This is a genomic window from Salmonella sp. SJTUF15581, assembly GCF_043356775.1.
Lineage (GTDB): Bacteria > Pseudomonadota > Gammaproteobacteria > Enterobacterales > Enterobacteriaceae > Salmonella > Salmonella enterica.
Window position 1 is genome coordinate 1 of the sequence record NZ_JBEUJY010000003.1, and the last position, 226,771, is coordinate 226,771.

A 226,771-nucleotide genomic window follows, 5' to 3' on the forward strand; every position below is an offset into this window, starting at 1 on the left:
GGTAATGACTCCAACTTATTGATAGTGTTTTATGTTCAGATAATGCCCGATGACTTTGTCATGCAGCTCCACCGATTTTGAGAACGACAGCGACTTCCGTCCCAGCCGTGCCAGGTGCTGCCTCAGATTCAGGTTATGCCGCTCAATTCGCTGCGTATATCGCTTGCTGATTACGTGCAGCTTTCCCTTCAGGCGGGATTCATACAGCGGCCAGCCATCCGTCATCCATATCACCACGTCAAAGGGTGACAGCAGGCTCAGAAGACGCTCCAGTGTGGCCAGAGTGCGTTCACCGAAAACGTGCGCCACAACTGTCCTCCGTATCCTGTCATACGCGTAAAACAGCCAGCGCTGACGTGATTTAGCACCGACGTAGCCCCACTGTTCGTCCATTTCAGCGCAGACAATCACATCACTGCCCGGTTGTATGCGCGAGGTTACCGACTGCGGCCTGAGTTTTTTAAGTGACGTAAAACCGTGTTGAGGCCAACGCCCATAATGCGGGCAGTTGCCCGGCATCCAACGCCATTCATGGCCATATCAATGATTTTCTGGTGCGTACCGGGTTGAGAAGCGGTGTAAGTGAACTGCAGTTGCCATGTTTTACGGCAGTGAGAGCAGAGATAGCGCTGGTGTCCGGCAGTGCTTTTGCCGTTACGCACCACCCCGTCAGTAGCTGAACAGGAGGGACAGCTGATAGAAACAGAAGCCACTGGAGCACCTCAAAAACACCATCATACACTAAATCAGTAAGTTGGCAGCATCACCGGGGCGTTAACGCTTTGTCGAATGAATGAATACCCGCCCTTGAAGAAACGGACTTCAATAATCGCAAGATTGGCTCCACCTTTTGCGTTGATATTGGCAATAGCTTTTTGCATTTCGGCTTTGTCGTAAAAGAACATTGATTGCTGGTGCTCTTTTTGCTGGATTTCTTGCATGTATTTCTCTTGATTTTTTTCAGCTTCCGCCATGGCATCTTTAACGTTATCACAGGCGCTAATTAGAGTTGCCGCGATGAAGGTAATCGGAAGTAAGAGATTTTTATATGTAACATGTATTTTATTCATGTGAAGTATTTCCCTTTTTTATATAAAATAGATAGTCTTGACTGGTCGAGACTATCCTGGAAACATAGTAATAATGCGTGTGCATATCTGCAGTAAGTTTTAGTTATGCTGGTTTTATTTCGGATTTTTACCTGTTACTTTTTGTTCGTAAATAGGTATTTTACGTATTGATGATAAGTTTAGAACCTATCCCAGTAGGCGTAATCGTTAAAGCCAGTTTGGCGAATAAAAGAGTCTAATGGGATAGGCTATTAATAAACAAAAAAACCAAACGTACTTTCAGAGTTCAGGCTGGAATGCGCATAGCTGATTGTTGATAAGGGCTACTCATACCGACAGGCCAGTGAAGCGATGAATGTCGGTTCCACATACCGGTCTGAGATATCAACAACAACATGTTCTGAGTGGTGGCGTTTGCGTTATATCGTCACAGACAGCGCCTCAGGGCGCTGTTTTCGATCGGATATGTCGCTTTCGCAGGAGGGGACGTTATTCGGCGACCAGCCACATATCAGCCTCTTCAAACATCTCTTCCAGCATACGGTGCAGCCGTTCTTTCTCGGTTTTTGTACAGTCACTGTTTAATGCGTTCGCCTGCATTGGCTTAACTTTCACTTGCGCGTCGGGAAAAAGTTGATGTACGCGTTTTGTGAGTTCATTGAGGATGATTTCGCGTGCGCCTGGCAAACCTTCAACATTTCGCTTGTCATAAACGAGTTCGACGAACATCGCCATTTCCTTTTTACTGGTTGGATGACCAGTATTTAAGCTGGGTATATAACTGGTGTCAAGGTTTAGCCGCCGTTTTGTCATCCTGACGTTGCGGACGTAAAGTAAATTGACCGCACGTGGAAGTAAAGGTCGCTAACCTGTTGTCGTGTCATGAGGTTAGCGGCTATCTCTTCACAGCGGTGTCCTGCTACCTGATGGTAAATTCCAGGGCGCGACTAAAATCGCAATCGGCCAACACAACAGGGTCGCCTTTTCTGACAATAATGCTATTTGTGCCCAGGCATTTTCGGCTCTGTTTCCCCTTAATTTTGTTATCATCAGTGAGCCAGCGCTGGTTATCATTACCCGTGCATGAATAAAGAATGATTGGTGTGCCTTCTTTTGTACCTTGTCCTGCGGCATCCAGACATTTCTCACCCTGCGTGATTCTGTCTCGGTGAAATGAGAAAAGCTGAGATTGCACATGCTTACACTCCCGCAGCGTCAAACGATTCTGTTGATCTGAACCTGTATCAAGGCACAGACCATCAGTTGTCCGAATTTGTTCCGCGTCATTTATGTAATAACCACCGGAATTAATTTGGTTTTGTGTAATGACCGGGAACGACAAATTAATACTATAAGGTGCGGGTAAGCCGTTCGTCGTACATCCACATAAAATAGAGGAGAGGCAGAGAACCAGTGTGGTTTTTCCTGAAAGCAAAGTCATTCAATTATTACCCTAAAAATAAATAGCGTTACAACTATATTGGCGATTTATACCCACTGAATATGACGTAGCATTGAGCGACAATAGAGATAATTCCGATAGAATCACATAAATACTTCGGTTAAATGCGCGCAGCCAGCCACTCCTGTGACGATGGGTATATAGCGTTAAATACTTTTGCAATATTAGATGCTATCACAGTGAAAAACGGCTGTACATTTCTTCACGTTAAACAAAGTGAGAAGGGGGGGGACACCCGATATATGATAAAAGAGGTCACAGGAGTCATTAGCAAAATAAATCCTTTAGATTTTCGCCACTGAAAACATTCTGCAGCCTTTCAGGCAAAGCCTCATAGCACAGACTGCGGAGGTATACGGGCTCGCTAAATTTTTCTGAAAAAATGCCGAGTGACGAATTATGAAAGATAAACGTTGGCGGCGGTAGGTCCGCGGAGGCCATTAATACGACAAAACTCAACGCGTATACCGGGGATAAGCGCTTCTGTTTCGTGTTGGCGACATGCTGAAATGTGGACCTGAACATCTTTGCGTCCATCGGAGGGGGTGATGAGACCTTTACCGCTCTTACAATCAAAGGTTTTGACAATTCCTGTCATTTTACGAGACAAACAAATTCCTTAATGGGGATAACGAGGCGCACTATACACGTCAGGAAAAATAATGCCAGCTATATTTGATGGCAATCAAGATTTCCGGATGGCTAAAAGTAGTCGTTCGGCACCATTGTAGATAAATAACATTATGTTCTGGAGAAAGTATTCCCTTTCCTGGCGTCGTTGGTTGGTGCGGACATCATGGGTTTTGTCGTCGGGCAGGATGGTGAACTAATCTGCCTGGCTTGCTTTTTATCAGTATTTGTAGGTGGTTGCGGGGTTTTACTACCAAAATCGTAGATAAAAATATCCCATGATGCCTGTTGTAAACCAAAACAATGGCCTGAACTGGCCAAAACATGGAATGAAAAAATAAGTAATGACCAAAGCATAAAAGCATGATGTCTCATAACACCTCCTGTTATATGTAATGACTTGTGAAGTTCATCTAATGAATTATGGAACGTCATTGGCATTTTTTATTCAACGAAGAGTTAACCACTCTTAATAATAATGGGTTTTATAGCGAAATAGACTTTTTTATCGCGTGTTCAATATTTGCGTCCGTTATTATTTTTCTGGAATGTAAACTCTCTCTCAACACAGGTGATATTTATGTTGGAATTGTGGTGTTGATTCTATTCTTATAACAAGAAATGTTGTAACTGATAGACATATTAAAAGATTAAATCGGAGCGGGAATAAAGCGTGCTAAGCATCATCGTGAATATGATTACAGCGCCTGCGATGGCATATAACCGTATTGTGGCTGGAGCGTCACGTGAGGACTGTGAAGCACAATGCGATATGTTCTGATTATATGGCGAGTTTGCTTAATGACATGTTTTTAGCCGAACGGTGTCAAGTTTCTTAATGTGGTTGTGAGATTTTCTCTTTAAATATCAAAATGTTGCATGGGTGATTTGTTGTTCTATAGTGGCTAAACACTTTATGGTTTCTGTTAAATATATATGCGTGAGAAAAATTAGCATTCAAATCTATAAAAGTTAGATGACATTGTAGAACCGGTTACCTAAATGAGCGATAGAGTGCTTCGGTAGTAAAAATATCTTTCAGGAAGTAAACACATCAGGAGCGATAGCGGTGAATTATTCGTGGTTTTGTCGATTCGGCATAGTGGCGATAACTGAATGCCGGATCGGTACTGCAGGTGTTTAAACACACCGTAAATAATAAGTAGTATTAAGGAGTTGTTATGAAAAATATTATTTTATCCACTTTAGTTATTACTACAAGCGTTTTGGTTGTAAATGTTGCACAGGCCGATACTAACGCCTTTTCCGTGGGGTATGCACAAAGTAAAGTTCAGGATTTCAAAAATATCCGAGGGGTAAATGTGAAATACCGTTATGAGGATGACTCTCCGGTAAGTTTTATTTCCTCGCTAAGTTACTTATATGGAGACAGACAGGCTTCCGGGTCTGTTGAGCCTGAAGGTATTCATTACCATGACAAGTTTGAGGTGAAGTACGGTTCTTTAATGGTTGGGCCAGCCTATCGATTGTCTGACAATTTTTCGTTATACGCGCTGGCGGGTGTCGGCACGGTAAAGGCGACATTTAAAGAACATTCCACTCAGGATGGCGATTCTTTTTCTAACAAAATTTCCTCAAGGAAAACGGGATTTGCCTGGGGCGCGGGTGTACAGATGAATCCGCTGGAGAATATCGTCGTCGATGTTGGGTATGAAGGAAGCAACATCTCCTCTACAAAAATAAACGGCTTCAACGTCGGGGTTGGATACCGTTTCTGAAAAGCATAAGCTATGCGGAAGGTTCGCCTTCCGCACCGCCAGTCAATAAAACAGGGCTTCTTTACCAGTGACACGTACCTGCCTGTCTTTTCTCTCTTCGTCATACTCTCTTCGTCATAATGACGCTGTACATAACATCTCACCAGCATAAGCACAGATAAAGGATTGTGGTAAACAATCAAGGTTGCTCAGGTAGGTGATAAGCAGGAAGGAAAATCTGGTGTAAATAACGCCAGATCTCACAAGATTCACTCTGAAAAATTTTCCTGGAATTAATCACAATGTCATCAAGATTTTGTGACCGCCTTCGCATATTGTACCTGCCGTTGAACGACTACTGAAAAGTAGCAAGGTATGTATTTTATCCAGGAGAGCACCTTTTTTGCGCCTGGCAGAAGTCCCCAGCCGCCACTAGCTCAGCTGGATAGAGCATCAACCTCCTAAGTTGATGGTGCGAGGTTCGAGGCCTCGGTGGCGGTCCAATGTGGTTATCGTATAATGTTATTACCTCAGTGTCAGGCTGATGATGTGGGTTCGATTCCTACTGACCACTTCAGTTTTGAATAAGTATTGTCTTGCAATCCTGTTACAGAATAATTTCATTTATTACGTGACAAGATAGTCATTTATAAAAAATGCACAAAAATGTTATTGTCTTTTATTACTTGTGAGTTGTAGATTTTTCTTATGCGGTGAATCCCCCTTTGCGGCGGGGCGTCCAGTCAAATAGTTAATGTTCCTCGCGAACCATATTGACTGTGGTATGGTTCACCGGGAGGCACCCGGCACCGCAATTTTTTATAAAATGAAATTCACACCCTATGGTTCAGAGCGGTGTCTTTTTACATCAGGTGGGCAAGCATAATGCAGGTTAACGTGAAAGATACGAGCAATAGCAGAAACCAGTGATTTCGTTTATGGCCTGGGGATTTAACCGCGCCAGAGCGTATGCAAGACCCTGGCGCGGTTGGCCGGTGATCGTTCAATAGTGCGAATATGAATGGTTACCAGCCGCTGCGAATTCTACCTGGGTCACTTAATAAAGCAAAACATTTAAACACTCAACAACGACAATTCAGACAGTTCGAACTTTTCTTTAAAAATAGGATTAACCATGTTTAAAAGTGGTTACTAATTAGCCATTATACTATGGTAGTGATTCACATATTCTTTAACGTTACGTTACAGGAAAGTTGAAGTGGAAATGCCTGATGAGCCTTCAGGCATTTCTTAAGGTTAGTTAGCTAAGGAACAGTTACTGAGAACAGGTTTATCATCACCTTCCACCAGTTCAGCCGTTTTGCCTTTGGTATAAAGTTTATAAGTATAATTTTTGTCTATGGCTTCGTAATTTGCTCCGGAGGCCATTTTCATTAACCGCATCGGGATCATCTCGTTTACCTGACTGATAATCGCATAGGCGTTTCCAGCCTCGGTGTTGACGTAAATCACCTCCATAACCTGGTTATCATTACAGGTGTATATAGATTTAGAAATCTCCTGCGAAGCTGCTATAGATGTGGAACTGGCGCTAAGCGCAGCGAGAAAGAGGGTAAATGGGATCAATTTACGTTTCATCATTAGTATCCTTTGTGCATAAAATTGTCGTTAATTCCCTGAAGAACGGGAGATAAAGCGGCATCAATACGATGAATGCTGTAGTATTCCTGTTTACTGACGAAAAGTGCGCCAGAAAAGCGTATTATAATTTATCCATCACTGACATATGTGATGAGTAGACAAATCTTAAAAGCATAAACTATAGGCTGCAAATCATTATGGTGCGATAGAAAATGATTGTCACCACTGCTCAATACTATGGCATAAAAACCGAAGAAAACGGTACTGTTCACTGTCTCGTTTCATACGGTATCTGTCAGTGAAACTATTTCTTCAAATGATGGTCTTTTTATTATCGATCAGATAATGGCATCAACAGGGGTTATTCAGGAGTATATGTGAAAAAGTGGCTTATAGGAGGGATATTGATCGCAAGTTTTCTGACCGGTTGTCTGATGTGGCACAACATTGATAAATGGTTTAATAAAGATATCGAATTTTTCTACGTCGGAGACGATAGCTAAAATTCCAGTCAGTTGGCAACGGGGGTCATATCTTCAGGTATGGCGCCCGGAGTAGCCGGGCGCAAATTGTAGGTGTATAAATGTCATTTCATTAAAATTTTAGCGACAACATGGACAGTCACTACCGCGTGCTAGCGGCCCTCTGAAGTCACAAGATGAATAAGCCAGTTTTTTGTTTCAGCGGTGACTGAAACATATTTTGTTCCTGGTGGGCTTACCGCCAGTTGCTGAAAAAGACAACGATGATGTAACTGTTGCAGAGATTGACGAATACGACGACCGTGAATTTTATTTTTGGCGACCATATTTCCTCCCAAAAGGCCGCCCGAAAGCGGCGCTGGGTTTGATAATGGAGAAGGGCGTTGGTCACTGCCATAACCAACCTGTATACACTAATGCAATTGATAATCATTATCAATTCTGCTGATGAAGAAAAATTGTAAAGATGAAGGGACAGCGGAAATGGCAATGAACGGGATGAGACTTTTCGTTAACCACTTAAATTCGTGACTAAAAAAAGCTTTTATAGGCTTGAAAATGTTTTTTCCGTCCCTATGTAGTCAGTGGACAAGCAATGCTTGCCTTGATGTTGAACTTTTGAATAGTGATTCAGGAGGTTAATGATGGCACTCAGAACCTTGTCAGCACTTCCCGTGTTTGCTGATTCTCTTTTCTCTGACCGTTTCAACCGTATTGATAGACTTTTCAGTCAATTAACAGGAGATACGCCAGTCGCTGCGACGCCAGCTTACGATCTGCAAAAGCGCGATGCGAATAACTATCTGCTTACCGTGAGCGTTCCTGGCTGGAAAGAGGAAGAGCTTGAAATTGAAACGGTTGGTGGCAACCTGAATATTACGGGTAAACACACTGAAGAGACGGTAGAGGATCAGACGCACTGGATTTATCGTGGTATTCGTAAGGCGGATTTCCAGTTGAGTTTTTCTTTGCCTGAACATGCTAAGGTGAATAATGCGAAACTGGAACAGGGCCTCTTGTTGGTCGAGATTTACCAGGAGATCCCTGAAAGCGAGAAACCGAAAAAAATTGCCATAGAAAGCAAACCAAAGGCGATTGAACACAAATCATAATCGCGTTAATGGAGGCCCGTTTAGACGGGCCTTCATTGCCTGTAGCGAAAAGTATCCCGTCATGCTTGTAGGCACAGATCGCTAAATATTATAGCCCTGACCTCTATATTATCCCGTGCCACTGACCTCGTCGCCATTGGACGGCGGTAAGTTGGAATTATCCGCGAGGTCAGTCCAATTTTTGTCCACTCTCGACATTCTGCCTGTTATGGGCGCGATATCTGAACATAAATTCGTATAGCAGTTCATCGTTTTCACCGCGTTGATGCTATTTCTGCTAACACTACTTTCATACATAAAAAAGCTGATGCTTTTTACCTTATTTAATAGAGGCAGGTATGAAATTAGCGCTCGTCAATCGGCAGGTCATTTTACCGGAAAGCAGAACCGAGTCCTTCCAGTGCCATGCCTCTACGCTTGTTCGCTTACCGTGCGGTACGCTCGTGGCCGCATGGTTCGCGGGGTTGCGCGAAGGAAGCGAAGATACAGCCATCTGGCTATCTCGCTATGAACATAATATCTGGACAACACCGCAGCGAGTGGCGGCACGCGAGGGGGAAGCGCACTGGAATCCGGTGTTATTTTACCCGTCGGATAAATTGTGGTTATTTTATAAAGTAGGCAGCGACGTACACGTGTGGAAAACCTGGTTTATCACCTCCAGCGATCGAGGATTTACCTGGAGTACGTCAGCTCCGTTGGTTAACGATGATATTTTGCCGCGCGGTCCCGTAAAAAATAAACTCCTGCTGGCATCAAATGGCGCCTGGATTGCGCCAGGGTCGATTGAAAGTCCTGAACGGTGGAGGGCATTTGTGGATCGATCCTCTGACGAAGGAAAACACTGGAATATCTCTTTTGTTCCGCTGAAGCCTGATAACGCTATTTCCGGGACAAACGTAGCGTTGTGGGATGGTGTAAAAAAGGGGATGTTGTGGGAATGTTGTCTGGAAAACCTCCTGCGCTGGGATGGCGTTATTCAGCCTACGCTGTGGGAGTCTTCTCCGGGGCATATCCATATGTTGTTACGAAGCACACGCGGGGCAATTTTTCGCAGTGATTCAATCGACTATGGCGCTACCTGGTCTGTTGCCCGCGCGACATCGTTACCGAATAATAATAGTGGTATCGATCTGGTTAGTATGCAGGACGGTACGCTGATTCTTGCGTTAAATCCGGTCAACGGCAACTGGGGAAAGCGCTATCCGCTTTCACTGATTGCTTCCCAGGATAATGGCGAATCATGGCTACCGCTACTGGACCTGGAAAGTGACCACGGTGAGTATTCTTATCCCGCTATTATTAGCGAGGGCGGCGTCGTACATATCACCTACACGTGGAACCGGAAAAATATCGTATATTGTCGATTACAAACGGTATAAGGCGCTATCAGTCGAAACCGATAGCGCTGGAATAATAATGCCTTGCCCGGCGTGCTCTCTCTCGCCGGGATGGCCGAAATAGTCATGATTTACCGGGTAACATCCTTGAAAATGTATCGTCTTTTTGTATGTAATGGTGAAACAACGCCGCTGCTGCATGCATGGCAATCAGGAAATAGCCGATATTGGCCAGCATTTCATGAATACGCTTTATATCCGATTTTAGGTTGCTATCTGGCGTCAAAAATACCGGTACAGTAAAACCAAAAAAGCTCCAGCTTTTCCCGCCTGACGCCATCATCGCGACGCCCAGCAGCGGTAAGGCGAGAAAAGTGAGATAAAGCGCGATATGCATTAATTTAGCGGCTACGTGCTGCCAGTGAGGAGGGGGAGGCGTAATGACTGGATCCGGGTATTTGTGTTTAAGATATAACCGTAAAAACATCAGCGCCCAGACCAGAACGCCCATATCATAGTGCGTGTCTTTCATAAACAGGTAAACGCTGGAGCCTTTTGGCGCCCACCCCCGTAACTCAATAGCAGCATATGCGATGCCTGTCAGGAGCAGTGTTAACCAGTGAAGCGTTATTTGCAGTCTTGAGAAATGTGCCATTATTATTATCCTTTATTAACAACTGCTTGTAGGGTATGCGTAAAATCTTAACAGAACCTTAAAGCGGGGGCTGAGTCGCAAGGAACAGACAGAGATAGCGGCACGTAAAATGGGATAAAAAGCCGGCGGCATCGCCGGCTTACTGTTGTTATTGTCCTCTTACGACAACACAGGTTTTACCATAAAACGGATATGAGCCTGTAGTTTCATAATCAACACTCGACACTAAAGAAATATCGCCCGCTTTTTTCGCTGAATCAATAGATGCGTCGCCGGTATTTACAATACCCAATACCGTTTGCGCACACGCTTTACCGGTTTTGGTTGCCGGGAGACTCGTGGCAGTAATTGGCCCTTTAACATCCGTATATAAGCCAATCCCTGTCGGTGATGGTCCTGTAGCACACCCCGTTAAAAGAGAACCAATAAAGATAATTGAAAAAATGTGTTTTTTATTTGTCATGGGATTAGTCCATTATAAATTAATAGAAAACTTACCGTCCGAAAATGTCCGGACAGTCATTTAAAAAGTGGTGTATATTAAATATGCGATATTACTCTTTGCACCCTCCTGTTGATGTCGTACCTGATGGACAAATATCCGTTGAAGCCGGATATATTCCCCATGCCATGTTTTTATAACTTGCGCATCCTGTCAGCAATGAGAACAGTACGGCTAAAAAAATCATCACGAGCCCTGGCGGCGTTAACATTTTTCGGTTGGACTCCATAGCATGTCATTTCATCGGGTTGCCATATGACTGGCGTTCTGCTGGTAAGTTTCATTAACGCCCGGTTCGTTTAATATTGGTTTAGGTTTAAAGCCAGGAAGCGCTAATTACGATACCTTCTTACGTTTCAGTACTGACTAATAACGTTGAGAAAATGAACAGCGTCGGATGGGAAGACGTAATACAGAATAGAAAGGAAATAAGAGAATAAGATGGCGTTAATTAACCCGGTATTCCTGGCGTCATTTCCCTTGCGTTTTATCCCCGTCAAAAGCGGCCTTTAGCCCACGTTGGCGCTCCCGACGTTTGTGCGTATGATGTTTTTAAAAGATCGTCATACTTTCTGTTCTGCATCAATTTTTTCATTACAAATGCTCGCCATAATGCCGTCCTCAGGAGGTCTCCCGACGTTTATGCTGCGCCGGGAGAAACAAAAACAACGTATAATCTGGGGTAAACTGATGATTAAAGGCAAACTGGCGCTCATAACGTGCGCGCTGACTCTGGTATTCACTTCGTCGCTTTTCGCCGCGTCGGACACGGCAGATGGCCATACCTTAAAGCTGGCCATTGGCCCTGAGCCAACGGAAGGATTTGATCCTATGCTGGGCTGGAGCCACGGCAGTTACTTATTGCTTCATGCGCCGTTGCTCAAGCAAAACGCCGATATGAGTTGGGGTAATTTACTGACGGAAAAAGTGGACACCAGCCCCGATGGTAAAACCTGGATACTGACCTTAAAACCCGATCTGAAATTCTCCGATGGCTCGCCATTAACTGCCGAAGATGTCGTATTTACATATAACAAAGCGGCGAAGAGCGGCGGTAAAATTGACATGGGCAACTTTAGTCATGCGCGAGCGCTGGATGCGCGCCGAATTGAGATGACGCTGAGCCATCCGCAGAGCACCTTTGTGAATGTATTAGGATCGTTAGGGATTGTTCCGGCCAGCCGTTATGATGAAAAAACGTTCGCCCGCGAACCGATAGGCGCCGGTCCATACCGACTGGTCAGCTTTCAGCCGGGTCAGCAACTGATCGTTGAAGCTAATCCCTGGTATGCGGGTAAAAAGAATGACTTTAACCGGCTGGTTTTTGTCTTTCTGGATGAAGATAATGCTTATGCCGCCGCGCGCAGCGGACAGTTAGGTCTGGTGCGCATTGCCCCTTCTATGGCGGTGGCCCCGCAGCAGGATAATCTTAAACTCTGGGTACGCGATAGCGTTGAAAACCGGGGCATTGTCTTCCCGATGGTGCCTGCCGGTAAAAAGGATGCTAACGGTTATCCTGTCGGCAACGATGTGACCGCTGATGTCGCTATCAGACGCGCAATTAACTATGCCATTAATCGTAAGCAACTGGCGGAACAGGTGATGGAAGGCCATGCGATACCCGCCTATAGCGCGGTGCAGGGATTGCCGTGGCAAAATCCTTCAGTGGTATTCAGCGATGGCGATATTGCAAAAGCGCGCGCCATCCTGGAAGAGGCTGGCTGGAAGATAAACAGTGCGGGCGTGCGTGAAAAAGCAGGTAAAGAAGCGCGTCTGACCTTATGGTATGCCAGTGGCGACAGCACCCGACGGGATCTGGCCGAGGCGGTGCGCGCCATGTTGCAGCCTTTAGGCATTGTCGTCTCGTTGCAATCGGGAAGCTGGGAAACTGTAGAGCGCCATATGCACGCTAACCCTACGCTGTTTGGCTGGGGAAGTCTGGACCCGATGGAACTCTTCCATCACTACAGTGGGAAAGCCGCTGGTGTGGAATATTATAACCCGGGCTATTACAGCAACCCTGCGGTAGAAGCACATCTGAAACAGGCTATAGATGCGCCTGACTGGCAAAAGGCGATTCCTTTCTGGCAGCAGGTTGAGTGGGATGGAAAGCAGGGCGCGGGCGTCCAGGGCGATGCGGCATGGGCATGGCTGCTTAATATTCAGCATACCTATCTGGCCAACCCCTGTATTGATCTGGGAAAAGGCGCGCCAGAAATCCACGGTAGCTGGTCGGTGTTAAACAATCTTGATGACTGGACCTGGACCTGTCGGTGATGAAATTGTTCTTCAGTCATTTTTTGCGGCTGATTATTCTGTTGGTGCTGGTGGCTGCCGGCACCTTCATTTTGCTTAGCTTTTCGCCCGTTGATCCTATCCGTGCTTATATTGGCAACGATCTGCTCTATGTTCCGCCAGAACAATATGCGCGGATTGCGGCGCGCTGGGGGCTCGACCAGCCGCTGTGGGAGCGTTTCGGTCACTGGTTTTGGCGTTTGCTCCAGGGTGACATGGGGTATTCCATGCTGTTCAACATGCCTGTCGCCAGCGTGATCCGGGAACGTTTTGCGACGTCATTCGCGCTGCTGGCAGGCGCCTGGCTATTGTCTGGTGTGCTGGGCGTGACATTGGGTTTTCTGGCCGGACGTTTTCTCCACCGCTGGCCGGATAAGATGATTTGCCGTATCAGCTACTTATTGTCATCGTTGCCCACTTTCTGGATAGCAATGCTGTTGCTGGCGCTGTTTGCCGTCCGCTGGCCGATATTACCTGTTTGTTGCGCCTGGGACCCCGGAAATAATGCAGGAACAGCTCTTTTATCGGAACGTTTACGCCATCTTGTGTTGCCGGTATGTGCGTTAAGTCTGTTGGGCATGGGGCAAATTGCGCTGCATACGCGAGAAAAAATAGCCAGCGTAATGAAGAGCGAATTTATTCGTTTTGCGCGCGCTCAGGGGGATAAAGGATGGTCGCTGTTACGTCACCAGGTGTTACGTCATGCGATTACCCCAGCGCTCTGCTTACAATTTGCTTCTCTGGGCGAACTGATGGGGGGGGCGTTACTGGCAGAAAAAGTCTTTGCGTATCCGGGGCTGGGGCAGGCCACTATCGATGCCGGCCTGCGTGGCGATGTCCCGCTACTCATGGGGATCGTTTTATTCTGTACGCTATTAGTGTTTGCCGGAAATACGATTTCAGCCTGGCTTGTGGTGGGGCTTAATCGATCGCTGGAGCGTCCCGATGCTCTATAATCCTGCCCCGACGTTGTTTCGTCTGATCCTCTCCGTTACCTGTCTGCTGTTTATTGCCGGATACGGTTATGCCACGTTGAGCCAGCCGCCAGAGGTTAATCTGCTTGCCCGGCATCTGTCGCCTGATATCCAGCACTGGTTTGGCACCGATAATCTGGGGCGTGATGTATGGCTTCGTTGCTTTCAGGGGGCCTTCACCAGTTTACAAATTGGCGTTGGCGCTGCGCTGTGCAGCGGCGTTATCGCGCTAGTGATGGCGGCAGTGGCGCGTATTCATCCCCGGCTGGACCTCCTGATGCGGCTGATAACCGATGCCATGCTCGCCATGCCGCATTTACTTTTGCTGATCCTTATCTGTTTTACGCTCGGCGGCGGTAAAAGCGGCGTCATTGCGGCCGTAGCGTTAACGCACTGGCCCCGTCTGGCGCTGATTCTGCGCGCCGACGCGGAGCGGGTAGCGCAGAGTGACTACCTGACATTGACCTATCGTCTGGGGCATGGACACCTTTATTGCTGGCGATATCACTATTTTCCGGCGCTATTGCCGCAATGGTTGACGGGAACGTTATTGATGTTTCCTCATGCGGTATTGCACAGCGCGGCGTTAAGTTTTCTGGGGTTTGGGCTGGCGCCGCATGAGCCTTCGCTGGGGCTGTTGCTGGCGGATGCGTTACGGTTTATTAGCCATGGAAACTGGTGGCTGGTGCTGTTTCCCGGCCTAATGTTATTCACGCTGGTGATGCTCTTCGATCAGTTTGCGCGCGCCATTCAGCGGCTGTGGCTAAGGAGTGACGTATGCTGAGTTTACAACAGGTTACGCTGGAAAGCGCGCGTTATCGCTGGTATGGCGCGAGACGCTGGTCGCCGTTATTACAGAATGTCTCTTTTGATATCGCGCCCGGCGAAATGGTGGCATTGGTTGGCGGCAGCGGGGAGGGAAAAAGTCTGCTGCTGCAATGTCTGCTCGATCTGCTGCCGGAAAACTTACGCTTTCGGGGGGAGATTACGCTTGATGGCAACCGGCTGGACAGACATACCATCAGGCAGCTTAGGGGCAATACGTTTAGCTACGTGCCGCAGGGGGTACAGGCGCTTAATCCCATGCTGAATATCAGAAAACATTTGAGCAGAGCATGTCATCTGACCGGACGCGCCTGGGATGAGACGCAGATGGTACAGCTATTACAGCAAAGCGATCTTGAACCGACAGTCCTGGAACGCTTTCCCCGCCAGCTCTCCGGCGGGATGGCTAAACGAATTCTGGCGTGCCACGCCTCGCTTAGCCAGGCACGTTATATCCTCGCGGATGAGATCACCGCCTGGCTTGATACCGCACTGGCAAACCAGTTGCTCGAGCACTTGCGAGGTCTTTGCAAGCGGGGATGCGGCGTGCTGTGGGTGACTCATGACCTGCTGCTGGCGGCGCGGTATGCCGATCGCATTGTGGCGCTGCATCAGGGTTATATCACGGACAATATCCGCTGCGAGCAGTTACAGCCGGAAGAGATGAGTGAGCCGTTAAAACGGCAATGGCAAGCATTGCCTGAACTAAGCCCGTTATTTATGCCGACCGGAGAGGGAATAGAATGTTGAGCTGCCGCGACCTCGTTATTCGTCAGGGCGGGAAAGTCTTATGGCAGAACCTGACGTTTACGATTTCTGCCGGTGAACGGGTAGGAATTCATGCGCCAAGCGGAACGGGGAAAACAACGTTGGGGCGCGTCCTGGCCGGATGGCAAAAGCCGACGGCGGGCGACGTTCTGCTGGACGGCAGCCCGTTACCCCTGCATCAGTATTGTCCGGTACAGCTTGTTCCTCAGCATCCTGAACTGACGTTTAATCCCTGGCGAAGCGCCGGAGACGCTGTGCGTGATGCCTGGCAGCCTGATCCGGAAACAATGAGGCGTTTGCATGTGCAGCCCGAGTGGCTGACGCGTCGGCCAATGCAGCTCTCAGGCGGGGAGTTGGCGCGTATTGCGATACTGCGCGCGCTTGACCCACGAACGCGTTTTCTGATTGCCGACGAAATGACGGCGCAACTCGATCCGTCTATTCAAAAAGCGATATGGGTATACGTGCTTGAGGTGTGCCGCAGCCGTTCATTAGGGATGTTGGTGATTAGTCATCAGTCTGCGCTACTTGATCAAGTCTGTACCCGCCATTTACAGGTGGAATAGCCGCAAGTCGTTTCTCCGCATTGCCGTGTCGCCGTTAACGCACCGGGAGCCCATGGGTTCCCGGTATTGTCGGCAGAGATTTTACTGCATGACGCGTTTATCTGCGTTTTTTGCATCAGCGGTATTACTGTAGTCCCTGGTCTCTTCAACCTGTACAGGGGCTCTGACGACCAGACTTGGCAGCGCCAGTTCGATATCATTCTCAATGAGTTTTTCAATAATACGGATATTTATCTCTTGCTGAATATCCATGTATTTATTGTAATCCGCGGTATTGACGATATGCACCACCTCATAGGTCAGCCGATCCTGACCAAAGGCCAGTAGATGGGCGCGGTCGAATTGTGTTTCGCCGACATCGGTAATAATCTTTTTCACCATATCGCCGATGAGGCGTAACTTTTCCGGCGGTGTCGCAGTGGCGACGCCAAAAGTAAACACGATACGACGCGTTTGCATCCGCTTATAGTTGTGTATGGTTTGCTGCAACAACTGCGCGTTCGCACAAACGATCTGTTCGCCGCTGAGGCTACGGATGCGAGTGGTTTTCAAACCGATATGTTCAATCGTACCGGCTACATCATTAAAGACGACGAAATCGCCGATCTCGAAGGGCTTATCGAAACCAATCGACAGCGAAGCGAAGACATCGCTCAGAACGGTTTGTACCGCCAGGGCAATAGCAATACCGCCCACGCCGAGGCTGGCTACCAGTGCGGTAATATCCACGCCGACGTTCGCCAGGATGGAGAGCAGCATCATAGACCAGACGAGCACGCGCAAAATCATACCAAGAATGACTAACGTCACCGGGTTTTTATTGGAGCCTGGGGCATACAGTAAATGACGCATCCATGACTGTACGCCCTGATCAAGCCAAATCGCCATTTGAATCGCAACCACTAAAAACCAGGCGTGAGAGAGGGTAGAGAATAACCGGTCGGGCAGGGCGACAAAGCGCAGGCTAAAGAGAAATGCGGCAAAAAAGATGAGCATCTTACTGGTCTTTTTCAGCATCTCGAAAACAATAGGCCGCAGCCGCCCATGAGCATCATCCTTTTTATCCGGGCGTTGTAGCGCTTTATAGACCACATTAAGTAGCCAGTTGATGAGCCAGTAAGTAATGAGGGTGACGAAAAAAACGACCGCCAGATTGATCCAGAACGTCGTTGACATCAGCATCGCAACGATATTTAGTCGTGCTAAATACTCCATTTTACCTCCGATGAAAAGCAGATGAACATTACAGTATAGACGTCACATCACGGAGGCCGATTTCCGGCTTTACTATTGCTGTTTTATTCAGCACTTTTGTTCAAAAAGTATGAAAAAGAGGGGTAGCCGTTTGGCTATCCCGGCGTTTCTGTGCAGACTTATCTACTCCTCTTAATAAAATAAGGAGTCATTTATGCAACAAGAACATCGTGAGTGTATTGAGCAGTGTTATGAATGCGCGGCGGCGTGTGATATCTGCGCCTCTTCTTGTCTGCGTGAAGATAACGTCGAAATGATGAAGCACTGCATCCAGTTAGATATGCAATGTGCGGCCATTTGTCGCCTGGCGGCGCAATTTATGGCATTGGAAAGCGAGTACTCACAAAAATTATGCCGCCTGTGCGCGGATATCTGCAAAGCCTGCGCCGAAGAGTGTGCAAGGCACGATCACGACCATTGCCAGAATTGCGCGCGGGCATGCAGCCAATGCGCAGACGCCTGCCTTAAAATGGCCGCGTAATTTTTCTTCCGCCATTAGCTCAACCGGATAGAGCATAGAGCTTCTACCTCTAAGGTTCGGGGTTCAATTCCTCGATGGCGGACCAGTTGATATCAAAAAAGGCCACCTGCGCGGTGGCCGCTGAGTTTCTGTTGAAATAAATGCAATGTTATAATATAACAATCATCTTTCTAAGAAAGATGAGGGTAACGTTTTGGTGATTCATTTAAAAAAACTGACAATGCTTCTGGGAATGCTGTTGGTAAATAGTCCTGCCTTCGCGCATGGTCATCATGCTCATGGCGCGCCGATGACGGAGGTTGAGCAAAAAGCGGCAGCGGGTGTGTTTGATGACGCCAATGTACGCGATCGCGCGCTCACCGACTGGGATGGTATGTGGCAATCCGTCTATCCTTACCTGGTCAGCGGCGAGCTGGACCCTGTCTTCAGACAAAAGGCGAAGAAAGACCCGGAGAAAACGTTTGAGGATATTAAAGCGTATTATCGCAAAGGATACGCGACGAATGTTGAGACTATTGGCATTGAAAATGGCGTTATAGAATTCCATCGCGACAATAACGTTGCATCCTGTAAATACAATTATGCCGGCTATAAAATTCTGACTTACGCATCGGGTAAAAAAGGGGTGCGCTACCTGTTCGAATGTAAAGATGCGAATAGCAAAGCGCCTAAATATGTTCAGTTTAGCGATCATATCATTGCCCCGCGCAAATCGGCGCACTTCCATATCTTTATGGGAAATACCTCGCAGCAGGCATTGTTGCAAGAGATGGAAAACTGGCCTACCTATTATCCTTATCAGTTAAAGGCGAATGAGGTCGTTGACGAAATGCTACATCATTAAGTCTGATTGCAATGTTAAAAGCTCGCTATGAATAGTGAGCTTTTTTCTGCCGTTATGCCATATTTCTGGCAACCAATATAAAAAATACCTGCGCCCCCGGAGCAACGATGACGCTGTCCATACCGCCCTCGATTCAATGCCAAACGGAAGCGGCATGTCGCCTGATTACTCGTGTCACAGGCGATACGTTGCGTGCTATTCATTTATATGGTTCCGCTGTCGCGGGCGGTCTGAAGCCAAACAGCGACATTGATCTACTGGTGACAATATGCCAGCCGCTGACGGAGGCCCAACGCGCAACGCTGATGCAGGAATTGCTGGCGCTTTCATCGCCGCCGGGGGCGTCGGCAGAAAAACGCGCTCTGGAGGTCACTGTCGTGCTTTATTCGCAGCTGGTTCCCTGGTGTTTTCCACCTTCCCGGGAAATGCAATTTGGCGAGTGGCTAAGAGAGGACATTTATCAGGGGATTTATGAACCAGCGCAACAGGACTGGGACATTGTGTTATTGATAACCCAGATTCTGGAAACCAGTATACCGCTAAAGGGAGAACGCGCGGAACGGCTGTTCACGCCAGCCCCTGCGGCGCAGTTGCTGAAGGCCTTGCGTTATCCCCTCGACCTTTGGCAATCCACGGCAGATGTGCAGGGAGATGAGTATCATATCGTTTTAACCCTGGCGCGTATCTGGTACACCCTTTCTACCGGGAGATTTACCTCTAAGGATGCGGCGGCTGACTGGCTGTTACCTCAGTTGCCGGAAGAGTATGCTGCCACGTTGCGTGCGGCGCAGCGTGAATATTTAGGTCTGGAGCAACAGGACTGGCATATTTTGCTGCCTGCGGTCGTACGCTTTGTGGATTTTGCGAAAGCGCACATCCCCACGCAGTTCACATAAGATGCCCCAGGACGTCTGTCAGGTTGCGCAAACGGCGTTCCTCAACTACTACTTAATAGGTTCTCATCGCTGAAGTAAGCAGATGATCTTATGCGGGCCATCGAATGGATATTTCCACATGGCTCTCGTTTTGTTGAGGTGGATATGACTGGTTCCGCATCATCTGTTTTAAAGACAGATACAAGACTATTGAGCGAAAACCTGTTTCTTAATTATGGTCTGGAGTCCTTATTTAAGGACGTCGCAATAATAGCTGGTAACGTAAATTATATTATTTTTGATATCGACGATTACTACACCGTACAGCAGTATATTACTTCCGCATTTAAAACGGTACTCATTGGAATTGTTACCCATAATGAATATAACTTTATTGATGAACATCATGCCATATATCGAATAAAGGTCGATGCCTCTATTGCTGAGTGGCGTGAGTTACTGATTTTGGCCGCTGCTGGTCAATTTTTTCCCAGGCCAGAGAAAGTCAGATTAACGGCGAATGAAAGAAATGTTTTGGCGATGCTTGTTAAAGGAATGGATATCCGACAAATAAGCTGTGAGCTAAATGTACATTTAAAAACTATTTACTCAGTACGCTACCATGTTCTGACTAAATTAGGTTGTAGAACAGTTCTGGATTATCAAATACTGTCCGTCTCTAAAGCCTTTATGCACTGGCTTACAATAAATAATGTTGATAATGTAATTTCCCGTGTAAATAGTAAGGTCATTGCTTAATAATGATTTGCTTCTGATGGCGTTTAGGTTCACTATGCTTTCTTACATCATCATGAGGCCAGACAGGCATGGCTACTTTTAGTATTAGCGCAATGGCGGCGCAGTGTGGTGTCACAACAGCAAATATCAGGTCCTGGGAACGCTATGGCCTGCTTCAACCTACCAAGGATGAAGCTGGCAATCGTTTTTATTGCATAGAAGATGCTATCAGAATACAGCATATTATCGACGCGTTAAGCAAAGGCTTCTCATTAAAAGAGATTAAACCTGCACTCTATGGTGAAGAAACGCATTGCCGCTCGGGATGGTTATTTTACCAGGAAGAGATTTTAGCGCAGTGTAGAAAATTCGAACCCGCCAAATTGCGAAAATTACTCTGGCGTTATGGTCGGGAAATTCCGCCGTGTATCGTCATTGAGTCAATACTGCGTCCTTTACGGCTGTGGTTGTCCGCAGGCGATGATGATGCACGCCGATTTGAAAAGGCATTACTGGATACTGCGATTATTGAATACGCCACGTTCCAGCTAAGTAGCGTACGAAAGGCGCCAGCAGGCACAATGCTTATTGCTGCGTTTTCGCTGAACGACCCCATTGAGCTATGGCTGGAAACGATTAAATATTGTAGTGAAGGTATGCGAGTTGAAGTCATCCCCTGGCAGGCGCCGATGCCCGATCTTTTATCAACGTCTTTCGAGCATATTGTTCTGTGGCATGATGAGACATTAACTCCCGCGCAGGAAAATCTTATTCAGGCTTTAAAAGAATCGGGTAAATTTAGTCTTCATGTGAAAAATGGCTCAGGCTTAACATTACTGCCAGCCGTATATCGGCAGCATGAGATGCCAGAAAGCATGCAGCATGTTGCACCGCAAATCCATGCAAACGGCTACGAAAAATCAGGCACCGCACGTTGAGGCATCTGCATTATTAACGAACAGGGGAGGAGTAACCCCCTCCCTTGTTTATACCCTTCATACTTCAAGTTGCTTATGTGTTGGCTACGGATTACTCGGCCCATCCATGGGCCTCGCCCTGACGGGCCGTCGCTCGCGACGTTCACATCTGCTCCCGGCAGATTTGTCGTTCACCCCAGTCACATAGTTATCTATGCTCCTGGGGACTCACTCCCTTGCCGCCTTTAAGCAACTCGCATTATTTTGGGTATATATTAGATGTCGTCAGGTGTCTGAAACAAAACGGCTTCTAAGGCATTACGGTAAATATCAAGCTGCACTACGTCTTTTTCTGTTTCCAGTTTTTCAATAAGTTTGGCGATGATATCCTTATTTGAGACATGCTGCTGCGATTGCAATAGTTCGTAAGTAATTTCCTGAATAGCTCGCTGTTCACATAACATATGTGCAGAAAAAGGATTGCCAGTACTATTTTGTTCGTTGACTAGTGTAATGGTAGTCATATTTCACCATATTCGATGTAAATTGAAGCCGATCTCCCTGAGCGGGGGAGAGAAATTAGTGACCTATTAAAATTAGACCTATATCATAAAACCGTAATAAAAAATCATAAAAACGTGATGCGCATCACATTTGTGTGATTTGTTGTATATTTTATACACTTTAAGTGAAGGTGAAGATTCCGTAGAATCAACGGCCTGTTCTTTTTATCACTCCAGTTTAAACGAATAAGCATTAATACCAATCCGTAATAATTACTTAATGTTATCTTAATAAAGGTAAATTACTGTCAGGCCTCCGTAAAAGGAGGTTGATTAATGATTCGTCATATCGCCATTTTTCTTTGTTCTTTATTGATGTGCAGCACCACTTTTGCCGATTCGGTAACGTCGGTATCGCTTGGCGCGCTCTTAACCGCGCTCAATGAACGCATGTTATTAATGAAAGATGTGGCTGCTTATAAAATGAAGCACCATCTGCCGATAGAGGATTTCACACGTGAACAAAATGTTTTTGCCGAGGCTGAAGAAGAAGCGAAAAATAACGGTCTGGACCCGCATTCGATAACCCCTTTTATTCGTTCGCTAATGGATGCCAGTAAAGCGATACAGTACCGCTATTTAGCGCAGTGGCGAACCGGCTCAGAACCCTCCTTTCCGATACAAACCTTGTCGGTCACCCGGCAACGTATTCGACAACTTGATAATCAAATGTTGATCATTATCAGCCAGCGCTTGATGGTCGGCGCTTTCAGCCACGAGGATATGGTGTGGCTGAGAGCGAAGTTTAATGCGCCGAATCTGAATGAGAGCGATATCAGTGATGTGTTGGCAGCCCTATCTCTGGTACGACGCGCGCGTTAATTCCCCATGAGGAAACGTGGGCCAATACCGGGTGATTGCCTGCGGGGGGCGCGATACAAGAACGTTTTTGGGTGATGTGGATATAAGCGTGGCGGAATAGCGGCCTGGAGAGACGTGGTTTCGCTTCCCATCTTCCGGTGCATTCGTTAGCATACTGTTTCGCAGCTAAGCGTAAATGTTTTCAGGAAGAGGTTAATGTGTTCGCGGAGTATGGTGTTCTGAATTATTGGACGTACCTGGTTGGGGCGATTTTTATCGTTCTGGTACCGGGGCCGAATACGCTTTTTGTGCTTAAAAACAGCGTGGGACGCGGGGTTAAAGGAGGATATCTTGCCGCATGCGGCGTGTTTATCGGCGATGCGATATTAATGTTTCTGGCGTATGCGGGCGTGGCGACGCTGATCAAAACAACGCCGGTTCTGTTTAACATTGTTCGCTATCTCGGCGCGTTTTATCTGCTCTACCTTGGCGCAAAAATCCTTTACGCTACGCTGACCTCAAAGGGGCGTGCGGCGACGGAAACGGTAGTTCCTTTTGGCGCTATTTTTAAGCGTGCTTTAATTCTTAGCCTGACGAATCCTAAAGCCATACTTTTTTATGTTTCCTTTTTTGTGCAATTTATTGACGTTACTGCGCCGCATACTGGGGTGTCATTTTTTATTTTGGCTACCACCCTTGAAATCGTCAGTTTTTGCTATCTGAGCTTTTTAATTCTTTCTGGCGCTTTTGTAACCCACTATATTGGTACCAAAAAGAAACTGGCAAAAGTGGGCAATTCGTTGATTGGCCTTCTTTTCGTCGGATTTGCCGCCCGGCTGGCAACGCTCCAGTCTTAACCCCTGGACCCGTCGACAACGGCGGGTCATTGCTCTCCTTTCGGTTTTATTGCGTGGAAAACAGCAAAATAGTAACCAATAAATGGTATTTAAAATGCTGTTTTTGGAGCGTAACCTTTTTACGACAGCGATGAGATTATCGCTGAGTAACCTGCGGGAAGAGGGAAGCAAATGCGGCAAATTCCACAAAATCATATCCATACACGTTCCACGCCCTTCTGGAACAAAGAGACGGCGCCTGCCGGAATTTTCGAACGCCACCTTGATAAGGGAACGCGACCCGGCGTTTATCCTCGTCTCTCGGTGATGCAGGGGGCGGTCAAATATCTCGGATACGCTGATGAACATTGCTCTGAGCCGGAAGAGATCATGGTGATCAATGCCGGCGAGTTTGGCGTGTTTCCTCCGGAAAAGTGGCACAATATTGAGGTCATGACGGATGATACCTATTTTAACATCGACTTTTTTGTCGCGCCGGAAGTACTGATGGAAGGGGCGACCTCACGAAAAGTCATTCATGCCGGGAGAGAATAATAATGGGAAAAGCTACTTATACCGTCACGGTCACGAATAATAGCAACGGCGTCTCTGTGGACTATGAAACGGAAGCACCGATGACGTTGCTGGTACCTGAAGTTGCAGCAGAAGTTGTGAAGGATTTGGTCAATACCGTGCGTTCCTACGATACCGAAAACGAACACGACGTTTGCGGTTGGTAAAGATGCTGTAGTATCTATTTGATATAAAATGATTTTTTAAATCAGAAGCCGCATCGCGCGTCGCCAGCGTGATGCGGTTTTTGCGTATTGAAAAGCGCTGTTTATTTACATCAGACATGGGTTGAAAAGAAACATTAAGAAAACATTAAGAATATCGCATTGTTTGCTAATGAGAGCGTATTCATAAAACTTATGATTGGGTATTAAAAACCAGAAGAGTCTTATGATCATGAAACTCGATACCCGATTAACTTCGTCAGCACTTACTCTTGCGCTTGCCGCTGTGGTCATCCCGTTTACGGCGGACTGGCAATTGCCTTTGCTTAACGGCGTGGTGGTCCGATGGATTGAAAACGGACAAGCGTTATGGTTACTGTTTGGGGCGCTATTTACCGCCTGGTATATACGGCCACTTTCCCGTCCCGAAGGGGCAAAGCAGTTTTGGCTATGGGCTGTTGTCTGGTGGGTGGTGCTGTTGGGTAGAAGCACCAGTTGGGGGCGTGACTATTTCCCTGACGAGCCGCGTATGCTGTTCAGAACGATTTCAGTACTATTAATTGCTGCGTTGGTATTGCCAGTCCTGTTTTCTGCCGGGCTACGTAAGGAGATTGTTCGTCGTCTGCGGGACGTTCCTCTGCCATTGTGGCTTTTTGCCGTGACGGCATGTTCATATCTGATTTCCGACACTGTCGAGCATCATCGGTGGTTGTCGCCGATATTCCTGCATAACGCTCGTTACACAGATTTGATTGAAGAGCTTTATGAAGTGCCATTTATGATCGGTTTGTTTATGGTTACCGTGGGGTTTATGCAGCAGGACAAGCAGGATGAATGTACTGCGCTGGAGATGACCCCGTATCACGCAAAATAGCGCGGCTGAAAAAGACCATGAATTCGGCATGGGATAGATAGCGGTTAGCAAAAAAAGCCCGCACTCGGTGAGGCGGGCAAATAATACTGGAAGCAATGTGAGCAATGTCGTACCGAACAGGTGGGTTATAAACTCAACCACTCGGTATTGATAAAGATAATCGTTATCATTAATGATTGCAACCCTGATATTTATGCGCTTTTATCCACGACGCTAAAAGGTGATGGATATCACAAACTTCACTTTCCTGACGATGTGCTATTCTTTTTAACGGCAAATAAACCGCTAACGTAAAGACATAAGTGAGGAAAAAATGGGCATTCTTTCATGGATTATTTTTGGACTTATTGCGGGTATTTTGGCTAAGTGGATCATGCCAGGTAAAGATGGCGGCGGATTCTTTATGACGATCATTCTGGGGATCGTTGGTGCGGTAGTCGGAGGATGGATCAGTACGTTCTTTGGCTTTGGCAAAGTGGATGGTTTCAACTTCGGCAGCTTTGCAGTCGCGGTGATCGGCGCGATTGTCGTGCTGTTAATCTACAGAAAAATCAAAAGCTAAACGCAGAACTTTCAGAGATAATAAAGGCTACGACAGGTAGCCTTTATTATTCAAAATGAATTTACCACCAGCCCAGTTCGGTACCCGCCGCCGCAATTAGCGCGATGCCCATCAACACCATCATTGTTTTCCTCATGGTTATGCTCCTGGCGCGGCGTAACCGCCAATAAAAAACCATGCCAAAAATAATATTGCCGTAATGAAAATGACGACAGGGAAGAGGATACCCACTCTCATGCTATTACCTTCACTGTTCAGGGGGCGCCAGAATAGCAGGGTTTTCTCAGCGACAAAAGGTCGGTTGCTTTGTGACAGGGCGTGGTTATTACTGACTTAACCCGGGATAAACACCCGCTAAAGCGCTGACAGAAAGTATGGAAATAGCGTACCCGCCAGGTTATCCTGGACAAAATATCGCTTTAAGGAGTCGTTATGAAATTTACGTGGATTGCGTTGCCAGGCGTATTGCTGCTGAGCGCTTGTTCATCGTCGCAACCCAACGCCCCCAGGCCGCCGCGTATTGGGATGCCTAATCCGGCAGCCGTCTACTGTGAGCAACAGGGCGGTACGCTGATGCCGGTGCAGACCCCACAAGGCGTGCGTTCCGATTGCAAATTGCCCAATGGCGAAATCATTGATGAGTGGACATTATGGCGCAGAGAGCACCCTGATACGAAAAAGTGACAACCTGCGGTCCGACAGGATATGATTAAGAACAATCTGATAATGAGTTTCATGCGGCGCAAGAAAATATGTTTCAGTTAAAGCCGGGCGCGTTGGCAATAGTTATTGGCGCTAAAACACCCGCCGGACGGCAGAATATTGGTAAATCGGTTGAGCTATTTTGCCTGTGTCAACCCGGAGATGAATTCATTAACCCGGTAAATGGACACGTCACCTTACTGCCGAAAGAAGCGCCTCGGGCGCTGTGGCTGGTCACGGGCGATGTAGCCTCCGCCGATGGTCAGCACGGTTTTGCCTGGGTGCGGGAAGAACATTTGATGCCGTTGTCCCCGGACAGACAACCAGGCCAGGCGGCGGCACGACAATCACAGCTCTCGTAGCCACTCTGCCAGCACAATGGCATGGTTCTGGCGAGTATCTTTAGCGGCGTATAGCAACGTTAGCGGTTGGTGTCGGGCAATATCCGCCAGCCGTTTGCCTTCTTGATGCTGTTGCGCAAGTTCTGCCCGGTATTGCTGCGCGAAGTGGTTAAAATCAATCAGTTCGCTATGAAAGGCTTTGCGCAATTCGGTGGAGGGCGTAATGGCCTTATTCCATTCATCATAGACCAGCGCTGCTTTTTTAATGCCGCGCGGCCATAGCCTGTCAACCAATACCCGATAACCATCGTCTTTTTCCGCCGGGAAATAGACGCGCTTACACTGGATTCGCATTTTTCCCTCCTGTGTTGGTGTCGCTTACGGTACTTTTGTCGGATAGCGGTAATGATTTTAATGGATCAGGCCTGATAAACGAAGCGTCATCAGGCATTCAAGTGGGTATCAGGTTTATTTATGACGCTATCTCTCGATCGCGTCCGGCGTAGAGGCCGAAAATCGCCATGATGATAGCCAGAACCGTTACGCCCGATAGCGGCAGATACCAGCTACCGCTGGCATCATGAAGTTTTCCCATGACGGGCGGCCCACATGCCGCCAGTAAATACCCGACCGACTGCGCCATGCCGGAAAGCGCCGCCGCCTGATGCGCCGAACTGGCGCGCAGGCCGATAAACGTCAGGCCGAGGATCATCGTCGCGCCTGAACCGAAGCCGAACAGTAGCGTCCAGATGACAGCCTGGCCCGGCACAAACCAAAGCCCCGCCGCGCCCACCGCGCACAAGAGTGAGACCAGCGCGGCAATCCAGCGTTGATCGTTAAAGCGAGGCAAAATAAGCGGAATGGCTAACCCAGGCGCCGCGGTCGCCAGTTGCAGCAGGCCATGTAGCGATCCTGCCTGTGCTTCGCTGTAACCGTGGCTGATGAGTATTGTTGGTAACCAGCCGATAATCACATAATAAATCAGTGAGTTAAGCCCAAGAAACAGAGTAACTTGCCAGGCTAAAGGCGAACGCCAGATACCGCGTTCATGTAATGCCCGGGAGCTACTCAGGTTAGCTGAGCGGGTAGTGCGCCACTGCGGCAACCAGATAAGAAACGCCAACAGCGGAAACAGCATCAGCATTAACAGCGCGCCGCGCCAGCCAAAACCGTGCAACGCCAGCGGAACCACCAGCGCAGACCCCAACGCGGCGGCGGCACCCATCGTCAATGAATACGCGCCCGTCAGCCTGGCGACATGTTGTGAAAAATCGCGCTTAATCAATCCTGGGAGCAGCACATTACCCAGCGCTATCCCGCACCCAATAATGGCAGTTCCGGCAAACAACAATGCAGCGGAGGGCAGGGAGCGGAGAGCAATACCCGCGCAAATCAGCAGCATTGCGGCAAACAGACTGCGTTCCATCCCAAACCGGCGGGCAATACCGGCCGCCAGCGGCGAAACCAGTGCAAACGCCAGAAGCGGCAAGGTTGTTAGCAGGCCCGTCTGGGCGGTGGAAAGACCGTAATCCGAACGGATTGTCTCCAGCAACGGCGCAGCGCCGGTAAATGTTACGCGCAGCGTAGTGGCTATCATCAAAATACCGGCAATCAGTAAAGCGCCCTGTTTGCCGCGTGGTGAAAGGGCTGTCGTCATCGTTTTCTCATCTCGTCAGGCGAGGCGATACCTTAACAGTTTTTACTGTTTGGATGAATCAAGCTAAAATGACAATTTATCGCTAAAATCGGACAACATAATGATTGGCCTGAGACTGGACGGTTACGATCCCGACCTTCACCACGATGCCGCTGTGGCCTTTTGTATTCGCGCCAGGGATGATGAACTGTTTAGCCCTCGCCATCAGCATCGCAAGGGACAGTTGATCCTCGCTCTGCACGGCGCGATCACCTGTGAGGTGGAAAATGCGATGTGGATGGTTCCGCCCCAGTATGCCGTCTGGCTCCCCGGCTCGCTGCCGCACAGTAATCATGTGACCGCAGGGGCGGAGCTGTGCTTTTTATTTATTGAACCTGCGGCGGTCGTCATGCCGGAGCGTTGCTGCACGCTGAAAATTTCGCCGTTATGCCGGGAGTTGATTTTGTCGCTGGCGCGCAGAACCGATTCCGAAAGAGCGCAAATGCCAACGCAGCGCCTTATTCAGGTGTTGTTTGATGAACTGCCGCAGCAGCCGCAGGAACAATTGCAATTACCGGTATCGGGGCATCCGAAAATCCGCCAAATGGTTGAGACAATGGCGCAGGAGCCCGCGCGATGGAATACATTAGGGCAGTGGGCCAGCGTATTCGCGATGAGCGAGCGTAACCTTGCCCGGCTGGTCGTCAAAGAGACGGGACTAAGCTTTCGTCGCTGGCGTCATCAGTTGCAATTAATTCTGGCGCTACAAGCGCTGATCGCGGGACGTAATGTACAACAGACGGCGCAAATGCTGGGTTATGATTCCACCACGGCATTCATTACCATGTTTAAAAAAGGCCTGGGGCAGACGCCAGGCCAGTATCTGACGGGCGAGTTACTGCTTCCCCACAATTAAAGAGACCAGCCCCGCCGCAATCAGTGGGCCGACCGGCACGCCGCGAAACAGCGCGACGCCAAGTACCGTACCGACCAGCAGCCCGGCGACGAGCTGCGGTTGGTTTCCCATCAGCGTAATGCCGCGACCGCCCAGCCAGGAGACGAAAACGCCGACGGCAATCGCGACCAGCGATTTCCAGTTCACAAAAGAGTGGATCAATGTGGAGGGCGGTAGGGTTCCGCTGGCGATGGGAGCCATTACGCCGATGGTCAGAATGATAATCCCGACGGTGAGTCCCTGTTTTTCAATCCAGGGAAAAAAGGTATTCAACGGGGTTACGCGGACAATAATCAGCACCAGAATTGAGACGGCGACAGTGGTGTTGTGGCTGATAAATCCCAGAGCTGCCAGTCCGAGCAGGATCAGCAGAGTGACATCAAACATTATGGTTTCCTTGCCAAAAAGTAAGCCTGACTACTTTACGCCCAAACGGCAAAGCGCACAGGCCTTTTTAACGATTGATGCGGATTTCAGGCAACTGCCTGAAAGACAATCTCTACGTGAAAAACGGCGTTGTCATTAAATTGCCATCAACGCCGCGTATTGCTAACAGGTGAACCGTCATTGTTGTCTTCCTGAGGATACAATTATGTACGATCCACCGTTTCTTGAAGCGCTGATGATTACGGCGTCGTTTTTCGCCATTTTTATCATTATCGTTGTGTCTGTATTGCTCCTTGAAGGGGAAGGGGACTAAGCCGTTGGCGATGACTGAAAGCGGCGGAAGACTGCCAGTTCTGGTCGGGCGATGCGCAGATAGTCCTGTGTATTCATAATGACTGATTTTTCCAGCAGGCCGGCATTAAAGGCAATTTCATCGAAACGCTCAAACAGGAGCGGATCGGCGACCAGTTTCAGATTGGGGTGAAAACTGAAAGGCGGGATCGCGCCAAAAACGCAGCCGGTCAGCATATCGACTTCCGCCGGGCTGGCAAGGGAAGCGCGTAAGCCGCCCAGATGTGAAGCAAGCTGAGAGAGGTCGGCTTGCTGATCGGCCGCCAGAATAGCAAGAACGTGCTGGTTGACGCCGTTGCCTTTGACTTTACAGACCAGCGCTTTTGCGCCCTGGCCCAGCGCAGTACCGCGTATTTCAGATACCGCTTCGCATTTCCCTACCGCTTCATGGTTCACCACACGATAGCGCGCGTTCTCCTGGGTTAATAAAGCCACTAAACGTTGGTGTGTAGCGACACCCTTCGCGACTTCAGTCATTTCGGCCATTTCTCACTCCTGGTGCAATATGAACATTTACTGCGAAGCACTATGATGAACGATGTTGTTTTTGTTGTTTGTTCAGATACAGCTGCGCATCGGAAGCCTGGTAGGCATCATTAATCGTATCATTGGGCTGCATATTATAAATCCCGGCAGAAAAATGGACTGTCTTATCCGGTGCGATAATTTGCAGGTTACGAATAATACGCTCCGGCAGATGGATAGCCAAATCCGCCGCGTAATCAACAAGAATAATACAGAACTCATCGCCGCCGAGGCGAATGGCGTAATCGCTTTTACGAATCGATGTTTTAATCGCTTTCGCCAACAGGGTAATAATTCGGTCGCCTTCCTGGTGCCCCTGGGTATCGTTGATCAGTTTTAACCTATCGCAATCAATAGCGACAAATGTCACCGGCGTCCCGGCATTGACCAGGCGTTGCAGTCGCTGTTCCAGCTCCGGTGTTAATATTTTACGGTTGTAAAGCCCGGTCATGGCATCGCTAATATTTTCGCGTGTGACGTTGCGATAAAGCCGAAAGTGCATCCGTACCATATTAAGCAGGAGCGCCGTTGCCAGTAAGTAAAAGGCCAGCGCCTTCCAGGACGAGACAAGGAAATAGGTAAAATCAAGGGACAACGAAACGCGCAGCCCACCAGGGATATCATGGCTATAATTCACATATTGAAACAGATTATTTTTGCTTTGATTAATAATAATTTCTTTTCCGGAGTCCATATCCTTTAGTGTTACGTTAAGATAACGCCAAACCAGCGGACGGTCCTGGGTATAAAAAATATTTTTTAAATTATCCTGGTTAACATCCACCATCACGATACCTTTTAACGTTCCCGCCAGATAGACTGGCGTTAAAAAGCTCATGACGTTTTCCTGGGTAATATCATCCATGTAAATACTGGAAATAACCGTACGGCCGGTAAAAAGTTTATCTATATCTTTTCTGTTAATACCCATTGTGCCTTTTTGTAAAAAAGTCCAACGATGCATGGCGAAGCGCCGTGAGTTGATTAAATCATAGAAATAGACATAATGTTTATTTAAATCAACGTAATAACGGAATTTAAGCTCCAGTGTGCCCAGCCCGTGACTGTGGTCGTCCTGCGAACGGTTGATGCTTACCGCCTGATCAAATGCAGGCAGTAAAAGGGCGTCATCAAGATTATCGGTACACTGTGTAGCGGCGGTTTGCAGGGTACCATGTAGCGCCGGATAATTATGCCGGGTCAGGTTGACGCCGTGCGTACCGTTAATAGCCTCAAAGGCGTCGCAAAAAGCGCGGCGTTTTTCTGCGGTGACGGGGTCTCCCGGCGCTTCAAAAGTTCGCATCAAATGTGCGGCGATGCTCTGATTCTGATACTTATCGTACAAAAACGACGAATCGGCTCTCTCCATGATATAACGCATATAGGCATTCATTGCCCTGTCGCTGGCAATAAGTTCGTAAATCAGGAAGGACGATGTCAAAACGATGACGCTTGCCGAGATAAAGTGCCTGAGCGCTTTATGATGCAAATTCATGATGAACTACAGCCCTGAAAGTCGGATGCGTTAGTTTACCATAGCGATGAGAATTCCTCTAATAGACTGTTTAAAAATAAAACGTGTTGATGTTATGGAATAAAAATCATTCTCGATTTAATTGCGGCAATAATTCGATGTGTTGATATTTTCAATGGTTATTAATGGTGGCGAAAGTAAATTTTCAGGTAACGATGTTACATTATTTCTTTTAAAAATAGAAAAACCATTATTATTACCGTGAAAGGAGGTGCGAGAGGGAAGGATATTTATTTATTCTCTTATTCCTGTAGGGGGAATGATGAAAAAGTTGAAAGAAATGGCTGCTATCTCGCTTTTTACATTATTGGCGGCGGGTTTCTCCGCATCGGCTATGGCAGACGGCCAAAAGCCTGGAGGAGTTCCAGCAGCTAAAGTTAAGCCCGTTGGTGAACATGCACACTGGTGTACTCTCTTTGATCCAGATGGTATGGAGTTGCCGCCGTTGCCAGGCAGGAGATGGCCGTATTGTTCTTAACATTAACGCAAAGGCATAACGCTAACGAATCAATTTGTAACATAGGCCAAACAGCTTCATTCACGCTATACGCGAATAATGATGTCAGTCGCGAAGGGTGAACGTTAAGTTGCTAATAAACCTGCCCGTAATAACAACGGGCAGGTTTAGGGTTATGCACTTTGATTGGCGCTCTGTTTCTGAAACAATTCGCGGAATACCGGATAAATATCCTCCTGATCGCGAATATGCTGCATGGCGAAGTTATCGAACGTCGCCTGTAGATGTTCATACTCGCGCCATAAGGTCTGGTGGGCGCGGCGGGTAATCTCAATATAGCTGTAATAGCGCACTACCGGCAGCAGCTTTTTCGCCAGAATCTCATGACACAGCGGTGAATCGTCGGCCCAGTTATCACCGTCTGACGCTTGCGCCGCATAGATGTTCCATTGCCCCGGGTCGTAGCGCTCTTTAACCACTTCATCCATGAGTTTAAGCGCGCTGGAGACAATCGTCCCCCCGGTCTCTTGCGAATAAAAGAACTCATGTTCGTCCACTTCCTTCGCCTGGGTATGGTGGCGGATATAAACCACTTCTACGTTCTTATACGTTCGGCTCAAAAACAGATAAAGCAGAATGTAAAAACGCTTGGCCATATCTTTGGTTGCCTGGTCCATCGAACCCGAGACGTCCATCAGACAGAACATCACCGCCTGGCTGGAGGGCTCAGGCCGTTTTTCATAATTTTTATAGCGTAAATCAAAGGTGTCGATAAACGGCACTCGCTCGATTTTAGCCCGTAGTTCGGCAATCTCCCGACGTAACCGCTCCTCTTCAAGCAGTTGCGCTGGTTCGCTGTGGCTGATGGTCTCCAGTTCCGTTTCCAGCGCGTGCAGTTCGCGGCGTTTTCCTGCCGTCATTGCTGTACGGCGCGCCAGAGAGTTTTGTAGCGAACGTACCACGCTGATATTGGCCGGTACGCCGTTTGAGGTGAAACCGGCGCGGTGAGTTTTATACTCGTTAAGCTGGCGATGCTGGTTTTTCTTCAGATTAGGCAGCGCTAAATCTTCAAAGAGCAAATCCAGATACTCATCTTTTGAAATCTGAAAAACAAACTCATCCTGGCCTTCGCCGTCCTGGCTGGCCTGACCTTGACCGCTGCCGGAACCGCCGCCGCCACCGCCTTGCGGACGCTCAATGCGATCATTCTGGATAAAGTGATCGTTACCCGGATGGACGCGATGGCGCAGACCGCCGCGCCCCTGATGAAACATCGGTTCGCTAATATCATCGGTTGGAATAGAGACGGACTCTCCGCTGTCGACATCGGTCACAGAGCGTTTATTAATCGCTTCGGAAATCGACTGCTTAATTTGTGCTTTATAACGGCGCAAAAAGCGCTGGCGATTCACCGTGCTTTTATTTTTGCCGTTAAGACGTCGGTCTATGAACCAGGTCATATGCCCCCCGTACTGCCAACTGAGCGCCTGTTCTGTCAGTGCCGGATAGCGCTAATGCTTAGCCAGTCTACAGAACATTACTTTGTAGGCCCGGTAAGCGCAAGCGCCACCGGGCATTAACATCACGACGATTTACGCACGCGCAGGTACCACTCGCACAGCAAACGAACCTGCTTACGGGTATACCCTTTTTCCATCATCCGATCGACAAAGTCGTCATGCTTTTTCTGCTCGTCAGTCGACGTTTTGGCGTTAAAAGAAATGACCGGCAACAGCTCTTCAGTATTAGAGAACATTTTTTTCTCAATCACCGTGCGCAGCTTCTCGTAACTGGTCCAGTTTGGATTACGGCCGCTATTGTTGGCTCTGGCGCGCAGGACAAAGTTTACTATCTCATTACGGAAATCTTTCGGGTTACTGATACCCGCTGGTTTTTCAATTTTTTCCAGTTCGGCGTTCAGCGACTCGCGATCGAACAGTTGACCGGTATCCGGGTCGCGATACTCCTGATCCTGAATCCAGAAATCCGCATAAGTCACGTAACGATCAAAAATGTTCTGCCCGTACTCAGAGTAAGATTCGAGATAGGCCGTCTGGATCTCCTTGCCGATAAATTCGGCGTATTTCGGGATCAGGTAGCCTTTCAGGAACTCCAGATAACGCTCAGCTTGCTCCTGCGGGAACTGCTCGCGCTCGATTTGTTGTTCCAGAACGTAGAACAGATGTACCGGGTTTGCCGCCACTTCCGCATGGTCGAAGTTGAATACGCGGGAGAGGATCTTAAAGGCGAATCGGGTGGAGAGACCGTTCATCCCTTCATCCACGCCCGCATAGTCGCGATACTCCTGGTACGATTTAGCTTTGGGGTCGGTATCTTTCAGGCTTTCACCGTCATAAACGCGCATTTTCGAGTAAATACTGGAATTTTCCGGCTCTTTCAGGCGGGAAAGAATCGAGAAGCGCGAAAGCGTTTCCAATGTGCCCGGCGCGCAGGGCGCATGAGCCAGCTCGCTATGATTAAGTAGTTTCTCGTAGATTTTGATCTCTTCGGAGATTCGCAGGCAATAAGGCACCTTCACAATATAGACACGGTCGAGGAACGCTTCGTTATTTTTATTGTTACGGAAAGTCACCCATTCAGATTCGTTTGAGTGGGCAAGTATGATGCCATTAAAGGGCAGGGCGGAAATACCTTCCGTACCATTGTAGTTACCTTCCTGAGTTGCGGTCAGCAAGGGGTGCAGCACCTTAATAGGCGCTTTAAACATCTCGACGAACTCCATGATCCCCTGGTTAGCGCGGCATAGCGCGCCAGAGTAACCATACGCATCCGGATCGTTCTGGGCGTGATGTTCGAGTTTACGAATATCCACCTTGCCGACCAGCGCCGAAATATCCTGGTTGTTTTCATCGCCGGGTTCCGTTTTGGCGATGGCAATCTGCTCCAGAATGGAGGGCCAGACTTTCACCACGCGGAATTTAGTAATATCGCCGCCAAACTCATGCAGGCGTTTGGCCGCCCACGGGGACATAATCGTACCGAGATAGCGGCGCGGAATACCGTACTCTTTTTCCAGAATCTGCGCGTCTTCCTGCGGATTAAACAGGCATAACGGATGATCGTTGACCGGACTACGCTCGCCGTTGGCGCTTAAAACATAAATTGGCACGCGCTGCATTAGCGATTTCAGCCGTTCAGCGAGCGATGATTTGCCACCCCCCACAGGTCCCAGCAAATAGAGAATTTGCTTCTTCTCTTCCAGCCCTTGCGCCGCATGTTTCAGATAAGAGACAATCTGTTCAATCGCGTCTTCCATGCCGTAAAACTCTTCAAACGCAGGATAGCGAGCAATAACCCGGTTGGAGAAGAGTCGGGAAAGTCGGGGTTCCTGGGCAGTGTCGACCATATTAGGCTCGCCGATAGCCATTAATAGCCGCTCTGCCGCGTTGGCATAAGCACTGCGATCTTGCCGACAAATGGTAAGAAAATCCTGCAGTGTGAACTCTTCGTCCTTGGCAGCTTCGTAACGCTGGCGATAGTGATCGAATATATTCATGATATGCCATCCTTTCGTTTTTTCGCACATGTTAAGAGCCGTTCATATGAATAGTAGAGGCTCCCGGAAGAGGTAGACTGAACGCCGTCTCTGCTAAGAAAAAAAAGCAACTCTCATGCCATTTTATTGGTCAGAAGATCAACGTGTCCGGTGATACACCTTCTTAACATTAAGCGTAGATGGCATTTGCAAAACTTGCCTGTACGCGTCAGTGGATTTCGATGACATATCAATAACTCATCAGGTAGAAAAGGCTGGTGGATATCAGAAAAAGCGTTCCCGGTCACATAACGATCATCAGCCGATCATCTGAAAATAATCGGTGGTGGTGATATTAAACGGTTACATTGTGTAAAATAGTTGGGCTTACAGGTATTGGCGGTTACACTTTTGCCGCAGAACATTTGAATAAGGAATTATGGATTGTGACCAAACTTAAACTTCTGGCTCTTGGCGTGTTTATTGCAACATCCGCCAGCGTCGCGCACGCTGAAAGCAACCTGACGTTGGGCGCAGGCGTTGGTGTGGTTGAACACCCTTATAAAGATTACGATAGCGATGTTTATCCGATACCGGTCATCGCTTATGAAAGCGAAAACTTCTGGTTCCGTGGTCTGGGCGGCGGGTACTACTTGTGGAATGACAATGCCGATAAGTTGTCAATCATGGCATACTGGTCCCCGATGTACTTCAAACCGGGCGACAGCGATGACCATCAGTTGCGTCGTCTGGACAGGCGTAAAAGTACTATGATGGCGGGCGTTTCTTACGCGCACCACACCCAGTATGGATTCCTGCGTACCTCACTGGCAGGGGATACGTTGGATAACAGTAACGGTATTGTCTGGGATCTGGCCTGGCTGTATCGGTATACCAATGGCGGGCTGACCTTAACGCCAGGTATCGGGGTTGAATGGAATAGCGAGAACCAGAACGATTACTATTACGGCGTATCACGTAAAGAATCTTCGCGTAGCGGCCTGCGCGGCTATAACCCGAACGATAGCTGGAACCCGTATCTTGAACTGAGCGCTAACTATAATTTCGCCGGTAACTGGAGCGTATATGGTACTGCGCGCTACACCCGCCTGTCGGATGAAATTACCGACAGCCCGATGGTGGATAAATCCTGGACCGGTATCCTTTCTACTGGCGTGACCTATAGATTCTGATTGATTGAATTTGCCGGAAAAACCACGACAAAGCCTGCGTTATGCGGGCTTTGTGCTGTCTGAAACGCGAACATGACGGCTTGCATAAATGCGCTGTTGACCGGGTATGGCGCAGCCTTATGTGATTTATACTTTGTTACATCAATTTAAAAAACTAGCCTTTTATATGAAAAATCCAGGTGATTACAACTGCGCTAACAATTAGCGTAATAATTGTTGCAATGCTGGCTGATATCGCCCTGTCACGTCCCGCTTATGCTATACCCATTCTTCACAGCGAGTAAGACGAATGAGCATAGTATTCGATACCGTAGCCAAGCCCAGCGGCAGTCTGTGTAACTTATCCTGCAAGTACTGTTTCTATCTTGATAAACCCCGGGGCCAGCGCGTCATGTCTGACGATGTGCTGGAGACGTATATCCGCCGGGTAATTGATGATACGCCATCATCAGAGGTCTCGTTTTGTTGGCAGGGGGGAGAGCCGACGCTATGCGGTCTTTCTTTTTATCAAAAAGTGGTGTGCTTGCAGCAACGCTATGCCAACGGCAAAACTATTTACAACAGTCTGCAAACCAATGGCGTATTAATCAATGAAGAGTGGGCGGCTTTCTTTGCGCAGCACCAGTTCCTGATTGGTATATCGATTGATGGGCCGCAAGTCGTTCATGATAATTACCGGAGAACGCCGTCAGGGCGGGCGTCTTTTTCCCGAGTCGTTAATGCTATCCGCCTTCTGCAGGCAAATGATGTCGAGTTCAATACGCTCACTGTCGTGAATGATGCATCATGCCGCCATGGCAACGCTATTTATCATTTTTTGACGCAGGAACTGGAAAGTAAACACCTGCAATTTATTCCCATTGTTGAGCCGCTCGCGCAAAAAGCGCAGCGTTCTTTGACGTTATCTGACAATGAAGATTCGCCTTCGCTGATGCCCTTTTCCGTCACGCCTGAAGGGTGGGGCGCCTTTATGTGCGATGTTTTTGATCAATGGATACGTCACGATGTCGGACGCATATTCGTACAGCTTTTTGACAACTTACTTGGCGTCTGGATGGGGGAGCCCGCCACGCTTTGTACGATGCAGTCGACCTGCGGACAAAGTTTGCTGGTGGAGCAGAATGGCGACGTGTTTAGCTGTGACCATTTTGTTTTTCCCGCCTATAAACTGGGCAATCTGCAGCAACACTCTTTAGAAGAAATGGCGGCCTCTCCTTTTCAGCAGCAGTTTGGCGCGGCTAAAGCAAACCTTTCCTCACGCTGCCAGAACTGTACGTGGCGCTTTGCCTGTCACGGCGGTTGTCCGAAACATCGAATTTGCATAAACGGCGGCGAACGGCAAAATTATCTCTGTAAAGGATATCTGGAGTTCTTTCAACATGTGACGCCCTATATGAATGTGATGCGTCAATTATTACTGAATCAGCGACCCGCCGCGCATATTACCCGCATCGTCGACATGATTGCGGATGACGTTCGTCAGTGACAAGAAAATCGCCCCCTTGCGCGGTATGATGCCGGACATTACCGTAGGGGCTAAGAGTCCTGTATTGTTTTACCGTCGAGTGACATTGAAAAGGAAATGAAATCAGTGAAAAACGTAACGTTTTGCGGGCAGGTGACGCTTCCTGCCATCGGACAGGGAACATGGTATATGGGCGAGCGCGCGGATCAACGTCAGCGCGAGGTTTCGGCGCTGCGCGCGGGGCTGGATTTGGGGTTACGCCTTATTGATACGGCGGAAATGTATGCCGACGGCGGGGCGGAAAAGGTCGTGGGCGAGGCGTTAGCAGGGCGACGCGATGAGGCATTTCTGGTGTCAAAAGTGTACCCGTGGAACGCTGGTGGCCAGAAGATAGTTGCCGCCTGTGAGGAAAGCCTGCGTCGTCTGAAAACAGATTATCTCGATCTCTATCTATTGCACTGGGCCGGAAGCTTTTCATTCGAAGAGACCGTTGAAGGTATGGAGCGGCTAATCGCGCAGGGGAAAATTCGCCGTTGGGGAGTCTCTAATCTTGATTATGACGATATGCAGGCGCTGTGGCGCATTCCTGGGGGACAGCAATGCGCGACAAATCAGGTGCTCTATCATCTGGCGTCACGTGGTATTGAGTATGATTTATTGCCGTGGTGTCAACAACAGCGAATGCCAGTGATGGCCTATAGCCCGCTGGCGCAGGCTGGCCGGTTACGTAGCGGTTTACTGAATCATCCAGTGGTGAATGAAATTGCGCAAGCGCATAACGCTACGGCGGCGCAAATCTTACTGACGTGGGTGATTGCGCATCCGGGCGTGATGGCGATCCCGAAAGCCGGAAGTACAGAACACGTGAAGCAAAATGCGGCGGCGCTTGAGATCGCCTTGTCAGCAAACGAACTTGCCTTACTGGACAACGCCTGGCCTGCGCCAAAAGGGAAAACCGCGTTGGATATGGTGTGACGCCGGATAAAATGTGTAAGCGCCGCCATCCGGCAAGTCATACCTGATGGCGGCTGACGCCTTCCAGAGTCTATAGCAACGCCGTTATCCATTCACTTTTAGCGTTTAGCGACGCAGATAGTCTGCGCCAGACGAGAGGGTTTTTCTTCTGTGGCTTGTTGCGGCGCAGTAGCGTAAACCGTTTCAACGCAGACAAACGTTTTATAGCCGTCATCCGGCATGTCGCCCATGCTAACGGACAACGCCGGGCCAGGGTTCCAGCCTACGACGTTAAGGTGATGGTGGTGGACCACATCAATCGTGCGGTTTAATGTCGCATCGTGGATCACGCTACATGCTTCAGGATTGAGGTAAACGCGATCGGTACGGTCCGGAAAGGTTTGTATACCGTCGGCCAGGACATCTTCTTTAGCGTCGTTAACTTTATCAATAAACCGATCGCCGAGTCCGCTGACCTTAACGTTGGCGATGTTGCCAACGTTAAAATAGCTGTGGAGCGCGGATGTGGTTGCAAATTCGCCATGCGCTTCCAGTTCAATTTCACAGGTTTTACCCACTTTAAAACGTGCCAGCAGCGTGAAATCGTGCGGCCAGTATTTCCGGGTGACCTCACTGCTTTGCAGCTCAAATGTCAGCATTACGCCATTATCATCTTCATTATGCGCTTTTAGCGCCCACGGAAGATTACGCGCAAAGCCGTGTGACGGCAGACCCTGTTGAGCCGCAGGTCCAAACCAGGGCCAGCAGATCGGTACGCCGCCGCGTAGCGCCACGCCGGTTTTGAAAGGCGTATTATTACTGAGCCACAATACCTCTTCCTCGCCAACGGGTTTCCAGGAGAGAAGGTGCGCGCCCTGTAATGCAAAAGAGGCTTTCACCTGCGGATGGTCAACGACGATCAGATCCAGGTCATCAAGCTGACGACGGGAAAGGACAGGGGTAAGCTGTTCGATAACCGGGAGGGCAAAAATTTTATTAATCATTACGCAATCCTCTTAACCCTAAATAATTCGAGTTGCATGACAAGGCGCTTGTGCCTTGACCAGTGCTTGCGCTGGCCCGTAGAGGCGAGGCCGCAGGCCGAGTAACGCGGCAAGTGAACGACAAATTCATCGGGAACGAATTTGAACAACCGTAGGTCATCTCCGGCCAGGGACATGGACATCCCTGATTCATCCCGATAAGTTCGACTTCCGTCAGTGATTCGGGTGAGAAAGCATAGCCAACACACCTGCAACTTGAAGTATGACGGGTATATCTTTAAGCAAAAAAAAGAGCGACCTGAGTCGCTCTTACCAATGACTGTGTCATCTCAACTTATTTGGAGATGTGAGCAATCAGGTCCAGTACTTTGTTGGAGTAACCGGTTTCGTTATCGTACCAGGAGACCAGTTTCACGAAGTTGTCGTTCAGCGCGATGCCTGCTTTAGCATCGAACACGGAAGTGCATACTTCGCCGTTGAAATCGGTAGATACAACGTCGTCTTCGGTGTAACCCAGAACGCCTTTCATTTCGCCTTCGGCAGCAGCTTTAACAGCAGCTTTGATCTGCTCGTAGGTAGCCGCTTTTTCCAGACGAACGGTCAGGTCAACAACGGATACGTTCGGAGTAGGAACGCGGAACGCCATACCAGTCAGTTTGCCATTCAGTTCCGGCAGTACTTTACCTACCGCTTTAGCAGCGCCAGTAGAGGACGGGATGATGTTCTGAGATGCGCCGCGGCCGCCGCGCCAGTCTTTGTGAGACGGGCCATCAACGGTTTTCTGGGTTGCGGTAGTCGCGTGAACAGTAGTCATCAGACCTTCGATGATGCCGAAGTTGTCGTTGATAACTTTAGCCAGCGGCGCCAGGCAGTTGGTGGTGCAGGAAGCGTTGGAAACGATGTCCTGGCCTTCGTATTTGTCAAAGTTAGCGCCTTTAACAAACATTGGGGTGTTGTCTTTAGACGGACCCGTCAGAACCACTTTTTTCGCGCCAGCGGTGATGTGTTTACGCGCGGTTTCGTCAGTCAGGAAGATACCGGTAGCTTCAGCCACTACGTCAACACCAACTTCGTCCCATTTCAGGTTAGCCGGATCGCGTTCAGCGGTAACACGGATTTTTTTACCGTTAACGATCAGATGACCGTCTTTCACTTCAACAGTACCGTCGAAACGGCCGTGAGTGGAGTCATATTTCAGCATGTATGCCATGTACTCTGCGTCTAACAGGTCGTTGATTGCAACGATCTCGATGTCAGAACGTTTCTGAGCAGCACGGAAAACAATGCGACCGATACGGCCAAAACCGTTGATACCTACTTTGATAGTCATATATTCCACCAGCTATTTGTTAGTGAATAAAAGGTTGCCTGTAAAATTACAAAAACCTTACGCAGCGTCAAGCGGAATCGTGTCAATCATTGCGACAAATCAATCCTCTGCACAACCTTTGCGCGGCTGATTCGCCTCACTCTTCCTTTCGGCTTGAAACCACATGGGGGCGCCGCCCCGAATTTTAAAGGGCAACCGAGATAATAATGTGACATCAGTCACGATTCGTGAGCCGCCATTTCGCAATGATCAAGTTTAGAACAAAAGTTGGTACTGAGGTGTTAATGTTTTGTTAGAATCGGTCAGGCAATGTGAGCACGTTTAAAGTGAGATGTGAGCAAATGGCTAACCAACCTTCAGCAGAAGAACTCAAGAAAAAATTGTCCGAAATGCAATTCTATGTGACGCAGGATCGTGGCACAGAACCGCCATTTACCGGACGCCTGCTACATAATAAACGCGATGGGGTTTATCACTGCCTGGTCTGTGATACGCCGCTTTTTCACTCCCACACCAAATACGATTCAGGCTGCGGCTGGCCTAGCTTTTACCAGCCTGTCAGCGAAGAGGCGATTCGTTACATAGACGATTTTTCTCATGGCATGCAGCGTGTCGAAATTCGTTGCGGTAACTGCGATGCGCATCTCGGACACGTTTTCCCGGACGGGCCGCAGCCAACCGGTGAGCGCTATTGCGTTAACTCGGCCTCGCTGGCCTTTTCTGACGAGAAAAACGGCGATCAACTGAAAGGCTGAAAAAACGATTCAGCAAATTATTCCACAGGAGCGGACACATCATGAATCTTGATGAGATCATTAACAGCATGACGCCGGAAGTGTATCAACGTTTATCCACCGCCGTTGAGCTGGGTAAATGGCCGGATGGCGTGGCGTTGACGCCGGAACAGAAAGAAAACAGCCTGCAACTGGTGATGCTATGGCAGGCGCGGCACAATACCGAAGCGCAACATATGACGATCGATACTCACGGTCAGATGGTGATGAAAAGCAAGCAGCAGCTCAAAGCGGATTTCGGTATTACGTCAAAGCCGATTGCGACATTGAAAATGCAGTAACGGCAGCCAGATAAGAGGTAGCCGCCATCCGGCGGTTTCATTGCCGATGCGTTGTGCTTACCGGGCCTGCACATTGCTGTCAGGCACAGGCCCGCCATATTTTTACCCATTACGCTTAATGTCCAGCGAGTCCGCCAACTGTGTCGCTAACTGATTATTGTCATCGGTGCCTTATTCCCAGAACATTGCGCCAGCCAGCCCGCGCTTTTTAATCTGTTTTGTTAGAAGCGCTCTCCAGCCTGCGTTGAGCTTTGCCTGGTAGCGACGCTGACGTGACGTATCCGGCCCAAAGATCTATGCAATGGTCTCACCGTTGCGTGATGTAGTGACCGGATACGATACCTGCTCCGCTACCTGGCGACAGCCTGGCCCTGCGTCTCTTCCCAGTCTGCCAGCGTATACAGCGTCGCGCCTGCCGCCGCCATCTCCATAAACGCGTGTGCGCTATCCTGCGGGTGAATATTCACGCCGCGACAGCCATCGGTGATAACGTTAACGGTATAGCCCAACTCTAGCGCATCCAGCACCGTAAATTTTACGCAGTAATCGGTCGCCAACCCCATCACGATAAGCTCGGTAACGTCATGCTCGCGAAGCCAGGTATCAAGGGTAGTTTTCTGCCGATGTTCGTTGTCAAAAAACGCACTGTAGCTATCAATCAGCGGGTTTTCACCCTTATAGATGCAGGCGTCAATCGCATGTTGGTTAAGCAGGGGATGTAACGCCGCGCCGTCGGTATGTTGAACGCAGTGATCCGGCCAGAGCGTTTGCGGCAGCCCGTCCAACTCTCCCTGACTATAGGGTTCCGCCTGATGCTGGCTGGCGAAGCTGCCATGCTGCGCGGGATGCCAGTCCTGGCTGGCCAGCACCGGAATCTGCCGGGGCTGGCACCAGTCAATAAGAGCGTTGGCGATGTCGATGGTGCTGTCGCCTTCCGCTACAGCCAGCGCGCCGCCGGCGCAAAAGTCATTTTGCAAGTCGACCAGTAATAAGGCCCGGTTTGTCATTATCTTCTCCTTGTCGTCGGGATTTTTTAATCATCCGGCGTCAATTCACCACGCAAGTTTTGCGCCATCGCGCTACGAATCGCCTGAGTGTCCAGACCCTGGCTTAACAAATAATGCAGTTTGGTTAAGGTGGCTTCGACAGTCATATCGGCACCACCAATCACGCCAGCGTGCGCCAGTGCATTACCGGTAGCGTACCCGCCCATATTGACTCGCCCTGACATGCATTGCGTCAGGTTAACCACCACGATGCCGCGCGAACTGGCCTCTTTCAGCTCCTGTAAAAACGCTTTATTTTGCGGCGCGTTGCCTACGCCATAAGAGCGCAGAATCAGCGCTTTTACCGGCTGACGCAGAAAGTTACGTACTACCTCGGCGGAAATCCCCGGATAAATCGTCACTACGCCTATCGGCTGCGGCGTAATAGGGTGAACGATTAATTCACCAGAACCGTAGGGCGCGGGAGGCGTATTTAAACGGCGAATGTGAATTCCTGCTTCCAGCAAGGGCGGCAGATTAGGAGAGGCAAAAGCGTCAAAACCATCCGCATGTGCTTTGGTCGTGCGATTGCCGCGGAACAGACGATTATTAAAAAACAGCGTTACTTCATTAACAGGGTAGTTGGCGGCGACATAAAGCGCATTCAGCAAATTAATTTGCCCGTCGGAGCGCAGCTCAGCCAGCGGAATTTGTGACCCTGTCACAATAACTGGTTTACCCAGATTTTCCAGCATGAAAGAGAGCGCCGATGCGGTATACGCCATCGTGTCGGTGCCGTGCAGAATAACAAAACCGTCATACTCATCGTAGTGCGCTTTGATATCTTCAGCGATATGCTGCCAGTCTTCCGGCGTCATATCTGATGAATCCATCAGCGGGGCATATTCATGGATGGTAAAATCCGGCATCTCCGGGCGGTGGAATTCCGGCATCAGCGCCAGCTGACGCTGAAGGTGCCCGGACACCGGGATATACCCTTTATCTGAGCGCTGCATACCGATAGTACCGCCGGTATAGGCAACGTAAATTGATTTCTTTTGCATGATAATGTTCAGTCGTGTCGCGAAGGACGTATTAATGATTATCGGATGGCGGCTATGAGCAGACGCCGCCATCCGGTATGGCTATTGATGAAGCATTAGCGCACGTTCGCGCAAGTCAAACAGAACGCATAACGGTTTTGCGGATCGTTAAATGCCGCCAGTTTATCCCCCTCGGCCTTCACCGTGTTGGCGGCGGAAACGAGCGGCGCCGGGAGCATCGCCTGAATGGCCTCCGGCAGCATGGCGCGTACAGATCCGGTCATACTGTCCATGACCATATCAAGGACAGTCGGTTCGTCCTGATAGTAATCAAGATGCCACTGTTTCAGTTTCGCCAGCTCCGCCGCTTTGGCGACGGCGTCGTCAAAGTCGCCGAGACTGTCCACCAGACCATTGGCTTTCGCGTCTTCTCCGGTCCAGACATGGCCTTGAGCGATTTTGTCAATCTGCTCCGGCGTACGCTTACGCGCGTCTGCCACCAGCGTGATAAAGCGTTTGTAGCCGTACTCAATACTGAGTTGCATCATCTGCTGCACTTCCGGTGACAGCGCTTTGGTCATCGAAATATCCGCCAGCGGCGAGGTGGAAACGCCGTCGCTGTGTACGCCAATCGACGACAGGCTGTTTTCTACCGTATTGATGACGCCGAAGATGCCAATTGAACCCGTCAGCGTGCTGGGGCTGGCCACGATATAGTTTGCCGGCGTAGAGATCCAGTAACCGCCGGAGGCCGCCATACCGCCCATTGAGACCACCACCGGTTTGCCAGCCGCTCTTGCCGCCGCCAGTTCGGCGCGGATAACTTCGGAGGCGTTGACGCTACCGCCAGGGCTATTGACGCGCAGCACAATCGCTTTCACTTTAGGATCAAGACGTGCGTCGCGGATCTGCGATGCCGTAGTGTCGCCGCCGACATTCCCTGGCGTTTCTTCGCCATCCATAATCGCGCCATTGGCGAAAATAACCGCAATAGTACCGCCGGTATCCGCAGGCGTTTTCAGCGAATAATCGTAATAGCTGATCGCGCGATAGTTATTTTCGGTTTTGCTCCAGCCAAACTGCTTCGTCAGCGCTTTTTCAACATCTGCGCTGGAGGCGAGGGCGTCCACCAGTTTATGGTCGAGCGCATATTTGGCGGTGTCGCCGCCCACGCTGGTTAACCCGTCGATAATAGCCTGCGCGCCGGGGAACAGTTGTTGCGGCGAAATCTGGCGATTGGCAGAAACGGTATGCAGGTAGTTCTGCCACAGTTCGCCTATCCAGCGGCTGTCGGCCTCGCGGGCGGCGGGCGACATATCGTCGCGGATAAACGGCTCGACGGCGGATTTATAGGTGCCGACCCGGAAAACGTGGGTAGAGACTTTCAGTTTATCCAGCAGCGTTTTGTAGTACAGGCCATTCGTAGCGAAGCCGTGAAGATCTACCTGACCCTGTGGGGAAAGCCAAATTTTATTGGCGAAACTGGCGAGGTAATACTGACCCTGGCTGTAGTTTTCACCCACGGCGAAAACCGGTTTGCCGCTGTCGCGGAATTCGCGCAGCGCTTTACCGATATAGCGCATTGACGGCTGATCGGCGCCGGTGAAGTTTTTCAGATCCAGAACGATACCCGTGATGTTACGGTCATCTTTCGCCTGACGAATAGCGTTGACGATGTCAAACAGGGAGTTTTCCTGCAGACGGTCGGAGCTGGCGCCAAATAACTGGCGACCCAGCGCGCCCAGACGGTGATTGGTGGACGGTTTATCCACAATGACGCCGGAAATATCCAGCAGCAGAGCGCCGCGCGCCGTTTGCTCACTGTTGCTGCCGTTACCGATCTGCATCCAGATCCCAACGCCCACCAGAACCAAAAAAATAAAGAACAGGTTGAGTACCATTTCACGGACGAGGTTCAACACTCGCCACGTCCATTTAAAAAATCCGGCAATAAATCGCCACAGGGTTCGCATGTATTCTCCCTATCTGAGTAACAACGCTTATACCTTGGTGAGGATAAAGCATTAAGATGTGGCTATCGTAATGACCCATCAGGCAGTTGTCAGCAGGAATCACTGCCTGCGCTGTAACAAAATCCGCTCCCGTGTTAATTTTGTGAATAAATATCATTGCTGGAGTTAATCAAATGGATGCACTAGAACTGCTGGTCAACCGTCGTAGCGCCTCTCGTCTCGCAGAACCGGCGCCTGTCGGAGAGCAATTACAGAACATTCTGCGGGCGGGAATGCGTGTTCCCGATCATAAATCTCTACAGCCGTGGCGTTTTTTTGTGATTGAAGGAGAGGGGCGCGACCGCTTCAGCGCCGTGCTTGAACAAGGCGCTGTCGCTGCCGGGGGCGATGAGAAAGCGATCGAAAAAGCGCGTAATGCGCCGTTTCGCGCACCGCTGATCATTACCGTGGTGGCGAAATGCGAAGAAAACCATAAGGTTCCAGTGTGGGAGCAGGAGATGTCTGCCGGATGCGCGGTGATGGCGATGCAAATGGCGGCGATTGCGCAAGGGTTTAATGGTATCTGGCGTAGCGGCGCATTAACGGAGAGCGCTATCGTGCGGGAAGCCTTTGAGTGCCGCCCGCAGGATAAAATTGTTGGTTTTCTCTATCTCGGCACGCCGCAGCTCAAAGCGTCAACGACGATCAGTACCCCCGATCCCACGCCGTTTGTGCGTTATTTCTGACGCTGAGGGATAAAACTGTCTGGATTCTGAGCAAAGGCGCGGTAATTCAGACAGTGATACTTACCACATCAGGGAATGAGCGCTACCATAGCGCGAATGCAATGACAGGAGATGTCCATGAGCGAGCAAGCCATTCGTTTAACGCAATACAGCCACGGCGCTGGTTGCGGTTGTAAAATTTCCCCTAAAGTGCTGGAGACTATCCTGCATAGCGAGCAGGCGAAGTTCGTCGACCCGAACCTGCTGGTGGGTAATGAAACCCGCGATGATGCGGCGGTTTACGATCTGGGTAATGGCACCAGTATTATCAGCACCACCGACTTCTTTATGCCGATAGTCGACAACCCGTTTGATTTTGGCCGCATTGCGGCAACAAACGCCATCAGCGATATTTTTGCGATGGGCGGCAAACCGATTATGGCGATCGCGATCCTTGGCTGGCCGATTAATACCCTGTCGCCCGATATTGCGCGTGAAGTGACCGAGGGGGGGCGTTTTGCCTGCCGTCAGGCCGGTATCGCGCTGGCGGGCGGACACTCTATTGACGCCCCGGAGCCGATCTTTGGTCTCGCGGTCACAGGCGTAGTGCCGACCGAACGGGTGAAGAAAAACAGTACCGCGCAGGCGGGATGCAAACTCTTTCTGACCAAACCGTTGGGGATTGGCGTGTTGACCACCGCCGAGAAAAAATCGCTGCTTAAGCCTGAACATCAGGGGCTGGCGACGGAAGTCATGTGTCGGATGAACATTGCTGGCGCGGCGTTTGCCAATATCGACGGCGTAAAAGCTATGACTGACGTTACCGGTTTTGGCCTGCTGGGGCACCTGAGCGAGATGTGCCAGGGCGCAGGCGTGCAGGCGCTGCTTTGCTATCAGGACATCCCTAAACTGCCGGGCGTGGAAGAGTATATTGCTCTGGGCGCCGTACCGGGCGGCACAGAGCGCAACTTCGCCAGCTATGGTCATTTGATGGGCGACATGTCGCGTGAAGTTCGTAGCCTGCTGTGCGATCCGCAAACGTCAGGCGGTCTGTTGTTGGCGGTAACGCCGGACGCCGAAGACGATGTTAAAGCCACCGCGGCGGAATTTGGTATCGATCTGACCGCGATTGGCGAACTGGTCGAGGCCCGCGGCGGTCGCGCTATGGTTGAGATTCGTTAACCTGATGCGGTTGTTTATTGCCGAAAAACCGAGTCTGGGGCGCGCCATTGCGGATGTGCTGCCAAAACCGCACCGTAAAGGCGATGGTTTTATTGAGTGCGGAAACGGGCAGGTCGTCACCTGGTGTATTGGTCATTTGCTGGAACAGGCGCAGCCGGATGCGTATGACAGCCGTTATGCGCGCTGGAATCTGGCTGACCTGCCTATCGTGCCGGAAAAATGGCAGCTTCAGCCTCGTCCTTCCGTCACCAAACAGCTCAATGTGATTAAGCGCTTTTTGCATCAAGCCGGTGAAATTATTCACGCCGGCGACCCGGATCGCGAAGGACAGCTTCTGGTTGATGAAGTGCTGGATTATCTCCAGCTTCCTGCCGAAAAGCGCCAGCAGGTGCGGCGTTGTCTGATAAACGACCTTAACCCGCAGGCGGTCGAGCGTGCTATCGACAGGCTGCGGGCGAACAGCGACTTCGTGCCGCTGTGCGTCTCCGCGCTGGCGCGAGCGCGAGCGGACTGGCTGTATGGCATTAATATGACCCGCGCTTACACGATCCTGGGCCGGAATGCCGGCTATCAGGGCGTGTTATCCGTGGGACGCGTGCAGACGCCGGTACTGGGGCTGGTGGTGCGGCGAGACGAAGAGATTGAGAACTTCGTCGCCAAAGACTTCTTTGAAGTGAAGGCGCACATCGTTACGCCTGCCGACGAGCGTTTTACCGCTATCTGGCAGCCGAGCGAGGCGTGCGAACCTTATCAGGATGAAGAGGGGCGCTTGCTTCATCGTCCGCTGGCGGAGCATGTAGTGAACCGAATCAACGGTCAGCCCGCGCTGGTAACCAGTTATAATGATAAACGGGAATCAGAATCCGCGCCGCTGCCGTTTTCGCTCTCGACGCTACAGATTGAAGCCGCTAAACGCTTTGGCCTGAGCGCGCAAAACGTGCTTGATATTTGTCAGAAGCTATATGAAACCCACAAACTGATTACCTATCCGCGTTCCGACTGCCGTTATCTGCCGGAAGAACACTTTGCCGGACGGCAGGCGGTCATGAACGCGATTAGCGTCCACGCCCCGGATTTACTGCCGCAGTCTGTGGTTAATCCTGATACGCGCAATCGCTGCTGGGATGATAAAAAAGTGGATGCGCACCACGCGATTATCCCGACGGCGCGCAGTTCTTCTGTCCATCTGACGGAAAACGAAGCGAAAGTGTACACCCTGATTGCGCGTCAGTATCTGATGCAGTTCTGCCCGGACGCGGTGTTTCGTAAATGCGTTATTGAACTGGAAATCGCCAAAGGAAAATTTGTCGCCAAAGCGCGTTTTCTGGCGGAGGCCGGTTGGCGGACGTTACTGGGCAGTAAAGAGCGCGACGAGGAAAACGACGGTACGCCGCTGCCGGTTGTCGCCAAAGGTGATGAGTTGCTGTGTGAAAAGGGGGAAGTGGTCGAGCGCCAAACCCAGCCGCCGCGTCATTTCACCGATGCGACATTGCTTTCCGCGATGACCGGAATTGCCCGTTTCGTGCAGGATAAAGATCTGAAAAAGATCCTGCGCGCGACCGATGGGCTGGGGACGGAGGCCACGCGCGCCGGGATTATCGAACTGCTGTTCAAACGTAGCTTTCTGACCAAAAAAGGGCGCTACATTCATTCTACCGATGCTGGCAAAGCGTTAATACATTCGCTGCCGGAAATGGCGGCCCGTCCAGATATGACCGCGCACTGGGAATCTGTTTTGACGCAAATCAGCGAAAAACAGTGCCGTTACCAGGATTTTATGCAACCGCTGGTCGGCACGTTATATCAGCTGATCGATCAGGCTAAGCGCACGCCGGTGAAGCGCTTCAGAGGGATAGTCGCGCCAGGCGGCGGAGAAAAGAAAAAGAGCGCGCCGCGTAAGCGAGCGGGCAAAAAAAGCCCGCCTGCTGAGGAGACAGGCCGTCAGACCGAATAAGCGTAAAGCTATCTGGCCTGACGACGGGATTAAATGACGCCCTGCGCCAGCATGGCGTCGGCGACTTTCACGAAACCGGCGATGTTGGCGCCCTGAACGTAGTTGGTATGCTTATTATCGCCGCCGTACTCGACACAGGCGTGGTGGATATCCAGCATAATGTGATGCAGACGGGCGTCCACTTTCTCGGCTTTCCAGCTCAACCGCGCGGCGTTCTGCGCCATTTCCAGCCCCGATGTCGCCACGCCGCCCGCGTTGGCGGCTTTACCCGGCGCAAACAGTACGCCCGCCTCAAGGAAGAGATCGGTCGCTTCAATCGTGGTTGGCATATTTGCCCCTTCCGCCACGGCTTTTACGCCATTGGCAATCAGTACGCGCGCGGCGTCAACGTCCAGTTCGTTCTGCGTCGCGCATGGCAGGGCGATATCCACCGGTACGCTCCAGGGCTGCTGGCCTTCCAGATAGGTTAAGCCAAACTCACGGGCGTAGTCAGCGACGCGACCGTCACGGCTGGCTTTAATTTCACACAGACGCGCCAGCTTCTCTGGCGTGAAGCCACTTTCATCGACCACCGTCCCGCTCGAATCCGACGCGGTAACCACGCGTGCGCCAAAGGCCATCGCTTTCTCAATGGCGTATTGCGCGACGTTGCCGGAGCCGGACACGGCGACGCGCATCCCTTCGAAACCGAGACCATGACGTTTAAGCATCGCTTCGGTGAAGTAGACCAGGCCATAGCCCGTCGCCTCCGGGCGAATCAGGCTGCCGCCGAAGGAAAGCCCTTTGCCGGTGAAGACGCAGGCGCTGTTATTGGAAAGCTTGCGCATCATTCCCGCCATAAAGCCCACTTCGCGCCCGCCCACGCCGATATCCCCGGCAGGCACGTCGGTATCCGGCCCTAAATGGCGATATAGTTCAGTCATCAGCGCCTGGCAGAAACGCATCACTTCGCCTTCGCTTTTCCCTTTCGGATCGAAATCGCTGCCGCCTTTACCGCCGCCCATCGGCAACGTGGTGAGGGCATTTTTAAAGGTTTGCTCAAAGCCGAGGAACTTAAGGATGGAAAGGTTTACCGAAGGATGGAAGCGCATACCGCCTTTATAGGGGCCGATAGCAGAGTTGAACTGCACGCGCCAGGCGCGATTTACCTGCACCTGGTTTTTGTCGTCCAGCCACACTACGCGAAACTGAATTACGCGCTCTGGTTCAACCAAACGTTCCAGTAAAGACATGTGGCGGTAACGGGGGTTTTGTTCAAGAAACGGCCACAGGGTGGTCATGACTTCACGGACGGCTTGCGCGAACTCGGTTTGATGCGGGTCGCGCTTTTGTACATGGTTGAGGAACGATTCCAGAGAACATGTCTGATCCATAGATATAAAAACCTCTTATATATTAATGTGGTTGTATTTGCGTTTTATCAGAATATGTATTTGCAGTTTTCGACTATACCATCAGCAATGTGACGGTAAGCAAGAAAAAAATGACGCTGCTAAGTAAATTCATAACGGGGCGAGGGTCATAACTAAAAGCGATGACAAAAGAGGATTAAAGTTTTCACGGCGGCTTACCGTTATACTGAGAATATACTTAGAAAAATAAGGAAATCCTATGTGCCGAAGCCTCGTGGTCGCCGTGATGGCGATAATGCCAATGGTCGGGCTGGCAAACCAGAACAGTCGTCCTGATATTCAGGTGAATGTCCCGCCCGAAGTTTTCAGCACGCGCGGTCAGTCGTCCCAGCCCTGCATTCAGTGCTGCGTTTACCAGGATCAGAATTACTCCGAAGGCGCGGTAATAAAAGTGGAAGGCGTCTTGCTCCAGTGCCAGCGTGACGAAAAAACCATCAGCACGAATCCGTTAGTCTGGCGTCGCGTAAAGCCATAAACGCCTGCAATAGCGGAATATCCGCCGGGGCGAGGGGGTACTCCAGCGCCTCTTCCGGCGTACACCAGGCTAATGCCTGATGTTCCAGCGCACGTATCAGACCGTTAAACGCAGGCACATGCCAGGCGTGCAAATGAATTCGTCGGCCAGACACGTCGCGTTGATGGCTGGCGATATAGACGCCGGGCGTGGCGTCAATCCCTAACTCTTCGCGTAGCTCGCGGATAAGCGCCTGCGGCTGGGTTTCGCCGGGTTCGACTTTACCGCCGGCAAACTCCCATAAACCGGCTTGATCCGCATGAGCTGGGCGCTGGGCCAGCAGAATTTTGCCGTCGCGTTCAATGATGGCGGCAACAACATCGAGTTTTTTTATCATTGTCGTTAAGGTCGTTATTCCTGCCGGGAAGCGTCGCGCTATCCCGGCCTTACGGTTAATCAGAAAGCGGAATCAAACACGAAACGTCGCCCAGACCGGCGCATGGTCGGAGGGTTTTTCCATACTGCGAATGTCGTAGTCTATACCGGTTTCTGCGCAACGTTCCGCCAGCGGAGCGCTTGCCAGCAAGAGGTCGATACGCAGTCCGCGATTATCCACGAAACCTTTTGAGCGGTAATCAAACCACGAAAATTTATCCATCGTTTGCGGATTCGCCTCACGGAACGTGTCCACTAATCCCCACTTCAGTAACCGTGACATCCATTCACGCTCCTCCGGCAGGAAGGAGCATTTACCGGTACGCAGCCAGCGTTTGCGGTTCTCTTCGCCGATGCCAATATCCAGATCGGTCGGGCTGATATTCATGTCGCCCATAATTAATACCGGATTATCACACTTGAGTTCCGTTTCAAGATAGTTTTGCAAGTTCTGGTAAAACTGCGCTTTCGCGGGGAACTTCAACGGATGATCCCGGCTTTCCCCCTGCGGGAAATAGCCGTTAATGACGGTGATATTACCCAGCGGTGAGGGGATTTCCGCCATGATAATGCGGCGTTGCGCCTCTTCGCCATCATCCGGGAAACCGCGTCTGACGGAAATGGGCGTGGCTTTTGTTAGCAGCGCGACGCCGTAATGGCCCTTTTGTCCATGATAGAAAACGTTATAGCCCAGCTTCGCGACCTCTTCGAGCGGGAACATTTCGTCGTGGACTTTTGTCTCCTGTAGACCGATCACATCGGGCTGGTGTTTTTCGACAATCGCTTCAAGCTGATGGGGACGGGCGCGCAGGCCGTTGATATTAAAAGAGACAAATTTCATAGTCACTGCCACTTTGCAAGGTGAATCGTGTTGGGATGGTAACAGAAATTTTACCGGGTGACTGCCACTCATCGTCAGATTCGGCCAATGGAAGCGTATGGTGTTTTCTATAGCGCGAAAATGGCACGGTTTGCGTGCAGATGCGCCAGAACGGGGCGGTAATTTCCAGTAAATTTCGTATAAGATCACAATTCCAGAATTATATTTGGCAACTGAATAATATTTCGCTTTTTCCTCTTTTTAGCCACCGATTATGCGGAAATATTCACTTTTCATGCAGTAAAAGTGAATATCGCTACGCTGTAACCCATTGATTTACCGTTTATCACTTCTGTTTATGCAATGTTAACGCTGGCTGGCACGAATGCTGCAATCTACATTTACAGCGCAAACACTCATATTAATTAACATATAGATAACTTTATTTTTACCAAAAGAGGTCGCTATGTCTCTGTCAGTTACGCGCGAAAACTTTGATGAATGGATGGTGCCAGTATACATTCCCGCGCCTTTTATTCCTGTACGCGGAGAAGGCTCACGCCTGTGGGATCAGCAGGGGAAAGAGTACATTGATTTTGCTGGCGGGATCGCGGTCAACGCCTTGGGACATGCGCATCCGGCGCTGCGCGAGGCGTTAAATGAACAGGCGAATCGCTTCTGGCATACCGGGAACGGTTACACCAATGAACCGGCGCTGCGACTGGCGAAAAAACTGATCGACGCGACCTTCGCCGAACGCGTTTTCTTTTGTAATTCAGGCGCTGAAGCAAATGAAGCAGCATTAAAACTGGCGCGCAAATATGCCCACGATCGTGTCGGCAATCATAAAAGCGGCATTGTGGCCTTTAAAAACGCGTTCCATGGCCGCACGCTCTTTACCGTCAGCGCTGGCGGTCAACCCACCTATTCACAGGACTTTGCGCCGCTGCCGCCGGATATTCGTCATGCAGCCTATAACGATCTGAACTCCGCCAGCGCGCTAATTGATGACAATACCTGCGCCGTGATCGTAGAGCCTGTGCAGGGCGAGGGCGGCGTGATCCCTGCCACGAAAGCTTTTTTGCAGGGGCTGCGTGAATTGTGCGACCGGCATCAGGCGTTACTGATTTTTGATGAGGTGCAGACGGGCGTCGGACGTACCGGCGAACTGTATGCATATATGCATTATGGCGTTACGCCCGATATCCTGACGACCGCTAAAGCGTTGGGTGGGGGCTTCCCGATCGGCGCGATGCTGACCACGCAAGACTATGCCAGCGTTATGACGCCAGGCACGCATGGCACCACCTACGGCGGTAATCCGCTGGCGACGGCAGTTGCCGGAAAAGTACTGGATATCATCAATACGCCGGAGATGCAAAACGGCGTCAGACAGCGCCACGATGCGTTTATTGAGCGCCTAAATACCCTTAATGTGCGTTTTGGCATGTTCAGTGAAATTCGCGGGCTGGGGCTACTGCTTGGCTGTGTGCTACAGACGGAGTTTGCCGGAAAAGCCAAACTCATCGCCCAGGAAGCGGCAAAAGCAGGCGTGATGGTGCTCATTGCCGGTGGCGACGTGGTGCGTTTTGCGCCAGCGTTAAATGTGAGCGACGAGGAGATAGCCACCGGGCTTGATCGTTTTGCCCTGGCGTGCGAACGCCTTCAGACGGGAGGCGCATCATGCGGGTGATTCGTCCTGTCGAACATGCGGATATCGCCGCGCTGATGCAGCTTGCAGGCAAAACGGGCGGCGGCTTAACCTCGCTACCGGCAAATGAAGCGACGCTGGCGGCCCGCATTGAACGCGCGCTAAAAACCTGGTCCGGCGAGCTGCCAAAAGGCGAGCAAGGGTATGTATTCGTTCTTGAGGACAGTGAAACGGGTGAGGTCGGCGGGATCTGCGCCATTGAGGTCGCGGTCGGTCTTAACGACCCCTGGTATAACTATCGTGTCGGTACGCTGGTTCATGCCTCCAAAGAGCTGAATGTATATAACGCGTTGCCAACATTATTCCTGAGTAATGATCACACTGGCAGCAGTGAGCTTTGCACGCTGTTTCTCGATCCCGAATGGCGTAAAGAGGGTAACGGCTACCTGTTGTCAAAATCGCGCTTTATGTTTATGGCCGCGTTTCGCGATAAATTCAATGAGAAAGTGGTGGCGGAAATGCGCGGCGTCATTGACGAGCACGGTTATTCTCCCTTCTGGCAAAGTCTCGGCAAACGCTTTTTCTCTATGGATTTCAGCCGGGCGGATTTTTTATGCGGTACCGGGCAAAAAGCGTTTATCGCCGAGCTGATGCCCAAACATCCTATTTATACCCACTTCTTATCTGAAGAGGCACAGGCCGTGATTGGCGAAGTCCACCCGCAAACGGCGCCAGCCCGCGCGGTGCTGGAAAAGGAAGGTTTTCGCTATCGCCACTATATCGACATCTTCGACGGTGGGCCGACGCTGGAGTGTGATATTGACCGCGTGCGGGCCATTCGTAAAAGCCGACTGGTGGAAGTCGCGGAAGGGCAACCCGCGCCTGGCGACTATCCGGCATGTCTGGTCGCCAATGAAAACTATCACCACTTTCGGGCCGCGCTGGTGCGTGCCGATCCGCAGACTTCACGACTTGTACTTACCGCAGCGCAGTTGGATGCGCTGAAATGTCGCGCGGGCGACCACGTTCGGCTGGTACGCCTTTGCGCTGAGGAGAAAACCGTATGACGCTATGGATAAACGGCGACTGGATAACCGGTCAGGGCGAACGCCGCCGCAAAACGAATCCGGTGAGTGCGGAGATACTTTGGCAGGGGAATGACGCTAATGCGGCACAGGTCGCCGAGGCCTGTCAGGCGGCGCGCGCGGCGTTTCCTCGTTGGGCCAGACAGCCTTTTGCCGAACGACAGGCTATCGTAGAGAAATTTGCCGCCCTGCTGGAGGCGCATAAAGCCGAGCTCACGGAGGTCATCGCGCGTGAAACCGGTAAACCGCGCTGGGAGGCGGCGACGGAAGTGACGGCGATGATCAATAAGATTGCCATCTCGATTAAGGCTTACCATGCCAGAACAGGCGAACAAAAAAGCGAACTTGTCGATGGCGCCGCGACGTTGCGCCATCGCCCTCACGGTGTGCTGGCGGTATTCGGCCCTTATAACTTTCCCGGCCATTTACCGAATGGCCATATTGTGCCCGCGTTGCTGGCAGGCAATACGCTGATCTTCAAACCTAGCGAGCTAACGCCATGGACCGGGGAAACGGTAATAAAACTCTGGGAACGGGCGGGGCTACCGGCAGGCGTTCTTAATCTGGTGCAGGGCGGTCGGGAGACCGGACAAGCGCTGAGTTCGCTCGACGATCTCGACGGACTGCTGTTTACCGGCAGCGCCAGTACCGGATATCAGCTTCATCGCCAGCTATCCGGCCAGCCGGAAAAAATCCTGGCTCTTGAAATGGGCGGAAACAACCCGCTCATTATTGAGGATGTGGCAAATATAGATGCGGCGGTACATCTGACGCTGCAATCGGCGTTTATTACCGCCGGACAGCGCTGTACCTGCGCGCGACGCCTTCTGGTAAAACAGGGTGCGCAGGGAGATGCATTTCTGGCGCGGCTGGTTGACGTCGCCGGACGTCTGCAGCCCGGCAGATGGGACGACGATCCGCAGCCGTTTATCGGCGGACTGATTTCAGCGCAGGCGGCACAGCATGTGATGGAGGCCTGGCGTCAACGAGAGGCATCAGGAGGTCGCACGTTACTGGCGCCGCGGAAGGTCAAAGAGGGAACCTCTCTGCTGACGCCTGGCATCATTGAGCTGACGGGCGTCGCGGATGTGCCGGATGAAGAGGTGTTTGGTCCGCTGCTGAACGTCTGGCGTTATGCGCATTTCGATGAGGCGATTCGTCTGGCGAATAATACCCGTTTTGGTCTGTCGTGTGGGCTGGTGTCGACGGATCGCGCGCAGTTCGAACAGCTCTTGCTGGAGGCGCGGGCAGGGATCGTTAACTGGAATAAACCGCTCACCGGGGCAGCGAGTACTGCGCCGTTTGGTGGTATCGGCGCGTCTGGCAACCATCGGCCCAGCGCCTGGTATGCCGCCGATTATTGCGCCTGGCCGATGGCCAGTCTGGAATCTCCCGAACTGACGTTGCCTGCGACATTAAGCCCCGGTCTCGACTTTTCTCGCAGGGAGGCGGTATGACGGCGCATGAAGTTAATTTTGACGGGCTGGTGGGGCTTACGCACCATTATGCCGGGCTATCCTTCGGCAATGAGGCATCGACCCGCCACCGTTTTCAGGTGTCGAATCCTCGTCTGGCGGTAAAGCAGGGGCTGCTAAAGATGAAAGCTTTGGCGGATGCCGGCTTTCCCCAGGCGGTGATCCCGCCGCATGAGCGGCCTTTTATTCCGGCGTTGCGTCAGCTCGGCTTCACGGGTAGCGATGAACAGATTCTGGATAAGGTTGCGCGTCAGGCGCCACGCTGGCTTTCCAGCGTGAGTTCCGCGTCGCCAATGTGGGTTGCGAATGCGGCGACGGTTTGCCCATCGGCAGACGCGCTGGACGGGAAAGTTCACCTGACGGTGGCGAATTTAAACAATAAATTTCATCGCGCTCTTGAGGCGCCTGTTACCGAAGCGCTGCTACGCGCCATATTTCGCGATGAAAGTCAGTTTTCAGTGCATAGCGCGTTACCGCAGGTCGCATTATTGGGAGATGAAGGCGCGGCGAATCATAACCGTCTGGGCGGCGAGTATGGTTCGGCAGGCGTGCAGCTTTTTGTCTATGGGCGCGAAGAGGAGAATGAAATACGACCCGCTCGTTATCCGGCGCGCCAGAGCCGCGAAGCCAGCGAGGCCGTGGCGCGTCTTAATCAGGTGAATCCGCAACAGGTTATCTTCGCTCAGCAAAACCCGGAGGTCATCGATCAAGGCGTATTCCATAATGATGTCATCGCCGTTTCGAATCGACAGGTATTGTTTTGTCACGAAGCGGCGTTTGCCCGGCAGAAAGTGCTCATTAATCAGTTGCGTACGCGCGTTGACGGTTTTATGGCGATAGAGGTGCCCGCCGGAGAGGTTTCTGTATCAGATGCTGTGGCCACCTACCTGTTTAATAGTCAGTTGTTAAGCCGTGACGACGGCTCAATGCTGTTAGTGTTGCCGCGGGAATGTCAGGACCATGCCGGCGTCTGGCGCTATCTGAATAAGCTGGTGGCGGAGGATAACCCCATCAGCGCGATGCAGGTGTTTGATTTGCGAGAAAGTATGGCCAACGGCGGCGGCCCGGCCTGTCTGCGATTACGCGTGGTGTTAACAGAAGAAGAACGACGGGCGGTGAATCCAGCGGTAATGATGAATGACGCTCTGTTTACGGCCCTTAACGCGTGGGCGGATCGTTATTATCGCGATCGCCTGACCGCTGCCGATCTGGCCGATCCGTTATTATTGCGAGAAGGCCGGGAGGCGCTGGATGTGTTAACGCGTCTGCTGGATTTGGGGTCGGTTTATCCTTTCCAGCAAACGGGGGCGGCTGATGGATAACTTTCTGGCGTTGACGCTAAGCGGCACGACACCACGGGTGAGGCAGGGGAAGGGCGCGGGTTTTCGCTGGCGCTGGTTAGGCCATGGTCTGCTTGAACTCACGCCCGATGCGCCGGTCGACCGCGCGTTAATTCTTTCTGCGGGGATACACGGCAATGAAACCGCGCCGGTCGAGATGCTGGATAAGCTGCTGTCGGCGCTGTATTCAGGCAGCTTGACGTTAACGTGGCGAGTGCTGGTGGTACTCGGCAATCCGCAGGCGCTGGCGGCGGGAATACGCTATTGTCACAGCGATATGAACCGTATGTTTGGCGGGCGTTGGCAGTCCTTTGCCGAAAGCGATGAAACGCGGCGGGCGCGTGAGCTGGAGCTAAGTCTGGAGACCTTCTTTTCATCTGGCCAGGCGCGGGTACGCTGGCATCTGGATCTGCATACCGCCATTCGTGGCTCGCATCATTTGCGTTTTGGCGTATTGCCGCAGCGCGACCGCCCGTGGGAGGCGGATTTTCTGGCATGGCTGGGCGCGGCAGGACTGGAGGCGTTGGTATTTCATCAGGCGCCCGGCGGTACGTTTACGCACTTTAGCTCTGAACATTTCGGCGCGCTTTCTTGTACGCTGGAGTTGGGAAAGGCGTTGCCGTTTGGGCAAAACGATCTGACGCAGTTCAGTGTAACCTCGCAGGCGTTGTCGGCGCTGCTGAGCGGTGTCGAAACGTCAACCTCGTTTTCGCCGCCGCTACGCTATCGGGTGGTGTCGCAAATCACGCGTCACAGCGACAAGTTCGCGCTTTATATGGATGCACAAACGCTGAATTTTACTGCCTTTGCGAAGGGAACGTTGCTGGCCGAGGAGGGGGATAAGCGCGTGACGGTGACGCATGACGTTGAATATGTTCTCTTTCCTAATCCCTCTGTCGCCTGCGGATTGCGGGCTGGATTAATGCTGGAAAGACTGCCCTGATAAATGTCCCTGTAAGCTCACGTTAGGATTACAGGGATGATTTGGGACACAGTTTCATGCTATTACGGATTATTCCTGGAGAATTGCTTTATTAATAAGCGTTGCTGCGTTATAGTTCTGCATAATTTCTGCTATATCATGCTGTTGTATATTTCTCTTTCAACTCTGCGCAATTTATTCTTTTTTTCTTCACAATTGGCGAAAAAGTGTTTTTTATACTTTCATTGTTTTACCGTTGTTATGACTAATTGACGCTAAGACGGTTAAAGTTAATCACGACAACACGGCGCTGTTTTAAATATGCCGTAAAAATAACTGAAAGGAAGGATGGAAATATGCGTAAACTGACTGCTCTATTTGTTGCCTCTACCCTGGCGATGGGTGCTGCGAATCTCGCTCATGCCGCTGAGACTACCACCGCCGCGCCAGCGGATGCGAAGCCAATGATGCAGCATAAAGGTAAATTTGGCCCACATCACGATATGATGTTTAAAAACCTGAACCTGACGGACGCACAGAGGCAACAAATTCGCGACATTATGAAAGCGCAGCGCGAGCAAATGAAACGTCCGCCGCTGGAAGAGCGTCGCGCCATGCATGATATTATCGCCAGCGATACCTTCGATAAAGCCAAAGCCGAAGCGCAAATTACGAAAATGGAAGCACAGCGCAAGGCCAATATGCTGGCGCATATGGAAACCCAGAATAAAATTTATAACGTTCTGACGCCGGAGCAGAAAAAGCAATATAACGCTAATTTTGAGAAGCGTCTGACAGAACGCCCGGCGCAAGAAGGTAAAATGCCTGCTGCGGCAGAATAACTTTCCGCATAATTTAAGACCGCCGGTCTTGTCGACAACACAATCGTTGAGGTGGACAGGATCGGCGGTTTTCTTTATGACTGGCGACAGTCGGTGTGCAGTTCAATGATCTCATATTGACCTGACATTAGTGGCTTACAGAGAATTTTATAGCCATCCTGATCAAAGCCCGCAGGGGTGCGCACCAGGGTGGCGGCCTCATCCAGCGAGGGTACCGCCCCCAGCCATAACCAGTTGTTGATAATGTGGAACTGGGTCATTTGTGGGCGGCTCTCTTTTAACGCGATAGCGCCTTTCCAGGGCCAGCAAACCACACGTAACCGTTCCAGTGAGGCCTGCAGGCGAAGAAAATGCGCCAGCGGGGTTTCTTGCCCACAACACGCGCCAGCGCAGCGCTTTAGCGCGAAACGAAAACAGGCGCGCCCACGGCTTACCGGTTCAAGCCCCAGCAGGCCATAACACAATTTTTGTTCATCGGCGAGGTTCTGTAAGCTTTGCAGCGCTGCCCGACGGTTGGCGAAGAGCCCAAACAGGTTCGGCTCATGGGAAAAATCGACGCTGCGGGCGGAAACGACCTCAATCTTTTGTTCGCTCAACTGTAGAGAGCAAAGCTGGCGATTACGCCGTAACCGCTTGTTAAACAGCGGCTGTTGTTCTTTGATCAGTCGCGCCTCCAGCAGCAACGCGCCCATTTCCCCAGCGGTGCAGATCCAGCTTATCCGCCGCGCCTGTCGCAGCATAGCGGCCTCGTCAGGCGTTCGCAGATGTGAGAGCACCCGGCTGCGAATATTTACGCTTTTACCGATATAAAGCGGCAGCGTATCGCTTTCGCTATGAAATATATAGACGCCCGGTAAGGCTGGCGCTTCGCTGAGGAAAGGACGTAAATGTTCTGGATATTCGTAAATGGCCGCTGCTTCAAACTCAAGGCGGGGGGCTGATTGACGCCGTACCACAGTGATCTCCGTTAACTGGTTATTCATCCAGTATAACAGCGGATGGGTGATTAAAAAAGAGGCTGGGAAGAGAGGAGGCCGGATAGACGAGCGATATCCGGCACAACAGTAGAAGTACGCTTACTTTTTCCAAAAGTCGTCGAATACCGTAATCGGCAAACGGCGCTTATGTTCAGTTTTTACATACCAGCCTTCGATAGTTTTAGCGATGGCGGAGTCCAGCGTTTTGCCTTCCAGGTAATCGTCAATATTGTCATACGTTACGCCCAGCGCGGCTTCATCAGGCAGTGAAGGGCGGTCGTCTTCCAAATCGGCGGTGGGGACTTTTTTATACAGATGCTCAGGACAGCCCAGCGCTGCGAGAAGCTGTTTGCCCTGGCGTTTGTTAAGACGATGAAGCGGGTTAATATCGGTACCGCCATCGCCATATTTGGTGAAGAACCCGGTTATCGCTTCCGCCGCATGGTCGGTGCCCACCACGACGCCGTGAGTCATACCGGCGATGCTATATTGCGCTTTCATTCGCTCACGCGCTTTTTCATTGCCGCGAACAAAATCGCTCAGCTCAATTCCCGCTTCGCGCAGCGCCTGTTCGCTGGCGAGGACGGCGCCTTTAATATTGACGGTGAGTACTCTGTCCGGCTGAATAAAAGCAATGGCGTCCTGGCAATCCTGTTCATCGGCCTGCACGCCATAAGGCAGACGAACGGCGATAAACTGCAGCGCATTATCACCGGTCTCTTCCCGCAATTCGGCGATAGCCATCTGGCTGAGTTTCCCGGCCAGAGTCGAATCCTGCCCGCCGCTGATGCCTAACACCAGCGATTTCAAAAAAGGATAGGTTTTCAGGTACGCTTTAAGAAAATCCACGCTGCGGCGAATTTCTTCTTCAGGGTTGATATGCGGTTTCGCGCCAAGCGCCTGGATTATCTCTTGCTGCAGAGTCATTTAACCCCCTTCGACATTAAAAAAATGAATCTTTACCCTGTTAAAGCTAACCCTTCGCCGCTGAAACGACAAGGTTTGGCGGGCTAAGCGGTGTTTAAAACAACATATCGCTGCGTTAGAGAATTTTCCGAAAGACTTTTTGTGGCGAGGCGCGGCTTGAAAAATGTTCTGATGTATTCCAGGCTTACATAACACGCTGATAAACAAGAGGACGGAAAATGAACAAGAACGTAGCAGGAATTTTAAGCGCAGCGGCGGTAATGACTATGCTGGCAGGCTGTACGGCGTATGATCGTACAAAAGACCAATTTGTTGAGCCTGTCGTTAAAGATGTTAAAAAAGGAATGAGCAGGGCGCAAGTTGCGCAGATTGCGGGCAAACCGTCATCTGAAGTGAGCATGATTCATGCGCGCGGTACCTGTCAGACCTACATCCTGGGTCAACGTGATGGTAAAGCGGAAACCTACTTTGTTGCGCTGGATGATACTGGGCACGTGATTAACTCCGGCTATCAGACCTGTGCGGAGTACGACACTGACCCACAGGCGCCGAAGCAGTAACAACTGTACATTGCCTGAACATTCAAGGAAACCGGCCTGCGAGCCGGTTTTTTTGTGCCTGCCATAACCTTATTTATTATCGCGAATTATTTGCCCGAAATGTGAGGGGGGTCATAACGCCAGGTCAATGAGAGACAATTTAGTGGGTCAAGGAAATACCATCCGGCGGTCCGATCCCGTATACTCATTTCAGCCACCTAAAAAAGTAAATCCGGTTACGCAAGTCGCCCAGAGTATGGATGCAGGTTGAGGCTTGCGGCGTATCTGGTTGACAGATAATCGCACATGAGGAAGGTTTTTATGGAAAAGAAACACATTTATCTGTTTTGTTCTGCGGGCATGTCAACGTCGTTACTGGTATCAAAAATGCGCGCTCAGGCTGAAAAATATGAAGTGCCGGTTATTATTGAAGCATTCCCTGAAACCCTGGCCGGTGAAAAAGGCCCGGCAGCGGACGTCGTGTTATTAGGCCCGCAAATTGCTTATATGCTCCCCGAAATTCAGCGTTTATTACCCGGTAAACCGGTAGAAGTCATTGATTCAATGTTGTACGGCAAGGTAGATGGCTTAGGCGTGCTTAAAGCTGCGGTAGCGGCAATTAAAAAAGCCGCCGCGAATTAATTATTTTTTAATTTTTCCCGTCAAAGAGTTATTTCATACACTAACCGCAATATTTTATTGCGGTATTTAAGGGTATTTTTCTATGAGTAACGTTATTGCTTCACTTGAAAAGGTACTCCTTCCTTTTGCTGTAAAAATAGGAAAGCAGCCACACGTTAATGCAATCAAGAACGGCTTTATTCGTTTAATGCCATTAACCCTTGCGGGGGCGATGTTTGTATTAATTAATAACGTTTTCCTGAGCTTTGGGGAGGGGTCGTTTTTTTATTCTATGGGCATTCGGCTTGATGCCTCAACCATTGAAACACTTAATGGATTGAAAGGCATCGGCGGGAACGTCTATAACGGCACATTGGGCATTATGTCGCTCATGGCGCCATTTTTTATCGGCATGGCGCTGGCGGAAGAGCGCAAGGTTGATGCGCTGGCCGCCGGACTGCTCTCCGTGGCGGCATTTATGACCGTAACGCCGTATAGTGTCGGCGAGGCCTATGCCGTAGGCGCTAACTGGCTGGGCGGCGCGAATATTATCTCCGGTATTATTATTGGCCTGGTGGTCGCGGAGATGTTTACATTTATTGTCCGGCGCAACTGGGTGATTAAACTACCGGACAGCGTACCGGCTTCGGTGTCTCGTTCATTCTCAGCATTAATTCCCGGCTTTATTATTCTCTCTATTATGGGGATTATTTCCTGGGCGCTGTCTAATTACGGTTCTAACTTCCATCAGATTATTATGGACACTATCTCTACGCCGCTGGCATCGCTGGGTAGCGTGGTAGGGTGGGCATATGTCATTTTTGTACCGCTGCTGTGGTTCTTTGGTATTCATGGTTCGCTGGCGCTGACCGCGCTGGACAGCGGCATCATGACGCCCTGGGCGCTGGAAAACATCTCTATTTACCAGCAGTATGGCTCCGTCGATGCGGCGCTGGAAGCCGGTAAAACGTTCCATATCTGGGCGAAACCGATGCTGGATTCTTATATCTTCCTCGGTGGCAGCGGCGCAACGCTGGGTCTGATCATCGCTATCTTCCTGGCATCCCGTCGCGCGGACTATCGCCAGGTGGCAAAACTGGCGCTGCCGTCAGGTATCTTCCAGATTAACGAACCCATCCTGTTTGGCCTGCCGATTATTATGAACCCGGTGATGTTTATCCCCTTCATTCTGGTACAGCCGATTCTGGCGGCGATTACGCTGGTGGCTTACTATTTGGGTATTATTCCGCCGATTACCAATATTGCGCCGTGGACCATGCCAACCGGGCTGGGGGCGTTCTTTAACACCAACGGCAGCGTTGCCGCATTACTGGTTGCGCTATTTAACCTGGCGGTCGCTACCCTGATTTATCTCCCCTTCGTGGTGGTGGCTAACAAAGCGCAGAACGCCATTGAGCAGGAAGAAAGCGAAGAAGATATCGCTAACGCACTGAAATTCTAAACTCCGCGTCGGCATGGGATGCCATGCCGGGCTGAATCAGAGGAAAGACTATGTTTGATCTTGAAAATGTTGTAGATAACCAGACAGCGGCTGAGGAACTCGAAGAAGTCGTTATGGGGCTTATCATCAATTCTGGTCAGGCGCGCAGCCTGGCATATGGCGCGCTCAGAAAAGCGAAAGAAGGCGATTTTGAGGCGGCGAAAGCGATGATGGACCAGTCGCGCATAGCGCTCAATGAAGCGCATCTTGTGCAGACAAAACTCATCGAAGGCGATCAGGGCGAAGGCAAAATGAAAGTCAGTCTGGTCCTGGTTCACGCTCAGGATCATTTGATGACATCAATGCTGGCTCGTGAACTGATCGCCGAGTTGATTGAGCTCCATGAGAAACTGAAATAACAGGGGGCGGATGATGCAGCTACAGGTTAACGCAACGGAAATCAAAACGGTTTATGAGCAGCAGCTCTTCAATGGCAAAAATTTCCATGTGTTTATCTATAACAAGACGGAAAGCGTCACCGGGCTGCATCAGCACGACTACTATGAATTTACCCTGGTATTAACCGGACGTTATTACCAGGAGATCAACGGGAAGCGTGTGCTGCTGGAACGTGGAGATTTTGTTTTTATCCCGGTGGGGTCGAATCACCAAAGTTTCTATGAGTTTGGCGCAACGCGTATTCTGAACGTAGGAATTAGTAAACGTTTTTTTGAACAGCATTATCTTCCGTTACTGCCGTTTTGTTTTGTGGCATCGCAGGTATATAGGGCGAATAGCACCTTCCTTACCTATATTGAAACGGTGATTGCGTCGTTGAATTTTCGCGGCAATGGGCTCGACGAATTTATCGAAGTGGTGACATTTTATATTATAAACCGCTTACGTCATTACCGCGAAGAGCAGGTTTATGATGATATTCCACAATGGCTGAAAGCAACCGTGGAGATAATGCATGATAAAACGCAGTTTGGCGAACATGCGCTGGAAAATATGGTGCGCCTGTCGGCAAAATCCCAGGAGTATCTGACGCGCGCCACCCGACGTTATTACAGCAAAACGCCGATGCAAATCATTAATGAGATTCGCATTAATTTTGCCAAGAAACAGTTGGAAATGACCAACTATTCGGTTACGGATATTGCTTATGAAGCCGGGTATAGCAGTCCAAGTCTGTTTATTAAAACGTTTAAGAAGATGACCTCATTTACGCCGAATAGTTATCGGAAGCGATTGACGGAAATTAATGAGTAACGGTTTGCATTGCTCGATTAATTACATTTCACGCTTGCCCCAATAGCGCGGGGAACGTCACGCTATTTCTTACGAGCGGGCATAGCGTAATACATATCAGTGTCATACACTGAAGGGAGATATTATGAGCCAGAAATTAAAAGTCGTCACTATTGGTGGCGGGAGCAGCTACACCCCTGAATTACTTGAAGGCTTTATTAAGCGCTACCATGAATTACCTGTCACCGAATTATGGCTGGTTGATGTTGAAGACGGGAAAGAGAAGCTGGACATTATTTATGATCTCTGCCAGCGAATGATTGATAAAGCAGGCGTTCCGCTAAAATTGTATAAAACGCTGGATCGCCGGGAAGCGCTGAAAGACGCTAATTTTGTCACTACCCAGCTACGCGTTGGTCAACTCAAAGCCCGTGAGCTGGACGAGCGTATCCCGCTTAGCCACGGCTATCTGGGGCAAGAAACCAACGGCGCTGGCGGTTTATTTAAAGGGTTACGTACCATTCCGGTTATTTTTGACATCATTAAAGATGTTGAAGAATTATGTCCGAATGCGTGGGTCATTAACTTTACTAATCCGGCGGGGATGGTGACGGAAGCGGTTTATCGTCATACCAACTTTAAAAAGTTCATTGGCGTATGTAATATTCCTGTCGGCATGAAAATGTTTATTCATGACGTGCTGGCGCTGAATGAGAATGACGATCTCTCCATTGACCTGTTTGGTCTAAACCATATGGTCTTTATTAAAGACGTGCTGGTGAATGGCACCTCACGGTTCGCAGAATTACTGGATGGCGTGGCGTCCGGTCAGTTGAAAGCGTCAACCGTAAAAAATATCTTTGATCTGCCGTTTAGTGAAGGATTGATTCGCTCGCTGAACATGCTGCCGTGCTCTTATTTGTTGTATTACTTCAAGCAAAAAGAGATGCTGGCGATTGAAATGGGCGAATATTACAAAGGCGGCGCGCGCGCTCAGGTCGTACAGAAAGTGGAGAAACAACTCTTCGACTTGTACAAAAATCCTGAGCTAAACGTGAAGCCGAAAGAGCTTGAGCAACGCGGCGGCGCTTATTATTCCGATGCCGCTTGTGAAGTCATTAACGCTATTTATAATGACAAGCAGACTGAGCATTACGTTAATATTCCACATCATGGGCATGTCGAGAATATCCCGGCGGACTGGGCGGTGGAAATGACCTGCATTCTGGGACGCAATGGCGCGACGCCGCACCCGCGTATCACCCGTTTTGACGAAAAAGTGCTGGGGCTTATCCACACTATTAAAGGATTTGAGGTCGCGGCCAGCAATGCGGCGCTGAGCGGAAACTTTAATGATGTGCTGCTGGCGCTTAACCTGAGTCCGCTGGTGCATTCCGACCGTGACGCAGAAGTCCTGGCGCGTGAGCTCATTCTGGCGCATGAAAAATGGCTGCCTAATTTTGCCGCTTGCATCGAAGCGCTTAAAGGTAAGCACCACTGACAGAGGTAGGCTATGGAACGCGTGTTGATTGTGAATGCCGATGATTTTGGCCTGAGTAAAGGGCAAAATTACGGCATTGTTGAAGCATATCGCAACGGCGTTGTGACCTCCACGACGGCGCTGGTCAATGGCGAGGCTATTGACCATGCGGCGCAGCTTAGCCGCGAGCTGCCTGCGCTTGGGGTGGGAATGCATTTTGTTTTGACGTTAGGCAAACCGGTGTCAGAGATGCCGGGCCTGACGCGAGACGGCCTGTTGGGGAAATGGATCTGGCAAATGGCGGAGGAGGATACGCTTCCGCTGGATGAAATTGCGCATGAACTGGCGTGTCAGTATCAGCGTTTCATCGACGTATTTGGCCGCGAGCCAACGCATCTCGACAGTCACCATCATGTGCATATGTTCCCGCAAATTTTCCCCATCGTCGCCCGCTTTGCGGCGCAGCGCGGGATTGCGTTACGTATTGACCGCCAGACGGTGTTGAACGCAGACGATCTGCCGTCGGATTTGCGCAGCACTCAAGGATTTAGTAGTGAATTTTACGGCGAGGAGATCACCGAAGCGTGCTTTTTACGCATTCTGGATGCCTCGGCGCATCGAGGAGAAGCCTCTCTGGAGGTGATGTGTCATCCGGCGTTTGTGGACAACATTATTCGCCAGAGCGCCTATTGTTACCCCCGCTTAACTGAACTGGAGGTGTTGACGTCTGCGTCACTCAAGGCAGCGATTGCGGAACGTGGATATCGTCCTGGCAGTTTTCTTGATATTTAGCTCCTGAGTTTGCGGCGCAAGAATGCGCCGCATTTTTTGCCGTTTATGCAGGAATCGCGTTAATTTTCCCCGCACGCGACCAGACACGGTGTGCCGCCATCAGCGTCAGCAGAGTGTCCATAAAGTGGTGGTCAACGTTATCTGCCTCAACAAGTCCTTCTTCCCCCTGGCTATCAATGTTTAAAAGCGCCTTAAACCGTCGGGCGTCGCCTGCCAGTGCGATGGGCTTCAGATGTTTGTAGGCTTCCAGAAGGTAGTAGCGGGCATCGCCGCAACTCTCGATATCGGCAATATTGCCGCACGGTACTATTACCGCATCGACCGTTAGCGACGGCGCGCCGGCAAAGGTTGCCGCAATAGTTAATGTTGAACCGTCATCAGCCGTTACTTCACCCATCCGTGAATAGAGCAGTTTTGCGTGGACGCCTTTGGCTTTTAAAGCCTGCAAAATGGTCAGCAGACCGGCGGCGTTAACCTTATCGTTCAGCAGGATAGCGACCACGCGGCCTTTAACATCGCCGTCCGGCACCGCATACAGGCTGAGCGCCGGATCTTTTTTCAGACCGTTGACATCAGGAGGCGGGGCAATTTGCGTTTGCTCATGGGTGAGTGCAAAACCGAGATTATGCGCGACGCCCTGAGCCAGCGTGACATCAATATGCGCTAACTGATCGACCACCCGCTCCCGAATATACGCGCGGGCGACTTTACCCAGTTCAAAGCTGAACGCGTCAATAATATGCTGCTGTTCTATCGGCGTCTGACTGAGCCAGAACAGGCGAGGATGCGAGTAATATTCACCGAAAGAGGGGCTGCGTTCGCGGATTTTATTGCCATCCACACGTTCCTGGTATGATTCGAAGCCGCCGCGTTTTGGCGCTGGCGGCGTTTCGCGCGGCCAGTTGTCATTAATGGAGTTCGGTTCATAGTTCGCCGGATTGGTGTCGATATCCATCCGGTGCATACCGTCACGCTGGAAGTTATGGTAGGGGCAGGTAGGGCGGTTAATCGGAATTTCGTGGAAGTTTGGCCCGCCCAGACGACTGATTTGCGTGTCGGTATAAGAGAACAGACGCCCCTGTAACAGCGGATCGTTGGTAAAATCAATGCCGGGAACGATATGTCCTGGATGAAATGCCGCCTGTTCGTTTTCAGCGAAAAAGTTATCCGGATTACGGTTTAACACCATTTTGCCGACGCGTTGTACTGGCACCAACTCTTCCGGAATCAGTTTGGTCGGATCGAGCAGATCAAAATCGAATTTAAATTCATCCTCTTCGGCAATGAGTTGTAGGCCCAGCTCGTATTCCGGGAAATCGCCCGCTTCGATGGCCTCCCACAGATCCCGGCGGTGAAAATCCGGATCGCGACCGGTCAGTTTTTGTGACTCATCCCACACCAGCGAGGCTTTACCTGCCAACGGTTTCCAGTGGAAACGGACAAAGGTCGCTTTCCCTTGTGCATTGATCAGACGGAAGGTGTGAATGCCGAACCCTTCCATCGTCCGATAACTGCGTGGAATACCGCGATCCGACATTGCCCACATGACGTTGTGCAGCGTCTCAGGCTGTAAGGAAACATAGTCCCAGAAGGTGTCGTGCGCGCTCTGTCCTTGCGGAATAGCCCAATGTGGTTCGGGCTTAACGGCGTGCACAAAATCCGGAAACTTATGCGCATCCTGGATAAAAAAGATCGGCGTGTTATTACCGACGAGATCGAAAATTCCCTCTTCGGTATAAAATTTGGTCGCAAAACCGCGGATATCACGTACGGTATCAGCAGACCCTGCGCCGCCCTGTACTGTCGAAAAGCGAACAAAGACCGGGGTAATTTTCTGTGGATCGCACAGAAACGCGGCTTTCGTGATGTCGCTCAGGTCTTTATATGGCTGGAAATAGCCGTGCGCTGCAGATCCGCGGGCGTGAACGATCCTCTCCGGGATACGCTCATGGTCAAAGTGGGTAATTTTCTCGCGCAGGATAAAATCTTCCAACAGCGTAGGGCCGCGGCTGCCGGCGCGAAGAGAATTTTGATCGTCGGCGATGCGCACGCCCTGATTGGTGGTCAGCGCATGATTTTCGCTGCCTTTACGAAAGGCGTCGAGGGCGGTGAGCTTATCATTCGCGGTCTCGGGCGCTTTTAAGCTGCCGGGGGCCGTCGGTTGCGCGCCCGGCGGCGTCGGTTCTGGCGTGGGGCGATGTGAACCGTCTGACGGCGCCAGGGAGTCCAGGCCGGGCTGTGATTCACGGGTATCATGCACGGGGGACTGATGGGGGGATTTCTCATTATGCGACATTGAACTCGTCTCCTGCTTTCATCACTGAAATGGGCGTGGTAGTAGTCAAAATCACTCTAACTATAGAACATTTCAGCAATTATGCCGGGGGAGAGCGGAACAGCAGACAGGGTATAACAGGGAAATCGCACGCGCGGAACAGGACGTCGGGGGCGAAGATCGGCTAAAATAGTGTTTTTCTGATTTTTAGCCTTAGCCTCTTTTAGTGAAGCATTAATGATGAAACCTCTTCGCCAGCAAAATCGCCAGATTATTAGCTATATTCCGCGTGTTGAACCCGCGCCGCCGGAACATGCGATAAAAATGGATACGTTTCGCGACGTCTGGATACTGCGCGGTAAATATGTTGCATTTGTTCTGACGGGGGAGTCATTTCAACGGTCGCCCGCCTTTAGCGTGCCAGAATCGGCGCAGCGTTGGGCGAATCAGGTTCGCCAGGAAAACGAAATCGCTGACTAAGAAAAAAACAAAACGCCGGTACTGGAGACCGGCGTTTTTAGTGACAGACATTTTGAGTTGCTGATCGTCGTGTCTCAGACGATGTGAACTCCCGATAATGTATTATCGATGCGCCAGTTCAGCGTCTTCTTCGCTATCGAGAATGGTTTTATCGGTCTGCTTCAGCCACTGGCTGGTCAGCGTACCCGCGGTCATTGAGCCACTCACGTTCAGTGCGGTACGGCCCATATCAATCAACGGTTCGACGGAGATTAACAGCGCGACCAGCGTGACCGGTAAGCCCATGGCAGGCAGCACAATCAGCGCGGCGAAGGTCGCGCCGCCGCCAACGCCGGCAACACCCGCCGAACTTACGGTAACGATACCCACCAGCGTGGCTATCCATACGGGGTCTAAGGGGTTGATGCCGACCGTCGGCGCAACCATTACCGCTAACATTGCAGGATAAAGACCGGCACAACCGTTTTGGCCGATGGTCGCGCCAAAAGAGGCAGCAAAGCTGGCGATGGACTCCGGCACGCCCAGGCGGCGGGTTTGCGCTTCGACATTAAGTGGAATGGAGGCGGCGCTGGAGCGGCTGGTAAAGGCAAATGTCAGCACCGGCCACACCTTGCGGAAATATTTCAGCGGGCTAATCCCGTTCACGCCCAATAGTATGCCGTGAACCACAAACATTATCGCCAGACCAAGATATGACGCTACCACGAAGCTTCCAAGCTTAATGATGTCCTGCAAATTAGAGCCGGCAACCACTTTCGTCATCAGCGCCAGTACGCCGTAAGGCGTAAGTTGCATCACCAGACGCACCAGCTTCATCACCCAGCTTTGCAGGGTATCGATAGCAACAAGCACACGCTCGCCTTTTGGCGCATCATCTTTCAGCAGTTTAAGCGCGGCCACGCCCAGGAATGCGGCGAAAATCACCACGCTGATAATAGACGTAGGATTTGCGCCAGTCAGATCCGCAAACGGATTTTTCGGTACAAAAGACAGCACCAGTTGCGGCACGCTGAGATCGGCCACTTTGCCGACATAGCTCGTCTCAATGGCATTCAGACGCGCGGTTTCCGCGCCGCCCTGAACCAGACCTTCCGCCGTCAGTCCGAACAGATTGGTGACCAGCACGCCCACCAGCGCTGCGATAAGGGTAGTAAACAGCAGCGTGCCGATAGTCAGAAAACTGATTTTCCCCAATTGAGAGGCGTTATGCAGTCGTGCCACGGCGCTTAAAATAGAGGCGAATACCAGCGGCATCACAATCATTTGTAGCAATTGCACATAACCGTTGCCGACAATATTGAACCACTGAATGGAGTCTTTTAACACCTGACTGTCAGCGCCATAAATGGTGTGCAGGGCCAGACCAAAGACCACGCCCATCACAAGGCCGACAAGCACTTTTTTAGCCAGACTCCACTGTTTATGACGGGCCTGCGCCAGTACAAACAGCAGAATGACGAACACCGCAATGTTCGCAATTAATGGAAAATTCATCCCCGTTCTCCTGATTTTTTTATTATGAAGCGCTGTGTTTTAGCGATTCTGTTCGCGCAAGATTAGCAGAACTGTGAGCTGGCTCTTATATTCAAATGGAATGGTTTATACCAAAAATGACTTTGGCGTTGATTTACTAATCAATCTGGTGATTTATAAAACGATTGAACTGCATTTGCAGGATAGTGATCATCTGCGAAGACCAGCGTATGACGTTGTTTTCCGGCATGGACTGCGGCATCCACACCGCCCAGGCAAACAACGCCATACATAAAAATCGCTCCAGCTGATTGCCTTTGCGCGGCGCCAGAATAGGCAGGCGGAAACGCCAGCGGCACGGCCACAGTAAGGGAACGCCTGCGGGGGTGAGCATATCCGCGACGATATGGCTTAAATAGCCGAGTACCATGCCTTGCAGCGCATCCGCCGGGATAATCCACGTATCCGGAACCTTGAGATAAAAGGTCGCCAGTAGGGCAAAGACCGCCAGCAGACTATGGGTAAACCCCCGGTGACCGAACGCGCGGGCAATCGGTTTCGATACCCATTTCAGGCGCTGACCAAGAAAAGATTTGGGGTGGTCGATATCCGGCAGCAGACAGGTCAAAATAGCCGAAGGAATAATATGCCACCAGTCGCCGTGCGCAAGGACGGGCGTTAACTCGGCATTCTTGGCGAAAACCGCGCTGGCTATAGAAAAAAGAAGGTGTCCTTCCGCCGTCATGATAAAACCCATTAAACTGTCAATTCATACAGTATAGGGTTTTTATACAGTAGGCGGAAGTGGTGACGTTGTAACTCTTTGTCTCTGTCAAAGCCGCTTGCCGTCTGGTTCAGCGGCTAATTGCCCGTTGACTTTGTTTCGGAAACATCTTAACCGAGTAGATGCGCCGCCGTCAGCTCTGTCAGCGAGTTAAGTTTGACATTCGCCAGCGCAAAGCGCGGATCATGCTGGTTTTCTTCTGCTGGCACCACAATGGCGCGCATTCGCGCCGCCTTTGCCGCGATTAAACCATTCACCGAATCTTCCAGCGCCACGCAGGTTAATGGATCAACGCCTAATTTGGCCGCACAATCCAGATAGACCTGCGGGTGCGGTTTGCTGTAGGGCAATTTTTCCGCAGAAGCCAGCGCGTCAAAACTGTCGCGCAGTTCAAACATGGTGAGCACTTTTTCCAGCATATGCAGCGGCGATGCCGAGGCAAGCCCCACTAATAGCCCCTGCGCTTTACACAGCGCCACGGCCTCGCGCACACCCGGCAAAAGAGGGCGCGTCTCTTCGATAAGCGTAATCGCGCGGGCAATAACACGGTTTGTCACTTCCTGGCGATCGGGGCCGTTCCACGGTTGCTGCGCAAACCAGAGATCGACAACCATATCAATGCGTAGCCCAAGCGTGTCTGGTAACTCATGGCGCCGAGTAATATCTACGCCTAAACTTGCCATCACGTCCAGTTCAGCGCGATCCCAGAGCGGTTCGGAATCGATCAGTAGTCCATCCATATCGAAAATTGCAGCAAGAATTTGACGTGGGGTTGACATCACAACCTCTCCTGTTGAGATTAAAAAATAACGAATTAAGCGTTCATTATGACCATGTTCTTAGTATATCGCCCTTAAAGATCAGGCGAAAACGTGAATCAACAGGTAGACTTAGGCCAAAACGACGCGTCTTTATCAAGGGGAACTCATGACGTATCAACAAGCTGGACGCATTGCAATCCTAAAAAGAGTTGTTGGGTGGGTTATTTTTATTCCGGCACTGCTTTCCACGCTCATCTCAGTCCTTAAATTTATGTATGCGCACAGTGAAAAGCAGGAGGGGATAAATGCGGTAATGCTGGATTTTACCCACGTAATGATAGACATGATGCGCGTGAATACGCCGTTTCTGAATGTTTTTTGGTACAACTCGCCGACGCCGAATTTTCAGGGAAGCCTGAATATCGGTTTCTGGCTCATTTTTATTCTGATTTTTGTCGGGCTGGCGATGCAGGATTCCGGCGCCAGAATGAGCCGCCAGTCACGTTTTTTGCGTGAAGGCGTGGAAGATCAGTTGATTCTGGAAAAAGCAAAAGGCGCGGAAGGGCTAACGCGTGAGCAGATAGAGTCACGTATCGTGGTGCCGCACCATACCATCTTTTTACAGTTTTTCCCGCTCTATATTTTGCCGGTCATTATTATCGTGCTCGGCTACTTTTTCTTTTCCTTGTTAGGCTTCATGTAAACTGAAAAATGCCGGATAGCCCGTATCCGGCATGGGCTGTACCTATACTGCAAGCAGCCGATCCATCGCTTTTTGCGCAGTAGCCAGGTGCTGACCGCCAAACAGCCTTGCCCGATTAAGCAGGGTGTAGAGCTGGTAAATCGGCTGCCTGTCGAGAAAATCCAGCGGTAGCGGCGAAACGGACTGATAGCCGTCATAAATCTGCGGTGGCTGATCGGTATGCAGCGGCAGCATCGCCAGATCGCATTCTCTGTCGCCCCAATAGCAGGCTGGATCGAAGATATAGGGGCCGTCAGGGCCAAGCGCGCAGTTCGCCGACCATAGATCGCCATGCAAAAGAGAAGGCTGCGGTTGATGCGACGCCAGACGTTGCTGAACATGTTCAACAATGGCGTCAATATTACCAAAGGTAATGCCTTTTTCCGCGGCGAGTTCAAGCTGCCAGCCAATGCGCTGTTCGGCGAAAAAAGTCGACCAACGGCGTTGCCAGGTATTCGGCTGCGGCGTGGTAGAGAGCGCGTTGTCAAAATCGAGGCCGAATTGAGGTTGGTCGCTCCATTGGTGCAGGCGCGCCAGCTGTTGCCCAAGAATAAACGCATTATGGGCATCCAGCGGGCGGGGCGAGAGGTAGTCCATGACTAAAAAGCTGTAATCCCGATCCGAACCTACCGCCCATACCTTAGGCACAACAACGGTTTTACTGCGGGAGAGCAGCTCCAGCTGATCGGCTTCAGCGGTAAAACCGCGAAGCATTTCTCGTTCATCGCACTTCACGAAAAAATCATGGCCTGCATAACGTAAATGCCATGCGGCATGAACTTCTCCGCCTGGCAGTTCATTACGCAGTTCGATTTCGCCTTCACCGACTTGCTCGCTTAAAAGACGACTGATAGCTTGCCACATAATGTCTCTCCCCACGTTGTCTGCCAGATCATAAGGTTAGCGCAAAAATGCGGTTGAAAAATACGAACTAACGCACATCGCGGACGCGCCGCGGCGGGAATGGCACTTATTGTGCGTTTTTACTCCACGCCTCCCAGGTCGCCACGGTAATGTCGACATCCTTATCTAACGCGCTTTTCGCAAGTCCGGCGACAAGCGCTTTGATTTCATCAGCGCTCTGAGCGCTAACAAAGCCAAACGTATTGGTGCCGAGCTCATGCACATTCCCTTCATCGTCCGTTAATGTCAGCAAAAAACCGCTGCGCGTCAGATGATTATTGAGTTCGTTAATCTCGGTCAGGGAATCTTCATGGAAGGTTACGGTAATAACATAACGGGTAATATCGCCACTGGCCATCGTTCACCTCGTTGGGAGCAACTGTGTTTTTAACAGCGGCGGATGCGCCGCCCGTTAACCGATTTTCCGGTATCCCCCTCGGCGAGGGGGAAACGATTATTGCGCGGAAAGATAGGCGTATATTTTTTGGGTATCGTCACGAGAACACAGACGCGTACCTTGATTGAGCGTAGCGGCGCTGCCTGCCGCCACACCGAAGCGCACCATCTCTTCCAGCGACGCGTCTTGCGCCAGTTTTAACGTCATCGCGCCCACCATACTGTCGCCTGCGCCGACAGTACTTTGACTTTTCACCGGGGGAGGAACAACCTGGATGCAATTCTCACTGTCTATGCCCAGCGCCCCTTGCGGCCCCAGAGAGACCACTACCCGGCGAGCCTTGCCGCTTTGCACTAATTCCTGGGCCGCTTTACGCACATCATCAGGCTGCGTCAGATCGCGATTGACTAACGCGCTCAATTCTTTCAGGTTAGGTTTCACCAGTTCGATATCGCCAAGCGCCAACGCAGCGGTGAGCGCGTCGCCAGAGCTATCAATAATGCAGCGAATGCCTTGCTTCTGTGCGGCGGAAATCAGTTGCGTGAGTTTCTCGACCTTAACGCCGGGCGGAAGGCTGCCGCTGATAACCAGAATTGCCCCGGATTCAATTTCCAGTACCTGTTCTTCAAGCTGGCGAAATTCGTCATCGTCCAGCGTGGCGCCGGGCATAACAAAACGATACTGTTCGCCGCTGGACTCGACGTGGACGTGCAGGTTCTGACGCGTCCAGTCTTTCGCATCGACGGTAGACACGGGGACATTTTCGTCAGCCAGTAGTGCGACCAGATGTTCGCCGGTAGCGCCGCCAGCCGGGAAAATTGCGGTCGCGGTGCCGCCAAGATGCGCAATGGCGCGAGCGACATTAATACCCCCGCCGCCGGGTTCGAATACCGGCGCGGAGCACCGCAGTTTACCTTCGGGATAAATTTGCGGCGTGATTGTTGCGCTATCGAGAGAGGGCGCAAGCGTCAACGTATAGATACGTACCATCGTTACCTCCTGTTAGGCTGATTTCAGTCTGGCACTTAATCCCCGGAAAGTGAAGGAATTAACAATATGATTTTCCGGATCTTTATTTAAAGAAGTACGATGTAAAGTTATATAAATAAATGAATGCTTCGGGAGGGTTCTTATTCAAAAAATGAAATAGTAATTGATTGCTATGTTATTCGGGGCTTCTTATAATTCGCTACCTTTCCAGGGGCGTTTGTCATTGATCCCTATGAAAGTTTCCGGGACCGTCGTGGTCTCTTTTTTAGTTGTACGGACTCTATATAAATGAAGCTTTTGAAGGCAGTACCCGCTGTAGTTATGCTGGCGGGTGGCGTGTTCGCGTCTCTGTATGCCGCCGCCGATGATTCCGTTTTTACTGTCATGGATGATCCCTCCACCGCGAAAAAACCTTTTGAAGGTAATCTGAATGCGGGCTACCTTGCTCAGTCAGGCAATACTAAAAGTTCTTCCTTAACGGCTGACACGGCGATGACCTGGTATGGACAACGTACCGCCTGGTCATTATGGGGCAATGCCAGCAATACCTCCTCTAATGATGAACGCTCTTCAGAAAAATATGCGGTAGGCGTGCGTAACCGTTTTAATATGACGGATTATGATTATACCTTTGGCCAGGCCAGTTGGCTGACAGACCGTTTCAACGGTTATCGTCAGCGCGACGTACTGACCGCCGGTTACGGGCGGCAGTTCCTTAATGGTCCAGTGCACAGCTTCCGTTTTGAATTCGGTCCTGGGGTTCGCTATGACGAACATACGGACGATACTACTGAAACGCAGCCGTTGGGTTATGCTTCCGGCAGCTATGCCTGGCAGTTAACTGACAATGCTAAGTTTACACAGGGGGTGTCAGTATTTGGCGCAGAAGACACCACACTAAATTCGGAAACAGCCCTCAATGTCGCCATTAACGAACATTTTGGTCTAAAGGTGGGGTATAATTTAACGTGGAACTCGCAGCCGCCTGAATCAGCGCCTGAACATACCGATCGCCGCACTACGGTAACGCTGGGCTATAAGATGTAATATTGCGCCGGGTTACGTTACGTAACCCGGTTATTCCGTGGTGACGCCTCAGAAGAAGAAGGTGATGTCGCCGTTGATATAAGAATAGTCGTCTCCGGTGCGAAATTCCGACGTGACTTTGTTTAAAGAAAGAGAAAATGCGACGGGAGAATAGCCGATGGTGGCACCGACGCGATATTCATCCACGGTTTTATTAATATCCACCGTTTCCATTTTTGTTTGCAGCGTTTTCCCCTGTAACGTGTAGTTTTTATCAACTTCCCTGCGCTCAACGCCAGCAAATACTTTATAGATCAATCCCTCTTTTTGAGTGTGTATTAACCCTCGGCGGGACAGTAACCCAAACCCATTATCAGAGTTGAAGGTCTTATCATTTCCCAGCGCAACGGTTGCGCCGTACCCCAAATACTGGAAGAGATTGCCGCCGACAGCAGAGACTTCTGGATAGAAGCCCACATTGACGCCCAGAATATCAATAGCTGGCGTAAGGGACACCATTCCTTTTGCCGTATAACCATAACGATTTTCAATTTGATCCTGCCAGGCAGGGTATTTTTCTGCGCCTATTATTCGATGCGCCCGATTCTGAACTTCCTGACCGCCTGCGTCAGGACCAATAACGCCGATATCAGTACCTAAACGATAACGTAACCAATTGGTGGCTAATGAATTCCACTCCAGTCCGGTATGAAGAAAGGCGCTGAACGCGCGGTCGCCTTTGACGGCTTCAGGCTTTCTCTTATTGGCGCCTGATGGAGAATAAATATCTTGCGCGATATGAAAAGAGAGTTGACTGGCGTCAGTGAGATCGTGGCTGTAGCCTAAAAAGAGCCCGGCAGTATAATCACCCCGGTCTGCAGCCTTGTGCCCATAAAGGGCATTTAAGGATGGTTGAAATATACCTGCATCATCATTCGCCACTGAAATAGCAAGGCTACTGGCATTGGCCATTGTGGTCGTACTGAGTATGGCGGCAATCATCGTTGCGCAATAGCTGTATTTGTTCACTTTTTACCCCTGAATATGAAAGTGAATACTCTTATTTTTACAAAGTAATAAGCACAGCAGCATGATGCGCAGTGCTTATTAAACCTTTAAATATAACTAAACTCCTGCCAGCAGCGAGTCATTGAGAGAATACGTTGCCTTAATGTTGAAAAATGGTGTTAAAAAACATGCGCCAGATATTATTGAGTATCCATTTTTCATTCGCTATCTGAGTGCGAGAAATTATTGGCTTCACGATTATGCATATAATACGATGTTTTTTGGTATCAATATGAATATCACGTTGTATTCTTTTGAGCTCATTTTCTATGATGGCTTCGATGTTTATCTGTTATTAATTTTTACCGTGATAGTGTTGTCTTTAATGATGAGCGCATCTAACGGCTGGCAGGGTAATATAACCAAATTATTGCCATCTGAATTATTAGGGCGGTTATTATTAAGGAAGAAAAAATGAATAAAACCATTAATCTGCTAAAATTACTGCCCGTAGTATTATTAAGCGCATGTACTACATCGTATCCTCCCCAGGATACAACATCGGCACCCGAGTTACCCCATCGTAACGTACTCGTTCAGCAACCTGATAACTGTAGCGTTGGCTGTCCTCAAGGAGGAAGTCAACAAACAATCTATCGCCATGTCTATACGCTCAATAATAATAGCGCCACGAAATTTGCCAACTGGGTTGCCTATAGCGTGACAAAGACCAGCCAGGCAAGCGGTCGCCCGCGGAACTGGGCGCAGGACCCCGATTTACCGCCCTCGGATACGTTGGCCCCTTCGGCCTATAAAAATGCCCATACGCTATTAAAAGTCGACAGGGGACACCAGGCGCCGTTGGCAGGATTGGGCGGCGTTTCGGACTGGCCGTCGTTAAATTATTTATCGAATATTACGCCGCAGAAATCCGCCCTGAACCAGGGAGCATGGGCTGCACTGGAAAACCGGGTGCGCGAACTTGCCAAACAGGCTGATGTATCTGTAGTGCACGTAGTGACCGGCCCCCTTTTTGAGCGGCATATCGCCACATTGCCAGAAGATGCGACGGTAGAAATTCCCAGCGGGTACTGGAAGGTTTTATTCACCGGAACGGCGCCGTCAAAAAGTGAAGGAAATTACGCTGCGTTTATTATGGATCAGAATACGCCCCGTTCGGCGAATTTTTGCGACTATCAGGTTACCGTGGAGGCTATCGAACATAAAACGAAGCCAGTGCTGACGCTGTGGTCTGCCTTGCCTGAAGCGGTAGCCAGCGAGGTGAAAACGACAAAGGGGAGTCTGGCGCAGAAGTTAGGTTGTCGATGAGAAGCGCTATACGGCGCGTAGAAAGATAATGGAGAAACCCTGTCAAGGGTCTTGATTTGCTACAGAGTGATGCAATCTCCCTTTTTTTAGTGTTACCATCGTCATGCCGGACGAAAATAGCGATTTTCATCTGTGTCGAAGGTTGTGCGCCAATTTAGCAATGGTTGGCTAGATGGATACACAACTCACTGTCAATAAATTCATTTTCTCTTTGTATGTGATCTTGCGTATGGGTCACCACTGCAAATAAGGATATTACATGCCTGTTATTACTCTTCCTGATGGCAGCCAACGCCATTATGACCACCCTGTAAGCCCGATGGATGTTGCTCTGGACATTGGTCCTGGCCTGGCGAAAGCCACCATTGCGGGCCGTGTGAATGGCGAGCTGGTTGATGCTTCCGATCTGATTGAAAATGATGCGACGCTTTCCATCATCACCGCAAAAGATGAAGAGGGTCTGGAGATCATTCGTCACTCTTGCGCGCATCTGTTAGGTCACGCTATCAAGCAACTTTGGCCGCACACGAAAATGGCGATCGGCCCGGTTGTCGACAACGGTTTTTACTATGACGTTGATCTTGACCGCACGCTAACTCAGGAAGATGTCGAAGCGCTCGAAAAGCGGATGCATGAGCTCGCCGAGAAAAATTACGACGTTATCAAGAAGAAAGTCAGCTGGCACGAAGCGCGTGAAACCTTCGTGAAGCGTGGTGAAAGCTACAAAGTTTCCATTCTTGATGAAAACATTGCTCATGATGACAAGCCAGGCTTGTACCATCATGAAGAATATGTCGACATGTGTCGTGGTCCGCACGTGCCGAATATGCGTTTCTGCCATCACTTTAAACTGATGAAAACTGCTGGCGCATACTGGCGCGGTGACAGCAATAATAAGATGTTGCAGCGTATTTACGGTACGGCATGGGCAGATAAAAAAGCCCTGAACGCTTATCTGCAGCGCCTGGAAGAGGCCGCAAAACGCGACCACCGTAAAATTGGTAAGCAGCTCGACCTGTATCATATGCAGGAAGAAGCGCCGGGCATGGTGTTCTGGCATAACGACGGCTGGACTATCTTCCGCGAGCTGGAGGTCTTTGTTCGTTCTAAACTCAAAGAGTACCAGTATCAAGAAGTTAAAGGCCCGTTCATGATGGACCGTGTGCTGTGGGAAAAAACCGGGCACTGGGACAACTATAAAGATGCGATGTTCACCACATCCTCAGAAAACCGCGAATATTGCATCAAGCCGATGAACTGCCCGGGCCACGTTCAGATCTTTAACCAGGGTCTGAAATCCTATCGTGATTTGCCGCTGCGTATGGCGGAATTCGGTAGCTGCCACCGTAACGAGCCATCAGGCGCGCTGCATGGTCTGATGCGCGTACGCGGCTTTACGCAGGATGATGCGCATATCTTCTGCACCGAAGAGCAGATCCGCGATGAAGTTAACGCTTGTATTCGTATGGTCTACGATATGTACAGCACCTTTGGCTTCGAGAAGATCGTCGTCAAGCTTTCCACTCGTCCTGACAAGCGTATCGGCAGCGATGAGATGTGGGATCGTGCTGAGGCGGATCTGGCGGTTGCGCTGGAAGAAAATAATATCCCGTTTGAGTATCAACTGGGTGAAGGCGCATTCTACGGTCCGAAAATTGAATTTACCTTATATGACTGCCTCGATCGTGCATGGCAGTGCGGTACAGTACAGCTGGACTTCTCCTTACCGTCTCGTCTGAGCGCCTCCTATGTAGGCGAAGACAACGAGCGTAAGGTGCCGGTAATGATTCACCGTGCGATTCTTGGGTCGATGGAACGCTTCATCGGTATCCTGACCGAAGAGTTCGCTGGTTTCTTCCCGACATGGCTCGCGCCTGTTCAGGTAGTCGTGATGAATATTACCGATTCGCAGTCTGAATACGTTAACGAATTGACGCAGAAACTACAAAATGCGGGCATTCGTGTAAAAGCAGACTTGAGAAATGAGAAGATTGGCTTTAAAATCCGCGAGCACACTTTACGTCGTGTCCCTTATATGTTGGTCTGTGGTGATAAAGAGGTGGAAGCAGGCAAAGTTGCCGTTCGCACCCGCCGCGGTAAAGACCTGGGCAGTCTGGACGTAAATGACGTGATTGAGAAGCTGCAACAAGAGATTCGCAGCCGCAGTCTTCAACAACTGGAGGAATAAAGTATTAAAGGCGGAAAACGAGTTCAAACGGCGCGTCCGAATCGTATTAATAGCGAAATTCGCGCGCAAGAAGTTCGCTTAACAGGTCTGGAAGGCGAGCAGCTTGGTATTGTGAGTCTGAGAGAAGCTCTGGAAAAAGCTGAAGAAGCCGGAGTAGACTTAGTCGAAATCAGCCCTAACGCCGAGCCGCCGGTTTGTCGTATAATGGATTACGGCAAATTCCTCTATGAAAAGAGTAAGTCTTCTAAGGAACAGAAGAAAAAGCAAAAAGTTATCCAGGTGAAGGAAATTAAATTCCGTCCTGGGACAGATGAAGGCGACTATCAGGTAAAACTCCGCAGCCTGATTCGCTTTCTCGAAGAGGGCGATAAGGCCAAAATCACGCTGCGTTTCCGCGGTCGTGAAATGGCCCACCAGCAAATCGGTATGGAAGTGCTTAATCGCGTGAAAGACGATTTGCAAGAACTGGCAGTGGTCGAATCCTTCCCAACGAAGATCGAAGGCCGTCAGATGATCATGGTGCTTGCTCCTAAGAAGAAACAGTAAGGCCTTCAAGTAACAATTCTGTGAAGCCTTCGGGCTTCACAGGTTTTGTTCGCCTATGTTTCGTTTATTAACAATGCGAAGTGGAAGTTATTAAAATGCCAAAAATTAAGACCGTACGCGGTGCTGCTAAGCGCTTCAAAAAAACCGGTAAAGGTGGTTTTAAGCACAAGCACGCTAACCTGCGTCACATTCTGACCAAAAAAGCGACTAAACGTAAACGTCACCTGCGTCCGAAAGCCATGGTTTCTAAAGGCGATCTGGGCCTGGTTATCGCGTGCCTGCCGTACGCATAAGCCGTTAACGTTTTTAACTTTTTAATTAGAATAGATACAGGAGAGCACATATGGCTCGCGTAAAACGTGGTGTAATTGCACGCGCACGTCACAAGAAAATTTTGAAACAAGCCAAAGGCTACTACGGTGCGCGTTCTCGCGTATACCGCGTTGCCTTCCAGGCAGTTATCAAAGCTGGTCAGTATGCTTACCGTGACCGTCGTCAACGTAAGCGTCAGTTCCGTCAACTGTGGATTGCGCGTATCAACGCAGCAGCACGTCAGAACGGTATTTCTTACAGCAAATTCATCAACGGCCTGAAAAAAGCCTCTGTTGAAATCGACCGTAAGATCCTGGCTGATATCGCCGTATTCGACAAAGTCGCGTTCACCGCGCTGGTTGAAAAAGCGAAAGCAGCTCTGGCATAAGCCAGTGAAAAGAGGGAGCCTGGCTCCCTCTCTTTTATTTACTGTTCAGTGAGTTGACAATTGACCTGTAACCCTTTTCAATAAAGGATATTCGGTTTTACCACATAAGGTAACGCAAGCATGAACGCTGCTATTTTCCGTTTCTTTTTTTACTTTAGCACCTGATCCCAGGAGGCTAGCGCGTGAAAAACGAAACGAAAAACAGCGCAAAAAAGCCTCCTGATGGAGGCTTTTTTTGTATCTGAAATCGAGAGATTACGTCCAATGAACCGGTGTCTTCACCGACACAATGAGGAAAACCATGTCACATCTCGCAGAGCTGGTTGCCAATGCAGCGGCCGCCATTAACCAGGCGTCAGATGTTGCCGCGTTAGACAATGTACGCGTCGAATATTTGGGCAAGAAAGGGCATTTAACCCTTCAGATGACGACCCTACGCGATCTGCCGCCGGAAGAGCGTCCGGCAGCCGGGGCAGTCATTAACGCCGCGAAAGAGCAGGTACAACAGGCTCTTAACGCGCGTAAAGCCGAGCTGGAAAGCGCAGCGCTTAACGCCCGTCTGGCCGCTGAAACCATCGATATCTCCCTGCCGGGGCGCCGTATTGAGAACGGCGGTCTGCATCCGGTCACGCGTACCATTGACCGTATTGAAAGTTTCTTCGGCGAGCTTGGTTTTACCGTGGCGACTGGCCCGGAAATCGAAGATGACTACCATAACTTCGATGCGTTAAACATTCCGGGTCATCACCCGGCCCGCGCCGATCATGATACCTTCTGGTTTGACGCGACCCGTCTGCTGCGTACCCAGACGTCTGGCGTCCAGATCCGGACGATGAAAGCGCAGCAACCGCCGATCCGTATTATTGCGCCGGGCCGTGTATACCGTAATGACTACGACCAGACGCATACTCCGATGTTCCATCAGATGGAAGGTCTGATTGTTGATACCAACATCAGCTTCACCAACCTCAAAGGTACGCTGCACGACTTCCTGCGTAATTTCTTTGAGGAGGATCTGCAGATTCGCTTCCGTCCTTCTTATTTTCCGTTCACCGAACCTTCTGCGGAAGTGGATGTGATGGGTAAAAACGGCAAATGGCTGGAAGTGCTGGGCTGCGGGATGGTGCATCCGAATGTGCTGCGTAATGTCGGTATCGATCCGGAAATCTATTCTGGCTTCGCTTTTGGTATGGGGATGGAACGTCTGACCATGTTGCGTTACGGCGTCACCGACCTGCGTTCATTCTTCGAAAACGATCTGCGTTTCCTTAAACAGTTTAAATAAAGGCAGGATAAAACAATGAAATTCAGCGAACTGTGGTTACGCGAGTGGGTTAACCCGGCAATTGATAGCGATGCGTTGGCTAACCAGATTACGATGGCTGGCCTGGAAGTAGACGGCGTTGAGCCGGTCGCGGGAAGCTTCAATGGCGTTGTGGTTGGGGAAGTGGTTGAGTGCGCCCAGCATCCGAACGCTGACAAATTGCGTGTAACGAAAGTCAACGTCGGCGGAGAACGCCTGTTGGATATCGTCTGCGGCGCGCCAAACTGTCGTCAGGGGCTGAAAGTAGCGGTGGCCACCATTGGCGCTATTCTGCCGGGCGATTTCAAAATTAAAGCGGCGAAACTGCGCGGCGAACCGTCTGAAGGGATGCTGTGCTCCTTCTCCGAACTGGGGATTTCCGACGATCACAGCGGCATTATCGAACTGCCGGCGGATGCGCCGCTGGGTACCGATATCCGTGAATACCTGAAGCTTGACGACAATACCATCGAAATTAGCGTCACGCCGAACCGTGCGGATTGCTTAGGTATCATCGGCGTTGCGCGCGATGTGGCGGTACTGAACAAAGCGCCGCTCCAGGAGCCTGAAATGGCGCCGGTTACGGCAACCATCAGCGATACGCTGCCGATTACAGTAGAGGCCGCTGATGCGTGTCCACGCTATCTGGGCCGGGTGGTAAAAGGCATCAATGTTAACGCGCCGACGCCGCTGTGGATGAAAGAGAAACTGCGTCGCTGCGGTATTCGCTCCATCGATGCGGTGGTTGACGTCACGAACTATGTGCTGCTCGAACTGGGTCAGCCAATGCATGCTTTCGATAAAGATCGCATTGATGGCGGTATTGTCGTGCGGATGGCAAAAGAGGGTGAAACCGTCGTCCTGCTGGACGGTAGCGAAGCGACGTTAAATGCGGACACGCTGGTGATCGCCGATCACCATAAGGCGCTGGGGATAGCCGGTATTTTTGGCGGCGAATATTCCGGCGTGAACGGCGAAACGCAAAATGTGCTGCTGGAGTGTGCGTACTTTAATCCGCTGTCTATCACCGGTCGCGCTCGCCGCCACGGTCTGCATACCGATGCGTCTCACCGCTACGAGCGCGGGGTGGACCCAGCGCTGCAATATAAAGCGATAGAGCGCGCTACTCGTCTGCTTCTTGATATCTGTGGCGGTGATGCGGGTCCGATAATTGATGTGAGCAACGAAGCAACGTTGCCGAAACGCGCCACCATTACTCTGCGTCGCAGTAAACTGGATCGCCTGATCGGGCATCATATTGCGGATGAGCAGGTCAGTGATATTCTGCGTCGTCTGGGCTGTGAAGTGACCGAAGGGCAGGACGAGTGGAAAGCCGTAGCGCCGACCTGGCGTTTCGATATGGAAATTGAAGAAGATCTGGTGGAAGAGGTTGCCCGCGTTTACGGCTATAACAATATTCCGGACGAGCCAATCCAGGCCGGTTTAATCATGGGGACGCACCGTGAAGCCGATCTGTCGTTGAAGCGGGTTAAAACCATGCTGAACGACAAAGGCTATCAGGAAGTGATTACCTATAGCTTTGTCGATCCTAAAGTACAACAGCTCATCCATCCAGGCGCAGAAGCGCTGCTGCTGCCAAACCCTATCTCCGTTGAGATGTCGGCGATGCGTCTGTCTCTGTGGAGCGGATTGTTGGCGACGGTGGTCTATAACCAAAACCGTCAGCAGAATCGCGTGCGTATTTTTGAAACCGGTTTACGTTTCGTTCCGGATACACAAGCCAATCTGGGTATTCGACAGGATCTGATGCTGGCTGGCGTGATTTGCGGTAACCGCTATGATGAGCACTGGAACCTGGCAAAAGAGACCGTTGATTTCTATGATTTGAAAGGCGATCTGGAAGCGGTATTGGATTTAACCGGCAAACTGGGTGATATCCAGTTTAAGGCGGAGATGAATCCGGCTCTGCATCCGGGACAGTCTGCGGCGATTTATCTGAAAGATGAACGTATTGGTTTTATTGGGGTTGTTCACCCTGAACTGGAACGTAAACTGGATCTGAATGGTCGTACGCTGGTGTTTGAACTGGAATGGAATAAGCTCGCAGACCGTATCGTGCCGCAGGCGCGGGAGATTTCACGCTTCCCGGCCAACCGTCGCGATATTGCGGTTGTTGTTGCAGAAAACGTTCCCGCAGCGGATATTTTATCCGAATGTAAGAAAGTTGGCGTAAATCAGGTAGTTGGCGTAAACTTATTTGACGTGTACCGCGGTAAGGGTGTTGCGGAGGGTTATAAGAGCCTCGCTATCAGCCTGATCCTTCAGGATACCAACCGTACACTCGAAGAAGAGGAGATTGCCGCTACCGTCGCCAAATGTGTAGAGGCATTAAAAGAGCGATTCCAGGCATCATTGAGGGATTGAACCTATGGCGCTTACAAAAGCTGAAATGTCAGAATATCTGTTTGATAAGCTTGGGCTTAGCAAGCGGGATGCCAAAGAACTGGTTGAACTGTTTTTCGAAGAGATCCGTCGTGCTCTGGAAAACGGTGAGCAGGTGAAACTCTCTGGTTTTGGTAACTTCGATCTGCGTGATAAAAATCAACGTCCGGGGCGTAACCCGAAAACGGGTGAAGATATTCCTATTACAGCACGGCGCGTGGTGACCTTCAGACCCGGGCAGAAGTTAAAGAGCCGGGTCGAAAACGCTTCGCCCAAAGAAGAGTAATCAGATCCAGGCATAACATCCATCAGGGTGTATTGCGGCAGATACGCTGCCATCCCGAAAGTAGATCAGCGGGATGACAGCGTATCTGTCAGCCTGAAAGATGACCCGTATAACTAAAAAGGCCGCATTGCGGCCTTTTTTCTTTCAAGTAAAGGATACCCACCGTAAAATCACGCTACCTCTTTTCAGCTGAATGGATAACATGCTGACTTTTGCCCGCCAACAACAGCGACGAAACGTTCGCTGGCTTCTGAGCCTGTCACTGCTGGTGCTACTGGCTACACTTCTGAGCTTATGCGCAGGCGAACAGTGGATTGCCCCCGGTGACTGGTTAAGCGCCCGGGGGGAACTGTTTGTCTGGCAAATTCGCCTTCCCCGCACGCTTGCGGTATTGCTGGTTGGCGCTGCGCTGGCGCTATCTGGCGCCGTGATGCAGGCGCTGTTTGAAAATCCACTTGCTGAACCGGGCCTGCTCGGCGTTTCGAATGGGGCCGGTGTTGGGCTTATTGCCGCCGTCTTACTGGGGCAGGGGCAACTGCCAGGATGGGCGCTGGGGCTGTGCGCTATAGCCGGCGCGCTCATTATTACGTTAATCCTGCTGCGTTTTGCGCGTCGCCATCTCTCTACCAGCCGCTTGTTGTTGGCGGGCGTCGCGCTAGGCATTATCTGTAGCGCGCTGATGACGTGGGCTATCTATTTTTCCACCTCTTTCGATCTGCGGCAATTAATGTACTGGATGATGGGAGGATTTGGCGGCGTTGACTGGCAGCAGAGCTGGCTAATGATTGCGCTCATCCCGGTACTGATCTGGATATGTTGCCAGTCGCAACCGCTGAATATGCTGGCGCTAGGGGAAACCTCGGCGCGGCAGCTTGGCCTGCCGCTGTGGTTCTGGCGCAATTTGTTGGTCGTCGCCACCGGCTGGATGGTGGGCGTCAGCGTGGCGATGGCGGGGGCGATTGGTTTTATCGGTCTGGTTATTCCGCACATCCTGCGCTTATGTGGTTTAACCGATCACCGGGTTTTACTTCCCGGCTGCGCGCTGGCCGGGGCTATCGCCCTGCTATTGGCTGATGTGGTCGCCCGACTGGCGCTGGCGTCGGCTGAACTGCCTATCGGGGTGGTCACCGCCACATTGGGGGCGCCAGTGTTTATCTGGCTGCTACTCAAATCCGCGCGTTAGCGCATCGGTAAACAACTGCTTTCATCATTCGCAGTCTATGATTAAAGGCTAACGATGAAACCCGCTATTCTACCGACATCAGGGAGACACCATGCAAAACTCGCTTCTTAATACTCACGTTACGACGATTGATGGAGAGGTCACTACACTTGAAAAATACGCCGGAAAAGTGCTGCTCATTGTAAACGTCGCCTCCAGATGTGGCCTGACGCCGCAATATGAACAGTTGGAAAATATCCAGAAGGCGTGGGCAGATCAGGGGTTTGTCGTGTTGGGTTTTCCCTGCAACCAGTTTATGGGGCAGGAGCCAGGCAGCGAAGAGGAGATTAAAACCTATTGTGCCAGCACCTGGGGCGTCACGTTCCCGATGTTCAGTAAAATTGATGTGAATGGCGACGCGCGCCATCCGCTGTATCAAAAACTGATAGCCGCTGCGCCAACGGCAGTCGCGCCGGAGAAGAGCGGCTTTTACGAACGGATGGTAAGCAAAGGGCGTACGCCACTCTATCCGGATGATATTCTGTGGAATTTTGAAAAATTTTTGGTAGGCCGGGATGGTCAGGTGGTACAGCGTTTTTCGCCGGATATGACGCCTGAAGATCCTATTGTGATGGAAAGCATAAAAATCGCGTTGGCAAAATAATGTCTCAATTGATGCAATTAAAGGATGTCGCCGAGAGCACCCGCCTGGGGCCGCTTTCCGGCGAAGTAAGCGCAGGAGAGATCCTTCATCTTGTCGGGCCGAACGGCGCCGGGAAAAGCACGCTACTGGCGCGTATGGCGGGGTTAACCTCCGGCGAGGGGAGCATCAGGTTTGGCGGAGCGCCGCTGGAGGCATGGGCGACGGCAACGCTTGCCCAACACCGCGCTTATCTTGCGCAACAGCAAAATCCGCCGTTCGCCATGCCGGTCTGGCATTACCTGACATTGCATCAACCTGATAAAACGCGAACCGGGCAGCTTAACGAGGTGGCCGATATGCTTGGATTGGGCGACAAACTGGGGCGAAGCGTGAATCAGCTTTCCGGTGGCGAGTGGCAGCGTGTTCGCCTTGCTGCCGTTGTACTACAAATTTATCCCGACGCTAATCCGGTCGGTCAATTATTGCTGCTTGATGAGCCGATGAACAGTCTCGATGTTGCGCAACAAAACGCTCTCGATCGGGTATTACATCATTTATGTCAGGCAGGAATTGCGATTGTGATGAGTAGCCACGATCTGAACCACACGCTGCGGCATGCGCATAAAGCCTGGTTACTAAAGCGCGGTAAACTCATCGCTTGCGGCCGCCGGGAAGAGGTGCTCACCCCCTCTTATCTGGCGCAAGCCTACGGTCTGCGCTTTCGACGACTCGACGTCGAGGGGCATCCAATGCTCATTTCGGCCACTTAAGTAAAATCGTTTCTTGAAAAGCAGGTAATTTCGACGCTAAATTAATACCAAAATAAAAACAGAGGATTGTTGCGGCATGCGTTTTTGGCTTCTTGTTATCACAGCATTGTTCCTGGCAGGATGCAGTACTCATCGGGCACCGGCGCCAAATGCCAGATTATCAGACTCCATTACCGTCATTGCGGGTCTGAACGATCAGTTGCAGTCCTGGCGCGGTACGCCATACCGCTACGGCGGCATGAGTCGCAGAGGCGTGGACTGTTCCGGCTTTGTGGTAGTCACTATGCGCGACAAGTTTGATTTGCAGTTGCCTCGTGATACGCGTGAACAATCAAAAATCGGCACCAGAATCGATAAAGATGAATTGCTGCCCGGAGATTTGGTTTTCTTTAAAACCGGTTCGGGCGAAAGTGGTTTACATGTTGGTATTTACGATACAAATAATGAGTTTATTCATGCCTCTACCAGTCGTGGCGTGATGCGTTCATCGCTGGATAATGTGTACTGGCGAAAAAACTTCTGGCAGGCACGGCGAATTTAACCTCGCAGACGATATAAATTTTATAGTCTATTTTTAACATATCGTCGGTTGAACTTATGACATCTGTTGTCATCATATATAATGATATAACCGTAGCATTTACAAACGTACTTTTATTAAAAACGGGCGTGTTCACGCCCTGTTAAAAGTACAAGATTGAATATTGGTTTATAATCAGAGTAAGTTAAAAAAAGGAACCGGTTCACCGGTAAACAAGAAAAATGATGACGCTTCAATTAGTATCTGAAGTTACGTCTGTTTCCGTCCGTAGTGACTGGATGGCGAATAGCGCCCTAACCATGGGACTGGCGTAATGATTGCTTCACTTGATGAGCTTTACCATTCCGAACTCTTTTTCCTTCCCGTCATGGATGAAAACGCTCGGCTTGTTGGTTTAGAGATTATTGCAACGTTTGCCGCTGAAGACGGCGCCGTGCGGATGCCGACTGAGTTGGTAGCGCCTCGCCTTTCGGTGGAGGAACAATACTGTCTGTTTGTTGAAAAACTGGCGTTGTTAGAAACCTGTCAGCACTTTTTTATTCAGCATAAACTTATTGCATGGCTTAATTTACCGCCTGCAATTAGTGACTTATTATTATTAGATAGCGAACTTTTTTCCCGGGCAGCGCGCTTTCCGTTTCTTGAATTAGCTATAAATGAGAATTATCCTGGGTTAAACCAGGGCAAAAACAATGAAACGTTAGCTAATCTGGCAATGCATTTCCCATTAATGCTGGCAAATTTTGGGGCAGGCGAGGCGTCGACTAAAGCTATTTTCGATGGGCTTTTCAAACGAGTCATGTTGGATAAAAATTTTATTCAGCAGCGAGCTGAAATGATCTCATTCGAACCATTCATGCACGCTATCGTTGCCCAGATCTCCTCCAGCTGTGAGTCGCTGATGATTGCCGGTATTGATACTGAGGCGATGTTTGCGCGCGCAGCGCCATTGGGGTTTAGCGCATTCCAGGGCGGACTATGGCCTTCGGTGCCGGTAAGCCAGCTCATTAAACTCGTTCAGCGATAACCTTTCTGTTTGCCGGTGTTTAACCGGTGATTAACCGTCTACACTGAAGACAGGAGGCCCTATGACCCTGTCTTTTACTGCCCGTTGGCGCGATGAACTGCCAGCAACGTATACCGCGCTTTTACCCACACCGTTAAAAAATGCGCGACTGATTTGGTATAACGACGAACTGGCGCAGCAGTTAGCCATTCCCGCGTCGTTATTTGACGCTACTAATGGCGCTGGCGTTTGGGGCGGCGAAACCTTATTACCCGGTATGTCGCCTGTCGCGCAGGTATATAGCGGGCATCAGTTCGGCGTCTGGGCGGGACAGCTCGGCGACGGACGCGGTATTTTGCTGGGCGAACAGCTCCTGGCGGATGGCTCGACCCTCGACTGGCATCTGAAAGGCGCCGGATTAACACCCTATTCGCGAATGGGGGATGGACGCGCCGTCCTGCGTTCAACCATACGAGAAAGTCTTGCCAGCGAAGCCATGCATTATCTGGGTATTCCCACGACGCGCGCGTTATCTATCGTAGCCAGCGATACGCCGGTTCAGCGAGAGACGCAGGAAACGGGCGCGATGTTAATGCGTCTGGCACAAAGTCATATGCGTTTTGGTCATTTCGAACATTTCTATTACCGCCGTGAGCCGGAAAAAGTTCAGCAACTGGCTGATTTCGCTATTCGTCATTATTGGCCGCAATGGCAGGATGTCCCGGAAAAATATGCTTTGTGGTTTGAAGAGGTGGCGGCGCGTACCGGAAGACTCATCGCCGAGTGGCAAACCGTCGGTTTTTCGCACGGCGTTATGAATACGGATAACATGTCGATTCTGGGGCTGACCATCGACTATGGTCCCTTTGGTTTTCTCGATGACTACGATCCCGGCTTCATTGGTAACCATTCCGATCATCAGGGACGTTACCGCTTCGATAATCAACCGTCGGTGGCGCTGTGGAATTTACAACGTCTGGCGCAGACGTTAACCCCTTTTATTGAGATCGACGCGTTAAACAGAGCGCTGGATCGTTACCAGGACGCGTTGTTAACGCACTATGGGCAGCGAATGCGCCAGAAGCTGGGCTTCTTTACCGAGCAAAAAGACGATAACGCTTTACTGAATGAATTGTTTAGTCTGATGGCACGCGAAGGGAGTGATTATACCCGTACATTTCGGATGTTAAGCCATACGGAGCAACAGAGCGCTTCCTCGCCGTTGCGGGATACGTTTATCGATCGCGCGGCGTTCGATGCCTGGTTCGACCGCTACCGGGCGCGATTGCGCACAGAGGCGGTGGATGACGCGCTGCGCCAGCAGCAGATGCAACGCGTGAATCCTGCGATTGTGTTGCGCAACTGGCTGGCGCAACGCGCGATAGACGCGGCTGAACAGGGAGACATGGCGGAACTGCATCGGTTGCATGAAGTTTTACGTCAACCTTTTACCGATCGAGATGATGACTATGCCAGCCGACCACCGGAGTGGGGAAAGCGGCTGGAGGTCAGTTGTTCAAGTTAGCCTGATGCCAGCAGCATCGTCTGCTGGCGGGAGCGCTATTTGGTTAACAGTAGTTTACCGGCCTGAGTTTTGCGCAACAGATACTCCTGACCGTTGTGATCGATAATGACTTTGCCGTCCGGACCTAATAGCGCCTGACTGTTGACGCGCCGTTCAGCGGCAGGGAGAAGCGTTTCATTGTCTATTTCCTTAGGGTGAGGCAGCTCGGTGTTATCCATACGCGACATGCTATTTATTAATAATCAAACTCACAATGATTATTATTATCAATAATTAATGCGATAACAGCAAGTGCTAATTCTGTGGAGTGATATACGCGCGGGGAGAGAAAAGGGCGGGTAACGCATCGAAGAAACGCCCATCCCGACAGGATGGGCGAGCTATTAAAAGCGGCTGTCTACCGCCGCGGCCAGTTTTTCCAACAAAACTTCCGTATCTTCCCAGTTCAGGCAAGGATCGGTAATGGACTGACCATAGATTAATGGTTGACCGCTGATAATTTTTTGCGTGCCTTCCCGTAAAAAACTCTCGGCCATAATCCCGGCAATTGCCGTGGAGCCATTACGAATCTGCTGGCAAATATCATCACATACCTCCAACTGGCGGCGATGCTGTTTTTGACAGTTGCCGTGGCTGAAGTCGACGACCAGATGTTCCGGCAGATCAAATTCATGCAACGTGTCGCAGGCGGCGGCAATATCTTCAGCGTGGTAGTTCGGTTTTTTACCGCCGCGCATGATGATGTGCCCATACGGGTTGCCACTCGTCTGGTAGATGGTCATCTGTCCGTCTTTATCCGGCGAGAGAAACATATGGCTGGCGCGGGAGGCGCGAATAGCGTCAACGGCAATGCGAGTATTGCCATCCGTACCATTTTTAAAGCCGACCGGACAAGAGAGCGCAGAAGCCATTTCCCGATGGATTTGGCTTTCGGTGGTACGCGCGCCAATCGCTCCCCAACTGATCAGATCGGCAATAAACTGGCCAGTGACCATATCAAGAAACTCTGTGGCGGTCGGTACTCCCAGTTCGTTCACCTGCAATAGCAAGCGACGCGCCAGTTCAAGCCCATAATTGACGCGGTAACTTCCATTCAAGTCAGGATCGGAAATCAGGCCTTTCCATCCCACGACGGTGCGCGGTTTTTCAAAATAGGTGCGCATGACGATCTCCAGACGCGCCTGATGCTTTTGGCGTTGTGCCTGGAGCTGCGTCGCGTATTCCATGGCAGCATTCAGATCGTGAATCGAACAGGGGCCAATGACGACCAGTAGCCGTGGATCTTCACCATTTAAAATCTTTTCTATCCGGCGTCGGGAGTCGGTAACGTGACTGGCGACGGAGGACGATACAGGATACCGCTGCGCGAGTTCGGTCGGTGTTACCAGGCTGTCGATACGCGCAGTACGGAGTTCGTCGGTTCTGTTCATTACAAGTCTCAGAAATTTGTTGCTTCAACGGCAGGACTACCGGGAAGTGATGGGCATCACGATAAACCAATCCCTGCTGATTTCAAGTGCGAGGCGTGTCACACCTCGCAGGCAGAACGGCATGATAACAAAAACCAATCCATTAAACTAGTTTGCTAGTACATCCTGCGGTTAAGCCCCATAATGTCGAGAATTTTGGTGGCTATCTCTTCAACGGAATAATTGGTGCTGTTCAGGCAGGGGATCTGATTCTTACGATACAGCGCTTCGACCTCCGCCACTTCCATGCGGCACTGACGCAACGAGGCATAGCGACTGTTTTCACGGCGTTCTTCGCGAATTGCCGCCAGGCGTTCAGGGTCAATTGTCAGGCCGAACAGTTTATGTTGTAGCGGTTTTAACGATGTGGGCAGCGTCAAATTATCCATATCATCGGCGATGAAAGGATAGTTAGCCGCACGAATGCCGAATTGCATTGCCAGATAGAGGCTGGTGGGCGTTTTTCCACAGCGCGAAACGCCAAGTAAAATGACCTGGGCCTGATCGAGATTGCGCAATGAAATGCCATCATCATGCGCCAGGGTATAATCGATAGCGGCAATACGGGCGTCATACTTGTTCAGGTTACCCGGATTAAGCCCATGAGTACGATGAGCGATTGGCGTCGGATCCAGTTTCATCTCCTGCTGAAGCGGCGCCACCAGCGCCTGGACGATATCCTGGCAGAAACCTTCGCTCTGTAAGATGATGGCGCGAATTTCAGGTAAAACAATCGAGTAAAACACCAGCGGGCGAACGCCGGTTTGCTGATAAATGGCGTCAATTTGGTCTTTGACGGCGCGGGCGCGACTTTCGTTTTCCACGAATGGCAGCGTGATGCTGCTGATCGTCACCGGAAACTGCGACATAACCGCGTGACCCAGGACCTCGGCGGTGATGGCGGTACCATCAGAAATATAGAAAACATGGCGATCAACAACATTATCCATTCTGTTCATCCTGAAGAGTAAACATAATTATCTGAAAGCATAAATTAAAAGTAACGGGAAACGTATAACTTGTCGCTTATTTTATAAAATGACAGGCGCTTTTTATAATTAATGAAAAGTGTGTTTCATTTCCTGGAAACGCAGTTTATACCGGGGGTTATTCAGGGAATGCCGTGCTATGCGCGGGTTTGCGCAACTACGTAAACAATCTGAAAAAATGAAAAAATAAATTTGCTTGAACGATTCACCGTTTTTTTCGCGGGTTTAAGTATGCCAGGATAAATACGCAACTATGTGTTTCTTAAACTCGTTCATTTATCACAAAAGGATTGTTCGATGTCCAACAATGGCTCGTCACCGCTGGTGCTTTGGTATAACCAACTCGGCATGAATGATGTAGACAGAGTTGGGGGCAAAAATGCCTCCCTGGGTGAAATGATTACTAACCTTTCCGGCATGGGCGTATCCGTTCCGAATGGTTTTGCAACCACTGCCGATGCGTTTAACCAGTTTTTGGATCAAAGCGGCGTAAACCAGCGCATTTATGAGCTGCTGGATAAGACAGATATTGATGATGTCTCCCAGCTGGCGAAAGCGGGCGCGCAGATCCGCCAGTGGATTATCGACACTCCTTTCCAGCCGGCGCTGGAAAACGCCATCCGCGATGCCTATGCGCAGCTTTCGTCGGATGATGAAAATGCCTCTTTTGCCGTGCGTTCCTCCGCCACGGCGGAAGATATGCCAGATGCTTCGTTTGCGGGCCAACAGGAAACGTTTCTTAACGTTCAGGGCTTCGATGCGGTACTGGTGGCAGTGAAACACGTATTTGCTTCTCTGTTTAACGATCGCGCCATCTCTTATCGCGTTCACCAGGGATATGATCATCGCGGCGTAGCGCTTTCCGCTGGCGTGCAGCGGATGGTTCGCTCCGATCTCGCCTCGTCAGGGGTGATGTTCTCTATCGATACCGAATCCGGCTTTGACCAGGTGGTCTTTATCACCTCGGCATGGGGACTGGGTGAAATGGTGGTGCAGGGCGCGGTTAACCCGGATGAATTTTATGTCCATAAGCCAACCCTGGCGGCAGGCCGTCCGGCCATCGTACGCCGCACCATGGGGTCGAAAAAAATCCGCATGGTTTACGCCGCCACCCAGGAGCACGGCAAGCAAGTGAAGATTGAAGATGTGCCGCAGGAACAGCGCGACATTTTCTCGCTCACCAACGAAGAAGTGCAGGAACTGGCGAAACAAGCGGTGCAGATTGAGCAGCACTATGGTCGTCCGATGGATATCGAATGGGCGAAAGACGGTCATACCGGTAAGCTCTTTATTGTGCAGGCACGTCCGGAAACCGTGCGCTCCCGTGGCCAGGTGATGGAGCGTTATACGCTACATGCGCAGGGGAAAATCATTGCCGAAGGTCGTGCTATTGGGCATCGTATCGGCGCAGGTACGGTAAAAGTTATTCACGATATCGGCGAAATGAACCGTATTGAGCCTGGCGATGTGCTTGTCACCGATATGACCGACCCGGACTGGGAACCGATCATGAAAAAAGCGGCGGCGATTGTCACTAACCGTGGCGGGCGCACCTGTCACGCGGCGATTATCGCCCGCGAATTGGGCATTCCGGCGGTAGTCGGCTGCGGCGACGCCACCGAACGCATGAAAGATGGCGAAAAAGTAACCGTCTCCTGCGCAGAAGGTGATACCGGTTATGTTTATGCCGACATGCTGGATTTCAGCGTAAAAAGCTCCAGCGTAGACACCATGCCAGAGCTACCTCTGAAGGTCATGATGAATGTCGGCAACCCGGACAGGGCATTTGACTTTGCCTGCCTGCCGAATGAAGGCGTAGGTCTGGCGCGACTGGAATTCATCATTAACCGTATGATTGGCGTTCACCCACGCGCGCTGCTGGAGTTTGACGACCAGGATGCCGCGCTGCAAAACGACATTCGTGAGATGATGAAAGGGTTTGACTCGCCGCGTGAATTTTACGTTGGTCGACTGACGGAAGGGATCGCGACGTTAGGCGCCGCCTTCTACCCGAAACGCGTCATCGTTCGCCTGTCTGACTTTAAGTCCAACGAATACGCCAACCTGGTCGGCGGCGAACGCTATGAGCCGCATGAAGAAAACCCGATGCTGGGCTTCCGCGGCGCGGGTCGTTACGTCGCAGAAAGTTTCCGCGATTGTTTTGCGCTGGAATGCGAAGCGGTGAAACGCGTGCGCAACGATATGGGCCTTACCAACGTCGAAATCATGATCCCGTTCGTGCGGACGGTCGACCAAGCGAAAGCGGTCATCGAAGAGCTGGCGCGCCAGGGGCTTAAACGCGGCGAGAACGGGCTGAAGATCATCATGATGTGCGAGATCCCGTCCAATGCCTTGCTGGCTGAACAGTTCCTCGAGTATTTTGATGGCTTCTCGATTGGTTCTAACGACATGACGCAGCTGGCGCTGGGGCTGGATCGCGATTCCGGCGTGGTGTCTGAACTGTTTGACGAGCGTAACGACGCGGTGAAAGCGCTGCTGTCGATGGCGATCCGCGCGGCGAAAAAACAGGGCAAATATGTTGGAATTTGTGGTCAGGGTCCGTCCGACCATGAAGACTTTGCCGCCTGGCTGATGGAAGAGGGGATCGACAGCCTGTCGCTGAACCCGGACACCGTGGTTCAGACCTGGCTGAGTCTGGCGGAACTGAAGAAGTAATGTGATACCGGATGGCGGCGTTAACGTCGCCATCCGGCAATTTATACCGCGGTGTGCTCCTTGCGCAGCCGCTCAATAATATCCTGCCGCAACAGAAACTTCTGCACTTTGCCAGAGGCGGTTCTGGGCAGTTTTTCTACGATGACGATCCGTTCCGGATATTTATACTTCGCTACCCGTTTTCGACTGAAAAAAGCGATCACCTCTTCCAGCGTCAGCGAAAGGTGCGGCGGTTTTAAGACCACATACGCGCATGAACGTTCGCCTAAGCGTTCATCAGGCATAGCAACGACGCAAGCATCGTGTATGCGAGGGTGCTGTAGCAAAATATCTTCGACTTCGCGACTGCTGATATTTTCACCTCCACGTATAATAATATCCTTTTTGCGCCCGGTAATTTTGATATAACCGTCTTCATCCATGCGGCAGAGGTCGCCGCTGTAATACCAGCCCTCATTATCCAGTGCGCGGGCGGTAAGTTCCGGCTCGTCCAGGTATCCCATAAAAACGTTCGGCCCGCGCGAGGCTTCTTCGCCTTCGTGGCCTGCTGGAAGCGTATTGCGATCTTCATCCACGATTTTAATTTCTACACCGGTGGCGGCATAACCATCGGTATTCATCATGCGTGAAGTCGAATCACCCAGATTAACCATCGAGTGTGGAGAACTTTCTGTAGAACCGTAAATACTCAATAATTTGATACCGCGCTGCTGGCAGTCGCGGGCAACCTTTTTGGGAATAGTCGTGCCGCCGCATAAGAAGAATCGCAGTGAGGAGAGGTCGGCAGGCTGTTGCTCAACGGCACAAAGCAGATCGTAAATAAACGGCGTCGCGCCTGACATACAGGTACAGCGTTGCTGCGCTAATAAGGTAAGGCAGGCTTCTGGGGTAAAGATGTCCAGCAATACGCTACGCGCCCCGATTAAAAAGGGCGCGGTGACGCCGTGTAAAAATCCGGTGGCGTGGCCCAGTGGCGCAGGCATCAGGAACACATCTTGCCAGGTTAAATTCAACCGCGCGCAATACGCCCGTTCGCTGGCAAGAATATTATTGTGGGTCAACATCACCCCTTTCGGCATTCCTTCTGTGCCGGAGGTAAACAGCACTGCCGCCAGTTCATCACCGTGAATGTTAATGTCTGACTGCAACGGTTCGCTGCGGTCGATGATTTGACTAAGCGCAAGCGCTGTGGTGGCAGGCGCCAGTTTATCCACGCCGACAATATGCGTCAGATGGCGCAGTTGATTTTGTAGCGGAAGGATAAGATCGACCGGACGATTCTGTTTGAATACGGTGGGGGCGAAGAATATTTTAGCCTGACATTTGTTCAGCACCCAAACCAGCTCTGCTTCTCGCCAGGCGGGAAGCAGCGGGACAGATACCGCGCCCGTTTTCAGGCAGGCCAGATAAATGAGGGTAAACTCACACCAGCCCGGAAGCTGAAAGGCCACGCGATCGCCCGGTTGGATCCCCTGAGACAGTAACCAGTTTGCCAGGCGGCTTGCCGCGCAGTCGAGTGCGGCGTAGGTCCAGGACGCGCCATGATTATCGACCACGGCGATTTTATCGGGTACGGCGCGTGCGGTTTGCCGCCAGTAGTCGCCCAGTGAAGCATCGCCCCAGTAGCCGGACTCGCGATAGGTTTTCCGCCTTGCGGCGTCAAACGTTAATGTAACACTCATTGACTTGTTCTCTATTAATACAAATGACGTAATCTCCGGGGGCAAGCCGAATAAGACACCGTAGCGTCGTTATCCGGTGTTTCAGAGCGTCAGCCGTAGCGAAACTCAACGCCGAACGTTCCCGCCGGGTATTCCCATTTTTCGAGAAGAGTATTGCCGCAGAGAACCCTGCAGGTCCCGCATTCCAGGCAGCCCGCGGAGTCAAAATGAATATTTCCCGCATCGTCCAGCTTATAGAGTCCGGCAGGGCAGGCTTTTATTAATTTATTAAACTCCAGCATGTCAGGCGAGGAGCGCAAAATGATATGTGGGTGTCCTTCATCTACGTAAAATTTATTTACGCCCAATTTGACGTCAACATTCACCTTATTGTCCGAACTCATAATGCCGTAGCCCCTTTTATGCCGTCTTTTAATAGATTCACCAGTCCAATTTTTTTCGCATGTGACAGGATAGTTTTACGCAACGGTGGGACTGGACCGCCATCAACGGTGAACAGATCGCCCACAATGTTTGCCGCCATTCGCGGGTACTCGGTAAAAAGCCGTGGGTTTTCCATTAATCCGGGGAGTTTGCGGAAATGCCGCATATCGCGTAACACGCCGTTTTTCTCCAGCGCGCGTTTGTAACCGGCAAGACTCGCGGCGGAAAAATCTTGCCGCGCTTTAGCGTCAATGGCGGTTTGAGCGGCCGCTTGCGCGGACGCGATGGCTAAATCCATGCCGCGGACGGTATAACCGAGATTCAGACAAAGACCGGCGGCGTCGCCGACAATCATCACGCCGTCATTTGCCAGCTCCGGCATCATTGCTATGCCGCCTTCGGGCACCATATGAGCGGAGTATTCAAGCAGCGTTCCCCCCTGAATCAAAGGGCGTATTGCCGGATGCTGTTTAAAATCTTCCAGCATTTGCGGTACGCTTTTGGTCGCGTGAGCAATGTCGCCCAGGCCACATACCAGCCCCAGAGAAACCGAATCGCGGTTGGTATAAAGAAACCCGCCGCCCATGAGCCCGTTGGAGGGCGCGCCAGCGAATAACCAGGCGGCGCCTTCATGGGACGCCAGATTAAAGCGCTCTTCAATAAGTGCCGGAGAGAGCCCAATCAACTCTTTTACGCCGACGGCATAGTGATGCGCAGAAGAGACAGGCACCATGTCCAGCGAACGGCCCAGCATGGAATTCACGCCGTCCGCGAGAATCACAATATTCGCATCCAGAATATCATCCCCGGCCTGAACGCCAGTGACGCGATTGCCTTCACGTACCAGAGCGTCAACCCGTACACCTGGGATAAACTGCGCGCCAGCCTGTTCCGCCTGCGCCATTAGCCACGGGTCCAGTTTGTTGCGCAGTACGGTATATGACGTAAGGGGCGGAGTAGGGGGCGCGCGGTGAAAATCAAGTGTGACGGCGCTTTCTTCGGTTAAAAAGGAGATTTTTTCACGGGTAACGACACGTTCGATGGGGGCGGACGTTGCGAATCCCGGCATAATACTTTCGATACTGTGAGCGTAGAGCCGCCCACCGGTCATATTTTTGCTGCCCGCGCTGTTTCCGCGTTCAATAACCAGTACATCCAGTCCCGCTTTTGCCATCACATACGCAGCGACCGTTCCTGCTACGCCTGCGCCCACCACAATAGCGTCAAATTTATCATCCGACATGCTTTATGCTCCTTTCCCGCCGTATCGACGACGGGAGATGTGCGTTGAAAAAGGAATTAGCGGCTTAACTGGTCGATGAGGGCAGGAACAACCTTATAGATATCGCCCACCAGACCATAATCGGCATAATTGAAAATGGGCGCGTTTTTATCTTTGTTTATTGCGACAATAATTTTTGCGCCGTTTCCACCCACCATATGTTGAATTTGGCCGGAAATGCCCAGCGTCAGATAGAGATCGGATTTCAACAGAACGCCGGATACGCCAATATAACGCTCGCGTTCCATCCAGTTTTCACCTTCCGCAATGGGGCGGGAACAGCCCACTTCTGCGCCGAGGACGGTCGCCAGTTTATGCACCATATCCAGATCGCTTTGCGCCGCCAGGCCTCGTCCTACGCCGATGACCCGTTTGGCTTTGCTCAAATCGACGCTGCTTAACGATTTTGCGCGCCGCTGCTGGCACAATACCTCGTGGCGTGGGGCAATATATGCCAGCGTGGTCTGCGGGCAAGTATGACCGGGGAGAGGGGCGGCGGGTTCCAGCACGCCGGGTGCCAGCGTAATAATCGCCTGCGGGCTGTTTAATTTCTCTTTGCCGAAAGCAAGTCCGCCGTACATGCGATGCTCTGCGTGTAGCGTCCCGTCGAGGAGGTCAATAGACGTCGCGTCGTTCACCATCACGGCGTCAAGCTGGATGCTCAGCCGGGCGCCCAGCGCTTTACAGCGCTTGGTCGCCGCCATGAGCAGCAGCCCATTTTGGTCGCCTAATAACGAGGCCAGCGTTTCGGCATAGTTTTCCACGCGCTGCAAATCCGTATGCGATTCAAGAATGACTATCTCATCAGCGCCAAGCGCTTTCACGTAGTCGATCTCCGTGTTTCCTTGCACGATGGCGTAAACTTTTTCTCCCCACTGCCGCGCGCCGGTCATTAATTCGGCATAACGCTCTACGTTATCGCTAAATACCCATACGTTAGCTAAATGATTCATGATAATTTTTCTCCGTTGGGTTTAGTTCAGGGATTTTTTCAAATGGTCGGCCAATGCGGTAATGGCTTCCGGCGAATCGTTATCGAGAATGATATGCTTGCGTTCTGTCTGCGGCGGTACCGAGATGGCGACCAGTTCCGCCAGTGGCGTGGTTGGGGTCCAGTGGATATCGCTCGCCAGCCACGACGTAACGGCTTTTTTCCCGGCGCCGAGAATGGCTTTCATTGACGGGATGCGTGGAACGTTAATATCTGAGGTCACGCAAAGCACCGCGGGCAGCGTGAGCTCGATAATTTCAACGTCTTCTTCCAGTGTGCGTTCAACGATGATTTTGTCGCCGTCGCGTTGAATATGGCTTACTGCGTTGATGACGGGGAGTTTCAGGAGTTCGCCAGTCAGCAGGCCCACCTGTTGGGCATAAATATCGCCGGAGCCTTCTCCAAAGAGCAGCAGGTCAAAGCCGATTTTCTCCGCCGCGGATGCTAGCGCCAGCGCGGTTTCTTTGGGCAGGGCGTGCTCCAGTTGCGCATCCTGAACCATAAAAAGCGCATCTGGCCCGCGGGATAACACATCTTTGCGGACTTTTGAATTTTGTAACAGAGAGCCGCCGACGGTGAGCGCGGCGATCTCGTCGCCATCGCCAGCTAACTGCGCGGCGGCCTCAATTGCATTTAAATCAAACTGGCTGATTTTGGCCTCGGCACGATCAAAATTGAGCGAATGCTCCGGGGTCACGGTAATGTCCTGTTCTTCAGGCACCAACTTAAAGCAGGTTATTATTTTCATTGCATCTCCAGTGAGTCGCGTGCGGATAAGTAACGTAAATCTGACTAAAAATAGTCTGCGGCAGTCTGAAGAGGTTTTCGATGGGTCAATCTGTTTTCCTTGCCAACAATCTTGCACGAAAAATCTGCGAACAGAGAATCGTTAGCAACCATCTGAAAAGGGCGTCATAAAAATATAAATACGGTAGTGAGAATAATAAGTGCGAAGCATATCATCATTTTTTAACATGAAACGTGCGATGTTGTTTCTGTGAGGTTAAAAGAAAACATCAAAGATATGTCGGCTATGTATTTTTGTCTGATAATACGCTATCGACAGGTAATCTGAGCTGTCTGCAAAAGAACATAATATCTTGCATTCGGAACGAATAATCTTGTTTTGCTGGTAATCTCCACGGTTGTACAACACTGACGCTCGCTTTATTTTATCCTGGTTATCTTTTTAAACCTGACAGAGGTTATTATGTATCAGCGCTGTTTTGACTCCGCCGCGGAGACGATTTTTGAACAGGACAAGACCCCTCGATTTTCACGTTTTGTCATTAGCGATGATCCAAACTGGGAGTCTGGCCATCATATGCATGATAATGAAACAGAGCTTATTTACGTCAAAAAAGGGATAGCCAGGTTAATTATTGACTCTTCACTCTACGTCGCGCATGCGGACGATATTGTCGTCGTTGAGCGGGGGCGGCTACACGCTGTAGCATCCGACAGCAATTCGCCGGCTACCACCTATACCTGTGCGCTGTATGGGTTTTGTTTTCCAGGTTGGGAAGAAAACCAACTATTGCAGAGTCATTCCTGTCCGGTGGTTTCCGTGGTTCAGGGAAAAGAGGTCATTAAAAGTATCTTTAATGAATTAAGCGTGTTACTTCCGCAGGGGAAAAACGTATTGGCTTCCTCTGTATACGATGCATTTGCTTACACTCTGACCGCACTTTACTATGAAAATTTTAAAAATGCCTATCGTTCTGAACAAGGCTACATTAAAAAAGATGTATTAATTAAGGATGTACTTGTTTATCTCAATAATAATTATCGTGAGAAAATCACGCTTGACCAGCTATCGAAAAAATTTCGCGCCAGCGTCAGTTATATATGCCATGAATTTGCCAAAGAATATCATATATCCCCTATCAACTATGTTATTCAACGACGTATGACCGAGGCCAAGTTTGCGCTGACAAACACTGAGTCGCCACTGGCAGAAATTTCATGGCGGGTAGGATATGAAAATGTGGACCATTTTGCCAAATTGTTTATGCGGCATGTAGGATGTTCTCCCAACGATTATCGTAAGCAATTTAAAAATAGTCTGGTTGAGCAGGCGTATTTGCTGCCAAATACCTGACGGCGAAATTTATCTGATTTATTCGGCCTGATGCCGTAAAGCAGTCAGGCCGAATAAGACGTTCCGGTACGATCCTTACTTGTTCTGATAGTCTTTCAGAATTTGGCGTCCTGCCACATAGATCATAATTTCATCCGTGCCGCCACCGATACGTTCGCAGCGAACATCGCGCCAGAAGCGGGAGACACGGGCTTCGTCAGTATAACCAAGCCCACCCATAATCTGAATCGCATCGTCAATCACTTCCATCGCTGTGCGTGCGCAGTACAGCTTAGCCAGCGCGGCGCTGGTACGCAGTGACTCTTCCCGATCGGCCTGCCAGGCGACTTTCAACACCATATTGCGCATGTTTTCGATTTTGATGGCCATTAACGCCAGCTTTTCCTGGATCATCTGGTTATGGCCGATGGGTTTACCAAAGGCGATACGCTGGTTGGCGTAACGGGCGGCATCTTCAAATGCACATTCGGCGAAACCTGTACTGCGCGCCGCATTAATCAAACGCTCCATTTCAAAATTGTACATGACATTGAGGAAACCCATGCCTTCTTCACCGACCCGGTCGCTTTCGTCCACCTCGACATTATCGAGATAAACTTCGCATGTACTCAACATGTGCCAGCCAATTTTGTGCAGCGGATTAATCTTTATGCCCGGTTTATTTGAGTCCACCCACCAAAGCGTGAACGCTTTTTTAGGATCTTTTGGCTCCGTATCGCGCGCCAGAACCAGCATGTAAGGATATTCTTTTGCACCGGTGATAAATGTTTTTTGGCCGTTAAGATAAACCTTGCCGTTTTTACGCGTCCAGGTTGTTGTGGCGCTATTATTATCAGAGCCCGCGCCAGGTTCTGTTAAGGCTAGCGCATATGCTGGATCGCCGGTGGCCAGAGTACTTTCTGCTGTTTTACGCAGTTGTTCTGCGGAACCAAAACGGCGCATACTGTGAATGCATTGGCCGTTGGTAATCAAAAAGGCCGGAGCGCCGCATTTTGAGATTTCCATCAGCGCCAGCATTTGCGTTACATAGTCAGCCGGAATGCCGCCGAATTCTTCCGGGACGCCCAGCATCGAAATACCGTTTTCCGCCAGCGCCTGCATAAATTCTTTGGGATAGGTGCCCGTTTGATCGCAGGTACGGAAATACTCTTCCGGAAAATTGCTGGTGATTAACTCGCGAATACTGGCCAGTAATAGTTCTTGTTCTTCAGTTAATGAAAAATCCATATTTGTACTCCTTTTAATGTGTTGCGTCAGGAAGCGTGAATCCCATAGTGCTATCGGTAAATAATCTTGTGTCCATCAGTTTTAAATCTGGTGAGATAACCGGTGAAAAATCCATCTTGTCAAGAATATCCCGTTGCAGATCGACGCCAGGCGCAATTTCAATTAAATGCAGGCCATCTTGTTTGAGAGTGAAAACCGCACGTTCAGTGATGTAACGCACGTCTAACCCGCGCTCAAGCGCAATTTTTCCACTGAACGTAATTTCCGGCAGTTCGCTGACGAATTTTTTCACGCGACCTTCTTGCAGAATATTTAATTTGCCATCGGTAATTTCAGTTTTTAAACTTCCGGCCGTCAGAGTTCCGCAGAAAATAATTTTTTGCGACGTTGCGCTAATATCGATAAACCCGCCGGTGCCCATAATTTTGCCGTTGAATTTATGTACACCGACATTACCGTGTTGATCCACTTCGGCAAAACTTAAATAGCAGACATCGAGCCCACCGCCGTGATAAAAATCAAATTGTGAGGTCATATCGAGGATCGCGCGGGTATTGACATTGGCGCCGAAGGCCACGCCCTGAGAGGTAATACCGCCTACCGGGCCAGTTTCTACGGTCAGCACGAAGTCATCGGCGCAGCCTTCCTCGCGAGCGACCAGACCAATACCGTCGGCAATGCCTACGCCCACATTGCCTACCGCGCCTTTACGCATTTCAAACAGCGCGCGTCGGGCTACCAGCTTGCGCTGATTAAGGGGCAGGGTAAGCTGGGTACTATCATCAAGAGTAAAATCCCCGGAGATAAATCGGTTCACCGGCGCGCCGCCATAGAGTTGCGTCTGGTCGGCGTCGACAACCACAATATCCACCAGATAGCCGGGAATACGCACGGATTTTGGATGCAGCGTGGCTTTTTTTACCATTTTCTGCACCTGCATCATTACAATACCGCCATTATTGTGAACGGCCTGGGCGATCACCAGCGCATCAAGATACATCACCTCATCTTCAAATGATGCATAGCCTTCGCTGTCGCAGGTGGTGGCGCGGATAAAAGCCACATTAGGCGCTATCGCTTTATAATAGAGATATTCTTTATTATCGATCTCTACCAGCTTAATGAGATCTTCTTTAGTCACGTCGTTTAATTTTCCGCCCTGTTGGCGAGGGTCGACAAAGGTACCAATACCGATATCGCTCAGAATACCCGGCTGGTGTGCGGCGCTGGCGCGCAGCGTCTGGGTTAATACGCCTTGTGGGTAGTTATAGGCGGCGATTTTATTTTGTTCAGCCAGTTCAGAAATACGGGGAGATTGCCCCCAATGTCCGCATAGCGCCCATTTTACCAGTCCCTCCTGCGCCAGCGGGCTGATGCCGCGATCGGCGCGGTCACCTAATCCGGTAGGGCTAATAATAGATAAATCTCGTGGTGACTGGGTTGTTTGATATTTATCTGCCAGTGCGGTAATTAATGTTGTCGCTTCGAGAATACCGCCGCCTGCGCCCAGAATACATAAAGTGGCCTCATCTGGAATATAATTTACTGCTTCTTGTGCAGAGAGCACGGGAACGCGGCCATTAATGCGTGATGGCTTATTGATTTTCATATTTACTCCACTATTATCCCTGAAAGCAATATCGATATAACCGTGTTAAGGTAATAAAGACAGCGGCTTTCAATGAATATGGAACATATTCATATCAGATAACTATTTATTTTATTGTGGCAGAAAGAGAATATTCCGCCACACGATAAAGTATTACGCCTGGTGCAATATAGTTAATACGGTACGCAGATCGGCTACCGATATTTGTCCCGGCGCAGATGCTTTTTTCACCGCGCCAAACGTTGCTGCAGAACCGAACACTTCGCCGGCAAGACGAGATATTACCCCGGTTTTCGACATCGACATGGTAATAATCGGACGATCCGCATAGCGCTCCTGCATTTCTACAGTGGCGGTAAGTAAGGTCAGGACATCGGCTTTAGTCTGCGGCATGACGGCGATCTTCGGAATATCGGCGCCCAGTTCCTGCATTTTACGCAGACGCTGAACAATCTCTTCCGCTGCGGGCGTTTTATGAAAATCATGGTTAGACATGATCACCGCAACGTTGTGTTGATGAGCATAGTCGACGGTGGCTTTCACCTCATCGTCGCCGGTAAAAAGCTCAAGATCGATCATATCGACCAGACTGCTGTCAACCGCTGCACGATTCAGAGCGATATACTGTCCGGTGGTTAGCGCCTGTTCGCCGCCTTCTTTCGCGCTGCGGAAGGTAAATAGCAAGGGTTTATCGGTAATAATCTCCCGGATGGCGCCGGCGGCCTCAAGTACGCTTTCCGCCGTTGTCACGTTGGCAAAATGGTCAACGCGCCACTCCAGAATATCGAAATCCGCTTCACGGTAGGCGAGTGCTTCCGATTTCACATCGGTAATGGTTTTTCCCATTAGCGACACAATGATCTTTGGCGCGCCTTCGCCAACCACGAGATCTCTTACAGTTACGGTTTTCATTTGGTACCCTTCATTGTCATTCGTCGCAATTATAATTTTACCGGTCAGGCTGTGAATCCCATCACCTGCTTCACATAGTCCAATGGAAATGCTTTTCCTGTCCACAGTTCAAACTGTTCGGCTCCTTGCCATAACAACATGCCGTAACCATCAATTGTTTTGCAACCAGCTTGTTGCGCCTGCTGCAATAACTTTGTCATATGCGGATTATAAACACATTCGGTGACCAGCAATTCAGGGCGGAGCAGGGAAACATCGCCGATCAGGGATTCGTTCTCCAATGGTTTCATGCCAACTTTGGTGCCGTTCGTCAGAATATCTGCGCTGGCAAGCGCTTCAGTAAAAGCGTGCTGATCGGCAAGATCGGTGACGGTAACGACGCAATCGGTGTTTTCATTCACCCGCTTCGCAAAGGCAACCGCTTTTTCGAAAAAGTCATCTTTACGGTTAAACAGTTTAATTTCCTTAATGCCTTCAATGGCTGCCTGGGCGCCAATGGCGGTAGCCGCGCCTCCCGCGCCGAGCAGCACCATGGTTTTTCCCCGAATATCGAAACCGCTTTCTTTAATTGCCCGAATATGGCCCGTACCATCCGTGTTGTAGCCGCGTAGATAGCCGTCATCGTTAACAATGGTGTTGATAGCGCCAACCAGTTTTGCTGCTGGCGTTAATTCATCAACATACTCACACGCGAGCTGTTTGTTTGGCATGGAGACGCCCGTACCGCGCATTTTTAATGCTTTCAGTCCTTCAATGGCGCTGGCAAACGTCGTGTTATCCACTTCGAAAGCCATATAGGTATACGGTAGCCCCGCTTTTTCTAACGCTTTGTTTTGCATTTCGGGCGATAAGCTATGACGGATAGGATACGCCATAAGACCAATTAATTCATATTTTGCGGTAACATCCATTTTATACTCCTTAATAAGTGGACAGTGCAGAGCAGGGCGCATGCCTGTTGCGCATAGTTAACATTTTTACTGGAAATAACGCTCGCCAAATCGGACATCGTTTTGCGGGATCTTAAATACGCGATAATAGCGAATAAATACAATAATGGCGGTGATAAATGTCAGTAGTGCAAAGGCAAAATCTAATAAAATGATATATTGCAGGCCAATAGTAGAGAGATAACCGGTGATCAGTGGAATAATAAAGTTAGCTACGCCCCCCATCATCATATATATACTGGTGACTTTAGCTTTACTCTTAGGGAAAAATTCCGACATTACCGATACACCTAATTGTAAAATACCTCCAGCAGCGGAAAAACCAATCACGAAGGCGCCAGCATTACAGATCAGTGGAGAGGGATACAGGTAAATTGCCGCAGCGGTGAGTGTCGCCAGCCCGGCATTGAAAACATTGGCCCAGATGGGGCGAACCATTTTTTTCAGCAATGCGGCAAAAATAAACACGCAAACCAACGATCCCATACTGTAATAAGAGATGGTTTTCAGCGCGTCGGATTCCGCCATTCCGGCGAAGGCCATCGCATATTTAGGCATCCAGACCACAATCACATAGAAGGTTGAGAACGCGGCGACGCCAAATAAAACGGAAGCTACGCCTTCCAGCCAGACGAGGGGAGTACTGTTCATCTGGGGTAATTCTTTCGCAATACTGGCATCGACAAGTTGGCTGGGAAAACGGCTTTTCAACAGCATCAACGTGATGAGGACGAAAAGGATACCGGGGATTACCACCGCGTAGCCGTACCAGATATGGTTGACTAACAAGGCGCTGACGATAAGGGGATAAATCATTTGCCCAAAAGAGACCATCGCTTTAACCAGAATAACTGCCGAGCCCGATGCTTTGGGAAAACACTCCATTAATGCAGGGTATCCGCCGGTATCCAGCGCGGAGTTCGCCACGCCGACACACACCGCTAATATGAAAGCGATCATCAGGTTAGGACTGGCGGGAATACCGAAGAAAAACAGCATATATAGTACGGCGCCAAGCAGTATTATTGCCCGACGGCCAAATTTATCGGACAGTACGCCAAAGAATAAAATACTGACCAGACGGCCAAGACCAATGCCAGAGATTAAATAGGCGATACCGGCGCTATCCGTGGAGAATTTCTGTGCAAGGGAGGTCATGTTCTGGGCTAGTGTAATAACACTCATGCCGTGGAGAAAGTAACTAAAATAAATGCAGATAACAGCCAGCAAATATGGCATGTTGCGAGCCTTGTTCTGAGACATTTGTTCACAGCTCCTTGCTGATGGTTTGATTCAATGTCCTGCTTATTACTGCTTTACTACATGCAGCGATTGTTCAGTAACACTATAAGTCGGTATTGTCGTTATATGTACATAACATGGCGTTTAAAATGCCAGGTTTATTGCATTGATAGCATTTCATTTGTTAGCCGGGAAATATAAAAATTGCTGCGAATTTGTTGTTTAACACATATAACTCGTGATGCTCATCGCAATTTTTCTGATAAGTGTGAAGATAATGAATAATAATTAACACGAAAATTACATTTTTTGTTTCCCGGTGATAATGGCTAACGTTTTATTTTGCATAGCAAGGCAATAATATTGCAGTTGGCACGCTAACATTTATTGTGCAGTTGACGCTGCTTCAGCGTGATGTTGTGATTCAGCCCGACTTCGGTAACCGATGAACAGCGCGAGGAGAAATCCCGCTGCGGCGATACCGGTATCAAACCACATAATATGTGCAATGCTCATTTCTGAAATCCGCGCTGTGATCAACGGAATAGTGAACGTCGCGATACTGCCGGCGCTGTAATAAATGCCGGTCGCTTTACCTTTCTCCTGTGGAAAACGGGCCGCCATCAGCGTCAGGCCGATTTGTACTACGCCACCGGCGGAAGAGAATCCAATGACGAATGCGAAGATCATAACAACATAGGCCTGAGGATGCAGGCAGACCGTCAGAAGCGCAATAAAAGAGATAAAGGTATAAAACATCAATAATGTGGTAGAGCGAATTGTTTTTCTGACCAGCGGGGCAGTAATAAAAACGCAGAGTAGCGAGCCGCAGGTATAAATACTTAACAGTTTGATGGATTGGGTATACGACATTCCTGCGACGAACTGTCCATACTGCGCCAGCCACTGGCTGATAAGATAAAAGGTTGCCATCGAGATATAGCCATAAAGGGTGTAGCTGATAAGATCGATGAGGGAGCAATGATGTACGCCTGTGACAGGCGCTTGCGAGATTTTGGGCTTCAATATCCGACCAGGATAGGGTGGAAAAGGACAGCGTAATAAAAACAGAGCATTAATAAGCATGATCGCCCCGGCAAGCAGGAAGGACCAGCCAAACCACATATTAGCCCAGACTAATAAACTGATAATAATGGGCAACAAGAATTGCCCGCCAGAGACAAATGCTTTGATCAGAATATTTGCCGTACTGGGGGAGCGAGGGAAGGCTTCCATCAAACTGGGATAGGTACCTGCATCTAAAAAACTGTTGGCCATACCCGCTAAAAAGCCACAGGCATAAGCGACAAAAATCGTCTGAGCATAAAGAATGCCAATGAAAAAAATCAGGTAACAGGCGGTCCCCAGAATGATAAAAGGACGGCGACCAAAGCGATCGGAAAGCATACCGGCGATTAACAAAACGCTTAGCCGGCCAATACCAAGCGAAGAGATCACAATAGATACGCCTGCGGCACTGGTATGCCATTGCTGTTCAAGCGATGACATGTTCAGGCTCATCAGGATAACCCCCATGCCATGTACAAAGTAATTAAAATACAACCCTACAGCGGTAGGGAAATAACGATTTTTCATATTATCTGACTCAGAGATGCCGCCTGAACGTTACAGTGGTATACACAGGCAGGAAGCATATTGGATAGGGTGACAAGTCAATGTCGTGATTGTGTGGTTTTCTATCCGGTATCAATACGATGCGGCGATAAAGTTTACGTCTAACACAGCCGCTCCAGATCATGTGCGAAAAGTTCGGCAGCAACAGATTGATAAATTTTCCACTCGATAAAATCCCCCTCTGTATAAATGGACTGAAAAGAAGATAAATCAGGGAAGTAACGCATTGTATTATTGCCGATGCGGTTATTTATTTTGTCCACAATGGCGTTAATTCGTCGCTGTCTCCTGGCTTTCATTTCCTTTAACCTGGCAATGATTTCTGGAGAGATGGGAGTGTCGCCAGCTTCCCATCGTTGCCAGGTTGCCGAATTATTATCCTGGGTGATATAGATTGTGCATTCTTCAATCGTCATATCAAAAATACGCCGTAGTGCTTGTAGTTCTAACGCGTTCATCATTTTTTAGGCTTTTATATGAAAAAAGTGATGCTATAAATAGCACCACCGACACCGTTTCGACTTGAACAGAATCACACTATTTTGTGCAATATTATTTGTTCGTTGCAGATATCGCGGTGTTGAAGGGAAACGGGAGCTGGCTTATGTAACAATGCAGCGAAAAAAGTTAAAAAAAAGCCCATCGTAGGAGACGGGCAAAGACTACACACAGCAATTCGTTGTTTCACTCAGGGGATTTCCATGCTTATAAATCAATGTGTTGATTTATAACCGTGTGCTAATAGTAGGCATGAGCACTTTTTGCGTCGATCAGATTCGTCTCAATAGTTTAAAAACTGTAACGGATTTGCGACAGAAATGAGATGCGGCGGGGAACAGACGGGCGAATCAAAATGGGGTGTGCGTTGAATTGATAAACGTCGCTAAAGCATCGGGCGGCGATGCCGCCCGACGGGATTATGACTGCTTGTTGGCTTCCTCGATATCATCCAGCTCTTCAAGGATCTCCTCTGGTTCATTCGTCGGCGCCGGAACTTCATGTACCCATGCGGAGAACAAACGCCAGGTCACGGCCAGAAGCACCGGTCCAATAAACAGACCAATCATACCGAATGCAATCAGGCCGCCGATTACCCCGGAAAGGATCAGAAGCAGCGGTAAATCGGCGCCCATGCGGATGAGTACCGGGCGAATCACGTTATCCAGAGTGCCGACGACGGCGCTCCAAACCAGCAGCACGGTGCCCCAGGTGGTGTCGCCTGTCCAGTAAAGCCAGATAATGGCTGGAATCAATACCGGCAACGGCCCCAACTGAACCAGACACGAAAGGATCATCACTACCGTCAACAGGGTAGCGTAAGGCACGCCGGAAATCGCCAGCCCGACGCCGCCAAGTACCGCCTGTACCAGCGCGGTGACCACCACGCCAAGCGCCACGGCGCGGATCGCCTGGGCAGCCAGCAGAACCGCCGCATCGCCGCGTTTAGCCGCGAGACGACAGGCAAAATGGCGTATTCCCATCGCCACTTGTTCGCCGCGCCAGTAAAGCAGGGCGCTAAACAACAGCATCAGGGCGCAGTGCATCATAAAGCGTCCGATATGCGCCGCCTGACCGACAAACCAGGTCGTGGTTGTGCCGATATAAGGCCGCACTTTCGCCATAATAGCGCTACCGCCCATATCCAGCAGGCTATGCCATCCGGCATACAGTTTGGCGCCAACCAACGGAATATTATTTAACCATGCCAGATCGGGTAGCGTCATATCGCCGCCGGTCACTGCATGGATGAGCGGGCCGCTACCGTCGACAATGCTGTTCACCAGCAAGGCGACGGGAATAACGAAGAGCAGCACTAACAGCAGCGTCATGACCAGTACGGCAAGCGAGCGGCGGCCCCACAATATTTTTTGTAATTTCAGCAAAACGGGCCAGGTCGCGATAACAATCGTACCTGCCCATGCAAACCCCAAAATAAAAGGCTGTACTATCCACAAACAGGCCACAATCATGATGGCTAAAAACAGCACCGATAGCAGCACTTGCGCAATATCCCTGGGCTGACGAACATTTACCATAAATACTTTTCACCTTTGTCTTTGCGCCAGAACGTTGGCGCGACGTGAACATGCAAACCACACCCTATAATGATGAGCAATTTCAGCGGTTTTTAACAGGCCGATTCTGCATGTAATTCTGTTGGGCGCACAGGAAAAAAATGTGATACAACAAATAACGCAACACGCAAACGATTAAGCATCCCTTCCTGTGCGTAGACCGCTCGCGCTCGCCGGGTTGGGCGCCACCGTTCACAACATAGACCGCAGGAAAAGGTCAATATAATGATTCCACAAATTTCTCAGGCACCCGGCGTCGTTCAGCTGGTGCTCAATTTTTTGCAGGCGCTGGAGCAGCAAGGGTTTACGGGCGATACGGCAACCAGCTATGCCGACCGTCTGACAATGTCGACCGATAACAGTATCTACCAGCTTCTTCCCGATGCTGTTGTGTTTCCCCGTTCTACGGCGGATGTCGCGCTTCTTGCCCGTCTGGCGGCGGAGCCGCGCTTTACGTCGCTGATATTTACCCCTCGAGGCGGCGGTACTGGCACGAATGGCCAGGCGCTAAACCAGGGCATTATTGTTGATATGTCCCGCTATATGAACCGCATTATTGAAATTAATTCTGAAGAGGGATGGGTGCGGGTAGAGGCGGGGGTGATAAAAGATCAGCTTAATCAGGCGTTAAAGCCGTATGGCTATTTTTTTGCGCCGGAACTTTCCACCAGTAATCGCGCCACGCTTGGCGGTATGATTAATACCGATGCCTCTGGTCAGGGTTCGCTGGTCTATGGAAAAACGTCAGATCACGTCTTAGGCATACGGGCCGTATTGTTGGGGGGCGATATCCTTGACACGCAATCGATGCCCGTAGAGCTTGCCCGGACGCTGGGTGAAAACACGACGACGCCAGGCCGCATCTATCAGACCGTCTATCAGTCCTGCCTGGAAAACCGTCAACTTATCCTCGATAGCTTTCCAAAGCTCAATCGTTTCCTGACAGGCTACGATTTACGCCACGTCTTTAACGATGATATGACCCGCTTCGATCTTACCCGCATCTTAACGGGGTCGGAAGGGACGCTGGCGTTTATTACTGAAGCCCGGCTGGATATTACCCCGATACCCAAAGTCCGCCGTCTGGTGAATGTAAAATACGACTCCTTTGATTCCGCGCTGCGTAACGCCCCTTTTATGGTTGATGCGCGCGCCTTATCCGTCGAGACGGTCGATTCCAAAGTCCTTAACCTCGCGCGGGAAGATATTGTCTGGCACTCCGTTAGCGAATTGATTACCGATGTGCCGGATAAAGAAATGCTTGGCCTGAATATCGTGGAATTCGCGGGTGACGATGAAGCGCTTATTGACGGACAGGTCGAGGCGCTGTGCCACCGGCTGGATGGCCTGATGGCACGTGCGGAAGCGGGCGTGATCGGCTGGCAACTTTGTACCGATTTGACGGGTATTGAGCGTATTTACGCGATGCGTAAAAAAGCGGTAGGGCTGCTGGGTAATGCGAAAGGTGCTGCCAAACCGATTCCTTTTGCGGAAGATACCTGCGTGCCGCCTGAACATCTGGCCGATTACATCGCCGAATTTCGCGCCCTGCTGGATGGTCATGGCTTAAGTTACGGCATGTTCGGCCACGTGGATGCCGGGGTGCTACATGTGCGTCCGGCGCTGGATATGTGCGATCCGCAGCAGGAACTGTTGATGAAACAGATCTCCGATGAGGTCGTCGCGCTGACCGCCAGATACGGCGGGCTGTTGTGGGGCGAGCATGGAAAAGGTTTTCGTGCGGAATACAGCCCGGCCTTTTTCGGCGAAGTTCTGTATGGCGAGCTGCGCAAAATAAAAGCGGCTTTTGATCCGCATAATCGACTTAACCCGGGTAAAATCTGTCCGCCGCAGGGGATAGAGGCGCCGATGATGAAGGTGGATGCGGTAAAACGCGGCACCTGGGATCGGCAAATCCCGCTGGCGGTACGGCAGACCTGGCGCGGCGCTATGGAGTGTAATGGTAACGGCCTGTGCTTTAATTTCGATGCGAAAAGCCCGATGTGCCCGTCGATGAAAATTAGCCTTAACCGGATCCACTCGCCGAAAGGGCGGGCGACGCTGGTACGGGAATGGCTCCGTCTATTGGCCGATCGCGGCGTCGATCCGCTGAAGCTGGAAAAGGAGTTGCCGGAAAAACGCGCCAGCTTACGCACGCTGATTGCCCGCACCCGGAATAGTTGGCACAAACGCAAAGGCGAGTATGACTTTTCCCATGAAGTTAAAGAGGCCATGTCCGGCTGTCTGGCGTGTAAAGCCTGTACGACCCAGTGTCCGATTAAAATCGATGTTCCGGAGTTTCGTTCACGTTTCTTACAGCTTTACCATACGCGTTATCTGCGCCCGGTACGCGATCATCTGGTGGCGACGGTCGAGACCTACGCGCCGCTGATGGCGCGTGCGCCAAAGACCTTTAACTTTTTTATTAACCAACCGATGGTTCGCAATCTGGCGAAAAAACATATCGGTATGGTGGATTTACCTCTGCTTTCTGCCCCTTCATTGCAACAGCAACTGGTGGGCCATCCGTCCGCCAATATGACGCTTGAGCAACTGGAACGCATGAGCGCCGAGCAAAAAGCGAAAACGGTACTGGTGGTTCAGGATCCGTTTACCAGCTACTACGACGCCCGGGTCGTGGCGGACTTTATCCGCCTGGCGGAAAAGCTGGGCAGGAGGCCGGTATTGTTACCGTTCTCGCCGAATGGTAAGGCGCAGCATATTAAAGGTTTTCTTAATCGCTTTGCGAAAACGGCGAAAAAAACCTCTGAGTTCCTTAATCGGATCGCCGCGTTGGGGATGCCGATGGTGGGTGTCGATCCGGCACTGGTTCTGTGTTATCGCGACGAATACAAACTGGCGCTGGGCGAACAGCGCGGCGATTTTCATGTGTTGCTGGTGAATGAATGGCTGGCGCAGGAAATAAATGCAAGACTGTCCGTCGAGGTGAGCGGCGAACCGTGGTACTTTTTTGGTCATTGTACGGAAGTCACGGCTTTACCCGGCGCGCCTGCGCAGTGGGCCGCCATCTTTGCCCATTTTGGCGCGAAGCTGGAAAATGTCAGCGTAGGCTGCTGCGGTATGGCGGGCACTTATGGACATGAACTCACCAATCATAAAAATTCGCTGGGAATTTATGAGCTATCCTGGCATCAGGCGATGCAACGTCTACCGCGAAATCGCTGCCTGGCAACCGGCTATTCCTGCCGAAGCCAGGTTAAACGCATTGAAGGTACGGGCGTGCGTCACCCGTTGCAGGCATTACTGGAGATTATAGGTTGATCTGGAAACGTGAAGTGACCCTCGATGCGCTTAATGCGATGGGGGAAGGGAATATGGTTGGCCTGCTTGATATCCGCTTTGAGCGTATTGGGGACGATACGCTGGAAGCGACAATGCCCGTCGATCATCGCACCAAACAGCCGTTCGGCTTGCTGCATGGCGGAGCGTCTGTGGTGCTGGCGGAAAGTATCGGCTCGGTCGCAGGCTATCTGTGTACGCAGGGGGAGCAAAAGGTGGTGGGGCTGGAGGTGAATGCCAACCATGTACGGTCGGCGCGTCAGGGGCGCGTACGAGGCGTCTGTAAAGCGTTGCATACCGGGGCTCGCCATCAGGTCTGGCAGATAGAGATCTTTGATGAACAGGGACGTCTGTGCTGTTCTTCGCGCCTTACTACGGCGATTGTGTGACGTTGTCACCATAAAAGTGTGATGCATATTGCTTTTGGTCAAAATGTGCGCAGAAAAAGGTGATATACTGTGCACGATTACACATAAGCGAGGATGATATGTCTACTGATTTAGACCCAACCCAACTGGCGATTGAATTTTTACGCCGTGATAAAACCGAACTTTCTCCCGCGCAGTATTTGAAGCGTTTAAAACAGCTGGAGTTAGAGTTTGCCGATCTCCTCACCCTCTCTGCAACCGAACTGAAAGAAGAGATCTATTTCGCCTGGCGGTTGGGCGTGCATTAATAAAGTCTGTGTAGGCCGGATAAGGCGTTAGCCGCCATCCGGCTATGTTACCAGGCGATCTCACCAGACACTGTCCCCCGGTAATAGATAACCCCCTTGATTTTGTTTAAAAAAAATACAGATCGCCATTTGTGCTAAAAAGGCGCGCGCTCTTTATGAGATTATTCTTATGCCCCTTCAAGAGCTAAGCCATTAAGAGTGCTGGAGATAAGCGCCGGATGGGGCCGGAACCCTTAAGCCTGTATTGAACAGACTTAAGGGTTTTTCTTTTCCGGGCGCGTAAAAAACTAAGGTCTGTCAATAAACGCTGGCATGTCGTCAGCCGTATGATTATTCAAAATACGGTTAGCCAGCACACCTGACATCATCGATCCGTTAACGTTCAGTGCCGTGCGGGCCATATCAACGATAGGTTCAATGGCAATAAAAATACCGACCAGCGCAACGGGAAAATTCAATGTCGACAGGACAATCAGCGCCGCGAACGTACCACCGCCGCCGACGCCGGCTACGCCAATAGACCCTAGCGCAATGGCAGGCAACATCGCGGCCAGAAAATGCAGCGAGAGCGGATCAATGCCGATGGTGGGCGCAATCATCGCTACCATAATAGCCGGATAAATCCCGGCGCAGCCATTTCGCCCCATACTGGAGCCAAACGAGGCGGAAATATTGGCAATGGTGCTTTGTACGCCAAATTTTTCCTGGGCGGAAATGGCCAGCGGGATAGAGGCTGCGCTGCTGCGGGAAACAAACGCAAAGGTTAAGACGGGCCAGACCATTCTGAAATAACGCGCTGGATTATTACCGCTGAGGATCAGCAAGATGGCGTGCACGATAAACATCATGAAAATCGCGATGTAACAGGCGCCGATAAAACCAAGTAAGCTGGCGAATTGTTCAAAGTGGTATGATGAAAATACGGTAGTCATTAATGCCATGACGCCATAGGGCGTTAATGCAATAACGATACGTACCATCTTCATGACCCATATCTGAATAGCGTTAATGCCTGCGCTTAATTTCTGACCTTCTTCCGGCGCCTCTTTTTTGACCTTTAACAGAGCGATCCCCGCTATTAGCGTGAAGATAACGATGCCGATAACGGAAACACTTCTGGCCCCCGTAAGATCAAGAAAAATATTAGTCGGAATCAGCGATGTCACTAACTGGGGAATCGACACCGCGGCAGTCTTATTGACTTCTTCCGTAGTTAACATTGACGGCATGTGCACAAAAGCGCTGGCGTCAAGCCCCAGCACATGAGCGGTCAGTAATCCGATAAAACCGGCAACCATCACCAGACATAACATGCATCCGACGATCGTCAGCGACATTTTTCCGATGCCGGCGCTATTTTCCAGTTTATTGATGGCGGAAAGAATAGAAATAAAAATTAGCGGTATAGCGACCAGTTTTAGCAGGTGGACGTAACCATTGCCGACGATGCTGTACCATTCGATAATAGTTTTAGTGTGATTTGCTGAAATAAAATGCAGGGATAAACCAATAACAGCCCCTAAAAAGATAGCGATAAAAACGCTTTTCGACAGGGAATCGCTTTTTTGATTAATTCTCAAGATGACCCACGAGAAAACCAAAAAAAGTGCGATATACGCGAGCGTAACAACCATATTTTAAGCCTCTTGCCTCATTCAGCACCTGAAATGCCGGAAAGAGTTTACATAAACCTATAGCTCAAACTGAGTTATAGAACCGCAGCGGATTATAAAGAGCGCAACGCCAGGTATCCATACAAAAAATGGGGTTCTGACCTCGCCGCCCGGCAATGTCGACAGCCTATTAATTAAATAGTCATTTTCTATACATCTTTTCGTTTTTGACCTGTCAGAACGGTTAATATCTTATAAATCATTACTTATCAAAAAGTTAAGCGATTTTTTGTCTGTCGTATGACCTGACGGACAGGGTCTATGCTTAATAAAAGGCGCTCAATATGACCATTTGTTGGAAAGCCCCTGCGGTTAAGGGGTTGAAGTGATAATCATTATCACTAACATGCTGTTATATCCTGGTGATTTAGAACGCGAGGTAACTCTATGGAATTGCATTCAGACACGTTTAACCCGGAGGACTTCCCCTGGCAAGGGCTGACGTTAACGCCAGCGGCGGCTGCGCACATACGTGAACTGGCAGCAAAGCAGCCGGGCATGTTGGGCGTGCGGTTAAGCGTAAAACAGACGGGATGTGCCGGATTTGGCTATGTTCTGGATACCGTTCGGGAGCCGGATAAAGACGATCTGGTTTTTGAAGCCGAAGGCGCAAAGCTTTTCGCACCGTTACAGGCGATGCCTTTTATTGACGGAACAGAAGTGGATTACGTACAGGAAGGGCTGAACCAGTTATTTAAATTTCATAACCCCAAAGCCCAGAATGAATGCGGCTGCGGCGAAAGTTTTGGGGTATAGGCGGTACTATGTCTCGTAATACTGAAGCAACGGAAGAGGTCGGCATCTGGACAGGCGGACGCCTTAATTACAAAGAAGGATTTTTCACGCAATTACCCACTGATGAACTGGCAAAAGGCATCAGCGAAGAGGTGGTGCGCGCGATTTCCGCAAAGCGTAACGAACCTGAGTGGATGCTGGAATTTCGTCTCAATGCCTATAGAGCCTGGCTGGACATGGATGAACCGCACTGGCTGAAGGCGCACTACGATAAACTGAACTATCAGGACTACAGCTATTACTCTGCGCCATCATGCGGAAACTGCGACGATAGCTGCGTTTCCCAGCCGGGAGCGGTACAGCAAACGGGCGCGAATACCTTTTTGAGTAAAGAGGTTGAAGACGCCTTCGAGCAACTTGGCGTTCCGGTTCGCGAAGGGAAAGAGGTCGCCGTCGATGCGATTTTTGATTCGGTCTCCGTAGCGACCACATACCGTGAAAAACTGGCGGAACAGGGCATTATTTTCTGTTCTTTTGGCGAAGCGATACACGATCACCCTGACCTGGTCAGGAAATATCTTGGCACCGTCGTGCCGGGGAACGATAACTTTTTTGCCGCGCTGAATGCGGCAGTCGCTTCCGATGGGACATTTATCTATGTTCCCAAAGGCGTGCGTTGCCCAATGGAGTTATCCACCTATTTTCGCATTAACGCTGAGAAAACCGGTCAGTTTGAGCGCACGATTCTGGTGGCGGATGAAGGCAGCTATGTGAGTTATATCGAAGGCTGCTCCGCGCCCGTACGCGACAGTTATCAGCTCCACGCCGCGGTAGTGGAAGTCATCATCCATAAAGATGCTGAAGTAAAATATTCCACCGTACAAAACTGGTTCCCGGGCGACAACAACACGGGCGGCATTCTGAACTTTGTGACCAAGCGGGCGTTGTGCGAAGGGGAAAACAGCAAGATGTCGTGGACCCAGTCGGAAACCGGTTCGGCGATTACCTGGAAATACCCGAGCTGTATCCTGCGCGGTGATAATTCTATCGGCGAGTTCTATTCCGTTGCGCTGACCAGTGGACATCAGCAGGCTGACACCGGCACCAAAATGATCCATATCGGTAAAAACACGCGCTCAACCATTATTTCAAAAGGCATTTCCGCCGGCCACAGCCAGAACAGCTACCGTGGGCTGGTAAAAATTATGCCGACGGCAACCAACGCCCGAAATTTCACCCAATGCGACTCCATGTTGATTGGCGCGGACTGCGGCGCACATACGTTCCCGTATGTTGAATGCCGCAATAACAGCGCGCAGCTGGAGCACGAGGCGACAACATCACGCATCGGTGAAGATCAGCTTTTCTATTGTCTGCAACGCGGCATCAGCGAAGAAGACGCTATTTCGATGATCGTCAACGGTTTCTGCAAAGACGTTTTCTCGGAACTGCCGCTGGAGTTTGCCGTTGAAGCGCAAAAACTGCTGGCGATTAGCCTTGAGCACAGCGTCGGTTAATGATGAAGGAAAACCCATGTTAAGCATTAAAGATTTACAGGTCAGTGTGGAAGAAAAAGCGATTTTGCGCGGCCTGAATCTGGAGATTCGCCCCGGCGAAGTTCACGCCATTATGGGGCCGAACGGTTCCGGGAAAAGCACGCTCTCCGCCACCCTGGCGGGACGTGAAGATTATGAGGTCACCGGCGGCTCGGTTACGTTCAAAGGTAAAGATCTGCTTGAACTGTCGCCGGAGGAACGGGCGGGTGAAGGGATTTTTATGGCCTTCCAGTACCCGGTAGAAATCCCCGGCGTCAGTAACCAGTTTTTCCTGCAAACCGCGCTGAATGCCGTGCGCGCCTACCGCGGGCAGACGTCGTTGGATCGCTTTGATTTTCAGGATCTGATGGAAGAAAAGATCGCATTGCTGAAAATGCCGGAAGATTTGCTGACCCGTTCGGTAAACGTCGGTTTTTCCGGCGGGGAGAAAAAGCGCAATGATATTTTGCAAATGGCGGTGCTGGAGCCGGAACTGTGCATCCTTGATGAGTCTGACTCCGGACTGGATATCGATGCGTTGAAAATTGTGGCGGAAGGCGTCAACGCGTTACGCGACGATAAACGCGCTTTTATTATCGTGACCCACTATCAGCGCATACTGGACTACATCAAGCCTGATTACGTCCATGTCCTCTATCAGGGGCGAATTGTCCGATCCGGCGATTTTACTCTGGTCAAACAACTGGAGGAGCAGGGTTATGGCTGGCTTACCGAACAGCAGTAAAGCGCTACAGCAATGGCAGCATCTCTTTGAGGAAAAAAGAGAAAGTCGAACTGAGCAGGCAAGACAACATTTACAACAGATGTTACGTCTGGGATTGCCGACGCGTAAACATGAAGACTGGAAATACACGCCGCTGGAGGGCTTAACCCATAGCCAGTTTATCCAGCAGTGTGTGACTATCAGCGCCGCACAGCGTGATGCGTTGGCGCTGCAAATCGATGCCGTGCGGCTGGTGTTTGTCGATGGTCGGTTTATGCCAGAGCTCAGTGATAGCACGCAAAACAGCGGATTTGACGTTAGCGTCAGGGATGAGCGCCAGACGCTTGCCGCGCCGGTATATCCCGAGGTTTTTCTGCATCTGACGGAAAGCCTGGCGCAATGTGTCACGTATATACAGGTCCGGCGAAATCAGCGTCCGACCAGGCCCCTACTGTTAATGCATATCACGCAGGGCGTGGATGGCGACGAGCTGAATACCGCGCATTATCGCCACCATCTGGCGCTGGCGGAAGGCGCGGAAGCGACGGTTATTGAGCATTATGTCAGCCTTACAGCGGCAAAACATTTTACCGGCGCGCGTCTGACGATGAACGTTGCAGACAATGCGCAACTGCGTCATATCAAACTGGCGTTTGAAAATGCGTCCAGCTATCACTTTGCGCATAACGATCTTCTGCTGGCGACAGACGCCTCGGCGTTTAGCCACAGTTTTCTGCTGGGCGCCGCAGTACTACGTCACCACAGCAGCTCACAACTGAATGGTGAAAACGCGACGCTTCGACTGAATAGTCTGGCGATGCCGGTGAAAAATGAAGTCTGCGATACGCGGACATGGCTGGAACATAACAAAGGTTACTGTAACAGCCGCCAGTTGCACAAGACCATCGTCAGCGACAAAGGACGCGCGGTCTTTAATGGCCTGATTAACGTGGCGCAACACGCCATTAAAACCGACGGCCAGATGACCAATAATAACCTGTTGTTGGGGAAACTGGCTGAAGTCGATACCAAACCGCAATTGGAGATCTATGCCGATGACGTGAAGTGCAGCCACGGCGCGACGATCGGGCGTATTGACGATGAGCAGATGTTTTATCTGCAATCACGCGGCATCAGGCAGCAGGAGGCGCGGCACATGATTCTTTACGCGTTTGCCGCAGAGTTAACGGAAGCTATCCAGGATAGCGCCCTTAAACAGCAGGTGCTGGCGCGAATCGGTCAGCGACTGCCCGGAGGCCTGGTATGACATTTCCTGTAGAAAAAGTACGGGCGGATTTTCCCATACTGCAGCGTGAAGTTAACGGCCTGCCGCTGGCTTACCTGGACAGCGCAGCCAGCGCTCAAAAACCCAATCAGGTGATTGACGCTGAATCTGCCTTCTACCGTCACGGCTATGCTGCGGTACATCGAGGTATCCATACGTTAAGCGCGCAGGCGACCGAAAGCATGGAGAATGTGCGTAAGCAGGCGTCGCGGTTTATTAACGCCCGCTCCGCAGAAGAACTGGTGTTCGTGCGCGGTACGACGGAGGGCATTAACCTTGTCGCCAACAGTTGGGGAACGGAAAATATTCGCGCCGGGGATAACATTATCATCAGCGAGATGGAGCATCATGCCAACATCGTTCCCTGGCAGATGCTGTGCGAGCGCAAAGGCGCTGAACTGCGCGTGATCCCGTTGCATCCTGACGGTACGCTGCGGCTGGAGACCTTAGCTGCGCTGTTCGATGACCGGACTCGACTACTGGCCATTACCCATGTTTCCAATGTGCTGGGGACGGAAAACCCGCTGCCGGACATGATTGCGCTGGCGCGCCAGCATGGGGCGAAAGTGCTGGTGGATGGCGCCCAGGCCGTGATGCACCATGCTGTTGACGTCCAGGCGCTGGACTGCGATTTTTACGTTTTCTCCGGCCATAAACTTTACGGGCCGACCGGCATCGGTATTCTGTATGTTAAAGAGGCGTTGCTGCAAGAAATGCCGCCGTGGGAAGGGGGCGGGTCGATGATCTCGACCGTCAGCCTGACGCAGGGAACGACATGGGCGAAAGCGCCCTGGCGTTTTGAGGCGGGAACGCCGAATACTGGCGGCATCATCGGTCTCGGCGCGGCAATTGACTATGTGACGTCGCTGGGACTGGATAAGATTGGCGATTATGAGCAGATGCTGATGCGCTATGCGCTGGAGCAACTGGCGCAGGTGCCTGATATCACGCTGTATGGTCCGGCACAGCGGTTGGGCGTCATCGCGTTTAATCTGGGTAAACACCATGCTTACGACGTCGGCAGCTTTCTTGATAATTACGGCATCGCGGTACGAACGGGGCATCACTGCGCGATGCCGCTCATGGCCTGGTATGGCGTGCCGGCAATGTGCCGGGCTTCGCTGGCGATGTATAACACCCATGAAGAAGTGGACCGACTGGTGGCAGGATTAACGCGTATCCACCGCTTATTGGGATAACAGTGAGGTTTTATGGCTGCGCTACCGGATAAAGAAAAATTGCTGCGTAACTTTACGCGTTGCGCTAATTGGGAAGAGAAATATTTATATATTATTGAGTTGGGGCAGCGCCTGGCGGAGTTAAATCCGCAGGATCGCAATCCGCAAAATACGATTCATGGCTGTCAGAGCCAGGTGTGGATCGTGATGCGGCGAAACGCCACCGGCATTATCGAATTGCAGGGCGACAGCGACGCGGCGATCGTTAAAGGCCTTATGGCGGTGGTATTTATTTTGTACCACCAGATGACGGCGCAGGATATTGTGCATTTTGATGTCCGGCCATGGTTCGAAAAAATGGCGCTTACGCAGCACCTCACGCCTTCTCGTTCTCAGGGGCTGGAAGCAATGATTCGCGCAATTCGCGCTAAGGCCGCCACTCTTAGCTAAACTGTACAGACAGCGTTCTACCTGATGTCAAATCCTTTGTCGGACGGCGACGTCGCTTTATCCAGAGTGGACAGAGCGTATATTTTGTTGTTCTGATAAGCGAAGCGCTACCAGTCGTCGCAGAGGGCATCACCAGGAATACAGGAGGTTTGGTATGAAACGTGCGTCTTTCATTACGCTAACTATTATCGGCGCGTATAGCGCGTTACAGGCAGCCTGGGCGGTTGATTATCCATTACCGCCAGAAGGCAGCCGTCTTATTGGTCAGAATCAAACCTATACCGTACAGGAAGGTGATAAAAACCTGCAGGCTATCGCCCGGCGTTTTGATACGGCGGCGATGCTCATCCTTGAAGCGAACAATACGATTGCGCCGGTGCCTAAGCCCGGTACGCTAATTACCATTCCCTCGCAGATGCTATTGCCGGATGCGCCCAGGGAAGGCGTTATCGTCAACCTCGCGGAGCTACGGTTGTATTATTACCCGCCGGGAGAAAACCGCGTTCAGGTGTATCCCATCGGCATCGGTTTGCAGGGACTGGAAACTCCCGTCATGGACACCCGGATAGGGCAAAAGATCCCCAACCCGACGTGGACGCCGACGGCGGGCATACGCCAACGTTCGCTTGAGCGGGGGATCACGCTGCCGCCGGTGATCCCTGCCGGGCCAAATAACCCGCTGGGACGCTATGCGCTGCGTCTGGCGCACGGTAATGGGGAATATCTCATTCATGGCACCAGCGCGCCGGATAGCGTGGGTCTGCGCGTGAGTTCCGGTTGCATTCGCATGAACGCGCCGGACATCAAAGCGTTATTTGCGCAGGTCAGAACGGGGACGCCGGTAAAAGTGATTAACCAGCCGGTGAAATTCTCTGTCGAGCCGAATGGCATTCGTTATGTAGAGGTACACAGGCCGCTATCGCCGGAAGAAGAGCAAAACGTGCAGACGATGCCCTACGTGTTGCCTGCGGAATTTACCGCGTTCAGAAACGCACAAGGGGTGGATAGTCGCCTGGTCGATAAGGCGCTATACCGGCGAGCCGGGTATCCAGTCAGCGTGAGCGCCGGGCAGACGCCAGCGGTAAATACGACCGCAGTCGAATCCGCTCAGAACGGTTTTGTCGGAGAAGAGGGGCAAACGCGCGTCACGCAGTAGCCTTCGCCGCAAACGACGGACAAAAAAATGGCGCACGATGTGCGCCATTTTATATCGTGCGTCAAATCATTTACAGATGCGGAATACTTTGTTATCCAGACGCTGGTTCGCGCGAGCTGCGTCGTCTTTAGCAGCCTGAACGTCGGAACGCATTGCATTTACGTCATTACTCAGTTGCTCAACTTTAGCGCTCAGCGTCTGTACATCGGAAGATAACTGATCGATTTTAGCGTTGCTGGAACAACCTGCCAGTAACGTGGAACTCAGAACTACTGCACCTAAGATCAGTTTGTTAGTACGGGTCATAATAATATCCTTATATTATGAGTGGTTATGTGGGTAAAGAAAAGGCGCACGATGTGCGCCATTTTATATCGTGCGTCAAATTACTTACGGACGTGGGATACTACTTTGTTGTCCAGACGCTGGTTAGCGCGAGCAGCATCGTCTTTAGCAGCCTGAACGTCGGAACGCATTGCATTTACGTCATTACTCAGTTGCTCAACTTTAGCGCTCAGCGTCTGTACATCGGAAGACAACTGATCGATTTTAGCGTTGCTGGAACAACCTGCCAGTAACGTGGAACCCAGAACTACTGCACCTAAGATCAGCTTGTTAGTACGGGTCATAACAATAACCTTATACTTTGTGTGGTTATATAGGTAAAAAAAATGGCGCACAATGTGCGCCATTTTTATTACGCAGGTACTATTACTTACGGTATTTAGTAGCCTGGTTGTCCAGACGCTGGTTAGCGCGAGCTGCGTCGTCTTTAGCAGCCTGAACGTCGGAACGCATTGCGTTCACGTCGTTGCTCAGCTGGTCAACTTTAGCGTTCAGAGTCTGAACGTCAGAAGACAGCTGATCGATTTTAGCGTTGCTGGAGCAACCAGCCAGCAGAGTAGAACCCAGGATTACCGCGCCCAGTACCAGTTTAGTACGATTCATTATTAATACCCTCTAGATTGAGTTAATCTCCATGTAGCGTTACAAGTATTACACAAACTTTTTTATGTTGAGAATATTTTTTTGATGGGAATGCACTTATTTTTGATCGTTCGCTCAAAGAAGCATCGAAATGCATGAAAGTCCCTAAAAAACCGAAAGAAAACAGGGGGCTTCCATCGGATTCTTCTTAGATAATCCGCAATTAGATAGTAAAATCCGATTTGATTTTTTTATTAATAGTGGCTATCGATTAAATAAAAAAAGCGCCGGAAGGGCGCTTTTTTAAACAAATTAATTCACACAACAATTATTACAGTACGTGAACAGAGGCGGTGTTAGTGGTGCCGCTTGGAACCAGCGCGCCGGAGACCATTACTACGACGTCGCCTTTCTGGGCGAGGCCGCTTTGCAGGGCGACATCTTTGCCCAGACGGTAGAAATCATCAGTAGAATTGATTTCTTTCACCAGCTGCGATACCACGCCTTTGCTCAGTACTAACTGACGGGCGGTCACTTCATTGGTGGTCAATGCCAGGATGGTGGCGTCCGGGAAGTATTTGCGCACGGCGCGAGCGGATTTACCGCCCTGGGTCGCTACCACGATCAGCGGCGCTTCCAGTTTTTCGGCGGTTTCTACCGCACCGCGGCATACCGCTTCCGTAATGCGCAGTTTACGGCTGTCGTTGTTGTAGTCCAGACGGCTGTTCATGACGCGGTCGGTACGTTCGCAGATGGTCGCCATGATAGAAACGGCTTCCAGCGGGTATTTCCCTTTTGCGGATTCGCCGGACAGCATAACCGCATCCGTACCGTCGAGGATGGCGTTCGCAACGTCGCCTGCTTCTGCGCGGGTCGGACGCGGGTTTTTGATCATAGAATCCAGCATCTGAGTCGCGGTGATCACGACTTTACGTGCGCGGATACATTTTTCGATCATCATTTTCTGCGCAAAAATCACTTCTTCAACCGGGATTTCTACGCCCAGGTCGCCACGCGCAACCATGATGCCGTCGGAAGCTTCGAGAATTTCATCGAAGTTGTTCAGGCCTTCCTGGTTTTCGATCTTAGAGATAATCTGGATGTTTTCGCCGCCGTGGGCTTTCAGATGCTCGCGAATTTCGACAACGTCAGAACGTTTACGGATAAAGGACGCCGCAACAAAGTCAACGCCCTGTTCGCAACCGAAGATCAGGTCCTGTTTGTCTTTTTCAGCCAGCGCCGGCAGCGCAATAGAAACGCCCGGCAGGTTAACGCCTTTGTTCTCGCCCAGATCGCCGTTGTTCAGCACCTTACAAATGACTTTATTGCCTTCGATGGCGGTCACTTCCATACCGATCAGACCATCGTCAACCAGGACGGTGTTGCCAACGCTCAGGTCGCTGGTGAAGCCTTCATAGGTGACGGCAACGATTTCATTATTACCGACCACGGATTTGTCGGTGGTAAAAGTAAAGGTTTGACCCGCTTTCAGCGAAACGTCGTTACCGCCTTCCAGTTTAATGGTGCGGATTTCTGGTCCTTTAGTATCAAGCAGAATAGCGGCTTTTTTACCAGTTTTGCTCATCACGTTGCGCAAATTCTGGATACGCTGACCGTGTTCTGCATAATCGCCATGAGAGAAGTTCAGACGCATCACGTTCATGCCCGCGTCCAGCATTTTGCTTAACATCTCTTCGGATTCGGTTTTCGGACCGATAGTACAAACAATTTTCGTCTTTTTCATGACAGTCTTAGTCTTTAAGTTGAGGAGGATATGGAAATCTGGCTTCGGGCGCGCACGGCCCGGAAGCTAAGCCTGTGTTGCTAAAGTGATGATGCCTCGCTCTAAGGATAGGTGACATCGAAAGAGCGTGCAGAGGAATGTGTGCTCGCGTTTCAGCCCAACGGGAAGGGGATAATTTTAGTCGTTGAGTTTTACAGTCCAATGCGCTGAAACCATTCAAGAGACAATTGGCGCGCATTATACGCTGAAATTTACAAAAAAGGAAAATGAAAACCCTGTTTCAAAAGACATCTGTGCAGATCCACAACGGTTTGTTATTACGCTGTTTACGATGTCGCTGGCGATGACGCCGCCCGAACAGGGGCGGCGTTGCGCAACAGCGGGTGTTGTTGCGCATAATGTCAATCGAGCAACTTTTTGCCTTCCAGGTCGATGGCGATGTTTTGGTTGTGTGCTTTTCGATAGCACAGAATCGCTATCCCGATGGCCGCCCAGCTAATTCCGAGTATCAGAGCGTGAATGTTCATGTTTAAACAGACGTAGCCGATGACGATCATCCCCATGATCGGCGAAATAACATGGGCGAAAATGCGCCGCTGGGCTTTCATCCGGAAATTGAACAGGATAAACACACACAGGTTCACGACAAAAAAAGCGAAAAGCGCGCCAAAGTTCACCAGCGTGGAGATAGATTCAATCTTGCCGGAAAAGAGGTAGCTGAGCAGCAGGGTGACGCCGCCGGTAAACAGAATGGCATAATCCGGCGTTTTACGCGTGGTATGGACGTGAGCGAGGAAGGCGGGCAACATTCGGTCGCGCCCCATTGAAAATAACACTCTGGACACCGCCGTTTGCGCGGTAATAATGTTGCCGACGGCGCACACAAACGCCACAATGATGGAAAACGCCACTTTGAGCCAGATACCGCCAACGTTGCCGGCAATGGTGAAAAATGCTTCATTCGTCGCATTACCTTCCGCGAAGCGGTCGACATTACCGGTGGCGAACGCCGCAAACGCCACAACGATAATAAACAGTACCGTCGCCAAAACTAACGCCAACAGCGTTGCTTTACTGACGGCGCGTCCCCCGCCTTCGCTTTCTTCACTTAATGTACTGATAGCGTCAAAGCCGAGAAAGTTCAGCGCCGCCACCGAAATCGCCGTCGCGATGAGCCCTGGGGTGAACCACTGTGAATCGAAAAAAGGCCGGAAGGAAAGCGTTATCTGACTACTGTCCAGCATCAACAGACGGACAATGAGTAGCACGAAAATCGCCAGAATACCGAGTTGAATAAAGACCAGTAACTTATCAAATTTCGCCGTTTGCTGTATCCCGAGATAGTTGACTCCGGTGCCAATAGCCACATAAATCAACGGCCAGACCCAGACCGGGATTTGCGGTAAAATAGCGTGGACCGCGACACCGCCCAGCACAGCTACGAGCGTAGGGAACAAAAGATAATCCAGCAGTAATATCCATCCGGTCAGAAACCCTACGGCGGGATTAATGCATACGCCAGCATACGCATAGGCCGAACCCGACGAGGAGATATGCTGCGATAAGGTAGAGTAGCTGTACGCGGTAAAAAACATCGCGATAGCGCCAATAATATAAACCAGCGCAACCATACCGTGCGAAAGATTATAAACGACGCCATAAAGAGAGACTGGTGCGATAGGCACCATAAACACCAGACCATAAAGCACTAAATCGGTAAGAGACAATTTTTTGACTTTTTTCATGATAAATACCTTAATGGCTTTTTATGCCAGATCGCGTAAAAACGCGCTTACCGCTGCGAGGCAGGGCGCGATATTTTCTTCATGCGGGTTATGGCTGCTGCCAGGAATAGTGACCGCGCGGCAGTCTGAAATGTGAGAGAGCAGCGGAGAGACGACGCGCTCGGTTGCCTGATCGTTTTCGCCGCGTAGTACCAGAACAGGACAGCGTATCTGGCACAAATGGGGCGTAATATCCCAGTCGGCAAGTTTGCCATTTGCCGCCAGTTCATTGGTTCCCCATAAAATGTGATAACCCGTAGGGTCGGCGGCGAACTGCGCATTAGATCGCTGAACATGAACGGCTTCTTCCGCGAGGGTATAAACGTGTCTGGCATAATAAGCGACCAGCTGTTCCGGTGGGTTTTGATAAATGACGGCGGGCATAATGACGTTTTTGATATCGTCATCGGACATTGGCGTCAGAGCGTTAAAGAGCCGTATGGCTTCCTGTTGCCACAGGGCGATACTGGCCGGCGAACTGGCCAGTATCGTCCCGCGAAGCCCGGCAGGCTGTAAGCAGGCGTGCTCTGCGGCAAGCATTCCGCCCCAGGAATGTCCCAGTATCGAATACCCGTGTCCAATACCCAGGTGATGAATTAATTGGGTTAATTGACGGAGATAACGCGCAATAGTCCAGAAAGACGCGTCAGCATGAGGAAAATGCGTTGAACGACCGCAGCCATATTGATCGTAAAATATTACCATGCGCCCATCATCAGCCAGACGGCGATAATTTAATAAATAATCAAAGCCGCCAGAAGGGCCGCCATGAAGGATAATGAGCGGCGTGAGTAATGATTTTCTGTCTCCATAAATCCGATAGCTTGTCAATATGTTTTCAGAAAACATTTCGCCATAGAGATAAGTATCATTCATATTCTTAATGACTCAGTGTGTGGCAGGGTAGGCGAAATTTATATTCGCCTGGGTAATATTATTTTTTTATTGTGTGTAAAACATTACACCAGAAGGTGGCGTAATGTTCCCATTGCAGAAACTGCGGGCTTCCCCAGTGCGGCGAACAATCACTGGCAAAGCAACATACTTTCCCTTTATGGTAAGTACCCATAACTAACAGTGGATCGCCATTAATTTCAGCAAGGACCTGACTATTTTCTTTGGCGATAAGCTTGTTATAGCCCAATAGCGGCGGCCATTCGCTAAATGGCTGGGTAATAACATGCTCTACCGCAGTATTTACTGCTTTACATCCTTGCGGTAGTTCTACGCGGTCATCTACATCCAGCATATCAACCGGCAATACCTCCGCCAGAACCGTATTTTTATAATTGGCTTTTGCTTCTATTCCCGTAAAGGATAAATACCCGCCGATCATCAACAGACCGCCGCCCTCAGCAACATAATCGGCGATAAGTTGTAATGCATCAGGAATAATGTCCATATTATAAAACGTTCTGTTTTGTAGCAGGAACGTATTGCTACCGATATCACTGATGACGATCGCATCATAGCAGGCTAATGCTTCGGCGGTTTGTGGAAAACGAGTTTGCACAATATGGGCAGGCATGTAGTCCACATCGATATTACCCTGGCGTAAGCAGGATAATAAATAGTCTGCGCCTTCTTCATATTTGCTCGATGTAAAGCTATCAAAACCTTTAGAGTGAATCATATGAATGTGCCAGGATTCGCCAATAAATAAAATTTTCATTATGTCACCTGTTAATTAATGTGAATGACTTTATTAGATTGGGTACGCATTCGATGTAAAACCTGCAAGTGCTGAGGCATACTCGACGCACCGACTTGTTCCACCGCCAGAGAAGCGAAAGCGGAGGCATATTGAATGGCTGCGACCATATCTGCTTGTCGCGCCAGCGCGGCGGCTAAGGCGCCATTAAAAGCGTCACCGGCCCCAGCGGCATCTTTTACCACGGCGCTCCACGCAGGAATATACAACGTGCGGGCGTGCTCACAGAGCAGAGAACCACGGGCGCCAAGGGTAATAATGACTTTTTTCACCCCGGATTGCAGAATAATATTTCCGGCTTTTTTCGCATCATTAATATCAGTAATGGTTACGCCGGATAAAAAAGAGGCTTCAGTTTCATTCGGCGTGATGATGTCAATATCAGATAATAAATGCGTCACCTGTTTCGTATAGGGGGCAGGATTCAGCATGATCATTTTATTTTCTTGTTTGCCCAGGTGAATAAATTCAGTCAACGCTTCAATGTTCGTTTCGAGCTGCATTAACATAACGTCAGACTCGGCGACATAACGGTGTTGCTCGTTAATCTCTTGCGTGGTGAGCATCATATTGGCGCCAGGGTAGATGGCGATAATATTATCGCCATCCACGGCGGAGACATAGATCAATGCGCTACCGGTGGGCGCTTTATCTGTTTGATACGCGCTGTATGAGGTGATGCCTGATTGAATAATATGATTCATAGCAAATGCGCTGAACTGATCTTTACCCACTTTAAAAATAAAATGTGCCGCAGCGCCGGCATTGTTTGCCGCTAAAGCCTGGTTGGCTCCTTTACCGCCAGGATAGAATCCAAATTGACTGGCCAGAATGGATTCTCCGCTTTGTGGAAACCACGGCACGGTTGCTGAAACATCAATATTGAAGGAGCCTAAAACACACACCTTGCCTGCTTTTTTTGTGTTTTCCCGGCGCAGTTTTGCATCCTGATGGATTGGCGTGGCGATAGTGCTGGAGATATCAATCTTATTTTCAGTGATAAGCTTACTCAGCGCGTCACGGTTTAAAATCCCTCCGCCATAGCAACGCTGAAGCATACCTGATTTCTGGAAATAGCGTAGATCGGAACGAATAGTCTCCTGGCTAACCTTATAAAGGTCTGAAAGTTTACTGACGCTAACACTATTATCCTTTATCAGTAAATTAATGATGGCATGACGTCTTTCTTCTTTAAACATATTGCCTCCGGGTAGTGAGTTGAATTGTATTTATGGCAATGTTGTCATGCGGTGAATTCAATCACAGATTATGCGGTCAACCGGAAGTAACCCCAAATGAATGTCAATAATCAGAAGCGCAGTCAATGTGTTAAATATTAATTGCTTACAGAAGGGGAAAATAGTTTTGTGAGTGTTGTCATATATTTTCTATGTAATATGGCGGGGTGAACGTAAAATAGTTGGGCTTGCACGATTCAGTGAGTATATGCAGCCGGACAGCGTTCGCTTATCAGTCGCTACCCTCGACGAAATAAGACGATATCGCTCTCCGGCCCTGGGGTTATATACGCTCGATTTTTGCCGGCAGCCCCTGACGTACTGCCGCACCGGAAACCCAGTCGAGCCAGGTATTGGTAATGGTTCTTGTCGGATCGGCAAAGCCCAGATCGTTAAGATTTATGCCTGCCCTGATTTGTGGATCATACGGCATAGGCACGCCGTCCAGAGAGTGCTGCGTTGCGCCCATCTCGCGGTGGCCATATCCGTGTTCGATGGCGATGACGCCTGGCATCACGCCATTTAACAAACTGATTTGCGCCACGACCTGACCGCCCGGCGTAATGATCCGTACCCGATCGCCATGTTGCAGTCCATAACGCTCGCCGTCTTGCGGATTCAGCGCCACCAGGTTTGCTGGCTTCACATGGTGTAAGCGCGGGATGACGGCTGTTGAGCTGGACATGGTATTTGATTTAAATGAAATCAGTTTCAGCGGCCATTGCCCAATGGGAAACTGGTCGTCAATCGCACGACCATCTGACAAACGCGCCGGATACCAGACCGGGCAACCGCTGAAACGCTCCCCGGTGATGGCGTGACGGTGGGCGGCGACATCTGCATTCCAGATCTGTAAGGGTTTTTTCCACGCGTTACCTAACCGTTGCTCCGTATAGCCGCTATCCTCGGGCGCAAACCGGCCGCCACGCGAGTAGATAAACGCCACGCGACCGACCTCATCAGCTTTAAGCGTGTGCTGAATTGCTGGCAGAATGCGGCTGACGCCGGTAAGCGAAATATCTTCCTGATTTGCCAGCGCGACCGGCGTCTTGCCCATAAAGGCGATATTAGCGGCTACGCGCAGATAGAAGTCTTCCGCCCGGTTCAGTGGAAAAGTATTGCCCTGCGGATCGGTTATCGCCCGGTCGCCGAAGCCGGGCAGATGGAGCCGTTTTGCTACCGCAATACAAAATGCTTCCATTGAGACAGGTTGCCCGTCCGCCGTTCGGTGAGTGGCGGGGGCGACAACCGGCCAGCGGGCGGTAGTGGCTTTACTGGCTACGCCGCCCCAGGGTGCCGTAAAGCCCCAGCTCTCAAAATTGTGCGTATCCGGCACAATGTAATCCGCCAGCGCCGTCGTTTCATTCATAAAGGCGTCAATCGCGATAAAGAGCGGCAGTCGGCGAGGGTCTTTTAGCTTTTCTTCCGCCACGGCGCGTAGACCGGGAACACCGTAAAACGGGTTGCTCATATTGGAAATCCAGGCTTTAAGCGGATAAGGATAGCCTTCGAGCGCGGAGGTCAACAGTTCGGTAAGCTGGCCTGCCACAAAGGGATACCACGGCGCTTTGGCTGGATAAGGGGATTGCCCGCCGGCAATTTTGTCGCGGTATTCTTCCGATGCTTCATAAGCGGTTTTGCTACGGGCAATACTTAACCCTGACGGTTTCACTTTTCCGGCAAAACTGTTCATGTTGTAGCGGGGGCCGTCGCTAACGCCGTTGAATTTGCCGCCGCCGACAAAGACGCCGCCGGACAAGCTGAGGTTGCCGATCAGCGCGTTAAGCATCATGACCGACCAGGCGTTATAAAACCCATTGCCGGCCATCATGCCGCCGTGACTGATGACCGCAGCTTTACGTCCGTGACTGGTAAAGGTTTCCGCCAGCGCGATAATTTGCGCTTCCGGCACGCCGCACTGTTCGCTGTATTGCGCCAACGAGAGCTTTTCTGCCGCCTCTTTCAAGCGTTGCAACCCGCTCTTCACCGTGACCCGCTGGCCGTCGGCGAGCGTAACGTACTGCGTCACGAAAAGCCGTGCCTGTCGGCAAGCGGATGCATCGACCAACTCGCCGTCGGTATTCAGTACGACAGGGGTCTCTTCGCCATCGGGCGTAAGATGGCGCAGCGTCAGGTGTTGTCCGGCAAGCGTCGGCAGTTCATCCGCAATGACCAGGTGCGTGGCGTTGGTCCAACTTTGCTCGCCGGCCTGCTGCATCGCCTGTACGCCGGGAATCGCCAGATAATCAGCATTATAACGTTGATTATCCATGATCCAGCGGATCATCCCCATTGCCAGCGCCGAATCGCTGCCGGGCATGACCGGTTGCCAGCGACCGCGAGGATCGGCGAGCACCGTTGATAAGGGGAGGGCGGGGGCGACCACGACGTATTGAAAATTCTCACGCAGCCGGGCGCTCGCCAACTGACGCGCCTGGCGTTTAAAGGGATTACCGGACTGTGCCGGGGAGGTGCCCATAAAGAGCGCAAACTCCACGTTTTCCCAGTCGGGTTTGACATGCGGGTTTTTATCCAGATCGCCCATCAGCGCCCCGGAGCCGGCCCGGTAAGCTAGTCCACAGTAGGCGCCATGCGCGCCGAAATTCTTGCTGCCGAAGCTATTTAGCGCAAAACGACGCAGAAACGCATCGCGGCCTTCGTCGCTGGTATTCGTGACCAGTAACTGATTGGTTTTGGGCCCGAAACTGGGATGCTTTGCGTCAATTGGCGTATCCGGCGCATGAATAGCGCGCAGTCCGTCCACATGACCTTCGCCAAACAGATCGCCGCCTTCCACGACTTCTTCAATAAGCTGCTCAAAGCTGATGCGCTGCCATTTCCCTTCGCCACGTTTACCCACGCGTTTCATTGGTTCAAGCAGTCGCAGCGGACTGTACAGGCTTTCCAGCAGCGTGGCGCCGCGCGCGCAGGCGGTTGAGCGGGCGTCAAGACCGCTTTCTCCCGCCAGTTGCTCCATGGCTTCGCTAAAAGGGACGGACGAGTCAATCGGGTGTTCCTGCGACAAGGGGTGATAGGGATTGCCGGCGATGCGTATCACTTTGCCATCGGCATTAACCCGGGCGCGGATACCGCACTGTGTCCAACAGCCGAAGCATTGCGTCATGGCGATGGTTTGTTGTGGATTTTGCTGCCAGTGCGTTTGCGCCTGCGCCTCCGGAATTAACGCATTGCCAAAGATGCGGTCGCGCGTTACCTTGCCGGATGTCCCGTTTAACAGGCCATCAATTGCGCGTTTCGCCACATCACGGTAGCTCAGACCAAAAGTGACCATCCCACCGACGGCGAGACCGACTTTTAGCCACTGACGACGGGTTAAATTAGCCATGTTGTAATCTCCTGGTGAGTCCGTTCAGCGTTTCACGAATAATAATCAGTAGCGCTATCCACAGGCCGAAGGTGCCGAGAATAGCCAGCCAGCCATCCGTTCCGCCTGGTAACGAGTAAGGGTTAAATTGCGCGTTGAACTTGGGGACGGTTTGTACCTGAATCAACAATGTCCAGCGCATCAGCCAACATAGCGCCAGCGCGCTCAGAACCAGCAGGACGCGTCTTAGTTGCGATAACGGATGACGTAGCGCCAGGCTACAGAACAGCAGCGTGAATACCCACAGCGCTAGCCAGCCGACAGCGTAATATTTGGCTGACAGGGCGACGGTAATCCACTGACGGATTGCCGTGCCGGAAAGCGTATCGCCGCTGACCCACATGGCCACCACCAGACCCAGCGCCGCCAGCGTCCAGAGTTGTCCCCACAGTATTTTTGGCAGCCTTACCGAGTCGCGTCGGGCGGCGACAATCATCAGCGCGAAGAACGCCTGTAAGGCGCTAAGAAACATCGCCACGGGGAAGGCATAGCTAAACCAGATTGGGCGCGCCAGCACAACGGAGACTTCGCGGCCGGTATAAATCAACAGGCCCACCGCGCAAAGCGCGCTGGCTAACGCCAACCATTTAGTGACGTTGTAACTTTTATTGAATAATCGTTTTATCTGCTGCGCCAGGAACCACAGAGCGAGAAATCCGGTAAACAGCGGCAGGAACAACGCTCCCCAGGGCATCCACGACCAGGGCGTCGGCCAGGCATAGAAATGCCAGACGCGGGCGGTCTGGTGCAGATCCGCCGTCAGCGCCAGCGGTGCGGTAATCGCACAGGTAATGGCAATCAGTAATGCCCGATTTTCTTCTGTTGCGGCGTCTTTTTTCCGCCAGTGAAGATAACAGGCAAACAGTGCGGCGCAGGCGGCAATGCCAATAAAAAAGAAATATTGTACCGCCCACGGCAGCCAGCTAATGTCCTGCGGGTGAGCCAGCACTTCTTCAATGATGAGTGAATGCGTCATTCAGACCTCCTGCCAAAGCGCGGGCTGCGCACGGCCCATTAATGGGGTGACAAAGGCGTCGTCCAGACCCAGGTAGAAAACATGGGGCGACGTGCCGTTTTCCGGCTTTAATACCTTGATAGCGTCGCGATGTTGATGAAGCATGGTGGAGATGCGGCTATGGGGATCTTTGATATCGCCAATAATACGCGCGCCGCCGACGCAGGACTCTACGCAAGCGGGTAACAGTCCGGCTTCCAGACGATGGACGCAAAACGTGCATTTATCGGCAGTTTGCGTTTCATGATTGATAAATCGGGCGTCGTAAGGACACGCCTGGACGCAATAGGCGCAGCCGACGCAGCGTTTGTTATCCACCACCACAATGCCATCTTCCCGCTGAAAGGTGGCTTGTACCGGGCAGACCGGCACGCAGGGGGGGTTATCGCAATGGTTGCACAGACGCGGCAATAGCACATTCGTGACTTCCTGACTACCTTCACGCTGGACCTGGTATTGGTTCACGGTCGTACGAAACGCGCCCTGCGGCGTTTGGTTTTCAATAGTGCAACTTACGGTACAGGACTGACAGCCGATACAACGCCGCAGGTCGATAAGCATGGCGTAACGGTGTCGGGGAGAGCCTTCATGCCGCTCCGGCGAAAAAGGAAATTTCGCTTCAGCCAGCGGAACCAGCGAGGCGCCAGCGGTCAGGACGCCGAGCTGCTGGAGAAATTGCCGTTTACTGCTGTCCATATTGACTCCCGTCCACATTGCCAACAATGAAACATTTGTCACGATGTTGGTTCATGTGTAATGAATAAAAAATGTTGATGATTTACAGTGTAAAAATCGAGACGGGGTGCACTCTATTGTGGTTAACCACATACCCGGCTTGTTGTTGATCTAAAACAACATAATTGACAGGGATATTGGGGTGAGAGGTAAAACCGTAAGGCGCCTGGCGGTGTTGGCGGCAGTAGGGCTACTTTGTCATGGCGCGTGGGCAGGGACGTGGAATATCGGTATTCTGGCCATGCGCGGCGAGGCGTCTACGCGCAGCCACTGGCAACCGTTGGCAAAGACATTAAGCCAACAGCTTCCAGGCGAAACCTTTCACATCCAGCCGCTGGATCTGCATCAAATGCAGGAGGCCGTTAACCAGGGAACCGTGCAGTTTGTGATAACCAACCCGGCGCAATTTGTCCAACTGAACAGCCATGCGCCGCTGCGCTGGTTAGCTTCCCTGCGCTCCACGCGCGATGGGAAAGCGGTGAGTAATGTTATTGGCAGCGTGATTTTGACCCGGCGCGATAGCGGCATCACCACGGCGCATGATCTCATCGGTAAGACAGTCGGCGCGATTGATGCTCAGGCATTTGGCGGCTATTTATTAGGCTATAAAGCGCTCAGCGACGCGGGCTTACGCCCGGAGCGCGATTTTCATCTTCGTTTTACCGGATTTCCTGGCGATGCCTTAATCTATATGCTGCGCGAAAAAGCGGTGCAGGCGGCAATTGTGCCAGTGTGTCTGTTAGAAAATATGGATCAGGAAGGATTGATTAATAAAAAGGACTTTATCGCGCTGCTTTCCCGACCGACGCCCCTGCCTTGCTTAACCAGTACGCCGTTATATCCTGACTGGTCGTTCGCGGCGCTACCTGCGGTAAGCGATGCGCTGGCGGATCGCGTAACGCGAGCGCTATTCAACGCGCCCGCCGCCGCGTCATTTCACTGGGGCGCGCCAGCGTCGACCAGTCAGGTGGAAGCGTTGCTGCGTGATGTTCGTCAGCACCCTCAGCAGCGTCGACTGTGGCTGGATGTCAAAAGTTGGTTAATCCAGCACCAGCTAATGGTCGGCGGCGTGATTCTGGCGTTCCTGTTGCTCGCGCTCAATTATATTTGGGTCATGCTGCTGGTGCGTCGACGTGGAAAGCAACTGGAACGTAATAGCGTAGTCCTTCATCAGCATGAGCGGGCGCTGGAAACCGCCCGGCAAATGAGCGTGTTGGGTGAAATGACCTCCGGGTTTGCCCATGAGCTTAATCAGCCGCTTTCCGCGATTCGACATTATGCCCAGGGGTGCCTGATTCGACTGCGCGCTGCAGATGAACAGCATCCCTTGCTGCCGGCGCTGGAGCAGATTGACCAGCAGGCGCAACGCGGTGCGGATACTCTGCGTAACCTGCGTCACTGGGTCAGCCAGGCGCAGGGCAACCCGGTGCTAACCGAAGCGTGGAAGGCCATAGCCATTCGCGAGGCGATTGATCATGTCTGGCAATTGTTGCGTATGGCGCAACAGTTTCCGACAGTGACTCTGCATACCGAGGTTAGCGCTGCGCTGCGCGTAACGCTGCCGTCAGTGCTGCTGGAACAGGTGCTGGCGAATATCATTCTTAATGCGGCTCAGGCGGGCGCCACCCATTTATGGGTCGTTGCTGAACGCACTGAAAACGGCATCAGTATCGCTTTACAGGATAACGCCGGGGGAATCGATGAGGCGCTATTACGTCAGGCGTTTCAGCCGTTTATGACCACCCGTAAAGAGGGGATGGGCTTAGGGCTGGCGATTTGCCAGCGGCTGGTGCGGTATGGGCGGGGCGATATCAGCATCAGGAACCAGACCGCGCCGGACGGTCTGTCGGGAACGGTGGTCACGATACATTTCTTACATGAACATGGGGGCAGGGATGGCGACAATTCATCTACTGGATGATGATACGGCGGTCACTAACGCGTGCGCGTTTTTACTGGAAAGTCTGGGATATGACGTAAAATGCTGGACGCAGGGGGCGGATTTTTTGGCGCAGGCCAGTCTGTATCAGGCCGGGGTCGTATTACTGGATATGCGAATGCCGGTACTGGATGGGCAGGGCGTTCATGATGCGTTGCGCCAGTGCGGAAGTACCCTGGCGGTTGTTTTTCTTACCGGGCATGGCGATGTACCGATGGCCGTGGAGCAGATGAAACGCGGCGCCGTCGATTTTCTGCAAAAACCGGTATCGGTAAAACCGCTACAGGCGGCGCTGGAGCGTGCGCTGACGGTTTCATCGGCAGCGGTGGCGCGCCGTGAGATTATACTGTGTTACCAGCAGTTGACGCCGAAAGAGCGTGAGCTGGCCAGCCTGGTGGCAAAAGGGTTTATGAACCGTGAAATTGCGGAAGCGATGAATATCGCGGTGCGTACCGTAGAGGTGCACCGCGCCAGAGTCATGGAAAAAATGCAGGCCGGTAGCCTGGCGGAACTGATTAGGCGTTTCGAAAAAATGGCCTCGCCAGAGACCAGAATACGAACAACGTATGAGCCATGAATAATAAACTGCGTTATTTCTTTGATTTGCATCAAATTTTGTTTAATTGAGAAGACTGTTATATTCTGTTGGTTTGAGCTGGCGACGAGTAAAACGTATGACAAAACCGACAAAAGATGACGAACTGTACCGCGAGATGTGCCGGGTGGTGGGCAAGGTCGTGCTGGAAATGCGCGATCTGGGGCAGGAGCCTAAATATATTGTTATTGCGGGCGTGTTAAGAACCGCGCTGGCGAATCAACGCATCCAACGTAGCGCGTTAGAAAAACAGGCGATGGAAACCGTGATTAACGCTCTGGCGCGGTCATAGCCGCTATCAGGGTGGAAACAGTCTGTTGGCAATAACGAAATGACAGTGGGCATCGTCTTTGAATCGTCGCGATTGTCACCATGGCGGGCTGGTTACCCGCCGTTAGCGATGCGCAGGGTTATCAGGTGATGGCTAAGCGCAGCCCTAATGTATCAGGGTACGGCTCAAAATAATTCTGGCTGCGTAGATAGTCATCCGGATGTTCCGCCAGATAGTGCTTCAGCAGCGTTAACGGTGCCAGGATAGGTAGTCGGCCCGCCCGGTAGCCGAGAATCACCTCGCGTAATTCCGCGCGTTGCCTGCTGTTCAACGCGCGGTGAAAATAGCCCTGGATATGCATCAGCACATTGGTGTGATTTTTACGTGAAGCGGGGTGGCGCAGGATAGCCATCAGTTTTTCTCTGTATCGGACAAAGAAGGCATCCAGATCGTCCCACTCATGCAGACGCGCGACGAAAGGGCCAATTTCGCGGTAGCCGGCCTGGTGGTGGGCGAGAAGCTGAAGTTTGTATCGGCTATGAAACGCGAGCAAACTGTGACGACTCAAGCCCTGCGCGCGTAGCGCATTTAATTCATGTAGCGCGAAGATACGTGCGATGAAATTCTCGCGTAGTACCGGATCGTGCAGGCGACCATCTTCCTCTATCGGCAGCCAGGGATATTTGTCCATCATCGCGGCGGTAAACAGCCCCGTGCCAGCTTTGCGGCCCCTGTTACCCTTTTCATCATACAGGCGAACGCGCTCCATTCCGCAACTGGGCGATTTTGCACACACAATAAACCCCGCCAGTTCGCCTATTGTTGGCAGAAACCGATCGGCAAAGGCATTCATTCGCTCGGTGACGTCATCGTGCGGGGCATGGCTATAGCGCATCCGAATGTCGCCACAGGTCGTCTGGATAAGACGCAGCGCAGGGCGAGGCACGGGCAGGCCGATCGCCACCTCCGGACAGATCGGTTTGTAGGCCACCCACGGCGCCAGAGAGTTCATGACAAAATCCATACGCTTATGTCCGCCATCAAAGCGTACCGCGGCGCCAGTCAGACATCCGCTAATGCCGACTACGGGTTTGTTATTCATGATTCCCCCTTATTGAAAGTACGACGACTGACGCCAATGGCGCAAAATGTTATCTCACGCTGATTTAAAACTTACACAACTTTGTTTTTTTGTCTAAGTTTTCGCGGAGATTTTTTTGATGTACTTAAATATCAATAAGATAGAGTGAGGGGAAGAAATCTATTTCAGCGCTTATAGTGTGATAACCTCCAGCGAAGCGACCACGTTGCGCCACTGGGCAAGCTGTTTTTTCTGCCCGGCAGTGAGCTTGCCGGTGGTCACCAGGAACCATTTTCTCTGGGCGAACAGCTCGGGCGCCAGAACGGCTGGTGGAGAGGGAAGCACATTGAGCCGCAGCTCTTGTCCGGTACGAGTCAACGCTTCCAGCCAGATTTCACAGTGATCCGAGAGATGCCATCCGCTAATAAAAGCATTGTTGCCAGGCGCTTTTCTGTCGCCTTCAAGGCAAAAAGAGGTGTAGGCAATAATGATGCCATCCAGTATTTCGCGCAGCGTCATCACGGCGGGAAGATGCGCGGACACTTTGCTGCGCAACGGACGCAATAAATGGGTCACCAGTTCTGCGCGGGGATATTCCCGGCCACAGTCATAAATCAACTGCCGCAGCGCGTCAATTCGCCCTTCGTGGAGATGTTGAAGCATCGTCTCCTGAATCGTTATCCAGTTATCGCCCAGGCGAATGACCGGACGCGACAGTAAGGGTTTGACCTGGCTTATCGGTACGCCTTTTCTCACCCAGTCGAGGATGCTAAGCGCTTGTCGAATATCGTCATCGCTGTATAAGCGATGCCCGCCATCAGTACGCTGCGGTTTCAATAAACCATAGCGTCGCTGCCATGCCCTTAGCGTGGCGGCATTGATACCGCATAGTCTGGCAAATTCGCCGATAGAATACGACATGGTAAAGCCCGTTAAATAAGGGGATTCTACTATATCATGATTAAATGAAGACTAAGGTAGTGATAAATGGTGCGGCATACCAGGGCATCCGTATGGATTTTGTCGATGATGAGCAATACTGCGTGGCGTAAGGCTCATCAAAATATGACCAATGCTTAATACCATCGGATGCCCCTGGTTAATACTCTATTAACCTCATTCTTCGGGCGCAGTTAAGTAACTCTGTCACTTTATGAACCTGTAGCTTTCTCATCATATTCATCCGATGTGTTTCGACGGTTTTTATACTGATATGTAGCTTTTCGCTGATCCCATGATTGGTATACCCCTCGTCAATAAGTTTAAGAACCTGACGCTCGCGCAAAGTAAGCAGTTGATGATTGGTCGTGTCAGCCTTTAATTCAGCCAGGATAGCTTCCCGATTCAACGTCGGGTCAATGTAACGCTTGTTTACTGCGACTGTTTGCAATGCCGCTAACAGAACTTGCTGACTACTGCTTTTTAAAACATAGCCATTAGCACCTGCGGCTAAAGTTTTAATGGTCATATACTCTTGTTGGTATGCTGTGTAAACCAGAATATTCATTGCTGGCCAACGCTGATGTAATTGAGGAATGATATCCAGGCCATTGATGCCAGGTAAGCTAAGATCAAGGATAAGTATGTCAGGCTCGTATGCGCAACAGGCATTATAAACCTCAAGACCATTTTTAACATGCTCTACAATTTTAAAATGAGGCCAGGGTAATAAGGCATTCATAATGCCGTTAATGATGATTTCATGATCGTCTACTAATAAGATCTTATATTCTTTCATTTTGCTGCCCTCGCGAAAATTAAGATAATATTAAGTAATGGTGTAGTTTTTGAAGATCATACGTATTTTCTGGCGTAAGTCGGTTAGTTCCTCCAGCGCGATGATTTTCCCCATTTTTACGCGATTCTCAATGTCTATGACATAGCATACCAATTCAGTCTGCCCTATTTGACCTAAACAGCCTTTTAATGTGTGAATTAACTGATCGATTTTTTGTCCAGCCGATACGGCATTTTCAATATCAGCCAGCAAGAGGTCCAGTGATTGGAAAATCTTGCTATTAATGACCATATCATCTGTCGCCAGTAGCGCTGAGCAGCGACTTGGATCCTGCTCCTGTAGCTCTATATTTCGTAAAAGTTGGTATTCTGCGGCAATACTGATATAGCGAGCTAAGGTAGCCAACGTCACTGGTTTGGTAATGTAATGATGAATCCCATTTTTTTTACAACGATGAATATCTTCTGTCGCTACGCTAGCGGATAGCGCCACAAACATGCAGTCAGGATCTAAATTATTCGGCTCATCGTGCCATAATTGTACACATTCAATACCATCTATTTCTGGCATTCTAATGTCAAGCAGTACTAAATCGAATCGTTGCTGTTGTGATAAAGTCAGAGCCTCGTTACTACTGGCGGCAATAGTGACGTGTTGGCCCAGGCTGACAAGCATTTTGCCGATGATATCCCGATTAATATCGGCATCATCAACCAAAAGAATCTGCAACTGCCAGGGTGGTAACAAATTATTTATTACTGGTATATTTGGTGTACACAATATTAACTGTTGCGCCAGGTCGTAGAGTTTTCCGGGGAAATACAAAAGCTCTGCGTTGAGAAGCGCATTTTGCTGGTGGGGTGGTTCACCGCGTATTCCCCAGCAAGCCAGTTGCCGATGCAGGCAGAACGGCGCTGACAGCGTCCCTTTAATTGGTTGAGGCGGCTGGTATTCTTGTAAGGGTAATACTAGCGAGACACAGGTTCCAACCCCGGGGACACTTTTTAGTGTCAGATTACCGCCCATCATTTTAGCCAGGCTTGACGCAATAGTCAGTCCAATTCCTGTACCTTGCGAATTTGTGTCTGCTTGATAAAAAGCAGTAAAGATTTGAGACTGCTGCTGTATTTCAATCCCTTTACCGCTATCGCTAACCAGAAATATTAATTGTTCCTCATGACGCTTGACCGTCAGACGTATCCCTCCGGTTTCGGTAAATTTTACCGCGTTCCCGAGTAAATTAACCAAAATTTGCCGTAAACGGATACTGTCGGTATGAAAATAGAGAGGGACATGTTGACCGACAAAAGTACGTAATGACAACTTCTTACTTTGCGCCGGCCCCTGGATGGTTTGCATTGTCTGGTCCAGTAACGGCAGTAACGCTGTTTCTTCCATATGTAATGTGAAATGACCAGACTCGATGCGTGAAAAATCCAGCAGATTATTAATAATAGCTAACAAAGACAGTGTACAATTCCTGGCGGTATCAGCTAATCCTTGCTGCTCTATGTTTAAAGGGGTGGTTTGTAATAATTCAATCGCACCGAGTACGCCATTCATCGGAGTACGTAACTCATGACTTATTACCGTAAGATGAATGCTTTTACGTTTGTTAGCTTGCTCAGCGCGTTTTTTTGCTTCATTTAGCGCCTGGGTGCGCTCTGCGACTTTGTTTTCCAGATTGTCGTATTGGACTTGTAGAGTATCAAGCAGTTGGTTAAAAGCACCGGCAATACTATCTAATTCATCCAGTCGTTGTGCTGGTAAACGTGTGCTCAGCGGTGCAGTTGCGGCTTTATTAATGACATCGACAAAACGCCATAACGGTTTGGCCAGTGAGCGATGTAGTAACCAGCAAAAAGCCGACGTCATCAACACCAATGCTGTTAATGTAAAGGGGATTTGTTGAAGGATAATTTTTAAGATGCGATTATGTAGATTACCGTATGGGTACAGCGTAACCAGACTCCATCCGGGGCCATGCAAGGTTGTGCGTAATATCAGAAATCCGGGAATTTGCTGCCATCCATCATGCAGCGTTACATTTTCTAACTGTGTACGTATTTTTTGCGGGATGTATGAAAACGGCAATAAGTGGTTGTTTTGATCCAGCCATACTCGAATACTATCATCTAATGGTAGGTGGCTCTTAGTAATGAGATCGGGAAGTTTAACCGTCACCCCAAAAAATACGCCTTGCTGATCGGCAACCGCAACGGAAGCGTGCCATCCTTTGCCGTTTATGTATTCTGGTTCACTCCAGTAAAACCCGGCATGGGTTGGGTATAAAGGAAAGCTTTTTCGCGTTAAAGGCTGTAGAGTTGAATAATCTGAAGGGTTATCAGTAGATAATAACGAAATCTCATTTTTATGGTTAAGAATAAAACTATCGCGACGAAAGCTTTTTTCATCGATATCAGAGGACTGCAGAAAGAGACGGTGCTTCTCTCCGTTTAGCGTCGGCGTGCAATTTGAAGGACCGACAGAAAGATGCCGGCTCACCTCAGGGAAAATATCGTTATGATGAATCTCAGACGCTAATGAGCATTGATACATTAAATTTTTAGCGTCACGTTCAGCCTCTTCAAACTGTTGATTGCTTAGTACAATATTCATCTCGGATAGAACGGATAAGTCCTCTATTATATGCTGCCGTTTCTGAACCATTGATATATAAGCTGCGGTAAGCACAGATAGCAGCCAAATAATTATTGTTGTTAATAAAAATAAAAAAGTTAGCCTGATTACTAAAGATGTTTGCAGCGTATTCTTGAGATTGAGCAAATTCATAATGCTTTCCTCCAGTTGCCTGTTGCAAAATCTTTGGCACTTGATCACTATCGCAGTACATATAGTTTCATCAGAAGATTAATCGATGGTGTTATCATTAGGAAGATAAATTTCTTCATATATAACCCAGTCGATGACTACAATTACTTTTTAATAAGGTGGCGATGTAAAAACATCGTAACAGTTTATTTAATAAATAATTTTTCAAATTGTAATTTTTTATGTCAATGCTGAAAGTGTAATTGTGAATTTATCGGAAAATCCGAATGATAGAATCGCCTGTGACAAGGTATATGTAGACAGCATCCTGATATTGTACAAGAAGAGTATAGTCGAAATAAATGTGAATCAGGCTTTTTACGGATGTGGTTGTGAGCGAATTTGATAGAAACTCCCATTTATGTCTGAGGAGGGATTCATGCTGGCAGTTTTAAAAGGCATTCCATTAATTCAGGATATCAAGGCCGAAGGTAATAGCCGATCCTGGATAATGACTATTGATGGGCATCCTGCCAGAGGAGAAATTTTCTCAGAAGCATTTTCTATTTCTTTGTTCTTAAATGACCTGGAAAGCTTACCTAAGCCTTGTCTTGCCTATGTGACACTACTGCTTGCAGCACACCCGGACGTCCATGATTATGCTATACAGCTCACAGCGGATGGGGGATGGTTAAACGGTTATTATACCACAAGTAGTAGCTCTGAGCTTATTGCTATTGAGATAGAAAAACACCTGGCTTTAACTTGCATTTTAAAAAATGTAATACGCAATCACCATAAACTTTATTCGGGTGGGGTATAAAATGGTAGTAAATAAACGTTTAATCTTAATTTTACTATTTATACTCAATACAGCAAAGAGTGATGAGTTATCATGGAAAGGTAATGACTTCACCCTTTATGCCAGACAAATGCCATTAGCAGAGGTTTTACATCTGCTCTCAGAGAACTATGATACGGCTATTACTATTAGCCCATTGATAACAGCTACATTTAGTGGGAAAATTCCGCCTGGACCACCGGTCGATATTTTGAATAACCTGGCAGCACAATATGATTTGCTTACCTGGTTTGATGGCAGCATGTTATATGTATATCCTGCATCGTTATTAAAACATCAGGTTATCACTTTCAATATTTTATCTACTGGACGGTTCATTCATTACTTACGCAGCCAGAATATCCTTTCATCACCGGGATGCGAGGTTAAAGAAATTACCGGTACCAGAGCTGTGGAGGTGAGCGGTGTTCCCAGCTGTCTGACTCGTATTAGTCAATTAGCTTCAGTGCTGGATAATGCGTTAATCAAACGAAAAGACAGTGCGGTGAGTGTAAGTATATACACGCTTAAGTATGCCACTGCGATGGATACCCAATACCAATATCGCGATCAGTCCGTCGTGGTTCCAGGGGTCGTGAGTGTATTGCGTGAGATGAGTAAAACCAGCGTACCGGCGTCATCGACGACCAATGGTTCACCCGCTACACAGGCATTGCCCATGTTTGCTGCCGACCCACGCCAGAATGCAGTGATCGTTCGTGATTATGCGGCCAATATGGCCGGGTATCGGAAACTCATCACAGAATTAGATCAACGCCAGCAGATGATAGAGATTTCGGTGAAAATTATCGATGTTAATGCTGGAGATATTAACCAGTTAGGCATCGACTGGGGAACGGCAGTGTCGCTGGGTGGCAAGAAAATTGCGTTCAATACAGGTTTGAATGACGGTGGCGCTAGCGGTTTTTCAACGGTAATCAGTGATACCTCAAACTTTATGGTGCGTTTGAATGCCCTGGAAAAAAGCTCTCAGGCTTATGTACTTTCCCAGCCATCTGTGGTGACTTTAAATAATATCCAGGCTGTGCTGGATAAAAATATTACTTTCTATACCAAACTGCAGGGAGAAAAAGTGGCTAAACTTGAATCCATCACTACGGGTTCTTTGTTGCGCGTTACACCTCGCTTGTTAAATGACAATGGCACGCAAAAAATAATGCTTAATCTTAATATTCAGGATGGACAACAAAGTGATACGCAAAGCGAAACAGATCCGCTACCCGAAGTGCAAAATTCTGAAATTGCTTCGCAAGCCACATTATTAGCCGGACAGAGTCTATTGCTGGGAGGATTTAAACAAGGTAAACAAATCCACTCGCAAAACAAAATCCCTTTATTGGGCGATATTCCTGTCGTAGGCCATTTGTTTCGCAATGATACGACTCAAGTACATAGTGTAATCAGGCTGTTTTTGATTAAAGCCTCAGTAGTAAATAATGGCATATCTCATGGTTAATCCAAAGAACTCCTGGAAAATACGTTTTTTAGGTCACGTTTTACAAGGCCGGGAAGTATGGCTGAATGAAGGTAACCTGTCACTGGGGGAGAAAGGATGCGATATTTGTATTCCGCTTACTATAAATGAAAAAATCATTCTGAGAGAACAGGCAGATAGTTTATTTGTTGATGCCGGGAAAGCCAGAGTTAGAGTTAATGGCCGCAGATTTAATCCAAATAAGCCGCTACCATCCAGTGGGGTTTTGCAGGTTGCGGGAGTGGCTATCGCGTTTGGTAAACAGGATTGTGAACTTGCTGATTATCAAATACCCGTTTCCAGATCAGGCTACTGGTGGTTGGCTGGTGTATTCTTGATTTTCATCGGTGGAATGGGTGTCCTGTTAAGTATTGGCGGTCAGCCTGAAACGGTAAATGATTTACCTTTGCGGGTTAAGTTTTTATTAGACAAAAGCAATATTCATTATGTGCGGGCGCAATGGAAAGAAGATGGAAGCCTGCAGTTGTCCGGTTATTGCTCGTCAAGCGAACAGATGCAAAAGGTGAGAGCGACTCTCGAATCATGGGGGGTCATGTATCGGGATGGTGTAATCTGTGATGACTTATTGATACGAGAAGTGCAGGATGTTTTGATAAAAATGGGTTACCCGCATGCTGAAGTATCCAGCGAAGGGCCGGGAAGCGTGTTAATTCATGATGACATACAAATGGATCAGCAATGGCGTAAGGTTCAACCATTACTTGCAGATATTCCCGGGTTATTGCACTGGCAGATTAGTCATTCTCATCAGTCTCAGGGGGATGATATTATTTCTGCGATAATAGAGAACGGTTTAGTGGGCCTTGTCAATGTTACGCCAATGCGGCGCTCTTTTGTTATCAGTGGTGTACTGGATGAATCTCATCAACGCATTTTGCAAGAAACGTTAGCAGCATTAAAGAAAAAGGACCCCGCTCTTTCTTTAATTTATCAGGATATTGCGCCTTCTCATGATGAAAGCAAGTATCTGCCTGCGCCAGTGGCTGGCTTTGTACAGAGTCGCCATGGTAATTACTTATTACTGACGAATAAAGAGCGTTTACGTGTAGGGGCATTGTTACCCAATGGGGGAGAAATTGTCCATCTGAGTGCCGATGTGGTAACGATTAAACATTATGATACTTTGATTAACTATCCATTAGATTTTAAGTGAGTGGAAAATGACAACTCTGACCCGGTTAGAAGATTTGCTGCTTCATTCGCGTGAAGAGGCCAAAGGCATAATTTTACAATTAAGGGCTGCCCGGAAACAGTTAGAAGAGAACAACGGTAGGTTACAGGATCCGCAGCAATATCAGCAAAACACCTTATTGCTTGAAGCGATCGAGCAGGCCGAAAATATCATCAACATTATTTATTATCGTTACCATAACAGCGCACTTGTAGTGAGTGAGCAAGAGTAAAGTAAAAATATCTTAGAGCTTATCCCACCAGGCGTTATTGGCGCAGCCAGCCTGGACACGGACAGCGCGCAAAAACCGGAGCGTACACGTAGTACGTGAGGTTTGACTCGCTACGCTCGCCCTTCGGGCCGCCGCAAGCGGCGTTCAAAACGCTAACGCGTTTTGGCGAGCACTGCCCAGGACCAAAATGGCAAGTAAAATAGCCCTAATGGGATAGGCTCTTAGTTAGCACGTTAATTATCTATCGTGTATATGGAGGGGAATGATGATAAAGAAAAAGGCTGCGTTTAGTGAATATCGTGATTTAGAGCAAAGTTACATGCAGCTAAATCACTGTCTTAAAAAATTTCACCAAATCCGGGCTAAGGTGAGTCAACAGCTTGCTGAAAGGGCAGAGAGCCCCAAAAAGAGCAGAGAGACAGAGAGTATTCTTCATAACCTATTTCCACAAGGCGTTGCCGGGGTTAACCAGGAGGCCGAGAAGGATTTAAAGAAAATAGTAAGTTTGTTTAAACAACTTGAAGTACGACTGAAACAACTTAATGCTCAAGCCCCGGTGGAGATACCGTCAGGAAAAACAAAAAGGTAAAGCATAATGTCTTCAGGAAACATCTTATGGGGAAATCAAAACCCTATTGTGTTTAAAAATAGCTTCGGCGTCAGTAACACTGATACCGGGGGGCAGGATGACTTATCCCAGCAAAATCCGTTTGCCGAAGGGTATGGTGTTTTGCTTATTCTCCTTATGGTTATTCAGGCTATCGCAAACGATAAATTTATTGAAGTCCAGCAGAACGCTGAACGTGCCAGAAATACCCAGGAAAAGTCAAATGAGATGGATGAGGTGATTGCTAAAGCAGCCAAGGGAGATGCTAAAACCAAAGAGGAGGTGCCTGAGGACGTAATTATATACATGCGTGAACACGGTATTCTCATCGATGGTCTGACCATTGATGAATATATGGCTAAATATGGCGATCATGGGAAGCTGGATAAAGGTGGCCTACAGGCGATCAAAGCGGCTTTGGATAATGACGCCAACCGGAATACCGATCTTATGAGTCAGGGGCAGATAATAATTCAAAAAATGTCTCAGGAGCTTAACGCTGTCCTTACCCAACTGACGGGGCTTATCAGCAAGTGGGGGGAAATTTCCAGTATGATAGCGCAGAAAACGTACTCATGAAAAAAGACCCGACCCTACAACAGGCTCATGACACGATGCGATTTTTCCGGCGTGGCGGCTCGCTGCGTATGTTGTTGGATGACGATGTTACACAGCCGCTTAATACTCTGTATCGCTATGCCATGCAGCTTATGGAGGTAAAAGAGTTCGCCGGCGCAGCGCGACTTTTTCAATTGCTGACGATATATGATGCCTGGTCATTTGACTACTGGTTTCGGTTAGGGGAATGCTGCCAGGCTCAAAAACATTGGGGGGAAGCGATATACGCTTATGGACGCGCGGCACAAATTAAGATTGATGCGCCGCAGGCGCCATGGGCCGCAGCGGAATGCTACCTCGCGTGTGATAACGTTTGTTATGCAATAAAAGCGTTAAAGGCCGTGGTGCGTATTTGCGGCGAGGTCAGTGAACATCAAATCCTCCGATTGCGTGCAGAAAAGATGTTACAGCAACTTTCTGACAGGAGCTAAAAATGAATCGAATTCACAGTAATAGCGATAGCGCCGCAGGAGTAACCGCCTTAACACATCATCACTTAAGCAATGTCAGTTGCGTTTCCTCGGGTTCGCTGGGAAAGCGCCAGCATCGTGTGAATTCTACTTTTGGCGATGGCAACGCCACGTCTCTGCTATCAGGGAAAATTAGTCTTCAGGAGGCAAGCAATGCGTTGAAGCAACTGCTTGATGCCGTACCCGGAAATCATAAGCGTCCATCATTGCCTGACTTTTTGCATATCAATCCCACTGTTTTATCAATGATGATGACGACATTAATACTCAACGTCTTTGGTAATAACGCTCAATCGTTATGCCAACAGCTTGAGCGGGCAACTGAGGTGCAAAATGCATTACGTAATAAGCAGGTAAAGGAGTATCAGGAGCAGATCCAGAAAGCGATAGAGCAGGAGGATAAAGCGCGTAAAGCGGGCATTTTTGGCGCTATTTTTGACTGGATTACCGGCATATTTGAAACCGTGATTGGCGCCTTAAAAGTTGTGGAGGGTTTTCTGTCCGGTAATCCCGCAGAAATGGCTAGCGGCGTAGCTTATATGGCCGCAGGTTGTGCAGGAATGGTTAAAGCCGGAGCCGAAACGGCAATGATGTGCGGTGCTGACCACGATACCTGTCAGGCGATTATTGACGTGGCAAGTAAAATTCAAGTTGGTTGTGAAGTCGTCGCGATGGCACTGGATGTTTTCCAGATTGGTCGTGCTTTTATGGCGACGAGAGGCTTATCTAGCGCAGCTGCAAAAGTTCTTGACTCCGGCTTAGGCGAAGAAATGGTTGAGCGTATGGTAGGTGCAGGGGAAGGAGAAATAGAGGAGTTGGCTGAAAAGTTTGGCGAAGAGGTGAGCGAAAATTTTTCCAAACAATTTGAGGCGATTGAACGTGAAATGGTTTCGCCGGGCGAGATGGAAGAGGAGTCTGCTGAGTTTTCTCGTAAGGTAGAAAATAATATGACGCGAAGCGCGGGAAAAAGTTTTACGAAAGAGGGGGTGAAAGCCATGGCAAAAGAAGCGGCAAAAGAAGCCCTGGAAAAATGTGCGCAGGAAGGGGGAAAGTTTCTGTTAAAAAATTTTCGTAATAAAGTTCTCTGGAATATGTTCAAAAAAATCCTGTATGCCTTACTGAGTGATTGTTCATTTAAAGGCTTACAGGCTATCAGATGTGCAACCGAGGGCGCCAATCAGATGAATACTGGCATGGTTAACACAGAAAAAGCGAAGCTCGAAAAGAAAATAGAGCAATTAATAACTCAGCAACGGTTTCTGGATTTCATAATGCAACAAACGGAAGACCAAAAAAAGATAGAACAAAAACGCTTAGAGGAGCTTTATAAGAGTAGCGGTGCCGCGCTTAGAGATGTATTAGATACCATTGATCACTATAGTAGCGTTCAGGCGAGAATAGCTGGCTGTCGCGCTTAATCTGAGGATAAAAATATGGAAGCGAGTAACGTAGCACTGGTATTACCAGCGCCTTCCTGGTTAACGCCTTCTTCCAGTCAAGCTCCCTCCGGGGAGGGAATGGGTACTGAATCAATGCTTCTGTTATTTGATGATATCTGGATGAAGCTAATGGAGCTTGCCAAAAAGCTGCGCAATATCATGCGCGACTATAACGTAGTAAAACAACAGCTGGCCTGGGGGCTACAGGTCAATGTTTTACAGACGCAAATGAAAACAATTGATGAAGCGTTTAGAGCATCAATGATTACTGCGGGTGGCGCAATATTGTCGGGCGTGCTGACGATAGGATTAGGGGCCGTAGGCGGGGAGACCGGTCTTATAGCGGGTCAAGCCGTAGGCCATACTGCTGGAGGCGTCATGGGCCTGGGGGCCGGTGTAGCACAACGTCAAAGTGATCAAGATAAAGCGATTGCCGACCTGCAACAAAATGGGTCCCAATCCTATAATAAATCCCTGACGGAAATTATGGAGAAAGCAGCTGAAATTATGCAGCAAATCATGGGCGTGGGGTCGTCACTGGTCGCGGTTCTTGCTGAAATACTCCGGGCATTAACGAGGTAAATATGGTGCAAGAAATAGAGCAATGGTTGCGTCGGCATCAGGTGTTTACTGAGCCTGCATATTTAGGGGAGACCGCCATATTACTTGGGCAGCAGTTTATATTATCGCCTTACCTGGTGATCTATCGTATTGAGGCAAAAGAAATGATTATTTGTGAGTTCAGGCGCCTGACGCCCGGGCAACCTCGACCACAGCAATTGTTTCACTTACTGAGACTTTTACGCGGGATATTTGTGCATCACCCGCAGTTAACATGTTTAAAGATGTTGATAATCACCGACGTTCTGGATGAAAAAAAAGCCATGCTACGCAGGAAATTATTGCGCATCCTGACAGTAATGGGAGCGACCTTTACACAGCTTGATGGCGATAACTGGACAATTTTATCCGCCGAGCATCTTATCCAGCGACGTTTTTAAATGACCTTCCTGACGTAAATCATTATCACGTGAAAATAACAATCAATAGGTATGATGATGAAAGAAGATCAGAAAAATAAAATACCCGAAGACATTCTGAAACAGCTCTTATCCGTTGATCCGGAAACCGTTTATGCCAGTGGTTACGCCTCATGGCAGGAGGGGGATTATTCGCGCGCCGTAATCGATTTTAGCTGGCTGGTGATGGCCCAGCCATGGAGTTGGCGTGCCCATATTGCATTGGCTGGCACCTGGATGATGCTTAAAGAATACACGACGGCCATTAATTTCTATGGACATGCCTTAATGCTGGATGCCAGCCATCCAGAACCGGTTTACCAAACGGGCGTTTGTCTCAAAATGATGGGGGAACCCGGGTTGGCGAGAGAGGCTTTTCAAACCGCAATCAAGATGAGTTATGCGGATGCCTCATGGAGTGAGATTCGCCAGAATGCGCAAATAATGGTTGATACTCTTATTGCTTAAATAACAGAACGAAATATGAAAATTCATATTCCGTCAGCGGCAAGTAATATAGTAGATGGTAATAGTCCTCCTTCCGATATACAAGCGAAGGAGGTATCGTTTCCTCCCCCTGAAATTCCAGCCCCTGGCACCCCTGCAGCCCCTGCGCTGCTTACGCCTGAACAAATAAGGCAGCAGAGGGATTATGCTATACATTTTATGCAATACACTATTCGTGCGCTGGGTGCGACAGTCGTGTTTGGGTTATCGGTTGCTGCAGCGGTAATTTCTGGCGGGGCAGGATTACCCATTGCTATTCTTGCGGGGGCGGCGCTCGTGATTGCTATTGGGGATGCTTGCTGTGCGTATCATAATTATCAATTGATATGTCAGCAAAAGGAGCCGTTACAAACCGCCAGTGATAGCGTTGCTCTTGTGGTCAGTGCGCTGGCCTTAAAATGTGGGGCAAGTCTTAACTGCGCTAACACTCTTGCTAATTGTCTTTCTTTATTAATACGTTCAGGAATCGCTATTTCTATGTTGGTTTTACCCCTACAGTTTCCACTGCCCACGGCTGAAAATATAGCAGCCTCTTTGGACATGGGGAGTGTAATTACCTCCGTTAGCCTGACGGCGATAGGTGCGGTACTGGATTATTGCCTTGCCCGCCCCTCTGGCGACGATCAGGAAAATTCTGTTGATGAACTTCATGCCGATCCCAGTGCGTTATTGGCGGAACAAATGGCATCGCTCTGTCAATCTGCTACTGCACCTGCATTAATGGACAGTTCTGGTCATACATCTCGGGGAGAACCATGAAACCTGTTAGCCCAAATGCTCAGGTAGCAGGGCAACGTCCTGTTAACGCGCCTGAGGAATCACCTCCATGTCCCTCATTGCCACATCCGGAAACCAATATGGAGAGTGGTAGAATAGGTCCTCAACAAGGAAAAGAGCGGTTATTGGCCGGACTTGCGAAACGAGTGATAGAGTGTTTTCCAAAAGAAATTTTTAGTTGGCAAACGGTCATTTTGGGCGGACAGATTTTATGCTGTTCCGCTGGAATAGCATTAACAGTGCTAAGTGGTGGAGGCGCACCGCTCTTAGCCCTGGCGGGAATTGGCCTTGCTATTGCCATCGCGGATGTCGCCTGTCTTATCTACCATCATAAACATCATTTACCTATGGCTCACGACAGTATAGGCAATGCCGTTTTTTATATTGCTAATTGTTTCGCCAATCAACGCAAAAGTATGGCGATTGCTAAAGCCGTCTCCCTGGGCGGTAGATTAGCCTTAACCGCGACGGTAATGACGCATTCATACTGGAGTGGTAGTTTGGGACTACAGCTTCATTTATTAGAGCGTCTTAATGATATTACCTACGGACTAATGGGTTTTACTCGCTTCGGTATGGATGGGATGGCAATGACCGGTATGCAGGTCAGCAGCCCATTATATCGTTTGCTGGCTCAGGTGACGCCAGAACAACGTGCGCCGGAGTAATCGTTTTCAGGTATATACCGGATGTTCATTGCTTTCTAAATTTTGCTATGTTGCCAGTATCCTTATGATGTTTTTATTTTAAGGAAAAGCATTATGGATATTGCACAATTAGTGGATATGCTCTCCCACATGGCGCACCAGGCAGGTCAGGCCATTAATGACAAAATGAATGGTAATGATTTGCTCAACCCAGAATCGATGATTAAAGCGCAATTTGCCTTACAGCAGTATTCTACATTTATTAATTACGAAAGTTCACTGATCAAAATGATCAAGGATATGCTTAGTGGAATCATTGCTAAAATCTGAAGTTATTAGCGACGATGTTCGACGGTTGCTGCTGGAAATCATGTTTGCGGGCGTTAACCATAGCCTGATTTCCCAGGTACATGCGATGTTACCAGCGCTAACGGTTATTGTTCCGGATAAAAAATTACAGTTGGTATGTCTGGCATTATTGTTGGCGGGTTTAAATGAGCCGCTAAAAGCCGCGAAAATTTTATCGGATATTGATTTGCCAGAAGCTACGGCGCTGCGTCTGTTATTTCCTGCACCAAATGAGGGGTTTGAAAATTGAATATTTCTGATATGAGCGTAGTGCCTGTAAGCACTCAATCTTATGTAAAGTCCTCTGCAGAACCGAGCCAGGAACAAATTAATTTTTTTGAACAATTGCTGAAAGATGATGCATCCACCAGTAACGCCAGTACTTTATTACCGCAGGTTATGTTGACCAGACAAATGGATTATATGCAGTTAACGGTAGGCGTCGATTATCTTGCCAGAATATCAGGCGCAGCATCGCAAGCGCTTAATAAGCTGGATAGCATGACATGAAGGTTCATCGTATAGTATTTCTTACTGTCCTTACGTTCTTTCTTACGGCATGTGATGTGGATCTTTATCGCTCATTGCCAGAAGATGAGGCGAATCAAATGCTGGCATTACTTATGCAGCATCATATTGATGCGGAAAAAAAACAGGAAGAGGATGGTGTAACCTTACGTGTCGAGCAGTCGCAGTTTATTAATGCGGTTGAGCTACTTAGACTTAACGGTTATCCGCATCGGCAGTTTACAACGGCGGATAAGATGTTTCCGGCTAATCAGTTAGTGGTATCACCCCAGGAAGAACAACAGAAGATTAATTTTTTAAAAGAACAAAGAATTGAAGGAATGCTGAGTCAGATGGAGGGCGTGATTAATGCAAAAGTGACCATTGCGCTACCGACTTATGATGAGGGAAGTAACGCTTCTCCGAGCTCAGTTGCCGTATTTATAAAATATTCACCTCAGGTCAATATGGAGGCCTTTCGGGTAAAGATTAAAGATTTAATAGAGATGTCAATCCCTGGGTTGCAATACAGTAAGATTAGTATCTTGATGCAGCCTGCTGAATTCAGAATGGTACCTGATGTACCCGCGAGACAAACATTCTGGATTATGGACGTGATCAACGCCAATAAAGGGAAGGTGGAGCAGTGGTTGATGAAATACCCTTATCAGTTGATGTTATCGTTGACAGGACTGTTATTAGGAGTGGGCATCCTGATCGGCTATTTTTGCCTGAGACGCCGTTTTTGAGCCGACCTGATCCCGAGGTGTTGCAACTTTATCGTTATTTCTGGCAACCTGCTCGTTACGCTGTACCGGAATGGCTGGATAAGCTGGGCTTTCATCTTTCAAACTGCTGGCGTTATGGCGATCGGCCAGAATTGGATCGTCTTCTTGACAGAGCGTTAAATAGACTAAGGGGAAGCTCTGTTATTCCTGCCTGTTTAAATGACAGGCAAAAACGGCAGGTTCGACTTGCGCCGCGTATATCGGCATTTGCCTTTGGGCTGGGATTATTCAAACTCAGGTGTAGTGACTATTTTATGCTACCAGAGTATCGGCAATTGCTTCTACAGTGGTTTAGCGAGGATGAGATCTGGCAGCTATATGGTTGGTTGGGGCAAAAAGATGGCAAATTACTTCCTCCGCAAGTGATGCAACAAACTGCATTGCAGATCGGTACCGCCATTCTTAATCGGGAAGCGCATGACGATGCGGTTTTACATGCGCTATTAGTATTATTACCCCCTCCGCAGCGTATACTTTGGCCGAAGACTTCTCTTACTGAGATTATCTTCATGGAGCATTTGCTATGAGTTTTACTTCACTTCCTCTGACGGAAATTAACCATAAGCTACCCGCTCGAAATATTATTGAGTCACCGTGGATAACATTACAATTAACTTTATTTGCACAAGAACAACAAGCTAAGAGAGTTTCACATGCTATTGTGAGCTCCGCTTACCGTAAGGCTGAAAAAATCATCCGAGACGCCTATCGTTATCAGCGTGAACAGAAAGTTGAGCAGCAACAAGAACTAGCGTGGTTGCGTAAAAATACGCTGGAAAAAATGGAAGTGGAATGGCTGGAACAGCATGTAAAACATTTACAAGACGATGAAAATCAATTTCGTTCATTGGTCGATCAAGCAGCGCATCATATTAAAAATAGTATAGAACAGGTTCTGTTGGCCTGGTTCGACCAACAGTCGGTAGACAGTGTTATGTGCCATCGTCTGGCACGCCAGGCCACGGCTATGGCGGAAGAGGGAGCGCTTTATTTGCGTATTCATCCTGAAAAAGAGGCATTGATGCGTGAAACTTTTGGCAAGCGGTTTACGTTGATTATCGAGCCTGGTTTCTCTCCCGATCAGGCTGAACTTTCCTCAACACGATATGCCGTTGAATTTTCACTTTCTCGTCATTTCAACGCGTTACTGAAATGGTTACGTAATGGTGAAGATAAAAGAGGTAGCGATGAATATTAAAATTAATGAGATAAAAATGACGCCCCCTACAGCATTTACCCCTGGTCAGGTTATAGAGGAACAAGAGGTTATTTCGCCTTCAATGTTAGCTCTCCAGGAGTTACAGGAAACGACGGGGGCAGCGCTCTATGAGACGATGGAAGAAATAGGAATGGCGCTGAGTGGTAAACTGCGCGAAAGTTATAAATTCACGGATGCTGAGAAACTGGAGCGCAGACAGCAGGCTTTGCTGCGTTTGATAAAACAAATACAGGAGGATAATGGGGCAACGTTGCGTCCGCTTACTGAAGAGAATAGTGATCCTGATTTACAGAATGCGTATCAAATTATCGCTCTTGCAATGGCGCTTACTGCCGGCGGGTTGTCAAAAAAGAAAAAACGCGACTTGCAATCGCAACTGGATACGCTTACAGCGGAGGAGGGATGGGAACTTGCCGTTTTTAGTTTACTGGAACTTGGCGAAGTGGATACCGCTACGCTGTCCTCGCTGAAGCGTTTTATGCAACAGGCGATAGACAACGATGAAATGCCCTTATCGCAGTGGTTCAGACGCGTGGCAGACTGGCCGGATCGCTGTGAACGGGTCCGTATTTTGCTAAGAGCAATAGCCTTTGAACTTAGCATATGCATCGAACCCTCGGAGCAAAGTCGTTTGGCCGCAGCATTAGTACGTTTGCGTCGTTTGTTGTTATTCCTTGGCCTTGAAAAAGAGTGCCAGCGTGAGGAGTGGATTTGCCAGTTGCCGCCTAATACATTACTGCCGCTACTACTCGATATCATTTGTGAGCGTTGGCTTTTCAGTGATTGGTTGCTTGATAGACTTACCGCTATAGTTTCTTCATCGAAGATGTTCAATCGGTTACTCCAACAACTTGATGCGCAGTTTATGTTGATACCTGATAACTGTTTTAACGACGAAGATCAACGTGAACAAATTCTCGAAACGCTTCGTGAAGTAAAGGTAAATCAGGTTTTATTCTGATACCTGGCTTTCAATATTTAGGTAAATTGGCGTTCTGGCTCATCATGAGGCGGCAGGATGGATTGGGATCTTATTACTGAACGTAATATTCAGCTTTTTATTCAATTAGCAGGATTAGCTGAACGGCCTTTAGCAACCAATATGTTCTGGCGGCAAGGACAATATGAAACCTATCTAAACTATCATAACGGTCGTATTCACTTATGTCAGATACTCAAGCAAACCTTCTTAGACGAAGATCTGCTTTTTAAAGCCTTAACTCACTGGAAACCTGCAGCGTTCCAGGGTATTCCTCAACGATTATTTTTGTTGCGCGATGGGCTTGCAATGAGCTGTTCTCCTCCTCTTTCCAGCTCCGCCGAGCTCTGGTTACGATTACATCATCGACAAATAAAATTTCTGGAGTCGCAATGCGTTCATGGTTAGGTGAGGGAATCAGGGCGCAACAGTGGCTCAGTGTATGCGCGGGTCGGCAGGATATGGTTCTGGCGACAGTGTTATTAATCGCTATTGTGATGATGCTGTTACCTTTACCGACCTGGATGGTTGATATCCTGATTACTATCAACCTTATGTTTTCAGTGATCCTGCTCTTAATTGCTATTTATCTTAGTGACCCTCTCGATTTATCGGTATTTCCGTCTTTATTACTTATTACTACATTATATCGTTTGTCACTCACAATCAGCACATCACGGCTGGTACTGTTACAACATAATGCCGGTAATATTGTGGATGCTTTCGGTAAGTTTGTCGTAGGAGGAAATCTCACCGTTGGGTTGGTCGTATTTACCATCATTACTATCGTGCAGTTTATTGTCATTACAAAAGGTATCGAGAGGGTGGCGGAAGTTAGCGCACGTTTCTCGCTTGATGGGATGCCAGGCAAACAAATGAGTATCGATGGCGATTTGCGTGCCGGAGTTATCGATGCAGACCATGCCCGTACATTAAGACAGCACGTCCAGCAGGAAAGCCGCTTTCTCGGTGCGATGGACGGTGCGATGAAATTCGTTAAAGGCGATACGATTGCCGGTATTATTGTTGTTCTGGTGAACATTATCGGCGGTATCATTATCGCTATCGTGCAATATGATATGTCGATGAGTGAGGCTGTTCACACTTATAGCGTACTGTCAATCGGAGATGGTTTATGTGGGCAAATTCCATCGCTGCTGATTTCCCTTAGCGCGGGAATTATTGTCACCCGTGTGCCGGGTGAGAAACGCCAGAACCTGGCGACAGAGTTGAGTTCTCAAATTGCCAGACAACCTCAGTCGCTCATATTAACCGCTGTGGTTTTAATGCTCCTCGCTTTAATTCCTGGCTTTCCTTTTATCACTCTCGCTTTCTTTTCAGCGTTGTTAGCATTGCCAATTATCCTCATTCGCCGCAAAAAGTCTGTGGTTTCCGCAAATGGCGTCGAAGCACCGGAAAAAGATAGTATGGTTCCCGGCGCATGTCCTCTAATCTTACGTCTTACCCCGACGTTACATTCTGCCGACCTGATTCGTGATATTGACGCCATGAGATGGTTTTTATTTGAGGATACTGGCGTCCCTCTCCCTGAGGTGAACATTGAAGTTTTGCCTGAACCCACCGAAAAATTGACGGTACTGCTATATCAGGAACCCGTATTTAGTTTATCTATTCCCGCCCAGGCGGATTATTTATTGATAGGCGCGGACGCTAGTGTCGTGGGTGACAGCCAGACGTTACCGAACGGGATGGGGCAGATCTGTTGGCTTACAAAAGAGATGGCCCATAAGGCGCAAGGTTTTGGACTGGACGTTTTCGCGGGCAGCCAACGTATCTCTGCCTTATTAAAATGTGTCCTGCTTCGGCATATGGGAGAGTTTATTGGTGTTCAGGAAACGCGTTATCTAATGAATGCGATGGAAAAAAACTACTCTGAGCTGGTGAAAGAGCTTCAGCGCCAGTTACCCATTAATAAAATCGCTGAAACTTTGCAACGGCTTGTATCAGAGCGGGTTTCTATTAGAGATTTACGTCTTATTTTCGGCACCTTAATTGACTGGGCGCCACGTGAAAAAGATGTCCTGATGTTGACAGAATATGTCCGTATCGCGCTTCGCCGTCATATTCTGCGTCGTCTTAATCCGGAAGGAAAACCGCTGCCGATTTTGCGGATCGGCGAAGGTATTGAGAACCTCGTGCGTGAATCCATTCGCCAGACGGCAATGGGGACCTATACTGCGCTGTCGTCTCGTCATAAGACGCAGATCCTGCAACTTATCGAGCAGGCGCTGAAGCAGTCAGCCAAATTATTCATTGTCACTTCTGTCGACACCCGACGTTTCTTGCGAAAAATTACAGAAGCCACCTTGTTCGACGTACCGATTTTGTCATGGCAGGAATTAGGAGAGGAGAGCCTTATACAAGTGGTAGAAAGTATTGACCTTAGCGAAGAGGAGTTGGCGGACAATGAAGAATGAATTGATGCAACGTCTGAGGCTGAAATATCCGCCCCCCGATGGTTATTGTCGATGGGGCCGAATTCAGGATGTCAGCGCAACGTTGTTAAATGCGTGGTTGCCTGGGGTATTTATGGGTGAGTTGTGCTGTATAAAGCCTGGAGAAGAACTTGCTGAAGTCGTGGGGATTAATGGCAACAAAGCTTTGCTATCTCCTTTTACGAGTACTATCGGACTTCACTGCGGGCAGCAAGTGATGGCCTTAAGGCGACGCCATCAGGTTCCCGTGGGCGAAGCGTTATTAGGGCGAGTCATTGATGGCTTTGGTCGTCCCCTTGATGGCCGCGAACTGCCCGAAGTCTGCTGGAAAGACTATGATGCAATGCCTCCTCCCGCAATGGTTCGACAGCCTATCACTCAACCATTAATGACGGGGATTCGCGCTATTGATAGCGTTGCGACCTGTGGTGAAGGGCAACGAGTGGGTATTTTTTCTGCTCCTGGCGTGGGGAAAAGCACGCTTTTGGCGATGCTGTGTAATGCGCCAGACGCAGACTGCAATGTTCTGGTGTTAATTGGTGAACGTGGACGAGAAGTCCGCGAGTTCATCGATTTTACACTGTCTGAAGAGACCCGAAAACGTTGTGTCATTGTTGTCGCAACCTCTGACAGACCCGCCTTAGAGCGCGTGAGGGCGCTGTTTGTGGCCACCACGATAGCAGAATTTTTTCGCGATAATGGAAAGCGAGTCGTCTTGCTTGCCGACTCACTGACGCGTTATGCCAGGGCCGCGCGGGAAATCGCTCTGGCCGCCGGAGAGACCGCAGTTTCTGGAGAATATCCGCCAGGCGTATTTAGTGCATTGCCACGACTTTTAGAACGTACAGGAATGGGAGAAAAAGGCAGTATTACCGCATTTTATACGGTACTGGTGGAAGGCGATGATATGAATGAGCCGTTGGCGGATGAAGTCCGTTCACTGCTTGACGGACATATTGTGCTATCCCGACGGCTTGCAGAGAGGGGGCATTATCCTGCCATTGACGTGTTGGCAACGCTCAGCCGCGTTTTTCCAGTCGTTACCAGCCATGAGCATCGTCAACTGGCGGCGATTTTGCGACGGTGCCTGGCGCTTTACCAGGAGGTTGAACTATTAATACGCATTGGGGAATACCAGCGAGGAGTTGATACAGATACTGACAAAGCCATTGATACCTATCCGGATATTTGCACATTTTTGCGACAAAGTAAGGATGAAGTATGCGGACCCGAGCTACTCATAGAAAAATTACACCAAATCCTCACCGAGTGATCATGGAAACTTTGCTGGAGATAATCGCGCGGCGTGAAAAGCAATTACGCGGCAAACTTACCGTACTTGATCAGCAGCAACAGGCGATTATTACGGAACAGCAGATTTGCCAGACGCGCGCTTTAGCAGTGTCTACCAGACTGAAAGAATTAATGGGCTGGCAAGGTACGTTATCTTGTCATTTATTGTTGGATAAGAAACAACAAATGGCCGGGTTATTCACTCAGGCGCAGAGCTTTTTGACGCAACGGCAGCAGTTAGAGAATCAGTATCAGCAGCTTGTCTCCCGGCGAAGCGAATTACAGAAGAATTTTAATGCGCTTATGAAAAAGAAAGAAAAAATTACTATGGTATTAAGCGATGCGTATTACCAAAGTTGAGGGAAGTCTTGGGTTGCCATGCCAGTCTTATCAGGATGATAACGAGGCGGAGGCGGAACGTATGGACTTTGAACAACTCATGCACCAGGCATTGCCCATTGGTGAGAATAATCCTCCTGTAGCATTGAACAAGAACGTGGTTTTCACGCAACGTTATCGTGTTAGTGGTGGTTATCTTGACGGTGTAGAGTGTGAAGTATGTGAATCAGGGGGGCTAATCCAGTTAAGAGTCAATGTCCCTCATCATGAAATTTACCGTTCGATGAAAGCGCTAAAGCAGTGGCTGGAGTCTCAGTTGTTGCATATGGGGTATATAATTTCCCTGGAGATATTCTATGTTAAGAATAGCGAATGAAGAGCGTCCGTGGATGGAGTTGCTTCCAACGCAAGGCGCTACCATTGGTGAGCTGACATTGAGTATGCAACAATATCCAGCACAGCAAGGGACATTATTTACCATACATTATCATAATGAGCTGGGTAGGGTGTGGATTGCAGAACAATGCTGGCAGCGCTGGTGTGAAGGGTTAATTGGCACCGCTAATCGATCGGTTATCGATCCTGAATTGCTATATGGAATAGCTGAATGGGGGCTGGCGCCGTTATTGCAAGCCAGTGATGCAACCCTCTGTCAGAACGAACCGCCAACATCCTGCAGTAATCTACCACATCAGCTAGCGTTGCATATTAAATGGACAGTTGAAGAACATGAGTTCCATAGCATTATTTTTACATGGCCAACGGGTTTTCTGCGCAATATAGTCGGAGAGCTTTCTGCTGAGCGTCAACAGATTTATCCTGCCCCTCCTGTGGTAGTCCCTGTATATTCAGGCTGGTGCCAGCTTACATTAATCGAACTTGAGTCTATCGAAATCGGCATGGGCGTTCGGATTCATTGCTTCGGCGACATCAGACTCGGTTTTTTTGCTATTCAACTACCTGGGGGAATCTACGCAAGGGTGTTGCTGACAGAGGATAACACGATGAAATTTGACGAATTAGTCCAGGATATCGAAACGCTACTTGCGTCAGGGAGTCCAATGTCAAAGAGTGACGGAACGTCTTCAGTCGAACTTGAGCAGATACCACAACAGGTGCTCTTTGAGGTCGGACGTGCGAGTCTGGAAATTGGACAATTACGACAACTTAAAACGGGGGACGTTTTGCCTGTAGGGGGATGTTTTGCGCCAGAGGTGACGATAAGAGTAAATGACCGTATTATTGGGCAAGGTGAGTTGATTGCCTGTGGTAATGAATTTATGGTGCGTATTACACGTTGGTATCTTTCCAAAAATACAGCGTAAACCTGATAACAAAAATAATATGCGAACAATATAATAGCGTTCCAGGTCGTGTCATGAGAGATACAGTATGTCTTTACCCGATTCGCCTTTGCAACTGATTGGTATATTGTTTCTGCTTTCAATACTGCCTCTCATTATCGTCATGGGAACTTCTTTCCTTAAACTGGCGGTGGTATTTTCGATTTTACGAAATGCTCTGGGTATTCAACAAGTTCCCCCAAATATCGCACTGTATGGCCTTGCGCTTGTACTTTCCTTATTCATTATGGGACCGACGCTATTAGCTGTAAAAGAGCGCTGGCATCCGGTTCAGGTTGCTGGCGCTCCTTTCTGGACGTCTGAGTGGGACAGTAAAGCATTAGCGCCTTATCGACAGTTTTTGCAAAAAAACTCTGAAGAAAAGGAAGCCAATTATTTTCGGAATTTGATAAAACGAACCTGGCCTGAAGACATAAAAAGAAAGATAAAACCTGATTCTTTGCTCATATTAATTCCGGCATTTACGGTGAGTCAGTTGACGCAGGCATTTCGGATTGGATTACTTATTTATCTTCCCTTTCTGGCTATTGACCTGCTTATTTCAAATATACTGCTGGCTATGGGGATGATGATGGTGTCGCCGATGACCATTTCATTACCGTTTAAGCTGCTAATATTTTTACTGGCAGGCGGTTGGGATCTGACACTGGCGCAATTGGTACAGAGCTTTTCATGAATGATTCTGAATTGACGCAATTTGTAACGCAACTTTTATGGATCGTCCTTTTTACGTCTATGCCGGTAGTGTTGGTGGCATCGGTAGTTGGTGTCATCGTAAGCCTTGTTCAGGCCTTGACTCAAATACAGGACCAAACGCTACAGTTCATGATTAAATTATTGGCAATTGCAATAACCTTAATGGTCAGCTACCCATGGCTTAGCGGTATCCTGTTGAATTATACCCGGCAGATAATGTTACGAATTGGAGAGCATGGTTGAATGGCACAACAGGTAAATGAGTGGCTTATTGCATTGGCTGTGGCTTTTATTCGACCATTGAGCCTTTCTTTATTACTTCCCTTATTAAAAAGTGGCAGTTTAGGGGCCGCACTTTTACGTAATGGCGTGCTTATGTCACTTACCTTTCCGATATTACCAATCATTTACCAGCAGAAGATTATGATGCATATTGGTAAAGATTACAGTTGGTTAGGGTTAGTCACCGGAGAGGTGATTATTGGTTTTTTAATTGGGTTTTGTGCGGCGGTTCCCTTTTGGGCCGTTGATATGGCGGGGTTTCTGCTTGATACTTTACGTGGCGCGACAATGGGTACGATATTCAATTCTACAATGGAAGCTGAAACCTCACTTTTTGGCTTGCTTTTCAGCCAGTTTTTGTGTGTTGTTTTCTTTATAAGCGGCGGCATGGAGTTTATATTAAATATTCTGTATGAGTCATATCAATATTTACCACCAGGGCGTACTTTATTATTTGACCGGCAATTTTTAAAATATATCCAGGCAGAGTGGAGAACGCTTTATCAATTATGTGTCAGTTTCTCTGTTCCTGCCATAATATGTATGGTATTAGCCGATCTGGCTTTAGGTCTTTTAAATCGGTCGGCACAACAATTGAATGTGTTTTTCTTCTCAATGCCGCTCAAAAGTATATTAGTTCTACTGACGCTCCTGATCTCATTCCCTTATGCTCTTCATCACTATTTGGTTGAAAGTGATAAGTTTTATATTTATCTGAAAGACTGGTTCCCATCTGTATGAGCGAGAAAACAGAACAGCCTACAGAAAAGAAATTACGTGATGGTCGTAAGGAAGGGCAGGTCGTCAAAAGTATCGAAATAACATCATTATTTCAGCTGATTGCGCTTTATTTGTATTTTCATTTCTTTACTGAAAAGATGATTTTGATACTGATTGAGTCAATAACTTTCACATTACAATTAGTAAATAAACCATTTTCTTATGCATTAACGCAATTGAGTCATGCTTTAATAGAGTCATTGACTTCTGCACTGCTGTTTCTGGGCGCTGGGGTAATAGTTGCTACTGTGGGTAGCGTGTTTCTTCAGGTGGGGGTGGTTATTGCCAGCAAGGCCATTGGTTTTAAAAGCGAGCACATAAATCCGGTAAGTAATTTTAAGCAGATATTCTCTTTGCATAGCGTAGTAGAATTATGTAAATCCAGCCTGAAAGTTATCATGTTATCTCTTATCTTTGCCTTTTTCTTTTATTATTATGCCAGTACTTTTCGGGCGCTACCGTACTGTGGGTTAGTCTGTGGTCTGCTTGTGGTTTCTTCTTTAATAAAATGGTTATGGGTAGGGGTGATGGCTTTTTATATCGTCGTTGGCATACTGGACTATTCTTTTCAATATTATAAGATTAGAAAAGATCTAAAAATGAGTAAAGATGACGTAAAACAGGAGCATAAAGATCTGGAGGGCGACCCTCAAATGAAGACACGGCGTCGGGAAATGCAGAGTGAAATACAAAGTGGGAGTTTAGCTCAATCTGTTAAACAATCTGTTGCGGTAGTGCGTAATCCAACGCATATTGCGGTTTGTCTTGGCTATCATCCCACCGATATGCCAATACCACGCGTCCTGGAAAAAGGCAGTGATGCTCAAGCTAACTATATTGTTAACATCGCTGAACGCAACTGCATCCCCGTTGTTGAAAATGTTGAGCTGGCCCGCTCATTATTTTTTGAAGTGGAACGCGGAGATAAAATTCCTGAAACGTTATTTGAACCCGTTGCAGCCTTGTTACGTATGGTGATGAAGATAGATTATGCGCATTCTACCGAAACACCATAAATGCCTTTGGTATGCTTCTTCAGGCCACTGCGAAGGTTAAGAGGGTAATAGCGTATAGAGCAGCGCTTGACGATAGAGATGAGAGATTGAAAATAATCGCTTTTAGCCTGGCACAAGCACCAGATAGCGTATTTTAAAATTAAACAAGATAATGGATTGGTGCGTCTGAATGGACTCGAACCATCGACCCCCACCATGTCAAGGTGGTGCTCTAACCAACTGAGCTACAGACGCATTAAAATGATGGTGCGTTCAATTGGACTCGAACCAACGACCCCCACCATGTCAAGGTGGTGCTCTAACCAACTGAGCTATGAACGCAACGTTGTAGGTGACAACGGGGACGAATATTAGCGTCACAACTGCAATGAGGCAAGAGGGAAATCGCAATTTTCTTCCTGAAATCACCTGATTGCGGTGGAAATATGCAACATGTCGAGAAAATAGCCGCCATGCGACGGCTATCGTCGTATTATCGCGCAGCGCGCTGCAAAATGATGGCGGACGGCTGACGTTGTAGATAGCGCATCCGTAGCATCATTAACACCGCCGCCGAGGTCAGGCCGATGATGAACCCCATCCAGAAGCCTGCCGGTCCCATACGATCCACCACCAGATCCGTTAACGCCAGGATATAACCGCTGGGTAAACCTAACACCCAGTAGGCGGTAAAGGTGATAAAAAAGATGGAACGCGTATCTTTATAACCGCGCAGAATACCGCTGCCGATAACCTGTATAGAGTCGGAAATCTGATAAACCGCAGCGAGCAGCATTAATTGCGCGGCAAGCGCCACGACCTCGGGGTTGTCATTGTAGAGCAAAGCAATATGCTTACGCAGAGTAACGGTAAAAATAGCGGTAACCACAGCCATACAAATGCCGACGCCTAAACCGGTACGCGCTGCGGTTTGCGCATCCAGCGTTGAGCCCTGGCCCAGACGATAACCCACTCGAATCGTTACCGCCGCAGCCAGCGACATCGGCAGTACGAACATCAGCGAGCTAAAGTTAAGCGCAATCTGATGACCGGCGACATCCACAATACCTAATGGCGAAACCAGCAGCGCAACGACCGCAAACAACGTCACTTCAAAGAACAGCGCCAGCGCAATCGGCAACCCCAGTTGAATCAGGCGCTTCATGACGACGCTATCGGGTTTGCCAAAGCCTGTTTCATTACGAATATCACGCATTGAACGCGCGTGTTTAATGTAAGAAAGCATGGCGATAAACATCACCCAATAGACCGCCGCGGTCGCAACGCCGCAGCCGATACCGCCGAGTTCCGGCATACCAAAATGGCCATAGATAAAAATATAGTTCACCGGAATATTCACCAGCAGGCCCAAAAATCCCATCACCATACCCGGTTTGGTTTTGGCCAGACCTTCGCACTGGTTTCGAGCTACCTGAAAGAAAAGGTATCCTGGCGCGCCCCACAGCAGCGCGCGAAGATAACCCACGGCTTTATCGGCCAGCGCCGGATCAATATTATGCATGGAGCGGATAATGTATCCGGCATTCCACAGGACGATCATCACCAGCACGGAGACAAAGCCCGCCAGCCAGAACCCTTGTCGAACCTGATGCGCGATACGCTCACGGCGGCCGGAGCCATTGAGTTGCGCAATCACAGGCGTCAAGGCCAGCAGTAAGCCGTGACCAAACAAAATGGCGGGAAGCCAGATAGAGGTGCCGATAGCGACGGCAGCCATGTCCGTAGCGCTATAGCCTCCTGCCATGACGGTATCGACGAATCCCATTGCGGTCTGTGCCACTTGCGCAAGGATCACCGGTATCGCTAACGCTAATAACTGACGCGCTTCACTGGTATACTTCTGCACGTATTCACCTTTTATTTTGTTGTTATATGAAAGACTAAAAAGCCGCCGTAGTGGCAGCCAAAAGAAATAGCAGGGGAAATTTCAGTCTATTGTAGCGGGGTATTACTATTTCTCCAGCGAAAAAACAGTTGTTAACGGCGCATTGCTGGCAAGCTGTTTTTCCACCTGCTATTGTGCTGAACAGTTCTGCTTTTATTTATTTCAGGAGTTGAAGATATGTTTACGGGGATCGTACAGGGTACCGCGAAACTGGTATCGATTGATGAAAAACCCAACTTTCGCACCCATGTGGTGACGTTACCGGACTACATGCTGGAGGGGCTGGAGACGGGGGCGTCGGTAGCGCATAACGGATGCTGTTTGACGGTGACTGAAATAAACGGCAACCAGATAAGCTTTGATCTGATGAAAGAAACGTTGCGCATCACCAATCTGGGCGCGTTGAGGGTAGGTGATGAGGTCAACGTAGAGCGCGCCGCCAAATTCAGCGATGAAATCGGTGGACATCTGATGTCGGGGCATATTATTACGACGGCGGAGATCGCGAAAATCCTGACCTCCGAAAATAACCATCAGGTGTGGTTTAAAGTGCAGGATGCGTCCCTGATGAAGTATATCCTGTACAAAGGCTTTATCGGCGTCGACGGCATCAGTTTGACCGTCGGCGAGGTAACGCCAACGCGCTTCTGCGTGCATCTCATTCCGGAAACGCTGGAGCGTACTACGCTTGGCAGAAAAAAACTGGGTGAGCGTGTGAATATCGAGATCGATCCGCAAACGCAGGCGGTTGTCGATACCGTAGAACGCGTACTGGCTGCGCGAGAAAATGCGGTCAGAAATCAGGCCGACATTGGCTAACGGAAAATAAGATTCCCCCGCATGAAATGCGGGGGAGATGATTAGCGAGGAACGCGCAGTCCGTTTTCAACGCCGCGCGTAAATACCACCTGCCAAAGCTGGATATCACGCGCGCGAAACGCACCCGCGCAGGCGTTGAGATAATAGCTGAACATACGTTTAAAGCGCTCGTTATAATTGCCCGCAATCTCTGGCCAGGCATTGATAAAGCGCTCATGCCACGCCATCAGAGTCGTGTCATAGTCGGCGCCAAAGTTATGCCAGTCTTCCATTACAAAGTGTGATTCGCTGGCCTCGGCGATTTGACGAACAGACGGCAAACAACCGTTGGGGAAAATATACTTATTGATCCACGGATCGACATTATGATCGGTTTTTTTAGAACCAATAGTATGGAGCAGGAAAAGACCATCCGGTTTTAAATTCCTGTCAACGACCTCAAAATAGGTGTTGTAGTTTTTTGGCCCGACATGTTCGAACATGCCGACAGAGACGATTCGGTCAAACTGATCGTTAAGGTCGCGATAATCTTCGAGGAGAATGGAGACATCCAGACCTTCGCAACGCGTCTGCGCCATTTTTTGTTGTTCAGCGGAGATCGTTACGCCCACCACGCTAACGCCATAATGGGTCGCCATATATTGCGACAGGCCGCCCCAGCCGCAGCCGATATCCAGCACACGCATCCCCGGTTGTAGCTGTAGCTTTTCGCAAATCAATTTCAGCTTGGCTTGCTGTGCCGCTTCCAGCGTATCGGCATCTTTCCAGTAGGCGCAAGAATATTGCATATAGGGATCGAGCATACGGGAAAAAAGGTCATTACCAAGATCGTAATGTTCCTTGCCGACAATCCAGGCGCGTTTTTTACTTTGTAGATTAATCAGACGCGCGCCGAGGATACGGAGCGTATCTTTAACATGGTGGGGGAGTTGATTTTCAAGACCGGCACGTAAGACTTTGCTGAAGAAAATATCCAGACGCTCGCATTCCCACCAGCCATCCATGTAACTCTCACCTAACCCCAACGATCCTTCCTGAAGGACGCGTTTAAAAAAATCGGGATTCTTAACACGAATGTCAGACGGGGCGGAACCATTAATTGTAATATCCGCGCGACTTAACAATTCGTTGGCGATTCGGTACCAGTTATCATCCGGTACGCTGACTTCTTCTATACACGATGAACTCATAGTTTCTCCATCACTGGACGGTGATCAGAACCTTAAAACAGCGTAGACGCTTTTTTGGCTTTGTGAGAAATCCCACGGGCAATTCCGTGAGCCAGTTATCCGACGTAGAACAGAGGAAGGGAGGAACCCTTGCCGAAAAGGCCATCCATGGTGAATCGGGAACGCTCCGGTTCCCGTTAATGCCTAATAATTATCGTAATATAAACAACCGTGAATCAGTATAGGCCGCAATTTTTGATGATTCAACCGAAAATTGTTAGCGTGCTAATTACCAGCGGTTAACAAGCTTTTAGTGAGACTTGTCGTGGGCGACATTGGCATGAGGAAACCCGGTCTCAGCGCACTCTGCATGAGACTGCATTTTGTAGCCTAACGCCGCCAGAACAACGGTAGAGAGCATTACGCTGGTGGTGGTCAGCAGCGGCGTGCTGATGAGCCATGAAACCACCAGGCTTGCCAGGAAACATAACCCCAGCTGCAGCGTATTTTGTAGCGCCGCAGCGCGTCCCGTGGCTTGAGGGAAAGGGCGTAACGCTTGCGCGACGACGATAGGGTAAATTGCGCCATTAGCAATCGCCATTACGCAGAAAGGAATCAGGATCTCCACCAGTGAGGCATTATTCAGAAGGCCCGCTCCCCAGGTGGCGATAACGCTCAGCGCGTACAGCCCTAACAGCCACGGAAGCAATTGGTAGCCCTGCCATTTTTGTAGCGCCGCGCGGCAACCATATCCGCCAATCAGAAAAGCGATGGTTTGCGGAACATAGCTCAGGCCAATCACTGCCGGGCTGTAACCCATCGTGCTGAGAATAAACGGCGACCCTGTTAGCCACGCAAAAAAGCTGGCGGAACAGGCGGCATAAATCAGCACATTACCGCGATAGGTTTTAGAGCGTAACAACGTCGCGAAAGTGAGTTTATCCTGTCCTTCGGTACGCGCTTTTACCGATGGTTTTAAGCGCAGCGCCGGCAACATCAGCAACAACGTAATCACGAACAGGGTGGCGAAAATCGCCTGCCATGAGAAATGCGTCAGTATCCAGCTTCCCAGTAAGGGCGCAAGCGCCGGGGATAATCCCACCAGTGGCATGATAGTGGCGAAGATACGGTTAATTTTTTGCGAAGGATAATAATCGGTCACCAGCGCTTGCCAGATTACCGTTGCCGCACAAACGCCGACGGCCTGCACAAAGCGCAGCGTCAGCAGTGCTGCCGCGCTTTCTACCCACAGCATCCCCAGACTTCCGAGTGCAAAGATAGATAACCCCAGCAGTAAAATCGGTTTACGGCCATAACGATCCGATAGCGGTCCCCAGAGGAGTTGCGCGACGGCAAAGCCAGCTAAAAACAGGCTGAGGCTGGCGCTGACCGCGGCGGCAGGCGTTTGTAAATCCGCCTGTATGGCGGCAAACGCGGGCAGGTACATGTCCGTAGCCAGAAATCCCAGCACGCTAAGACCGGCTAACCAGACTAAAAAACCTTTTCCAGGTTGCATATTTGTTTCTCTTTCTTATCAGACAGACATTGTCGCAGAGTGTAGGGAGTGAAATTACGGTTGTGAAACGTTAATATTTGTCCAGTGAATTCAAAATTTTTGTAGGCAAATTATGTGGTCGGAATACTCGCTTGAAGTGGTTGACGCCGTGGCGCGCAATGGCAGTTTTAGCGCGGCGGCGCAGGAACTGCACCGTGTGCCTTCAGCAGTCAGTTACACCGTTCGTCAGTTAGAGGAGTGGCTGGCCGTACCGCTTTTTGTACGACGTCACCGTGATGTTGAACTGACGCCTGCTGGCGTCTGGTTTTTAAAAGAAGGGCGTTCTGTTATCAAAAAAATGCAGATCACTCGCCAGCAGTGTCAGCAAATTGCTAATGGCTGGCGCGGGCAGTTAGCTATTGCGGTGGACAATATCGTCAGACCAGAACGTACCCGGCAGATGATCGTCGATTTCTATCGCCATTTTGACGATGTGGAACTGCTGGTTTTTCAGGAGGTGTTTAACGGCGTCTGGGACGCGCTCTCCGACGGGCGTGTCGAACTGGCGATTGGGGCGACGCAGGCGATTCCGGTAGGGGGGCGTTACGCTTTTCGGGATATGGGGACCCTGAGCTGGAGCTGCGTAGTGGCAAGCGATCACCCGCTGGCGTCGATGCCTGGGCCGTTAAGCGATGATACCCTGCGCAACTGGCCGTCGCTGGTCAGGGAAGACACTTCGCGAACCTTACCGAAACGGATTACCTGGCTGCTGGATAACCAAAAAAGGGTCGTCGTACCGGACTGGGAGTCATCGGCAACCTGCCTGTCGGCAGGACTATGCGTGGGAATGGTGCCGACGCATTTTGCCCGACAGTGGATAGACAGCGGAAAATGGGTGGCGCTGACGTTAGAGAATCCGTTTCCCGATGCGGCCTGTTGCGTGACGTGGCAGCAAAACGAAGCCTCGCCCGCGCTGGCATGGCTGCTGGACTATTTGGGCGATAGCGAAACGTTGAATCGGGAGTGGCTGCGGGAGCCAGAAGAGGCTCCCGACAGCGGGGATTAACGCCGATAGTCGCGAAACGGGCCGTCAGCGACCGAGCGACGCTCAACCAGGCGTGGATGAACTTCAATAGACTGTGACTCTTCACGCTTATTGACGATGCGATCCAATAGCATATTAAATGCGGTTTCGCCTAAAGAGTCTTTGGGCTGGTGAATCGTCGTCAGCGCCGGGGTAAAGTAACGGGCGTTACGCACATTGTCATAACCGATCACCGAAACGTCCTGCGGTACGCGAAGCCCCATTTCGTCAGCCGCGCAAAGCGCGCCCATCGCCATAATATCGCCGCCGCAGAAAACGGCGGTAGGGCGATGTGACTGCGATAAAATTTGCTGCATCGCGTGGTAACCGGATTCCGGCTCGAAGTCGCCCTGAACAATCCAGTTGTCCGGCACGTTGATCAGCGCCTCCTCCATGGCTTTCATAAAGCCTGCCAGCCGGCCCGCGCCGGTGTTGCGCTCCAGCGGGCCGGGAATAACGCCGATATCCCGGTGGCCGCGCTCAACCAGATAACGACCCGCCATATAGCCGCCTGCAAAGGCGTTATCAATCACCGTGTCGGTAAAATCGGCCTTCGCTTCACCCCAGTCCATCACCACCATCGGAATATGGCGATACTCTTCCAGCATGGAAAGCAGAGGTTCTGGATACTCAGAACACATCACCAGCAGGCCATCCACGCGCTTTTGCGCCATCATGGACAGGTAGGCGCGCTGTTTTTCCAGGTTATTCCAGGCGTTGCCTAAAATCAGCGTATAGCCTTTCTGGAAACAGTTTTTTTCAACTGCCTCGATAATTTCGGCAAAATAGGCCGCTTCGCTGCTGGTCGCCAGTAAGCCTATCGACTTGGTATGGTTAACCTTCAGGCTACGCGCGACGGCGCTGGGAGAGTAGTGCAGCTCTTTAATTGCCGCCCAGACCGCGTTACGCGTTTCTTCAGCGACAAAACGCGTTTTGTTGATTACGTGTGATACAGTTGTAGTGGAAACGTTTGCTCGTTTCGCTACATCTTTAATTGTTGCCATTACATTTCACTCCAGACCCTCGCTAAGCTCCTGAGAAACGCCAGGTAAACGTTTGCCTACACACACCCTAATCGCAACATCAGGGTTGCGGCACGCCGGAAAAACGACACGGAACGTCAGGAAGGGGTCAATGGCCGTTACGCTAATTCAGTAAGCCTGGAATTTTGTCTGATCTTGAGGAAAAGGGGAAGCGTTAAAAACAGTTATCAATATAAAACATGAGAGATTTTTGTGCGGGAATGTGCAAAAATGCGCTATATCACTTTTTGTGTGGGAATAAAAAGGAGAAAACTTGATGAGTACCGACCTGAAATTTTCGTTGATTACTACGCTGATTGTTCTGGGCGTGATTGTCGCAGGTGGATTAACGGCCGCTCTGCACTGATTTCCTCTCTTCTGAGGGTGGGCGTCTCCTCTATTCTATCCCTCTCTAAAACGCAGAAGGCGTACCTTCTGCGTACTCAGACTTATGCGGCGAGATTTTTCGCAACAAATTCCCAGTTAACCAGCGCCCAGAAATGCTCCAGATAGTTTGGACGGGCGTTGCGGTAGTCGATGTAATACGCGTGTTCCCACACATCAACCGTCAGCAACGGCGTTGCATCCGTAGTCAGCGGCGTACCGGCATTTGAGGTAGAAACGATAGCCAGTTTGCCATCAGCGCTTTTTACCAGCCATGTCCATCCGGAACCAAAGTTTTTGATAGCGGCATCGGTGAACTGCGCTTTAAATTCCGCGAAGCTGCCAAAAGATGCCGCGATAGCATCAGCCAGTTTCCCGGTCGGTTCGCCGCCAGCGTTTGGCGCCAGGCAGTTCCAGTAGAAGGTGTGGTTCCACACCTGAGCGGCGTTATTAAAGATGCCGCCTTCGGAAGTGCGCACGATCTCTTCCAGCGATTTGCCTTCAAACGCCGTGCCTTTGATCAAATTGTTAAGATTGGTCACGTAAGTCTGATGATGTTTGCCATAGTGATATTCCAGCGTCTCAGCAGAAATATGCGGCGCCAGAGCATCTTTGGCATACGGTAATGCAGGTAATTCGAACGACATTGCTTCTCTCCTTATTATTAATATTGCGCACGCACAATAACCCTGGTGCGCGTAAGGATAGGGTAGCAAATTGAGAGGTGGCGCAAAAGAAGAAGTTATCCTGTCGTTAAACGACAGGATAAAATATTAGCGAATTGTTTTAGGTGTCATCACCCGGCGGGCGCCGACATAATGACGTTGCCAGTACTCTTCGTTCAGTGAGGTGATCTTAATTTCCTGACCGCTGCGCGGGGACTGAATAAACTTACCGTTGCCGACATAGACGCCAACGTGATCGGCGGTGCCGCGCCCCTGCGTACGAAAGAACACCAGATCGCCGTTTTTCAACTCGCTACGCTCAATGGGCGCCGCGTCACGCAGGTGATACATCTCATTCGCCGTTCGGGGGATACGGATCTTCACTAAATCTTTATAGGCATAATAAACCAGACCGCTGCAATCAAAACCGGTGCGCGGCGACGCGCCTCCCCAGTGATACGGTTTACCAATCTGGTTCATGAGTTTGGACATCGCGGTTTTCGTCGCTTTTTGTACTTTTGCACGATGCGCATCGGCAATAGAGACCGGCAATGTTCCTTTCCCCTTCACGCAGTGCGGCTTACGGCCTTTACGCGTCGTGCATTTTTCCGTTACGTCGAGGGCGGCGACTGACGTGGGCGCGGTTCTGTTACGACGATGCGTCGTATGACGAGATTTTGTGGAGGCGGTGGTACGTTTTGGCGTAGAAGCGGAAGAAGAACGGCTGGTTTTTGAGGTTTTTTTTACGTTTTTTTTGCTGGTTTTACTGATCTTTTTCGTTGTGCTTTTCTTTTTATCTGCCGTTTTCGTGACATGAGAAACAGCAGGCGTCGCTTTGGCTTGCCTGGAAGCATGGGCCATTGGCGTAAAGGGGAGAGTAGTAAAAAGTAAAGCACAGAGCGTGATCGAGATTTTGTTTATCCGCGCCACTGAGCAATCCTCTGTTAAAGGCAGGCAATTCATGCCTGCGTATGATTTACAAAACCTGATAATTCTAATCTACAAAAGCACAGATTGGTAATTGCTTTTGGTTTCTGAAGCTATGTTTCGTTAACAGATGTAAAAAAATAGCAATTAATGCTAAACACAAACGCGTTATCTACAAATCACTGCGCGGCAACCCGCTTAAAAGATATTTTGTATACAACTTATTCCCGCAGACGGTAAAATAATAAGGCATGATGAAAATGTTATTTTCCGTTGCCAGCCTGACCCGTTACAATGACAGGCTTCGGTCGTAAAAGTAGTTTAAGGAAGCGAGACAATGAGCACCACTATCGAAAAAATTCAGCGCCAGATCGCTGAAAACCCGATTCTCCTGTATATGAAAGGTTCACCGAAACTGCCAAGCTGTGGTTTCTCTGCGCAGGCCGTTCAGGCGCTTTCAGCCTGCGGGGAACGTTTTGCCTATGTTGATATCCTGCAAAACCCGGATATTCGCGCTGAATTACCGAAATACGCCAACTGGCCGACATTCCCACAACTGTGGGTGGACGGCGAGCTGGTCGGCGGGTGTGATATTGTGATTGAAATGTATCAGCGTGGCGAGCTGCAGCAGCTTATTAAAGAAACTGCGGCAAAATATAAAACTCAGGAGCCGGACGCAGAGTAATCTGTGAAAGGGGAAAGCGACCTGTAAAGGTCGCTTTTTTACCGCCATCGTGAGCAAGAGCGGCGTTGTTAGCCACGTTATTTGTCCGTCGGCAAAGGTAACGGCCAGCCGCCCAGGCGCTTCCAGCGATTGACGATTTCACAAAACAGCACCGCTGTCCGCTCGGTATCATACAAAGCGGAATGGGCCTTTTCGCCGTCAAACTCCATACCTGCCGCCAGGCACGCTTTTGATAACACCGTTTGTCCCAGCGCCAGTCCGCTCAATGCCGCAGTATCAAAGGTGACGAACGGATGAAACGGGTTACGTTTCAGCGAGGCGCGCTCTGCGGCGGCCATCATAAAACTGTGATCAAAAGTGGCGTTATGCGCGACCATAATGGCGCGGCTACAACCGCTGTCTTTGATACCTTTACGCACCATTTTGAAAATAGCGTGTAGCGCCTCATATTCACTCACCGCGCCGCGTAGCGGGTTAGAGGGATCGATACCGTTAAACGCGAGCGCTTCCGGCTGTAAGTTGGCTCCAGCGAACGGCTCCACATGGAAATGCAGCGTCGTGTCCGGCATCAGCCAGCCTTGTTCATCCATTTTCAGCGTGATGGCGGCGATTTCGAGCAGCGCATCGGTTTTAGCGTTAAATCCTGCAGTTTCAACGTCGATGACGACAGGATAAAAACCACGAAAACGGTCGCACAGACCGGAAAGTTGAGCGTTATCGGACATCTGAGTCTCTTAATACGAAAAAATGCAGCGCGTATTATGGCAAATTTTACGCCGGGATGCAGTAAAACAACGGGCGCAGTGACCTGCGCCCGGCGGGGGATCAGTTACCCAGACCGCGGCCTGCGTCTTTAGCTTCAATCAATTCGATTTTATAGCCATCCGGATCTTCAACGAAGGCGATGATGGTCGAACCGCCTTTTACCGGCCCCGCTTCACGGGTCACGTTGCCGCCGTTCTGACGAATGCGTTCACAGGCTTCAGCAGCATTGTCAACGCTCAGCGCGATGTGCCCATACGCATTGCCCATGTCGTAGCTCTCAACGCCCCAGTTATAGGTTAGTTCGATGACCGCTTCTTCCGTTTCCGGACCATATCCCACAAAGGCCAGCGAGTATTTGTATTCCGGATTCTCACTGGTACGCAGCAATTTCATGCCCAGAACGTTAGTGTAAAAAGCGATGGAACGCTGCAAATCGCCGACGCGCAGCATAGTATGCAATAAACGCATTTTCGTTGTCCTTAAAATAGTCAAGATATTCAAAGTATAGCGGCGATGTGAGGCCGCTATCAATGAAATTACAGAGTAGGGTAGTCAGTGTAGCCTTCCGCGCCGCCGCCATAAAAACTTTCGGGACGCTGTGGATTAAGTTCCGCTTTACGTTGCAGACGCGCCACCAGATCCGGGTTAGCGATGTAATCGCGACCAAACGCCACGGCGTCAATCAGCCCTTTTTCGATCAGATCTTCCGCTTTTTCTGGCGTATAGGCGCCAGCGCCGATGATGGGACCGTGGAAACGCGCGCGCACTTTTTCACGGAACGCGTCGCTGTACGGTTCGCCGCCCGCCCAGTCTGGTTCAGACATATGCAGATAAGCGATGCCGCGTTTGCCTAACGCTTCAATCAGATAAAGGGCGTCAGCTTCTTCATTCGGGCCGTTATCGACATTCTGGAAAGTGCCGACAGGAGAAAGGCGGATGCCGATACGGTCCGCGCCCCATTCCTTAATGCCGGCATCAACCACCTCCAGCACCAGACGGGCGCGATTCTCTACGCTGCCGCCGTACCGATCGGTACGGTGATTAGAAGACGGTGAGAGGAACTGGTGCAGCAGATAACCGTGCGCGGAGTGCAGCTCCACCAGATCGAAGCCTGCCTCTCGGGCATTGGCGATAGCCTGGCGGAAATCGTTGACGATCCCGGGGATCTCGTGAGTATCCAGCGCGCGCGGCGTGGAAGTTTCTACGCGGATGGCCTGGCCGTTTTCGTCACGCAAAGAGGTGCGGGTTCCCGCATTGATAGCGGATGGCGCGACGGGCGCTTGTCCGCCTGGTTGCAGGCTGGCGTGTGAAATACGGCCCGTATGCCACAGTTGCACCGCCATATGGCCGCCCTGGGTATGGACTCCCTGAGTGATTTTTTTCCAGGCGGCGATCTGCTCATCGCTGTGTAATCCCGGTGCGCCGGCATAGCCTTTCGCCTGTGCGGAGATTTGTGTGGCTTCGCTGATGATCAATCCGGCGCTGGCGCGTTGACGGTAATATTCCGCCATTAACGGCGTAGGAATGTCGCCCGGTTCAATACTCCGCAAACGCGTCAAAGGCGCCATAAATACGCGATTTGTCGCCGTGATGGCACCCACCTTGAGGGGGGTAAACAGTTTTGCTGATGACATAGTGGCTCCTGATATAAGTAGACCGGTCGTCTTGTAATAAAGGAAATAAAAACGCCTGTTACTACTCAGGCGTTGCAATGATGGTCTTAACATGCGCCAACGCATTTTCCAGCGGCGCGGCGCTACGGGATATTTTGGCCTGCAAATTGGCGCCCAGCCACAGGGCATAAAGTACCTGCGCCTGTGGCAACGGCTGGCCGGTGAAATGTAAACAGTGGCTATTACGGCCATCTTCCAGCGCGCGTGCAAGCAGTGCCATGATCTCCTGCGCCCCTTTATCCATCGTAGAGCGCATATCCTCCGACAGATCGCAGACCTCCGCTGACAGTTTCACCGTCAGGCAACCGCTAATGGCGCCTTGCTGGCAAAACTGCTTTAACGTTTCCTGATACCAGGCGAGAAGACGATCGCGATGATTACCAGGACCGGAGGTGAAGTGCGCCGTAAGACGCTGATGATAGCAGGCGTAATGTCGTTCAAGCATAGCGACGCCGAAGGCTTCTTTCGAGCGAAAGTAGTGATAAAACGACCCTTTAGGCACCTGGGCGGTTTTGAGCAACTCGCTAAGCCCCATGCCGGTAAAACCCCGTTGCATACAAAGCTGCTCGCCGGTGGCCAGCAGATGTTCGCGGGTATCGTGTTCGGTTTGCTTATTCATAGCAGGCAGTATAGTAGACCAGTCGGTCTACTGCAAGCAGAGTTGCCATAATGTCAGTTAGCGTCTTCAATAGTCATAAGCGCCAAACGTTGAGGAGGGGATGTGGCCGAGCAGTTGGAGTTTTTTCCTGTAGCAAGCCCATGTCGCGGTATCTGCCAGTCTGATGAGCGTGGCTTTTGTCGGGGCTGTATGCGCAGCCGCGACGAACGGTTTAACTGGCAAAAAATGAGCGATGCCGAGAAACAAAATGTACTGCGGCTTTGTCGCCAGCGTTTCTTGCGTAAAATACGCGCAAACAAGCCTCTCCCATCGGAAGATCCTCAACAACCTTCACTCTTTTAAACGCGGAATTGCGTATACTCAACCTCATTATTCTCTATGAGGAATCTGTTATGGTTCAGCGTGTCACTATCGCTCCACAAGGCCCGGAGTTTTCGCGTTTTGTCATGGGTTACTGGCGTTTGATGGACTGGAATATGTCCGCGCGTCAATTAGTGAGTTTTATCGAAGAACATCTGGATTTGGGCGTCACCACCGTTGACCATGCGGACATTTATGGCGGTTATCAGTGCGAAGCGGCGTTTGGCGAGGCGCTAACGCTGGCGCCGCATTTGCGGGAAAAACTGCAAATCGTTACCAAATGCGGTATTGCGACCACCGCCAGAGCGGAAAATAGGCTCGGTCATTATATTACCGATCGCCGCCATATTATTCTGAGCGCCGAACAGTCATTAAAAAATCTGGCGACAGATTATCTGGATATGTTGTTAATTCACCGTCCCGATCCGTTAATGGATGCGGATGACGTCGCCGAGGCGTTTCAACATCTGCATCAAAGCGGCAAAGTGCGCCATTTTGGCGTTTCTAATTTTACGCCAGCGCAATTTACGTTGCTGCAATCGCGCCTGCCGTTCACCCTGGCGACCAACCAGGTGGAGATCTCGCCGGTTCACCAGCCTTTGTTGCTGGACGGCACATTAGATCAATTACAGCAACTGCGTATTCGTCCGATGGCCTGGTCATGTCTTGGCGGCGGTCGGCTGTTTAATGATGAGGCTTATCAGCCGTTGCGCCAGGAACTTTCCGTTATCGCGCAAGAACTCAACGCCAGTTCTATTGAACAGGTGGTCTATGCCTGGATTTTACGTTTGCCGTCGCAGCCGCTGCCGATTATTGGCTCGGGTAAAATCGAACGCGTACGCGCCGCACTAGAAGCGGAAACGCTGTCATTGTCGCGTCAACAGTGGTTCCGAATCCGCAAGGCGGCACTGGGTTATGACGTGCCGTAATCGCCAACTCGTTGACTTTCCGTTCATGTTTTCGCCAGTGGTTTACACTTAACAGGCGACCACATGTAACGGAGGTTTTATGAAGCGATTAAGTTTAGCGATGGTGACGCTGTTGGCCTGTGCGGGTGCGCAGGCCAACAGCGAGAAAGTAGAGATGAACCTGGTGACGGCGCAAGGCGTAGGACAGTCTATCGGCACCGTCGTCATCGATGAAACCGAAGGCGGCTTAAAATTTACCCCACACCTTAAAGCGTTGCCGCCGGGCGAGCATGGTTTTCACATTCATGCCAACGGTAGCTGCCAGCCCGCGATTAAAGACGGCAAAGCGGTTGCCGCAGAAGCCGCTGGTGGTCATCTGGACCCACAAAATACCGGCAAGCATGAAGGGCCGGAAGGTCAGGGGCATCTGGGCGACCTCCCGGTGTTAGTCGTTAATAATGATGGTATCGCCACCGAACCGGTTACTGCGCCGCGTCTGAAGTCTCTTGATGAAGTGAAAGATAAAGCGCTCATGATCCATGTGGGCGGCGATAACATGTCCGATCAGCCGAAACCGCTCGGCGGCGGCGGAACGCGTTACGCCTGCGGCGTCATTAAATAACCCGGAGACAGTGTTCCCTGCGCTGGAGCCTGTTCCAGCTGCGACAGCGAACAGTGTAAACGCCAGATAATCGCCGCCAGCTCATGCGCGGCGGGTTGATGATGATGTGCGAGCGTGTCGCAGATACGCTGTAGTTCCTGTAGCGTGACGGCAAGCGGGCGTTGCTGCACGCCGCGCTCGCTCATCACATCGCGCAGCAGGGATATACAAATATCCCGCACCCGGGAAAGCGGATCGGAACGCGACTCCCAGGCGCGCAGCTGCCACACCACATGCGAGCAGTTCAGCAGTACCACTCCCCAACGTAATAACCACCGGCGCGCCAGCGCATCCTGGCTATTGCTGAGCTGACTGACGTGATGATAGGTCAGCGATTCAAACTCGCTTTCGCTATGGGAAGGGTGACGGCTAAGCTGATCGACGAAATCCCGGCGTAGCGCGCGGATATGGCGGCGGCTTTTTACGGCATCGGAACCGGGGCGCAAAATCGCAAACGCCAGCCAGGAAATCGCGACGCCGACGATCTTGGCGGTATTATCGTTAAGGAAGTCGGCGAAGTCGTACACCGGCGGATTGGTCACGGCGATGAATGAGCCCATAAAAACGATAAGCTGCCCCCACAGTCCCGCCAGCTTAGGCATCTGCAGTTTAAGCAGTTGCATCGTGACGAACAGCGGAAAAAGGAAAAGCAAGAATTGCCACAGATCGGTGATTTGCACCATCAGGCCAAATTTCACCACGAAGCTGAATAAGGACAGCAGCACTAAAGTACGCATCAATAAGGTGAGCGACTTAAACGGAGTGGCGACGATGGAGTAGAGAACGCAACTGATCGCCGCCAGGGTTAATGCGCCGGGCCCGGATTCCCATTGCGCGCCAATACTCCAGGCGCCAATCACCGTGAGCGTGCAAAAGGTACGTACGCCGCTCCAGATGGCCTCTGCGTTATCCGTATGCCGTGCAAGGCCGGGAGTGCGGCGGATATGGATTTGATCCACCGGCGCGCCGCTTTCGATCAGATATAACTGGCGGCTGCTGCGCAGATATAAGTGGCAAAAATAGCGTAATCGCTGCCAGAACGCGAGGTGACGATAATCCTGTTCATCCTGCGGGCGTAGCGGCGCAATAATCCGCGCCACGGTGTAGCTGTCCGCGCGCGGTTTCGCTAGCGCGGCTAAGAGTTGTTCAATAACTTCGCGGCTGTTTTCCGGCGGCGTCGGCCAGTTTAAAAGCATTCTACGCAGACTGGAGATCACGCTGGTTAGCCGTAATTGCTGGTGTAACAATGCATTTAGCAATGCATTCTGGCGGCGAAAACGGTAGTGACTCCAGAAGGCCTGAATACGCAGCAGGTTCATGGTCAGGATTTGCCCAATCACGCCCTCATGCGCGGAGCGGATAGCGTCGGTAGTCTCCGGCTGCCACAGTAGACTGGCATGTTCCAGCAAGCGCGCATGCATGTTTTTCAACGCGGTGAGCAGGGCAGTGCCATCGGATGTGCTGGGTAGGATCATCATCATCATGCCGCCACAGAGGATGCCGACGATAACTTCACATACACGTGCCTGGGCGATATCCCACAACTGCGTGATTTCTACAATATTAACCATCGGGAACGCGATGATCGCCGCCGTGTAGCCGGACAACTGGAAAGCATAAGCGGCATTATTGGTAAAATGCGCGCAGGCCCAGGTACAAAAACCGATCCAGGCGGCCATGCTAAATAAGAACAACCAGGGTTCATTCAGCGTATGGCCGGCAATAATCAACGCGGCGGTCGCGCCGAGTAAACTCCCGGCAATACGCCCCAGACTTTTACTGATTACGCCGCCTACGGTCGGAAAGCTCACCACTGCGGCCGAAGTCATCGCCCAGTAGGGCTCATCCAGATTGAGATAATAAGCGAATGTCAGCGCGAGACACATGGCAATGGTATTGCGCAACGCGTAACGCCACTGGCCGGAGGTCGCTTTAAACCAGGGCGTATTTCGCAGGGCCGGCAGGGAGAGTTTCATTACCGCTGTCCAATGGCTACGCTGCAGGTAGTGCCGGAGACGAGCGTGATATCCTGCGGCAAAGCGTCAAATTCGATACGTACCGGTACGCGTTGCGCCAGACGTACCCACGGTACGTTGGGTTTGATATCGGGCACTAAACCGGAGTCACTTTCCACGCTTTGGTCGTAAATAGCGCGCCCGATACTGCCAACGTGACCCTGTAACTTAACATTGCCACTATACAGTGTTATTAATGCAGGCTCACCTTCGCGGATATGGCGTAGTTTGGTTTCTTCGAAATATCCCATTACATAAAATGAATGGCTATCTACCAGGGCGAAAAGCGGCTTACCGGTACTGGCATAATCACCGGTACGCGTGGAAAGGTTGGTCACCCAGCCGGATACCGGCGCTTTTACTTCCGTCTGGCTAAGCTGCCACTGCGCCTGTTTTAACGTCGCCAGTGCGACATCTACGCTGGCCTGCATCGCTTTAACATTCAGATTGGCGCTATCCAGATCTTCAGCAGAGATGTAGTTACGCGATAAATGTCGACGTCGATCGGCTTCATTATTCGCTTTTGCCAGATCGGACTGCGCTTTGGCCAACTGCGCCTGCGCGTTAAGTTCTGCAATATGGAAGGGCGTTTTATCAATGACAAAGAGAACGTCCCCGGCGTTGACGAACTGATTATCTTTGATATTGAGTTGGGTAATGCTGCCAGAAACCTGCGGCGTTACGCTGACCTGTTCCGCGCGGATTTTACCATCGCGCGTCCACGGTGACTGCATATAGTAATTCCATAACCACCACGCGGCCAGAACGGCGACAACGGCGACAATGAGAGTAGAAAAATATTTTATTGTTTTTAACGACATATTTACCACGCGATCAGTAAAACGAGGCCCAGACATACGCAAAGCGTAAAGAGGGAGAGATCCATTAACAGGGGATGCCAGATTTCATCAGAGTATATCCGGTCACGCAGGAGTCGGTGAATAAACAACCAGATAACGAACCCAAGCGCAAAGGCTTTAAAGAATGGCGGAAAGTAAACAGATGCTCCCAACATGAGATCTTGTAAGGGCAATCCTGTGGCGTTGAGTATACACTTCACAAGCAATGTTCCTTTGCGTCAGACATCGATGCTTTAGTTTTAGCCAAAACTGAAGCTACAGGTGCCAGGTGCGCACTATGTCTGAAAAAATGTCTATTGGTAAGCAAATTTAGCAATACATTTGTTTTGAGAATACAAATACTGCACACTATTCTAAAATCAGCATAATAACTTAGCAAGCTAATTATAAGGAGATGAAATTGGAATCGCCACTAGGTTCTGATCTGGCACGGTTGGTGCGCATTTGGCGTGCTCTGATTGACCATCGCCTCAAGCCTCTGGAATTGACGCAGACACATTGGGTCACGTTGCACAATATTCATCAATTGCCGCCTGACCAGTCGCAGATTCAATTGGCTAAAGCGATAGGCATTGAGCAGCCATCGCTGGTACGCACGTTGGATCAACTTGAAGATAAGGGGCTAATTTCGCGGCAAACCTGCGCCAGCGATCGTCGCGCTAAGCGGATTAAACTGACCGAAAAAGCGGAGCCGCTGATCGCTGAGATGGAAGAGGTCATTCATAAAACGCGCGGTGAAATTTTGGCTGGGATTTCTTCAGAGGAGATTGAGCTTCTGATTAAACTTGTCGCTAAACTTGAACACAACATTATGGAATTGCACTCTCACGATTGAGGTGCAGGGGCATACGTGTGGCCATGTGACCACACGTAAAGCCTGGTTTAGCGTGGAGAGACAGTAACCTGGCTGCCGTTGCTGGCCAGCACGACACGCTGACCTGCCGAGAAACGCGTATTTCCTTGTTTCTGCACAACCATAATGGTGTTGCCATCGTCTTTACGAATTTCCAGTTCCACACCCTGGGTTTTATTCATTGCGCTCTGGACGCCCTGGCCCGCTACGCCACCAGCCACCGCGCCTGCCGCGGTCGCCAGTGAACGACCCGTACCGCCGCCGATAGTGTTGCCGAGGAATCCGCCCAACACCGCGCCGCCGATAGCGCCAATCACGTTAGAATCATCACCGCCCTGAATTTGAACCGGACGAACGTTAACGATAGTACCGTACGTTACATTCTGAACTTGTTTAGCCTCGGATGCGGTATAAACATCACCCGAAAGGCTATCATTGTTAACACACCCAGCTAAGGATAACCCCATCAGTGAAACGGCCAGTACACGTTTAATCATTTACCCATCTCCTGTTCTTCACGAAACGCTATTTCAGCATCCCTATAGCTAAATTATATGGCATTTATGCAGTTAAGGTCATATCTTCTGCCGAAAGAATGTAAAAATCATAATCAGAAGTTAATTAACTAATCTTAAACGAAGTGGGAAGCAAGAAAAGATAGGTTATTGATATCCGTGGACGGCACGGCAAAAAACGTGACGCGGGCATCGCATTGCAAAATACGTTATGCCGAGTGTTAAGGCTTAACCCAGCTTAATAAGGAAGAGGTATGAAATCGGGCCGTTTTATTGGCGTTATGTCCGGGACCAGCCTTGATGGCGTGGATGTTGTACTGGCGGCAATTGATGAAACCATGGTTGCGCAACAGGCAAGTCTCACCTGGCCCATTCCCGTTCATCTGAAAAAAGGCATTCTCGATATTTGCCAGGGACAACCGCTTACGCTCTCGCAACTCGGCCAGCTGGATACCCAGTTAGGCCGGCTTTTTGCACAGGCGGTTAATGCGCTGTTAGCGCAACAACGTTTGCAGCCGCGGGATATCGTCGCCATTGGTTGTCATGGGCAAACGGTCTGGCATGAGCCGACCGGCGAGGCCCCGCATACGCTGCAAATTGGCGATAATAATCACATCGTCGCCCATACGGGGATTACAGTGGTCGGCGATTTTCGGCGGCGGGATATTGCGCTGGGCGGACAAGGCGCGCCGCTGGTGCCCGCTTTCCATCACGCGCTGTTGGGACATCCGACGGAAAAACGTATGGTCCTGAATATCGGCGGCATCGCCAATTTATCTCTGCTTTTCCCCGGACAGGCGGTGCGCGGGTACGACACGGGGCCGGGTAATATGTTGATGGATGCGTGGATTTGGCGACAATGCGCGCAGCCCTACGACAAAGACGCGGCATGGGCGAAAGAAGGTCAGGTTATTCTTCCCTTGCTGCAAAAGATGTTGCGCGATCCGTACTTTGCTGCGTCGGCGCCCAAAAGTACAGGACGCGAATATTTCAACTATGGCTGGTTAGAGCGTCATCTTACGGCTTTCCCTGGCGCAGACGCGCGCGATGTACAGGCCACGTTGGCGGAGCTGACGGCGGTCTCCATCGCCCAACAGGTGCTGCTCAATGGCGGCTGCGAGCGGCTGATGGTCTGTGGCGGCGGAAGTCGGAATCCGTTAGTGATGGCCCGTCTGGCGGCGCTGTTGCCCGGTATCGAGGTTTCGACCACCGATAAGGCGGGGATCAGCGGCGATGATATGGAAGCGCTGGCCTTTGCATGGCTTGCCTGGCGAACGCTCGCGGGCCTGCCGGGAAATTTACCTTCCGTGACGGGGGCTACAGAAGCCAGTGTTTTAGGCGCTATTTACCCGGCTAACCCAATAACTCAGAGTTAACTGAATTTTTCCCGGACCCTATATCGGTAAACTAGCAAGGTCAGGAAGGGGCGTTTGCCCTTCCAGAAGCAGGAGAGCTTTCGGGATATGCCTATGAAAAAGATCGCAATAATGTGTTTACCTGTGCTGCTGACCGGCTGTAGCGTTTATCAACAATTTGTTGAACGTATGCAAACGGATACGCTGGAATACCAGTGTGATGAGAAGCCGCTTACCGTTAAAGTCAATAACCCGCGTGAAGAGGTCAGTTTTGTCTATGACAATAAGCTGCTGACCCTGAAGCAAGGAATCTCGGCCTCGGGCGCGCGTTATACCGACGGGATTTATGTTTTCTGGTCGCAAGGCGAGAGCGCCACGGTCTATAAACGAGACAGAATTGTGCTTAATAACTGTCAGTTACAAAATCCGAAGCGTTGAGATTTTCAGTATGGGGGCGCACAATAGCGCCACCCACTGATTATTTCTGATCAACGCCATGTCTGATAACGACCAATTGCAGCAGATCGCGCATCTGCGCCGTGAATACACGAAAGGCGGCTTGCGTCGCCGCGATTTACCCGCTGAACCGTTAACCTTATTTGAGCGCTGGCTTGGGCAAGCGTGCGACGCCAGACTGGCCGATCCGACGGCAATGGTCGTGGCGACCGTAGATGATAAGGGGCAACCGTACCAGCGTATTGTATTGCTCAAGCATTATGATGAAAAAGGCCTGGTCTTTTATACCAACCTGGGAAGCCGCAAGGCGCATCAAATTGAGCACAATCCGCGTATCAGCCTGTTATTTCCCTGGCATATGCTTGAACGCCAGGTGATGGTGACAGGCAAAGCCGAGCGTCTCTCCACTCTTGAGGTGGTGAGGTATTTCCACAGCCGTCCGCGCGACAGCCAGATTGGCGCATGGGTCTCTAAACAATCCAGCCGCATTTCCGCGCGCGGTATCCTCGAAAGCAAATTCCTGGAGCTCAAGCAGAAGTTTCAACAGGGCGAAGTGCCGTTACCCAGCTTCTGGGGTGGTTTTCGCGTGAGTATCGAACAGATGGAGTTCTGGCAGGGCGGCGAACATCGTCTGCACGATCGCTTTTTATACCAACGCGACGACGGCGCATGGAAAATCGACCGTCTTGCGCCCTAAAGATGCAAAAATCTTGTTTTAAGCACTGGTGCGGATGAATCCGCCGTTTTATGCTATGTCTCTTTCGCGTCTGGCGAAAAGTCGTGTACCGGCAAAGGTGCAGTCGTTTTATACATGGAGATTTTGATGGCAAGCAGTAACTTGATTAAACAATTGCAAGAGCGGGGGCTGGTAGCCCAGGTGACGGACGAAGACGCGTTGGCAGAGCGACTGGCGCAAGGCCCGATCGCGCTCTATTGCGGCTTCGATCCTACCGCTGACAGCTTGCATTTGGGGCATCTGGTTCCATTGTTATGCCTGAAACGCTTCCAGCAGGCAGGGCACAAACCTGTTGCGCTGGTAGGCGGCGCGACCGGTCTGATTGGCGACCCGAGCTTCAAAGCCGCCGAGCGTAAACTGAACACTGAAGAGACCGTTCAGGAGTGGGTGGCGAAAATTCGTAAACAGGTTGCCCCATTCCTGGACTTTGATTGCGGCGAAAACTCCGCCATCGCGGCCAATAACTATGACTGGTTCGGCAGCATGAATGTGCTGACTTTCCTGCGCGATATCGGTAAACATTTTTCCGTTAATCAGATGATCAACAAAGAAGCGGTGAAGCAGCGTCTGAACCGTGACGATCAGGGTATCTCTTTCACGGAGTTCTCTTATAACCTGCTACAGGGGTACGACTTCGCTTGTCTGAATAAACTGCACGGCGTTGCCTTACAGATTGGCGGTTCTGACCAGTGGGGGAACATCACTTCCGGTATCGACCTGACCCGTCGCCTGCACCAGAATCAGGTATTTGGTTTGACCGTTCCGCTGATCACCAAAGCTGACGGCACGAAATTCGGTAAAACCGAAGGCGGCGCTGTCTGGCTGGATCCGAAGAAAACCAGTCCGTACAAATTCTACCAGTTCTGGATTAACACCGCAGATGCCGATGTTTATCGCTTCCTGAAATTCTTCACTTTTATGGATATTGAAGAGATCAATGCCCTGGAAGAAGAAGATAAAAACAGCGGTAAAGCGCCGCGCGCGCAGTATGTGCTGGCCGAGCAGGTGACGCGCCTGGTTCATGGTGAAGAGGGGCTGGTCGCGGCGAAACGGATCACTGAATGTCTGTTCAGCGGTTCACTGAGCGCGCTGAGCGAAGCTGACTTTGAGCAGTTGGCGCAGGACGGCGTACCGATGGTTGAAATGGAAAAAGGCGCCGACCTGATGCAGGCGCTGGTAGACGCCGAACTCCAGCCGTCGCGTGGTCAGGCGCGTAAGACTATCGCCTCCAACGCTGTCACTATCAATGGTGAAAAACAATCCGATCCTGAATACATCTTTAACGATGAGGACCGTCTGTTTGGCCGCTATACCTTATTACGTCGCGGCAAAAAGAACTATTGTCTGATTTGCTGGAAATAAGGCATTAAGTAACAGGGAGTGAGAAATCACTCCCTTATTTTTGATGTTCAGGTAAAAAAATGAAGAATATCCTCGCTATCCAGTCCCATGTTGTTTTCGGACATGCGGGCAACAGCGCCGCCGAATTTCCCATGCGCCGTCTTGGCGCGAATGTTTGGCCGCTGAATACCGTTCAGTTTTCTAACCACACGCAATATGGTAAATGGACCGGCTGTGTTATGCCGCCCAGCCATCTGACTGAGATTGTCCAGGGGATTGCGGACATTGGCCAGTTAGCGCACTGCGACGCCGTACTTAGCGGTTACCTGGGATCTGCCGAGCAGGGAGAACACATTCTCGGTATTGTGCGCCAGGTTAAAGCGGCAAATCCGCAGGCAAAATATTTCTGCGATCCCGTGATGGGGCATCCGGAAAAGGGCTGTATCGTGGCGCCTGGCGTCGCAGAGTTCCATGTGCGTTATGCGCTACCCGCCAGCGATATTATCGCGCCTAACCTGATTGAACTGGAAATTCTCAGCAAACATAGCGTGAATAATGTGAATGACGCCGTGCAGGCGGCGCGTGAACTGATTGCTCAGGGGCCAGAAATTGTACTGGTAAAACATCTCGCCCGCGCCGGTTACAGTTCAGAGCGCTTTGAAATGCTGCTGGTGACAGCGCAGGAAGCCTGGCATATTAGCCGTCCGCTGGTGGATTTCGGCTCACGTCAGCCGGTTGGCGTTGGCGATGTCACCAGTGGTTTATTGCTGGTCAAACTTTTGCAGGGCGCGACGTTGCAGCAGGCGCTGGAGCACGTTACGGCGGCAGTCTATGAGATTATGATCGCCACCAAAACGATGCAGGAGTACGAACTGCAGGTCGTGGCGGCCCAGGACAGGATCGCTAACCCTGAACATTACTTCAGCGCAACGCGGCTGTAATTATTGCTGCTAAAAAGAGGCCGGATGGCGGTACAGCGAGCTATCCGGCAACATGACATTAATTCAGTCCTTCCGCTTTAAGCGCTGCCGCAACGGTCGGTCTTTTTGCGACACGCTGCATATAACTTTCAATATGCGTTAACCCGTCCATATTCAGTTTTACGCCATAGGCCCAACGCAATACGGTAAACAGATAAGCGTCTGCAATGGTAAAACGCTGGCCGCAAATCCACTGGTCGTCTGAAAGCGACTCATCCACATACTGCAATTTCTTTTCCAGACCGGCGCGAACGGCGGGTTTAAGTGTTTCCGGCGTGTCAGGGCGGAACAGCGGGGTAAAGCCTTTATGCAGTTCCGTTGCAATATAGTTGAGCCATTCCAGCGTATGATAGCGAGCAAGACTACTTACCGGCGCCAGAAGCTGGCGGTCGGGAACGCTGTCGGCGAGGTACTGCATAATGGCGACGCCTTCAGTCAACAGTGTGCCGTCATCCAGCAGCAGAGCCGGAACCTGTCCTTTAGGGTTGACTGCCAGGTAATCATCACCGTTTTCCAGGCGTTTTTTTGCGAGATCGACGCCATCAAGCGTAAAGTCTTTGCCAATTTCGCGCAGGGTAATATGGGAAGCAAGAGAGCAGGCACCCGGTTTGTAGAACAGTTTCATCGGTAACTCCTTTTTGCTGAGGTTTAAAGTATGGTAGTGCGGGGACGAGCAAAAAAAAAGCCGCTAACGCACAGTTAGCGGCCTGAATGTTGTTTCCCGGAAAATTAAACTGTAGCGGCTTTAGAGCCTTTTTCAGCGGTATCATCGTCCTGGGTCATACGGTTCAGCTTAGGCGCTGTCAGCAGCATCAGGACGGCGATAACGGCGGTTGCTATGCCAATCTGCATAAATACGCGACCATAGACTTCCAGGGACATCAGTGGGTCAGTCACGTCGCTCGGCACAGCCATCAGGTTGGCGACATAACCGCCGATGATGTTAGCGCCTGCCGTTGTCAGGAACCAGCTACCCATGATGAAACCCATCAGACGCTGCGGAACCAACTGTGCGACCATTGCCAGTCCCAGACCGGAGATCATCAGCTCACCGATACTTTGCAGGCCGTAGCTTGCGATCAGCCAGTTTACGGATACGATGCCGGCATCGTTCGCAAATTTGGCGCCCAGCGGCAGAATCAGGAACGCGCCGGAACACAGCACCATACCAATGGCGAATTTCATCGGCATCGGCAGCGTATCGCCCATCCTGTTATAGATAGCGGCCAGAATCGGGCTGCCGATAATGATCCAGAATGGGTTCAGCGCCTGATACTGTTCCGGTTCGAACGCGATACCGAGAATAGAGTGCTCGACGTTACGAATGGCAAAGAAGTTCAGCGACGTCGGCATCTGGCTGTACAGTACGAAGAAGATAATCGCCTGCAGCATCAAAATAAAGGCGACGATCATTTTACGGCGAGCCGCGCCGTGCATGGAAAACGCTTCTTTACCGAAGATAATGACGATGCCAAGAGCGATTACGCCCAGCACCATACGCGCGATATCCTGGTTGTGCAGCAGCCAGGTGGCGACCGCAATCAGAACGACAATACCGACGATTGTCAGCAGCAGATTACGGAAGTTGATCGGTTCAAAGTCGGGTTTGGAACCGTAGCTTTTCACCCAGCGCTGGCAGAAAGCAAAGTTAACGACGGTTATCAGCATACCGACGACGCTAAGCGCAAACGCGGTGCTCCAGCCATAACGCGCCGCCAGCCACGGCGTCGCCAGCATAGAGAAGAAGGAGCCGATGTTGACGGACATATAATACATCGTAAATGCGCCGTCGAGACGCGGATCATCCTTCGCGTAGCAGGTAGACAGCAGGGAAGACGGGTTAGCTTTAAACAGACCGTTACCCACAGCGATAGCCGCCATGCCCATATAGACGATGCCAGCGTCATGACCAGACCATGCGACCAGCGCATAACCGATAGCCAGCACCACGGCACCCAACATAATAACGCGTTTGGTGCCCAGAATTTTATCACCTAACCAACCGCCAATGGCGACCAGGCCGTACACCAGCGCACTGAAGGAAGAGAAAAGGGTGATGGAATCCGCTTCTGACATACCCAGTTGTTTTACCAGGTAGACGGCCATAATGCCTTGCAGGCCGTAATAACCAAAACGCTCCCATAACTCTATCGAGAAGATGAGATAGAACGCCTTCGGTTGTTTGAAAGCGTTCAAACTGACGCTTTCAGTTGGTTTTTTGTTTGCAGTAGACACTTTTACCTCTTTTTTACGCCCCGTATTAACAGGGATTGTCTGGCGCGTGATGAGTCAGACTCATCCGTCCGATTGTTATATTGGAGGGGAAACGGCAGGTAATGTTCACTATCTTTCCTCTCCAGACAAGAGCTTTGTAATAATCTGTTACATATAACTCTTCTGGTTGAATCGTCCGATGTCAGAAATGTTATCCAGCGTTAAATTTCTTCATTTGAAGAATGGCAGATTTTTACACTGCAAAAAGGCCATTAGTTTGGGTGAAAGGCGATATCTTCTGCTATTTAAGGTGAAAAGCAGTGATATAGGCCATTATCTGAAAAAATGGCAGAGTAATGTTTTGTAGTGAAAACGGGGCGTCAGTCTATCCGGTTGTAAATGTAACCTTAGATGTCATTAAATTTCACATGAAGTTATCAAAGTGATCCTGATCACGGATAGATAGAATTTTTTGCGATTAAAAAAATGATTAACCTGACGTGGAGTGAAAACGAAAGCACATTACATCAGAAAAAGGACAGAGACTGGAATGATTGATGGCTAAAATAGATCCAGGCCGAAGGTGGGAGCGCGCTGGCGTGACGGACGCACTCCGACCATATCAAATATCGACTTTTTCTTTGTATTCGCAAAGATCTTCAATGAGGCAGGAGCCGCAGCGCGGTTTTCGGGCGATACAGGTATAGCGGCCATGCAAAATTAACCAGTGATGGCAGTCCACTTTGAACTCATTCGGCACCACTTTCAGCAATTTCTCTTCTACCTGCTCGACATTTTTACCCGGCGCGAACTGTGTTCGGTTGCATACACGAAATATATGCGTATCAACGGCGATGGTCGGCCAGCCGAAGGCGGTATTTAGTACTACGTTAGCGGTTTTACGCCCCACGCCGGGAAGCGCTTCCAGCGCCGCCCGATCCTCCGGCACTTCGCCATTATGCTTGTCCAGTAAAATACGGCAGGTCTTAATCACGTTTTCCGCTTTACTGTTAAATAAACCGATGGTTTTGATATAGGATTTCACGCCTTCTACGCCCAGTTCCAGCATCGCGGCTGGTGTATTGGCGACCGGGTAAAGTTTGGCGGTAGCCTTGTTCACGCTGACGTCGGTTGCCTGCGCGGAAAGCAACACGGCAATCAGCAACTCAAACGGCGACGTGAAATTGAGTTCCGTTGTGGGGTGCGGATTGTTGTCGCGCAGGCGCGTCAGAATTTCCAGCCTTTTTGCTTTGTTCATCAGACTTTCCCTGTTTCACCTGCCGGAACAGCGGAAGGCGCGGTTTCGGCGCGGCGTTTCTTCATTTTTTCATCAATAAGATATTTTACCGCCAGCATGAGCCCCAGGCCGATAAACGCGCCTGGCGGCAGCATCGCCAGCAGGAAAGGCGAGTCGGTGTGAAATATCTCGACCCGTAATACTTTTGCCCAGCCTCCCAGCAGGCTATCCGCGCCATCGAAAAGCGTACCATTCCCGAGGATCTCGCGCAGCGAACCCAGCACGAACATCGCGCCTGTCGCGCCCATGCCGATGGAAAAACCGTCCAACGCGGAAAGCCACGGTCCTTTTTTCGCGGCAAACGCTTCGGCGCGACCAACAACAATGCAGTTCGTTACAATCAGAGGAATAAAAATCCCTAAAGACTGATACAAACCGAACGCATACGCATTGATCAGCATCTGTACTGCGCTTACCACCGAGGCAATGATCATGACGTAAATCGGGATACGGATTTCTGCCGGCGTCCAGCGACGTAGTGCGGACACCGTAAGGTTGGTCAGCGTTAATACCAGCGTTGTGGCCAGACCCAGCCCCAGAGCGTTGGTTGCCGTAGACGTCACCGCCAGTAAAGGGCACAGGCCAAGTAGCTGCACCAGAGCAGAGTTATTTTTCCATAACCCCTGAACAACAATGTCTTTTATTTCGCTCATGGTTATTCTCCACAGGCGGTTAAATGGGGGAGCTGAGCGGGCAGTGATTCGGCGTACAGCCCGGCGCGTTTAACCGCATTCACCACGGCGCGCGGCGTTATTGTCGCCCCGGTAAATTGATCAAAATCACCGCCATCTTTTTTCACCGCCCAGTGCGTATCATTTTCACCGCTGATAGTTTTACCGCTAAAGTGGGTAATCCAGTCAGACAAACGGCGCTCAATTTTATCACCTAACCCTGGCGTCTCATGATGTTCCGTCACACGCGTCCCCAGGACGGTACCGTTGAAATCTGCGCCAACAATAAGCTGGATAGCGCCGGAATAGCCATCTGGCGCGGTGGCCTCAATGATGGCCGCTACGGGTTTATCATCCTTGCGAGCGATAAAAACACGGTGTGTGCCTTTGCCGAGGGCGGGCGCATCGACCAGATAACAGCTCTCTTGCAGATTATTATTGTAACGATCTGGCGGCAATACCTGATCGAACAGGGCATGTTGTTGTTGCAGCGCTTGTTCGTGGATGGTTGATTTTGTCATCTGATTAATCACCGCGGTCAATCCCGTAGAGCCTGCGGCAAAAAGCGCCAGCGTAATACCGTGTTTACGAATCGTTTTCAGCATGGTTTATCCTTTGCGATGTCCATAGACGCGGGGGCGCGTGTAGTAGTCGATCAGAGGAACCGTGATATTCGCCAACAGGACAGCAAAAGCAACGCCGTCCGGATAGCCGCCGAAGCTACGAATCAGCCACACTAATACCCCAGCCAGCGCGCCGAAAATTAAACGTCCACGGTTGGTCGTGGAGGCGGTAACCGGATCCGTCAAGATAAAAAATGCGCCCAGCATGGTGGCGCCTGACAGCAGATGAAGCTGCGGCGAGGCCAGCGTAGCGGGCGAGAAAAGCCAACCTAACGCGGCGCATAGCGCCAGCGTGAGCAGAAAACTGACCGGGATATGCCAGCGGATGGCTTTTTGCCACAGCAGGAATACGCCGCCGACAAGCCAGGCGAGGTTAACCCACTGCCAGCCCACGCCAGCCAGCGCACCGCTGTATATCGGGTACTGCATGATTTGCTCAACGGAGTGCCCGGCGCGCAAGGACGTTTTAAACGTATCCAGCGGCGTCGCCTGGCTGATACCGTCAATACCGATACGTAGCAGCGTCATATCGCCGCCGCTGGCGGTATGCCCGGTAAAAATCATCCGCAACGTGTCCAGCATATCGGGCGTTGTTGCGGCTATTTCATAAGGCGGCAACCAGCTTGTCATTTGCACCGGAAAGGAAATTAATAGCACCACGTAGCCGATCATGGCCGGATTAAAGGGGTTTTGTCCCAGCCCGCCATATAACTGTTTAGCGATAATAATGGCGAATCCGGTTCCCAGTACGACCATCCACCAGGGCGCGAGCGGAGGGATGCTGACCGCCAGCAAAAGCCCCGTCAATAACGCGGAATAATCCTGCAGGTGACTGGCGACCGATTGTTTGCGCAGCCTGAGGACAATGGCTTCTGCGACGAGCGCCGTGATAGCAGCCAGAACGATCTGGAAAAGCGTTCCCCAACCAAAAAACCACGTCTGCGCGGCAATCCCCGGCAGAGCGGCGATTAATACCAGCAACATGATTCGCGATGTCTGGCGCTGGTTATGGGTATAAGGCGAGCTTGCGATTCTGAATACCATTTAGTCCTCGTTAACAACCTGCTGCTGTGCTGCTTTTTTTGCCTGAACGCGGGCGATAGCCGCAGCAACCGCGGCTTTACGCGGGTCGGCCGGTTCGGCAGGTTCGCTTCCGGCCTGCTGCTCCTGTTTACGAGCTTTGGCGCGGGCGATGGCCGCTTCCACCGCGGCTTTACGCGGATCGACCGGTTCGGCAGGTTCGCTTCCGGCCTGCTGCTCCTGCTTACGGGCTTTGGCGCGGGCGATAGCCGCTTCCACCGCGGCTTTGCGCGGATCGACCGCTTCGGCAGGTTCGCCTCCGGCCTGCTGCTCCTGCTTGCGGGCTTTGGCGCGGGCGATAGCCGCTTCCACCGCGGCTTTGCGCGGGTCGACCGCTTCGGCAGGTTCGCTTCCGGCCTGCTGCTCCTGTTTGCGGGCTTTGGCGCGGGCGATGGCCGCCTCCACCGCGGCTTTGCGCGGATCGACCGCTTCGGCAGGTTCGCTTCCGGCCTGCTGCTCCTGTTTGCGGGTTTTGGCGCGAGCGATAGCCGCCTCCACTGCGGCTTTACGCGGGTCGCCGCCGGATATCGCGCTGTCAGCCACCGGATGAGCGGCTTGTTTAGCGCGCGCTTGCGCTTTACGCGCTTCACGGGCCGCGATGACGGCGCTATTGTCTGGCAGACTACCCGCCTGAATAACCACCGGTTGCGTGGCCTGCGCCTGTTTCTCTTTTACCCGCGCCAGCGCAGCGGCAATGGCATCCTGATCTTTTGCCGCTGGTTGTACCGCTGCGCTCTTATGACGTGCAAGGCGGGCGGCTTTTTCGCGCTCCAGTCTTGCCTGACGAGCCTCAAAACGCGCTTTGGCTTCGGCGGCGCGTTTTTCTTCAAGCCTGATCGCATTAATCTCCGCTTTTTCCTGACGGAAATATTGGACGAGCGGAATATTACTCGGGCAGACCCAGGCGCAGGCGCCGCATTCTATACAATCAGCAATATGGTGAGCGGTAGCCTTGTCATGCTGCTGCCCTTTGCTGAACCAATAAAGCTGCTGCGGTAAAAGGTCGGCAGGGCAAGCGTCAGCGCAAGCGCTGCAACGAATACAGCTTTTCTCTTCCTGAGGCGCCCCCATTTCAGTCACGGATGGCGCCAGCAGGCAGTTGGTGATTTTTACGACCGGTACGTCAAGCCAGGGAAGGGTGAATCCCATCAACGGGCCGCCCATGATGACCATCTGGTCAGCAGAAGGGCAGAACCCGGCATCGTTAAGCAAATGACGAACGGGAGTGCCGAGCCGCGCCCAGACGTTACCCGGGCGGCTTACCGCTTCACCCGTTAAGGTGACGACGCGTTCTGTGATCGGTTCGCCGTCAACCACGGCGCGTTTAACGGCATAAGCCGTACCGACGTTTTGCATCAGCACGCCAATATCAGAGGATCGCCCGCCGTGGGGAACCTGTTTTCCCGTCAGTATTTGGGTGAGCTGTTTTGCGCCGCCGGAAGGGTATTTGGTTGGGATCACACGTAACGAAATATCGTGAGCGTCAGCCAGTACGGCGCGCAGCATGGAAATAGCCTGCGGTTTGTTATCTTCAATGCCGATTAATACCTCACGTGGTTGCAGAATATGCGCCAGGATGCGAATACCTTCCACAATCTGCGCGGCGCAGTCCTGCATCAGACGATCGTCCGCCGTAATGTAAGGTTCGCACTCTGCGGCATTGATAATAAGCGTGGTGATTTTATCGCCGCCACCCTGCAATTTAACGCCGGTGGGAAACCCTGCACCGCCAAGTCCGGCAACGCCATACTGATGAATGCGTTCAATAAGCGCTTCACGGCTGTGGGCGCGGTAATCAGACCAGCCATCACGCTCAATCCAGCGGTCCTCGCCGTCGGCATCAATGATGACGCTTAACTCCGCCAGCGCCGAAGGATGTGCCGTCGAGTGGGGGGCAATAGCGATAACCGTCCCGGAGGTGGGCGCGTGTACCGGCAGCATTCTCCCACGTCCACGGGTAAGCGCCTGGCCGCGTAGCACGCGATCGCCGACGCTAACGCACAGCTCGCCCTCAGCGCCAATGTGCTGTTTTAAAGGGATAACAAAGCGCGGCGCCAAAGGCACCTGGCGCAGCGGCGTGCCGTTTGACTGGGACTTCATTTCGGGCGGATGAATACCACCGTCGAAATCCCAGATTTTATCTTTTCTGAAAGCGGAAAATAGTTTAAGCATGTTGTTCCACGGGAATGATGCGAACGGGAATGGTGTTCAAATCCCATTTCCAACTGTCGGGCGTCTCATTCACCGGACGTAATTCGATGCAGTGCGTCGGACACGGATCGACGCACAGATTACAGCCAGTACAGAGATCGCTCATGACCGTGTGCATGGCGCGCGTTGCGCCAACGATGGCGTCAACCGGGCAGGCCTGAATGCATTTTGTGCAGCCAATGCAGTTATTTTCATCAATAACTGCCAGCATACGTACTGGCGCAGCCTGCTGTTCTTCACCATCGCATGGTTGCGGCTCTACGTTTAGCAGCTCTGCCATTTTCAGCATGACGGCTTCGCCGCCGGGCGCGCAACGATTGATTTTCTCGCCCTGGAGACCCACGGCTTCGGCGTAGGGGCGACAGCCGGGATAGCCGCACTGACCACACTGGCTCTGCGGCAAAATCGCATCGATTTTTTCAACAACCGGATCATCTTCAACCGCGAATCGGCGGGAGGCATAACCCAGAATGGCGCCGAACACCAGACCCAGAAGGGTCAGGGCGCCAACGGCAATCCAGATAGTATTCATTACAACTTCACCAAACCACTAAAGCCCATAAAGGCCAAAGACATTAATCCTGCGGTAATCAATGCTATCGCGTTACCACGAAAAGGGGCGGGCACATCCGCCACGGCAAGGCGTTCGCGAATGGCGGCAAAAAGAACCATCACTAATGAAAAACCGACGGCGGCGGAAAATCCGTACAGCGCCGACTGAAGAAAGTGATGACCGAGATTAATATTCAGTAACGCTACGCCCAGAACCGCACAGTTAGTGGTAATCAGTGGTAAGAAAATGCCTAACAAGCGGTATAACGCCGGGCTGGTTTTCCGCACAACCATTTCGGTAAATTGCACGACCACAGCAATGACGAGGATAAAGGCCAGCGTCCGCAGATAAATCAGATCCAGCGGAATAAGTATCCAGGTGTCGATAAGCCAGGCGCATATCGACGCCAGCGTCATGACAAAGGTCGTCGCGAGGCCCATCCCCATGGCGGTTTCCAGTTTTTTGGATACGCCCATAAAGGGACAAAGGCCCAGGAATTTGACCAGTACAAAGTTATTGACCAGTACAGTTCCGACAAAGAGCAGCAGGTAATCAGTCATGTTTCGGCCTGAAATAAAAAAGCCGCCTATTATCTGTCAAACTACCACAGGCGACAACAGGTTAACTGTAGGGTTATTACGGATTAACAAACGTTGTTTTAACGCGCGCTGAACGTTTGAGATAAGGCACAATGAGCGCCGTCGCCAACAGTGGGAAGAGTAACTGACGCACGGCAAAGGCATCTGAGACGGGCGAAAAGGCAAATGCTTTAACCGCCAGTAACACCGACACCAGCAGCCAGATAATGTAATGCTTCGGCACGCAGCGTCTGCGCTTGAAGAATGCGATCGTCAACCACAGGGTATAGTACCACATGGCGATAGCGGTAATAAATGAAATGCCCCATAGCAGTAAATTACCGGTTTCCTGTCCGCTAAGCGTCTTGAACGTTTGCGGTGTGGCAAGCGCCATAACGTAGAGTAATAACGCCAGCGAGGCGCTCAACAACGCGACTAACAGCCAGGCTAACGGGCCAAGAAGCCAGCCTCCAATTCGTTGTGGCGGTGTTGTAGTCATATCTTCTCCGGGGTTACGCGCATTAACGGTCATGCCGCTCATTTTGGGGCAAATATTATAAGGTTTTTGATGTTAAACGCTACTTTCTTTATTGCACATAGCGCCAGACAGATTGCGGAACCTGACCTACATCAAACAGGCGTCCTCCGGAAACCAGTTCGGCACGGCGGTGATCTGCAGCGCGATACATATTAACAATGTCCATGTCATCAGTAAGGGTATAGTTAAGGTGGTCGAACAGTTTTTCCAGACTTTCGAGCGAACTAATTTTGCGGAATTTTAATAGATAATCCTGAACAGTCATATAAAGTTGATCCATATTAAATATAATGCCAACGGAGTAGTCACTGATAAAAAATAAACAAAACCGCACCAGTGAGAGGTCAGGGGTGCAGGTAAAAAGGGAATATTCTTACCGGTAAAGAGTCAGGCGCCACATGGCGCCTGGGGCGAAAGGTTAACGCGCTTTCCTACAACAGGCAATAAACGTCAGACCAGATAGGACATATTTCGTTTTTTTTGCCGGTTTTTGACTTTTCTTTGTACCCCCCGGGGCGCCGCTTACCGTACCACGCGAAAATGCCTTTACATTATCTGACGCTTACTTCTTCTGGACGGAAGCCGTGGGCTCTGGTGGTTGGTAATTGTCAATATGGTTGGCAATACCTAAAAGAATGACTGAGATAACGAGAACTATCCACCCAGTTAATTCAATAAGACGATTCATTATTGACGACATTTGCTTTGATTTATCCATAAACACAGGGTGTAAATGTTACTTTCCTGGCGAACGGTCGGCAAGAGGGAGGGAAACGTTTTCAGCCTCTGTTCTGTAACAAGTTAATCCTTTGATGATACGTTGATGGTCAGGACGCTATTGCGGCTAATCGCACGATGGTGTGGAATAGCGATATCTAAAACCGGAGGCAGTGAGATGAATGACAAAATCCGCGTTGGGTTAATCGGTTATGGCTACGCCAGTAAAACCTTTCATGCGCCCTTAATTATGGGAACGCCAGGGCTAGAGCTTGCGGCGGTATCCAGCAGCGATGAAACAAAAGTGAAAGCAGATTGGCCGGCGGTTTCCGTGGTCTCTGAGCCCCGACATTTATTTAACGATCCGCATATCGACCTGATCGTGATCCCGACGCCCAACGATACCCATTTCCCGCTGGCGAAAGCTGCGCTGGAAGCCGGTAAGCATGTGGTGGTTGATAAACCCTTTACCGTGACACTGTCACAGGCGCGAGAATTGGATGCGCTTGCGCGGAGCACTGGCCGGGTACTTTCCGTCTTCCACAACCGACGCTGGGACAGCGATTTTTTGACGCTGAAGGCCTTGCTGGCGGATGGCGTGCTCGGCGAGGTGTCCTTGTTTGAATCCCACTTTGATCGTTTCCGTCCCCAGGTGCGCGACCGCTGGCGCGAGCAAGGCGGGCCAGGAAGTGGTATCTGGTACGATCTGGCGCCGCACTTGTTGGATCAGGCCATTCAGCTTTTTGGCCTGCCGGTCAGCATGACGGTGGATTTAGCGCAACTGCGTCCGGGCGCGCAGTCTACAGATTATTTCCACGCGATTTTATCCTACCCCCAGCGCCGCGTGATTTTGCACGGTACGATGCTGGCCGCGGCGGAATCCGCGCGATACATCGTTCATGGTTCGCGCGGTAGCTATGTAAAATATGGCCTCGATCCCCAGGAAGAACGGTTAAAAAACGGCGAGCGTTTACCGCAGGAAGACTGGGGATACGACATGCGTGACGGCGTATTGACCCTGGTTGAGGGAGAGACGCGCAAAGAAGAAAACTGGCTTACGTTGCCGGGTAACTATCCGGCATATTATGCCGCCATCCGCGATGCGTTAAACGGTAACGGTGAAAATCCCGTGCCGGCAAGTCAGGCGATTCAAATTATGGAGTTGATTGAACTGGGCATGGAATCGGCAAAACATCGCGCGACGCTGTGTCTTGCCTGAGATGTCGCATTTCTCCGCCTGGGATAGCATTAAACCGCAGGCGGAGAGAGGGCGTTAGCATCAATAAAGCAATCTTACGCCGCGGCCACTTTTTCGCGCAGCGCACGTTTTTCGCTATCGCTCAGAAAGGCGATTTCCAGACCGTTAATCTGCGCCTGGCGAATCTGTTCGCGGCTCAATCCTGCCGCTGGCGCGGCGACATGATATTCATGGATAATATCTACGCCCTGAACAGCCGGATCGTCCGTATTAAGACTGGCGAGAACGCCATGCTCAAGGAAGGTTTTGAGCGGATGATCTGCCAGCGATGCGACGGTACTGGTCTGAATATTCGAGGTCAGACAGGATTCAATACCGATACGCTGCTGTGCAAGAAAATCCATTAACGCGCGATCTTCGACAGCTTTTACGCCATGTCCGATACGTTCGGCCCCCAGTTCGCGAATCGCCTGCCAGATACTTTCCGGCCCTGCGGCTTCGCCAGCGTGAACGGTAATATGCCAGCCCGCATCGCGCGCCCGATTAAAGTGCGACAAAAACAGACTGCCGGGAAAGCCCAGCTCATCACCGGCTAAATCCAGCGCGGTGATTTTCTCTCTGTGCGCCAGCAGCGCATCAAGCTCCTGTAAACATGCCGCCTCGCCGAAGGTACGGCTCATAATGCCAATGAGTCGTGCCTCGACGCCAAACGTGTTACAGCCGTCGCGTACACCGTCGATAACGGCTTCAACCACGCCTGCGATCGGTAACTGATGCGCCATCGCCATATAGCCGGGCGAAAAGCGAAGCTCGACGTAATGCAGGCCGTTACGTGCGGCATCTTCAATATTTTCAAAGGCCACACGGCGGCAGGCGTCAAGCGATGCCAGGACTTTTACCCCCCAATCGAGCTTCGTGAGAAAGCTCACTAAATCGGGTTCGGTTGAGGTGACCTGGACATGCGGAATCAGCGTTTCCAGCGTTTGGGCGGGAAGGGCGATGTTGAACTGCCGACCAAGATCCAGAATTGTTTGGGCGCGAATGTTGCCATCAAGGTGGCGGTGGATGTCAGTCAAAGGAAGCGTAATATCAATCATGGGCGCACTCAATTTTTAATAAAAGTGCGCACCATTATACTACAGATTGATAATGCTCTGGAAATTTTGCAAAAACGGAGTCATTACGTTGCAACTTCGCGAGAGCGCGGAAGAAATTTTGTATCATTCTCTTTAACGCGCCCCCGGTCAGCTCACGGGGGGCGTCTCTGTTATCGCCTCTCAGGATAAAGGGTCAACCCCCCGCTTGTAGACGGTATCAGCGAACGGTGCGGATAGCGTTAATCAATCCGTTGACGCCTTTTTCAAGTTTCAGGCGAGGGCATCCGGCATTCAGACGCACAAATCCCCGGCCTTCTGCGCCATAGGTATCGCCGGGCATAATGGCGACTTTCTCCTGATGAATGAGCGTGTGCTGTAATTTTTGATCGTCAATGCCGAGTGGACGGAGATCAATCCAGGCCAGATAGGTCGATGGCGGCGCTTGCCAGTTCAACGTCGGAAAGGCGCCATTCAGCGCCTGCTCAATATAGCGCATATTAGCCGCCAGCGAGGCGCGTAACGCATCCAGCCACGGCGCGCCGTGCTGATACGCGGCAATATGCGCCGTGAGCGAGAGCACCGCTGGCGAAGAAGAGCGCAGGCCGACACACAAGGAATTCCGGTGGTGTTTGCGTCACGCGCCAGCTATCTTGATGATGCGGATACCGTTCGGCCTGACAACATGCAGGCGGCGCAACTCCTGACGGAGTACCTTATTCGTCAGGGCCATCAGCGCATCGCCTGGCTGGGAGGACAAAGCGCATCTTTAACCCGCGCGGAGCGCGTGGGCAGCTATTGCGCGACGTTGTTAAAATACGGTCTACCGTTTCACAGCGAGTGGGTCGTGGAATGCGCTTCCAGTCAGAAGCAGGCAGCAGAAAGCATTACCGCGCTGTTGCGATACAATCCGACCATTAGCGCTGTCGTTTGTTACAACGAAACCATTGCGATGGGGGCGTGGTTTGGCCTACTGAGAGCTGGACGACAGAGTGGCGAGAGCGGTGTCGATCGTTATTTCGAGCAGCAGGTGTCGCTGGCGGCGTTTGCTGATGTGGCGGAGAACGCCCTCGACGACCTGCCGATTATCTGGGCCAGTACGCCGGCGCGAGAAATAGGCTATACCCTGGCCGAACGAATATTGCAGCGTATTGCTCACGACGAGCACCATGTGCGGAGTCAAACGATAGCCGCTCGCCTGGTAACGCAAAAGTAGAGGCTGCGCGTCGTTCGGCGCAGACCGGGTGCAGCGTCGCGACACCCGGCAAGGCGATTATTGTTGAGGCAGCGCCGGAACGTCCGGAACGGAAAGCGCCGGCATCCCAAACAGGCCGACAAAGTCTTCCAACGGCATTTTTTGTCCGTTGAGCGTGATCTGGCCATTGGCGTACTGCAAACTGGAGGCGATAGTATTATCCTTCAGCGTTGTCAGTCGGAACATCTGACCCATTGCGGACAGCCCCTGCACCTGCTGTTTTGCCAGTTTTTCCGCATCATCCTGCTGATAGCCTTCCAGTTTTGCTATCTGCGTCATAAACTCGACCGCCATGTCCATTGGAATTGCCAGTTTCGCATCCAGCGATTTCACGGAGCGGTCGACTTCCTGCGCCAGCGTTTGCGGTTGTGCCGTTGTGGTTGCCGGATCTTTGAGGAACAGCGACAGATTCAGCGTGGTTTCCCCTTTGGCGTTTTTCCAGCTAAGCGGCGCCAGGGTCAGTACCGGATCGCCTTTTAACAGCACGGGGAGAGCGCTAAAGAACGCTTCAGTGACTTTTTGCTGATAAAGCTCAGGATTCTGCGCCACGTCCGGCTGATTCAACAGCGCCTGCGTTTGCGCATGATATTGCTGACTAAACTGGTGCCAGGCTTCGCCGTCGATTTGACCGACTTTCAGCGTTAATTTACCGCTGCCTAAATCCTGATTCTGCACTTTCAGGCTGTTAAGCGAGTAATCCAACTGGCTGTTAATGGTTTTTCCGTCGTTGACGAGATCGGACTTGCCGGCAATTTCCATCCCTTCCAGCACCGCCATCTCTTTACCCTCAATGGCGATGGACAGTTTATCCAGCGTTAACTTTTGGTCGCCCACACGTTCGCCAAAGCTTGCCAGTTTACTGGTACCGTCTGTTTTCAAATTATTAAAGGTGAGTTGGACCTTCTGATTATATTCGTTAACGGCATCGACCAGGCCGCTCTGCGCTTCGCCCGACAGCGAAACCACATTACCGTCTTTATCGGCGTTAAGCTGGAACTCGCCGCCGCTAAAGGCGACCTTTTCACCGGCATTCTCGTAGTTTAACGGCTTGAGAGAGATATCGGAGCGGGTATCGCCGCCATAACCAATGCGGGTATTGATAACAAAGGGCGTGTCGCCTTTCGCGATATCAAAGAGGGGTTTTGCCGCATCGTTATTCACCAGGGTGGTTTTTACCGACGCCATAGAAGGGATCAGATTGAGCGTTTTGAGCTGGGCGAGCGGGAAGGGGCCATGTGAAACGGACTCGTCCAGCACAATGCTTTGCCCGGGTTTCAACCAGGTAGTGTCTGCGCCGGCAACCGGTTTGACAACCAGTTGCAGATGGCTACTGAACACGCCACGCTGGTAGTTTTGATAACTTAATTCGACACCGGCCTCCGGCGCAGTACGCTTGAGCTGTTCATTGGCCTGAGTCACCATTTCTGCAAGATGGTTCTCCAGCTTTTTCCCCGTATACCAGGCGCCGCCTGTCCAGACGATGCCAAGTGCAATCACTACACCTGCAGCTACCAGTGTTTTTTTCATATCAATTGTCCATAAAAATGAAACCAGGCGGATTAAACCGCCTGGAGGAGTTTTACGTCTGTTATAAGCTTAGCAAGAGTTGTTAAAAAATTCAGTACGTTGCTACAGCTTGTTATAAACACGCGCTAAACGGCCCGTGCCGCTGGCGTTAACCGGAGACTCATCCGCGCCGATAAAGGCAGATTCACCCGGCTTCAGTACCAGACGCTGTTCATCTTTACGTAACACCGCCTCACCCTCAACGCAGAACAGAATCGCGGCGCTGTGTTGGCCGATGCTCGTCTCCTGAAGCGCCAGGTCGTGCAGTGAAAAAGCAAAATCGTCAACCGGAATTGGGAAGTCCAGCTCCGCGCCGCTTTTTACCGGGGCAGTCAGCAACTCGCTGGCAGGCTTAGGTTCGAACTTCACGTTCGCGACCAGTTCAGGGATGTCGATATATTTTGGCGTAAGGCCAGCGCGCAGAACGTTATCGGAGTTTGCCATGACTTCCAGCGCAACGCCCTGCAGATAAGCATGAGGCGTTTCGGCAAACAGGAACATCGCTTCGCCGGGATTCAGTTTGACCACATTCAGCAACAAAGGAGAGAAAAGCCCGCTGTCGTCAGGATAATACTCTGAAATCACGCGGATCGTTTGCCACGGTTCGCCTTGCTGGCTGTTAAGCGCCGCTTTGAGTACGGCTAACGCGCGGGATTTTTCTTCGCCTTGCATATTCAACAGGCTGGCGAAAAGCTGGCTCAGACGTTCAGCGTTCGGCGCCTGCAAAAAGTGGGCGATAGCGGAATGCGCGCCGGCGACAGGTTGCAGTAAAGAGACAATGTCAGAAAATTCGCGGAACGCGTTCATCGCCAGGAAAGGCGTCAGGGCAAAAACCAGCTCTGGTTTATGGTTAGGATCTTTATAGTTCCGCTCTGCGGCATCCATGGGGATACCCGCCGCATTTTCTTTCGCGAAACCGATTTCGGAATTGCGCTTATTCGGGTGCACTTGAATAGAGAGCGGCTGCGCGGCGCACAGTACTTTAAACAGAAACGGCAGTTCGCCGAAACGGTTGGCTACCGCTTCGCCCAGCATGGCGGTTTTATTCTTTTCGATGGCGTCACGCAGGGAGACGGTTTCGCTGTTGGCGGTGGTGATTCGCGAGCTGCTTTTGGGATGCGCGCCCATCCAGAGTTCAGCCATTGGCTGCTGCTGCGGATTGGCGATGCCATAAAGTTCCGTTAACGCAGTTTTACTTCCCCAGGCATAGTTTTGCACTGAGTTAATGAGTTTTTGCATTATCAAGCCCTGTTTCAATGTGGAGATCAATGGGAGGTATTAAACCAAGAAACCCGCATGAAGTAACCTCCGGGCGTAAAAAGTCGTACTTGTCTCAGTTTTTGTTAAAAAATTGTGTAGGATAGTGTTACTCGCTTTGAGTCGGGCAATGGAACACCTGCCCAGAGAATAACCATACCGAGCGGTAAGTGAGAGCACAATGTCAAACAAACCCTTCTTTTATCAAGACCCTTTTCCCCTCAAAAAGGACGATACCGAGTACTACTTGTTGACCAGCGAACATGTTTCCGTCGCCGAATTCGAAGGACAAGAGATCCTGAAAGTCGCGCCGGAAGCGCTAACGCTGTTGGCGCGTCAGGCCTTCCACGATGCGTCTTTTATGCTACGTCCCGCGCATCAGCAGCAGGTGGCGGATATTCTGCGCGATCCGCAGGCCAGTGAAAACGACAAATATGTCGCGCTGCAATTCCTGCGAAACTCCGATATCGCGGCCAAGGGCGTGTTGCCCACCTGCCAGGATACCGGTACGGCCATTATTGTCGGCAAAAAAGGCCAACGCGTCTGGACTGGTGGAGGTGATGAAGCGGCGCTGGCTCGCGGCGTATATAACACCTATATCGAAGATAACCTGCGCTATTCGCAAAACGCGGCGCTGGATATGTACAAAGAGGTCAATACCGGTACTAACCTGCCAGCGCAGATCGATCTCTACAGCGTCGATGGCGATGAATATAAATTCCTCTGTATCGCTAAAGGCGGCGGATCGGCGAATAAAACCTACCTCTATCAGGAGACAAAAGCGCTTCTGACGCCGGGTAAGCTCAAAAATTATCTCGTTGATAAAATGCGTACGCTGGGCACCGCCGCCTGTCCGCCGTATCACATCGCGTTTGTCATTGGCGGCACCTCGGCGGAAGCGAACCTGAAGACCGTTAAGCTGGCCTCGGCAAAATACTATGATGCGCTACCAACCGAAGGCAATGAACACGGGCAGGCCTTCCGCGATATTGAGCTGGAAAAAGAATTGTTGCTTGAGGCGCAAAATCTTGGCTTGGGCGCGCAGTTCGGCGGCAAATATTTCGCTCACGATATTCGTGTCATCCGATTGCCGCGCCACGGGGCATCGTGTCCGGTAGGTATGGGCGTGTCCTGCTCCGCGGATCGAAACATTAAAGCGAAGATCAACCGGGAAGGGATCTGGATCGAGAAGCTGGAGCGCAATCCCGGTAAATATATTCCAGAGGCGCTGCGCCAGGCGGGAGAGGGCGAGGCGGTGCGCGTTGATCTTAACCGTCCCATGAGCGAGATACTGCAACAACTGTCGCAGTATCCGGTATCAACGCGCCTGTCGCTGAACGGCACGATTATTGTGGGCCGCGACATCGCGCACGCTAAACTGAAAGAACGGATGGACAGAGGCGAAGGTTTGCCGCAGTACATCAAAGATCATCCTATCTATTATGCGGGGCCGGCAAAAACGCCGGAAGGGTACGCCTCCGGGTCGCTTGGGCCGACTACCGCAGGACGAATGGACTCTTATGTTGATCAGCTCCAGTCGCAGGGCGGCAGTATGATCATGCTGGCGAAAGGCAACCGCAGCCAGCAGGTGACCGATGCCTGTAAGAAACATGGCGGCTTCTACCTGGGCAGTATCGGCGGCCCCGCAGCCGTTCTGGCGCAGGGCAGTATCAAGCGCCTGGAGTGCGTGGAATATCCTGAACTGGGTATGGAGGCTATCTGGAAAATTGAAGTGGAGGATTTTCCGGCCTTTATTCTGGTGGATGATAAAGGCAACGATTTCTTCCAGCAGATTCAGTCATCGCAGTGCGCGCGCTGCGTTAAGTAATGTCGCCGCCCTGCGGGGCGGTAACATGATTCGCTATTTTGCCGGAGAACGGCGCAAGCGCCTTATCCGGTCTACACCGTTGTGTTGTTATCGTTAATACTCATAAGACCGCAAACATGTGAGCAATGTCGACACATGATCTCATCAACTTGAGTAAGGAGCAGGTAATGGTAACGGTACGCCGCGAGAAAGATTCAATGGGCGCGATTGAAGTCCCGGCAGATAAACTGTGGGGGGCGCAGACTCAACGTTCGCTGGAGCATTTTCGGATTTCCACGGAGAAAATGCCCGTTTCGCTCATTCACGCTCTGGCGTTGACCAAGCGCGCCGCTGCGAAGGTCAACCAGGACTTAGGGTTGTTGGCGGCGGAAAAAGCCAGCGCGATTATCCAGGCGGCTGATGAAGTGCTGGCGGGAAAACATGCTGATGAGTTTCCGCTGGCGATTTGGCAGACCGGGTCCGGTACGCAAAGCAACATGAATATGAATGAGGTGTTAGCGAACCGCGCCAGTGAAATTTTGGGCGGCGTTCGCGGTATGGAACGCAAGTTGCATCCCAATGATGACGTCAATAAGAGTCAAAGCTCAAACGATGTGTTCCCAACCGCCATGCACGTGGCGGCGTTACTGGCGTTACGCGAACACCTTATCCCGCAATTATCCGCATTAACGGATACGCTTCGCGATAAATCCCACGCTTTCGCCGATATTGTCAAAATTGGCCGTACTCACCTGCAGGACGCGACGCCGCTCACCTTAGGCCAGGAGATTTCCGGTTGGGTAGCCATGCTGGAACATAACCTCAGGCACATTGAGCACAGTTTACCGCACGTCGCAGAACTGGCGCTCGGCGGAACCGCAGTGGGGACAGGGCTTAATACCCATCCGGAATATGCCCGGCGCGTGGCCGAGGAACTGGCGACGATTACCGCGGCGCCGTTTGTTACCGCCCCGAATAAATTCGAAGCGCTGGCGACCTGTGACGCGTTGGTACAGGCGCATGGCGCATTAAAAGGACTGGCGGCCTCGCTGATGAAAATCGCCAACGATGTTCGCTGGCTGGCGTCCGGCCCGCGCTGCGGCATTGGCGAGATTGCTATCCCGGAGAATGAGCCAGGCAGTTCCATTATGCCTGGTAAAGTGAATCCGACCCAGTGTGAAGCGGTAACGATGCTATGTTGCCAGGTGATGGGTAACGATGTGGCCATCAATATGGGGGGCGCATCGGGCAACTTTGAGCTCAACGTCTATCGTCCGATGGTTATTCATAATTTTCTGCAAACGGTGCGCCTGCTGGCCGATGGCATGGAGAGTTTCAATCAACACTGTGCGTCAGGAATCGAGCCAAACCGCGAGCGTATTACGCAGTTGCTGAATGAGTCGCTGATGCTGGTCACTGCGCTCAATACGCACATCGGTTACGATAAAGCGGCGGAGATTGCGAAGAAGGCGCATAAAGAAGGGCTGACGCTCAAAGCCTCAGCCGTGGCATTAGGATACCTTAGCGACGAGGAGTTCGACGCCTGGGTACGTCCGGAGTTGATGGTTGGCAGTATGACGCCGGGACGTTAATCCGCCACATACAGGTGCAGTCGCGGAATAATCAGTCGCAGCGGCTGCGCCTGTGGTTTAAAACGATGCTGAATATTATCGGCGTCATAGTTTTCCAGCCCGCCAATATCCGGCACGCCAGCGCCGTTGTCCGTGTTGATTAATGCGATAATCGGCGTGGGGCAGGCGTGTTGCACCTGTTTCTGCTGGCCTTTATACCAGATGCGGGCGATCGGCTGTACTTTAACCGGACGCTTAATCTTGAGTCGGGCCTGCTGCGGTAAGGCAGCGATATCCTGATATTCCCGTTCCAGCTTGAATTGCCATTGTTCGCGTGTCCACGGCGGGACGCTGCGCGGCGACGCGAGGCTTTTTTTCAACTGGCTCAGAACCTCATCCCGGCTTAAATTTTTAATAATATGTTTATTTGCCCAGCCGAAACGTATGGTGGCGGGGTTATTGATAAGCGTCAGCGTGCGGTAAGCGTTCAGCGTAATTAAGCCGGGGAGATGCCGATGCACCCACTCAAAACGTGCCGCTGAGGGAAGACCGGACTCTACCGTAACCATCTGCTCGAAGGTGGTTTTCAACTGGTTAATGCGCTGTATCTGATTTTCCAGATCTAACTGTATCGCATTATCCACTTGATAGCATAAGACGCCAGGCAGGCGGACGGCGGCTTTACTGCTGCGGTTTTCGGACTGCTGTTGAATAAACAAATGGCGATAGTGACGTAGCGCCAGCGCTTCGGCCTCTTTCCCCAGATGTTGCGTTACCTCGATAGTATCCAGCGGCGCATGTTCCGCCTCTTTGGTCACCTGCGGCAGTGAAAAGACACGGGCGATAAGTAGCGAATGCTGCTGTAGATTATCCGTCAGCGCCGCCAGGTGTTGTTCTATCTGGCGAAAAGTGCCATTCAGGCGTTCAACGAGATCGTAGCGGGACATGGTATCATTCACTTTAGTTACAACATACTATCTGTATAGCACAGTTCCCGCCGCTCAACCAGCGTGCAAAATGCGTCAGGCAGCGGTCATGTCGGGCATCGCGTGCCAGACCGGCCAGCGAAAGCTAAATTTTGCGCCGCCCAGTTCGCTCTCGTCACAGACGACGCTACCGCCCATCGCCAGTGCGATAGAGTGTACGATGGCGAGTCCAAGCCCGCAGCCGCCTGTCGCCCGGTCTCTACTGGGGTCGAGTCTGACAAAAGGTTCAAATATGCGCTCACGCGCATCCGCTTCAATGCCGGGGCCATCATCTTCAACTATCAGCGTTGCCTGACTGCCGTCGAGTAACAGGCTGACTTGAACGGTGGTACGACTGTAGCGCAACGCATTATTCAGCAGGTTATCCAGCACTCGCGACATTAACCGCATATCAAGCGCGCCATAATCGCCGATTACACATGTGACAAGGTTTACGGCGCGTTCCGGGGTCACGCTTTGCACGTCCTGCAAATGCGCGAGCAACCAGGCGGGGAGGTCGGGTTCGGTCAACATCAGTTCATTTTGTGGTCGGTCAAGGCGCGCATAGGTGAGCAGTTCTTCAATCAGCGCTTCCAGTTGACCAATATCGCGATTGAGCGCCTGTGATTCCGGCGGTGTCAGATTTTCACTCATTTCAAGCCGATAGCGTAAACGTACCAGCGGCGTGCGAAGCTCATGGGCGATACCGTCAATCAGCTGTTTTTTACTGGCGATCAGAGCATTAATGTTATCCGCCATCTGGTTGAACGCGACGCCCAGACGTTCGAAACTGGAGCCATTATCGAAATGCAGGCGTTCAGTCAAATGACCCTCGCCAAAGCGCTGCGCGGCGGATTCGAGCCTGAGCATTTCTTGCCAGTGCGGGCGCATCCAGATAAACACAGGAAAGGCGAGAGAAAAGGCAATGAGTGCCATTAAAGCGATATCCAGCAATCGCATTTGATGCAGGAAATAGAGATAGGGAACCGGGCCAACCGCCAGGACGTAATGGCTGCGTGGGATACGCTGAATAAAGGTGTATTGATCGTCAAGCGCGACGATATCGCCTTCACGCAGTCGCTGCGTGGTGGCGGCATCAAGCTTATAGTGATTTAACGGTTCAACGCGTAAATCGAAAGAGAGGTTCAGGTCCATCTCTTTTAACGTTTTCCCCCATTCACGCGGCGGAATTTCCCGCAGTTCGCTGCGCATCAGATAGAGCGAACTTTTCATCAGATCGTCGAGCGATTGCCTGCCCGCGCGTTCGGCGGTGAATTTGTACACCAGTCCGACCAATAAGGTCATGACCAGAAAACAGACGAACAGCAAAAGGTAAAACTGCACAAACAGCTTTTTCATCAACGCCCACCGGATATCAATACATTAGCTCTATCGCGCGCTGACGAAAAAGATGTCCCGTCAGCGCCGCTGGTGGGTTATAAAAGCAGGCTTTGCGTCAACTGACAACCTCATTGTCCGGCGTTAAGGTCCGGACTTTCGTGAACAATGCGTCCATCGACAAGCGTCAAAACAGCGCGAATGGTATCAATTCTGTCTTCGGGCATCGTCATAAATGGCTGATTGAGTACCGCCAGATCGGCCTGTTTTCCGACGCTAAGCTGGCCCCGGTGTTGTTCGGCAAAGGCGAGCCAGGCGGCATGACGTGTATATAACGCTAGCGCTTCCAGACGCGTGAGCCGCTCGCTGGCGGGTTTACGCACGGAACCGCCTGACGCTATACCGGTGATATGATATTCGATAGCGTGCCAGACACCGGCAATGCCAATACGCGTCGAATCGGTGCCGCCAGCTACGACAAGCCCTTTATCCAGCGCCAGTCGAACCGGCGGCGAATTGTCCGTCGCGCCGGGTGGATTGGCGTCACGGATGGCAAGCCCCTCAAAGTAAGGCCCCATTTGCACAGTGTATGCCAGGCCCAGCTTACGCATTCGCTCAAGCGTCTGTGGCGAACCGGTATTCAGATGCGCAATAGACCAGCGGAGAGGGCGCAGATCGTACTGCTGCGCTACCTGCTCAAAAATCGTCAATATCGCGTCGGCGCTGTCATCGGTATAGGCGTGGATCTCAAGCGGTATTCCCCGTTTTGCCGCAAACGTCGCGACCTGGCGAAGCGCGGTTTTGTCCTGCTCTGAGGAAGAAAATCCTGGGGCCATCCGCACGCCGTCATTCATTCCGGCCACCAGGCTTTCCCCCAGGCCAAGAAAAGCCAGTTGCCCGTCATCGGCACGCGCCGGGCGAAAGGCCATCAGGTTGCTGAACCACTGCGCTTCATGACCTTTCGCTTCTGGCTGTACCGGAATGCGATACCCCACGCGCAGCGGTAAATCCCCCTGGTTTCGCATTGCAAATAAAGGCTCATAAGCGGCGGCAGGCCCGGCAGAGGGGTCAATGATGCCGGTCACGCCGCGAGCGTTCATATCAGCGAAAAATTGCCGCAGACCGCCCTCGCGATCGGCGTTACTACTTATGCTGGCAAAAAGCTGATTGAACGCGGCGATGTCACCAAATAATTTCCCCGTGGCGCTACCTTTTGCGTCGCGCTCTACGCGGATTCCCGCTAAATCAGGAGGAGGGGTGTCGTTAAGGCCAAGTACGTCTATACCGCGCTGATTCACTAACGCATAGTCGTAAAGATACTGAATATAAGCCGGATGATCGGGAAGGGCGTGGCTCAGTTCGGCTACCGTCGGCGCCCGGTTTTCTGCAAATTGTGCCGGTATCCACGATCCCACTACGGCTACCCATTGATCGTGGGGACGACGGTTAGCGTCGGCGCGTAATTTATCCAGCGCGTCTTTAAGCGAAGGGCTGTCGTACCAGTAGGTTTCGAATGTCCAGGTTTGTCCGCCGCGAATGGCGTGGATATGGGTATCGGTCAGACCGGGTATCACGGTTTTACCCTGTAAATCGATGGTACGGGTATGGTTGCCGCGCCATTCATTTTTCGCCGTATCATCGCCAATCGCCACAATCCGCGAGCCGGAAATCGCCAGCGCGCTGGCCTGCGGCTGGGCATCATTCAGAGTGATGATATTACCGTTATGCAAAATAATATCCGCTGCCGGGCGGGCGGCGGTGGCTGCGCCTGTGGCCATGAGCAGAAAGAGAAGCGCGGTGCTGGAAAGCAGAGGCGGGACGAGACTGATCATTAGCATGTTCCTTTTGTCGGGCGATAAGCAAACCATAGAGAGCGAACAAGAATTGTTCAATCTGTGCCCAGGGAACAGTGCGTTCTGTTTTTAGAACGGTGGTGATAAAAAAAGAAAAGCCCGCCGAAACGGCGGGCTTGAGAAGAATTAATGAATAATTAGAACTGGTAAACCATACCCAGCGCGACGATATCATCAGTGCTGATACCGGCATCTTTATAGAACGGGTCGTCATCATCCAGCAGGTTGATTTTATAATCAACATAGGTGGAGAAGTTTTTGTTGAAATAGTAGGTAGCACCTACATCAGCATATTTAACCAGGTCTTTATCATCGCCATTAACGTTGTTATAGGTCAGATCTTTACCTTTAGACATCAGGAAAGAAACCGCCGGGCGCAGACCAAAATCAAATTGATATTGGGCTGTAACTTCGAAGTTTTGCGTTTTGTTTGCTACGCCGCCAGCATAACCCGCATCCGTTTTACCATAAGGCGTCATATTACGGGTTTCAGAATACATAGTCGCTAAATAGATGTTGTTGGCATCATATTTCAAGCCAGCTGTCCATGCATCCGCTTTGTCGCCGCCAGCAATCGTGCCGCCAGCATTGACTTGCTCATTAGTACGATCGGAAGTGGTATACGCAGCGCCTGCGCTGAAGCCCATGCCAATATCATAGGTAGTAGAAATACCGAAGCCATCACCGTTATCGTAACGAATATCGTCGCCATTATTACGGTTATTGGTACCGATATTTACATCGTCAGCGCTTTGGCTTTCATTTTTACCCTGATATTGCAACGCGAAGTTCAGACCGTCTACCAGACCGAAGAAATCAGTGTTACGGTAGGTGGCCACGCCGTTAGCACGACCGGTCATGTAGTTGTCAGCGTAAGTATAGGAGTCGCCGCCGAACTCAGGCAGCATATCGGTCCAGCCTTCCACGTCGTACAGGACGCCGTAGTTACGACCATAGTCGAATGAGCCGTAGTCGCCGAATTTCAGGCCGGCGAATGCCAGACGAGTCCAGGAATTAGCGCCTTCGCCTTCGGTAGTGTTAGCCTGAACGTTATATTCCCACTGGCCGTAACCGGTCAGTTGGTCGTTAATCTGTGTTTCGCCTTTAAAGCCGACACGCATATAGGTCTGATCGCCATCTTTAGAAGAGTCATCAGAGAAATAGTGCAGGCCGTCTACTTTCCCGTAAAGGTCTAGTTTGTTGCCGTCTTTGTTATAAATTTCAGCGGCGTGTGCTGCGCCAGCAGCCAGCAGAGCCGGGATGACAAGTGCCAATACTTTTCTTTTCATTTTTTTATCCTTAAAAACTTAACTTATTTGCAAAAGATTGAACTTCTACAGATTCGTTGAATCAAAGGCATCCTAATCTGAATAATATTATTTCAGCAAATGCTAACTTTTCTTATATGTTATTAATTAATACAAAAGTTACTATCGGAAACGCATATATTTATGGTGAATATATTTGTTATTATATATTCATGGTTGTGATTTGTTTTATTTCACAATTTGCGAAAAAAGATGGCAATATAGCGGCGGGCAGACATTCTGTTATCAATTTTGTGAACTGGCTTCGAGTTTTTTTAATTTAACTTTCTTGAGCGAAAAAGACGTAATCATGAACCACAACGCAGAGAAAACGGTAATAAAGGGGCCGTTTCGACTAATAAAAATAGCATTCATGTATACAATGTCTGTTTTTTGAACAGTGGCGGTGATGAGCATCGCCACTATGACTTGATAAAGGCAGGTAAAATTTGTCGGCTAACTTATCCCGTCGTTTCGTCCCAGGCATGAGGGGCAAAAAGATAGCCTTTATTGCGAATGGTCTTTATACGATAGGGCTCTGCAGCGCTATCCAGCAGTTTCTTACGCAGGCGGGAAATCGCCACATCCACGCTGCGATCCAGACCATCATAATTGACGCCGCGCAGCGTTTTTAGCAACGCGTCGCGATCCATAATTTGTCCGGCGTGTGTCGCCAGTTCCCAGAGCAATTCAAAATCGGCGGTGGAGAGCGATATGAAATCGCCATTGAGCTGGACCGCCCGGTTAAGGGGATCGATGGTTAACGCGCCAAAACGCAGCGCTTTATGCGGCGTAAGCGCGCTCTCCTGAAGACTTTTTGCCTGTTGCGTTTGTTCGCTTTGCCGCAGGTGTAAGCGCAGACGCGCCAGCAAAACGGCCGGAGGCGTGGTTTTGAGGATGTAGTCGCAGGCGCCCATCTCCAGCGCCAGAATATGATTCATATCACTGTCCAGCGAGGTGAGCAGGACAATCGGGCCTTGCCAGCGGTGGCGTAAATCGCGGCATATCGTCATGCCATCTTTACCTGGAAGCATAATATCCAGTAAAACCAGATCGGGCTGAGTGGTGAGGATAAGATCCTCCGCCCGGTCACCACGCGGCTCAACAATGACATCAATATCATGTTTCGCCAGATAAGCGGCAATGAGAGAACCCACTTCAGCGTCATCTTCAACAAATACAATGCGGTTCATATTATAAATGGAGAATAGAAAACGCCAACATACACCGCCTCTGTTTTCCCTTCCATAAATCTTTTCTAAACGAGAGCGGTTCCGTTATGCTACACGCTGTTGTTATTAGCGTGTTAAGGCAAGGTAATGGGACTCGTGATTAAAGCTGCCCTGGGGGCGCTGGTCGTCGTATTGATTGGTCTGCTGTCAAAAACGAAAAATTATTATATCGCCGGATTAATTCCTCTGTTTCCAACGTTTGCGCTTATCGCGCACTATATCGTGGCCAGCGAGCGGGGCATCGACGCGATGCGTACCACCATCGTCTTTAGCATGTGGTCGATCATTCCTTATTTCATTTATCTTGCAACGCTATGGTATTTCAGCGGCGTGATGCGCCTGCCCGTCGCGCTTGGCGGTGCGGTGGTCTGCTGGGGGCTAAGCGCGTGGCTGCTGATTTTTTGCTGGATTAAATGGCATTAATATTGGCAAAGACCGTGGTTTCCCCATCGTAATACATACGGATATTACGATGGGGAGGTTGTTAACCCACCAGCATCCACGTAGCCGGAACCGCCGCGACCAGCAATAAACCAATCAGCACGACTTCCTGACGATTTAATACATTGTCATGCTTGTGCGTCCGACGCGCATACAGGAAAACCAGTAATCCAGGCGCGTACAGTACGACGGACAGCAGCAGGTGCATAGGGCCCGACGCATATAATAACCATAAGCCATAAATACAGGCTCCGATACCGACCGCCCGATGGAGGGGACGCGTTGCAATCTTCAGCAGAAATGCGCCGACCAGAAAGTAGGGCACCAGAATCATTTCTGACGCAATCGTCAATAGCGTGTTGTAGTCCGAACCGGTCAGCCAGATCAGCACCAGACAGATTTGCACACAGATATTGGTGAGCCATAACGATGCAGAAGGCGCGCCTTGCGCATTTTGTCGCGCGAAGATGCCCGGGAAGGATTTATAGGCTGCCGCCAGAAACGGCACCTCTGCCGCCATGATAGTCCAGCTTAGATAAGCCCCGCAGACAGACACAATCAGTCCCGCTGCAATAATAATTTCTCCCCACGGCCCCATCATTTTCACCATCAGACCGGCCATCGACGGGTTGCGCATCTCCGCCAGTTCCGGACGCGCAAGAACGCCAAGAGAAAGCAGCGTGACCAGGAGATATATTCCCAGCGCTGCGAGGACCGCCAGTAGCGTGGCGCGGCCTACATCGCGTTTATTTTTCGCTCGGGCCGAGACGACGACGGCGCCTTCAACGCCAATAAACACCCACAGCGTAATAAGCATGGTGTTCTTGACCTGTTCCCATACGGGAATACCGAGTTCAACACCGGTGAAGTCCAGTGTGAAGGTATCCAGTTTGAACATCATGATAGCCAGCACAATAAACGCGCCGAGCGGCAACAGTTTCGCCAGAGTCGCGACCAGATTGATGCTGGCTGCCGTTTGTACGCCGCGCAGGATGAGGAAATGGACAATCCAGAGCAGGACTGAAGCGCCGACAATAGCCTGCCAGGTATTACCGTCGCCAAACAGACGCAGCGCAGGCGTATCGGTAAAGAAACTCAGCGCTGAAAAAACGATAACCAAGTAGGATACGTTGGCGATGACCGCGCACAGCCAATAGCCCCAGGCAGAACAAAAGCCAATCAGTTCGCCGAAGCCTTCGCGGGCGTAAGTAAAGATGCCGCCGTCAAGCTCGGAGCGAATGCGCGTAAGGATTAACATGGCGAATGCCAGTAAGAGTATCCCCACGCCGGTAATGGCCCAGCCAATTAACAACGCAGCCGGACTGGCAACGGCGGCCATATTCTGGGGCAGGCTGAAAACACCTGCGCCAAGCATTGAGCTTAAAACCAGCGCGGTCAGCGCGCTCAGTCCCAGTTTTTTTTCCATTGGTATCCAGCTATAAAAATGAAATTGGAAGAATAATTATTATGGCAAAACGCATAAAAATGGTGAAAGCCACTAAGGCGCGGGATTTTACGGAGAGAAGGGACCGCATGCAACGGCCTGGATAAGATTTATCGCCAAAAAAGCGAAAAGTGAGATTCATCGCGATATTTGACGGAACTGGCATCCCGCGAGAAAGTGCCGGATGGCGGCTTATCAGGCCTACCGTTGAACGATCGTGTAGGCCTGATAAGGCAGGTATGCCGCCATCCGGCGAGAAAGCCTGATGGCGACGCGCGCCTTATTTATAGAGGTCGGCGCTGATGGTGATGTTATTGCCGCGCTCCTGCCACTGACGCGTAATATGATAATACTTAGCGCCTTTCTTCGCCGCGCGTTTGGCGACCTGATAGGAGATTTCTGTCATATTGCCGTAGTTGCCGGTGAACTTAACGCTGTCGAAAGGCACCATCATCGCAGCCGTCGCTTTATTCAGCTCCTCAACTTTTGTGCCATCCGGAAGTGTGACAGTGTAACGTCCGCCTTTGGAGGATTGCGTTTCGAAGAAACGGCCTACTTCGGCGCTCGGCGAGGCTGACGTGGCGACGCCTGGAATTTCGACTTTCTTCGCAGCTTCGCCGCCCTGAGCCAGCGCGGCGCGGCCAGCTTCAGAGTCTGCCGGAATAGCGTCCGGGCTCTGGACGATGCGTTTTTTCGCATCTTGTTTATAGATAAATGCAGTGATGCGCTGGTTTCCGCCCTGATTCGCATCTATCTGACGAACAATATAGAAAGCGTATGCGCCTTTTTGTTTCGCCGCTTTCGTAATGGCATCGTTAACTTCCGGCTGGCTACGGTAGAAGCCCTGAACGGTGACGGTGTCATACGGTTCTAATTGTACGGCCTGGTCTTTCGGTAATTCCACGATGCCATTAATGACACGATTTTTGGGCGCGTCGGCTTTCGACGCGTCGGCTTTATACACGTCCGCCACAACACGCCAGTTACCACTGTTGCCGAACTCCGAGGTGTCGACAACATAGAAGGAGGCTGCGCCTTCTTTATCTGCGCGGCGGGACACGGCGGAGACCGCATCGCCAATAGCATTAAAACGACCGGTAATAACGATGCGGTCATAAGGTTTTAGTGCAGCCGCTTGCTCCGGCGTCAGTTCTGTTGCTGCATGGACAGAAAAAGCAGCCGCAGAAAGCAGAGCCGACGCCAGGAGAGTGTTCTTAAGCTTCATAAAAATAATCCTTCGCCTTGCGCAAACCAGGTACTGGTATTGTTATTGACTAGAAACGTGGCTGATTATTGCATTTAAACCATATGGATGTCTGCGGGATTTTTCACGCATCGTGTCATGTATCCTATCTTTGATGATAACATTTGCCGATATGTCGAAAAAAACGGCGTCCGGGCGGCTAAGCTAATGAAGCGCATAAATTTAATAAGTTAATTTAATGTTAATTTCTTGATCCCGGCAGGGGTTTAATGATGTTTTGCTGTCAAATTTGAGCGAATTATCAGCCCTCGCAGGCCATTTTCAAGGCATTATGGCTGCTTAGCGGCTGAATCGTTCATGTTTTGCAAATTTGATAAAAAATTCTGTTTTTTGGCGCTAGATCACAGGCGTTATTTTCAGTAGGTTATAGAGAGTTTGTAACGGTTTTATTCTGCTGGGGTAACATTTACCTCAAACGCGGGCAGGCGTACGCTTCTCGCGCTTACTGACAAACCATCATCAAAAATACCGATGGAAGGGAACATTTATGCGAATTGGCATACCAAAAGAGCGGTTACCCAATGAAACCCGTGTCGCTGCGACGCCGAAAACGGTAGAGCAGCTACTGAAGCTGGGGTTTAGCGTCGCTATCGAAAGCGGGGCGGGTCAACTGGCAAGTTTTGACGACAAAGCGTTTGCGCAGGCTGGCGCGGATATTGTAGACGGCAATGCTATCTGGCAGTCGGAAATTATTCTCAAGGTTAATGCGCCTGAAGAAGATGAAATCGCTTTACTGAACCCCGGAACTACGCTGGTCAGTTTTATCTGGCCTGCGCAAAATCCTGGGTTAATGGAGAAACTTGCCGAACGTAAGGTTACGGTGATGGCGATGGACTCCGTGCCGCGTATTTCCCGCGCGCAGTCGCTCGACGCGTTAAGCTCAATGGCGAATATCGCGGGTTATCGCGCCATTGTAGAGGCCGCGCATGAATTTGGGCGCTTCTTTACCGGCCAAATCACCGCCGCCGGGAAAGTGCCACCGGCGAAGGTGATGGTGATTGGCGCGGGCGTAGCCGGTCTTGCGGCTATCGGCGCGGCAAACAGCCTGGGGGCGATTGTCCGCGCGTTTGACACTCGTCCTGAAGTCAAAGAGCAGGTCCAGAGTATGGGGGCTGAGTTCCTCGAACTGGATTTTAAAGAGGAAGCCGGTAGCGGCGATGGTTACGCCAAAGTGATGTCCGAGGCGTTTATCAAAGCGGAAATGGCGCT

General features: G+C 50.5%; 233 protein-coding genes, 4 tRNA genes, 1 other RNA gene, 4 pseudogenes and 1 other annotated feature (1 of these 243 cut by a window edge). Of the genes and pseudogenes, 132 read left to right on the forward strand and 110 right to left on the reverse strand.

What is annotated here, in order from left to right; translation table 11 throughout:
* Positions 1-15: 15 nt before the first annotated feature.
* From ABVN36_RS06785 to pagD, 6 genes and pseudogenes are all read right to left on the reverse strand, one after another.
* Positions 16-713 (reverse strand): IS1 family transposase gene (locus tag ABVN36_RS06785; protein ID WP_223367361.1). Its coding sequence is split into 2 segments (ribosomal slippage): positions 16-464 and positions 464-713, totalling 699 coding nucleotides; the frame shifts between segments, so codons are not numbered across the junction.
* A 36-nt stretch (positions 714-749) separates the two neighbouring features.
* Positions 750-1,070 (reverse strand): annotated as a pseudogene (locus ABVN36_RS06790) (lipoprotein EnvF); the annotation flags it as partial.
* Between the two features lie 489 nt (positions 1,071-1,559).
* On the reverse strand, positions 1,560-1,799 hold the full coding sequence (gene msgA / locus ABVN36_RS06795; protein ID WP_000497451.1) for a virulence protein MsgA: 240 nt from the start codon (positions 1,797-1,799) through the stop codon (positions 1,560-1,562).
* A 190-nt stretch (positions 1,800-1,989) separates the two neighbouring features.
* Positions 1,990-2,511 carry an RICIN domain-containing protein gene (locus ABVN36_RS06800; RefSeq protein WP_011233071.1) on the reverse strand — a complete coding sequence of 174 codons (522 nt, stop codon included), beginning with the start codon at positions 2,509-2,511 and terminating at the stop codon, positions 1,990-1,992.
* Positions 2,512-2,929: 418 nt separating this feature from the next.
* Entirely contained in the window at positions 2,930-3,142 is a 213-nt protein-coding gene (gene cspF, locus ABVN36_RS06805; RefSeq protein ID WP_001537306.1) for a cold shock-like protein CspF, read from the reverse strand.
* 131 nt (positions 3,143-3,273) lie between these two features.
* Positions 3,274-3,537 carry a virulence protein PagD gene (gene pagD / locus ABVN36_RS06810; protein WP_033903631.1) on the reverse strand — a complete coding sequence of 88 codons (264 nt, stop codon included), beginning with the start codon at positions 3,535-3,537 and terminating at the stop codon, positions 3,274-3,276.
* A gap of 806 nt (positions 3,538-4,343) precedes the next feature.
* On the opposite strand from pagD, the gene pagC reads away from it, so the two are divergent.
* Together pagC and ABVN36_RS06820 are read left to right on the forward strand one after the other, a co-directional pair.
* Complete coding sequence (gene pagC / locus ABVN36_RS06815; protein WP_000789471.1) at positions 4,344-4,901, forward strand: virulence membrane protein PagC; 558 nt, start codon at positions 4,344-4,346, stop codon at positions 4,899-4,901.
* Between the two features lie 405 nt (positions 4,902-5,306).
* A tRNA-Arg gene (locus tag ABVN36_RS06820) sits at positions 5,307-5,383 on the forward strand.
* Between the two features lie 754 nt (positions 5,384-6,137).
* Here the strand turns inward: ABVN36_RS06820 and ABVN36_RS06825 are convergent.
* The gene (locus ABVN36_RS06825; protein WP_000977722.1) at positions 6,138-6,482 is read right to left on the reverse strand and encodes a c-type lysozyme inhibitor; all 345 of its coding nucleotides are present in this window, start codon (positions 6,480-6,482) and stop codon (positions 6,138-6,140) included.
* A gap of 702 nt (positions 6,483-7,184) precedes the next feature.
* Between ABVN36_RS06825 and ABVN36_RS06830 the strand changes: the two genes are divergently transcribed.
* The 3 genes from ABVN36_RS06830 to ABVN36_RS06840 all read left to right on the forward strand — a co-directional run bounded on the left by ABVN36_RS06830 (position 7,185) and on the right by ABVN36_RS06840 (position 9,458).
* Positions 7,185-7,412 carry a hypothetical protein gene (locus ABVN36_RS06830; RefSeq protein ID WP_077905755.1) on the forward strand — a complete coding sequence of 76 codons (228 nt, stop codon included), beginning with the start codon at positions 7,185-7,187 and terminating at the stop codon, positions 7,410-7,412.
* 196 nt (positions 7,413-7,608) lie between these two features.
* Entirely contained in the window at positions 7,609-8,076 is a 468-nt protein-coding gene (locus ABVN36_RS06835) for an Hsp20 family protein (RefSeq protein ID WP_001218118.1), read from the forward strand.
* Between the two features lie 338 nt (positions 8,077-8,414).
* Positions 8,415-9,458 carry an exo-alpha-sialidase gene (locus ABVN36_RS06840; protein WP_023138636.1) on the forward strand — a complete coding sequence of 348 codons (1,044 nt, stop codon included), beginning with the start codon at positions 8,415-8,417 and terminating at the stop codon, positions 9,456-9,458.
* A gap of 82 nt (positions 9,459-9,540) precedes the next feature.
* Here ABVN36_RS06840 and ABVN36_RS06845 read toward each other — a convergent pair whose 3' ends face one another.
* The gene (locus ABVN36_RS06845; RefSeq protein WP_023138637.1) at positions 9,541-10,071 is read right to left on the reverse strand and encodes a cytochrome b; all 531 of its coding nucleotides are present in this window, start codon (positions 10,069-10,071) and stop codon (positions 9,541-9,543) included.
* A gap of 148 nt (positions 10,072-10,219) precedes the next feature.
* Positions 10,220-10,534 carry a TRL-like family protein gene (locus tag ABVN36_RS06850; RefSeq protein WP_000182479.1) on the reverse strand — a complete coding sequence of 105 codons (315 nt, stop codon included), beginning with the start codon at positions 10,532-10,534 and terminating at the stop codon, positions 10,220-10,222.
* A gap of 681 nt (positions 10,535-11,215) precedes the next feature.
* Here ABVN36_RS06850 and ABVN36_RS06855 point away from each other — a divergent pair.
* Genes ABVN36_RS06855 through ABVN36_RS06875 form a run of 5 tightly spaced genes read left to right on the forward strand, consistent with a single transcriptional unit; the run spans position 11,216 to position 16,001 of the window.
* The gene (locus ABVN36_RS06855) at positions 11,216-12,850 is read left to right on the forward strand and encodes an ABC transporter substrate-binding protein (RefSeq protein WP_023138638.1); all 1,635 of its coding nucleotides are present in this window, start codon (positions 11,216-11,218) and stop codon (positions 12,848-12,850) included.
* Positions 12,850-13,824, forward strand: coding sequence for an ABC transporter permease (locus ABVN36_RS06860; RefSeq protein ID WP_023138639.1), 975 nt, complete (start codon positions 12,850-12,852; stop codon positions 13,822-13,824). The genes ABVN36_RS06855 and ABVN36_RS06860 overlap by 1 nt, the downstream gene beginning before the upstream one ends.
* Entirely contained in the window at positions 13,814-14,626 is an 813-nt protein-coding gene (locus ABVN36_RS06865) for an ABC transporter permease (RefSeq protein ID WP_000966637.1), read from the forward strand. Before ABVN36_RS06860 ends, ABVN36_RS06865 begins: the two co-directional genes overlap by 11 nt.
* Positions 14,620-15,417 (forward strand): ATP-binding cassette domain-containing protein, encoded by a 798-nt coding sequence (locus tag ABVN36_RS06870; protein WP_023138640.1) that lies wholly within the window; start codon positions 14,620-14,622, stop codon positions 15,415-15,417. The genes ABVN36_RS06865 and ABVN36_RS06870 overlap by 7 nt, the downstream gene beginning before the upstream one ends.
* Complete coding sequence (locus ABVN36_RS06875; protein ID WP_000947460.1) at positions 15,411-16,001, forward strand: ATP-binding cassette domain-containing protein; 591 nt, start codon at positions 15,411-15,413, stop codon at positions 15,999-16,001. The genes ABVN36_RS06870 and ABVN36_RS06875 overlap by 7 nt, the downstream gene beginning before the upstream one ends.
* A gap of 81 nt (positions 16,002-16,082) precedes the next feature.
* On the opposite strand, the gene ABVN36_RS06880 is transcribed toward ABVN36_RS06875, so the two are convergent.
* Positions 16,083-17,216, reverse strand: coding sequence for a mechanosensitive ion channel family protein (locus ABVN36_RS06880; protein WP_000456065.1), 1,134 nt, complete (start codon positions 17,214-17,216; stop codon positions 16,083-16,085).
* A gap of 193 nt (positions 17,217-17,409) precedes the next feature.
* On the opposite strand from ABVN36_RS06880, the gene ABVN36_RS06885 reads away from it, so the two are divergent.
* The 6 genes from ABVN36_RS06885 (at position 17,410) to ABVN36_RS06910 (ending at position 21,131) form a co-directional block, all read left to right on the forward strand.
* A complete protein-coding gene (locus tag ABVN36_RS06885) occupies positions 17,410-17,736 on the forward strand; it encodes a four-helix bundle copper-binding protein (RefSeq protein WP_001183699.1) in 327 nt (108 codons plus the stop codon).
* Positions 17,737-17,744: 8 nt separating this feature from the next.
* Positions 17,745-17,821: transfer RNA gene (locus tag ABVN36_RS06890), tRNA-Arg, on the forward strand.
* Positions 17,822-17,932: 111 nt separating this feature from the next.
* Positions 17,933-18,580: a metal-binding protein ZinT gene (zinT, locus tag ABVN36_RS06895; RefSeq protein ID WP_001537483.1), complete on the forward strand. Its 648-nt coding sequence runs from the start codon at positions 17,933-17,935 to the stop codon at positions 18,578-18,580.
* Positions 18,581-18,687: 107 nt separating this feature from the next.
* Entirely contained in the window at positions 18,688-19,476 is a 789-nt protein-coding gene (gene aadA / locus ABVN36_RS06900) for a cryptic aminoglycoside nucleotidyltransferase ANT(3'')/ANT(9) (RefSeq protein WP_023138641.1), read from the forward strand.
* Positions 19,477-19,620: 144 nt separating this feature from the next.
* Positions 19,621-20,214 (forward strand): helix-turn-helix transcriptional regulator, encoded by a 594-nt coding sequence (locus ABVN36_RS06905; protein ID WP_075321959.1) that lies wholly within the window; start codon positions 19,621-19,623, stop codon positions 20,212-20,214.
* A 68-nt stretch (positions 20,215-20,282) separates the two neighbouring features.
* On the forward strand, positions 20,283-21,131 hold the full coding sequence (locus ABVN36_RS06910; protein ID WP_000190263.1) for a MerR family transcriptional regulator: 849 nt from the start codon (positions 20,283-20,285) through the stop codon (positions 21,129-21,131).
* A 254-nt stretch (positions 21,132-21,385) separates the two neighbouring features.
* On the opposite strand, the gene ABVN36_RS06915 is transcribed toward ABVN36_RS06910, so the two are convergent.
* Both ABVN36_RS06915 and ABVN36_RS06920 read right to left on the reverse strand, forming a co-directional pair.
* Complete coding sequence (locus ABVN36_RS06915; RefSeq protein WP_000208086.1) at positions 21,386-21,634, reverse strand: biofilm/acid-resistance regulator YmgB/AriR; 249 nt, start codon at positions 21,632-21,634, stop codon at positions 21,386-21,388.
* Positions 21,635-21,712: 78 nt separating this feature from the next.
* Positions 21,713-21,867: pseudogene (locus ABVN36_RS06920) on the reverse strand (hypothetical protein).
* An 82-nt stretch (positions 21,868-21,949) separates the two neighbouring features.
* On the opposite strand from ABVN36_RS06920, the gene ABVN36_RS06925 reads away from it, so the two are divergent.
* From ABVN36_RS06925 to ABVN36_RS06950, 6 genes are all read left to right on the forward strand, one after another.
* Positions 21,950-22,495 carry a chorismate mutase gene (locus tag ABVN36_RS06925; protein WP_000617988.1) on the forward strand — a complete coding sequence of 182 codons (546 nt, stop codon included), beginning with the start codon at positions 21,950-21,952 and terminating at the stop codon, positions 22,493-22,495.
* 197 nt (positions 22,496-22,692) lie between these two features.
* Entirely contained in the window at positions 22,693-23,331 is a 639-nt protein-coding gene (leuE, locus tag ABVN36_RS06930; protein WP_000457190.1) for a leucine efflux protein LeuE, read from the forward strand.
* 171 nt (positions 23,332-23,502) lie between these two features.
* Entirely contained in the window at positions 23,503-23,865 is a 363-nt protein-coding gene (gene yeaR, locus ABVN36_RS06935) for a DUF1971 domain-containing protein YeaR (RefSeq protein ID WP_001248993.1), read from the forward strand.
* Positions 23,866-23,867: 2 nt separating this feature from the next.
* Positions 23,868-24,050, forward strand: a complete 183-nt coding sequence (locus tag ABVN36_RS06940) for a DUF1869 domain-containing protein (RefSeq protein ID WP_000513733.1) — start codon at positions 23,868-23,870, stop codon at positions 24,048-24,050.
* Between the two features lie 229 nt (positions 24,051-24,279).
* On the forward strand, positions 24,280-24,921 hold the full coding sequence (locus ABVN36_RS06945; protein WP_023203468.1) for a nitric oxide reductase: 642 nt from the start codon (positions 24,280-24,282) through the stop codon (positions 24,919-24,921).
* Between the two features lie 313 nt (positions 24,922-25,234).
* The gene (locus tag ABVN36_RS06950) at positions 25,235-25,483 is read left to right on the forward strand and encodes a GlsB/YeaQ/YmgE family stress response membrane protein (RefSeq protein WP_000512149.1); all 249 of its coding nucleotides are present in this window, start codon (positions 25,235-25,237) and stop codon (positions 25,481-25,483) included.
* A gap of 138 nt (positions 25,484-25,621) precedes the next feature.
* Here ABVN36_RS06950 and ABVN36_RS06955 read toward each other — a convergent pair whose 3' ends face one another.
* Positions 25,622-25,720, reverse strand: coding sequence for a YoaK family small membrane protein (locus ABVN36_RS06955; RefSeq protein ID WP_001589065.1), 99 nt, complete (start codon positions 25,718-25,720; stop codon positions 25,622-25,624).
* A gap of 195 nt (positions 25,721-25,915) precedes the next feature.
* On the opposite strand from ABVN36_RS06955, the gene ABVN36_RS06960 reads away from it, so the two are divergent.
* Positions 25,916-26,167, forward strand: coding sequence for a DUF333 domain-containing protein (locus ABVN36_RS06960; protein WP_000673492.1), 252 nt, complete (start codon positions 25,916-25,918; stop codon positions 26,165-26,167).
* Positions 26,168-26,235: 68 nt separating this feature from the next.
* Positions 26,236-26,547: a hypothetical protein gene (locus ABVN36_RS06965; RefSeq protein ID WP_023138643.1), complete on the forward strand. Its 312-nt coding sequence runs from the start codon at positions 26,236-26,238 to the stop codon at positions 26,545-26,547.
* Here the strand turns inward: ABVN36_RS06965 and ABVN36_RS06970 are convergent.
* Together ABVN36_RS06970 and ABVN36_RS06975 are read right to left on the reverse strand one after the other, a co-directional pair.
* Positions 26,533-26,880 (reverse strand): DUF488 domain-containing protein, encoded by a 348-nt coding sequence (locus ABVN36_RS06970; protein ID WP_001222527.1) that lies wholly within the window; start codon positions 26,878-26,880, stop codon positions 26,533-26,535. The genes ABVN36_RS06965 and ABVN36_RS06970 overlap by 15 nt on opposite strands.
* Positions 26,881-26,998: 118 nt before the next feature.
* On the reverse strand, positions 26,999-28,183 hold the full coding sequence (locus ABVN36_RS06975) for a CynX/NimT family MFS transporter (protein ID WP_023138644.1): 1,185 nt from the start codon (positions 28,181-28,183) through the stop codon (positions 26,999-27,001).
* 100 nt (positions 28,184-28,283) lie between these two features.
* Between ABVN36_RS06975 and ABVN36_RS06980 the strand changes: the two genes are divergently transcribed.
* Complete coding sequence (locus tag ABVN36_RS06980) at positions 28,284-29,078, forward strand: helix-turn-helix transcriptional regulator (RefSeq protein ID WP_000579798.1); 795 nt, start codon at positions 28,284-28,286, stop codon at positions 29,076-29,078.
* Here the strand turns inward: ABVN36_RS06980 and ABVN36_RS06985 are convergent.
* Positions 29,058-29,504, reverse strand: a complete 447-nt coding sequence (locus tag ABVN36_RS06985; protein ID WP_000460698.1) for a DUF441 domain-containing protein — start codon at positions 29,502-29,504, stop codon at positions 29,058-29,060. The genes ABVN36_RS06980 and ABVN36_RS06985 overlap by 21 nt on opposite strands.
* A gap of 205 nt (positions 29,505-29,709) precedes the next feature.
* On the opposite strand from ABVN36_RS06985, the gene yoaI reads away from it, so the two are divergent.
* Entirely contained in the window at positions 29,710-29,817 is a 108-nt protein-coding gene (yoaI, locus tag ABVN36_RS06990; RefSeq protein ID WP_000272239.1) for a small membrane protein YoaI, read from the forward strand.
* Here yoaI and ABVN36_RS06995 read toward each other — a convergent pair.
* Together ABVN36_RS06995 and dgcJ are read right to left on the reverse strand one after the other, a co-directional pair.
* On the reverse strand, positions 29,814-30,332 hold the full coding sequence (locus ABVN36_RS06995; protein ID WP_010989016.1) for a YbaK/prolyl-tRNA synthetase associated domain-containing protein: 519 nt from the start codon (positions 30,330-30,332) through the stop codon (positions 29,814-29,816). The two genes, yoaI and ABVN36_RS06995, sit on opposite strands and share 4 nt — an antisense overlap.
* A gap of 49 nt (positions 30,333-30,381) precedes the next feature.
* Positions 30,382-31,875, reverse strand: coding sequence for a diguanylate cyclase DgcJ (gene dgcJ / locus ABVN36_RS07000; RefSeq protein ID WP_001048654.1), 1,494 nt, complete (start codon positions 31,873-31,875; stop codon positions 30,382-30,384).
* A gap of 298 nt (positions 31,876-32,173) precedes the next feature.
* Here dgcJ and ABVN36_RS07005 point away from each other — a divergent pair, with 298 nt between their 5' ends.
* Positions 32,174-32,392: a hypothetical protein gene (locus ABVN36_RS07005; protein ID WP_000976277.1), complete on the forward strand. Its 219-nt coding sequence runs from the start codon at positions 32,174-32,176 to the stop codon at positions 32,390-32,392.
* Positions 32,393-32,544: 152 nt separating this feature from the next.
* On the opposite strand, the gene ABVN36_RS07010 is transcribed toward ABVN36_RS07005, so the two are convergent.
* Entirely contained in the window at positions 32,545-33,831 is a 1,287-nt protein-coding gene (locus ABVN36_RS07010) for a YeaH/YhbH family protein (protein WP_000219714.1), read from the reverse strand.
* Between the two features lie 122 nt (positions 33,832-33,953).
* Positions 33,954-35,888, reverse strand: a complete 1,935-nt coding sequence (gene yeaG / locus ABVN36_RS07015) for a protein kinase YeaG (RefSeq protein WP_001518010.1) — start codon at positions 35,886-35,888, stop codon at positions 33,954-33,956.
* 425 nt (positions 35,889-36,313) lie between these two features.
* On the opposite strand from yeaG, the gene ABVN36_RS07020 reads away from it, so the two are divergent.
* From ABVN36_RS07020 to ABVN36_RS07030, 3 genes are all read left to right on the forward strand, one after another.
* Positions 36,314-37,060 (forward strand): MipA/OmpV family protein, encoded by a 747-nt coding sequence (locus tag ABVN36_RS07020; RefSeq protein WP_000163762.1) that lies wholly within the window; start codon positions 36,314-36,316, stop codon positions 37,058-37,060.
* 289 nt (positions 37,061-37,349) lie between these two features.
* Positions 37,350-38,546 carry an anaerobic sulfatase maturase gene (locus ABVN36_RS07025; protein ID WP_023138648.1) on the forward strand — a complete coding sequence of 399 codons (1,197 nt, stop codon included), beginning with the start codon at positions 37,350-37,352 and terminating at the stop codon, positions 38,544-38,546.
* Positions 38,547-38,642: 96 nt separating this feature from the next.
* A complete protein-coding gene (locus ABVN36_RS07030) occupies positions 38,643-39,500 on the forward strand; it encodes an aldo/keto reductase (RefSeq protein ID WP_000843751.1) in 858 nt (285 codons plus the stop codon).
* Between the two features lie 98 nt (positions 39,501-39,598).
* Here the strand turns inward: ABVN36_RS07030 and ABVN36_RS07035 are convergent, their stop codons facing one another.
* Entirely contained in the window at positions 39,599-40,483 is an 885-nt protein-coding gene (locus ABVN36_RS07035; RefSeq protein ID WP_023138649.1) for a D-hexose-6-phosphate mutarotase, read from the reverse strand.
* A 334-nt stretch (positions 40,484-40,817) separates the two neighbouring features.
* Positions 40,818-41,813: a glyceraldehyde-3-phosphate dehydrogenase gene (gapA, locus tag ABVN36_RS07040; protein WP_000153505.1), complete on the reverse strand. Its 996-nt coding sequence runs from the start codon at positions 41,811-41,813 to the stop codon at positions 40,818-40,820.
* 341 nt (positions 41,814-42,154) lie between these two features.
* Between gapA and msrB the strand changes: the two genes are divergently transcribed.
* A complete protein-coding gene (gene msrB, locus ABVN36_RS07045; RefSeq protein ID WP_001519539.1) occupies positions 42,155-42,568 on the forward strand; it encodes a peptide-methionine (R)-S-oxide reductase MsrB in 414 nt (137 codons plus the stop codon).
* Positions 42,569-42,609: 41 nt separating this feature from the next.
* Positions 42,610-42,888 carry a YeaC family protein gene (locus ABVN36_RS07050; RefSeq protein ID WP_001046864.1) on the forward strand — a complete coding sequence of 93 codons (279 nt, stop codon included), beginning with the start codon at positions 42,610-42,612 and terminating at the stop codon, positions 42,886-42,888.
* Between the two features lie 350 nt (positions 42,889-43,238).
* On the opposite strand, the gene pncA is transcribed toward ABVN36_RS07050, so the two are convergent.
* The 3 genes from pncA to sppA form a co-directional block, all read right to left on the reverse strand.
* Positions 43,239-43,895: a bifunctional nicotinamidase/pyrazinamidase gene (gene pncA, locus ABVN36_RS07055; protein ID WP_023138650.1), complete on the reverse strand. Its 657-nt coding sequence runs from the start codon at positions 43,893-43,895 to the stop codon at positions 43,239-43,241.
* Positions 43,896-43,921: 26 nt separating this feature from the next.
* The gene (ansA, locus tag ABVN36_RS07060) at positions 43,922-44,938 is read right to left on the reverse strand and encodes an asparaginase (RefSeq protein ID WP_001170141.1); all 1,017 of its coding nucleotides are present in this window, start codon (positions 44,936-44,938) and stop codon (positions 43,922-43,924) included.
* 95 nt (positions 44,939-45,033) lie between these two features.
* A complete protein-coding gene (gene sppA / locus ABVN36_RS07065) occupies positions 45,034-46,890 on the reverse strand; it encodes a signal peptide peptidase SppA (RefSeq protein ID WP_001259884.1) in 1,857 nt (618 codons plus the stop codon).
* 173 nt (positions 46,891-47,063) lie between these two features.
* Here sppA and ABVN36_RS07070 point away from each other — a divergent pair, with 173 nt between their 5' ends.
* The 3 genes from ABVN36_RS07070 to topB all read left to right on the forward strand — a co-directional run bounded on the left by ABVN36_RS07070 (position 47,064) and on the right by topB (position 50,730).
* Positions 47,064-47,615: an NAD(P)H nitroreductase gene (locus ABVN36_RS07070; protein WP_000339313.1), complete on the forward strand. Its 552-nt coding sequence runs from the start codon at positions 47,064-47,066 to the stop codon at positions 47,613-47,615.
* A 117-nt stretch (positions 47,616-47,732) separates the two neighbouring features.
* Positions 47,733-48,776 carry a selenide, water dikinase SelD gene (selD, locus tag ABVN36_RS07075; protein WP_001294888.1) on the forward strand — a complete coding sequence of 348 codons (1,044 nt, stop codon included), beginning with the start codon at positions 47,733-47,735 and terminating at the stop codon, positions 48,774-48,776.
* A gap of 4 nt (positions 48,777-48,780) precedes the next feature.
* Positions 48,781-50,730 carry a DNA topoisomerase III gene (topB, locus tag ABVN36_RS07080; RefSeq protein ID WP_001235873.1) on the forward strand — a complete coding sequence of 650 codons (1,950 nt, stop codon included), beginning with the start codon at positions 48,781-48,783 and terminating at the stop codon, positions 50,728-50,730.
* 29 nt (positions 50,731-50,759) lie between these two features.
* Here topB and gdhA read toward each other — a convergent pair whose 3' ends face one another.
* Positions 50,760-52,103, reverse strand: coding sequence for an NADP-specific glutamate dehydrogenase (gdhA, locus tag ABVN36_RS07085; protein ID WP_000372865.1), 1,344 nt, complete (start codon positions 52,101-52,103; stop codon positions 50,760-50,762).
* A 238-nt stretch (positions 52,104-52,341) separates the two neighbouring features.
* Between gdhA and ABVN36_RS07090 the strand changes: the two genes are divergently transcribed.
* Positions 52,342-52,617 carry a YnjH family protein gene (locus tag ABVN36_RS07090; protein WP_000336847.1) on the forward strand — a complete coding sequence of 92 codons (276 nt, stop codon included), beginning with the start codon at positions 52,342-52,344 and terminating at the stop codon, positions 52,615-52,617.
* On the opposite strand, the gene ABVN36_RS07095 is transcribed toward ABVN36_RS07090, so the two are convergent.
* Together ABVN36_RS07095 and xthA are read right to left on the reverse strand one after the other, a co-directional pair.
* The gene (locus ABVN36_RS07095) at positions 52,577-52,993 is read right to left on the reverse strand and encodes a pyrimidine (deoxy)nucleoside triphosphate diphosphatase (RefSeq protein ID WP_000592136.1); all 417 of its coding nucleotides are present in this window, start codon (positions 52,991-52,993) and stop codon (positions 52,577-52,579) included. The genes ABVN36_RS07090 and ABVN36_RS07095 overlap by 41 nt on opposite strands.
* Positions 52,994-53,065: 72 nt before the next feature.
* On the reverse strand, positions 53,066-53,872 hold the full coding sequence (xthA, locus tag ABVN36_RS07100; protein WP_000673951.1) for an exodeoxyribonuclease III: 807 nt from the start codon (positions 53,870-53,872) through the stop codon (positions 53,066-53,068).
* Positions 53,873-54,317: 445 nt separating this feature from the next.
* On the opposite strand from xthA, the gene ABVN36_RS07105 reads away from it, so the two are divergent.
* The 6 genes from ABVN36_RS07105 (at position 54,318) to spy (ending at position 61,166) form a co-directional block, all read left to right on the forward strand.
* A complete protein-coding gene (locus ABVN36_RS07105) occupies positions 54,318-55,544 on the forward strand; it encodes an aspartate aminotransferase family protein (RefSeq protein ID WP_000059489.1) in 1,227 nt (408 codons plus the stop codon).
* A complete protein-coding gene (gene astA / locus ABVN36_RS07110; protein WP_001263889.1) occupies positions 55,535-56,569 on the forward strand; it encodes an arginine N-succinyltransferase in 1,035 nt (344 codons plus the stop codon). Before ABVN36_RS07105 ends, astA begins: the two co-directional genes overlap by 10 nt.
* Positions 56,566-58,044 (forward strand): succinylglutamate-semialdehyde dehydrogenase, encoded by a 1,479-nt coding sequence (gene astD / locus ABVN36_RS07115; RefSeq protein WP_023138652.1) that lies wholly within the window; start codon positions 56,566-56,568, stop codon positions 58,042-58,044. The genes astA and astD overlap by 4 nt, the downstream gene beginning before the upstream one ends.
* Complete coding sequence (gene astB / locus ABVN36_RS07120; protein ID WP_000123947.1) at positions 58,041-59,384, forward strand: N-succinylarginine dihydrolase; 1,344 nt, start codon at positions 58,041-58,043, stop codon at positions 59,382-59,384. The genes astD and astB overlap by 4 nt, the downstream gene beginning before the upstream one ends.
* A complete protein-coding gene (astE, locus tag ABVN36_RS07125; RefSeq protein ID WP_000368440.1) occupies positions 59,377-60,345 on the forward strand; it encodes a succinylglutamate desuccinylase in 969 nt (322 codons plus the stop codon). The genes astB and astE overlap by 8 nt, the downstream gene beginning before the upstream one ends.
* A gap of 335 nt (positions 60,346-60,680) precedes the next feature.
* The gene (gene spy / locus ABVN36_RS07130) at positions 60,681-61,166 is read left to right on the forward strand and encodes an ATP-independent periplasmic protein-refolding chaperone Spy (protein ID WP_001229003.1); all 486 of its coding nucleotides are present in this window, start codon (positions 60,681-60,683) and stop codon (positions 61,164-61,166) included.
* Between the two features lie 74 nt (positions 61,167-61,240).
* Here spy and cho read toward each other — a convergent pair whose 3' ends face one another.
* Positions 61,241-62,122, reverse strand: a complete 882-nt coding sequence (gene cho, locus ABVN36_RS07135) for an excinuclease Cho (protein WP_023138653.1) — start codon at positions 62,120-62,122, stop codon at positions 61,241-61,243.
* A gap of 120 nt (positions 62,123-62,242) precedes the next feature.
* On the reverse strand, positions 62,243-63,070 hold the full coding sequence (gene nadE, locus ABVN36_RS07140; RefSeq protein ID WP_000174982.1) for an ammonia-dependent NAD(+) synthetase: 828 nt from the start codon (positions 63,068-63,070) through the stop codon (positions 62,243-62,245).
* Between the two features lie 218 nt (positions 63,071-63,288).
* Between nadE and osmE the strand changes: the two genes are divergently transcribed.
* The 7 genes from osmE (at position 63,289) to chbG (ending at position 69,194) form a co-directional block, all read left to right on the forward strand.
* Complete coding sequence (osmE, locus tag ABVN36_RS07145; protein WP_001039301.1) at positions 63,289-63,630, forward strand: osmotically-inducible lipoprotein OsmE; 342 nt, start codon at positions 63,289-63,291, stop codon at positions 63,628-63,630.
* Positions 63,631-63,930: 300 nt separating this feature from the next.
* A complete protein-coding gene (gene chbB, locus ABVN36_RS07150) occupies positions 63,931-64,251 on the forward strand; it encodes a PTS N,N'-diacetylchitobiose transporter subunit IIB (protein ID WP_000412161.1) in 321 nt (106 codons plus the stop codon).
* An 82-nt stretch (positions 64,252-64,333) separates the two neighbouring features.
* Positions 64,334-65,692, forward strand: coding sequence for a PTS N,N'-diacetylchitobiose transporter subunit IIC (gene chbC, locus ABVN36_RS07155; protein ID WP_000073064.1), 1,359 nt, complete (start codon positions 64,334-64,336; stop codon positions 65,690-65,692).
* 50 nt (positions 65,693-65,742) lie between these two features.
* The gene (gene chbA / locus ABVN36_RS07160) at positions 65,743-66,090 is read left to right on the forward strand and encodes a PTS N,N'-diacetylchitobiose transporter subunit IIA (protein WP_000459883.1); all 348 of its coding nucleotides are present in this window, start codon (positions 65,743-65,745) and stop codon (positions 66,088-66,090) included.
* A 10-nt stretch (positions 66,091-66,100) separates the two neighbouring features.
* Positions 66,101-66,943, forward strand: coding sequence for a transcriptional regulator ChbR (gene chbR, locus ABVN36_RS07165; protein ID WP_000983393.1), 843 nt, complete (start codon positions 66,101-66,103; stop codon positions 66,941-66,943).
* A gap of 124 nt (positions 66,944-67,067) precedes the next feature.
* Entirely contained in the window at positions 67,068-68,423 is a 1,356-nt protein-coding gene (locus tag ABVN36_RS07170; RefSeq protein WP_000078772.1) for a 6-phospho-beta-glucosidase, read from the forward strand.
* Positions 68,424-68,435: 12 nt separating this feature from the next.
* Positions 68,436-69,194: a chitin disaccharide deacetylase gene (gene chbG, locus ABVN36_RS07175; RefSeq protein WP_000442730.1), complete on the forward strand. Its 759-nt coding sequence runs from the start codon at positions 68,436-68,438 to the stop codon at positions 69,192-69,194.
* Positions 69,195-69,237: 43 nt separating this feature from the next.
* Here chbG and katE read toward each other — a convergent pair whose 3' ends face one another.
* The gene (gene katE, locus ABVN36_RS07180) at positions 69,238-71,490 is read right to left on the reverse strand and encodes a catalase HPII (RefSeq protein WP_023138654.1); all 2,253 of its coding nucleotides are present in this window, start codon (positions 71,488-71,490) and stop codon (positions 69,238-69,240) included.
* Between the two features lie 216 nt (positions 71,491-71,706).
* Here katE and cedA point away from each other — a divergent pair, with 216 nt between their 5' ends.
* Positions 71,707-71,949, forward strand: a complete 243-nt coding sequence (gene cedA / locus ABVN36_RS07185; protein ID WP_000977510.1) for a cell division activator CedA — start codon at positions 71,707-71,709, stop codon at positions 71,947-71,949.
* A gap of 102 nt (positions 71,950-72,051) precedes the next feature.
* Here cedA and tcyP read toward each other — a convergent pair whose 3' ends face one another.
* The 3 genes from tcyP to hxpB all read right to left on the reverse strand — a co-directional run bounded on the left by tcyP (position 72,052) and on the right by hxpB (position 74,985).
* On the reverse strand, positions 72,052-73,443 hold the full coding sequence (tcyP, locus tag ABVN36_RS07190; RefSeq protein ID WP_001010662.1) for a cystine/sulfocysteine:cation symporter: 1,392 nt from the start codon (positions 73,441-73,443) through the stop codon (positions 72,052-72,054).
* A gap of 136 nt (positions 73,444-73,579) precedes the next feature.
* Positions 73,580-74,179, reverse strand: coding sequence for a metal-dependent hydrolase (locus ABVN36_RS07195; protein ID WP_000505804.1), 600 nt, complete (start codon positions 74,177-74,179; stop codon positions 73,580-73,582).
* Between the two features lie 137 nt (positions 74,180-74,316).
* Positions 74,317-74,985: a hexitol phosphatase HxpB gene (gene hxpB / locus ABVN36_RS07200; RefSeq protein WP_000106847.1), complete on the reverse strand. Its 669-nt coding sequence runs from the start codon at positions 74,983-74,985 to the stop codon at positions 74,317-74,319.
* Positions 74,986-75,133: 148 nt separating this feature from the next.
* Here hxpB and ABVN36_RS07205 point away from each other — a divergent pair, with 148 nt between their 5' ends.
* Positions 75,134-75,670: a YniB family protein gene (locus ABVN36_RS07205; RefSeq protein WP_000222158.1), complete on the forward strand. Its 537-nt coding sequence runs from the start codon at positions 75,134-75,136 to the stop codon at positions 75,668-75,670.
* Between the two features lie 42 nt (positions 75,671-75,712).
* Here ABVN36_RS07205 and ABVN36_RS07210 read toward each other — a convergent pair whose 3' ends face one another.
* From ABVN36_RS07210 to pfkB, 3 genes are all read right to left on the reverse strand, one after another.
* Positions 75,713-76,573 carry a fructosamine kinase family protein gene (locus tag ABVN36_RS07210; RefSeq protein WP_000267686.1) on the reverse strand — a complete coding sequence of 287 codons (861 nt, stop codon included), beginning with the start codon at positions 76,571-76,573 and terminating at the stop codon, positions 75,713-75,715.
* A 106-nt stretch (positions 76,574-76,679) separates the two neighbouring features.
* On the reverse strand, positions 76,680-76,970 hold the full coding sequence (gene ghoS, locus ABVN36_RS07215) for a type V toxin-antitoxin system endoribonuclease antitoxin GhoS (protein WP_000146133.1): 291 nt from the start codon (positions 76,968-76,970) through the stop codon (positions 76,680-76,682).
* A gap of 96 nt (positions 76,971-77,066) precedes the next feature.
* Positions 77,067-77,999, reverse strand: coding sequence for a 6-phosphofructokinase II (gene pfkB, locus ABVN36_RS07220; RefSeq protein WP_000251707.1), 933 nt, complete (start codon positions 77,997-77,999; stop codon positions 77,067-77,069).
* 288 nt (positions 78,000-78,287) lie between these two features.
* On the opposite strand from pfkB, the gene ABVN36_RS07225 reads away from it, so the two are divergent.
* Entirely contained in the window at positions 78,288-79,046 is a 759-nt protein-coding gene (locus ABVN36_RS07225; protein WP_000770984.1) for a YdiY family protein, read from the forward strand.
* A 48-nt stretch (positions 79,047-79,094) separates the two neighbouring features.
* On the opposite strand, the gene ABVN36_RS07230 is transcribed toward ABVN36_RS07225, so the two are convergent.
* A complete protein-coding gene (locus tag ABVN36_RS07230) occupies positions 79,095-80,054 on the reverse strand; it encodes a lipid A deacylase LpxR family protein (RefSeq protein WP_001046434.1) in 960 nt (319 codons plus the stop codon).
* A 142-nt stretch (positions 80,055-80,196) separates the two neighbouring features.
* On the opposite strand from ABVN36_RS07230, the gene ABVN36_RS07235 reads away from it, so the two are divergent.
* The 16 genes from ABVN36_RS07235 to selO all read left to right on the forward strand — a co-directional run bounded on the left by ABVN36_RS07235 (position 80,197) and on the right by selO (position 94,435).
* On the forward strand, positions 80,197-80,511 hold the full coding sequence (locus tag ABVN36_RS07235) for a hypothetical protein (RefSeq protein WP_023138655.1): 315 nt from the start codon (positions 80,197-80,199) through the stop codon (positions 80,509-80,511).
* Positions 80,508-81,362 (forward strand): DNA/RNA non-specific endonuclease, encoded by an 855-nt coding sequence (locus ABVN36_RS07240; RefSeq protein ID WP_001044093.1) that lies wholly within the window; start codon positions 80,508-80,510, stop codon positions 81,360-81,362. The genes ABVN36_RS07235 and ABVN36_RS07240 overlap by 4 nt, the downstream gene beginning before the upstream one ends.
* A gap of 259 nt (positions 81,363-81,621) precedes the next feature.
* Positions 81,622-83,550, forward strand: a complete 1,929-nt coding sequence (gene thrS, locus ABVN36_RS07245; RefSeq protein WP_001144226.1) for a threonine--tRNA ligase — start codon at positions 81,622-81,624, stop codon at positions 83,548-83,550.
* A 3-nt stretch (positions 83,551-83,553) separates the two neighbouring features.
* Positions 83,554-84,096, forward strand: coding sequence for a translation initiation factor IF-3 (infC, locus tag ABVN36_RS07250; protein ID WP_001574431.1), 543 nt, complete (start codon positions 83,554-83,556; stop codon positions 84,094-84,096).
* A gap of 95 nt (positions 84,097-84,191) precedes the next feature.
* Positions 84,192-84,389, forward strand: a complete 198-nt coding sequence (rpmI, locus tag ABVN36_RS07255) for a 50S ribosomal protein L35 (protein ID WP_001124225.1) — start codon at positions 84,192-84,194, stop codon at positions 84,387-84,389.
* A gap of 50 nt (positions 84,390-84,439) precedes the next feature.
* Positions 84,440-84,796 (forward strand): 50S ribosomal protein L20, encoded by a 357-nt coding sequence (rplT, locus tag ABVN36_RS07260; RefSeq protein WP_000124850.1) that lies wholly within the window; start codon positions 84,440-84,442, stop codon positions 84,794-84,796.
* A gap of 115 nt (positions 84,797-84,911) precedes the next feature.
* Positions 84,912-85,035, forward strand: a sequence feature (Phe leader region).
* Positions 84,917-84,961 carry a pheST operon leader peptide PheM gene (pheM, locus tag ABVN36_RS07265; RefSeq protein WP_001386830.1) on the forward strand — a complete coding sequence of 15 codons (45 nt, stop codon included), beginning with the start codon at positions 84,917-84,919 and terminating at the stop codon, positions 84,959-84,961. It overlaps the preceding feature by 45 nt.
* A 62-nt stretch (positions 85,036-85,097) precedes the next feature.
* Positions 85,098-86,081: a phenylalanine--tRNA ligase subunit alpha gene (gene pheS / locus ABVN36_RS07270; RefSeq protein WP_000018570.1), complete on the forward strand. Its 984-nt coding sequence runs from the start codon at positions 85,098-85,100 to the stop codon at positions 86,079-86,081.
* Positions 86,082-86,096: 15 nt separating this feature from the next.
* Entirely contained in the window at positions 86,097-88,484 is a 2,388-nt protein-coding gene (pheT, locus tag ABVN36_RS07275) for a phenylalanine--tRNA ligase subunit beta (protein ID WP_023138656.1), read from the forward strand.
* A gap of 4 nt (positions 88,485-88,488) precedes the next feature.
* Positions 88,489-88,788, forward strand: coding sequence for an integration host factor subunit alpha (gene ihfA, locus ABVN36_RS07280; RefSeq protein WP_001229266.1), 300 nt, complete (start codon positions 88,489-88,491; stop codon positions 88,786-88,788).
* Positions 88,789-88,990: 202 nt separating this feature from the next.
* The gene (btuC, locus tag ABVN36_RS07285; protein ID WP_000954984.1) at positions 88,991-89,971 is read left to right on the forward strand and encodes a vitamin B12 ABC transporter permease BtuC; all 981 of its coding nucleotides are present in this window, start codon (positions 88,991-88,993) and stop codon (positions 89,969-89,971) included.
* A 91-nt stretch (positions 89,972-90,062) separates the two neighbouring features.
* Complete coding sequence (locus tag ABVN36_RS07290; protein ID WP_001181565.1) at positions 90,063-90,614, forward strand: glutathione peroxidase; 552 nt, start codon at positions 90,063-90,065, stop codon at positions 90,612-90,614.
* Positions 90,614-91,363, forward strand: a complete 750-nt coding sequence (btuD, locus tag ABVN36_RS07295) for a vitamin B12 ABC transporter ATP-binding protein BtuD (RefSeq protein ID WP_023138657.1) — start codon at positions 90,614-90,616, stop codon at positions 91,361-91,363. The genes ABVN36_RS07290 and btuD overlap by 1 nt, the downstream gene beginning before the upstream one ends.
* Positions 91,364-91,439: 76 nt before the next feature.
* The gene (locus ABVN36_RS07300) at positions 91,440-91,904 is read left to right on the forward strand and encodes a C40 family peptidase (RefSeq protein ID WP_001213256.1); all 465 of its coding nucleotides are present in this window, start codon (positions 91,440-91,442) and stop codon (positions 91,902-91,904) included.
* A gap of 313 nt (positions 91,905-92,217) precedes the next feature.
* Entirely contained in the window at positions 92,218-92,931 is a 714-nt protein-coding gene (gene ydiV, locus ABVN36_RS07305) for an anti-FlhDC factor YdiV (protein ID WP_000562006.1), read from the forward strand.
* 61 nt (positions 92,932-92,992) lie between these two features.
* Positions 92,993-94,435 (forward strand): protein adenylyltransferase SelO, encoded by a 1,443-nt coding sequence (gene selO, locus ABVN36_RS07310; RefSeq protein WP_000175665.1) that lies wholly within the window; start codon positions 92,993-92,995, stop codon positions 94,433-94,435.
* A 35-nt stretch (positions 94,436-94,470) separates the two neighbouring features.
* On the opposite strand, the gene hemP is transcribed toward selO, so the two are convergent.
* The 3 genes from hemP to ppsR all read right to left on the reverse strand — a co-directional run bounded on the left by hemP (position 94,471) and on the right by ppsR (position 96,854).
* On the reverse strand, positions 94,471-94,662 hold the full coding sequence (gene hemP / locus ABVN36_RS07315) for a hemin uptake protein HemP (RefSeq protein ID WP_000089115.1): 192 nt from the start codon (positions 94,660-94,662) through the stop codon (positions 94,471-94,473).
* Positions 94,663-94,818: 156 nt separating this feature from the next.
* Complete coding sequence (aroH, locus tag ABVN36_RS07320; protein ID WP_001082196.1) at positions 94,819-95,865, reverse strand: 3-deoxy-7-phosphoheptulonate synthase AroH; 1,047 nt, start codon at positions 95,863-95,865, stop codon at positions 94,819-94,821.
* A 155-nt stretch (positions 95,866-96,020) separates the two neighbouring features.
* Positions 96,021-96,854 carry a posphoenolpyruvate synthetase regulatory kinase/phosphorylase PpsR gene (gene ppsR / locus ABVN36_RS07325; protein WP_000370992.1) on the reverse strand — a complete coding sequence of 278 codons (834 nt, stop codon included), beginning with the start codon at positions 96,852-96,854 and terminating at the stop codon, positions 96,021-96,023.
* Positions 96,855-97,190: 336 nt separating this feature from the next.
* Between ppsR and ppsA the strand changes: the two genes are divergently transcribed.
* The gene (gene ppsA, locus ABVN36_RS07330) at positions 97,191-99,569 is read left to right on the forward strand and encodes a phosphoenolpyruvate synthase (RefSeq protein WP_000069333.1); all 2,379 of its coding nucleotides are present in this window, start codon (positions 97,191-97,193) and stop codon (positions 99,567-99,569) included.
* A gap of 41 nt (positions 99,570-99,610) precedes the next feature.
* Here the strand turns inward: ppsA and fadK are convergent, their stop codons facing one another.
* From fadK to ABVN36_RS07355, 5 genes are all read right to left on the reverse strand, one after another.
* Positions 99,611-101,251 carry a medium-chain fatty-acid--CoA ligase gene (fadK, locus tag ABVN36_RS07335; RefSeq protein WP_023138658.1) on the reverse strand — a complete coding sequence of 547 codons (1,641 nt, stop codon included), beginning with the start codon at positions 101,249-101,251 and terminating at the stop codon, positions 99,611-99,613.
* 89 nt (positions 101,252-101,340) lie between these two features.
* Positions 101,341-101,634, reverse strand: a complete 294-nt coding sequence (locus tag ABVN36_RS07340; RefSeq protein WP_000093359.1) for a ferredoxin family protein — start codon at positions 101,632-101,634, stop codon at positions 101,341-101,343.
* Positions 101,631-102,917: an FAD-dependent oxidoreductase gene (locus ABVN36_RS07345; protein WP_001278565.1), complete on the reverse strand. Its 1,287-nt coding sequence runs from the start codon at positions 102,915-102,917 to the stop codon at positions 101,631-101,633. The genes ABVN36_RS07340 and ABVN36_RS07345 overlap by 4 nt, the downstream gene beginning before the upstream one ends.
* Positions 102,918-102,973: 56 nt before the next feature.
* Positions 102,974-103,909 carry an electron transfer flavoprotein subunit alpha gene (locus ABVN36_RS07350; protein ID WP_001015880.1) on the reverse strand — a complete coding sequence of 312 codons (936 nt, stop codon included), beginning with the start codon at positions 103,907-103,909 and terminating at the stop codon, positions 102,974-102,976.
* A 21-nt stretch (positions 103,910-103,930) separates the two neighbouring features.
* Positions 103,931-104,695, reverse strand: a complete 765-nt coding sequence (locus ABVN36_RS07355) for an electron transfer flavoprotein (RefSeq protein ID WP_000692095.1) — start codon at positions 104,693-104,695, stop codon at positions 103,931-103,933.
* 462 nt (positions 104,696-105,157) lie between these two features.
* Here ABVN36_RS07355 and ABVN36_RS07360 point away from each other — a divergent pair, with 462 nt between their 5' ends.
* Positions 105,158-106,048: an AraC family transcriptional regulator gene (locus ABVN36_RS07360; RefSeq protein ID WP_000284832.1), complete on the forward strand. Its 891-nt coding sequence runs from the start codon at positions 105,158-105,160 to the stop codon at positions 106,046-106,048.
* A gap of 75 nt (positions 106,049-106,123) precedes the next feature.
* Here the strand turns inward: ABVN36_RS07360 and ABVN36_RS07365 are convergent, their stop codons facing one another.
* From ABVN36_RS07365 to ydiK, 9 genes are all read right to left on the reverse strand, one after another.
* A complete protein-coding gene (locus ABVN36_RS07365; protein WP_000347819.1) occupies positions 106,124-107,275 on the reverse strand; it encodes an acyl-CoA dehydrogenase in 1,152 nt (383 codons plus the stop codon).
* Positions 107,276-107,288: 13 nt separating this feature from the next.
* Positions 107,289-108,884, reverse strand: a complete 1,596-nt coding sequence (locus ABVN36_RS07370) for an acyl CoA:acetate/3-ketoacid CoA transferase (protein ID WP_000700599.1) — start codon at positions 108,882-108,884, stop codon at positions 107,289-107,291.
* Positions 108,885-109,037: 153 nt separating this feature from the next.
* Positions 109,038-109,796, reverse strand: coding sequence for a type I 3-dehydroquinate dehydratase (gene aroD, locus ABVN36_RS07375; RefSeq protein WP_023138659.1), 759 nt, complete (start codon positions 109,794-109,796; stop codon positions 109,038-109,040).
* A 44-nt stretch (positions 109,797-109,840) separates the two neighbouring features.
* Positions 109,841-110,707, reverse strand: a complete 867-nt coding sequence (ydiB, locus tag ABVN36_RS07380; protein ID WP_000383488.1) for a quinate/shikimate dehydrogenase — start codon at positions 110,705-110,707, stop codon at positions 109,841-109,843.
* A 66-nt stretch (positions 110,708-110,773) separates the two neighbouring features.
* A complete protein-coding gene (locus tag ABVN36_RS07385) occupies positions 110,774-112,009 on the reverse strand; it encodes an MFS transporter (protein ID WP_000081209.1) in 1,236 nt (411 codons plus the stop codon).
* Between the two features lie 363 nt (positions 112,010-112,372).
* Complete coding sequence (locus tag ABVN36_RS07390; RefSeq protein WP_000797669.1) at positions 112,373-113,584, reverse strand: MFS transporter; 1,212 nt, start codon at positions 113,582-113,584, stop codon at positions 112,373-112,375.
* 140 nt (positions 113,585-113,724) lie between these two features.
* Positions 113,725-114,084, reverse strand: a complete 360-nt coding sequence (locus ABVN36_RS07395) for a YdiL family protein (protein ID WP_000980455.1) — start codon at positions 114,082-114,084, stop codon at positions 113,725-113,727.
* A gap of 166 nt (positions 114,085-114,250) precedes the next feature.
* Positions 114,251-114,358: antisense sRNA RprA (rprA, locus tag ABVN36_RS07400), an RNA gene on the reverse strand.
* 182 nt (positions 114,359-114,540) lie between these two features.
* The gene (ydiK, locus tag ABVN36_RS07405) at positions 114,541-115,659 is read right to left on the reverse strand and encodes an AI-2E family transporter YdiK (protein ID WP_000248615.1); all 1,119 of its coding nucleotides are present in this window, start codon (positions 115,657-115,659) and stop codon (positions 114,541-114,543) included.
* Between the two features lie 264 nt (positions 115,660-115,923).
* Between ydiK and ABVN36_RS07410 the strand changes: the two genes are divergently transcribed.
* The 3 genes from ABVN36_RS07410 (at position 115,924) to ABVN36_RS07420 (ending at position 119,674) form a co-directional block, all read left to right on the forward strand.
* Positions 115,924-118,980, forward strand: a complete 3,057-nt coding sequence (locus ABVN36_RS07410; protein WP_023138660.1) for an FAD-binding and (Fe-S)-binding domain-containing protein — start codon at positions 115,924-115,926, stop codon at positions 118,978-118,980.
* Positions 118,977-119,387, forward strand: a complete 411-nt coding sequence (menI, locus tag ABVN36_RS07415) for a 1,4-dihydroxy-2-naphthoyl-CoA hydrolase (protein WP_000637930.1) — start codon at positions 118,977-118,979, stop codon at positions 119,385-119,387. Before ABVN36_RS07410 ends, menI begins: the two co-directional genes overlap by 4 nt.
* 98 nt (positions 119,388-119,485) lie before the next feature.
* Positions 119,486-119,674, forward strand: a complete 189-nt coding sequence (locus ABVN36_RS07420; protein ID WP_001537749.1) for a YdiH family protein — start codon at positions 119,486-119,488, stop codon at positions 119,672-119,674.
* Positions 119,675-119,961: 287 nt separating this feature from the next.
* On the opposite strand, the gene ABVN36_RS07425 is transcribed toward ABVN36_RS07420, so the two are convergent.
* Complete coding sequence (locus tag ABVN36_RS07425; RefSeq protein WP_023138661.1) at positions 119,962-121,308, reverse strand: L-cystine transporter; 1,347 nt, start codon at positions 121,306-121,308, stop codon at positions 119,962-119,964.
* Between the two features lie 426 nt (positions 121,309-121,734).
* Here ABVN36_RS07425 and sufA point away from each other — a divergent pair, with 426 nt between their 5' ends.
* From sufA to ABVN36_RS07460, 7 genes are all read left to right on the forward strand, one after another.
* A complete protein-coding gene (sufA, locus tag ABVN36_RS07430) occupies positions 121,735-122,103 on the forward strand; it encodes a Fe-S cluster assembly scaffold SufA (protein ID WP_000418969.1) in 369 nt (122 codons plus the stop codon).
* A gap of 8 nt (positions 122,104-122,111) precedes the next feature.
* The gene (gene sufB / locus ABVN36_RS07435; protein WP_000089383.1) at positions 122,112-123,599 is read left to right on the forward strand and encodes a Fe-S cluster assembly protein SufB; all 1,488 of its coding nucleotides are present in this window, start codon (positions 122,112-122,114) and stop codon (positions 123,597-123,599) included.
* A 16-nt stretch (positions 123,600-123,615) separates the two neighbouring features.
* Positions 123,616-124,362 (forward strand): Fe-S cluster assembly ATPase SufC, encoded by a 747-nt coding sequence (sufC, locus tag ABVN36_RS07440; RefSeq protein WP_000948904.1) that lies wholly within the window; start codon positions 123,616-123,618, stop codon positions 124,360-124,362.
* Positions 124,337-125,608 carry a Fe-S cluster assembly protein SufD gene (gene sufD / locus ABVN36_RS07445; RefSeq protein WP_023138662.1) on the forward strand — a complete coding sequence of 424 codons (1,272 nt, stop codon included), beginning with the start codon at positions 124,337-124,339 and terminating at the stop codon, positions 125,606-125,608. The genes sufC and sufD overlap by 26 nt, the downstream gene beginning before the upstream one ends.
* Entirely contained in the window at positions 125,605-126,825 is a 1,221-nt protein-coding gene (gene sufS, locus ABVN36_RS07450) for a cysteine desulfurase SufS (RefSeq protein WP_000143859.1), read from the forward strand. The genes sufD and sufS overlap by 4 nt, the downstream gene beginning before the upstream one ends.
* A gap of 12 nt (positions 126,826-126,837) precedes the next feature.
* Positions 126,838-127,254, forward strand: coding sequence for a cysteine desulfuration protein SufE (gene sufE / locus ABVN36_RS07455; RefSeq protein WP_023138663.1), 417 nt, complete (start codon positions 126,838-126,840; stop codon positions 127,252-127,254).
* A 154-nt stretch (positions 127,255-127,408) separates the two neighbouring features.
* On the forward strand, positions 127,409-128,410 hold the full coding sequence (locus ABVN36_RS07460) for a L,D-transpeptidase family protein (protein ID WP_000817060.1): 1,002 nt from the start codon (positions 127,409-127,411) through the stop codon (positions 128,408-128,410).
* Between the two features lie 66 nt (positions 128,411-128,476).
* Here ABVN36_RS07460 and ABVN36_RS07465 read toward each other — a convergent pair whose 3' ends face one another.
* The 11 genes from ABVN36_RS07465 to ttrB form a co-directional block, all read right to left on the reverse strand.
* Positions 128,477-128,716 carry a major outer membrane lipoprotein gene (locus tag ABVN36_RS07465; RefSeq protein WP_000198783.1) on the reverse strand — a complete coding sequence of 80 codons (240 nt, stop codon included), beginning with the start codon at positions 128,714-128,716 and terminating at the stop codon, positions 128,477-128,479.
* Positions 128,717-128,796: 80 nt separating this feature from the next.
* Positions 128,797-129,039, reverse strand: coding sequence for a major outer membrane lipoprotein (locus ABVN36_RS07470; protein WP_023893769.1), 243 nt, complete (start codon positions 129,037-129,039; stop codon positions 128,797-128,799).
* An 82-nt stretch (positions 129,040-129,121) separates the two neighbouring features.
* Positions 129,122-129,358, reverse strand: coding sequence for a murein lipoprotein Lpp (gene lpp / locus ABVN36_RS07475; protein WP_001082307.1), 237 nt, complete (start codon positions 129,356-129,358; stop codon positions 129,122-129,124).
* 310 nt (positions 129,359-129,668) lie between these two features.
* Positions 129,669-131,081 (reverse strand): pyruvate kinase PykF, encoded by a 1,413-nt coding sequence (gene pykF, locus ABVN36_RS07480; protein ID WP_000751447.1) that lies wholly within the window; start codon positions 131,079-131,081, stop codon positions 129,669-129,671.
* Positions 131,082-131,482: 401 nt separating this feature from the next.
* Positions 131,483-132,826, reverse strand: coding sequence for an APC family permease (locus ABVN36_RS07485; protein ID WP_000756083.1), 1,344 nt, complete (start codon positions 132,824-132,826; stop codon positions 131,483-131,485).
* 21 nt (positions 132,827-132,847) lie between these two features.
* A complete protein-coding gene (locus tag ABVN36_RS07490; protein WP_001000508.1) occupies positions 132,848-133,741 on the reverse strand; it encodes a proline iminopeptidase-family hydrolase in 894 nt (297 codons plus the stop codon).
* A 58-nt stretch (positions 133,742-133,799) separates the two neighbouring features.
* Complete coding sequence (locus ABVN36_RS07495) at positions 133,800-134,537, reverse strand: glutamine amidotransferase (RefSeq protein WP_000697187.1); 738 nt, start codon at positions 134,535-134,537, stop codon at positions 133,800-133,802.
* A gap of 11 nt (positions 134,538-134,548) precedes the next feature.
* On the reverse strand, positions 134,549-135,775 hold the full coding sequence (locus ABVN36_RS07500; protein ID WP_023138168.1) for a PfkB family carbohydrate kinase: 1,227 nt from the start codon (positions 135,773-135,775) through the stop codon (positions 134,549-134,551).
* Positions 135,776-136,097: 322 nt separating this feature from the next.
* Positions 136,098-139,160, reverse strand: a complete 3,063-nt coding sequence (ttrA, locus tag ABVN36_RS07505) for a tetrathionate reductase subunit TtrA (RefSeq protein ID WP_023138169.1) — start codon at positions 139,158-139,160, stop codon at positions 136,098-136,100.
* Positions 139,153-140,175: a tetrathionate reductase subunit TtrC gene (ttrC, locus tag ABVN36_RS07510; protein WP_000149766.1), complete on the reverse strand. Its 1,023-nt coding sequence runs from the start codon at positions 140,173-140,175 to the stop codon at positions 139,153-139,155. The genes ttrA and ttrC overlap by 8 nt, the downstream gene beginning before the upstream one ends.
* A complete protein-coding gene (ttrB, locus tag ABVN36_RS07515) occupies positions 140,176-140,910 on the reverse strand; it encodes a tetrathionate reductase subunit TtrB (RefSeq protein ID WP_001527654.1) in 735 nt (244 codons plus the stop codon). It lies immediately after the preceding gene.
* 181 nt (positions 140,911-141,091) lie between these two features.
* Here ttrB and ttrS point away from each other — a divergent pair, with 181 nt between their 5' ends.
* The 3 genes from ttrS (at position 141,092) to fumD (ending at position 143,775) form a co-directional block, all read left to right on the forward strand.
* A complete protein-coding gene (gene ttrS, locus ABVN36_RS07520; protein ID WP_077908603.1) occupies positions 141,092-142,870 on the forward strand; it encodes a tetrathionate respiration histidine kinase TtrS in 1,779 nt (592 codons plus the stop codon).
* A complete protein-coding gene (ttrR, locus tag ABVN36_RS07525; protein ID WP_000190927.1) occupies positions 142,845-143,465 on the forward strand; it encodes a tetrathionate respiration response regulator TtrR in 621 nt (206 codons plus the stop codon). Before ttrS ends, ttrR begins: the two co-directional genes overlap by 26 nt.
* A 97-nt stretch (positions 143,466-143,562) precedes the next feature.
* The gene (gene fumD, locus ABVN36_RS07530; protein WP_000165779.1) at positions 143,563-143,775 is read left to right on the forward strand and encodes a fumarate hydratase FumD; all 213 of its coding nucleotides are present in this window, start codon (positions 143,563-143,565) and stop codon (positions 143,773-143,775) included.
* Between the two features lie 121 nt (positions 143,776-143,896).
* Here fumD and mlrB read toward each other — a convergent pair whose 3' ends face one another.
* From mlrB to ABVN36_RS07550, 4 genes are all read right to left on the reverse strand, one after another.
* Positions 143,897-144,856 carry a transcriptional regulator MlrB gene (mlrB, locus tag ABVN36_RS07535; protein ID WP_001060717.1) on the reverse strand — a complete coding sequence of 320 codons (960 nt, stop codon included), beginning with the start codon at positions 144,854-144,856 and terminating at the stop codon, positions 143,897-143,899.
* Positions 144,857-145,027: 171 nt separating this feature from the next.
* The gene (locus tag ABVN36_RS07540; RefSeq protein ID WP_000122320.1) at positions 145,028-145,756 is read right to left on the reverse strand and encodes a MerR family transcriptional regulator; all 729 of its coding nucleotides are present in this window, start codon (positions 145,754-145,756) and stop codon (positions 145,028-145,030) included.
* Between the two features lie 178 nt (positions 145,757-145,934).
* Positions 145,935-146,573 carry a two component system response regulator gene (locus ABVN36_RS07545; RefSeq protein ID WP_000666334.1) on the reverse strand — a complete coding sequence of 213 codons (639 nt, stop codon included), beginning with the start codon at positions 146,571-146,573 and terminating at the stop codon, positions 145,935-145,937.
* A 30-nt stretch (positions 146,574-146,603) separates the two neighbouring features.
* Positions 146,604-149,366 carry a two component system sensor kinase gene (locus ABVN36_RS07550; RefSeq protein WP_023138171.1) on the reverse strand — a complete coding sequence of 921 codons (2,763 nt, stop codon included), beginning with the start codon at positions 149,364-149,366 and terminating at the stop codon, positions 146,604-146,606.
* Between the two features lie 400 nt (positions 149,367-149,766).
* Here ABVN36_RS07550 and spiC point away from each other — a divergent pair, with 400 nt between their 5' ends.
* The 30 genes from spiC to ssaU all read left to right on the forward strand — a co-directional run bounded on the left by spiC (position 149,767) and on the right by ssaU (position 171,256).
* Positions 149,767-150,168, forward strand: a complete 402-nt coding sequence (gene spiC / locus ABVN36_RS07555; RefSeq protein WP_001562740.1) for an SPI-2 type III secretion system protein SpiC — start codon at positions 149,767-149,769, stop codon at positions 150,166-150,168.
* 1 nt (position 150,169) lies between these two features.
* Positions 150,170-151,663: an SPI-2 type III secretion system protein SpiA gene (gene spiA, locus ABVN36_RS07560; protein WP_000261287.1), complete on the forward strand. Its 1,494-nt coding sequence runs from the start codon at positions 150,170-150,172 to the stop codon at positions 151,661-151,663.
* Positions 151,644-152,855: a SctD family type III secretion system inner membrane ring subunit SsaD gene (ssaD, locus tag ABVN36_RS07565; RefSeq protein ID WP_020898724.1), complete on the forward strand. Its 1,212-nt coding sequence runs from the start codon at positions 151,644-151,646 to the stop codon at positions 152,853-152,855. Before spiA ends, ssaD begins: the two co-directional genes overlap by 20 nt.
* 7 nt (positions 152,856-152,862) lie before the next feature.
* Positions 152,863-153,105, forward strand: a complete 243-nt coding sequence (ssaE, locus tag ABVN36_RS07570) for a YscE family type III secretion system co-chaperone SsaE (RefSeq protein WP_000210204.1) — start codon at positions 152,863-152,865, stop codon at positions 153,103-153,105.
* A gap of 262 nt (positions 153,106-153,367) precedes the next feature.
* On the forward strand, positions 153,368-153,694 hold the full coding sequence (gene sseA / locus ABVN36_RS07575) for an SPI-2 type III secretion system chaperone SseA (RefSeq protein WP_000972855.1): 327 nt from the start codon (positions 153,368-153,370) through the stop codon (positions 153,692-153,694).
* A 6-nt stretch (positions 153,695-153,700) separates the two neighbouring features.
* Positions 153,701-154,291: an SPI-2 type III secretion system translocon protein SseB gene (sseB, locus tag ABVN36_RS07580; protein WP_000094418.1), complete on the forward strand. Its 591-nt coding sequence runs from the start codon at positions 153,701-153,703 to the stop codon at positions 154,289-154,291.
* Positions 154,288-154,761: a SycD/LcrH family type III secretion system chaperone SscA gene (gene sscA / locus ABVN36_RS07585; RefSeq protein ID WP_000711023.1), complete on the forward strand. Its 474-nt coding sequence runs from the start codon at positions 154,288-154,290 to the stop codon at positions 154,759-154,761. Before sseB ends, sscA begins: the two co-directional genes overlap by 4 nt.
* Positions 154,762-154,763: 2 nt before the next feature.
* On the forward strand, positions 154,764-156,218 hold the full coding sequence (locus tag ABVN36_RS07590) for a type III secretion system translocon protein (protein WP_023138173.1): 1,455 nt from the start codon (positions 154,764-154,766) through the stop codon (positions 156,216-156,218).
* A 15-nt stretch (positions 156,219-156,233) separates the two neighbouring features.
* A complete protein-coding gene (sseD, locus tag ABVN36_RS07595; protein ID WP_033903582.1) occupies positions 156,234-156,821 on the forward strand; it encodes an SPI-2 type III secretion system translocon protein SseD in 588 nt (195 codons plus the stop codon).
* A gap of 2 nt (positions 156,822-156,823) precedes the next feature.
* Positions 156,824-157,240, forward strand: coding sequence for an LcrR family type III secretion system chaperone SseE (sseE, locus tag ABVN36_RS07600; protein ID WP_000249608.1), 417 nt, complete (start codon positions 156,824-156,826; stop codon positions 157,238-157,240).
* 51 nt (positions 157,241-157,291) lie between these two features.
* Complete coding sequence (gene sscB, locus ABVN36_RS07605; protein ID WP_000979963.1) at positions 157,292-157,726, forward strand: SycD/LcrH family type III secretion system chaperone SscB; 435 nt, start codon at positions 157,292-157,294, stop codon at positions 157,724-157,726.
* Between the two features lie 15 nt (positions 157,727-157,741).
* A complete protein-coding gene (gene sseF / locus ABVN36_RS07610) occupies positions 157,742-158,524 on the forward strand; it encodes a type III secretion systems effector SseF (protein WP_023138175.1) in 783 nt (260 codons plus the stop codon).
* Entirely contained in the window at positions 158,521-159,210 is a 690-nt protein-coding gene (sseG, locus tag ABVN36_RS07615) for a pathogenicity island 2 effector protein SseG (protein WP_000805832.1), read from the forward strand. The genes sseF and sseG overlap by 4 nt, the downstream gene beginning before the upstream one ends.
* Positions 159,211-159,303: 93 nt before the next feature.
* Complete coding sequence (gene ssaG, locus ABVN36_RS07620) at positions 159,304-159,519, forward strand: type III secretion system needle filament protein SsaG (RefSeq protein ID WP_000350226.1); 216 nt, start codon at positions 159,304-159,306, stop codon at positions 159,517-159,519.
* Entirely contained in the window at positions 159,497-159,787 is a 291-nt protein-coding gene (locus tag ABVN36_RS07625) for an EscG/YscG/SsaH family type III secretion system needle protein co-chaperone (RefSeq protein ID WP_023138176.1), read from the forward strand. The genes ssaG and ABVN36_RS07625 overlap by 23 nt, the downstream gene beginning before the upstream one ends.
* 11 nt (positions 159,788-159,798) lie before the next feature.
* Positions 159,799-160,047 (forward strand): SctI family type III secretion system inner rod subunit SsaI, encoded by a 249-nt coding sequence (gene ssaI, locus ABVN36_RS07630; RefSeq protein ID WP_033903583.1) that lies wholly within the window; start codon positions 159,799-159,801, stop codon positions 160,045-160,047.
* Positions 160,044-160,793 (forward strand): SPI-2 type III secretion system apparatus lipoprotein SsaJ, encoded by a 750-nt coding sequence (ssaJ, locus tag ABVN36_RS07635; protein WP_023138178.1) that lies wholly within the window; start codon positions 160,044-160,046, stop codon positions 160,791-160,793. The genes ssaI and ssaJ overlap by 4 nt, the downstream gene beginning before the upstream one ends.
* Positions 160,794-160,810: 17 nt before the next feature.
* Positions 160,811-161,359, forward strand: coding sequence for a type III secretion system domain-containing protein (locus ABVN36_RS07640; protein WP_023199466.1), 549 nt, complete (start codon positions 160,811-160,813; stop codon positions 161,357-161,359).
* Positions 161,356-162,030 (forward strand): SPI-2 type III secretion system apparatus protein SsaK, encoded by a 675-nt coding sequence (gene ssaK, locus ABVN36_RS07645; protein ID WP_023138179.1) that lies wholly within the window; start codon positions 161,356-161,358, stop codon positions 162,028-162,030. The genes ABVN36_RS07640 and ssaK overlap by 4 nt, the downstream gene beginning before the upstream one ends.
* Positions 161,996-163,012: an SPI-2 type III secretion system apparatus protein SsaL gene (gene ssaL / locus ABVN36_RS07650; RefSeq protein WP_000238886.1), complete on the forward strand. Its 1,017-nt coding sequence runs from the start codon at positions 161,996-161,998 to the stop codon at positions 163,010-163,012. Before ssaK ends, ssaL begins: the two co-directional genes overlap by 35 nt.
* A gap of 57 nt (positions 163,013-163,069) precedes the next feature.
* Positions 163,070-163,438 (forward strand): SPI-2 type III secretion system apparatus protein SsaM, encoded by a 369-nt coding sequence (ssaM, locus tag ABVN36_RS07655; protein ID WP_000383700.1) that lies wholly within the window; start codon positions 163,070-163,072, stop codon positions 163,436-163,438.
* Positions 163,423-165,468: an SPI-2 type III secretion system apparatus protein SsaV gene (gene ssaV, locus ABVN36_RS07660; protein WP_023138180.1), complete on the forward strand. Its 2,046-nt coding sequence runs from the start codon at positions 163,423-163,425 to the stop codon at positions 165,466-165,468. Before ssaM ends, ssaV begins: the two co-directional genes overlap by 16 nt.
* The gene (gene ssaN, locus ABVN36_RS07665) at positions 165,458-166,759 is read left to right on the forward strand and encodes a SctN family type III secretion system ATPase SsaN (protein WP_023138181.1); all 1,302 of its coding nucleotides are present in this window, start codon (positions 165,458-165,460) and stop codon (positions 166,757-166,759) included. The genes ssaV and ssaN overlap by 11 nt, the downstream gene beginning before the upstream one ends.
* A gap of 2 nt (positions 166,760-166,761) precedes the next feature.
* On the forward strand, positions 166,762-167,139 hold the full coding sequence (ssaO, locus tag ABVN36_RS07670; protein WP_000449089.1) for an SPI-2 type III secretion system apparatus protein SsaO: 378 nt from the start codon (positions 166,762-166,764) through the stop codon (positions 167,137-167,139).
* Positions 167,120-167,494 carry an SPI-2 type III secretion system apparatus protein SsaP gene (ssaP, locus tag ABVN36_RS07675; protein WP_001223306.1) on the forward strand — a complete coding sequence of 125 codons (375 nt, stop codon included), beginning with the start codon at positions 167,120-167,122 and terminating at the stop codon, positions 167,492-167,494. Before ssaO ends, ssaP begins: the two co-directional genes overlap by 20 nt.
* Positions 167,475-168,443 carry an SPI-2 type III secretion system cytoplasmic ring protein SsaQ gene (gene ssaQ, locus ABVN36_RS07680; protein WP_023138182.1) on the forward strand — a complete coding sequence of 323 codons (969 nt, stop codon included), beginning with the start codon at positions 167,475-167,477 and terminating at the stop codon, positions 168,441-168,443. Before ssaP ends, ssaQ begins: the two co-directional genes overlap by 20 nt.
* A gap of 67 nt (positions 168,444-168,510) precedes the next feature.
* Positions 168,511-169,158, forward strand: a complete 648-nt coding sequence (gene ssaR / locus ABVN36_RS07685; RefSeq protein WP_000056367.1) for an SPI-2 type III secretion system export apparatus protein SsaR — start codon at positions 168,511-168,513, stop codon at positions 169,156-169,158.
* The gene (ssas, locus tag ABVN36_RS07690) at positions 169,155-169,421 is read left to right on the forward strand and encodes an SPI-2 type III secretion system apparatus protein SsaS (protein WP_000999982.1); all 267 of its coding nucleotides are present in this window, start codon (positions 169,155-169,157) and stop codon (positions 169,419-169,421) included. The genes ssaR and ssas overlap by 4 nt, the downstream gene beginning before the upstream one ends.
* Complete coding sequence (gene ssaT, locus ABVN36_RS07695; RefSeq protein WP_023138183.1) at positions 169,422-170,201, forward strand: SPI-2 type III secretion system apparatus protein SsaT; 780 nt, start codon at positions 169,422-169,424, stop codon at positions 170,199-170,201. It abuts the gene before it with no gap.
* Positions 170,198-171,256 carry an SPI-2 type III secretion system apparatus protein SsaU gene (gene ssaU, locus ABVN36_RS07700; RefSeq protein ID WP_001291718.1) on the forward strand — a complete coding sequence of 353 codons (1,059 nt, stop codon included), beginning with the start codon at positions 170,198-170,200 and terminating at the stop codon, positions 171,254-171,256. Before ssaT ends, ssaU begins: the two co-directional genes overlap by 4 nt.
* A 157-nt stretch (positions 171,257-171,413) precedes the next feature.
* Here ssaU and ABVN36_RS07705 read toward each other — a convergent pair.
* The 3 genes from ABVN36_RS07705 to mdtK form a co-directional block, all read right to left on the reverse strand.
* Positions 171,414-171,490: transfer RNA gene (locus ABVN36_RS07705), tRNA-Val, on the reverse strand.
* A gap of 10 nt (positions 171,491-171,500) precedes the next feature.
* Positions 171,501-171,577: transfer RNA gene (locus tag ABVN36_RS07710), tRNA-Val, on the reverse strand.
* Positions 171,578-171,728: 151 nt separating this feature from the next.
* Positions 171,729-173,102 carry a multidrug efflux MATE transporter MdtK gene (mdtK, locus tag ABVN36_RS07715; RefSeq protein WP_001175081.1) on the reverse strand — a complete coding sequence of 458 codons (1,374 nt, stop codon included), beginning with the start codon at positions 173,100-173,102 and terminating at the stop codon, positions 171,729-171,731.
* Between the two features lie 216 nt (positions 173,103-173,318).
* Here mdtK and ABVN36_RS07720 point away from each other — a divergent pair, with 216 nt between their 5' ends.
* Positions 173,319-173,960 carry a riboflavin synthase gene (locus ABVN36_RS07720; RefSeq protein WP_000493971.1) on the forward strand — a complete coding sequence of 214 codons (642 nt, stop codon included), beginning with the start codon at positions 173,319-173,321 and terminating at the stop codon, positions 173,958-173,960.
* A 41-nt stretch (positions 173,961-174,001) separates the two neighbouring features.
* On the opposite strand, the gene cfa is transcribed toward ABVN36_RS07720, so the two are convergent.
* Entirely contained in the window at positions 174,002-175,150 is a 1,149-nt protein-coding gene (cfa, locus tag ABVN36_RS07725; protein ID WP_000098879.1) for a cyclopropane fatty acyl phospholipid synthase, read from the reverse strand.
* Positions 175,151-175,439: 289 nt separating this feature from the next.
* Positions 175,440-176,645: a purine nucleoside transporter PunC gene (gene punC, locus ABVN36_RS07730; RefSeq protein ID WP_023138184.1), complete on the reverse strand. Its 1,206-nt coding sequence runs from the start codon at positions 176,643-176,645 to the stop codon at positions 175,440-175,442.
* A 112-nt stretch (positions 176,646-176,757) separates the two neighbouring features.
* Here punC and punR point away from each other — a divergent pair, with 112 nt between their 5' ends.
* Complete coding sequence (gene punR / locus ABVN36_RS07735; RefSeq protein WP_000269523.1) at positions 176,758-177,690, forward strand: DNA-binding transcriptional activator PunR; 933 nt, start codon at positions 176,758-176,760, stop codon at positions 177,688-177,690.
* Here punR and purR read toward each other — a convergent pair.
* Positions 177,687-178,712: an HTH-type transcriptional repressor PurR gene (gene purR / locus ABVN36_RS07740; RefSeq protein WP_000190993.1), complete on the reverse strand. Its 1,026-nt coding sequence runs from the start codon at positions 178,710-178,712 to the stop codon at positions 177,687-177,689. The genes punR and purR overlap by 4 nt on opposite strands.
* 295 nt (positions 178,713-179,007) lie before the next feature.
* Between purR and ABVN36_RS07745 the strand changes: the two genes are divergently transcribed.
* On the forward strand, positions 179,008-179,097 hold the full coding sequence (locus ABVN36_RS07745) for a YnhF family membrane protein (RefSeq protein ID WP_000102277.1): 90 nt from the start codon (positions 179,008-179,010) through the stop codon (positions 179,095-179,097).
* 82 nt (positions 179,098-179,179) lie between these two features.
* Here the strand turns inward: ABVN36_RS07745 and sodB are convergent, their stop codons facing one another.
* The gene (gene sodB / locus ABVN36_RS07750) at positions 179,180-179,761 is read right to left on the reverse strand and encodes a superoxide dismutase [Fe] (RefSeq protein WP_000007299.1); all 582 of its coding nucleotides are present in this window, start codon (positions 179,759-179,761) and stop codon (positions 179,180-179,182) included.
* 126 nt (positions 179,762-179,887) lie between these two features.
* Complete coding sequence (locus ABVN36_RS07755; protein WP_023138185.1) at positions 179,888-180,709, reverse strand: C40 family peptidase; 822 nt, start codon at positions 180,707-180,709, stop codon at positions 179,888-179,890.
* Between the two features lie 334 nt (positions 180,710-181,043).
* On the opposite strand from ABVN36_RS07755, the gene grxD reads away from it, so the two are divergent.
* Positions 181,044-181,391 (forward strand): monothiol glutaredoxin 4, encoded by a 348-nt coding sequence (grxD, locus tag ABVN36_RS07760; RefSeq protein WP_000108176.1) that lies wholly within the window; start codon positions 181,044-181,046, stop codon positions 181,389-181,391.
* 77 nt (positions 181,392-181,468) lie between these two features.
* Here grxD and rnt read toward each other — a convergent pair whose 3' ends face one another.
* From rnt to ABVN36_RS07780, 4 genes are all read right to left on the reverse strand, one after another.
* Positions 181,469-182,116 carry a ribonuclease T gene (gene rnt, locus ABVN36_RS07765; RefSeq protein ID WP_001282272.1) on the reverse strand — a complete coding sequence of 216 codons (648 nt, stop codon included), beginning with the start codon at positions 182,114-182,116 and terminating at the stop codon, positions 181,469-181,471.
* Positions 182,117-182,216: 100 nt separating this feature from the next.
* Positions 182,217-182,624, reverse strand: coding sequence for a lactoylglutathione lyase (gene gloA, locus ABVN36_RS07770; protein ID WP_001237787.1), 408 nt, complete (start codon positions 182,622-182,624; stop codon positions 182,217-182,219).
* Positions 182,625-182,692: 68 nt separating this feature from the next.
* Complete coding sequence (locus ABVN36_RS07775) at positions 182,693-183,790, reverse strand: alkene reductase (RefSeq protein WP_000092946.1); 1,098 nt, start codon at positions 183,788-183,790, stop codon at positions 182,693-182,695.
* Between the two features lie 61 nt (positions 183,791-183,851).
* Positions 183,852-184,448: a TetR/AcrR family transcriptional regulator gene (locus ABVN36_RS07780; protein WP_023138186.1), complete on the reverse strand. Its 597-nt coding sequence runs from the start codon at positions 184,446-184,448 to the stop codon at positions 183,852-183,854.
* A 102-nt stretch (positions 184,449-184,550) separates the two neighbouring features.
* Between ABVN36_RS07780 and ABVN36_RS07785 the strand changes: the two genes are divergently transcribed.
* The 3 genes from ABVN36_RS07785 (at position 184,551) to sodC2 (ending at position 186,338) form a co-directional block, all read left to right on the forward strand.
* Positions 184,551-184,790 carry a DUF1289 domain-containing protein gene (locus tag ABVN36_RS07785; RefSeq protein WP_001538148.1) on the forward strand — a complete coding sequence of 80 codons (240 nt, stop codon included), beginning with the start codon at positions 184,551-184,553 and terminating at the stop codon, positions 184,788-184,790.
* Positions 184,791-184,840: 50 nt separating this feature from the next.
* The gene (locus tag ABVN36_RS07790) at positions 184,841-185,737 is read left to right on the forward strand and encodes an aldo/keto reductase family oxidoreductase (protein WP_000250721.1); all 897 of its coding nucleotides are present in this window, start codon (positions 184,841-184,843) and stop codon (positions 185,735-185,737) included.
* 79 nt (positions 185,738-185,816) lie between these two features.
* Complete coding sequence (sodC2, locus tag ABVN36_RS07795) at positions 185,817-186,338, forward strand: superoxide dismutase [Cu-Zn] SodC2 (RefSeq protein WP_023138187.1); 522 nt, start codon at positions 185,817-185,819, stop codon at positions 186,336-186,338.
* Here sodC2 and ABVN36_RS07800 read toward each other — a convergent pair.
* The 3 genes from ABVN36_RS07800 to ABVN36_RS07810 are packed head-to-tail and all read right to left on the reverse strand — an operon-like array spanning position 186,314 to position 189,452.
* Positions 186,314-188,353 (reverse strand): FUSC family protein, encoded by a 2,040-nt coding sequence (locus ABVN36_RS07800; protein ID WP_000777612.1) that lies wholly within the window; start codon positions 188,351-188,353, stop codon positions 186,314-186,316. The two genes, sodC2 and ABVN36_RS07800, sit on opposite strands and share 25 nt — an antisense overlap.
* Positions 188,353-189,213, reverse strand: coding sequence for an HlyD family secretion protein (locus ABVN36_RS07805; protein ID WP_001538147.1), 861 nt, complete (start codon positions 189,211-189,213; stop codon positions 188,353-188,355). Before ABVN36_RS07805 ends, ABVN36_RS07800 begins: the two co-directional genes overlap by 1 nt.
* A gap of 2 nt (positions 189,214-189,215) precedes the next feature.
* Positions 189,216-189,452 (reverse strand): DUF1656 domain-containing protein, encoded by a 237-nt coding sequence (locus tag ABVN36_RS07810; RefSeq protein WP_000649755.1) that lies wholly within the window; start codon positions 189,450-189,452, stop codon positions 189,216-189,218.
* A gap of 194 nt (positions 189,453-189,646) precedes the next feature.
* Here ABVN36_RS07810 and slyA point away from each other — a divergent pair, with 194 nt between their 5' ends.
* A complete protein-coding gene (gene slyA / locus ABVN36_RS07815) occupies positions 189,647-190,087 on the forward strand; it encodes a transcriptional regulator SlyA (protein ID WP_000764554.1) in 441 nt (146 codons plus the stop codon).
* A 47-nt stretch (positions 190,088-190,134) separates the two neighbouring features.
* Here the strand turns inward: slyA and slyB are convergent, their stop codons facing one another.
* Complete coding sequence (gene slyB / locus ABVN36_RS07820; protein WP_000597179.1) at positions 190,135-190,602, reverse strand: outer membrane lipoprotein SlyB; 468 nt, start codon at positions 190,600-190,602, stop codon at positions 190,135-190,137.
* 272 nt (positions 190,603-190,874) lie between these two features.
* On the opposite strand from slyB, the gene anmK reads away from it, so the two are divergent.
* From anmK to pdxY, 5 genes are all read left to right on the forward strand, one after another.
* Positions 190,875-191,996, forward strand: a complete 1,122-nt coding sequence (gene anmK / locus ABVN36_RS07825) for an anhydro-N-acetylmuramic acid kinase (protein WP_000835021.1) — start codon at positions 190,875-190,877, stop codon at positions 191,994-191,996.
* A gap of 87 nt (positions 191,997-192,083) precedes the next feature.
* Complete coding sequence (gene mliC / locus ABVN36_RS07830; protein WP_001132086.1) at positions 192,084-192,413, forward strand: C-type lysozyme inhibitor; 330 nt, start codon at positions 192,084-192,086, stop codon at positions 192,411-192,413.
* 58 nt (positions 192,414-192,471) lie between these two features.
* Positions 192,472-193,128, forward strand: a complete 657-nt coding sequence (gene pdxH / locus ABVN36_RS07835) for a pyridoxamine 5'-phosphate oxidase (protein ID WP_001282334.1) — start codon at positions 192,472-192,474, stop codon at positions 193,126-193,128.
* Between the two features lie 126 nt (positions 193,129-193,254).
* On the forward strand, positions 193,255-194,529 hold the full coding sequence (tyrS, locus tag ABVN36_RS07840; protein ID WP_000168626.1) for a tyrosine--tRNA ligase: 1,275 nt from the start codon (positions 193,255-193,257) through the stop codon (positions 194,527-194,529).
* Positions 194,530-194,588: 59 nt separating this feature from the next.
* Complete coding sequence (gene pdxY / locus ABVN36_RS07845) at positions 194,589-195,449, forward strand: pyridoxal kinase PdxY (protein WP_000789736.1); 861 nt, start codon at positions 194,589-194,591, stop codon at positions 195,447-195,449.
* Between the two features lie 58 nt (positions 195,450-195,507).
* On the opposite strand, the gene gstA is transcribed toward pdxY, so the two are convergent.
* The 12 genes from gstA to blr all read right to left on the reverse strand — a co-directional run bounded on the left by gstA (position 195,508) and on the right by blr (position 205,941).
* Positions 195,508-196,113 (reverse strand): glutathione transferase GstA, encoded by a 606-nt coding sequence (gene gstA, locus ABVN36_RS07850; protein WP_000765727.1) that lies wholly within the window; start codon positions 196,111-196,113, stop codon positions 195,508-195,510.
* Positions 196,114-196,217: 104 nt separating this feature from the next.
* Entirely contained in the window at positions 196,218-197,723 is a 1,506-nt protein-coding gene (gene dtpA, locus ABVN36_RS07855) for a dipeptide/tripeptide permease DtpA (RefSeq protein WP_000100911.1), read from the reverse strand.
* A 601-nt stretch (positions 197,724-198,324) separates the two neighbouring features.
* Complete coding sequence (gene nth / locus ABVN36_RS07860; RefSeq protein WP_001030318.1) at positions 198,325-198,960, reverse strand: endonuclease III; 636 nt, start codon at positions 198,958-198,960, stop codon at positions 198,325-198,327.
* Positions 198,960-199,652 (reverse strand): electron transport complex subunit E, encoded by a 693-nt coding sequence (locus tag ABVN36_RS07865; RefSeq protein ID WP_001289628.1) that lies wholly within the window; start codon positions 199,650-199,652, stop codon positions 198,960-198,962. The genes nth and ABVN36_RS07865 overlap by 1 nt, the downstream gene beginning before the upstream one ends.
* Positions 199,653-199,654: 2 nt before the next feature.
* On the reverse strand, positions 199,655-200,275 hold the full coding sequence (gene rsxG, locus ABVN36_RS07870; protein ID WP_000920822.1) for an electron transport complex subunit RsxG: 621 nt from the start codon (positions 200,273-200,275) through the stop codon (positions 199,655-199,657).
* 3 nt (positions 200,276-200,278) lie between these two features.
* Positions 200,279-201,337: an electron transport complex subunit RsxD gene (gene rsxD / locus ABVN36_RS07875; RefSeq protein WP_000231891.1), complete on the reverse strand. Its 1,059-nt coding sequence runs from the start codon at positions 201,335-201,337 to the stop codon at positions 200,279-200,281.
* A complete protein-coding gene (rsxC, locus tag ABVN36_RS07880) occupies positions 201,338-203,545 on the reverse strand; it encodes an electron transport complex subunit RsxC (RefSeq protein WP_050901199.1) in 2,208 nt (735 codons plus the stop codon).
* The gene (rsxB, locus tag ABVN36_RS07885) at positions 203,538-204,116 is read right to left on the reverse strand and encodes an electron transport complex subunit RsxB (RefSeq protein WP_001092600.1); all 579 of its coding nucleotides are present in this window, start codon (positions 204,114-204,116) and stop codon (positions 203,538-203,540) included. Before rsxB ends, rsxC begins: the two co-directional genes overlap by 8 nt.
* Positions 204,116-204,697 carry an electron transport complex subunit RsxA gene (gene rsxA, locus ABVN36_RS07890; protein ID WP_000133179.1) on the reverse strand — a complete coding sequence of 194 codons (582 nt, stop codon included), beginning with the start codon at positions 204,695-204,697 and terminating at the stop codon, positions 204,116-204,118. The genes rsxB and rsxA overlap by 1 nt, the downstream gene beginning before the upstream one ends.
* A gap of 76 nt (positions 204,698-204,773) precedes the next feature.
* Positions 204,774-205,214 (reverse strand): DUF2569 domain-containing protein, encoded by a 441-nt coding sequence (locus ABVN36_RS07895; RefSeq protein ID WP_000214061.1) that lies wholly within the window; start codon positions 205,212-205,214, stop codon positions 204,774-204,776.
* Positions 205,215-205,302: 88 nt separating this feature from the next.
* Entirely contained in the window at positions 205,303-205,518 is a 216-nt protein-coding gene (gene ydgT, locus ABVN36_RS07900; RefSeq protein WP_000217946.1) for a transcription modulator YdgT, read from the reverse strand.
* A 297-nt stretch (positions 205,519-205,815) separates the two neighbouring features.
* A complete protein-coding gene (gene blr, locus ABVN36_RS07905) occupies positions 205,816-205,941 on the reverse strand; it encodes a division septum protein Blr (RefSeq protein WP_001708800.1) in 126 nt (41 codons plus the stop codon).
* Between the two features lie 207 nt (positions 205,942-206,148).
* Between blr and ABVN36_RS07910 the strand changes: the two genes are divergently transcribed.
* Positions 206,149-207,189 (forward strand): oxidoreductase, encoded by a 1,041-nt coding sequence (locus tag ABVN36_RS07910; protein WP_000998242.1) that lies wholly within the window; start codon positions 206,149-206,151, stop codon positions 207,187-207,189.
* Between the two features lie 74 nt (positions 207,190-207,263).
* Here ABVN36_RS07910 and add read toward each other — a convergent pair whose 3' ends face one another.
* Complete coding sequence (add, locus tag ABVN36_RS07915; protein ID WP_000565566.1) at positions 207,264-208,265, reverse strand: adenosine deaminase; 1,002 nt, start codon at positions 208,263-208,265, stop codon at positions 207,264-207,266.
* 217 nt (positions 208,266-208,482) lie between these two features.
* Positions 208,483-208,857: pseudogene (locus tag ABVN36_RS07920) on the reverse strand (aminotransferase class I/II-fold pyridoxal phosphate-dependent enzyme); the annotation flags it as partial.
* Positions 208,858-208,875: 18 nt separating this feature from the next.
* Between ABVN36_RS07920 and malI the strand changes: the two are divergent.
* A pseudogene (gene malI / locus ABVN36_RS07925) lies at positions 208,876-209,478 on the forward strand (Mal regulon transcriptional regulator MalI); the annotation flags it as partial.
* Positions 209,479-209,535: 57 nt separating this feature from the next.
* Here malI and ABVN36_RS07930 read toward each other — a convergent pair.
* Positions 209,536-211,044: a YdgA family protein gene (locus tag ABVN36_RS07930; RefSeq protein ID WP_000753334.1), complete on the reverse strand. Its 1,509-nt coding sequence runs from the start codon at positions 211,042-211,044 to the stop codon at positions 209,536-209,538.
* Positions 211,045-211,146: 102 nt separating this feature from the next.
* Positions 211,147-212,322, reverse strand: coding sequence for a mannose-6-phosphate isomerase (gene manA / locus ABVN36_RS07935; protein WP_023138126.1), 1,176 nt, complete (start codon positions 212,320-212,322; stop codon positions 211,147-211,149).
* A gap of 199 nt (positions 212,323-212,521) precedes the next feature.
* Between manA and fumB the strand changes: the two genes are divergently transcribed.
* Both fumB and fumC read left to right on the forward strand, forming a co-directional pair.
* Positions 212,522-214,168 carry a class I fumarate hydratase gene (gene fumB, locus ABVN36_RS07940; RefSeq protein WP_000066609.1) on the forward strand — a complete coding sequence of 549 codons (1,647 nt, stop codon included), beginning with the start codon at positions 212,522-212,524 and terminating at the stop codon, positions 214,166-214,168.
* 167 nt (positions 214,169-214,335) lie between these two features.
* Positions 214,336-215,739, forward strand: coding sequence for a class II fumarate hydratase (fumC, locus tag ABVN36_RS07945; protein ID WP_023138127.1), 1,404 nt, complete (start codon positions 214,336-214,338; stop codon positions 215,737-215,739).
* On the opposite strand, the gene tus is transcribed toward fumC, so the two are convergent.
* The 5 genes from tus to rstA all read right to left on the reverse strand — a co-directional run bounded on the left by tus (position 215,736) and on the right by rstA (position 222,374).
* Positions 215,736-216,665: a DNA replication terminus site-binding protein gene (tus, locus tag ABVN36_RS07950; protein ID WP_000092487.1), complete on the reverse strand. Its 930-nt coding sequence runs from the start codon at positions 216,663-216,665 to the stop codon at positions 215,736-215,738. The genes fumC and tus overlap by 4 nt on opposite strands.
* Positions 216,666-216,740: 75 nt before the next feature.
* Positions 216,741-218,042, reverse strand: a complete 1,302-nt coding sequence (gene rstB, locus ABVN36_RS07955) for a two-component system sensor histidine kinase RstB (protein ID WP_000732953.1) — start codon at positions 218,040-218,042, stop codon at positions 216,741-216,743.
* 110 nt (positions 218,043-218,152) lie between these two features.
* Positions 218,153-219,859, reverse strand: a complete 1,707-nt coding sequence (locus ABVN36_RS07960) for an amidohydrolase (RefSeq protein WP_075321916.1) — start codon at positions 219,857-219,859, stop codon at positions 218,153-218,155.
* A 152-nt stretch (positions 219,860-220,011) separates the two neighbouring features.
* A complete protein-coding gene (gene ompS2, locus ABVN36_RS07965) occupies positions 220,012-221,163 on the reverse strand; it encodes a porin OmpS2 (protein WP_023138129.1) in 1,152 nt (383 codons plus the stop codon).
* A gap of 479 nt (positions 221,164-221,642) precedes the next feature.
* A complete protein-coding gene (gene rstA / locus ABVN36_RS07970) occupies positions 221,643-222,374 on the reverse strand; it encodes a two-component system response regulator RstA (protein ID WP_001080048.1) in 732 nt (243 codons plus the stop codon).
* 126 nt (positions 222,375-222,500) lie between these two features.
* Here rstA and ABVN36_RS07975 point away from each other — a divergent pair, with 126 nt between their 5' ends.
* The gene (locus ABVN36_RS07975) at positions 222,501-222,836 is read left to right on the forward strand and encodes a GlpM family protein (RefSeq protein ID WP_000524877.1); all 336 of its coding nucleotides are present in this window, start codon (positions 222,501-222,503) and stop codon (positions 222,834-222,836) included.
* A 61-nt stretch (positions 222,837-222,897) separates the two neighbouring features.
* Here ABVN36_RS07975 and ABVN36_RS07980 read toward each other — a convergent pair whose 3' ends face one another.
* Positions 222,898-224,280 carry an amino acid permease gene (locus tag ABVN36_RS07980; RefSeq protein ID WP_000412353.1) on the reverse strand — a complete coding sequence of 461 codons (1,383 nt, stop codon included), beginning with the start codon at positions 224,278-224,280 and terminating at the stop codon, positions 222,898-222,900.
* 298 nt (positions 224,281-224,578) lie between these two features.
* A complete protein-coding gene (gene ydgH, locus ABVN36_RS07985) occupies positions 224,579-225,523 on the reverse strand; it encodes a DUF1471 family protein YdgH (protein ID WP_000769302.1) in 945 nt (314 codons plus the stop codon).
* 526 nt (positions 225,524-226,049) lie between these two features.
* On the opposite strand from ydgH, the gene pntA reads away from it, so the two are divergent.
* On the forward strand, positions 226,050-226,771 hold the beginning of the coding sequence (pntA, locus tag ABVN36_RS07990; protein WP_020898748.1) for a Re/Si-specific NAD(P)(+) transhydrogenase subunit alpha. Its footprint extends 808 nt past the window's final position; 722 of the gene's 1,530 nt are visible here — the first part of the coding sequence; the start codon lies at positions 226,050-226,052; the stop codon falls past the right edge of the window.

Excerpts from the sequence above, each read along its gene's own strand:
- ABVN36_RS07010 (WP_000219714.1), bottom strand. The coding sequence starts at position 33,831 with ATGACCTGGTTCATAGACCGACGTCTTAACGGCAAAAATAAAAGCACG.
- astA (WP_001263889.1), top strand. The coding sequence starts at position 55,535 with ATGCGGGTGATTCGTCCTGTCGAACATGCGGATATCGCCGCGCTGATG.
- ABVN36_RS06985 (WP_000460698.1), bottom strand. The coding sequence starts at position 29,504 with ATGTTTGATGTCACTCTGCTGATCCTGCTCGGACTGGCAGCTCTGGGA.
- pagC (WP_000789471.1), top strand. The coding sequence starts at position 4,344 with ATGAAAAATATTATTTTATCCACTTTAGTTATTACTACAAGCGTTTTG.
- ABVN36_RS07395 (WP_000980455.1), bottom strand. The coding sequence starts at position 114,084 with ATGATGAACGCGTTAGAACTACAAGCACTACGGCGTATTTTTGATATG.
- sseA (WP_000972855.1), top strand. The coding sequence starts at position 153,368 with ATGATGATAAAGAAAAAGGCTGCGTTTAGTGAATATCGTGATTTAGAG.
- ABVN36_RS07490 (WP_001000508.1), bottom strand. The coding sequence starts at position 133,741 with ATGAATGATACTTATCTCTATGGCGAAATGTTTTCTGAAAACATATTG.
- ABVN36_RS07030 (WP_000843751.1), top strand. The coding sequence starts at position 38,643 with ATGAAATCAGTGAAAAACGTAACGTTTTGCGGGCAGGTGACGCTTCCT.
- chbA (WP_000459883.1), top strand. The coding sequence starts at position 65,743 with ATGTTTGATCTTGAAAATGTTGTAGATAACCAGACAGCGGCTGAGGAA.
- nth (WP_001030318.1), bottom strand. The coding sequence starts at position 198,960 with ATGAACAAAGCAAAAAGGCTGGAAATTCTGACGCGCCTGCGCGACAAC.
- sseB (WP_000094418.1), top strand. The coding sequence starts at position 153,701 with ATGTCTTCAGGAAACATCTTATGGGGAAATCAAAACCCTATTGTGTTT.
- ABVN36_RS06995 (WP_010989016.1), bottom strand. The coding sequence starts at position 30,332 with ATGACTGAAGTCGCGAAGGGTGTCGCTACACACCAACGTTTAGTGGCT.
- pykF (WP_000751447.1), bottom strand. The coding sequence starts at position 131,081 with ATGAAAAAGACGAAAATTGTTTGTACTATCGGTCCGAAAACCGAATCC.
- ABVN36_RS06845 (WP_023138637.1), bottom strand. The coding sequence starts at position 10,071 with ATGGCACATTTCTCAAGACTGCAAATAACGCTTCACTGGTTAACACTG.
- astE (WP_000368440.1), top strand. The coding sequence starts at position 59,377 with ATGGATAACTTTCTGGCGTTGACGCTAAGCGGCACGACACCACGGGTG.
- ABVN36_RS07240 (WP_001044093.1), top strand. The coding sequence starts at position 80,508 with ATGAATAAAACCATTAATCTGCTAAAATTACTGCCCGTAGTATTATTA.
- ABVN36_RS06860 (WP_023138639.1), top strand. The coding sequence starts at position 12,850 with ATGAAATTGTTCTTCAGTCATTTTTTGCGGCTGATTATTCTGTTGGTG.
- ssaG (WP_000350226.1), top strand. The coding sequence starts at position 159,304 with ATGGATATTGCACAATTAGTGGATATGCTCTCCCACATGGCGCACCAG.
- ABVN36_RS07545 (WP_000666334.1), bottom strand. The coding sequence starts at position 146,573 with ATGAAAGAATATAAGATCTTATTAGTAGACGATCATGAAATCATCATT.
- aadA (WP_023138641.1), top strand. The coding sequence starts at position 18,688 with ATGACGCTGTCCATACCGCCCTCGATTCAATGCCAAACGGAAGCGGCA.
- rsxB (WP_001092600.1), bottom strand. The coding sequence starts at position 204,116 with ATGAATACTATCTGGATTGCCGTTGGCGCCCTGACCCTTCTGGGTCTG.
- ABVN36_RS07790 (WP_000250721.1), top strand. The coding sequence starts at position 184,841 with ATGGTTCAGCGTGTCACTATCGCTCCACAAGGCCCGGAGTTTTCGCGT.
- sufB (WP_000089383.1), top strand. The coding sequence starts at position 122,112 with ATGTCTCGTAATACTGAAGCAACGGAAGAGGTCGGCATCTGGACAGGC.
- sodB (WP_000007299.1), bottom strand. The coding sequence starts at position 179,761 with ATGTCGTTCGAATTACCTGCATTACCGTATGCCAAAGATGCTCTGGCG.
- ABVN36_RS07980 (WP_000412353.1), bottom strand. The coding sequence starts at position 224,280 with ATGGAAAAAAAACTGGGACTGAGCGCGCTGACCGCGCTGGTTTTAAGC.
- mlrB (WP_001060717.1), bottom strand. The coding sequence starts at position 144,856 with ATGAATAACAAACCCGTAGTCGGCATTAGCGGATGTCTGACTGGCGCC.
- sufA (WP_000418969.1), top strand. The coding sequence starts at position 121,735 with ATGGAATTGCATTCAGACACGTTTAACCCGGAGGACTTCCCCTGGCAA.
- astD (WP_023138652.1), top strand. The coding sequence starts at position 56,566 with ATGACGCTATGGATAAACGGCGACTGGATAACCGGTCAGGGCGAACGC.
- ABVN36_RS07050 (WP_001046864.1), top strand. The coding sequence starts at position 42,610 with ATGAATCTTGATGAGATCATTAACAGCATGACGCCGGAAGTGTATCAA.
- sufD (WP_023138662.1), top strand. The coding sequence starts at position 124,337 with ATGGCTGGCTTACCGAACAGCAGTAAAGCGCTACAGCAATGGCAGCAT.
- ABVN36_RS06915 (WP_000208086.1), bottom strand. The coding sequence starts at position 21,634 with ATGACTACCATTACACTAGTCAACGAACAAAATAGTACTGGCAATCCT.
- mliC (WP_001132086.1), top strand. The coding sequence starts at position 192,084 with ATGCCTATGAAAAAGATCGCAATAATGTGTTTACCTGTGCTGCTGACC.
- yeaR (WP_001248993.1), top strand. The coding sequence starts at position 23,503 with ATGCGGCAAATTCCACAAAATCATATCCATACACGTTCCACGCCCTTC.
- ompS2 (WP_023138129.1), bottom strand. The coding sequence starts at position 221,163 with ATGAAAAGAAAAGTATTGGCACTTGTCATCCCGGCTCTGCTGGCTGCT.
- ABVN36_RS07470 (WP_023893769.1), bottom strand. The coding sequence starts at position 129,039 with ATGACCCGTACTAACAAGCTGATCTTAGGTGCAGTAGTTCTGGGTTCC.
- ABVN36_RS06980 (WP_000579798.1), top strand. The coding sequence starts at position 28,284 with ATGATTGGCCTGAGACTGGACGGTTACGATCCCGACCTTCACCACGAT.
- ssaL (WP_000238886.1), top strand. The coding sequence starts at position 161,996 with ATGGTGAAGATAAAAGAGGTAGCGATGAATATTAAAATTAATGAGATA.
- sscA (WP_000711023.1), top strand. The coding sequence starts at position 154,288 with ATGAAAAAAGACCCGACCCTACAACAGGCTCATGACACGATGCGATTT.
- btuC (WP_000954984.1), top strand. The coding sequence starts at position 88,991 with ATGCTGACTTTTGCCCGCCAACAACAGCGACGAAACGTTCGCTGGCTT.
- ABVN36_RS07235 (WP_023138655.1), top strand. The coding sequence starts at position 80,197 with ATGTTGAAAAATGGTGTTAAAAAACATGCGCCAGATATTATTGAGTAT.
- ABVN36_RS07205 (WP_000222158.1), top strand. The coding sequence starts at position 75,134 with ATGACGTATCAACAAGCTGGACGCATTGCAATCCTAAAAAGAGTTGTT.
- nadE (WP_000174982.1), bottom strand. The coding sequence starts at position 63,070 with ATGACTCTGCAGCAAGAGATAATCCAGGCGCTTGGCGCGAAACCGCAT.
- sufS (WP_000143859.1), top strand. The coding sequence starts at position 125,605 with ATGACATTTCCTGTAGAAAAAGTACGGGCGGATTTTCCCATACTGCAG.
- ABVN36_RS07105 (WP_000059489.1), top strand. The coding sequence starts at position 54,318 with ATGTCTCTGTCAGTTACGCGCGAAAACTTTGATGAATGGATGGTGCCA.
- ttrR (WP_000190927.1), top strand. The coding sequence starts at position 142,845 with ATGGCGACAATTCATCTACTGGATGATGATACGGCGGTCACTAACGCG.
- ssaD (WP_020898724.1), top strand. The coding sequence starts at position 151,644 with ATGGCATATCTCATGGTTAATCCAAAGAACTCCTGGAAAATACGTTTT.
- tus (WP_000092487.1), bottom strand. The coding sequence starts at position 216,665 with ATGTCCCGCTACGATCTCGTTGAACGCCTGAATGGCACTTTTCGCCAG.
- tyrS (WP_000168626.1), top strand. The coding sequence starts at position 193,255 with ATGGCAAGCAGTAACTTGATTAAACAATTGCAAGAGCGGGGGCTGGTA.
- gdhA (WP_000372865.1), bottom strand. The coding sequence starts at position 52,103 with ATGGATCAGACATGTTCTCTGGAATCGTTCCTCAACCATGTACAAAAG.
- ABVN36_RS07410 (WP_023138660.1), top strand. The coding sequence starts at position 115,924 with ATGATTCCACAAATTTCTCAGGCACCCGGCGTCGTTCAGCTGGTGCTC.
- ABVN36_RS06885 (WP_001183699.1), top strand. The coding sequence starts at position 17,410 with ATGCAACAAGAACATCGTGAGTGTATTGAGCAGTGTTATGAATGCGCG.
- btuD (WP_023138657.1), top strand. The coding sequence starts at position 90,614 with ATGTCTCAATTGATGCAATTAAAGGATGTCGCCGAGAGCACCCGCCTG.
- gapA (WP_000153505.1), bottom strand. The coding sequence starts at position 41,813 with ATGACTATCAAAGTAGGTATCAACGGTTTTGGCCGTATCGGTCGCATT.
- fumC (WP_023138127.1), top strand. The coding sequence starts at position 214,336 with ATGGTAACGGTACGCCGCGAGAAAGATTCAATGGGCGCGATTGAAGTC.
- sseF (WP_023138175.1), top strand. The coding sequence starts at position 157,742 with ATGAAAATTCATATTCCGTCAGCGGCAAGTAATATAGTAGATGGTAAT.
- ssaI (WP_033903583.1), top strand. The coding sequence starts at position 159,799 with ATGAGCGTAGTGCCTGTAAGCACTCAATCTTATGTAAAGTCCTCTGCA.
- ABVN36_RS07385 (WP_000081209.1), bottom strand. The coding sequence starts at position 112,009 with ATGTCTCAGAACAAGGCTCGCAACATGCCATATTTGCTGGCTGTTATC.
- ssaJ (WP_023138178.1), top strand. The coding sequence starts at position 160,044 with ATGAAGGTTCATCGTATAGTATTTCTTACTGTCCTTACGTTCTTTCTT.
- spy (WP_001229003.1), top strand. The coding sequence starts at position 60,681 with ATGCGTAAACTGACTGCTCTATTTGTTGCCTCTACCCTGGCGATGGGT.
- ppsA (WP_000069333.1), top strand. The coding sequence starts at position 97,191 with ATGTCCAACAATGGCTCGTCACCGCTGGTGCTTTGGTATAACCAACTC.
- ABVN36_RS07550 (WP_023138171.1), bottom strand. The coding sequence starts at position 149,366 with ATGAATTTGCTCAATCTCAAGAATACGCTGCAAACATCTTTAGTAATC.
- sseD (WP_033903582.1), top strand. The coding sequence starts at position 156,234 with ATGGAAGCGAGTAACGTAGCACTGGTATTACCAGCGCCTTCCTGGTTA.
- ABVN36_RS07095 (WP_000592136.1), bottom strand. The coding sequence starts at position 52,993 with ATGATAAAAAAACTCGATGTTGTTGCCGCCATCATTGAACGCGACGGC.
- ABVN36_RS06800 (WP_011233071.1), bottom strand. The coding sequence starts at position 2,511 with ATGACTTTGCTTTCAGGAAAAACCACACTGGTTCTCTGCCTCTCCTCT.
- ABVN36_RS07800 (WP_000777612.1), bottom strand. The coding sequence starts at position 188,353 with ATGAAACTCTCCCTGCCGGCCCTGCGAAATACGCCCTGGTTTAAAGCG.
- aroH (WP_001082196.1), bottom strand. The coding sequence starts at position 95,865 with ATGAACAGAACCGACGAACTCCGTACTGCGCGTATCGACAGCCTGGTA.
- ABVN36_RS06970 (WP_001222527.1), bottom strand. The coding sequence starts at position 26,880 with ATGCGAATCCAGTGTAAGCGCGTCTATTTCCCGGCGGAAAAAGACGAT.
- sodC2 (WP_023138187.1), top strand. The coding sequence starts at position 185,817 with ATGAAGCGATTAAGTTTAGCGATGGTGACGCTGTTGGCCTGTGCGGGT.
- ABVN36_RS06925 (WP_000617988.1), top strand. The coding sequence starts at position 21,950 with ATGATTCGTCATATCGCCATTTTTCTTTGTTCTTTATTGATGTGCAGC.
- ABVN36_RS07975 (WP_000524877.1), top strand. The coding sequence starts at position 222,501 with ATGGGACTCGTGATTAAAGCTGCCCTGGGGGCGCTGGTCGTCGTATTG.
- anmK (WP_000835021.1), top strand. The coding sequence starts at position 190,875 with ATGAAATCGGGCCGTTTTATTGGCGTTATGTCCGGGACCAGCCTTGAT.
- ABVN36_RS07170 (WP_000078772.1), top strand. The coding sequence starts at position 67,068 with ATGAGCCAGAAATTAAAAGTCGTCACTATTGGTGGCGGGAGCAGCTAC.
- cfa (WP_000098879.1), bottom strand. The coding sequence starts at position 175,150 with ATGAGTTCATCGTGTATAGAAGAAGTCAGCGTACCGGATGATAACTGG.
- ABVN36_RS07070 (WP_000339313.1), top strand. The coding sequence starts at position 47,064 with ATGGATGCACTAGAACTGCTGGTCAACCGTCGTAGCGCCTCTCGTCTC.
- chbB (WP_000412161.1), top strand. The coding sequence starts at position 63,931 with ATGGAAAAGAAACACATTTATCTGTTTTGTTCTGCGGGCATGTCAACG.
- ansA (WP_001170141.1), bottom strand. The coding sequence starts at position 44,938 with ATGCAAAAGAAATCAATTTACGTTGCCTATACCGGCGGTACTATCGGT.
- katE (WP_023138654.1), bottom strand. The coding sequence starts at position 71,490 with ATGTCGCATAATGAGAAATCCCCCCATCAGTCCCCCGTGCATGATACC.
- ABVN36_RS07210 (WP_000267686.1), bottom strand. The coding sequence starts at position 76,573 with ATGTGGCAAGCTATCAGTCGTCTTTTAAGCGAGCAAGTCGGTGAAGGC.
- ssaM (WP_000383700.1), top strand. The coding sequence starts at position 163,070 with ATGGATTGGGATCTTATTACTGAACGTAATATTCAGCTTTTTATTCAA.
- sseE (WP_000249608.1), top strand. The coding sequence starts at position 156,824 with ATGGTGCAAGAAATAGAGCAATGGTTGCGTCGGCATCAGGTGTTTACT.
- thrS (WP_001144226.1), top strand. The coding sequence starts at position 81,622 with ATGCCTGTTATTACTCTTCCTGATGGCAGCCAACGCCATTATGACCAC.
- ttrB (WP_001527654.1), bottom strand. The coding sequence starts at position 140,910 with ATGGACAGCAGTAAACGGCAATTTCTCCAGCAGCTCGGCGTCCTGACC.
- rsxA (WP_000133179.1), bottom strand. The coding sequence starts at position 204,697 with ATGACTGATTACCTGCTGCTCTTTGTCGGAACTGTACTGGTCAATAAC.
- chbG (WP_000442730.1), top strand. The coding sequence starts at position 68,436 with ATGGAACGCGTGTTGATTGTGAATGCCGATGATTTTGGCCTGAGTAAA.
- ABVN36_RS06940 (WP_000513733.1), top strand. The coding sequence starts at position 23,868 with ATGGGAAAAGCTACTTATACCGTCACGGTCACGAATAATAGCAACGGC.
- sppA (WP_001259884.1), bottom strand. The coding sequence starts at position 46,890 with ATGCGAACCCTGTGGCGATTTATTGCCGGATTTTTTAAATGGACGTGG.
- ABVN36_RS06840 (WP_023138636.1), top strand. The coding sequence starts at position 8,415 with ATGAAATTAGCGCTCGTCAATCGGCAGGTCATTTTACCGGAAAGCAGA.
- aroD (WP_023138659.1), bottom strand. The coding sequence starts at position 109,796 with ATGAAAACCGTAACTGTAAGAGATCTCGTGGTTGGCGAAGGCGCGCCA.
- ydiB (WP_000383488.1), bottom strand. The coding sequence starts at position 110,707 with ATGGATGTTACCGCAAAATATGAATTAATTGGTCTTATGGCGTATCCT.
- ssaQ (WP_023138182.1), top strand. The coding sequence starts at position 167,475 with ATGTTAAGAATAGCGAATGAAGAGCGTCCGTGGATGGAGTTGCTTCCA.
- ABVN36_RS06875 (WP_000947460.1), top strand. The coding sequence starts at position 15,411 with ATGTTGAGCTGCCGCGACCTCGTTATTCGTCAGGGCGGGAAAGTCTTA.
- rstB (WP_000732953.1), bottom strand. The coding sequence starts at position 218,042 with ATGAAAAAGCTGTTTGTGCAGTTTTACCTTTTGCTGTTCGTCTGTTTT.
- ABVN36_RS07540 (WP_000122320.1), bottom strand. The coding sequence starts at position 145,756 with ATGTCGTATTCTATCGGCGAATTTGCCAGACTATGCGGTATCAATGCC.
- ABVN36_RS07025 (WP_023138648.1), top strand. The coding sequence starts at position 37,350 with ATGAGCATAGTATTCGATACCGTAGCCAAGCCCAGCGGCAGTCTGTGT.
- fadK (WP_023138658.1), bottom strand. The coding sequence starts at position 101,251 with ATGAGTGTTACATTAACGTTTGACGCCGCAAGGCGGAAAACCTATCGC.
- rpmI (WP_001124225.1), top strand. The coding sequence starts at position 84,192 with ATGCCAAAAATTAAGACCGTACGCGGTGCTGCTAAGCGCTTCAAAAAA.
- ssaK (WP_023138179.1), top strand. The coding sequence starts at position 161,356 with ATGAGTTTTACTTCACTTCCTCTGACGGAAATTAACCATAAGCTACCC.
- rsxC (WP_050901199.1), bottom strand. The coding sequence starts at position 203,545 with ATGCTTAAACTATTTTCCGCTTTCAGAAAAGATAAAATCTGGGATTTC.
- ABVN36_RS07195 (WP_000505804.1), bottom strand. The coding sequence starts at position 74,179 with ATGGGTTTTATCATGACGGCGGAAGGACACCTTCTTTTTTCTATAGCC.
- ABVN36_RS06945 (WP_023203468.1), top strand. The coding sequence starts at position 24,280 with ATGAAACTCGATACCCGATTAACTTCGTCAGCACTTACTCTTGCGCTT.
- selO (WP_000175665.1), top strand. The coding sequence starts at position 92,993 with ATGACCCTGTCTTTTACTGCCCGTTGGCGCGATGAACTGCCAGCAACG.
- ABVN36_RS07035 (WP_023138649.1), bottom strand. The coding sequence starts at position 40,483 with ATGATTAATAAAATTTTTGCCCTCCCGGTTATCGAACAGCTTACCCCT.
- pheT (WP_023138656.1), top strand. The coding sequence starts at position 86,097 with ATGAAATTCAGCGAACTGTGGTTACGCGAGTGGGTTAACCCGGCAATT.
- ABVN36_RS07895 (WP_000214061.1), bottom strand. The coding sequence starts at position 205,214 with ATGACTACAACACCGCCACAACGAATTGGAGGCTGGCTTCTTGGCCCG.
- dgcJ (WP_001048654.1), bottom strand. The coding sequence starts at position 31,875 with ATGAATTTGCATCATAAAGCGCTCAGGCACTTTATCTCGGCAAGCGTC.
- rsxG (WP_000920822.1), bottom strand. The coding sequence starts at position 200,275 with ATGCTGAAAACGATTCGTAAACACGGTATTACGCTGGCGCTTTTTGCC.
- ABVN36_RS07425 (WP_023138661.1), bottom strand. The coding sequence starts at position 121,308 with ATGGTTGTTACGCTCGCGTATATCGCACTTTTTTTGGTTTTCTCGTGG.
- ABVN36_RS07420 (WP_001537749.1), top strand. The coding sequence starts at position 119,486 with ATGTCTACTGATTTAGACCCAACCCAACTGGCGATTGAATTTTTACGC.
- pfkB (WP_000251707.1), bottom strand. The coding sequence starts at position 77,999 with ATGGTACGTATCTATACGTTGACGCTTGCGCCCTCTCTCGATAGCGCA.
- slyA (WP_000764554.1), top strand. The coding sequence starts at position 189,647 with ATGAAATTGGAATCGCCACTAGGTTCTGATCTGGCACGGTTGGTGCGC.
- ABVN36_RS07500 (WP_023138168.1), bottom strand. The coding sequence starts at position 135,775 with ATGTTTAAAGAAGAAAGACGTCATGCCATCATTAATTTACTGATAAAG.
- ABVN36_RS06870 (WP_023138640.1), top strand. The coding sequence starts at position 14,620 with ATGCTGAGTTTACAACAGGTTACGCTGGAAAGCGCGCGTTATCGCTGG.
- ABVN36_RS07225 (WP_000770984.1), top strand. The coding sequence starts at position 78,288 with ATGAAGCTTTTGAAGGCAGTACCCGCTGTAGTTATGCTGGCGGGTGGC.
- ABVN36_RS07350 (WP_001015880.1), bottom strand. The coding sequence starts at position 103,909 with ATGAATCATTTAGCTAACGTATGGGTATTTAGCGATAACGTAGAGCGT.
- ABVN36_RS07300 (WP_001213256.1), top strand. The coding sequence starts at position 91,440 with ATGCGTTTTTGGCTTCTTGTTATCACAGCATTGTTCCTGGCAGGATGC.
- ssaP (WP_001223306.1), top strand. The coding sequence starts at position 167,120 with ATGCGTATTACCAAAGTTGAGGGAAGTCTTGGGTTGCCATGCCAGTCT.
- ABVN36_RS07370 (WP_000700599.1), bottom strand. The coding sequence starts at position 108,884 with ATGAAAATCAATAAGCCATCACGCATTAATGGCCGCGTTCCCGTGCTC.
- pdxH (WP_001282334.1), top strand. The coding sequence starts at position 192,472 with ATGTCTGATAACGACCAATTGCAGCAGATCGCGCATCTGCGCCGTGAA.
- ABVN36_RS07910 (WP_000998242.1), top strand. The coding sequence starts at position 206,149 with ATGAATGACAAAATCCGCGTTGGGTTAATCGGTTATGGCTACGCCAGT.
- sseG (WP_000805832.1), top strand. The coding sequence starts at position 158,521 with ATGAAACCTGTTAGCCCAAATGCTCAGGTAGCAGGGCAACGTCCTGTT.
- tcyP (WP_001010662.1), bottom strand. The coding sequence starts at position 73,443 with ATGAATTTTCCATTAATTGCGAACATTGCGGTGTTCGTCATTCTGCTG.
- sufC (WP_000948904.1), top strand. The coding sequence starts at position 123,616 with ATGTTAAGCATTAAAGATTTACAGGTCAGTGTGGAAGAAAAAGCGATT.
- hxpB (WP_000106847.1), bottom strand. The coding sequence starts at position 74,985 with ATGTCAACCCCACGTCAAATTCTTGCTGCAATTTTCGATATGGATGGA.
- osmE (WP_001039301.1), top strand. The coding sequence starts at position 63,289 with ATGAACAAGAACGTAGCAGGAATTTTAAGCGCAGCGGCGGTAATGACT.
- cedA (WP_000977510.1), top strand. The coding sequence starts at position 71,707 with ATGATGAAACCTCTTCGCCAGCAAAATCGCCAGATTATTAGCTATATT.
- chbR (WP_000983393.1), top strand. The coding sequence starts at position 66,101 with ATGATGCAGCTACAGGTTAACGCAACGGAAATCAAAACGGTTTATGAG.
- slyB (WP_000597179.1), bottom strand. The coding sequence starts at position 190,602 with ATGATTAAACGTGTACTGGCCGTTTCACTGATGGGGTTATCCTTAGCT.
- ABVN36_RS07775 (WP_000092946.1), bottom strand. The coding sequence starts at position 183,790 with ATGTCATCAGCAAAACTGTTTACCCCCCTCAAGGTGGGTGCCATCACG.
- rsxD (WP_000231891.1), bottom strand. The coding sequence starts at position 201,337 with ATGGTATTCAGAATCGCAAGCTCGCCTTATACCCATAACCAGCGCCAG.
- spiC (WP_001562740.1), top strand. The coding sequence starts at position 149,767 with ATGTCTGAGGAGGGATTCATGCTGGCAGTTTTAAAAGGCATTCCATTA.
- xthA (WP_000673951.1), bottom strand. The coding sequence starts at position 53,872 with ATGAAATTTGTCTCTTTTAATATCAACGGCCTGCGCGCCCGTCCCCAT.
- purR (WP_000190993.1), bottom strand. The coding sequence starts at position 178,712 with ATGGCAACAATTAAAGATGTAGCGAAACGAGCAAACGTTTCCACTACA.
- yeaG (WP_001518010.1), bottom strand. The coding sequence starts at position 35,888 with ATGAATATATTCGATCACTATCGCCAGCGTTACGAAGCTGCCAAGGAC.
- chbC (WP_000073064.1), top strand. The coding sequence starts at position 64,334 with ATGAGTAACGTTATTGCTTCACTTGAAAAGGTACTCCTTCCTTTTGCT.
- ABVN36_RS07345 (WP_001278565.1), bottom strand. The coding sequence starts at position 102,917 with ATGTCGGATGATAAATTTGACGCTATTGTGGTGGGCGCAGGCGTAGCA.
- ABVN36_RS06975 (WP_023138644.1), bottom strand. The coding sequence starts at position 28,183 with ATGACGACAGCCCTTTCACCACGCGGCAAACAGGGCGCTTTACTGATT.
- ABVN36_RS07930 (WP_000753334.1), bottom strand. The coding sequence starts at position 211,044 with ATGAAAAAAACACTGGTAGCTGCAGGTGTAGTGATTGCACTTGGCATC.
- pagD (WP_033903631.1), bottom strand. The coding sequence starts at position 3,537 with ATGAGACATCATGCTTTTATGCTTTGGTCATTACTTATTTTTTCATTC.
- ydgT (WP_000217946.1), bottom strand. The coding sequence starts at position 205,518 with ATGACTGTTCAGGATTATCTATTAAAATTCCGCAAAATTAGTTCGCTC.
- ABVN36_RS07495 (WP_000697187.1), bottom strand. The coding sequence starts at position 134,537 with ATGAAAATTTTATTTATTGGCGAATCCTGGCACATTCATATGATTCAC.
- ABVN36_RS06880 (WP_000456065.1), bottom strand. The coding sequence starts at position 17,216 with ATGGAGTATTTAGCACGACTAAATATCGTTGCGATGCTGATGTCAACG.
- punC (WP_023138184.1), bottom strand. The coding sequence starts at position 176,645 with ATGCAACCTGGAAAAGGTTTTTTAGTCTGGTTAGCCGGTCTTAGCGTG.
- ABVN36_RS07460 (WP_000817060.1), top strand. The coding sequence starts at position 127,409 with ATGAAACGTGCGTCTTTCATTACGCTAACTATTATCGGCGCGTATAGC.
- ABVN36_RS07390 (WP_000797669.1), bottom strand. The coding sequence starts at position 113,584 with ATGAAAAATCGTTATTTCCCTACCGCTGTAGGGTTGTATTTTAATTAC.
- ttrA (WP_023138169.1), bottom strand. The coding sequence starts at position 139,160 with ATGGCTAATTTAACCCGTCGTCAGTGGCTAAAAGTCGGTCTCGCCGTC.
- grxD (WP_000108176.1), top strand. The coding sequence starts at position 181,044 with ATGAGCACCACTATCGAAAAAATTCAGCGCCAGATCGCTGAAAACCCG.
- ghoS (WP_000146133.1), bottom strand. The coding sequence starts at position 76,970 with ATGGCCAGTGGCGATATTACCCGTTATGTTATTACCGTAACCTTCCAT.
- topB (WP_001235873.1), top strand. The coding sequence starts at position 48,781 with ATGCGGTTGTTTATTGCCGAAAAACCGAGTCTGGGGCGCGCCATTGCG.
- ABVN36_RS07360 (WP_000284832.1), top strand. The coding sequence starts at position 105,158 with ATGTATCAGCGCTGTTTTGACTCCGCCGCGGAGACGATTTTTGAACAG.
- punR (WP_000269523.1), top strand. The coding sequence starts at position 176,758 with ATGTGGTCGGAATACTCGCTTGAAGTGGTTGACGCCGTGGCGCGCAAT.
- ydgH (WP_000769302.1), bottom strand. The coding sequence starts at position 225,523 with ATGAAGCTTAAGAACACTCTCCTGGCGTCGGCTCTGCTTTCTGCGGCT.
- manA (WP_023138126.1), bottom strand. The coding sequence starts at position 212,322 with ATGCAAAAACTCATTAACTCAGTGCAAAACTATGCCTGGGGAAGTAAA.
- fumD (WP_000165779.1), top strand. The coding sequence starts at position 143,563 with ATGACAAAACCGACAAAAGATGACGAACTGTACCGCGAGATGTGCCGG.
- ABVN36_RS06865 (WP_000966637.1), top strand. The coding sequence starts at position 13,814 with ATGCTCTATAATCCTGCCCCGACGTTGTTTCGTCTGATCCTCTCCGTT.
- ssaV (WP_023138180.1), top strand. The coding sequence starts at position 163,423 with ATGCGTTCATGGTTAGGTGAGGGAATCAGGGCGCAACAGTGGCTCAGT.
- ABVN36_RS07780 (WP_023138186.1), bottom strand. The coding sequence starts at position 184,448 with ATGAATAAGCAAACCGAACACGATACCCGCGAACATCTGCTGGCCACC.
- msrB (WP_001519539.1), top strand. The coding sequence starts at position 42,155 with ATGGCTAACCAACCTTCAGCAGAAGAACTCAAGAAAAAATTGTCCGAA.
- ABVN36_RS06835 (WP_001218118.1), top strand. The coding sequence starts at position 7,609 with ATGGCACTCAGAACCTTGTCAGCACTTCCCGTGTTTGCTGATTCTCTT.
- pdxY (WP_000789736.1), top strand. The coding sequence starts at position 194,589 with ATGAAGAATATCCTCGCTATCCAGTCCCATGTTGTTTTCGGACATGCG.
- ssaU (WP_001291718.1), top strand. The coding sequence starts at position 170,198 with ATGAGCGAGAAAACAGAACAGCCTACAGAAAAGAAATTACGTGATGGT.
- yoaI (WP_000272239.1), top strand. The coding sequence starts at position 29,710 with ATGTACGATCCACCGTTTCTTGAAGCGCTGATGATTACGGCGTCGTTT.
- astB (WP_000123947.1), top strand. The coding sequence starts at position 58,041 with ATGACGGCGCATGAAGTTAATTTTGACGGGCTGGTGGGGCTTACGCAC.
- ABVN36_RS07590 (WP_023138173.1), top strand. The coding sequence starts at position 154,764 with ATGAATCGAATTCACAGTAATAGCGATAGCGCCGCAGGAGTAACCGCC.
- ABVN36_RS07340 (WP_000093359.1), bottom strand. The coding sequence starts at position 101,634 with ATGAGTTCGGACAATAAGGTGAATGTTGACGTCAAATTGGGCGTAAAT.
- ABVN36_RS07090 (WP_000336847.1), top strand. The coding sequence starts at position 52,342 with ATGTGCCGAAGCCTCGTGGTCGCCGTGATGGCGATAATGCCAATGGTC.
- sscB (WP_000979963.1), top strand. The coding sequence starts at position 157,292 with ATGATGATGAAAGAAGATCAGAAAAATAAAATACCCGAAGACATTCTG.
- ABVN36_RS07365 (WP_000347819.1), bottom strand. The coding sequence starts at position 107,275 with ATGGATTTTTCATTAACTGAAGAACAAGAACTATTACTGGCCAGTATT.
- ABVN36_RS07005 (WP_000976277.1), top strand. The coding sequence starts at position 32,174 with ATGATGAAAAAGTTGAAAGAAATGGCTGCTATCTCGCTTTTTACATTA.
- sufE (WP_023138663.1), top strand. The coding sequence starts at position 126,838 with ATGGCTGCGCTACCGGATAAAGAAAAATTGCTGCGTAACTTTACGCGT.
- ihfA (WP_001229266.1), top strand. The coding sequence starts at position 88,489 with ATGGCGCTTACAAAAGCTGAAATGTCAGAATATCTGTTTGATAAGCTT.
- ABVN36_RS07805 (WP_001538147.1), bottom strand. The coding sequence starts at position 189,213 with ATGTCGTTAAAAACAATAAAATATTTTTCTACTCTCATTGTCGCCGTT.
- ABVN36_RS06855 (WP_023138638.1), top strand. The coding sequence starts at position 11,216 with ATGCTGCGCCGGGAGAAACAAAAACAACGTATAATCTGGGGTAAACTG.
- ABVN36_RS06905 (WP_075321959.1), top strand. The coding sequence starts at position 19,621 with ATGACTGGTTCCGCATCATCTGTTTTAAAGACAGATACAAGACTATTG.
- ABVN36_RS07745 (WP_000102277.1), top strand. The coding sequence starts at position 179,008 with ATGAGTACCGACCTGAAATTTTCGTTGATTACTACGCTGATTGTTCTG.
- rplT (WP_000124850.1), top strand. The coding sequence starts at position 84,440 with ATGGCTCGCGTAAAACGTGGTGTAATTGCACGCGCACGTCACAAGAAA.
- ABVN36_RS07290 (WP_001181565.1), top strand. The coding sequence starts at position 90,063 with ATGCAAAACTCGCTTCTTAATACTCACGTTACGACGATTGATGGAGAG.
- ABVN36_RS06850 (WP_000182479.1), bottom strand. The coding sequence starts at position 10,534 with ATGACAAATAAAAAACACATTTTTTCAATTATCTTTATTGGTTCTCTT.
- ssaR (WP_000056367.1), top strand. The coding sequence starts at position 168,511 with ATGTCTTTACCCGATTCGCCTTTGCAACTGATTGGTATATTGTTTCTG.
- msgA (WP_000497451.1), bottom strand. The coding sequence starts at position 1,799 with ATGTTCGTCGAACTCGTTTATGACAAGCGAAATGTTGAAGGTTTGCCA.
- ssaT (WP_023138183.1), top strand. The coding sequence starts at position 169,422 with ATGGCACAACAGGTAAATGAGTGGCTTATTGCATTGGCTGTGGCTTTT.
- ydiK (WP_000248615.1), bottom strand. The coding sequence starts at position 115,659 with ATGGTAAATGTTCGTCAGCCCAGGGATATTGCGCAAGTGCTGCTATCG.
- ttrC (WP_000149766.1), bottom strand. The coding sequence starts at position 140,175 with ATGACGCATTCACTCATCATTGAAGAAGTGCTGGCTCACCCGCAGGAC.
- rstA (WP_001080048.1), bottom strand. The coding sequence starts at position 222,374 with ATGAACCGCATTGTATTTGTTGAAGATGACGCTGAAGTGGGTTCTCTC.
- add (WP_000565566.1), bottom strand. The coding sequence starts at position 208,265 with ATGATTGATATTACGCTTCCTTTGACTGACATCCACCGCCACCTTGAT.
- gloA (WP_001237787.1), bottom strand. The coding sequence starts at position 182,624 with ATGCGTTTATTGCATACTATGCTGCGCGTCGGCGATTTGCAGCGTTCC.
- ABVN36_RS06825 (WP_000977722.1), bottom strand. The coding sequence starts at position 6,482 with ATGATGAAACGTAAATTGATCCCATTTACCCTCTTTCTCGCTGCGCTT.
- rnt (WP_001282272.1), bottom strand. The coding sequence starts at position 182,116 with ATGTCCGATAACGCTCAACTTTCCGGTCTGTGCGACCGTTTTCGTGGT.
- pheS (WP_000018570.1), top strand. The coding sequence starts at position 85,098 with ATGTCACATCTCGCAGAGCTGGTTGCCAATGCAGCGGCCGCCATTAAC.
- lpp (WP_001082307.1), bottom strand. The coding sequence starts at position 129,358 with ATGAATCGTACTAAACTGGTACTGGGCGCGGTAATCCTGGGTTCTACT.
- blr (WP_001708800.1), bottom strand. The coding sequence starts at position 205,941 with ATGAATCGTCTTATTGAATTAACTGGGTGGATAGTTCTCGTTATCTCA.
- ABVN36_RS07865 (WP_001289628.1), bottom strand. The coding sequence starts at position 199,652 with ATGAGCGAAATAAAAGACATTGTTGTTCAGGGGTTATGGAAAAATAAC.
- ABVN36_RS06960 (WP_000673492.1), top strand. The coding sequence starts at position 25,916 with ATGAAATTTACGTGGATTGCGTTGCCAGGCGTATTGCTGCTGAGCGCT.
- spiA (WP_000261287.1), top strand. The coding sequence starts at position 150,170 with ATGGTAGTAAATAAACGTTTAATCTTAATTTTACTATTTATACTCAAT.
- ABVN36_RS06965 (WP_023138643.1), top strand. The coding sequence starts at position 26,236 with ATGTTTCAGTTAAAGCCGGGCGCGTTGGCAATAGTTATTGGCGCTAAA.
- ssaE (WP_000210204.1), top strand. The coding sequence starts at position 152,863 with ATGACAACTCTGACCCGGTTAGAAGATTTGCTGCTTCATTCGCGTGAA.
- selD (WP_001294888.1), top strand. The coding sequence starts at position 47,733 with ATGAGCGAGCAAGCCATTCGTTTAACGCAATACAGCCACGGCGCTGGT.
- ABVN36_RS07720 (WP_000493971.1), top strand. The coding sequence starts at position 173,319 with ATGTTTACGGGGATCGTACAGGGTACCGCGAAACTGGTATCGATTGAT.
- ABVN36_RS06950 (WP_000512149.1), top strand. The coding sequence starts at position 25,235 with ATGGGCATTCTTTCATGGATTATTTTTGGACTTATTGCGGGTATTTTG.
- ABVN36_RS07960 (WP_075321916.1), bottom strand. The coding sequence starts at position 219,859 with ATGCTAATGATCAGTCTCGTCCCGCCTCTGCTTTCCAGCACCGCGCTT.
- ABVN36_RS07465 (WP_000198783.1), bottom strand. The coding sequence starts at position 128,716 with ATGACCCGTACTAACAAACTGATCTTAGGTGCAGTAGTTCTGAGTTCC.
- ssas (WP_000999982.1), top strand. The coding sequence starts at position 169,155 with ATGAATGATTCTGAATTGACGCAATTTGTAACGCAACTTTTATGGATC.
- gstA (WP_000765727.1), bottom strand. The coding sequence starts at position 196,113 with ATGAAACTGTTCTACAAACCGGGTGCCTGCTCTCTTGCTTCCCATATT.
- ABVN36_RS07355 (WP_000692095.1), bottom strand. The coding sequence starts at position 104,695 with ATGAAAATAATAACCTGCTTTAAGTTGGTGCCTGAAGAACAGGACATT.
- hemP (WP_000089115.1), bottom strand. The coding sequence starts at position 94,662 with ATGTCGCGTATGGATAACACCGAGCTGCCTCACCCTAAGGAAATAGAC.
- pncA (WP_023138650.1), bottom strand. The coding sequence starts at position 43,895 with ATGACAAACCGGGCCTTATTACTGGTCGACTTGCAAAATGACTTTTGC.
- ppsR (WP_000370992.1), bottom strand. The coding sequence starts at position 96,854 with ATGGATAATGTTGTTGATCGCCATGTTTTCTATATTTCTGATGGTACC.
- ssaN (WP_023138181.1), top strand. The coding sequence starts at position 165,458 with ATGAAGAATGAATTGATGCAACGTCTGAGGCTGAAATATCCGCCCCCC.
- ssaO (WP_000449089.1), top strand. The coding sequence starts at position 166,762 with ATGGAAACTTTGCTGGAGATAATCGCGCGGCGTGAAAAGCAATTACGC.
- ABVN36_RS06910 (WP_000190263.1), top strand. The coding sequence starts at position 20,283 with ATGGCTACTTTTAGTATTAGCGCAATGGCGGCGCAGTGTGGTGTCACA.
- ydiV (WP_000562006.1), top strand. The coding sequence starts at position 92,218 with ATGATTGCTTCACTTGATGAGCTTTACCATTCCGAACTCTTTTTCCTT.
- fumB (WP_000066609.1), top strand. The coding sequence starts at position 212,522 with ATGTCAAACAAACCCTTCTTTTATCAAGACCCTTTTCCCCTCAAAAAG.
- ABVN36_RS06955 (WP_001589065.1), bottom strand. The coding sequence starts at position 25,720 with ATGAGAGTGGGTATCCTCTTCCCTGTCGTCATTTTCATTACGGCAATA.
- ABVN36_RS07485 (WP_000756083.1), bottom strand. The coding sequence starts at position 132,826 with ATGAAAAAAGTCAAAAAATTGTCTCTTACCGATTTAGTGCTTTATGGT.